The 227,105-nt window shown below is 71.7% G+C and carries 207 protein-coding genes, 7 tRNA genes, 1 rRNA gene, 2 pseudogenes and 1 riboswitch (1 of these 218 running past the window's edge); of the genes and pseudogenes, 154 read left to right on the top strand and 63 right to left on the bottom strand.

Going from position 1 to position 227,105, the window contains the following annotated elements; genetic code table 11:
• From ACWD35_RS03785 to ACWD35_RS03775, 3 genes are all read left to right on the top strand, one after another.
• Window position 1: a 1-nt sliver of an aminotransferase-like domain-containing protein gene (locus ACWD35_RS03785; protein ID WP_451349515.1), read on the top strand. The gene continues 1,472 nt to the left of window position 1, outside the view; only 1 of the gene's 1,473 nt is visible here; its start codon lies beyond the left edge, outside the window; only part of the stop codon is in view: it crosses the left edge, with 1 base visible at window position 1.
• A 54-nt stretch (window positions 2-55) separates the two neighbouring features.
• Window positions 56-493 carry a GNAT family N-acetyltransferase gene (locus ACWD35_RS03780; RefSeq protein ID WP_451349514.1) on the top strand — a complete coding sequence of 146 codons (438 nt, stop codon included), beginning with the start codon at window positions 56-58 and terminating at the stop codon, window positions 491-493.
• Between the two features lie 104 nt (window positions 494-597).
• Complete coding sequence (locus ACWD35_RS03775) at window positions 598-1,188, top strand: histidine phosphatase family protein (protein ID WP_451349513.1); 591 nt, start codon at window positions 598-600, stop codon at window positions 1,186-1,188.
• On the opposite strand, the gene ACWD35_RS03770 is transcribed toward ACWD35_RS03775, so the two are convergent.
• Together ACWD35_RS03770 and ACWD35_RS03765 are read right to left on the bottom strand one after the other, a co-directional pair.
• On the bottom strand, window positions 1,170-1,613 hold the full coding sequence (locus ACWD35_RS03770) for a DUF6314 family protein (protein WP_451349512.1): 444 nt from the start codon (window positions 1,611-1,613) through the stop codon (window positions 1,170-1,172). The genes ACWD35_RS03775 and ACWD35_RS03770 overlap by 19 nt on opposite strands.
• Window positions 1,613-1,864 (bottom strand): hypothetical protein, encoded by a 252-nt coding sequence (locus ACWD35_RS03765; RefSeq protein ID WP_451349511.1) that lies wholly within the window; start codon window positions 1,862-1,864, stop codon window positions 1,613-1,615. Before ACWD35_RS03765 ends, ACWD35_RS03770 begins: the two co-directional genes overlap by 1 nt.
• A gap of 71 nt (window positions 1,865-1,935) precedes the next feature.
• Between ACWD35_RS03765 and ACWD35_RS03760 the strand changes: the two genes are divergently transcribed.
• The 8 genes from ACWD35_RS03760 to ACWD35_RS03725 all read left to right on the top strand — a co-directional run bounded on the left by ACWD35_RS03760 (window position 1,936) and on the right by ACWD35_RS03725 (window position 8,756).
• Complete coding sequence (locus ACWD35_RS03760; protein WP_451349510.1) at window positions 1,936-2,319, top strand: GtrA family protein; 384 nt, start codon at window positions 1,936-1,938, stop codon at window positions 2,317-2,319.
• 45 nt (window positions 2,320-2,364) lie between these two features.
• Window positions 2,365-3,393 carry an N-acetyl-gamma-glutamyl-phosphate reductase gene (argC, locus tag ACWD35_RS03755; protein WP_451349509.1) on the top strand — a complete coding sequence of 343 codons (1,029 nt, stop codon included), beginning with the start codon at window positions 2,365-2,367 and terminating at the stop codon, window positions 3,391-3,393.
• An 88-nt stretch (window positions 3,394-3,481) separates the two neighbouring features.
• A complete protein-coding gene (gene argJ, locus ACWD35_RS03750; protein WP_451349508.1) occupies window positions 3,482-4,633 on the top strand; it encodes a bifunctional glutamate N-acetyltransferase/amino-acid acetyltransferase ArgJ in 1,152 nt (383 codons plus the stop codon).
• Window positions 4,630-5,535: an acetylglutamate kinase gene (gene argB / locus ACWD35_RS03745; protein WP_451349507.1), complete on the top strand. Its 906-nt coding sequence runs from the start codon at window positions 4,630-4,632 to the stop codon at window positions 5,533-5,535. The genes argJ and argB overlap by 4 nt, the downstream gene beginning before the upstream one ends.
• Window positions 5,532-6,749, top strand: a complete 1,218-nt coding sequence (locus tag ACWD35_RS03740; RefSeq protein ID WP_451349506.1) for an acetylornithine transaminase — start codon at window positions 5,532-5,534, stop codon at window positions 6,747-6,749. Before argB ends, ACWD35_RS03740 begins: the two co-directional genes overlap by 4 nt.
• Window positions 6,750-6,756: 7 nt before the next feature.
• On the top strand, window positions 6,757-7,302 hold the full coding sequence (locus ACWD35_RS03735) for an arginine repressor (RefSeq protein WP_451349505.1): 546 nt from the start codon (window positions 6,757-6,759) through the stop codon (window positions 7,300-7,302).
• A 97-nt stretch (window positions 7,303-7,399) separates the two neighbouring features.
• Window positions 7,400-7,987: an RNA polymerase sigma factor gene (locus tag ACWD35_RS03730; protein WP_451349504.1), complete on the top strand. Its 588-nt coding sequence runs from the start codon at window positions 7,400-7,402 to the stop codon at window positions 7,985-7,987.
• Window positions 7,977-8,756: an anti-sigma factor family protein gene (locus tag ACWD35_RS03725; RefSeq protein ID WP_451349503.1), complete on the top strand. Its 780-nt coding sequence runs from the start codon at window positions 7,977-7,979 to the stop codon at window positions 8,754-8,756. The genes ACWD35_RS03730 and ACWD35_RS03725 overlap by 11 nt, the downstream gene beginning before the upstream one ends.
• Window positions 8,757-8,760: 4 nt before the next feature.
• On the opposite strand, the gene ACWD35_RS03720 is transcribed toward ACWD35_RS03725, so the two are convergent.
• The 8 genes and pseudogenes from ACWD35_RS03720 to ACWD35_RS03685 form a co-directional block, all read right to left on the bottom strand.
• Window positions 8,761-9,648, bottom strand: coding sequence for a serine/threonine-protein kinase (locus ACWD35_RS03720; RefSeq protein WP_451349502.1), 888 nt, complete (start codon window positions 9,646-9,648; stop codon window positions 8,761-8,763).
• Window positions 9,645-11,480 carry an ABC transporter ATP-binding protein gene (locus ACWD35_RS03715; RefSeq protein ID WP_451349501.1) on the bottom strand — a complete coding sequence of 612 codons (1,836 nt, stop codon included), beginning with the start codon at window positions 11,478-11,480 and terminating at the stop codon, window positions 9,645-9,647. The genes ACWD35_RS03720 and ACWD35_RS03715 overlap by 4 nt, the downstream gene beginning before the upstream one ends.
• A gap of 73 nt (window positions 11,481-11,553) precedes the next feature.
• A complete protein-coding gene (locus tag ACWD35_RS03710) occupies window positions 11,554-11,742 on the bottom strand; it encodes a hypothetical protein (RefSeq protein WP_451349500.1) in 189 nt (62 codons plus the stop codon).
• A gap of 82 nt (window positions 11,743-11,824) precedes the next feature.
• Window positions 11,825-12,565, bottom strand: a complete 741-nt coding sequence (locus ACWD35_RS03705) for an FAD:protein FMN transferase (protein WP_451349709.1) — start codon at window positions 12,563-12,565, stop codon at window positions 11,825-11,827.
• A 37-nt stretch (window positions 12,566-12,602) separates the two neighbouring features.
• Window positions 12,603-13,031, bottom strand: a pseudogene (locus tag ACWD35_RS03700) (FMN-binding protein); the annotation flags it as partial.
• 16 nt (window positions 13,032-13,047) lie between these two features.
• Window positions 13,048-14,430, bottom strand: a complete 1,383-nt coding sequence (locus ACWD35_RS03695; protein ID WP_451349499.1) for a ferredoxin reductase family protein — start codon at window positions 14,428-14,430, stop codon at window positions 13,048-13,050.
• 59 nt (window positions 14,431-14,489) lie between these two features.
• On the bottom strand, window positions 14,490-14,969 hold the full coding sequence (locus ACWD35_RS03690; protein WP_451349498.1) for an FMN-binding protein: 480 nt from the start codon (window positions 14,967-14,969) through the stop codon (window positions 14,490-14,492).
• A gap of 10 nt (window positions 14,970-14,979) precedes the next feature.
• Window positions 14,980-16,332 carry a ferredoxin reductase family protein gene (locus tag ACWD35_RS03685; protein WP_451349497.1) on the bottom strand — a complete coding sequence of 451 codons (1,353 nt, stop codon included), beginning with the start codon at window positions 16,330-16,332 and terminating at the stop codon, window positions 14,980-14,982.
• A gap of 140 nt (window positions 16,333-16,472) precedes the next feature.
• Between ACWD35_RS03685 and ACWD35_RS03680 the strand changes: the two genes are divergently transcribed.
• On the top strand, window positions 16,473-17,216 hold the full coding sequence (locus ACWD35_RS03680; RefSeq protein ID WP_451349496.1) for a response regulator transcription factor: 744 nt from the start codon (window positions 16,473-16,475) through the stop codon (window positions 17,214-17,216).
• Window positions 17,217-17,221: 5 nt separating this feature from the next.
• On the top strand, window positions 17,222-18,679 hold the full coding sequence (locus ACWD35_RS03675; RefSeq protein ID WP_451349495.1) for a sensor histidine kinase: 1,458 nt from the start codon (window positions 17,222-17,224) through the stop codon (window positions 18,677-18,679).
• A gap of 1 nt (window position 18,680) precedes the next feature.
• Here ACWD35_RS03675 and ACWD35_RS03670 read toward each other — a convergent pair whose 3' ends face one another.
• The 3 genes from ACWD35_RS03670 to ACWD35_RS03660 form a co-directional block, all read right to left on the bottom strand.
• Window positions 18,681-18,902, bottom strand: a complete 222-nt coding sequence (locus ACWD35_RS03670) for a hypothetical protein (protein ID WP_451349494.1) — start codon at window positions 18,900-18,902, stop codon at window positions 18,681-18,683.
• A 5-nt stretch (window positions 18,903-18,907) separates the two neighbouring features.
• Window positions 18,908-19,198 carry a hypothetical protein gene (locus tag ACWD35_RS03665; protein ID WP_451349493.1) on the bottom strand — a complete coding sequence of 97 codons (291 nt, stop codon included), beginning with the start codon at window positions 19,196-19,198 and terminating at the stop codon, window positions 18,908-18,910.
• 105 nt (window positions 19,199-19,303) lie between these two features.
• Entirely contained in the window at window positions 19,304-19,891 is a 588-nt protein-coding gene (locus ACWD35_RS03660) for a pyridoxamine 5'-phosphate oxidase family protein (RefSeq protein ID WP_451349492.1), read from the bottom strand.
• Between the two features lie 114 nt (window positions 19,892-20,005).
• Here ACWD35_RS03660 and ACWD35_RS03655 point away from each other — a divergent pair, with 114 nt between their 5' ends.
• From ACWD35_RS03655 to ACWD35_RS03635, 5 genes are all read left to right on the top strand, one after another.
• Window positions 20,006-21,223, top strand: a complete 1,218-nt coding sequence (locus ACWD35_RS03655) for an argininosuccinate synthase (protein ID WP_451349491.1) — start codon at window positions 20,006-20,008, stop codon at window positions 21,221-21,223.
• A 47-nt stretch (window positions 21,224-21,270) separates the two neighbouring features.
• A complete protein-coding gene (gene argH, locus ACWD35_RS03650) occupies window positions 21,271-22,698 on the top strand; it encodes an argininosuccinate lyase (RefSeq protein ID WP_451349490.1) in 1,428 nt (475 codons plus the stop codon).
• A 97-nt stretch (window positions 22,699-22,795) separates the two neighbouring features.
• On the top strand, window positions 22,796-23,767 hold the full coding sequence (locus tag ACWD35_RS03645; RefSeq protein ID WP_451349489.1) for an aldo/keto reductase: 972 nt from the start codon (window positions 22,796-22,798) through the stop codon (window positions 23,765-23,767).
• A gap of 84 nt (window positions 23,768-23,851) precedes the next feature.
• A complete protein-coding gene (locus tag ACWD35_RS03640; protein WP_451349488.1) occupies window positions 23,852-24,403 on the top strand; it encodes a TetR/AcrR family transcriptional regulator in 552 nt (183 codons plus the stop codon).
• Entirely contained in the window at window positions 24,400-25,920 is a 1,521-nt protein-coding gene (locus tag ACWD35_RS03635) for an MFS transporter (RefSeq protein WP_451349487.1), read from the top strand. The genes ACWD35_RS03640 and ACWD35_RS03635 overlap by 4 nt, the downstream gene beginning before the upstream one ends.
• 19 nt (window positions 25,921-25,939) lie before the next feature.
• Here ACWD35_RS03635 and ACWD35_RS03630 read toward each other — a convergent pair whose 3' ends face one another.
• Window positions 25,940-27,625, bottom strand: coding sequence for a multicopper oxidase family protein (locus tag ACWD35_RS03630; RefSeq protein ID WP_451349486.1), 1,686 nt, complete (start codon window positions 27,623-27,625; stop codon window positions 25,940-25,942).
• Window positions 27,626-27,771: 146 nt separating this feature from the next.
• Window positions 27,772-28,443, bottom strand: a complete 672-nt coding sequence (locus tag ACWD35_RS03625) for a lysophospholipid acyltransferase family protein (protein WP_451349708.1) — start codon at window positions 28,441-28,443, stop codon at window positions 27,772-27,774.
• 352 nt (window positions 28,444-28,795) lie between these two features.
• On the opposite strand from ACWD35_RS03625, the gene ACWD35_RS03620 reads away from it, so the two are divergent.
• The 3 genes from ACWD35_RS03620 (at window position 28,796) to ACWD35_RS03610 (ending at window position 31,165) form a co-directional block, all read left to right on the top strand.
• Window positions 28,796-29,971 (top strand): glycerophosphodiester phosphodiesterase, encoded by a 1,176-nt coding sequence (locus tag ACWD35_RS03620; RefSeq protein WP_451349485.1) that lies wholly within the window; start codon window positions 28,796-28,798, stop codon window positions 29,969-29,971.
• A 144-nt stretch (window positions 29,972-30,115) separates the two neighbouring features.
• Complete coding sequence (locus ACWD35_RS03615; RefSeq protein WP_451349707.1) at window positions 30,116-30,622, top strand: RNA polymerase sigma factor; 507 nt, start codon at window positions 30,116-30,118, stop codon at window positions 30,620-30,622.
• A 45-nt stretch (window positions 30,623-30,667) separates the two neighbouring features.
• Complete coding sequence (locus tag ACWD35_RS03610) at window positions 30,668-31,165, top strand: GNAT family N-acetyltransferase (protein WP_451349706.1); 498 nt, start codon at window positions 30,668-30,670, stop codon at window positions 31,163-31,165.
• Here the strand turns inward: ACWD35_RS03610 and ACWD35_RS03605 are convergent.
• Window positions 31,155-31,574, bottom strand: coding sequence for a hypothetical protein (locus ACWD35_RS03605; RefSeq protein ID WP_451349484.1), 420 nt, complete (start codon window positions 31,572-31,574; stop codon window positions 31,155-31,157). The genes ACWD35_RS03610 and ACWD35_RS03605 overlap by 11 nt on opposite strands.
• A 1-nt stretch (window position 31,575) precedes the next feature.
• Complete coding sequence (locus ACWD35_RS03600) at window positions 31,576-31,935, bottom strand: hypothetical protein (protein WP_451349483.1); 360 nt, start codon at window positions 31,933-31,935, stop codon at window positions 31,576-31,578.
• A 530-nt stretch (window positions 31,936-32,465) separates the two neighbouring features.
• On the opposite strand from ACWD35_RS03600, the gene ACWD35_RS03595 reads away from it, so the two are divergent.
• From ACWD35_RS03595 to ACWD35_RS03560, 8 genes are all read left to right on the top strand, one after another.
• On the top strand, window positions 32,466-33,500 hold the full coding sequence (locus tag ACWD35_RS03595; protein WP_451349482.1) for a methionine ABC transporter ATP-binding protein: 1,035 nt from the start codon (window positions 32,466-32,468) through the stop codon (window positions 33,498-33,500).
• Window positions 33,501-33,520: 20 nt separating this feature from the next.
• Entirely contained in the window at window positions 33,521-34,243 is a 723-nt protein-coding gene (locus ACWD35_RS03590) for a methionine ABC transporter permease (protein ID WP_451349705.1), read from the top strand.
• 68 nt (window positions 34,244-34,311) lie between these two features.
• On the top strand, window positions 34,312-35,145 hold the full coding sequence (locus tag ACWD35_RS03585) for a MetQ/NlpA family ABC transporter substrate-binding protein (protein ID WP_451349481.1): 834 nt from the start codon (window positions 34,312-34,314) through the stop codon (window positions 35,143-35,145).
• Window positions 35,146-35,287: 142 nt separating this feature from the next.
• A complete protein-coding gene (locus tag ACWD35_RS03580; RefSeq protein WP_451349480.1) occupies window positions 35,288-35,926 on the top strand; it encodes a GNAT family N-acetyltransferase in 639 nt (212 codons plus the stop codon).
• A 119-nt stretch (window positions 35,927-36,045) separates the two neighbouring features.
• Window positions 36,046-37,269 carry a precorrin-6y C5,15-methyltransferase (decarboxylating) subunit CbiE gene (gene cbiE, locus ACWD35_RS03575; RefSeq protein WP_451349479.1) on the top strand — a complete coding sequence of 408 codons (1,224 nt, stop codon included), beginning with the start codon at window positions 36,046-36,048 and terminating at the stop codon, window positions 37,267-37,269.
• Window positions 37,270-37,665: 396 nt separating this feature from the next.
• A complete protein-coding gene (gene cobT, locus ACWD35_RS03570; RefSeq protein WP_451349478.1) occupies window positions 37,666-41,571 on the top strand; it encodes a nicotinate-nucleotide--dimethylbenzimidazole phosphoribosyltransferase in 3,906 nt (1,301 codons plus the stop codon).
• Window positions 41,572-41,724: 153 nt separating this feature from the next.
• Window positions 41,725-42,957: a uroporphyrinogen-III C-methyltransferase gene (gene cobA, locus ACWD35_RS03565; protein ID WP_451349477.1), complete on the top strand. Its 1,233-nt coding sequence runs from the start codon at window positions 41,725-41,727 to the stop codon at window positions 42,955-42,957.
• Window positions 42,958-43,045: 88 nt separating this feature from the next.
• Window positions 43,046-43,864 carry a TrmH family RNA methyltransferase gene (locus tag ACWD35_RS03560; RefSeq protein ID WP_451349476.1) on the top strand — a complete coding sequence of 273 codons (819 nt, stop codon included), beginning with the start codon at window positions 43,046-43,048 and terminating at the stop codon, window positions 43,862-43,864.
• Here ACWD35_RS03560 and ACWD35_RS03555 read toward each other — a convergent pair.
• Window positions 43,831-45,330 carry a serine/threonine-protein kinase gene (locus ACWD35_RS03555; protein WP_451349475.1) on the bottom strand — a complete coding sequence of 500 codons (1,500 nt, stop codon included), beginning with the start codon at window positions 45,328-45,330 and terminating at the stop codon, window positions 43,831-43,833. The genes ACWD35_RS03560 and ACWD35_RS03555 overlap by 34 nt on opposite strands.
• A 617-nt stretch (window positions 45,331-45,947) precedes the next feature.
• Between ACWD35_RS03555 and ACWD35_RS03550 the strand changes: the two genes are divergently transcribed.
• The 4 genes from ACWD35_RS03550 to ACWD35_RS03535 all read left to right on the top strand — a co-directional run bounded on the left by ACWD35_RS03550 (window position 45,948) and on the right by ACWD35_RS03535 (window position 48,478).
• Window positions 45,948-46,124 carry a hypothetical protein gene (locus ACWD35_RS03550; RefSeq protein WP_451349474.1) on the top strand — a complete coding sequence of 59 codons (177 nt, stop codon included), beginning with the start codon at window positions 45,948-45,950 and terminating at the stop codon, window positions 46,122-46,124.
• Between the two features lie 172 nt (window positions 46,125-46,296).
• Window positions 46,297-47,094 carry a hypothetical protein gene (locus ACWD35_RS03545; RefSeq protein WP_451349473.1) on the top strand — a complete coding sequence of 266 codons (798 nt, stop codon included), beginning with the start codon at window positions 46,297-46,299 and terminating at the stop codon, window positions 47,092-47,094.
• Entirely contained in the window at window positions 47,091-48,095 is a 1,005-nt protein-coding gene (locus tag ACWD35_RS03540) for a phosphotransferase family protein (protein ID WP_451349472.1), read from the top strand. The genes ACWD35_RS03545 and ACWD35_RS03540 overlap by 4 nt, the downstream gene beginning before the upstream one ends.
• A gap of 80 nt (window positions 48,096-48,175) precedes the next feature.
• Window positions 48,176-48,478, top strand: coding sequence for a TFIIB-type zinc ribbon-containing protein (locus ACWD35_RS03535; protein ID WP_451349471.1), 303 nt, complete (start codon window positions 48,176-48,178; stop codon window positions 48,476-48,478).
• A gap of 47 nt (window positions 48,479-48,525) precedes the next feature.
• Here ACWD35_RS03535 and ACWD35_RS03530 read toward each other — a convergent pair.
• The 5 genes from ACWD35_RS03530 to ACWD35_RS03510 all read right to left on the bottom strand — a co-directional run bounded on the left by ACWD35_RS03530 (window position 48,526) and on the right by ACWD35_RS03510 (window position 49,003).
• Window positions 48,526-48,597 (bottom strand) — tRNA-Val (locus ACWD35_RS03530).
• A 29-nt stretch (window positions 48,598-48,626) separates the two neighbouring features.
• A tRNA-Val gene (locus tag ACWD35_RS03525) sits at window positions 48,627-48,698 on the bottom strand.
• A gap of 47 nt (window positions 48,699-48,745) precedes the next feature.
• Window positions 48,746-48,817: transfer RNA gene (locus ACWD35_RS03520), tRNA-Val, on the bottom strand.
• A gap of 1 nt (window position 48,818) precedes the next feature.
• Window positions 48,819-48,892: transfer RNA gene (locus tag ACWD35_RS03515), tRNA-Cys, on the bottom strand.
• A gap of 38 nt (window positions 48,893-48,930) precedes the next feature.
• Window positions 48,931-49,003 (bottom strand) — tRNA-Gly (locus ACWD35_RS03510).
• Between the two features lie 178 nt (window positions 49,004-49,181).
• Here ACWD35_RS03510 and ACWD35_RS03505 point away from each other — a divergent pair.
• Genes ACWD35_RS03505 through ACWD35_RS03495 form a run of 3 tightly spaced genes read left to right on the top strand, consistent with a single transcriptional unit; the run spans window position 49,182 to window position 51,934 of the window.
• Window positions 49,182-50,237, top strand: a complete 1,056-nt coding sequence (locus tag ACWD35_RS03505) for a chorismate-binding protein (RefSeq protein ID WP_451349470.1) — start codon at window positions 49,182-49,184, stop codon at window positions 50,235-50,237.
• Window positions 50,234-51,055 carry an aminotransferase class IV gene (locus ACWD35_RS03500; RefSeq protein WP_451349469.1) on the top strand — a complete coding sequence of 274 codons (822 nt, stop codon included), beginning with the start codon at window positions 50,234-50,236 and terminating at the stop codon, window positions 51,053-51,055. Before ACWD35_RS03505 ends, ACWD35_RS03500 begins: the two co-directional genes overlap by 4 nt.
• Window positions 51,056-51,109: 54 nt before the next feature.
• Window positions 51,110-51,934, top strand: coding sequence for a GNAT family N-acetyltransferase (locus ACWD35_RS03495; RefSeq protein WP_451349468.1), 825 nt, complete (start codon window positions 51,110-51,112; stop codon window positions 51,932-51,934).
• 3 nt (window positions 51,935-51,937) lie between these two features.
• Here ACWD35_RS03495 and ACWD35_RS03490 read toward each other — a convergent pair whose 3' ends face one another.
• Window positions 51,938-52,459, bottom strand: a complete 522-nt coding sequence (locus tag ACWD35_RS03490) for a DsbA family protein (RefSeq protein WP_451349467.1) — start codon at window positions 52,457-52,459, stop codon at window positions 51,938-51,940.
• Between the two features lie 203 nt (window positions 52,460-52,662).
• Between ACWD35_RS03490 and ACWD35_RS03485 the strand changes: the two genes are divergently transcribed.
• Together ACWD35_RS03485 and ACWD35_RS03480 are read left to right on the top strand one after the other, a co-directional pair.
• Window positions 52,663-53,103, top strand: coding sequence for a hypothetical protein (locus ACWD35_RS03485; protein WP_451349466.1), 441 nt, complete (start codon window positions 52,663-52,665; stop codon window positions 53,101-53,103).
• A 176-nt stretch (window positions 53,104-53,279) separates the two neighbouring features.
• Complete coding sequence (locus tag ACWD35_RS03480; protein WP_451349465.1) at window positions 53,280-53,432, top strand: hypothetical protein; 153 nt, start codon at window positions 53,280-53,282, stop codon at window positions 53,430-53,432.
• A gap of 83 nt (window positions 53,433-53,515) precedes the next feature.
• Here the strand turns inward: ACWD35_RS03480 and ACWD35_RS03475 are convergent, their stop codons facing one another.
• Window positions 53,516-54,097: a CGNR zinc finger domain-containing protein gene (locus ACWD35_RS03475; protein ID WP_451349464.1), complete on the bottom strand. Its 582-nt coding sequence runs from the start codon at window positions 54,095-54,097 to the stop codon at window positions 53,516-53,518.
• A gap of 311 nt (window positions 54,098-54,408) precedes the next feature.
• Window positions 54,409-54,822, bottom strand: coding sequence for an SsgA family sporulation/cell division regulator (locus ACWD35_RS03470; protein ID WP_004002642.1), 414 nt, complete (start codon window positions 54,820-54,822; stop codon window positions 54,409-54,411).
• Between the two features lie 191 nt (window positions 54,823-55,013).
• On the opposite strand from ACWD35_RS03470, the gene ACWD35_RS03465 reads away from it, so the two are divergent.
• The 4 genes from ACWD35_RS03465 to ACWD35_RS03450 all read left to right on the top strand — a co-directional run bounded on the left by ACWD35_RS03465 (window position 55,014) and on the right by ACWD35_RS03450 (window position 56,486).
• Complete coding sequence (locus ACWD35_RS03465) at window positions 55,014-55,478, top strand: TIGR02611 family protein (protein WP_451349463.1); 465 nt, start codon at window positions 55,014-55,016, stop codon at window positions 55,476-55,478.
• Window positions 55,479-55,539: 61 nt separating this feature from the next.
• Window positions 55,540-55,611: transfer RNA gene (locus tag ACWD35_RS03460), tRNA-Val, on the top strand.
• A gap of 308 nt (window positions 55,612-55,919) precedes the next feature.
• Window positions 55,920-56,375, top strand: a complete 456-nt coding sequence (locus ACWD35_RS03455; protein WP_451349462.1) for an SRPBCC family protein — start codon at window positions 55,920-55,922, stop codon at window positions 56,373-56,375.
• A 39-nt stretch (window positions 56,376-56,414) separates the two neighbouring features.
• Window positions 56,415-56,486 (top strand) — tRNA-Val (locus tag ACWD35_RS03450).
• 38 nt (window positions 56,487-56,524) lie between these two features.
• Here ACWD35_RS03450 and ACWD35_RS03445 read toward each other — a convergent pair.
• Entirely contained in the window at window positions 56,525-57,250 is a 726-nt protein-coding gene (locus ACWD35_RS03445; RefSeq protein WP_451349704.1) for an exonuclease domain-containing protein, read from the bottom strand.
• A gap of 168 nt (window positions 57,251-57,418) precedes the next feature.
• Between ACWD35_RS03445 and ACWD35_RS03440 the strand changes: the two genes are divergently transcribed.
• The 4 genes from ACWD35_RS03440 to ACWD35_RS03425 all read left to right on the top strand — a co-directional run bounded on the left by ACWD35_RS03440 (window position 57,419) and on the right by ACWD35_RS03425 (window position 61,965).
• Window positions 57,419-57,985, top strand: a complete 567-nt coding sequence (locus ACWD35_RS03440) for a DUF4365 domain-containing protein (RefSeq protein ID WP_451349461.1) — start codon at window positions 57,419-57,421, stop codon at window positions 57,983-57,985.
• Window positions 57,982-59,214: a hypothetical protein gene (locus tag ACWD35_RS03435; RefSeq protein WP_451349460.1), complete on the top strand. Its 1,233-nt coding sequence runs from the start codon at window positions 57,982-57,984 to the stop codon at window positions 59,212-59,214. Before ACWD35_RS03440 ends, ACWD35_RS03435 begins: the two co-directional genes overlap by 4 nt.
• A 99-nt stretch (window positions 59,215-59,313) precedes the next feature.
• The gene (thrS, locus tag ACWD35_RS03430; protein ID WP_451349459.1) at window positions 59,314-61,290 is read left to right on the top strand and encodes a threonine--tRNA ligase; all 1,977 of its coding nucleotides are present in this window, start codon (window positions 59,314-59,316) and stop codon (window positions 61,288-61,290) included.
• A gap of 117 nt (window positions 61,291-61,407) precedes the next feature.
• Window positions 61,408-61,965, top strand: coding sequence for an HIT family protein (locus ACWD35_RS03425; RefSeq protein WP_451349458.1), 558 nt, complete (start codon window positions 61,408-61,410; stop codon window positions 61,963-61,965).
• 31 nt (window positions 61,966-61,996) lie between these two features.
• On the opposite strand, the gene ACWD35_RS03420 is transcribed toward ACWD35_RS03425, so the two are convergent.
• Together ACWD35_RS03420 and ACWD35_RS03415 are read right to left on the bottom strand one after the other, a co-directional pair.
• Window positions 61,997-63,643 carry a hypothetical protein gene (locus tag ACWD35_RS03420; protein ID WP_451349457.1) on the bottom strand — a complete coding sequence of 549 codons (1,647 nt, stop codon included), beginning with the start codon at window positions 63,641-63,643 and terminating at the stop codon, window positions 61,997-61,999.
• Window positions 63,644-63,854: 211 nt separating this feature from the next.
• The gene (locus ACWD35_RS03415; protein WP_451349456.1) at window positions 63,855-66,053 is read right to left on the bottom strand and encodes an elongation factor G-like protein EF-G2; all 2,199 of its coding nucleotides are present in this window, start codon (window positions 66,051-66,053) and stop codon (window positions 63,855-63,857) included.
• 227 nt (window positions 66,054-66,280) lie between these two features.
• Between ACWD35_RS03415 and pgsA the strand changes: the two genes are divergently transcribed.
• The 15 genes from pgsA (at window position 66,281) to ACWD35_RS03340 (ending at window position 81,780) form a co-directional block, all read left to right on the top strand.
• The gene (gene pgsA / locus ACWD35_RS03410; RefSeq protein WP_451349703.1) at window positions 66,281-67,012 is read left to right on the top strand and encodes a phosphatidylinositol phosphate synthase; all 732 of its coding nucleotides are present in this window, start codon (window positions 66,281-66,283) and stop codon (window positions 67,010-67,012) included.
• Complete coding sequence (locus ACWD35_RS03405) at window positions 67,009-67,917, top strand: phosphatidylinositol mannoside acyltransferase (RefSeq protein ID WP_451349455.1); 909 nt, start codon at window positions 67,009-67,011, stop codon at window positions 67,915-67,917. The genes pgsA and ACWD35_RS03405 overlap by 4 nt, the downstream gene beginning before the upstream one ends.
• The gene (locus tag ACWD35_RS03400) at window positions 67,914-69,074 is read left to right on the top strand and encodes a glycosyltransferase family 4 protein (protein WP_451349454.1); all 1,161 of its coding nucleotides are present in this window, start codon (window positions 67,914-67,916) and stop codon (window positions 69,072-69,074) included. Before ACWD35_RS03405 ends, ACWD35_RS03400 begins: the two co-directional genes overlap by 4 nt.
• 129 nt (window positions 69,075-69,203) lie before the next feature.
• Complete coding sequence (locus tag ACWD35_RS03395; protein WP_451349453.1) at window positions 69,204-69,746, top strand: hypothetical protein; 543 nt, start codon at window positions 69,204-69,206, stop codon at window positions 69,744-69,746.
• A gap of 133 nt (window positions 69,747-69,879) precedes the next feature.
• Window positions 69,880-70,785 carry a pyridoxal 5'-phosphate synthase lyase subunit PdxS gene (gene pdxS, locus ACWD35_RS03390; RefSeq protein ID WP_451349452.1) on the top strand — a complete coding sequence of 302 codons (906 nt, stop codon included), beginning with the start codon at window positions 69,880-69,882 and terminating at the stop codon, window positions 70,783-70,785.
• A 15-nt stretch (window positions 70,786-70,800) separates the two neighbouring features.
• The gene (gene pdxT, locus ACWD35_RS03385; RefSeq protein ID WP_451349451.1) at window positions 70,801-71,406 is read left to right on the top strand and encodes a pyridoxal 5'-phosphate synthase glutaminase subunit PdxT; all 606 of its coding nucleotides are present in this window, start codon (window positions 70,801-70,803) and stop codon (window positions 71,404-71,406) included.
• Between the two features lie 76 nt (window positions 71,407-71,482).
• Window positions 71,483-72,235 carry a YebC/PmpR family DNA-binding transcriptional regulator gene (locus ACWD35_RS03380; RefSeq protein ID WP_451349450.1) on the top strand — a complete coding sequence of 251 codons (753 nt, stop codon included), beginning with the start codon at window positions 71,483-71,485 and terminating at the stop codon, window positions 72,233-72,235.
• 207 nt (window positions 72,236-72,442) lie between these two features.
• Window positions 72,443-73,000 (top strand): crossover junction endodeoxyribonuclease RuvC, encoded by a 558-nt coding sequence (gene ruvC / locus ACWD35_RS03375; RefSeq protein WP_451349449.1) that lies wholly within the window; start codon window positions 72,443-72,445, stop codon window positions 72,998-73,000.
• A complete protein-coding gene (ruvA, locus tag ACWD35_RS03370; RefSeq protein WP_451349448.1) occupies window positions 72,997-73,602 on the top strand; it encodes a Holliday junction branch migration protein RuvA in 606 nt (201 codons plus the stop codon). Before ruvC ends, ruvA begins: the two co-directional genes overlap by 4 nt.
• Before the next feature lie 27 nt (window positions 73,603-73,629).
• Complete coding sequence (gene ruvB / locus ACWD35_RS03365; protein WP_451349447.1) at window positions 73,630-74,718, top strand: Holliday junction branch migration DNA helicase RuvB; 1,089 nt, start codon at window positions 73,630-73,632, stop codon at window positions 74,716-74,718.
• Window positions 74,719-74,929: 211 nt separating this feature from the next.
• Complete coding sequence (gene yajC / locus ACWD35_RS03360) at window positions 74,930-75,445, top strand: preprotein translocase subunit YajC (RefSeq protein ID WP_451349446.1); 516 nt, start codon at window positions 74,930-74,932, stop codon at window positions 75,443-75,445.
• Between the two features lie 138 nt (window positions 75,446-75,583).
• Window positions 75,584-77,377: a protein translocase subunit SecD gene (gene secD, locus ACWD35_RS03355; protein WP_451349445.1), complete on the top strand. Its 1,794-nt coding sequence runs from the start codon at window positions 75,584-75,586 to the stop codon at window positions 77,375-77,377.
• 3 nt (window positions 77,378-77,380) lie between these two features.
• Window positions 77,381-78,487 carry a protein translocase subunit SecF gene (gene secF, locus ACWD35_RS03350; protein ID WP_451349444.1) on the top strand — a complete coding sequence of 369 codons (1,107 nt, stop codon included), beginning with the start codon at window positions 77,381-77,383 and terminating at the stop codon, window positions 78,485-78,487.
• Window positions 78,484-79,032, top strand: a complete 549-nt coding sequence (locus ACWD35_RS03345; protein WP_451349443.1) for an adenine phosphoribosyltransferase — start codon at window positions 78,484-78,486, stop codon at window positions 79,030-79,032. Before secF ends, ACWD35_RS03345 begins: the two co-directional genes overlap by 4 nt.
• 240 nt (window positions 79,033-79,272) lie before the next feature.
• On the top strand, window positions 79,273-81,780 hold the full coding sequence (locus ACWD35_RS03340; protein WP_451349442.1) for a RelA/SpoT family protein: 2,508 nt from the start codon (window positions 79,273-79,275) through the stop codon (window positions 81,778-81,780).
• Window positions 81,781-81,883: 103 nt separating this feature from the next.
• Here ACWD35_RS03340 and ACWD35_RS03335 read toward each other — a convergent pair whose 3' ends face one another.
• Both ACWD35_RS03335 and ACWD35_RS03330 read right to left on the bottom strand, forming a co-directional pair.
• Window positions 81,884-83,113 carry a DUF349 domain-containing protein gene (locus tag ACWD35_RS03335; protein WP_451349441.1) on the bottom strand — a complete coding sequence of 410 codons (1,230 nt, stop codon included), beginning with the start codon at window positions 83,111-83,113 and terminating at the stop codon, window positions 81,884-81,886.
• 144 nt (window positions 83,114-83,257) lie between these two features.
• Window positions 83,258-84,091 (bottom strand): peptidylprolyl isomerase, encoded by an 834-nt coding sequence (locus ACWD35_RS03330; protein ID WP_451349440.1) that lies wholly within the window; start codon window positions 84,089-84,091, stop codon window positions 83,258-83,260.
• Window positions 84,092-84,269: 178 nt separating this feature from the next.
• Between ACWD35_RS03330 and ACWD35_RS03325 the strand changes: the two genes are divergently transcribed.
• The 5 genes from ACWD35_RS03325 (at window position 84,270) to rpsD (ending at window position 89,409) form a co-directional block, all read left to right on the top strand.
• Window positions 84,270-84,986, top strand: coding sequence for an MBL fold metallo-hydrolase (locus ACWD35_RS03325; protein WP_451349439.1), 717 nt, complete (start codon window positions 84,270-84,272; stop codon window positions 84,984-84,986).
• Window positions 84,987-84,999: 13 nt separating this feature from the next.
• Window positions 85,000-86,262, top strand: coding sequence for a histidine--tRNA ligase (gene hisS / locus ACWD35_RS03320; RefSeq protein WP_451349438.1), 1,263 nt, complete (start codon window positions 85,000-85,002; stop codon window positions 86,260-86,262).
• A 158-nt stretch (window positions 86,263-86,420) separates the two neighbouring features.
• Window positions 86,421-87,077: a vitamin K epoxide reductase family protein gene (locus ACWD35_RS03315; RefSeq protein ID WP_451349437.1), complete on the top strand. Its 657-nt coding sequence runs from the start codon at window positions 86,421-86,423 to the stop codon at window positions 87,075-87,077.
• 59 nt (window positions 87,078-87,136) lie between these two features.
• Complete coding sequence (locus tag ACWD35_RS03310) at window positions 87,137-88,492, top strand: replication-associated recombination protein A (RefSeq protein ID WP_451349436.1); 1,356 nt, start codon at window positions 87,137-87,139, stop codon at window positions 88,490-88,492.
• Window positions 88,493-88,794: 302 nt separating this feature from the next.
• On the top strand, window positions 88,795-89,409 hold the full coding sequence (rpsD, locus tag ACWD35_RS03305) for a 30S ribosomal protein S4 (protein ID WP_225836760.1): 615 nt from the start codon (window positions 88,795-88,797) through the stop codon (window positions 89,407-89,409).
• 21 nt (window positions 89,410-89,430) lie between these two features.
• Here the strand turns inward: rpsD and ACWD35_RS03300 are convergent, their stop codons facing one another.
• Window positions 89,431-91,605, bottom strand: coding sequence for an ATP-binding protein (locus tag ACWD35_RS03300; RefSeq protein WP_451349435.1), 2,175 nt, complete (start codon window positions 91,603-91,605; stop codon window positions 89,431-89,433).
• 171 nt (window positions 91,606-91,776) lie between these two features.
• Here ACWD35_RS03300 and ACWD35_RS03295 point away from each other — a divergent pair, with 171 nt between their 5' ends.
• The 13 genes from ACWD35_RS03295 (at window position 91,777) to nusB (ending at window position 104,564) form a co-directional block, all read left to right on the top strand.
• On the top strand, window positions 91,777-92,223 hold the full coding sequence (locus ACWD35_RS03295) for a DUF948 domain-containing protein (protein WP_451349434.1): 447 nt from the start codon (window positions 91,777-91,779) through the stop codon (window positions 92,221-92,223).
• A gap of 9 nt (window positions 92,224-92,232) precedes the next feature.
• The gene (locus ACWD35_RS03290) at window positions 92,233-92,601 is read left to right on the top strand and encodes a hypothetical protein (RefSeq protein ID WP_451349433.1); all 369 of its coding nucleotides are present in this window, start codon (window positions 92,233-92,235) and stop codon (window positions 92,599-92,601) included.
• Complete coding sequence (gene alaS, locus ACWD35_RS03285; RefSeq protein WP_451349432.1) at window positions 92,601-95,273, top strand: alanine--tRNA ligase; 2,673 nt, start codon at window positions 92,601-92,603, stop codon at window positions 95,271-95,273. Before ACWD35_RS03290 ends, alaS begins: the two co-directional genes overlap by 1 nt.
• Before the next feature lie 27 nt (window positions 95,274-95,300).
• Window positions 95,301-95,765: a Holliday junction resolvase RuvX gene (ruvX, locus tag ACWD35_RS03280; protein WP_451349431.1), complete on the top strand. Its 465-nt coding sequence runs from the start codon at window positions 95,301-95,303 to the stop codon at window positions 95,763-95,765.
• A gap of 122 nt (window positions 95,766-95,887) precedes the next feature.
• The gene (gene mltG, locus ACWD35_RS03275) at window positions 95,888-97,594 is read left to right on the top strand and encodes an endolytic transglycosylase MltG (RefSeq protein ID WP_451349430.1); all 1,707 of its coding nucleotides are present in this window, start codon (window positions 95,888-95,890) and stop codon (window positions 97,592-97,594) included.
• On the top strand, window positions 97,575-98,414 hold the full coding sequence (locus tag ACWD35_RS03270) for a shikimate dehydrogenase (RefSeq protein ID WP_451349429.1): 840 nt from the start codon (window positions 97,575-97,577) through the stop codon (window positions 98,412-98,414). Before mltG ends, ACWD35_RS03270 begins: the two co-directional genes overlap by 20 nt.
• Before the next feature lie 165 nt (window positions 98,415-98,579).
• Window positions 98,580-99,764 carry a chorismate synthase gene (aroC, locus tag ACWD35_RS03265; protein ID WP_451349428.1) on the top strand — a complete coding sequence of 395 codons (1,185 nt, stop codon included), beginning with the start codon at window positions 98,580-98,582 and terminating at the stop codon, window positions 99,762-99,764.
• A gap of 32 nt (window positions 99,765-99,796) precedes the next feature.
• Window positions 99,797-100,279: a shikimate kinase gene (locus tag ACWD35_RS03260; protein ID WP_451349702.1), complete on the top strand. Its 483-nt coding sequence runs from the start codon at window positions 99,797-99,799 to the stop codon at window positions 100,277-100,279.
• Complete coding sequence (gene aroB, locus ACWD35_RS03255) at window positions 100,276-101,367, top strand: 3-dehydroquinate synthase (protein ID WP_451349427.1); 1,092 nt, start codon at window positions 100,276-100,278, stop codon at window positions 101,365-101,367. The genes ACWD35_RS03260 and aroB overlap by 4 nt, the downstream gene beginning before the upstream one ends.
• 163 nt (window positions 101,368-101,530) lie before the next feature.
• Window positions 101,531-102,337 carry a Pro-rich N-terminal domain-containing protein gene (locus ACWD35_RS03250; RefSeq protein WP_451349426.1) on the top strand — a complete coding sequence of 269 codons (807 nt, stop codon included), beginning with the start codon at window positions 101,531-101,533 and terminating at the stop codon, window positions 102,335-102,337.
• A gap of 67 nt (window positions 102,338-102,404) precedes the next feature.
• On the top strand, window positions 102,405-103,511 hold the full coding sequence (locus ACWD35_RS03245; protein ID WP_451349425.1) for an aminopeptidase P family protein: 1,107 nt from the start codon (window positions 102,405-102,407) through the stop codon (window positions 103,509-103,511).
• 49 nt (window positions 103,512-103,560) lie between these two features.
• Window positions 103,561-104,127, top strand: coding sequence for an elongation factor P (gene efp / locus ACWD35_RS03240; protein ID WP_451349424.1), 567 nt, complete (start codon window positions 103,561-103,563; stop codon window positions 104,125-104,127).
• Between the two features lie 2 nt (window positions 104,128-104,129).
• Window positions 104,130-104,564: a transcription antitermination factor NusB gene (gene nusB / locus ACWD35_RS03235; RefSeq protein WP_451349423.1), complete on the top strand. Its 435-nt coding sequence runs from the start codon at window positions 104,130-104,132 to the stop codon at window positions 104,562-104,564.
• A 174-nt stretch (window positions 104,565-104,738) separates the two neighbouring features.
• On the opposite strand, the gene bldD is transcribed toward nusB, so the two are convergent.
• Complete coding sequence (bldD, locus tag ACWD35_RS03230; RefSeq protein ID WP_014671524.1) at window positions 104,739-105,242, bottom strand: transcriptional regulator BldD; 504 nt, start codon at window positions 105,240-105,242, stop codon at window positions 104,739-104,741.
• Window positions 105,243-105,494: 252 nt separating this feature from the next.
• On the opposite strand from bldD, the gene pyrR reads away from it, so the two are divergent.
• The 14 genes from pyrR (at window position 105,495) to ACWD35_RS03160 (ending at window position 122,064) form a co-directional block, all read left to right on the top strand.
• Window positions 105,495-106,076, top strand: a complete 582-nt coding sequence (gene pyrR / locus ACWD35_RS03225; protein WP_451349422.1) for a bifunctional pyr operon transcriptional regulator/uracil phosphoribosyltransferase PyrR — start codon at window positions 105,495-105,497, stop codon at window positions 106,074-106,076.
• A gap of 98 nt (window positions 106,077-106,174) precedes the next feature.
• Window positions 106,175-107,161: an aspartate carbamoyltransferase catalytic subunit gene (locus ACWD35_RS03220; RefSeq protein WP_451349421.1), complete on the top strand. Its 987-nt coding sequence runs from the start codon at window positions 106,175-106,177 to the stop codon at window positions 107,159-107,161.
• A 5-nt stretch (window positions 107,162-107,166) separates the two neighbouring features.
• The gene (locus ACWD35_RS03215; protein ID WP_451349420.1) at window positions 107,167-108,453 is read left to right on the top strand and encodes a dihydroorotase; all 1,287 of its coding nucleotides are present in this window, start codon (window positions 107,167-107,169) and stop codon (window positions 108,451-108,453) included.
• The gene (locus ACWD35_RS03210; RefSeq protein WP_451349419.1) at window positions 108,450-109,037 is read left to right on the top strand and encodes a PH-like domain-containing protein; all 588 of its coding nucleotides are present in this window, start codon (window positions 108,450-108,452) and stop codon (window positions 109,035-109,037) included. Before ACWD35_RS03215 ends, ACWD35_RS03210 begins: the two co-directional genes overlap by 4 nt.
• Window positions 109,034-110,176, top strand: a complete 1,143-nt coding sequence (carA, locus tag ACWD35_RS03205) for a glutamine-hydrolyzing carbamoyl-phosphate synthase small subunit (RefSeq protein WP_451349418.1) — start codon at window positions 109,034-109,036, stop codon at window positions 110,174-110,176. The genes ACWD35_RS03210 and carA overlap by 4 nt, the downstream gene beginning before the upstream one ends.
• Window positions 110,169-113,477 (top strand): carbamoyl-phosphate synthase large subunit, encoded by a 3,309-nt coding sequence (carB, locus tag ACWD35_RS03200; RefSeq protein WP_451349417.1) that lies wholly within the window; start codon window positions 110,169-110,171, stop codon window positions 113,475-113,477. The genes carA and carB overlap by 8 nt, the downstream gene beginning before the upstream one ends.
• Window positions 113,478-113,542: 65 nt before the next feature.
• A complete protein-coding gene (locus ACWD35_RS03195) occupies window positions 113,543-114,649 on the top strand; it encodes a quinone-dependent dihydroorotate dehydrogenase (RefSeq protein ID WP_451349416.1) in 1,107 nt (368 codons plus the stop codon).
• The gene (pyrF, locus tag ACWD35_RS03190) at window positions 114,646-115,491 is read left to right on the top strand and encodes an orotidine-5'-phosphate decarboxylase (RefSeq protein ID WP_451349415.1); all 846 of its coding nucleotides are present in this window, start codon (window positions 114,646-114,648) and stop codon (window positions 115,489-115,491) included. Before ACWD35_RS03195 ends, pyrF begins: the two co-directional genes overlap by 4 nt.
• A gap of 255 nt (window positions 115,492-115,746) precedes the next feature.
• Window positions 115,747-116,070 carry an integration host factor gene (locus ACWD35_RS03185; protein ID WP_451349414.1) on the top strand — a complete coding sequence of 108 codons (324 nt, stop codon included), beginning with the start codon at window positions 115,747-115,749 and terminating at the stop codon, window positions 116,068-116,070.
• Window positions 116,071-116,130: 60 nt separating this feature from the next.
• A complete protein-coding gene (gene gmk / locus ACWD35_RS03180) occupies window positions 116,131-116,688 on the top strand; it encodes a guanylate kinase (protein WP_451349413.1) in 558 nt (185 codons plus the stop codon).
• A 38-nt stretch (window positions 116,689-116,726) separates the two neighbouring features.
• Entirely contained in the window at window positions 116,727-116,999 is a 273-nt protein-coding gene (gene rpoZ / locus ACWD35_RS03175) for a DNA-directed RNA polymerase subunit omega (RefSeq protein ID WP_005319902.1), read from the top strand.
• Between the two features lie 101 nt (window positions 117,000-117,100).
• Complete coding sequence (gene coaBC / locus ACWD35_RS03170) at window positions 117,101-118,303, top strand: bifunctional phosphopantothenoylcysteine decarboxylase/phosphopantothenate--cysteine ligase CoaBC (protein ID WP_451349412.1); 1,203 nt, start codon at window positions 117,101-117,103, stop codon at window positions 118,301-118,303.
• A 262-nt stretch (window positions 118,304-118,565) separates the two neighbouring features.
• A complete protein-coding gene (gene metK / locus ACWD35_RS03165; protein ID WP_451349411.1) occupies window positions 118,566-119,789 on the top strand; it encodes a methionine adenosyltransferase in 1,224 nt (407 codons plus the stop codon).
• A gap of 121 nt (window positions 119,790-119,910) precedes the next feature.
• On the top strand, window positions 119,911-122,064 hold the full coding sequence (locus tag ACWD35_RS03160; RefSeq protein WP_451349410.1) for a primosomal protein N': 2,154 nt from the start codon (window positions 119,911-119,913) through the stop codon (window positions 122,062-122,064).
• A gap of 532 nt (window positions 122,065-122,596) precedes the next feature.
• Here ACWD35_RS03160 and ACWD35_RS03155 read toward each other — a convergent pair.
• Window positions 122,597-123,139 (bottom strand): hypothetical protein, encoded by a 543-nt coding sequence (locus ACWD35_RS03155; RefSeq protein WP_451349409.1) that lies wholly within the window; start codon window positions 123,137-123,139, stop codon window positions 122,597-122,599.
• A gap of 256 nt (window positions 123,140-123,395) precedes the next feature.
• Here ACWD35_RS03155 and fmt point away from each other — a divergent pair, with 256 nt between their 5' ends.
• The 9 genes from fmt (at window position 123,396) to ACWD35_RS03110 (ending at window position 132,417) form a co-directional block, all read left to right on the top strand.
• A complete protein-coding gene (gene fmt / locus ACWD35_RS03150) occupies window positions 123,396-124,328 on the top strand; it encodes a methionyl-tRNA formyltransferase (RefSeq protein ID WP_451349408.1) in 933 nt (310 codons plus the stop codon).
• 51 nt (window positions 124,329-124,379) lie between these two features.
• The gene (locus tag ACWD35_RS03145) at window positions 124,380-125,798 is read left to right on the top strand and encodes an RsmB/NOP family class I SAM-dependent RNA methyltransferase (protein ID WP_451349407.1); all 1,419 of its coding nucleotides are present in this window, start codon (window positions 124,380-124,382) and stop codon (window positions 125,796-125,798) included.
• 114 nt (window positions 125,799-125,912) lie between these two features.
• Entirely contained in the window at window positions 125,913-126,599 is a 687-nt protein-coding gene (gene rpe, locus ACWD35_RS03140; RefSeq protein WP_451349406.1) for a ribulose-phosphate 3-epimerase, read from the top strand.
• Window positions 126,600-126,689: 90 nt separating this feature from the next.
• The gene (locus ACWD35_RS03135) at window positions 126,690-127,733 is read left to right on the top strand and encodes a sugar-binding transcriptional regulator (RefSeq protein WP_451349405.1); all 1,044 of its coding nucleotides are present in this window, start codon (window positions 126,690-126,692) and stop codon (window positions 127,731-127,733) included.
• Between the two features lie 51 nt (window positions 127,734-127,784).
• Entirely contained in the window at window positions 127,785-128,225 is a 441-nt protein-coding gene (locus ACWD35_RS03130) for a ribonuclease domain-containing protein (protein ID WP_451349404.1), read from the top strand.
• On the top strand, window positions 128,222-128,563 hold the full coding sequence (locus ACWD35_RS03125) for a barstar family protein (RefSeq protein ID WP_451349403.1): 342 nt from the start codon (window positions 128,222-128,224) through the stop codon (window positions 128,561-128,563). Before ACWD35_RS03130 ends, ACWD35_RS03125 begins: the two co-directional genes overlap by 4 nt.
• Window positions 128,564-128,694: 131 nt before the next feature.
• Window positions 128,695-130,137 (top strand): GuaB1 family IMP dehydrogenase-related protein, encoded by a 1,443-nt coding sequence (locus tag ACWD35_RS03120; protein WP_451349402.1) that lies wholly within the window; start codon window positions 128,695-128,697, stop codon window positions 130,135-130,137.
• A gap of 309 nt (window positions 130,138-130,446) precedes the next feature.
• On the top strand, window positions 130,447-131,937 hold the full coding sequence (locus ACWD35_RS03115; RefSeq protein WP_451349401.1) for an amino acid permease: 1,491 nt from the start codon (window positions 130,447-130,449) through the stop codon (window positions 131,935-131,937).
• A 27-nt stretch (window positions 131,938-131,964) separates the two neighbouring features.
• Window positions 131,965-132,417: an Lrp/AsnC family transcriptional regulator gene (locus tag ACWD35_RS03110; RefSeq protein WP_067129751.1), complete on the top strand. Its 453-nt coding sequence runs from the start codon at window positions 131,965-131,967 to the stop codon at window positions 132,415-132,417.
• Between the two features lie 28 nt (window positions 132,418-132,445).
• Here the strand turns inward: ACWD35_RS03110 and ACWD35_RS03105 are convergent, their stop codons facing one another.
• Window positions 132,446-133,186 (bottom strand): GntR family transcriptional regulator, encoded by a 741-nt coding sequence (locus ACWD35_RS03105; RefSeq protein ID WP_451349400.1) that lies wholly within the window; start codon window positions 133,184-133,186, stop codon window positions 132,446-132,448.
• A gap of 236 nt (window positions 133,187-133,422) precedes the next feature.
• Here ACWD35_RS03105 and ACWD35_RS03100 point away from each other — a divergent pair, with 236 nt between their 5' ends.
• The 10 genes from ACWD35_RS03100 to ACWD35_RS03055 all read left to right on the top strand — a co-directional run bounded on the left by ACWD35_RS03100 (window position 133,423) and on the right by ACWD35_RS03055 (window position 145,007).
• The gene (locus ACWD35_RS03100) at window positions 133,423-134,580 is read left to right on the top strand and encodes an ABC transporter substrate-binding protein (protein ID WP_451349399.1); all 1,158 of its coding nucleotides are present in this window, start codon (window positions 133,423-133,425) and stop codon (window positions 134,578-134,580) included.
• Window positions 134,577-135,476 (top strand): ABC transporter permease, encoded by a 900-nt coding sequence (locus ACWD35_RS03095; protein ID WP_451349398.1) that lies wholly within the window; start codon window positions 134,577-134,579, stop codon window positions 135,474-135,476. Before ACWD35_RS03100 ends, ACWD35_RS03095 begins: the two co-directional genes overlap by 4 nt.
• Window positions 135,461-136,279, top strand: a complete 819-nt coding sequence (locus ACWD35_RS03090) for an ABC transporter permease (RefSeq protein ID WP_451349397.1) — start codon at window positions 135,461-135,463, stop codon at window positions 136,277-136,279. Before ACWD35_RS03095 ends, ACWD35_RS03090 begins: the two co-directional genes overlap by 16 nt.
• 5 nt (window positions 136,280-136,284) lie before the next feature.
• Window positions 136,285-137,361, top strand: a complete 1,077-nt coding sequence (locus ACWD35_RS03085) for an ABC transporter ATP-binding protein (RefSeq protein WP_451349396.1) — start codon at window positions 136,285-136,287, stop codon at window positions 137,359-137,361.
• Between the two features lie 14 nt (window positions 137,362-137,375).
• Window positions 137,376-138,845, top strand: coding sequence for an HAD-IA family hydrolase (locus tag ACWD35_RS03080; protein WP_451349395.1), 1,470 nt, complete (start codon window positions 137,376-137,378; stop codon window positions 138,843-138,845).
• Window positions 138,846-138,946: 101 nt separating this feature from the next.
• Window positions 138,947-141,421 carry a nitrate- and nitrite sensing domain-containing protein gene (locus ACWD35_RS03075; protein ID WP_451349394.1) on the top strand — a complete coding sequence of 825 codons (2,475 nt, stop codon included), beginning with the start codon at window positions 138,947-138,949 and terminating at the stop codon, window positions 141,419-141,421.
• Complete coding sequence (locus ACWD35_RS03070; protein ID WP_451349393.1) at window positions 141,411-141,848, top strand: roadblock/LC7 domain-containing protein; 438 nt, start codon at window positions 141,411-141,413, stop codon at window positions 141,846-141,848. Before ACWD35_RS03075 ends, ACWD35_RS03070 begins: the two co-directional genes overlap by 11 nt.
• 7 nt (window positions 141,849-141,855) lie before the next feature.
• Entirely contained in the window at window positions 141,856-142,236 is a 381-nt protein-coding gene (locus ACWD35_RS03065; protein ID WP_451349392.1) for a DUF742 domain-containing protein, read from the top strand.
• A gap of 228 nt (window positions 142,237-142,464) precedes the next feature.
• Window positions 142,465-143,253 carry a carbon-nitrogen hydrolase family protein gene (locus tag ACWD35_RS03060; protein ID WP_451349391.1) on the top strand — a complete coding sequence of 263 codons (789 nt, stop codon included), beginning with the start codon at window positions 142,465-142,467 and terminating at the stop codon, window positions 143,251-143,253.
• Window positions 143,254-143,309: 56 nt separating this feature from the next.
• The gene (locus ACWD35_RS03055) at window positions 143,310-145,007 is read left to right on the top strand and encodes a flavin monoamine oxidase family protein (protein WP_451349390.1); all 1,698 of its coding nucleotides are present in this window, start codon (window positions 143,310-143,312) and stop codon (window positions 145,005-145,007) included.
• Window positions 145,008-145,052: 45 nt separating this feature from the next.
• Here ACWD35_RS03055 and ACWD35_RS03050 read toward each other — a convergent pair whose 3' ends face one another.
• The 3 genes from ACWD35_RS03050 to ACWD35_RS03040 form a co-directional block, all read right to left on the bottom strand.
• On the bottom strand, window positions 145,053-145,982 hold the full coding sequence (locus tag ACWD35_RS03050) for an LLM class F420-dependent oxidoreductase (RefSeq protein ID WP_451349389.1): 930 nt from the start codon (window positions 145,980-145,982) through the stop codon (window positions 145,053-145,055).
• A gap of 109 nt (window positions 145,983-146,091) precedes the next feature.
• Window positions 146,092-146,778: a DUF5995 family protein gene (locus tag ACWD35_RS03045; RefSeq protein WP_451349388.1), complete on the bottom strand. Its 687-nt coding sequence runs from the start codon at window positions 146,776-146,778 to the stop codon at window positions 146,092-146,094.
• 85 nt (window positions 146,779-146,863) lie between these two features.
• Complete coding sequence (locus ACWD35_RS03040; RefSeq protein WP_451349387.1) at window positions 146,864-148,270, bottom strand: uracil-xanthine permease family protein; 1,407 nt, start codon at window positions 148,268-148,270, stop codon at window positions 146,864-146,866.
• 168 nt (window positions 148,271-148,438) lie between these two features.
• Between ACWD35_RS03040 and ACWD35_RS03035 the strand changes: the two genes are divergently transcribed.
• Window positions 148,439-148,897 carry an acyl-CoA thioesterase gene (locus tag ACWD35_RS03035; RefSeq protein WP_451349386.1) on the top strand — a complete coding sequence of 153 codons (459 nt, stop codon included), beginning with the start codon at window positions 148,439-148,441 and terminating at the stop codon, window positions 148,895-148,897.
• Here ACWD35_RS03035 and ACWD35_RS03030 read toward each other — a convergent pair.
• Window positions 148,857-150,071, bottom strand: coding sequence for an MFS transporter (locus ACWD35_RS03030; RefSeq protein WP_451349385.1), 1,215 nt, complete (start codon window positions 150,069-150,071; stop codon window positions 148,857-148,859). The two genes, ACWD35_RS03035 and ACWD35_RS03030, sit on opposite strands and share 41 nt — an antisense overlap.
• A gap of 119 nt (window positions 150,072-150,190) precedes the next feature.
• Here ACWD35_RS03030 and ACWD35_RS03025 point away from each other — a divergent pair, with 119 nt between their 5' ends.
• The 10 genes from ACWD35_RS03025 to ACWD35_RS02980 all read left to right on the top strand — a co-directional run bounded on the left by ACWD35_RS03025 (window position 150,191) and on the right by ACWD35_RS02980 (window position 159,508).
• Window positions 150,191-151,429 (top strand): ROK family transcriptional regulator, encoded by a 1,239-nt coding sequence (locus ACWD35_RS03025; RefSeq protein WP_451349384.1) that lies wholly within the window; start codon window positions 150,191-150,193, stop codon window positions 151,427-151,429.
• Window positions 151,430-151,790: 361 nt separating this feature from the next.
• Window positions 151,791-151,921, top strand: a riboswitch (FMN riboswitch).
• A gap of 155 nt (window positions 151,922-152,076) precedes the next feature.
• A complete protein-coding gene (locus tag ACWD35_RS03020; protein ID WP_451349383.1) occupies window positions 152,077-152,682 on the top strand; it encodes a riboflavin synthase in 606 nt (201 codons plus the stop codon).
• Window positions 152,679-153,320: a nicotinamide mononucleotide transporter family protein gene (locus tag ACWD35_RS03015; RefSeq protein WP_451349382.1), complete on the top strand. Its 642-nt coding sequence runs from the start codon at window positions 152,679-152,681 to the stop codon at window positions 153,318-153,320. Before ACWD35_RS03020 ends, ACWD35_RS03015 begins: the two co-directional genes overlap by 4 nt.
• The gene (locus ACWD35_RS03010) at window positions 153,317-154,609 is read left to right on the top strand and encodes a bifunctional 3,4-dihydroxy-2-butanone-4-phosphate synthase/GTP cyclohydrolase II (protein ID WP_451349381.1); all 1,293 of its coding nucleotides are present in this window, start codon (window positions 153,317-153,319) and stop codon (window positions 154,607-154,609) included. The genes ACWD35_RS03015 and ACWD35_RS03010 overlap by 4 nt, the downstream gene beginning before the upstream one ends.
• A gap of 48 nt (window positions 154,610-154,657) precedes the next feature.
• Window positions 154,658-155,143 (top strand): 6,7-dimethyl-8-ribityllumazine synthase, encoded by a 486-nt coding sequence (gene ribH, locus ACWD35_RS03005; RefSeq protein ID WP_451349380.1) that lies wholly within the window; start codon window positions 154,658-154,660, stop codon window positions 155,141-155,143.
• Between the two features lie 33 nt (window positions 155,144-155,176).
• A complete protein-coding gene (locus ACWD35_RS03000) occupies window positions 155,177-155,449 on the top strand; it encodes a phosphoribosyl-ATP diphosphatase (protein WP_158919248.1) in 273 nt (90 codons plus the stop codon).
• A gap of 49 nt (window positions 155,450-155,498) precedes the next feature.
• Window positions 155,499-156,347, top strand: a complete 849-nt coding sequence (gene hisG, locus ACWD35_RS02995; RefSeq protein ID WP_451349379.1) for an ATP phosphoribosyltransferase — start codon at window positions 155,499-155,501, stop codon at window positions 156,345-156,347.
• 45 nt (window positions 156,348-156,392) lie between these two features.
• Window positions 156,393-156,845, top strand: coding sequence for a PH domain-containing protein (locus tag ACWD35_RS02990; RefSeq protein ID WP_451349378.1), 453 nt, complete (start codon window positions 156,393-156,395; stop codon window positions 156,843-156,845).
• Window positions 156,846-157,091: 246 nt separating this feature from the next.
• Entirely contained in the window at window positions 157,092-158,426 is a 1,335-nt protein-coding gene (locus tag ACWD35_RS02985) for a hemolysin family protein (RefSeq protein ID WP_451349377.1), read from the top strand.
• Entirely contained in the window at window positions 158,423-159,508 is a 1,086-nt protein-coding gene (locus ACWD35_RS02980; RefSeq protein ID WP_451349376.1) for a hemolysin family protein, read from the top strand. The genes ACWD35_RS02985 and ACWD35_RS02980 overlap by 4 nt, the downstream gene beginning before the upstream one ends.
• Before the next feature lie 82 nt (window positions 159,509-159,590).
• Here the strand turns inward: ACWD35_RS02980 and ACWD35_RS02975 are convergent, their stop codons facing one another.
• The gene (locus tag ACWD35_RS02975) at window positions 159,591-161,462 is read right to left on the bottom strand and encodes an AAA family ATPase (RefSeq protein WP_451349701.1); all 1,872 of its coding nucleotides are present in this window, start codon (window positions 161,460-161,462) and stop codon (window positions 159,591-159,593) included.
• Window positions 161,463-161,913: 451 nt separating this feature from the next.
• Window positions 161,914-162,534, bottom strand: coding sequence for a uridine kinase family protein (locus tag ACWD35_RS02970; protein WP_451349700.1), 621 nt, complete (start codon window positions 162,532-162,534; stop codon window positions 161,914-161,916).
• Window positions 162,535-162,786: 252 nt separating this feature from the next.
• On the opposite strand from ACWD35_RS02970, the gene ACWD35_RS02965 reads away from it, so the two are divergent.
• The 8 genes from ACWD35_RS02965 (at window position 162,787) to ACWD35_RS02930 (ending at window position 171,908) form a co-directional block, all read left to right on the top strand.
• Window positions 162,787-163,743, top strand: a complete 957-nt coding sequence (locus ACWD35_RS02965) for a hypothetical protein (protein ID WP_451349375.1) — start codon at window positions 162,787-162,789, stop codon at window positions 163,741-163,743.
• A 54-nt stretch (window positions 163,744-163,797) separates the two neighbouring features.
• Window positions 163,798-165,336: an amino acid permease gene (locus ACWD35_RS02960; RefSeq protein ID WP_451349374.1), complete on the top strand. Its 1,539-nt coding sequence runs from the start codon at window positions 163,798-163,800 to the stop codon at window positions 165,334-165,336.
• A 232-nt stretch (window positions 165,337-165,568) separates the two neighbouring features.
• Window positions 165,569-166,939, top strand: a complete 1,371-nt coding sequence (locus ACWD35_RS02955; protein WP_451349373.1) for a peptidase C39 family protein — start codon at window positions 165,569-165,571, stop codon at window positions 166,937-166,939.
• Window positions 166,940-167,037: 98 nt separating this feature from the next.
• On the top strand, window positions 167,038-167,178 hold the full coding sequence (locus ACWD35_RS02950) for an SCO1431 family membrane protein (RefSeq protein WP_451349372.1): 141 nt from the start codon (window positions 167,038-167,040) through the stop codon (window positions 167,176-167,178).
• Window positions 167,179-167,291: 113 nt separating this feature from the next.
• Window positions 167,292-167,951: a TetR/AcrR family transcriptional regulator gene (locus tag ACWD35_RS02945; RefSeq protein WP_451349371.1), complete on the top strand. Its 660-nt coding sequence runs from the start codon at window positions 167,292-167,294 to the stop codon at window positions 167,949-167,951.
• Between the two features lie 224 nt (window positions 167,952-168,175).
• A complete protein-coding gene (locus ACWD35_RS02940) occupies window positions 168,176-169,348 on the top strand; it encodes an acyl-CoA dehydrogenase family protein (RefSeq protein WP_451349370.1) in 1,173 nt (390 codons plus the stop codon).
• A gap of 345 nt (window positions 169,349-169,693) precedes the next feature.
• Window positions 169,694-170,800 carry a hypothetical protein gene (locus ACWD35_RS02935; RefSeq protein WP_451349369.1) on the top strand — a complete coding sequence of 369 codons (1,107 nt, stop codon included), beginning with the start codon at window positions 169,694-169,696 and terminating at the stop codon, window positions 170,798-170,800.
• Between the two features lie 13 nt (window positions 170,801-170,813).
• Entirely contained in the window at window positions 170,814-171,908 is a 1,095-nt protein-coding gene (locus tag ACWD35_RS02930) for a phosphotransferase family protein (protein WP_451349368.1), read from the top strand.
• 64 nt (window positions 171,909-171,972) lie between these two features.
• Here the strand turns inward: ACWD35_RS02930 and ACWD35_RS02925 are convergent, their stop codons facing one another.
• The gene (locus tag ACWD35_RS02925) at window positions 171,973-172,410 is read right to left on the bottom strand and encodes a hypothetical protein (protein ID WP_451349367.1); all 438 of its coding nucleotides are present in this window, start codon (window positions 172,408-172,410) and stop codon (window positions 171,973-171,975) included.
• Window positions 172,411-172,653: 243 nt separating this feature from the next.
• Between ACWD35_RS02925 and ACWD35_RS02920 the strand changes: the two genes are divergently transcribed.
• From ACWD35_RS02920 to fxsA, 4 genes are all read left to right on the top strand, one after another.
• Window positions 172,654-173,094: an Lrp/AsnC family transcriptional regulator gene (locus ACWD35_RS02920; RefSeq protein ID WP_189951680.1), complete on the top strand. Its 441-nt coding sequence runs from the start codon at window positions 172,654-172,656 to the stop codon at window positions 173,092-173,094.
• A 79-nt stretch (window positions 173,095-173,173) separates the two neighbouring features.
• Entirely contained in the window at window positions 173,174-174,775 is a 1,602-nt protein-coding gene (locus ACWD35_RS02915) for an amidohydrolase (protein ID WP_451349366.1), read from the top strand.
• Window positions 174,776-175,309: 534 nt separating this feature from the next.
• Window positions 175,310-176,104 (top strand): polyprenol monophosphomannose synthase, encoded by a 795-nt coding sequence (locus ACWD35_RS02910; protein WP_451349365.1) that lies wholly within the window; start codon window positions 175,310-175,312, stop codon window positions 176,102-176,104.
• Between the two features lie 84 nt (window positions 176,105-176,188).
• The gene (gene fxsA, locus ACWD35_RS02905) at window positions 176,189-176,728 is read left to right on the top strand and encodes an FxsA family membrane protein (RefSeq protein ID WP_451349364.1); all 540 of its coding nucleotides are present in this window, start codon (window positions 176,189-176,191) and stop codon (window positions 176,726-176,728) included.
• Window positions 176,729-176,825: 97 nt separating this feature from the next.
• Here the strand turns inward: fxsA and ACWD35_RS02900 are convergent, their stop codons facing one another.
• The 4 genes from ACWD35_RS02900 to yczE all read right to left on the bottom strand — a co-directional run bounded on the left by ACWD35_RS02900 (window position 176,826) and on the right by yczE (window position 180,299).
• Complete coding sequence (locus tag ACWD35_RS02900; protein ID WP_009187548.1) at window positions 176,826-177,200, bottom strand: RNA polymerase-binding protein RbpA; 375 nt, start codon at window positions 177,198-177,200, stop codon at window positions 176,826-176,828.
• A 266-nt stretch (window positions 177,201-177,466) separates the two neighbouring features.
• Entirely contained in the window at window positions 177,467-178,813 is a 1,347-nt protein-coding gene (locus ACWD35_RS02895; RefSeq protein ID WP_451349363.1) for an MFS transporter, read from the bottom strand.
• 62 nt (window positions 178,814-178,875) lie between these two features.
• Entirely contained in the window at window positions 178,876-179,649 is a 774-nt protein-coding gene (locus ACWD35_RS02890; protein ID WP_451349362.1) for a glycerophosphodiester phosphodiesterase, read from the bottom strand.
• Window positions 179,646-180,299 carry a membrane protein YczE gene (yczE, locus tag ACWD35_RS02885; protein WP_451349361.1) on the bottom strand — a complete coding sequence of 218 codons (654 nt, stop codon included), beginning with the start codon at window positions 180,297-180,299 and terminating at the stop codon, window positions 179,646-179,648. The genes ACWD35_RS02890 and yczE overlap by 4 nt, the downstream gene beginning before the upstream one ends.
• Window positions 180,300-180,401: 102 nt before the next feature.
• On the opposite strand from yczE, the gene ACWD35_RS02880 reads away from it, so the two are divergent.
• Window positions 180,402-181,910: an SCO1417 family MocR-like transcription factor gene (locus ACWD35_RS02880; protein ID WP_451349360.1), complete on the top strand. Its 1,509-nt coding sequence runs from the start codon at window positions 180,402-180,404 to the stop codon at window positions 181,908-181,910.
• A 68-nt stretch (window positions 181,911-181,978) separates the two neighbouring features.
• Here the strand turns inward: ACWD35_RS02880 and ACWD35_RS02875 are convergent, their stop codons facing one another.
• Together ACWD35_RS02875 and ACWD35_RS02870 are read right to left on the bottom strand one after the other, a co-directional pair.
• Window positions 181,979-183,601 carry a hypothetical protein gene (locus ACWD35_RS02875; RefSeq protein WP_451349359.1) on the bottom strand — a complete coding sequence of 541 codons (1,623 nt, stop codon included), beginning with the start codon at window positions 183,599-183,601 and terminating at the stop codon, window positions 181,979-181,981.
• Window positions 183,602-183,641: 40 nt separating this feature from the next.
• Window positions 183,642-183,836: a hypothetical protein gene (locus tag ACWD35_RS02870; RefSeq protein WP_039656925.1), complete on the bottom strand. Its 195-nt coding sequence runs from the start codon at window positions 183,834-183,836 to the stop codon at window positions 183,642-183,644.
• Between the two features lie 329 nt (window positions 183,837-184,165).
• On the opposite strand from ACWD35_RS02870, the gene ACWD35_RS02865 reads away from it, so the two are divergent.
• From ACWD35_RS02865 to ACWD35_RS02845, 5 genes are all read left to right on the top strand, one after another.
• The gene (locus tag ACWD35_RS02865; protein ID WP_451349358.1) at window positions 184,166-184,558 is read left to right on the top strand and encodes an ankyrin repeat domain-containing protein; all 393 of its coding nucleotides are present in this window, start codon (window positions 184,166-184,168) and stop codon (window positions 184,556-184,558) included.
• 311 nt (window positions 184,559-184,869) lie between these two features.
• Window positions 184,870-186,288: a HEAT repeat domain-containing protein gene (locus tag ACWD35_RS02860; RefSeq protein ID WP_451349357.1), complete on the top strand. Its 1,419-nt coding sequence runs from the start codon at window positions 184,870-184,872 to the stop codon at window positions 186,286-186,288.
• A gap of 233 nt (window positions 186,289-186,521) precedes the next feature.
• The gene (locus ACWD35_RS02855) at window positions 186,522-187,652 is read left to right on the top strand and encodes a glycosyltransferase family 4 protein (RefSeq protein WP_451349356.1); all 1,131 of its coding nucleotides are present in this window, start codon (window positions 186,522-186,524) and stop codon (window positions 187,650-187,652) included.
• Window positions 187,649-188,884 carry a glycosyltransferase gene (locus ACWD35_RS02850; RefSeq protein WP_451349355.1) on the top strand — a complete coding sequence of 412 codons (1,236 nt, stop codon included), beginning with the start codon at window positions 187,649-187,651 and terminating at the stop codon, window positions 188,882-188,884. The genes ACWD35_RS02855 and ACWD35_RS02850 overlap by 4 nt, the downstream gene beginning before the upstream one ends.
• Entirely contained in the window at window positions 188,881-189,726 is an 846-nt protein-coding gene (locus tag ACWD35_RS02845; RefSeq protein WP_451349354.1) for an SGNH/GDSL hydrolase family protein, read from the top strand. The genes ACWD35_RS02850 and ACWD35_RS02845 overlap by 4 nt, the downstream gene beginning before the upstream one ends.
• Before the next feature lie 16 nt (window positions 189,727-189,742).
• Here the strand turns inward: ACWD35_RS02845 and ACWD35_RS02840 are convergent, their stop codons facing one another.
• Genes ACWD35_RS02840 through ACWD35_RS02820 form a run of 5 tightly spaced genes read right to left on the bottom strand, consistent with a single transcriptional unit; the run spans window position 189,743 to window position 194,166 of the window.
• Window positions 189,743-190,612, bottom strand: a complete 870-nt coding sequence (locus ACWD35_RS02840) for a 5-oxoprolinase subunit C family protein (protein WP_451349353.1) — start codon at window positions 190,610-190,612, stop codon at window positions 189,743-189,745.
• A 22-nt stretch (window positions 190,613-190,634) separates the two neighbouring features.
• Window positions 190,635-191,252 (bottom strand): 5-oxoprolinase subunit B family protein, encoded by a 618-nt coding sequence (locus tag ACWD35_RS02835; RefSeq protein ID WP_451349352.1) that lies wholly within the window; start codon window positions 191,250-191,252, stop codon window positions 190,635-190,637.
• A complete protein-coding gene (locus tag ACWD35_RS02830; protein ID WP_451349351.1) occupies window positions 191,249-192,007 on the bottom strand; it encodes a LamB/YcsF family protein in 759 nt (252 codons plus the stop codon). The genes ACWD35_RS02835 and ACWD35_RS02830 overlap by 4 nt, the downstream gene beginning before the upstream one ends.
• A 21-nt stretch (window positions 192,008-192,028) precedes the next feature.
• Entirely contained in the window at window positions 192,029-192,850 is an 822-nt protein-coding gene (locus ACWD35_RS02825; RefSeq protein WP_451349350.1) for a putative hydro-lyase, read from the bottom strand.
• Window positions 192,847-194,166: an MFS transporter gene (locus tag ACWD35_RS02820; protein WP_451349349.1), complete on the bottom strand. Its 1,320-nt coding sequence runs from the start codon at window positions 194,164-194,166 to the stop codon at window positions 192,847-192,849. Before ACWD35_RS02820 ends, ACWD35_RS02825 begins: the two co-directional genes overlap by 4 nt.
• Before the next feature lie 158 nt (window positions 194,167-194,324).
• Here ACWD35_RS02820 and ACWD35_RS02815 point away from each other — a divergent pair, with 158 nt between their 5' ends.
• The 4 genes from ACWD35_RS02815 to ACWD35_RS02800 all read left to right on the top strand — a co-directional run bounded on the left by ACWD35_RS02815 (window position 194,325) and on the right by ACWD35_RS02800 (window position 202,249).
• Entirely contained in the window at window positions 194,325-195,032 is a 708-nt protein-coding gene (locus ACWD35_RS02815; protein ID WP_451349348.1) for a GntR family transcriptional regulator, read from the top strand.
• A gap of 81 nt (window positions 195,033-195,113) precedes the next feature.
• Window positions 195,114-196,643, top strand: coding sequence for a hypothetical protein (locus ACWD35_RS02810; protein WP_451349347.1), 1,530 nt, complete (start codon window positions 195,114-195,116; stop codon window positions 196,641-196,643).
• Window positions 196,644-196,685: 42 nt separating this feature from the next.
• On the top strand, window positions 196,686-197,564 hold the full coding sequence (locus tag ACWD35_RS02805) for a hypothetical protein (protein ID WP_451349346.1): 879 nt from the start codon (window positions 196,686-196,688) through the stop codon (window positions 197,562-197,564).
• 38 nt (window positions 197,565-197,602) lie between these two features.
• Window positions 197,603-202,249 (top strand): hypothetical protein, encoded by a 4,647-nt coding sequence (locus ACWD35_RS02800; RefSeq protein WP_451349345.1) that lies wholly within the window; start codon window positions 197,603-197,605, stop codon window positions 202,247-202,249.
• A gap of 3 nt (window positions 202,250-202,252) precedes the next feature.
• Here the strand turns inward: ACWD35_RS02800 and ACWD35_RS02795 are convergent.
• Together ACWD35_RS02795 and ACWD35_RS02790 are read right to left on the bottom strand one after the other, a co-directional pair.
• Window positions 202,253-202,777 (bottom strand): annotated as a pseudogene (locus ACWD35_RS02795) (GMC oxidoreductase); the annotation flags it as partial.
• 57 nt (window positions 202,778-202,834) lie between these two features.
• Entirely contained in the window at window positions 202,835-203,368 is a 534-nt protein-coding gene (locus ACWD35_RS02790; RefSeq protein ID WP_451349699.1) for a hypothetical protein, read from the bottom strand.
• 419 nt (window positions 203,369-203,787) lie between these two features.
• Between ACWD35_RS02790 and ACWD35_RS02785 the strand changes: the two genes are divergently transcribed.
• Genes ACWD35_RS02785 through ACWD35_RS02765 form a run of 5 tightly spaced genes read left to right on the top strand, consistent with a single transcriptional unit; the run spans window position 203,788 to window position 211,668 of the window.
• Entirely contained in the window at window positions 203,788-206,586 is a 2,799-nt protein-coding gene (locus ACWD35_RS02785) for a nitrate- and nitrite sensing domain-containing protein (RefSeq protein WP_451349344.1), read from the top strand.
• Window positions 206,583-207,014, top strand: a complete 432-nt coding sequence (locus tag ACWD35_RS02780; protein ID WP_451349343.1) for a roadblock/LC7 domain-containing protein — start codon at window positions 206,583-206,585, stop codon at window positions 207,012-207,014. Before ACWD35_RS02785 ends, ACWD35_RS02780 begins: the two co-directional genes overlap by 4 nt.
• A 9-nt stretch (window positions 207,015-207,023) precedes the next feature.
• Window positions 207,024-207,419, top strand: coding sequence for a DUF742 domain-containing protein (locus ACWD35_RS02775; protein ID WP_451349342.1), 396 nt, complete (start codon window positions 207,024-207,026; stop codon window positions 207,417-207,419).
• Window positions 207,420-207,443: 24 nt separating this feature from the next.
• Window positions 207,444-211,082 carry a hydantoinase B/oxoprolinase family protein gene (locus ACWD35_RS02770; RefSeq protein WP_451349341.1) on the top strand — a complete coding sequence of 1,213 codons (3,639 nt, stop codon included), beginning with the start codon at window positions 207,444-207,446 and terminating at the stop codon, window positions 211,080-211,082.
• A complete protein-coding gene (locus ACWD35_RS02765) occupies window positions 211,063-211,668 on the top strand; it encodes a GTP-binding protein (protein ID WP_451349340.1) in 606 nt (201 codons plus the stop codon). Before ACWD35_RS02770 ends, ACWD35_RS02765 begins: the two co-directional genes overlap by 20 nt.
• Before the next feature lie 97 nt (window positions 211,669-211,765).
• Here the strand turns inward: ACWD35_RS02765 and glpK are convergent, their stop codons facing one another.
• The 5 genes from glpK to ACWD35_RS02740 all read right to left on the bottom strand — a co-directional run bounded on the left by glpK (window position 211,766) and on the right by ACWD35_RS02740 (window position 217,925).
• Window positions 211,766-213,286, bottom strand: a complete 1,521-nt coding sequence (gene glpK / locus ACWD35_RS02760; RefSeq protein WP_451349339.1) for a glycerol kinase GlpK — start codon at window positions 213,284-213,286, stop codon at window positions 211,766-211,768.
• Between the two features lie 124 nt (window positions 213,287-213,410).
• A complete protein-coding gene (locus tag ACWD35_RS02755; protein WP_451349338.1) occupies window positions 213,411-214,160 on the bottom strand; it encodes an MIP/aquaporin family protein in 750 nt (249 codons plus the stop codon).
• Window positions 214,161-214,509: 349 nt separating this feature from the next.
• Window positions 214,510-216,159 (bottom strand): EAL domain-containing protein, encoded by a 1,650-nt coding sequence (locus ACWD35_RS02750; protein WP_451349337.1) that lies wholly within the window; start codon window positions 216,157-216,159, stop codon window positions 214,510-214,512.
• 132 nt (window positions 216,160-216,291) lie between these two features.
• Window positions 216,292-217,482: a lipid-transfer protein gene (locus tag ACWD35_RS02745; protein WP_451349336.1), complete on the bottom strand. Its 1,191-nt coding sequence runs from the start codon at window positions 217,480-217,482 to the stop codon at window positions 216,292-216,294.
• Window positions 217,479-217,925 (bottom strand): Zn-ribbon domain-containing OB-fold protein, encoded by a 447-nt coding sequence (locus ACWD35_RS02740; RefSeq protein WP_451349335.1) that lies wholly within the window; start codon window positions 217,923-217,925, stop codon window positions 217,479-217,481. The genes ACWD35_RS02745 and ACWD35_RS02740 overlap by 4 nt, the downstream gene beginning before the upstream one ends.
• Window positions 217,926-218,090: 165 nt before the next feature.
• On the opposite strand from ACWD35_RS02740, the gene ACWD35_RS02735 reads away from it, so the two are divergent.
• A complete protein-coding gene (locus ACWD35_RS02735) occupies window positions 218,091-218,624 on the top strand; it encodes an NUDIX domain-containing protein (RefSeq protein ID WP_451349334.1) in 534 nt (177 codons plus the stop codon).
• 10 nt (window positions 218,625-218,634) lie between these two features.
• Here ACWD35_RS02735 and ACWD35_RS02730 read toward each other — a convergent pair whose 3' ends face one another.
• Window positions 218,635-220,995 (bottom strand): glycoside hydrolase family 31 protein, encoded by a 2,361-nt coding sequence (locus ACWD35_RS02730; RefSeq protein WP_451349333.1) that lies wholly within the window; start codon window positions 220,993-220,995, stop codon window positions 218,635-218,637.
• A gap of 214 nt (window positions 220,996-221,209) precedes the next feature.
• On the opposite strand from ACWD35_RS02730, the gene ACWD35_RS02725 reads away from it, so the two are divergent.
• Together ACWD35_RS02725 and ACWD35_RS02720 are read left to right on the top strand one after the other, a co-directional pair.
• Entirely contained in the window at window positions 221,210-223,177 is a 1,968-nt protein-coding gene (locus ACWD35_RS02725) for an acetoacetate--CoA ligase (protein WP_451349332.1), read from the top strand.
• A gap of 126 nt (window positions 223,178-223,303) precedes the next feature.
• Window positions 223,304-224,197 carry a hypothetical protein gene (locus ACWD35_RS02720; protein ID WP_451349331.1) on the top strand — a complete coding sequence of 298 codons (894 nt, stop codon included), beginning with the start codon at window positions 223,304-223,306 and terminating at the stop codon, window positions 224,195-224,197.
• 69 nt (window positions 224,198-224,266) lie between these two features.
• Here ACWD35_RS02720 and ptsP read toward each other — a convergent pair whose 3' ends face one another.
• Both ptsP and ACWD35_RS02710 read right to left on the bottom strand, forming a co-directional pair.
• Window positions 224,267-225,937 (bottom strand): phosphoenolpyruvate--protein phosphotransferase, encoded by a 1,671-nt coding sequence (gene ptsP, locus ACWD35_RS02715; protein WP_451349330.1) that lies wholly within the window; start codon window positions 225,935-225,937, stop codon window positions 224,267-224,269.
• Between the two features lie 78 nt (window positions 225,938-226,015).
• Window positions 226,016-226,465 carry a PTS sugar transporter subunit IIA gene (locus ACWD35_RS02710; RefSeq protein WP_451349329.1) on the bottom strand — a complete coding sequence of 150 codons (450 nt, stop codon included), beginning with the start codon at window positions 226,463-226,465 and terminating at the stop codon, window positions 226,016-226,018.
• Between the two features lie 552 nt (window positions 226,466-227,017).
• On the opposite strand from ACWD35_RS02710, the gene ACWD35_RS02705 reads away from it, so the two are divergent.
• A 16S ribosomal RNA gene (locus ACWD35_RS02705) occupies window positions 227,018-227,105 on the top strand; the annotation flags it as partial.

Below are 227,105 nucleotides of genomic sequence, written 5' to 3'. Positions count from 1 at the left end.
ACCGGACGGGTGTACTCGCTCGACTCCGGCGTCGAGGACCTGTGATGATCACGCCATGAGCGATGCACCGGGCTTTCCCGACGGCTACGAGTTCTCCGCCGACGCCGACCGCGTCGACGTCGAACGCGTCCACGGCTGGCTGTCGACCGACGCGTACTGGGCGATCGACCGGCCCCGCGAGAAGCACGAGCGCGCGATGGCCTCCTCGATCAACTTCGGCGTCTACGCCACCGCCTCGGGGGAGCAGGTGGCGTACGCGCGCGTGGTGACCGACCTGGCGATGTTCGCCTGGCTCGCCGACGTGTACGTCGACCCGTCGGCGCGCGGCAAGGGCCTCGGCACGGCGCTCGTGGGCGAGATCCGCGAGTACCTGCGGCCGTACGGGCTGCGCCGCATCCTGCTCGCCACGGCGGACGCGCACGGGGTGTACCAGAAGCTCGGCTTCCGGCCGCTGGACCGTCCCGAGGAGTGGATGATCCACCACTACGAGTGACTCCGACGCGCAACTCCTGCACCCGCGCTCACCCGGCGTGCACTTCAGGTGACCGACGGGTGATACCCCTTGACCGGCGGACACCTGGGGCTCACCATCACCGCATGCCACTGAGGGTGACGTTCGTGGCCGCCGCGCGCAGCTCCCCGCGGCTGGCGGAGCGTTTCGAGGACGACCGGCCGCTGGACCAGGCGGGCTGGGACGAGGTGCAGCGCGTCGCCGGGGACCTGCTGCCGCTGTCGGCGGCCGAGCTGCGCTACTGCTCGCCGACCCCGCGCAGCCGGGTCACCGGCGACGTCCTGGGGTATGCCCCGCTGGTCCAACTCGCGCTGCGCGACTGCGACATGGGCCGCTGGCGCGGGCTGACGCTGGGCGAGGCGATGGCCCGCGAGCCGGAGGCGGTGGACGCCTGGCTCGCCGATCCGCGCTCCACCCCGCACGGCGGCGAGTCGCTGCTGGCCTTCATCACCCGGGTCGGCGGCTGGCTCGACACGCGGCCGGTGGGGGACGGCGGCCGGATCGTCGCCGTCGCCGAGCCCTCGGTGATACGCGCCGCCCTCGTCTACACCCTGAAGGCCCCGCCCGCGACCTACTGGAACATCGACGTCCGCCCGCTGTCGACGATCACCGTGACGGGCCGCTCGGGCCGCTGGAACCTCCGCCTGGACGGCGTCTCTCAGTCCTCGCGCACGTAGTCCGTGGTGAGCACCAGGTCCTTCGCCGGGCCGCCGACCCGCCACACCGAGCGCCAGCGGTCGGCAACCAGGACGGTGAACTCGCCCCGGTAGAGGTCGGCCGCGCACGGGTGCTCGGCGACGTACCGGCCCGTCGTGAGGTCCAGCTCGTGGAAGGGCCGCCCGTCCGCGAACCTCACGTCCGCCGTGCCCGGCGTGCTGCCCGGCAGAAAGCGCAGCGTCCGGGTCGCGGGGCGCGCCACGCCCTGCCAGTTGAACCTCCCGGACTCCTCGTGCAGCAGCCCGCCGCCGTCGAGCGGGCCGAAGACGGTGACCCCCTCGAAGCCGCCCTCGTCCCCGCTCGTCAGATCCCGCACGCTCCGTTCGACCCGCCACCGCCCGGCGAGGTGGGCCAGCACGTCGGGTACGGGCCAGAACTCGCCCATCACCGTGCCTTCCGGTTCCGGCGGTGCGGACCGTCCGGGGACTCCGTGGGCGACTTGCGCTCCGCCTGCGCCCGGACCTCCTGGTGCGCGGCATGACTGGTGGCCCGGAAGGCCTCCTCGTAGGCCGCCAGCGCCGCCCCCATGCCGCCGGCGGCTCCCCGGCGCCGAATGGCTCGCGCGAGCCAGGTGAGGAGTCCCAGCGTGAGGGCGAAGAAGCCGAACACGATCAGGTAGGGCGGCAGGGCATCCATGGCATCGAGCTTACGATCCGGTGTTCGCGGCCCGCGCGTATGTGGCGCGCAAGGGCAATTAACCTTTCCTGGTGTCGAGACAGATACTCACCTTCGCCGCGGTCGGTGTCGTGAACACGGCCGTCTACTACGGTCTTTACCTCTTGTTCCTGACCGGCCTGCCCTACCTCGCCGCGCACATCCTGGCGTTCCTGATCGGAATGATCGGGTCCTTCTTCCTGAATGCGCGCTTCACCTACCGGACGCGGCCCACCTGGCGGAAGTTCCTGCTCTTCCCGCTGACGAACGTCGCCAACTTCCTGATCACGACCGTGGGGGTGTACGTGATCGTCGACGTCCTGCACGCCGGCAGCCGCTTCGCCCCCCTCCTGGCCTCCGCGGCGGCGATCCCGGTCACCTTCGTCCTGTCCCGCTGGGTCATGCTCCCCGGCACCGAGACGGAACCGATTGCATAAACGTGCGGCGATACGTATAGTCATGCCATCAAGAGGAGGGTGGACATGGCGGTACGTGCGGCGGTGGCCGGAGCGAGCGGGTACGCGGGCGGAGAACTCCTGCGCCTGCTCCTCGCGCATCCCGGGGTCGAGATCGGTGCCCTGACCGGAAACTCCAACGCCGGCCAGCGGCTCGGCGCGCTCCAGCCGCACCTGCTGCCGCTCGCCGGCCGCGTGCTGGCCGAGACCACGGCCGAGACCCTCGCCGGGCACGACGTCGTCTTCCTCGCGCTGCCGCACGGCCAGTCCGCCGCCGTCGCCGAGCAGCTCGGCCCGGACGTCCTCGTGGTCGACATGGGCGCCGACTTCCGGCTCACGGACCCGGCCGACTGGGAGACGTTCTACGGCTCCTCGCACGCCGGCACCTGGCCCTACGGCCTCCCCGAACTTCCGGGCGCCCGCGCCGCGCTGGAGGGGTCCAAGCGCATCGCGGTGCCCGGTTGCTACCCGACCGCCGTCACCCTCGCCCTGTTCCCGGCCTACGCCGCCCGGCTCGCCGAGCCGGAGGCCGTGATCGTCGCCGCCTCCGGCACCTCCGGCGCGGGCAAGGCACCCAAGCCGCACCTGCTGGGCAGCGAGGTCATGGGCTCCATGACGCCGTACGGCGTCGGCGGCAGCCACCGGCACACCCCCGAGATGATCCAGAACCTCAGCGGCGTGGCCGGGCAGCGGATCTCCGTCTCCTTCACGCCGACCCTCGCGCCGATGCCGCGCGGCATCCTCGCCACGTGCAGCGCCAAGGCCGTCGCCGGAGTGACCGGGGAGTCCGTGCGCGCCGCGTACGAGAAGGCCTACGCCGACGAGCCCTTCGTCCATCTGCTCCCCGAGGGCCAGTGGCCCGCGACCGCGTCCGTCTACGGCTCCAACGCCGTCCAGGTGCAGGTCGCGTACGACGCCGCGGCCGGCCGCCTCATCGCGATCAGCGCCATCGACAACCTGACCAAGGGCACCGCGGGCGGTGCCGTCCAGAGCATGAACCTCGCCCTGGGTCTCGACGAGAGCACCGGGCTTTCCACGATCGGAGTCGCACCGTGAGCGACGCACGTGCGGCCACCGGGCCGCAGGCGACGACGATGGCCGCACCGCTGCGCCGCACGGGCGGAGAAGCGAACAAGGAGATGCAGTGAGCGTCACGGCAGCCAAGGGATTCACGGCGGCGGGCATCGCCGCCGGGATCAAGGAGAACGGCAACCCCGACCTGGCCCTCGTGGTCAACGACGGGCCCCGCCGTGCCGCCGCGGGCGTCTTCACCTCCAACCGTGTGAAGGCCGCCCCGGTGCTGTGGTCCGAGCAGGTCCTCAAGAGCGGCCAGGTCACCGCCGTCGTCCTCAACTCCGGTGGCGCCAACGCCTGTACGGGCCCCAAGGGCTTCCAGGACACCCACGCCACCGCGGAGAAGGCGGCCGAGGTGCTCGGCCGGGGCGCCGTCGAGGTCGCCGTCTGCTCCACCGGCCTCATCGGCGTGCTGCTGCCGATGGACAAGGTGCTCAAGGGGGTCGAGACGGCCGCCGCGTCCCTGAGCGAGCACGGTGGCGAGAAGGCCGCCATCGCCATCAAGACCACCGACACCGTCCACAAGACCTGTGTCGTCAGTAAGGACGGCTGGACCGTCGGCGGCATGGCCAAGGGCGCGGGCATGCTCGCCCCCGGCCTCGCCACCATGCTGGTCGTCCTCACCACCGACGCCGACCTGGACGGCGAGGTGCTCGACCAGGCGCTGCGCGCGGCCACCAAGGTCACCTTCGACCGGGTCGACTCCGACGGCTGCATGTCCACCAACGACACCGTGCTGCTGCTCTCCTCCGGCTCCTCCGGCATCACCCCCGACCACGAGGAGTTCGCCGAGGCCGTACGCCAGGTCTGCGACGACCTCGGCCGGCAGCTCATCGGCGACGCCGAGGGTGCCAGCAAGGACATCAAGGTCGAGGTGATCAACGCCGCGACCGAGGAGGACGCCGTCGAGGTGGGCCGCTCCATCGCCCGCAACAACCTCCTCAAGTGCGCGATCCACGGCGAGGACCCCAACTGGGGCCGCGTCCTCTCCGCGATCGGCACCACGAGGGCCGCCTTCGAGCCCGACCAGCTCAACGTGGCCATCAACGGCGTCTGGGTGTGCAAGAACGGCTCGGTCGGCGAGGACCGCGAGCTGGTGGACATGCGCTACCGCGAGGTGCACATCGTCGCCGACCTCGCCGCGGGCTCCGAGACCGCGACCATCTGGACCAACGACCTCACCGCCGACTACGTCCACGAGAACAGTGCCTACTCGTCATGAGCACTCGCAAGCACACGGCCCTCCCGAAAGCCCAGATCCTCATCGAGGCGCTGCCCTGGCTGACCCGGCATCACGGCAGGACGATCGTCATCAAGTTCGGCGGCAACGCCATGGTGAACGAGGAGCTGAAGGCCGCCTTCGCCCAGGACGTGGTCTTCCTGCGGCACGCCGGCCTCAAGCCGGTCGTCGTGCACGGCGGCGGCCCGCAGATCAGCGCCGCCCTCGACAAGCACGGCATCGTCAGCGAGTTCAAGGCGGGCCTGAGGGTCACCACCGAGGACGCCATGGACGTCGTACGGATGGTGCTGGCCGGACAGGTGCAGCGCGAGCTGGTCGGACTGCTCAACCAGCACGGCCCGCTCGCGGTCGGCCTCACCGGCGAGGACGCGCACACCATCACCGCGACCAAGCACCAGCCCGAGATCGACGGCGAACTGGTCGACATCGGCCGGGTCGGCGAGATCACCAGGATCGACACGGGCGCGATCGAGGCCCTGCTGGCCGACGGCCGCATCCCCGTCGTGTCCTCGATCGCCCGCTCCCAGGACGACGGACATGTCTACAACGTCAATGCTGATACGGCGGCTGCGGCACTCGCTGCTTCTCTGGGCGCCGAAACCCTCATGGTCCTCACCGACGTCGAGGGCCTCTACGAGGACTGGCCCGACTCCGACGAGGTGATCAGCCGCCTCACCGCTTCCCAGCTGGAGAAGCTGCTGCCGGAGCTGTCCTCCGGCATGGTGCCGAAGATGGAGGGCTGCCTGCACGCCGTGCGCAACGGCGTGAACACCGCCCGCGTCATCGACGGCCGGGTCCAGCACTCGATCCTGCTGGAGATCTTCACCGACGAGGGCATCGGCACCATGGTCGTGCCCGACGAAGCCGAGGGGGAGCAGTCATGACAGGCGTGACGGGCAACCAGGAGCTGACCGCGCGCTGGCAGGGCGCGCTCATGAACAACTACGGCACCCCGCGGCTGCCGCTGGTGCGCGGGGCGGGCGCGAAGCTCTGGGACGCCGACGGCAAGGAGTACCTCGACTTCGTCGGCGGCATCGCGGTCAACGCGCTCGGCCACGCCCACCCGGCCGTCGTCGAGGCCGTCAGCACGCAGATCGCGTCCCTCGGGCACGTCTCGAACCTGTTCATCGCGGAGCCGCCCGTCGCGCTCGCCGAGCGGCTGCTCCAGCTCTTCGGCCGGGACGGCAAGGTCTTCTTCTGCAACTCGGGGGCCGAGGCCAACGAAGGCGCCTTCAAGATCGGCCGGCTGACCGGACGCACCCACATGGTCGCGACCACCGGCGGCTTCCACGGCCGCACGATGGGCGCCCTCGCCCTCACCGGCCAGCCCGGCAAGCAGGCGCCCTTCCAGCCGCTGCCCGGCGACGTCACCCACGTCCCGTACGGCGACGCGCAGGCACTGGCCGCCGCCGTGACCGAGGAGACGGCCCTCGTCGTCATCGAGCCGATCCAGGGCGAGAACGGCGTGGTCGTGCCCCCGGCCGGCTATCTGAAGGCCGCCCGCGCGATCACCGCCGCCACGGGCGCGCTGCTCGTCCTGGACGAGGTGCAGACCGGCGTCGGCCGCACCGGTACCTGGTTCGAGTACCAGGCCCACGAGGGCGTCCTGCCCGATGTCGTCACGCTCGCCAAGGGGCTCGGCGGCGGGCTGCCGCTCGGCGCCACCGTCGCCTTCGGCCGGGCCGCCGAACTGCTCCAGCCCGGCCAGCACGGCACGACCTTCGGCGGCAACCCGGTCGCCTGCGCGGCCGGACTCGCCGTCCTCGACACGATCGCGAACGAGGGGTTGCTGGAGAACGTCAAGCGGCAGAGCGGGGCGTTGCGGGACGGAATCGAAGCGCTGGGCCACCCGTTGATCGACTATGTCCGGGGTGCGGGCCTGCTGCTGGGTATGGTGCTCACCGGGCCGCACGCGTCGCAGGTGCAGCAGGCGGCCCAGGAGGCCGGGTTCCTGGTGAACGCGCCCGCCCCCGACGTCGTACGGCTCATGCCACCGCTGAACCTGGACGACGACGAGGCAGGCGCCTTGCTCCGGGCGCTGCCCGGCATCCTCGACGCAGCGAACCCAGCGAATGGGGACGGACGATCCGGAGAATGAGACGACGATGAGCGAGGCGCAGGACCACGAGCAGGCGGCGGGTGCGGGACCCGCCGTGCCGCAGACCCGCACCGCACGGCACCGCCGGATCGTGGACATCCTCAACCGGCAGCCGGTGCGGTCGCAGAGCCAGCTGGCGAAGCTGCTCGCCGACGACGGGCTGAGCGTCACCCAGGCGACGCTCTCCCGCGACCTCGACGAGCTGAACGCGGTGAAGATCCGCAACACCGACGGCGAACTCATCTACGCGGTGCCGAGCGAGGGCGGTTTCCGTACGCCGCGCGCTCCGCTGGGCGAGTCGGCGAAGGAGGAGCGGATGCGGCGGCTGTCGCAGGAGCTGCTGATCTCCGCGGAGGCCTCCGCCAACCTGGTGGTCCTGCGCACCCCTCCCGGGGCCGCGCAGTTCCTGGCCTCGGCCATCGACCAGGCCGAGCTGCACGACATCCTGGGGACGATCGCCGGTGACGACACGCTGCTGCTGATCAGCCGCAACCCGACGGGCGGGCAGGCCCTGGCGGACCATCTGCTGCGGCTGGCGCAGAACGGTCACTGACCCGCGTGCGGGGCCCGGCCCGGCGGCGGAGAATGGGAATGTGATCTTCCGCTTTGGGCGGGCAATCTCCTGGCGGCGGCCGGCCGTATACAGAGGTGTGTCGGGCCTCCGGTCACCCGTCGGCCGCCTCCCGGACGAAGCACTGCTGTCCGGGCTGGCCACCGGCGATCCGGAGCTCGCCGCCACCTTCGTACGGAGGTTCCAGCACAGGGTCTACGGGGTCGCCATGGCCGTTACCAGGGATCCACAGCTCGCCGAGGACATCGCCCAGCAGACGTTCGAGCGAGCGTGGCGGCATGCCCAGATCTACGACTCGCGCCGCGGTTCGGTGATGACCTGGCTGACGACCATCGCGCACAACCTCGCCATCGACGCCGTCCGCGCGCGCCGGACGCAGCCCGTGGCACCCGAGGACCTCGACGCGCTCGTCGGCGTCGTCACCGAGACCCCCGAGCAGTGGGCGCTGGCCGACGAGGCCTCGTCCCAGCTCCGGGCCGCCCTGGCGCGGCTGCCGCGGGAACAGGCCCGTGCGCTGGTGATGGCGGGCATCTACGGCATGACGGCCCAGCAGATCGCCGACACGGAGAACATCCCGCTGGGTACCGCCAAGACGCGGATCAGGGCGGCCATGGCCAAACTGCGGACCTCACTCGCGGCTCCGAAGCGAGGCGACCATGTCCGGTGACATGACCTGCGAGAAGCTGCGGGAGATCGGCGCCGAGCTGGCCCTGGGCGTGCTGCCGGGCCGGGAGCGGGCCGAGGCGGTCGCGCATCTGGACCGGTGCGCGGACTGCCGGGAGTACGTCGAGCAGCTGACCCTCGTCGGCGACAGTCTGATCGGCCTGCTGCCGGACAGCGAGCCGCCGGCCGGGTTCGACGCCCGGGTGGCACGCAAGCTGGCGCAGGACGCGACGGCGGAGGCACACCGGCACGCGCGCACGCCGGGCCTCGCGTACCAGGGCTTTCGCGGCCGTGCCCGCCGGGCCCGGCTGCGGATCGCGGCCGTCGCGTCCGCGTTCGCCATCGCCTGCGGGTTCGCCGGCTGGGGGATCGGCACCGCCGTCCAGGCGATCACGGCCTCGCCCCCGGCCGCTGTCGAGACCGAGCCCGTGGTGGTCGGCGACATGATGCCGGCCGCGGGCGGCAAGCAGCCCGTCGGCGAGGTCTACGCCCACCCGCGCGCCGGTCCGGGCGCCCCCGGCTGGATCTTCGTGTCCGTCGCTCTCACCGGCCCCGCCACCGGGTACACCGGCAAGGTCACCTGCTTCCTGGAGCACTCCGACGGCACGGCCGTGCGCGTCGGCGACTTCGCCCTGCGCGACGGACAGGGCAACTGGGGCGTGGCGGCCCCCGTCGACGCCGCGTCGCTCTCCGGCGCCCATCTGACCTCCCCCGACGGCACCGTCCTCGCAAAGGCCCACCTGGAGCTCGGCCAGGTCGTGACCCCGGCGTAGGGACTCAACGGGAGGCCGCGGGGCGCCGCGCACCGGGCAGGGCCGCGGCGAGGGCGGCGGCCAGGGCGGCGACCGTGGGCCGGGACGACGCGTCGGCCCGCAGGCAGCTGTCGACGGCGGCGGCGAGAGCGGGCGGCAGGCGCCGCCGGGAGGCGATCGGCGGGGCGCTCCGCTCCAGCCGCCGGTACCGGCTGTCCGGCGGGTCCGTCTCGTCCGTCTCGTCCGACCCCTCCGCGGTCCCACCGCAGTCGAACGGCACGTCACCGCAGGCGACTTCGTACAACGTGATGCCGATGCCCCACACGTCGGCGGCTTCCGTGAGCGGTCCGCCGCGGGCCTGCTCCGGAGCGAGGTAGCAGCACGTGCCCACCCCCGCGGGCGCGGGCCCCGGTGGCCGGGCGACGCTGAGGTCCAGCACCTTCGCGTGACCGCGCTCCACCACCACGTTGGACGGCTTGAGGTCCAGGTGCAGCAGACCCCGGCCGTGCAGGTAGTGGACCGCCGAGCACAACTGCACACCGAGCAGGGCCACGTCGGCGGCGGCGGGGCGGCGCCGCAACCGGTGGACGAGGTGGGACAGCGTCTCCCCGGTCAGCGTCTCCAGGACGACGAGCGGCTCGGGCGAGGTGAAGGTCGCGTAGGCGCGGACCAGGTGCGGATGCGTGAACTCCCGCAGCCACCGGCCCTCCCGCAGCAGCCGCTCGCCCAGGCACTCCTCGCCCCGGCGGTCCGGCCGCACCGCCTTGAGCACACACCGGCAGTCCCGTTCCTCGCTCCAGGCGTCGTAGACGTCGAGCCAGCCGGTGCGCGTCAGGTGCGCCAGGACCTCGTAGCCGGGCACCGGTCTCGTGCCCGGCGTCAGGGGCGCCGCCGCGACCGTGGACACCCTCATGACAGCACCACCCTCCCCGGGGCCGGGCCGCCCAGGGTGTTCAGCCGGTGCAGCCGGGCGTACGGCCCGTCGCGCCCAAGCAGCTCCGCGTGGGGGCCCTGCTCCACGACCCGGCCGTGGTCGAGCACCACGATGCGCGTGGCGTCCCGGACGGTCAGCAGGTTGTGGGAGATGACGACGGTGGTCCGCCCGGCCATGAGCCGGCGCAGCGGATCCATGATCCGCCGGCCCGAGCCGGCGTCGAGCCCGGTGGTCGGTTCGTCGAGGAGGAGCACGGGAGCGTCCCTGATCATCGCGCGGGCGATCGCCAGACGCTGGCACTGCCCGCCGGAGAGCGTCCGGCCGCGCTGGCCGACCATCGTGTCGTAGCCGTCCGGGAGCCGCTCGATGAACTCGTGCGCGTCCGCGGCACGCGCTGCCGCGACGATGTCCGCCTCGGTGGCCTCGGGCCGGCCGTAGGCGATGTTGTCCCGCACGGTGCCGTGGAAGACGAGCGTCTCCTGGAGCACGACGGCGACGCTCTCCCGTACGTCCGCGAGCCGCAGCTCGCGCAGGTCCGTGCCGTCGAGGCGGACCGCCCCCCGGTCGGGGTCGTAGAAGCGCAACTGGAGCTTCGCGACCGTCGACTTGCCGGCCCCGCTGGCCCCGACCAGCGCCAGCGTCTCCCCGGGCGCCACGCGGAAGGACACGTCCGACAGCGCCCAGTTCGCGGTACCGGGATAGCGGAACCAGACGCCGTCGAACTCCACGGCACCCCGCGCCCGGCCGATCCTGCGGGCATCCGGCGCCTCGGCCACCTGGGGGCGCTGGTCCAGCAGCTCGATGATCCGTTCGGCCGAGGCGGACGCCGCGTAGAAGGTGGTGCCCAGGTGGGACAGGTCGCGGACCGGGCCGTAGAGCTTGCCGATCAGCGCCAGGAACACCAGCAGCCCGCCCAGCGACAGTTGTCCCTGGGCCAGCTTCCAGGTGCCGAGACCCATCACCGCGAGACCGCCGGACACCTCGATGATCTCGACCACGGGTCCGTACACGGCACGGATCCGCGCCGACGCCATCGCCGCCCGGAACCTGCCGACGCTCTCCCGCTCGAACCGGCGCTCCTCCCACCCCTGTCGGTTGTACGCCTGCACCAGGGCGACGTTGCCCAGCGACTCCTCGGCGATCGCGCTGATCGAGCCGCTGAGCCGCCTGCGCTCCCGCGCCGCCTGCTTGATCAGGCGCGAGAAGTGCCGGGCGGCGCCCCAGAACAGGGGCACGATGAGCAGGGCGAGCAGGGTCAGGTCCCACCGCAGGTAGAACAGCAGACCGAGGAAGACGCCCAGGCGGATCACGTAGTACAGGGCGTCCGCCACGCCCGAGAGCAGGAACGTCTCGACCGCGTCCACATCGCCCGTGACCCGCGACAGTACGTCCCCGAGCCGCCGCCGTTCGAAGAAGCCGAGCGACAGTCCCTGGACGTGCCGGAACACATCGGAGCGAAGAGAGAGCAGGAAGCGTTCGCTGACCCAGGTGGACGTCACGTCGTCGGCGAAGCCCAGGATGCCGGAGCAGACGATGAGCCCGAGATAGGCCGGCGCGATCCACAGGAACGGCCGCAGATCCCGGGGGACGAGCACGTCGTCCACGACGATCTTGAAGAGCCAGATCTCCGCCGCGTCCACGGCCGGCCCGAGCACGCTGAACAGGACGACGGGCACGAGCCAGCGCCGGCCACCGCGGGTGTACGGCCAGAACCGCCGGAACACCTCGCGCGGGTGCACCGCGGGTGCGGCGGCGACCACGGCGTCGGAGGACTCGCCCACCGACAGCAGACGTCGCAGGACCTGCACCATGGCATGCGTTCCTCGGGGATCGGCGAAGCGGACCGGATCCCCCGGACTCCGGTCCGCTCAGCCCTCCATGGGATCAGTAACCGCCGTGTCCGTGGCCGTGTCCGTGGCCATGTCCGTGGCTGTGTCCGTGACCGTGACCGCGGCCGTGGCGGCCGTTGTGGTCGTGGTCGCCGTGGTCGTGCCCATGCCGGCCGTCGTCGCGCGAGGAGTCCCTCTCGTCGTCGTGGCGCATGGCGGGCATGAGGCGGCTGAAGATAGCCATATGCGTGCCTCCTGAAACTTGCTTCCCCTGGGATACGTCTCAGGGCGGAAGCCGGATGGCGGTTCGGGCAAAAAAGCCGTTCTCAGCCGAGCCGGGCCGCCAGCCCGCCGGTGCAGCGGACCTCGTCGCCCGCGGTGATCAGCAGCGCTTCGGTGTCCGGCAGCGACTCCAGCCACGCCAGTCCCGCCCGCGAACCCATCGCGAACGCCGCCGTCGCCCAGCAGTCCACCCAGGTCAGGCGGGGTCCCACGACCGTCACCGCCAGCAGGTCGGTGACGGCGGGCCTGCCGGTGCGCGGGTCCACGATGTGCTCGCCGCGCTCGGCCGTACCGGAGGTCGCCACCGCCAGTTCCGGGACTCCGGCCGCCGAGATCACCGCCGCGAGACCACCCGGCCGCAGCGGGTCCGACACTCCGGTCCGCCAGGCCCGGTGCGGCTCGGGCACGCCGAGAAGCTGAACGTCCCCGCCGCCGTTCACGCTGACCCCGCACACGCCGTCCACCGCGGCCAGCAGCCGCGCGGCCCGCTCGGCCGCCCAGCCCTTGACGATGCCGGTGGGATCCAGTGCGCCCCGGTACCGGGTGCTGAACCAGCCCTCGCTCACCCGCTCCGCCTCGGCCGCCAGCTCCAGCACCTCGGTCAGCTCGGGGGCGCACTCGGCCGGGGTCAGCTCGCCGCGCGCCAGCCGGGACACCTCGCTGTCCTCGCGGTACGTGCTGAAGACGGCGTCCGCCCGGTGCAGCCCCGCGACCGCCTCCCGCAGGGCCGCCCGCACCGCACCGGGTTCGCCGCCGCGCACGTCGAAGGAGAAGACGGTCCCCATGACCTCCTCCGCGTGGCGCATCGCGGCCTCAGCCACCGGCCCGGTCCAGAGCCGACTGCAGCGACTGTCTGTAGCCGGTGCTGGTGTAGGTCGCTCCGGACACCGTGTCGATCCGCGCGCTCTGCGCCGCCACGGCCTCCTGGTTGAGTTTCGGGATCGCCATCGCCGTCTTCTGGTCGCTCAGCCCGCCCCTGGGCGCCTGTACCGCCTCCGCTTTGATGAGCTTCCCGCCGCTCACCGTGATCCGCACCTGGACCGGCCCCTTCTGGGTCTGGGCCACGCTTCCGGTGAACGTACGGCCCTGCTGACCGCCCTGCTGCGCCTGGCTCTGGCCCGCGACCGACGCGTTCGCCGGGTCCGGCGCGGGTTTCAGCGACGCGGGCTTCAGCGACAGCAACAGGACGACACCGGACACGGTCGCGGCCGTGGCCAGCACGACCCGCCGTACGGGATGGCTCTTCCTCATCGCGTGGCAGCTCCGCTCACAACTCGAACGACTCGTGGTGGATGCGGCGCGCGGGAACCCCCGCGCCGCGCAGGGCCTCGTACACGGACCGCGCGAACCCGGGCGGGCCGCACAGGAAGACGTCGTGCCGGTCGATGTCCGGGATCTTCCGCTCCAGGTTCTCCGCGGAGATGTCCGGACGTTCGCCGTCCGGGCTGTTGACCGCGTACATCAGCCGGGCGCCCCGCTCCCCGGCGATCGCGGCCAGTTCGTCCCACAGCGCCAGGTCCTCGGTGCTGTCGGCCCGGTAGAGCAGGGTGAGGTCACCGGCCGCCCCGGGGAGCGTCTCGAACAGCGCCCGCATCGGCGTGATGCCGACCCCGCCCGCGACCAACAGCACCTTGCCCTGGCTGCGCCGCTGCGCGGTGAGCGCCCCGTACGGTCCCTCGGCCCACACCTTGGTGCCTGGGCGCAGCTCGCGCAGCCGGGCGCTGTGGTTGCCGAGCGCCTTGACGGTGATCCGCAGCGTGCCGGGGCGGGGAGCCGCGGAGAGGGAGTACGGGTGCGAGCTGAACCGCAGCCCGGGTGCGAGGAACCGCCAGCGGAAGAACTGGCCCGCCTCAGCGCCCATCCGGTGCAGCTTCCGCCCACCGATCAGCACCGACACCACGCCCGGCGCCTCCTCGACGACGGCCTCCACACGCAACCGGTGCCGCAGGTTCAGCCGGACGGGAGTGAGGATCCGGTACCAGACCAGCAGCGCGGTGACCGTGCCGTACAGGCCGTACCAGAAGGTTTTGGCCACGGGCTCGACCGCGAACTCGTTGCCGTTGCTGATCTGGTGCCAGAACGTCAGGAACACCGCCGCGTACATCAGCAGATGGACGTGGTACCAGAGGTCGTACGGCAGCCTGCGGCGGATCCCGCTGATCGACATCAGCCCGATCAGCAGGAACAGGGACGCGCCGACGGCTGCCTTGCCCATGTCCGGCAGGTCGTTGACGGAGTCGACGGTCTGCTGCACGATGTCGCCGAGCGACCGGCCCGCCTGGAGCGCGTACCCCCACATGGTGAGGAAGACGTGGGCGAGGATCAGGCAGAGCGTGTAACGGCCGCTCATCGCGTGCCAGCGGGCCACCCGGTCGGAGCCGACGCGCCGCTCCAGCGCCGGGACGCGCGCCATCTGGAGCACGACCAGCGCCATCAGATAGCCGGCCAGCAGTCCGGTGATCCGGCCCGCGTTCAGGACTCTGGCGTCGTCGTCCGCGATGGACGGCGTGGTGTGCCACCACAGCCCCAGCACCGCCGCCCCGCCGGCTCCGACGGCGAGCAGCAGCGGGACGGCCGGGGAGCGGCGGGGGCGGATGCGGCGCATCGTCTGCCGGCGGGCTGCGCGTCCGCCTGCGAGCGTGGTGGTCACGGTTCCTCCGTGGGGACTTGACCCTCGGCCCACAGATACGTGCCGCGTCCGCCGACTGTTCAGAGCCCCGCGGAGTCGAGCGCGGACTGGAGCGACTGGCGGTATCCGTCACTGGTGTACGTCGCTCCCGACACCGTGTCGATCTGCGCGCTCTGGGCGGCCAGCGCCTCGCGCCGCAACCGGGGCAGGGCGCGGCTGTTGATCTCCTGGTCGCGCGGATTGCCCTGCGGGTAGCTGACGGCGGCGACCTCGGTGAGCCTGCCGCCCTTGACCGTGACCCGCACCTGCACCGGGCCCCAGCGGGTCTGGACGGTGTCCCCGGTGGCCGTCCTGGCCGCCGAGATGGTGGCTCCGCCAGGGGTCGCAGAGCTGCTTCCGCTGCTCGGGCTGCTCGACCGCGTGGGCGGATTGGCGCTCGCCGCCACCACCGTGGGAGTGGTGTGCGGCTTCAGCGACAGCAGCAGCACCATTCCGGAGACGGTGGCCGCACTCGCCAGCACGATGCGGCGGAAAGGACGGTTCTTCTTCAACGCGTGCACGGGCATCGCCTCACAGCTCGAACGACTCGTGGTGGATGCGGCGGTCCGGCACCCCGGCCGTCCGCAGCGCTGCGTACAGGTCCTGGGCGAAGCCGTGCGGGCCGCAGATGTAGACGTCGTGGCCGCGCAGTCCGGGGAAGGCCGCGCACAGCGCCTCCGCGGTGATGGCCGGGCGCTCGCCGCGGGGCCCGTTGAGCGCGTACAGCACCTGGGCGCCCCGCCGGCGGGCGATCGCCTCCAGCTCGCCGCCCAGCGCCAGGTCCTCGGCGGTGCGCGCCCGGTACAGCAGGGTGACCTCACCGGGCAGGGTCTCGAACAGGGCCCGTAGCGGGGTGACGCCGACGCCCGCCGCGATCAGCAGGGCCCGGTGGCCGGTGGCCCGGTCGGCGGTCAGCGAGCCGTACGGGCCCTCGGCCCACACCCTGGTGCCCGGCCGCAGCAGCGGGACGGCCGCGCTGTGGTCGCCGAGCGTCTTCACGGTGATCCGCAGCAGGCCGGGGCGCGCCGGCGCCGACAGCGAGTACGGTGTCGACGTCCAGCCCAGGCCCTCGCCGAGGAACCGCCAGCGGAAGAACTGCCCCGGCCGCGCCCCCAGTTCGTCGAGCCGCCGTCCGCGTATCACGACCGAGTACACGCCGGGCGCCTCCCGGTGCACCGAGTCCACGCGCGGCCGGTGCCGCAGGTTGAGCCGCACGGGGGCGAGGACGCGGTACCAGAGCACCAGCGCCGCGACGCCCAGGTAGAGCACGTACCAGGCGGCGGTGGCCACCGGCCGGCCGCTGAACTGCTCACCCAGGGCCAGCTGGTGCCCGAAGGCCAGGAAGACGGCCGCGTACGTGAGCAGGTGGACGTAGTACCAGAACTCGTACCGGGTGCGGCGGCGCGCGGCCCGCACCGAGGTGAGGCCGACCGCGAGGAGGATCACCGTGGCGGCGGTGGCCTTGAGCATCTCCGGGTAGTCCAGGACGACGGTCACCGTCTCGTGCCACAGGGAAGCCCGGTCCTGGGCGGCGTACCCGGCGAGGACCAGCCCGACGTGCACGGCGAGCAGGCAGACGGTGTACCGGCCCGCCATGGCGTGCCAGCGGGCCACCCGGTCGGAGCCGATGCGCACCTCCAGCAGCGGGACCCGCGCCATCAGGCCGACCACCACCGCGCAGGCGTAGCCGCAGAGCAGTCCGGCGATCCGCCCGGCCCCGGTCAGCCAGCCCGCCGTACCGACCACGGAGCCGGTGTCCGCCCACCACAGCGCGATCACGGCGGCGGCCCCGGCCCACAGCAGAGCCAGTACCGGCCCGGCCGGGGAGCGCCGGCCGGTCAGGGGGAGCAGTGGGGCGGCCCGCCCCGCGTGCAGGGTGGTCATGCGTGCCGTCCCTTCGTTCGTCGTGCCAGGCCACTGTGCGTGCCGAACCTCTGAGGGACCTGTGAGCGGGGTCATTCAGAGGAAACTCACAGCCGCCCCCGGCACCGTTCGCGCCCGGCGCGGGCGATGCTGGGGACGCGATGAACACGACGACCCGCTCCGGCCGCCCGGTCCTCACCCGACCCGACGGCACCCCGCTGCGCGTCCTCGTCGTGGACGACGACCCCGACCTCGCGGAGGTGCTGACCGGCGCCCTGCGGTACGAGGGCTGGCAGGTGCGTGCCGCGGGCGACGGCGCTGCCGCCCTCGCCGTGGCGCGCGAGCTGCTGCCCGACGCCGTCGTGCTGGACGTGATGCTCCCGGACACCGACGGCTTCGCCGTGCTGCGCCGGCTGCACGAGGTGCTGCCGGACGTGTGTGTGCTCTTCCTCACGGCCCGGGACGCGGTGGAGGACCGGATCGCGGGCATCACGGCCGGCGGCGACGACTACGTCACCAAGCCGTTCAGCCTGGAGGAGGTCGTCGCCCGGCTGCGCGGGCTGCTGCGCCGCGCGGGCATGGCCCGCCGGCCGGAGGAGGGGCCGCGGCTGGTCGTGGGTGACCTGGTCATGGACGAGGAGGCCCGCGAGGTGACCCGGGCCGGCGAGCTGATCGAACTCTCGCCGACCGAGTTCGAACTCCTCCGCTTCCTCATGCGCAATCCGCGCCGCGTCCTCAGCAAGGCCCAGATCCTCGACCGGGTCTGGTCCTACGATTTCGGCGGCCGGGCCCACGTGGTCGAGCTGTACATCTCCTACCTGCGCAAGAAGGTGGACGCGGGCCGCGAACCCATGATCCACACCGTGCGCGGGGCGGGCTACGTCCTGAAGCCGGTGACCAGGTGATCTCCATGGGACAGCTGCCCCGCCCGCGCACCCTGCGCGCCCGCCTCACCGTGGGCCTGGTGGTCCTGCTCGCGGTCAGCTGCGCGGCCGTCGGACTCGCCGCCGTCCTCGAACTGGACGGCTTCCTCACCCGGCGCCTGGACGAGCAACTCGTCCAGGTCGGCACCCGCTTCCCGGAGAGCCTGGAGCACAAGGGGCCGCCGCACGACGACCACGACGGCGACGAACACGGCGACACCCGCACCCAGGCCACCGGCACCTTCGGCGCCCGCCTGGTCGACGGCACCGTCACCAACAAGGCCGTCGTCCGCTCCGGCGACCCGGCCGCCGACCTGAGCGTCGACCTGACCGCCGCGGACCGCAGCGTGCTGGCCGCGCTACCGGTGGACGGCAGGCCACACTCCATCGGCCTGTCCGCCCTCGACGACTACCGGGTGATCGCCACCCGGGGCCGGGACGGCGACGTACTGGTCGTCGGCCTGCCGCTGGAGCCGGTGCGGGCCGCCGTCCACCGGCTGGAACTGGTGGCCGCGATCGTCTTCGGCCTGGCGCTCGTCGCGACGGGTGCGGCCGGGGCACTGTGGGTGCGCTGGTCGCTGCGACCGCTCAGCCGGGTCGCCGCCACCGCCACCCGGGTCAGTGAACTTCCGCTGGCCAGCGGCGAGGTCGCCCTGCCGTCCCGCGCCCCGGAACTCGACGCCCGCAGCGAGATCGGCCAGGTGGCAGCGGCCTTCAACCGGATGCTGGGCCATGTCGAGGGCGCCCTGACCAAACGCCACGCGAGTGAGGAGCGGCTGCGCCGCTTCGCCGCCGACGCCAGCCACGAGCTGCGCACCCCGGTGGCCTCGGTGCGCGGCCACGCCGAACTGGCCCTCCTGCACCCGGGCCCGGTGCCCCCCGAGGTCACCCGGGCCCTGGAACGCATCACCGCCGAGTCCTCCCGTCTGGGCGAGATGGTCGACGACCTCCTCCTGCTGGCCCGCCTCGACGCGGGCCGCCCGCTGGAGCGCGCGCCGGTGGACCTCACGCGGCTGGTCCTGGACGCGGTGACGGACGCCCGCGCGGCCGGCCCCGGCCACCGCTGGATGCTGGACCTCCCGGAGGACCCGGTCACGGTCCCCGGCGACGCCCATCGTCTCCATCAGGCGCTGGCCAACCTGCTGGCCAACGCGCGTCTGCACACGCCCGTGGGCACGAAGGTGACGGTCACTCTGGAGACCGAGGGCGGCTCGGCCCGCCTCTCGGTCCATGACGACGGCCCCGGCGTCCCCGAGGACGTCCAGCCGCACGTCTTCGAGCGCTTCACGCGAGCGGAACACCGCCGCCACCCCGGTGCCTCCGGCGGCGGAGCGGGGCTGGGACTGTCGATCGTGGCGGCGGTGGTGGAGGCCCACGGGGGGACCGTGCGGCTGGAGAGCGCCCCGGGGGCGACGACGTTCACGGTGGAACTTCCGGCCACGTGAGTCACGGGTCGGTGACCGCACCGCATGCACGCGCCGGCACCACCGACAACACAGTCCTCACCGGCACCACCGCCCGCTTCTGGCTGTCCGTCCGCAGCGCCACACCATCCGGCCCGGAACCGAGGAACTGCCCGCAGCGCTCGCCGCTCGCCGTCACCACCCGGACGAGATGATCCGGGGACGAACCGGTCGTCACCCAGGCGACCAGCACGGCCGCGGCCACCAGCGTCACCTCGCACACGCAGCACACGGCGGCCTGGAGCAGCCGTTCGCAGACGCGGTCGATCTCGCCGCCTCCAGCCAGGCTGCGAGCAGGGGACGGCCGCCGCAGATCTCCCGCGCTCTGGTCTCGGCCTCGGCGTACGCGGTGTCGGTGCGGCAGGCGTCGATGAGCCACAGCACGGTACCCGCCGGGCAGTCCGCCGGCAGGGGACTGATGTGGGCCGGCAGCAGTGAATCCGTGTACGGGGCACGCCACTTGCCGTCGGACGGGGGCGCGGCGTCGGCCGGGACGTCCATGTCCCTCGTCCCCCTCCCACGAACAGGAGAACATGATGGCGCCGCGCACGGACAGCGAGTGCACGGCGGCGCTCAGTAGTGCAGGACTCGGACGGTGGGCCTGGCTCAGACGGTGGACGGGGGCAGTGGGAGCGGCAGCCCGGGCAGTCCGTCCAGGCTCGTCGCGACGTGCTCCTTCTTCTCGAAGTAGGCGCTCAGCGAGGTGTCGTCCTCGCGGGCGAACCGCTTGCCGTGCAGGTCGCGGTCCTCCTCGTACGCCATGAAGGGGACGGCGTAGCCGCAGGTGTCCCGGACCAGCTCGGCGTGGACGACGATGATCGCGCGCAGCCCGTGCGGGCGGTGGTCGATGCCGGGGAAACGGGTGAGCAGCTCCCCGAAGCGGGGGTCGTCGCGGAAGACCGGCTCGCCCCGGCCGTGCACCCGCACGATGTCGGGCGGGCCCTGGAAGGCGCACCACATGAGGGTGATTCGGCCGTTCTCGCGCAGGTGGGCGATGGTCTCCGCGTTGGATCCGGCGAAGTCCAGGTAGGCCACGGTCAGTTCGTCGAGCACGACGAAGGAGCCTTTGAGACCCTTGGGGGAGAGGTTGACCGTGCCGTCACCGGACAGCGGCGCCGTCGCGGTGAAGAACATGGGCTGCTCCTCGATGAAGGTTCGCAGCCGGCCGTCTATGCGCTCATAAGTCTTTCCCATGACTAAGGATTATCGCCAAAACTCCTTCGACTGTCTAAGGAATTCTCGATTGACGAATCATGCAGAGTTCTGCATACTCATGCATGTCAGTGCTTGCAGTGTGAGGAGAAACCCGTGGCCGAGCGCGTCGTACTCGCCTACTCGGGCGGTCTGGACACCTCCGTCGCCATCGGCTGGATCGCCGAGGAGACGGGCGCCGAGGTCATCGCCGTCGCGGTGGACGTCGGCCAGGGCGGCGAGGACCTGGACGTCATCCGCAAGCGCGCCCTCGCCTGCGGAGCCGTCGAGGCCGAGGTCGCGGACGCCAGGGACGAGTTCGCCGACGAGTACTGCCTCCCGGCGATCAAGGCCAACGCCCTCTACATGGACCGCTACCCGCTGGTCTCCGCCCTCTCCCGGCCGGCGATCGTCAAGCACCTCGTCGCCGCCGCCGAGAAGCACGGCGCCACGACCGTCGCCCACGGCTGCACCGGCAAGGGCAACGACCAGGTCCGCTTCGAGGCCGGCATCGTCGCCCTCGCCCCCGACCTGAAGTGCATCGCCCCGGTCCGCGACTACGCGATGACCCGGGACAAGGCGATCGCCTTCTGCGAGGCCAAGCAGCTCCCGATCGCCACCACCAAGAAGTCCCCGTACTCCATCGACCAGAACGTCTTCGGGCGCGCGGTCGAGACGGGCTTCCTGGAGGACATCTGGAACGCGCCGATCGAGGACATCTACGAGTACACCCAGAACCCGGCCGTCGCGCGGGAGCCCGACGAGGTGGTCATCACCTTCAAGCAGGGCGTCCCCGTCGCCGTCGACGGCAAGCCGGTGACCGTGCTCCAGGCGATCCAGCAGCTCAACGAGCGCGCCGGCGCCCAGGGCGTCGGCCGGATCGACATGGTCGAGGACCGCCTCGTCGGCATCAAGTCCCGCGAGGTGTACGAGGCCCCGGGCGCCATCGCGCTGATCACGGCCCACCAGGAGCTGGAGAACGTCACCGTCGAGCGCGAACTCGCCCGCTACAAGCGGCAGGTCGAGCAGCGCTGGGGCGAACTGGTCTACGACGGCCAGTGGTTCTCCCCGCTCAAGCGCGCCCTGGAGGGCTTCGTCAACGAGGCCAACGAGCATGTGAGCGGCGACATCCGGATGACCCTGCACGGCGGACGCGCGGTCGTCACCGGCCGGCGCTCCGAGGAGGCGCTGTACGACTTCCACCTCGCCACCTACGACACCGGCGACACCTTCGACCAGTCCGCGGCCAAGGGCTTCATCGACATCTACAGCATGTCGTCGAAGCTCGCGGCACGGCGTGATCTGCAGGCAGAGCCTGACGTGGACCTCGCGTGAGCGTAACCTCGCGCCACACCGACCAACCCTCCCTAGGAGCAGCGCAAGTGAGCAGCAACAGCGGTGACGTACGGCTCTGGGGCGGCCGTTTCGCCGACGGTCCCGCCGAGGCCCTGGCGAAGCTGTCCGCGTCCGTCCACTTCGACTGGCGGCTCGCGCCCTACGACCTCGCCGGTTCGCGTGCCCACGCGCGTGTGCTGCACAAGGCGGGCCTGCTCACCGAGGACGAGCTGACCCGGATGCTCGCGGGGCTCGACCAGCTGGAAGCGGACGTCGCGGACGGCTCCTTCGTGGGCACCATCGCCGACGAGGACGTCCACACCGCCCTGGAGCGCGGCCTGCTGGAGCGCCTCGGCCCCGACCTCGGCGGCAAACTGCGCGCCGGCCGGTCGCGCAACGACCAGGTCGCGACCCTCTTCCGGATGTACCTCAGGGACCACGCCCGTACGATCGGCGGCCTGATCGCCGACCTCCAGGACGCCCTGATCGGCCTCGCCGAGGCCCACCCGGACGTGGCGATGCCCGGCCGCACCCACCTCCAGCACGCCCAGCCGGTGCTCTTCGCCCACCACGTCCTCGCCCACGTCCAGTCCCTGTCCCGGGACGCCGAGCGGCTGCGCCAGTGGGACGAGCGGACGGCCGTGTCGCCGTACGGCTCCGGCGCCCTCGCGGGCTCCTCCCTCGGCCTCGACCCGGAGGCCGTCGCCGAGGACCTCGGCTTCGAGCACGGCAGTGTCGGCAACTCCATCGACGGCACGGCCTCCCGTGACTTCGTCGCCGAGTTCGCCTTCATCACCGCGATGATCGGGGTCAACCTCTCCCGGATCGCCGAGGAGATCATCATCTGGAACACGAAGGAGTTCTCCTTCGTCACCCTGCACGACGCGTTTTCCACGGGTTCGTCGATCATGCCGCAGAAGAAGAACCCGGACATCGCCGAGCTGGCGCGCGGCAAGTCCGGCCGGCTGATCGGCAACCTGACGGGCCTGATGGCCACCCTGAAGGCCCTGCCGCTCGCCTACAACCGCGACCTCCAGGAGGACAAGGAGCCGGTCTTCGACTCCTGCGACCAGCTGGAGGTGCTCCTCCCCGCCTTCACCGGCATGATCGCCACGCTCACGGTCAACCGCGAGCGCATGGAGGAGCTGGCCCCGGCCGGTTTCTCGCTCGCCACCGACATCGCCGAGTGGCTGGTCAAGCAGGGCGTGCCGTTCCGCGTGGCTCACGAGGTCGCGGGGGAGTGCGTGAAGGTCGCCGAGGCCGAGGGCAAGGAGCTGGACGACCTCACGGACGAGCAGTTCGCGAAGATCTCCGCGCATCTCACTCCGGAGGTCCGCACGGTCCTCAACGTCCCCGGCGCCCTCGCCTCCCGTAACGGCCGCGGCGGCACGGCACCGAGCGCGGTCGCCGTCCAGCTCGCCGAGGTCAAGGCGGACGTGGCGGCACAGCACGGGTGGGCCGACGCCAAGAAGTAGCGGTCCGGAGTCGTAGAAGCAGCGGGTCCGGTGTCGTAGGGGCATCGCGGGTTAGGTTGGTCGGGAGCCCTAAGGAGCCGACCGAACGGAGCCCGCGATGCCCTTCGCCCGACTGGCCTCAGCCACGACTCCCACCTGCCACATCGGCCTGGGGCTCGCCGCCGTCGGCCGTCCCGGCTACATCAACCTGGGCCGCGAGGAGGACCTCGGAGACAACCGCAGCGTCGAGGCCCTGCGCGAGCGCACCCACGAACTCCTCGACGCCGCCTACGCCCAGGGCGTGCGCTACTTCGACGTCGCCCGCTCCTACGGCCGTTCGGAGGAGTTCCTCGCCGGCTGGCTGAACGCCCACCCCGAGGTCGACGACGTCGTCGTCGGCAGCAAGTGGGGCTACACCTACACCGCCGGCTGGTCCACCGACGCCGAACAGCACGAGGTCAAGGACCACAGCGCCGCCACCTACGAGCGGCAGCGCGCCGAGACCGACGCCCTGCTCGGCGACCGGCTCGACCTCTACCAGATCCACTCGGTGACCCCGGACAGCCCGGCCCTCACCGACAAGGACCTCCACGCGAAGCTGGCGGAGGCCGCCGCCGGCGGTCTGACCATCGGCTTCTCCACCAGCGGCCCCGAGCAGGCCGACACGATCCGCGCCGCCCTCGCCGTGACCATCGACGGCGAGCCCCTCTTCCGTACGGTCCAGTCGACGTACAACGCGCTGGAGACCTCGGCCGGTCCCGCGCTCGCCGAGGCGCACGACGCCGGTCTCACGGTGATCGTCAAGGAGGGCATGGCGAACGGCCGGCTGGCCGAGCCGCACGCGCCGGACGTGCTGAAGACCGTGGCCGACGAGAACTTCCTCGGCTGTGACGCCGTGGCCCTCGGCCTGATCCTGCGCCGGCCCTGGGCCGGGGTCGTCCTCTCGGGCGCCGCGACGGTCACCCAGCTCGCCTCCAACCTGCACGCCCCCGTGGTCGACCTGGACGAGGACCAGCTGACCCGGCTGGCCACCCTGGTGGAGGACCCCCGCGCCTACTGGGAGCAGCGGGGCCGGCTGCCCTGGCACTGACGGGCCCTGCCCGCTGACCAGCATCGATGAGTCACACATGCCTATGGTGAGACAAGGATGTCTCACATGGGTTAACCTTGTCTCATGGCCCTGGATCGTGACCACGTGCTGCGCAGCGCAGCCGCCCTGCTGACCCGCAAGTCCACCGCGACCATGGACGAGGTCGCCAAGGCCGCCGGGATCAGCCGGGCCACGCTGCACCGCCACTTCGCCGGGCGCTTCGCGCTCGTACGGGCCCTGGAGGAGCTCGGCATCGCGGAGTGCGACGCGGCGCTGGACCGGGCCCGGCTGGACGAAGGGCCCGCGAGCGAGGCCGTACGCAGGATGGTGCGCGAGATCGAGCCCTCCGCCGGGCTGCTCGCCTTCCTGTACGGCGAGAGCCAGCTGTGGGAGGGCGACCTCCAGAACGAAAGCTGGCAGCAGCTGGACGCCCGCATCAGCGGGGTCTTCCAGCGCGGTCAGCAGAGCGGCGAGCTGCGGATCGACCTCACTCCCGTCTGGCTCACCGAGGCGCTGTACGGACTGATCGCCTCCTGCGCCTGGGCCACCCTGGACGGCCGCGTGGCCTCCCGGGACTTCCCGACGATGGTCGCCGAGCTGTTGCTCGGCGGCGCACTACGAAGAGAGGAACCATGACCAGCACCTTGCAGCCGGCCGGCACGGCGGCGGAGCAGCGTCAGGGCCGCTGGCTCGCGCTTTCCGTCCTCGTCCTGGCCGTGCTGCTGGTGGCCGTCGACGCCACCGTCCTCGGCCTGGCGACCCCCTACATCACCGAAGACCTCAACCCCTCCGGCACCCAGCTCCTGTGGATCGGCGACGTCTACTCCTTCGTCATCGCCGGTCTGCTCGTCTCCATGGGCAGCCTCGGCGACCGCATCGGCCGCAAGCGCATCCTGCTCGTCGGTGCCACGGCGTTCGGCGCGATATCCGTCCTGAACGCCTACGCGACGACACCCGAACTCATGATCCTGGCGCGGGCGTTGCTCGGTGTCGCGGGCGCGACCCTGATGCCCGCCACCCTCGCCCTGATCCGCAACCTCTTCCACGACCCGCGCGAGCGCAGCCTCGCCGTCGGCATCTGGGGCGCGACCGCCTCCGCGGGTACGGCCGTCGGCCCGATCGCGGGCGGCTTCCTCCTCGAACACTTCTGGTGGGGCTCGGTCTTCCTGATCAACCTGCCGGTGATGGCGGTCCTGGTGCTCGTCGGCATCCGCACCCTGCCCGAGTCCCGCAACCCGAACCCCGGCCCCTGGGACCTGGCCGGCGTCGTGCTGTCGCTCGTCGGCGTGATCGGCCTCGTGTACGCGGTCAAGGAGGCCGCGACCCATGGCTTCACCTGGTCCACGGTGGGTGCCGGCCTGCTGGGCGCAGCCGCCCTCTACGGCTTCGTCCACCGCCAGCTCACCATGCCTACCCCGCTGTTGGACATGCGGCTGTTCCGGCGCCGCGGCTTCAGCGGAGCGGTCCTCGCCGACCTGCTGACCGTCCTCGGCATGTCCGGCCTGGTGTTCTTCCTCTCCCAGTACCTGCAACTCGTCCAGGGCAGGCGCCCGTTCGAGGCGGGCCTGGCCGAACTGCCCGCCGCCGTCGGCGCGGTGGCGGCCGGCCTGGTCGCGGGCCGGGCCGCCCGGCGCTTCTCGGTGCGGGTGGTGGTCTCGGGCGGCCTGGCAGCGGTGGGCCTGGCCCTGGCCGCACTCACGACCCTGGGTGTGTCCACGGGCTACCCGGTGCTCGGCGCCGCCCTCCTGGTCGTCGGCATCGGCGCGGGCTTCTCGTTCACGGTCACCGCGGACGTCATCCTGTCCACGGTCCCCAAGGACCAGGCAGGCGCTGCCTCGGCCGTCTCCGAAACGGCCTACGAACTGGGCGCGGCCCTGGGCATCGCCCTGCTCGGCTCGATCGTGACGGGCGTCTACCGCGACTTCACGGGCCCGGCCGGAACCCCGGCAGAGGCCCATGAGTCGCTGGGGGCGGCGGTGGAAGCGTCGCGGAACATGCCGGCGCATTCGGCGGAGGCCATGCTCGAAGCGGCACGGGACTCCTTCGTGCACGGCCTGCACCTGGCCTCCGGCGCGGGAGCGGCAGTCCTGCTGGCAACGGCGGCGGCAGCCTGGTTCCTGCTGAGGGGGCAGAAACTGGAGAACGCCGGGTAAGGGCGAACCGCCCCGGACCTCACTTCTTGTACCCGAGGATCGTCATCATCCCGCCCTCCGAGTGGTACTGGTTGTGACAGTGCAGCATCCACAACCCGGGATTGTCGGCGTAGAAGTCGACCACCAGCTTCCGGTGCGGCAGCACGATCGCGGTGTCCTTGCGCGCGCCCACCGCATCCAGACCGGTCAGCGCGAAGGTGTGCCCGTGCAGGTGCAGCGGGTGCCACATGTCGGTCGCGTTGATGAGGGTGAGCCTTACCCGCTCACCGAACCGGACGGGGTGCCGCTCCCGCACGTCGTAGGGCCGGTGGTCGAACCCCCAGTTGTACTTGTGCATGTTGCCGGTGACCCGGATCCGTAGCTCGCGGTCGGGGTGGTCGTCGTCGAAGGCAACGGCGTCGTCCGGAACGAGACGGCGCGCGGGGACGCACTTCCCGTCGAGCTCGTCCGGGCGGGCGTCGAGGGCGGGAAGACGATTGCCCTTGTCGGTGCGCAGGACGGCGACGGCGGCCCTGCCGGGCTTGCCCTCGGGCTCGGCGACCAGGGGGAAGACGCCGTCCCGGGCGGTGATCAGGACGTCGTACCGCTCGGCCATGCCGATGAGCAGGGCGTCGGTCTTCTTGTGCTGCACGGGATAGCCGTCGGTGTGCGTGACGGTCATCCTGTGGTCGCCCAGCGCGACCCGGAACGCCGTTTCGGAACCGGCGTTGATGATGCGCAGCCGGACGCGCTCGCCGGGACGGCAGCGGAACACCGAGGGGTTGCCGGGCAGGCGCCCGTTGGCCAGGTAGTAGGGGTAGGCGACGCTGCCGGCCTCCGAGTGGAGCATCTTGCTGTGCGAGTGGTGCAGGATCCGGGAGGGGCTCGCCGACTTCCTGGACGGGGACGGGGACGGCGAGGGGCGCATGCCCGCCGATCCGCCGGCACGCCGGCTGCCGTGTCCGGGGCCCATCGCCATGCCGCCCATCTTCCCGGACGAGCCGGGCATGAGCTCGGCGAACACCTGGTCGGGGGTGGAGCCGTCCACGCCGTCGAGCCAGTCGTCCAGGACGACGATCCATTCCTTGTCGTAGTGGAGGGGCTCTTTGGGGTCGTCGACGATCAGCGTCGCGTACAGGGCACGGTCGGCCTGGACGCCCTGGTGCGAGTGGAGCAGGTACGTTCCCGGGTGGGGGACCTTGAAGCGGTAATCGAAGTCCGCCCCGGGGGGGATGGCCAGCTGGGTCAGGTCCGGAGCGCCGTCCATGTCGCAGCGCAGGCGCACCCCGTGGGAGTGCAGGGTGGTCTTGGTGGGAAGCCGGTTGGCGAGGGTGAGGCTGAGCACGTCACCGGCGGTGACGCGCACCAGCGGGCCCGGCAGAGTCTCGTTGTACGCCCAGGTCCGGACGGACCGCCCGCCCAGGTCCAGCATGGACTCGGCAGCCGTGAACCTGACAGTGCGCAGGGGGCCGGGCCCGCGTTTCCGCTCGGCGGCACGGACCTCCGGATCCGACGGATTCACGTATCCCGCGGGCCCCTGCGGGACGAACGCCGGCGGGTCGGACTCCTTCTCGATGCCCGCGCGTCCGGAGCCCGAGCGGGGCTCGGAGCCGGTGCCGGAACGGGAACCGGTGCCTGCGCCGGAACCGGAGCAGGCACCCAGGAGCCCCGCGCCGGCGGCGGCGAACGGGGCACGGAGCACGGTACGGCGGGAAGCTTTCTGCATGTCTGAATAAGACATGATGTGTGCTCATATGGCCGGTTAATACGGCCGAATGCCGGATGTATCGGGGGGAGATTCCTTCGGCGGGCGGACGGGCGCGAGCCACTGCGCCGGTCCGCCGGAAGGCGCTCGACAGGTACCCGAAGGGGTTACGCGGCCTTCGCCTTCGTGGCGTACATGTCCACGTACTCCTGCCCGGAGAGCCGCATGACCTCGGCCATCACCGAGTCGGTCACGGCCCGGAGCACGTAACGGTCCCGGTCCATCCCCTCGTAGCGGGAGAACTCCATGGCCGTGCCGAAGCGGACGGTCACCCGGCCCGGGCGCGGGATGCCCCGGCCTCCCGGCTGCAGCTTGTCCGTGCCGATCATCGCGAACGGCACCACTGGCGCACCCGTCATCAGCGTCAGCCGCGCGATACCCGTGCGCCCCCGGTACAGGCGGCCGTCGGGCGAGCGCGTGCCCTCCGGGTAGATCCCGAAGATCTTGCCCTCCTCCAGGATCCGCCGACCCGTCATCAGCGCGGCGACGCCGCCGTTGGCGCCGTCCCGGTCCACCGGGATCATGCCGACGCCGGTGAAGAACCACGCCATCAGGCGGCCCTTGATGCCCTTGCCGGTGACGTACTCGTCCTTGCCGATGAAGAAGACCTGCCGCTTCGTCACGACCGGCAGCACGATCGAGTCGATGAACGTCAGGTGATTACCGGCCAGAATGACCGGCCCGTCCCCCGGGATGTGCTCCGCGCCCTCCACCTGTGGGCGGAACATCAGACGCATGATCGGTCCGAGCACTGCCTTGATGAGCGCGAAGCGGGACAACGGGTCCTCCGACGTCAAGGTGAGCGTTATGAGTCTGTGCAGGTGAGGACATTACTCGCGGCTTCGCGGGTAACGCACATCGGGAGCGGCCGGTTCACCGATGTCTTACGCACTGTTGACACGGGTTTACCTGCGGTGGCGCGTAGGTGGCCACGCGGAGCGCGCGGGCGGCGATGTGACGGACATCGCCCTCTCCCATCCGACAGCCGACGTCACCCAGGTGTTCGAACCGAGGTCTCCCGTCCGTCATGTGGACACCCCTACGATCGCCGGGCACTGACGAGAACTCACGAGATCGGCCCGCACGGAAGACGCGGACGGCAGGAAGACGCGGACGGCAGGAGGGGCGCCCATGGACAGCGACCAGAGGAACGGGCAGACGCAGGGAACCGGACGGCGGGCGCTTCTCGGCGCCGCGGTGCTCGGCGCGGGCGGAGCGGTCCTCGGGCTGCCCGGCGCGGCCCGGGCGGCCGAGGCCCGGACGACCGGATACGCCGGCCGCGGGCTGAAGAGCCTGCCGGTGCCGACGATCATCGGCCACCGGGGTGCCAGCGGCTACCGCCCCGAGCACACCTTCGGCTCGTACAACCTCGCCCTCGACCTCGGCGCCGACGTGGTGGAGGCCGGTGACCTGGTGCCCACCAAGGACGGGCATCTGGTGTGCCGGCACGAGCCGGAGATCGGCGGCACGACCGACGTCGCCGCCCACCCCGAGTTCGCCGACCGCAAGACCACCAAGGTCGTCGACGGCGTGTCCGTCACCGGCTGGTTCACCGAGGACTTCACGCTCGCCGAGCTGAAGACCCTCCGTGCCGTCGAGCGCATCCCGGCCAACCGGCCGCACAACACGCTCTACAACGGACGTTGGGAGATACCCACCTTCGAAGAGGTCCTGCAGTGGCAGGACGAGCAGACCCGCAAGCGCGGCAAGCAGGTCTGGATCTACCCCGAGACCAAGCACCCCACCTACTTCCGCAAGCTGGGCCTCGGCCTGGAGGAGCGGGTGGCGAAGCTGCTGCGCAAGTACGGCAAGGACAGCCGGTACTCGCCGGTCATCCTGCAGTCCTTCGAGCCGAGCAGCATCCAGAAGCTGAACCAGCTGGTCGACAACCCGCTCGTCGTCCTGCTCTCCTCGGCGACCAGCCGCCCCTACGACTTCGTCGAGGCGGGCGACCCGCGCACGGTGGCCGACCTGATCACGCCCGCGGGCCTGCGCGAGATAGCCGGCTACGCGCAGGGCATCGGCCCCACGCTGGACCTGGTCATCCCCAAGAACGCCGACGGCACCCTGGGCCGGCCGACCACGCTGGTCGCCGACGCGCACAAGGTGGGCCTGGTCCTGCACCCGTACACCATGCGCAACGAGAACCCCTTCCTGCCGGCGGAGTACCGCAAGGGCACCGCGGCGGACGCCTACGGTGACCCCTTCGGCGCCTTCAGGACGTACTTCGCGACCGGCATCGACGGCGTCTTCACCGACAACGCCGACACCGGTGTGCTCGCCCGCGCCGACTTCCAGGCCGGCTGAGCCCCGACCGCTCAGCCTGAAACGCTCAGTCTGGTCCACTGAGCCCGGCCCGCCGCGTCAACGGCGGAGCCAAACCGCACCCCGTTCGGGGTGACTACGAGCCGCCCCGGCAACCTGCCGCCGGGGCGGTTCGTCGTTCCGCATATGACGCCCGACTTGGTAGCCGCCCTGAGCCCGCTGCTCACCGCCGAGGCCTCCGCCGAGGCATATGCCTCCGGAGGCGAGCCGGCCGACCTGGAGCAGGCCGTCTGGCTCCGGCTGCTGGAGCGGCTGGCGGCGGACCGGCCGCCGCTGGATCCGCAGGGCTGGCTGCGCAAGGCCGTTCGCGCCGAGGCGCGCCGCAGCCGCCGCACCTCCCGCCTCGAGCGGCCGTACGACTTCGAGCCGGCCGACGACACCCGGCCCGGCCCCGAACAGTCCGTCATCACCGCCGCCCGGCACCGCGCCCTGCGGGAGGCGGTCCGCCGTCTGCCCGGCCGCTGCCCGCGGCTTCTGGAGGCGCTGCTGTCCCCGAAGGACCTGACATACCGGGAGATCGCGGGGGAGTTGGGTATCTCACAGGGCAGCCTCGGACCGGAACGTTCCAGATGTCTCGGTTGTCTGCGGCGATTGCTCACACCGGAGGTTGCGGCTCTCGAAGCGCGGGGATAGGAGTGAGGGACGACAGGTGATCAGGTGAGCGGGAGGCATGCGCACATGGGCATGAGCGTGACCATCTCGGTGGCGACCGAGCAGGATGCGGAGCAGATCTTCAAGCTCCAGTACCTGTGCTTCCAGAGCGAGGCGGCGCTGTACGGCAACTACCGCATCGACCCGCTCGTCCAGAGTCTCGACTCGGTCCGCCAGGAGGTCGCCGCCGACTGCGTCATCGTCGCCCGGCTCGGCGAGGAGGTCGTCGGCTCGGTGCGCGGCAAGGCCGACGAGGACGGCTCGGCGGACATCGCCCGGCTGTGCGTCCACCCGCGCCTGCAGGGCCACGGCATCGGCGCGAGGCTGCTGCGCGCGGCGGAGACGGCGCTGGCCGAGCAGCGCGGCGCCACCAGGTTCCGCCTCCACACCGGCTACCGCAGCGAGGGCAACCTGCGCCTGTACCGCCGGGTGGGCTACGAGGCGGTGGGCCGGACCAAGGGCGCCGACGGCGTCGAGCTGATCGTGCTGGAGAAGCCGGCCGGGGCGTACGCGACTACGGCGTGACGGCGTTCCGCGCCTTGCGCAGCCAGTAGATCGCCGACAGCGGCAGCAGCACCGGAATGAAGATGTAGCCCATGCCGTAGTCCGACCACACGGTCGCGTCCGGGAAGGCCGACGGCTCGATCAGGGTCCAGGTGCCTACGATCAGCACACCCGCGAGTTCGGCGGCACAGCACACCAGTGCCGCCCTGCGGGCCGTGTCCCCGCCGCGGACCAGCGTGTAGGTGATGAACCCGTACACCACGCCCGCCACCGCCGACAGCGAGTACGCCAGCGGCGCCCGGTCGAAGTCCGTCGCGATCTGGTACGCGGAGCGCGACACCGCGCCCACCACCATCACGCCGTAGAACCAGACGAGCAGCAGCCCCGGCCCGCCGATCAGCCGGCCCGGCTTCTCCTCCACCGACGTCATCTCAGCCTCCCCAGATGTCGTACAGCCGCACTTCGAGGACGGCCAGCACGAAAGCGCCCGCAGCCGCCGTCACCGAGCCCCATTTCGTGCGCTCGCTCAGCGACATGAGTCCCGCCGCCGGAATGCACGCGAACGCCCCCACCAGATACGCCACGTAGATCGTCGTACCCTGCTCCGGCTTCCCGCCCCGCGCGAGCTGCACGATCCCGGCCACCAGCTGGACCAGGGAGAGCAGCCAGACCACGGCCATGCCGATGAAGTGCCAGTCCTTGGTCGGCTGGTCGCGATAGGCGGCCCAGCCGCACCAGGCGGCGAGGAGCAGCGCGGCGACCCCGGTCGCCAGCGTCAGGGCATAGAGCATGCCGAGACCTTATTACGGCCGAAACGACCGGCCGCCGCCGACCCCGCACCTCGACTCCGGCCCGTGGCGTTGGCCACAGCCATCGGGCCGAGGAGCTGGATGCCGGCCTGGTGGTCAGGGACCTGTCGGCCTTGTCCGCACTGGTCACCGACGCGGGCGTGGCGATCGCCGTCCGGGACCGAGCGGCGGCTGAGGGGTGTCCACGACTGTCCAGTATGCGGACAGCGGCGGCCTGTCAGCACCGTACGTCTGGTTTACTGATCGCATGAGCACGACGAGCAGCCGCACCCTTGCGACCGAGGCGACCATGACGCCCGGTGCTCGTTGTATGTGTCGCATGATGCGCCGAATGTGCGCCTTCTAGAGGGCCCCCGCATCACCTGAGCCTCGCGCCCCGAAGCGAGAGCCGTGGCACGTCCGTGCGCCGTAGGCCGTACGAGACGCACGCACCACTCCTTTCCATGCCTGAACCGCATGCACACGTGCCCGGGCACACCCACGCCCGCGTACTCGACAGTGACGGAAATCCTGTGATCACCACATCGGGCCTGACCAAGGTCTACCGCTCCCGCGGCAAAGAGGTCACCGCCCTCGACGGCGTCGACCTTCACGTCCGCGAAGGCGAGGTCTACGGCGTCATCGGCCAGTCCGGCGCCGGCAAGTCCTCGCTCATCCGCTGCGTCAACCTGCTCGAGCGTCCGACATCCGGGACGGTGACCGTCGCCGGACAGAACCTCACCGCCCTCGCCGGGCGCGGCCCCCGGGCGGGCAGGGAACTGCGCCAGGCCCGCAGCCGGATCGGCATGGTCTTCCAGCACTTCAACCTGCTGTCCTCCCGGACCGTCCAGGAAAACATCGAGCTGCCGCTCGAGATCCTCGGCAAGTCCGGCAAGGAACGCTCCCGCAAGGCGCTCGAACTCCTCGACCTGGTCGGCCTCGCCGACAAGGCCAAGGCCTACCCGGCCCAGCTCTCCGGCGGCCAGAAGCAGCGCGTCGGCATCGCCCGCGCCCTCGCCGGCGACCCCAAGGTGCTGCTGTCCGACGAGGCCACCAGCGCCCTCGACCCGGAGACCACCCGCTCCATCCTCCAGCTGCTGCGCGACCTGAACCGGCAGCTGGGCCTGACCGTCCTGCTCATCACGCACGAGATGGACGTCGTCAAGAGCATCTGCGACTCGGCCGCGCTCATGGAGAAGGGCGGCATCGTCGAGTCCGGCACCGTCAGCGAGCTGCTGGCCACCCCCGGCTCCGAGCTGGCCGCCGCGCTGTTCCCGGTGGGCGGCGAGGCCTCCGGCGCCGACCGGACCGTCGTCGACGTCACCTTCCACGGCGAGGCCGCGACCCAGCCGGTCATCTCCCAGCTGTCGCGCACCTACAACATCGACATCTCGATCCTCGGCGCCGCCATCGACACCGTCGGCGGCCTCCAGGTCGGCCGCATGCGCATCGAACTGCCCGGCCGCTACGAGGACAACGTGGTGCCGATCGGGTTCCTGCGCGAACAGGGCCTGCAGATCGACGTACTGGGCCACGAGGCTCTGCTGGTGAAGGAAGGTGCCAAGTGACCGGGACCGATTGGTCTGAGATGCAGCCCCTGCTGTCCCAGGCGAGCTGGGACACGCTCTACATGGTCGGCTGGTCCACGCTGATCGCTGTCGTCGGCGGGCTCCCGCTCGGCATCCTGCTCGTCCTCACGGACCGGGGCGGACTTCTGCAGAACCTCGTCGCCAACAAGGTGATCGGGCAGATCGTGAACGTCGCCCGCTCGATGCCGTTCATCATCCTGATGGTCGCGCTGATGGGCTTCACCCGCTCGATCACCGGGACGACCATCGGCCGCGAGGCCGCCATCGTGCCGCTCGCCATCGGCGCCATCCCGTTCTTCGCCCGCCTGGTCGAGACGGCTGTCCGTGAAGTGGACGGCGGGCTCGTCGAGGCCGTGCAGTCGATGGGCGGCAACACCTGGACCGTCGTACGGAAGGTGCTCGTACCGGAGTCCCTGCCGTCCCTCATCTCCAGCACCACGACCACGGTCGTCGCCCTCATCGGCTACTCCGCCATGGCCGGCACGGTCGGCGCCGGCGGCCTCGGCGACATCGCCATCCGCTACGGCTACCAGCGCTTCGAGACGCAGCTGATGTGGATCACCGTGGCGATCCTCGCCGTCGTCATCTCGGTCATCCAGTTCGCCGGCGACTTCGCGGCCCGCTCGCTGCACCACCGGGGCGGACGCTCCGGCCCGGCGCCGAAGCTGCGGCTGCTGAAGACCAAGGAGCCGACGGCGTCCGAGGTCGACAAGGTCGCGTAACGCGGCACCCCAGAACTCCCCGTCCACCCAAGACGGGGTCGCACCACCCTTAAGGAAAGGCACTTTTCGTGCGTAACACCGCCAAGATCACCGCCGCTGTCCTCGCCGCCGGAGCCCTCACCGCCGGGCTCACCGCCTGCGGCTCGGGCAAGGACTCCTCTTCCTCCGCCGACTACAAGGGCCCGCTGGTCGTCGCCGCGAGCCCCACCCCGCACGCCGAGATCCTGAACTTCGTCAAGGACCACCTGGCGAAGAAGGCGGGTCTCGACCTGGAGGTCAAGGAGTTCCAGGACTACATCGTGCCGAACACGGCGACCGAGGACGGCTCGGTGGACGCCAACTACTTCCAGAACCAGCCGTACCTCGACGACTTCAACAAGAAGCGCGGCACCCACATCGTGCCCGTCGTCACGGTGCACCTGGAGCCGCTCGGCCTCTACTCCCACAAGGTGAAGAAGGCCGACGCCCTCAAGAGCGGTGCGACCATCGCCGTCCCGAACGACGCAGTCAACGAGGCCCGCGCCCTGAAGCTGCTCGCCGACAACGGGCTCATCACCCTCAAGGCCGGCGCCGGCACCGAGGCGACCCCGCAGGACATCGCCAAGAACCCCAAGAACCTCAAGTTCAAGGAGGTCGAGGCGGCCCAGACCCCGCGCTCCCTGGACGACGTGGACGCGGCCGTGGTCAACGGCAACTACGCCATCTCCGCCGGCCTCAAGCCCGCCAAGGACGCCCTCGTCCTGGAGTCCGCGAAGAACAACCCGTACGGCAACTTCCTCGCGGTCAAGAAGGGCAACGAGAAGGACCCGCGCGTGAAGAAGCTCGCGCAGCTCCTCACCTCGCCCGAGGTCAAGAAGTTCATCGAGGACAAGTACCAGGGTTCGGTCATCGCGTCCTTCTGAGCCGGCCGCTCCCCCAGCGGGGTCCACTCCCTCACAGGGTGTGGACCCCGTTGTGCGGTTCGGTGGTTTCATGCTGCATGCTGGGCAGTTCAGCGGGGCCTGACGGTCTCTCACGGATTTTCCGAAGGTTACGGAGCGGCGCATGACTAGCACCTTCCCCAACATCTCCATCAGCACGGAGCGGTTGGTGCTGCGTCCCCTCGACGAGGACGACGTGCCCGCTCTGGCCGAGATGATGAACGACGAGCAGGTCGGCGCCTGGACCGACGTCCCGCAGCCCTACTCCGAGGACGCCGCCCGGGGCTGGGTGACCGAGTACGCCCCCGCCGAGCGCACCGGGGGCCGCGGCCTCGACCTCGCCGTCACCGAGTTCCTCACCCAGCGCCTGGTCGGCATCGTCCAGCTCGCCAAGACCAACTGGCACGTCCGGTCCACCGAGCTGTCGTACATCGTCGCCCCCTGGGCCCGCGGCGAGGGCTACGCCTCCGAGGCCGCGCTCGCCACCGCCCAATGGCTCTTCGGCGACCAGAAGTTCGAGCGCATCGAGCTGCGCACCGCCGCCGACAACACCGCCTCCCAGCAGGTCGCCCAGAAGATCGGCTGCATCAGCGAGGGCGTGCTGCGCAACGCCTGCATAGCGCACTTCCGGGGCGAGGACGGCACCTGGACCGACCTGCGCACCGACTACATCGTGTGGAGCCTCCTCCCGGAGGACCTGGAGGGCGCCGAGGGGCAGCTCGCCGACACCGGAGGGTTCACCGCCTACTCCGACTGGAACTGAGGCGCGCCGCCACGGCCCGGCCTAGCCGCGCGGCCGGCAGCTCCACCAGGTACGCTCACGAAGCCGGCCTCCGGGCCCCATACCCCTGACGACCTGCGAAAACCTGGAGACTGACGACGATGGCCGACCGGGTCACGGTGATCGGCTGGGACGGCTCGCCCCTGACCGAGGCGGCCCGCGCCGCCCTCGGCGCCGCCACGCTCGTGGCGGGCGCGGCCCACCACCTGGCACTGCCCGAGGTCCCGCCCGCCGCCGAACGCGTCCGCCTCGGCAGCGTCGCGCTCGCCGCCCGCCGCATCGCCGGCCACCGCGGCACCGCCGTGGTGTTCGCCGACGGCGACCCCGGCTTCTTCGGTGTCGTACGCACCCTGCGCGCGCCGGAGTTCGGCCTGGAGGTCGAGGTCGTCCCCGCCGTCTCCTCCGTCGCCGCCGCCTTCGCCCGCGCCGGCATGCCCTGGGACGACGCCCAGGTGGTCGTCGCCCACCCGCGCACCCTGCGCCGGGCCGTGAATGTGTGCCGGGCCCACACCAAGGTCGCCGTCCTCACCGCACCCGGCGCCGGCCCCGCCGAACTCGGACTGCTGCTCGACGGGGTCCACCGGACCTTCGTGATCTGCGAGGAACTGGGCACCGAACGCGAACAGGTCACCGTCGTCACCTCCGACAACGCCGCCGACCACTCCTGGCGCGACCCGAACGTCGTCATCGTCATCGGCGGACCCGCCGGACCAGGTGTCCCGGCGGAGGGCGGCGGCTGGATCGCCGGACGCGACCCGGGCACCGGCCCGCGCGGCTGGGTCCAGCCCGACGAGACGTACGGCGCCCTCGGCGAGGGTGAGACGGAACTGCTCCGCGCCGCCCAACTCGCGCGCCTCGGGCCCCGGGTCGGCGACCTCGTCTGGGACATCGGCTGCGGCGGCGGCGCGTTCGCCACCGAGGCCGCGCGCGCCGGAGCCGCCGTCATCGCCGTCGACCGGGACGCCGACGCCTGCGCCCGCACCACAGCCTCCGCGCGCCGCTTCGGCGTCCAGCTCCAGGTCGTCCACGGCACGGCCCCGCACGTCCTCGAAAACCTGCCCGAACCGGACGTCGTACGGGTGGGCGGCGGGGGAGCGGCCGTCGTCTCCGCGGTCGCCGACCGCCGCCCGCAGCGCATCGTCACGCACGCCGCGACCCGGGACGCCGCCGAACTCGTGGGCCGCGACCTGACCGAGCACGGATACCAGGTCGAGTGCGCCCTGCTCCAGTCCGTCGAACTCGACACCCGGGCCTGGACGGAGACCGAACGGAATGTGGCGTTCCTGCTCGCAGGGGAATTGCCGCGGCGCGAAGCGTCTCGTTGAGGGCTGGTGGTCGGGCGGCGGGCGGGCACTCCCGGAATGCGCCCCGTGATCCTGTTGTCGTACTGCGCGCGGTAGGCTGGCCGATCGTTGTACCGCACCGGGTGGCCCGGAAATTCGTTCGCCAATGTCCGGAAAACCCACCCCTTTTGGGATGGATGTGGTACGGCGAAAACCCGAGGACGCGCAAAGTGGCGCAGTCCACAGCGGGCTGTCACGGATCATGCTGTCGCGACGGCGGAACGGCCGGGACAATGCCACTGAATGGCTTTGTCGCCTTTTCCGGCGGCTCGTTCGTGCCGCTGGGCACGCACGCTCGTTCTTCACTACGGGGCGGTCGGTGCGCCGTTCCCGGGTGAGCTGGTCCTAGAAGCACTAACCGATGGGCGAGGGGTACGCATGACCGACACCGGCCAGGTCCCGGGCGAGGGGCAGCCGGAGAGCGCAGGCATGGTGGAACAGCCGGGCGTCCCCGCGCACGGCGCGTACACCTACCTCTCCGAAGCGACCGCCGAGGACGAAGAGCTGTTGCTGCCGGGTGCCCAGGGCGCGTGGGGCAACGAAGTGCCGCCGCCTGCCCCGGAACCGGTCCTTGAAGCCGTGCACGAGCCGGGCCCGCACGAGACGGCCGGCCGGGACACCGGCTCCGTCGACCTCGGCGGCGTCCGCATCCCGAACCCGGCTTCGGCGCCCGTGCCGCCCTCCCCGGTCCTCGCCGCGCCGCACGACCCCGCGGCGGCCCAGCAGGCCGCACGCAGACCCCTGCACCTCGGCCCGCCGATCCCCGACGCCTCCGCCAGCCCGGTCCGCTCCCTCGCCGACCGCGGCCCCGCGGGAGCGCCGGTACGGCAGCCCGGTCCGCCGCCGGCCGGCCCCGAATACCTCGACGCGCAGCCGCTGCGCGACATGGCCCCGCAGAACGCGGCCCCCTGGGGCGCCGCCCCGGCACCGGCCGCGGAAACGGCCGCCCCTGCCGCGGCCCCCTCCGAGGAGCCCGTGGCCGACCCGTCCGGCGCCGCCCAGGCCGCCGTGGCGCGCCTCGCGAACCAGGCTGCGGCACCCGTGCAGATCGACGGCGGCCAGGCCCCGGCGGTTCAGGACCAGGTCGTACACGCCCACGACGGGATGCAGCCCGCCCACGGCCACGACGGGGTGTACGCGGCTCAGGTTCCCGCGGAGGCCGTGGCCGAGGCTCCGGTGGCTCCCGTGGCGGAGACGCTGCCGGTGGCCGAAGCCGTGCCGCCCGCCGCCGAGGTGCCTGTGGTCGCCGAGCCCGCGCAGGTCGCGGAGGCGGTCGCCGGTCAGCCGGTGACCGGTCAGCCCGTGCTCGCGCCGGAGGCACCCGTGGCTGTGGCGGAGCCCGTGGAAGAGGCCGCTGCCGTTCAGGAAGTCCAGCAGGCCCAGGTGGTCCAGCAGGCCGAGCAGGCTCAAGAGGTCCAGGAAGGCCAGGGGGTTCAGGAGACGGCGGGGCAGGCCATCGCGCTCGGGGCCGTACCGGAAGCGGCACAGGCCGCGGATGTCGCGCAGAGCGCGGAGACCGGTCCGGTCGCGGAGGTCCCGCAGGTGTCCGAGCCTGCTCAGCAGCCCGAGCCCGTTCAGCCGTCCGAAGCAGTCCAGGTGAGCGAAGGTGCGCTGCCGGTCGAGGGCGCTCAGCCGGTGGAGGCCGTCCAGCCGGCCGAGGGCACGCAGGTCGCCGAGGCCGCGCCGGCCGCGCCGGTAGCGCAGGCTCCGGTGGGTGCCGGCGAAGCCATCGCCGTCCAGCCCGTGGCCGCCGCCGACGCCGGTGTCGTGCAGGACGTTGCCGAAGCCGCCGTTCCCGCAGCTCCGGCCCAGCCCGACGCGCAGACTCCCGTCGCCGCCGAGCCCGTTCAGGCCCCCGAGGAGCAGCCCGCCCAGGCCCCGGTCGCTCCCGCACAGGCTCAGGAAGCCGTGCCCGCGCCCGCGGAGGTCCCCGACCCGGCCCTCCTCCAGGCCCAGGGCCCGCAGCTCGCCGAAGCCGGTGCCGCTGCCGGTGCCGGTGCTCAGGCCATGGCCCCGGCGGACGCACCCCAGGAGCCCCAGCCCCAGCCGCAGGCACCCGCACCCGAAGTCGTCGCGGTCCCCGCCGGCCCGCAGCTCCAGCCCCTCGCGGCAACTCCCGCCGAGGCGACGCCCGTACCGCCCGCCACCGAGCCGGTGCCGACGCCCGCGCCCGCCGCCGTAGCGGAGGCAGCCGTGCCCGCCGCGCACCCCGAGGCCCCGGAGCAGTCCGCCCCGGCCCCCGCCGAAACCCCGGAGCCCCTGCCCTCCGGCATCCCGGCGCAGCCGCACCCCGAGCAGCCGCTCGGGCAGTTCGTGCCGGTGACCGGGCAGGTGCCGACCGCACCGCACCTGGCCCCGACCCCGCCGCAGCCCATCGTGCTGCCCACGGCGGAGCCGCAGGAGCCGGTGGCCGCGGTCCCGGCGCCCCGCGAGGCCGGTGCCACCGACGGGCCCGCGCCCGAAGTCGTACAGCACGCGGAGGACCTGGAGACCAGGGCCGCCGACCAGGAAGAGAGCACGGCCGCCGTGGAAGACGTACGACAGTCCACCGGACCGGCCGCCCCCGCCTACGCCGACGCCGAGCGCGAGGCGGTCCTGAAGGTCATGCGTGAACGGCGCGACATCCGCAACGGCTTCCGCAGTGACCCGATCCCGCACGACGTGCTGCTGCGCGTCCTGGAGGCGGCCCACACGGCGCCCTCCGTGGGCCACTCGCAGCCCTGGGACTTCGTCGTCATCCGGTCCGCGGAGACCCGCCGGACCATGCACGAACTGGCGATGCGTCAGCGCGAGGCGTACGCCAAGTCGCTGCCGAAGGGCCGGGCGAAGCAGTTCAAGGAACTGAAGATCGAGGCCATCCTCGACACCCCGGTGAACATCGTCGTCACCGCCGACCCGACCCGCGGCGGCCGGCACACTCTCGGCCGCCACACCCAGCCGCAGATGGCGCCCTACTCCTCGGCGCTCGCGGTGGAGAACCTCTGGCTCGCCGCCCGCGCCGAAGGCCTCGGCGTCGGCTGGGTCAGCTTCTTCGACGAGCGGGAGATGGTCCGCACGCTCGGCCTGCCCGAGCACCTGGAGGTCGTCGCCTACCTGTGCGTAGGGTACGTCGACGAGTTCCCGGACGAGCCCGAGCTGATGCAGGCCGGCTGGTCCAAGCGCCGCCCGCTGTCCTGGGTGGTGCACGAAGAGACGTACGGCCGCCGCGCCCTGCCCGGAGAGGAACCCCACGACCTGCTTGCCGAGACCGTCGCACAGATCCGCCCGCTCGACGCCAAGGCGCTCGGCGAGGCCTGGGAGCGCCAGAAGCGCATGACCAAGCCGGCCGGCGCGCTGGGCATGCTGGAGATCATCTCCGCCCAGCTGTCCGGGCTGTCCCGGCAGTGCCCGCCGCCGATCCCGGAGCCCGCCGCCGTCGCGATCTTCGCCGGCGACCACGGCGTGCACGCCCAGGGCGTCACCCCCTGGCCGCAGGAGGTCACCGCCCAGATGGTGGCCAACTTCCTCGGCGGGGGCGCGGTCTGCAACGCCTTCGCCAACCAGGTCGGCGCCGAGGTGTGCGTCGTGGACGTCGGTGTCGCCGCCGACCTGCCGGCCACGCCGGGCCTGCTGCCGCGCAAGATCCGCGGCGGTACGTCCGACATGACCACCGGCCCGGCGATGACCCGCGAGGAGGCCAAGGCCGCCATCGAGGTGGGCATCGAGACCGCCCGCGACCTCGTCGCGGCCGGTAACAAGGCGCTCCTCACCGGCGAGATGGGCATCGCCAACACCACCGCGTCCGCCGCGCTGATCTCTGTCTTCACCGGCGCCGACCCGGCGGAGGTCACCGGCCGGGGCACCGGCATCAACGACGAGACGCTGGCCCGCAAGACCGAGGTCGTCCGCCGCGCCCTGGAGCTGCACCAGCCGGACCCGGCCGACCCGCTCGGCGTCCTCGCGGCGATCGGCGGCTTCGAACACGCGGCGATCGTCGGCCTGTTGCTCGGCGGTGCCTCGCTGCGCACGCCGGTGATCCTGGACGGCGTCAGCGCCGGTGCCGCCGCCCTCGTCGCCCGCGCCATCGCCCCCGAGGTGCTGGCGGCCTGCATCGCGGGCCACCGCAGCGCCGAGCCGGGCCACGTGGCCGCGCTGAACAAGCTGGGCCTGCGCCCGCTGGTCGACCTCGACCTGCGCCTCGGCGAGGGCACGGGCGCGCTGCTCGCGCTGCCGCTGGTGCAGAGCACGGCACGGGCCATGCACGAGGTGGCCACGTTCGACTCGGCCGGAGTCACCGAGAAGTAGCGGCCACAGGGGTCACAGCAGAAGGTGGTCCGGCGTTCCAGCAGCCGGACCACCCCGTGCCCCGAGCCCGCCCACAGCTAAAATCCGCACGTCAGGGCCGCTCCGACGCCGCAGCGTGCCCACCGCACCGCCCTGCACGAGGAGCCGTCCCTCATGGCCGAACACCCCGCGTACCCCGTAGGTCTCCGTCTCTCCGGCCGCCGTGTGGTCGTCCTCGGCGGTGGCCAGGTCGCCCAGCGCCGCCTTCCCGCGCTCATCGCGGCCGGTGCGGACGTCGTCCTCGTCTCTCCCGAGGCGACCCCCTCGGTCGAGGCCATGGCGGACTCGGGCGAGATCACCTGGATCAGGCGCCCGTACACGGACGGCGACCTCGCCGACGCCTGGTACGCCCTCATCGCCACCAGCGACCCCGAGGCCAACACCGCCGCCTCCGCCGAGGCCGAGCGGCACCGCGTCTGGTGCGTGCGCTCCGACGACGCCGACCTGGCGACGGCCTGGACCCCTGCCACCGGCCACAGCGAGGGCGTCACCGTGGCCGTGCTGACCACGGAGGCGCGCGGCCGGGACCCGCGGCACACCGCTGCGATCCGGGACGCGGTCGTGGAGGGGCTGCGCGACGGCACCCTCGTCGCCCCGCACCACCGCACCCGCACGCCCGGCGTGGCCCTGGTCGGCGGCGGCCCCGGCGACCCGGACCTGATCACCGTGCGCGGGCGGCGGCTGCTCGCCGAGGCCGACGTCGTCATCGCCGACCGGCTCGGCCCGCGCGACCTGCTCGCCGAACTCCCGCCGCACGTCGAGGTGATCGACGCGGCGAAGATCCCGTACGGCCGGTTCATGGCCCAGGAGGCCATCAACAACGCGCTGATCGAGCACGCCAGGCAGGGCAAGTCCGTCGTCCGGCTCAAGGGCGGCGATCCGTTCGTCTTCGGCCGGGGAATGGAGGAGGTCCAGGCGCTCGCCGAGGCCGGCATCCCGTGCACGGTCGTCCCCGGCATCTCCAGCTCGATCTCGGTGCCCGGCGCGGCCGGCATCCCGGTCACCCACCGCGGTGTCGCCCACGAGTTCACCGTGGTCAGCGGCCATGTGGCCCCCGACGACGAGCGCTCCCTGGTCGACTGGCCGTCGCTTGCCAAGCTCACCGGCACGCTCGTGATCCTGATGGGCGTCGACAAGATCGGGAAGATCGCCGAGACGCTCGTCGCGCACGGCAAGGCCCCCGAGACCCCGGTCGCCCTGGTCCAGGAGGGCACGACGGCCGCGCAGCGCCGGGTGGACGCGACCCTCGCCACCGTGGCGGAGACCGTGAAGGCCGAGGACGTGAAGCCGCCGGCTGTCATCGTGATCGGCGAGGTCGTCGGTGTCGGTCCGGCATCCTTGTCTTGAGCACGTGTGGCTTGATCACGCGTAACCCGGGGTAACGCACCCCTACCCAGCCGTTGGCACCACACCCAGGACAAGGCAGTATCACCCTGTGGCCGATCTCATCACCATTGAGGATCCCGACGACCCGCGCCTGCGCGACTACACGGGCCTGACCGACGTCGAGCTGCGCCGCAAGCGCGAGCCCGCCGAGGGCCTGTTCATCGCCGAGGGCGAGAAGGTCATCCGACGGGCCAAGGACGCAGGCTACGAGATGCGCTCCATGCTGCTCTCGGCCAAGTGGATCGACGTCATGCGCGACGTCATCGACGAACTGCCGGCCCCCGTGTACGCCGTGAGTCCGGAACTCGCCGAGCAGGTCACCGGCTACCACGTGCACCGCGGCGCCCTCGCCTCCATGCAGCGCAAGCCGCTGCCGACGGCGGCCGAACTGCTGCGCTCCGCCCGCCGGGTCGCGGTCATGGAGTCGGTCAACGACCACACCAACATCGGCGCGATCTTCCGTTCGGCGGCGGCCCTCGGCATGGACGCGGTGCTGCTGTCCCCGGACTGCGCGGACCCCCTCTACCGGCGCAGCGTGAAGGTCTCGATGGGCGCGGTCTTCGCCGTGCCCTACGCCCGCCTGGAGACCTGGCCCAAGGGCCTGGACTCGGTCCGCGAGGCGGGCTTCACCCTGCTCGCGCTGACCCCGGACGAGAAGGCCCGCAGCCTGGACGAGGCCGCCCCGCACCGGATGGACCGGGTGGCGCTCATGCTCGGTGCCGAGGGCGACGGGCTGTCCACCCAGGCCCTGGTCGCCGCCGACGAATGGGTCCGCATCCCGATGGCCCACGGCGTCGACTCGCTCAACGTGGGCGCGGCGGCTGCCGTGGCCTTCTACGCGGTGGCCACGGGACGGCCGGAGTCCTGAGAGCCGGATCCCCGAGAGCCCGGTCCTGAGAGCCCGGTCCCGAGAGCCGAGGGCTGTGCCGGTCGTGCCGGCTGTGCGTGCTGCTGCCGCTGTACGCCGTCGCCGCCCAGCCCGCGCGCCGGACCCTGACAGCCCTGCGCCAGCGCGATGCCGAGCGCCACGAGCAGGGTCACCACCACGAACACGAACAGCCGTTGACGCAGCAGCCGAGGATTGGCCGGCCGCCGCCCCGCTCCTGTCCGTCCCGCTCCCGTCCGTCCCGTTCCCGTCCGTCCCGTCCCCGTCGTACGCGACGCCGGCCGCCCGGCACCGCTGCGCGGAACGGGCCGGCTGCCGCTGCCGGAGCGCGGGCCGCCGCCGCGCGGGGCCGGGGTCGGGCGTGCCGTGCCCGGCCGGGAGGCGACACCACTGCCGCGCGAAGCGCTCCCGCCGCGCGAGGCGACACCCTCGCTCCGTGCCGCGCTGCCGCCCCGCGCGGGCCCACCGCCCCGGGACGGTGTGCCGCCCCGCGGCACCGGCGTGCCCGGCTGGGTCCGCCGCTGGGTGCGCTGCTGCTCGGGGTAGGTGTCGACGAGCCGCCCGGTGGGCCGGTCCGCCTCCGCCGCGCGCGGCCCGGGCGGTCGTACGTCGGTCAGGCCCTGGGCCTCGCGCGCCGCGATCTCCTTGAGCCGCAGCGACAGTTGAAGGGTGCTGGGCCGCTCCTCGGGGTCCTTCGCCAGGCACGCCCGGACGAGCGGAGCGAGCGCGTCCGGCACGCCCTCCAGGTGCGGCTCCTCGTGCACCACGCGGTACAGCATCACCTCGGAACTGCCGTGCCCGAAGGGCGAGTCACCGGTGGAGGCGTAGGCGAGGGTCGCACCCAGCGAGAAGACGTCCGTCGCCGGGGTGACCGCGGCGCCGCGCACCTGCTCGGGCGCCAGGAAGCCGGGGGAGCCGACCGCCGTACCGACGTGCGTGAGCGTGGAGGCGCCGGTGGCCCAGGCGATGCCGAAGTCGATGATCCGCGGCCCCTTGGGGGACAGCAGGATGTTGGAGGGCTTCAGGTCCCGGTGGACGACACCGGCCTCGTGGACGGCGACGAGTCCCTCGGACAGGGCCGCACCGACCGCCGCCGTGTGGGCCGCGCCGAGCGGACCCTCGTCGGCGACCTTGTCGTGCAGGGAGGGACCAGGGACGTACTGGGTGGCGAACCAGGGCCGCTCGGCCTCCAGATCGGCCGCCACCAGCCGGGCCGTGCAGCCGCCCCGGATGCGCCGGGCCGCCGAGACCTCGCGCGCGAACCGCGACCGGAACTCCTGGTCCTCGGCGAGATCGGGCCGGATCACCTTCAGCGCGACCCGCTGCCCCTTCTTGTCGGAGCCGAGATAGACCACGCCCATCCCGCCCGCGCCGAGCCGTCGGTGAAGCCTGAACGAGCCGACGACGCGCGGGTCCTCGCGCCTCAGGCGCATCATCGCCATGTTCATCCCCGCTGCCCGGTCCCTGTGACGGGGCTCAGCTTACGTTTCCACGGCCGCCTGCGCGCAGAGGCCGCGCCCTCTCGCACCGATGGATTGTCGGCGCCGGGCCGACGATGTGAGGCGCGGTCAGGAGACCTTGCCCGGCGCACTCTTTGAGCCGACGGCGACATCAACCGGCCGACCGGGCAGGGGGGTTGGACCGGTGCCGGGTCGCCGTACGCCGGAAGCGGCGGCCGTCGCGGAGGTGCCGTGCGCGGGCGCGGGGGTGCGAGGCCGGGGCACCGGCCGGGCGGACCCGGCGGACCTCCCGATGCCACGTGAAGTGACCGAAGTCACTCCGTCCGGCCCCTCGGACGCTTCCGAGGACGCTTCCGACATGGCCGGACACAAGCGGCGACCCCTCCGGGAAGACCCCGAGACCGGAGCCAGGGTCTCCACCCAGGGGAGTACTCGGCGGCGTACGGCTCATCCTCCGGGAGGCCCGCCATTCGGTACGAAGGCATGACGTCCCGTGTGGGCCGCGCGCCTAGATTTGAGGCCAAGCGGCGGGTGCAGCACTCGTCCCCCGAGGTCAGACATCCGCCGCTGCAGACGACAACACCAAAACGGTCAGGAGAGGGACCATGGCCCACCCGGCACCGCGGCGCACGGCGCACCGCCCGCACCGGACGGGCCGTCGCCACCCCTTGGTGGCGACGCTCATGGCCCTTCCCCTGGCGGCCCTGCTCCTCGTCGTCTTCGACGGCTGGGAGACGGTGGCCACACAGGCGTCGTCCGTGGGTGCGATGCTGGGGCGCTGAGCGGCGACCCCAGGCCCGGAAGAGCGGTCCGGGCGGGGACATCCACCCAGGAAACCCCGTGGGGACGGGGGTGCGGCGGACGGCACATGATGCCGGCGCAGCTGGGGAGCTGCGCCGGCATTACGCCGTTCTCCGGTAGGGCGTTGTCGTACCCCCGTGCCACACTGCGCCCATGTCCCTCGCTGATCTCACGCTCGGCCGATGGCGGTCCCTCGACGACGCGACCGCCCGCGGTGTCGCCCGTCAGGCGGCGGACCTGGTGAACGGCCGGGTGAGCGCGTTCGAGACCACCGAGCATCTCGGTGCCCCGCTGCACCGGGTCCGGATCGAGCGCGACGGTCAGGAGTTCGCCCTGATACCCGGCGGCCCGGTGTCCCTCGGCTTCGACCCGGACGCCTGGCGGCCGACGCCCGAGCAGACCGCCGACTACGCCGAGAGCGTGGCGGCGGGCTTCGGCTTCGACGCGGACCTGCGGGCGCACCTCGCCCAGTTGCTCAGCCCCCGCCGCAGCGTCGTCCTGGACACGGTGCTGATGGCCGTCACGGACGAGGGCCTCACCGAGCCGTCCGCCGCCATGCCGGCGGTCCTCGCGGCGCGCGGCCTGCGCATGCCGACCTCCGACGAGTGGGAGCACGCCTGTGGCGCCGGCGCCGGCACCCTGTTCCGCTGGGGCGACACCTGCCCCCTGGACCGTGTCCCCTACACCGACCCCACCGGCCCGCAGAGCACCCCGAACGCCTTCGGCCTGCGCATCGCCTACGACACCTACCGCTCGGAGCTGACCAGCGACACCGGCGCGGTGCACGGGGGAGACGGCGGCGAGTCGGTGTGCGGCGGCTACGGCAGCCTGCTGGGATGGCTGCCCCTGGCCACTGCCAACCGCAACCCGCACACGGCGGAGTTCGTCTACGGCCCCGACGGCGAGGACCTCTTCGAGGACTGTTCCACCCGGCCGGTGCTCCCCCTGTGAGGCCCTCCCCGCCCCCGGAGAGCCGCGCCCTCGTCCCCGCGCTCACCGCCACGGCCAGAGCCGCCGCCCACCCCGGCGCGGGGGAGGCCCCCTGCGCCTGCGACACGCCACCCGCCACCGTCGCCGGCCGCCCGGACATCACCCTCGCCGACCGCCCGGACGCCACCGTCGTCCGGCACGCCGGCACCGTCGCGAAGGCCCACGCCCCCGGCACCGACCCCACCGAACTGGCCCAGCGCCTCGCGACGGCCGCCCGCCTCCCGGACGTCCTGCTGCCGCCGCTCGCCACCGCCCCCGCCCCGCTGCACGACCGCCAGGTGACCCTCTGGCCCTACGGCGCCCCCGTGGACCCCGACGACCCGGACGCGGCCCCCTGGGAAGCGGCGGCCACCCTCCTCGCCCGCCTCCACCGCACGCCCGTCCCCGCCCCGCTGCCCACGATGCGCGGCCCGGCGAAGGCCGCCCACGCGATGGCTCGCCTCGACGCCGCCCTCGCCGAAGCACCCGGACCCCACCCGGCCGCCCTCCCCGTCTTGCGGGCCTGGGCCACCCTCCCCGCCTGGGCCCGTGCCGAGGCGCCCATGCCCGGCCCCGCGGCCCTGTGCCACGGCGACCTGCACCTCGGCCAGCTCGTCCGCCATCCGGCGCCCGACGGGCCCTGGCGGCTGATCGACGTGGACGACCTCGGCACCGGCGTCCCCGCCTGGGACCTGGCCCGCCCCGCCGCCTGGTACGCCTGCGGGCTGCTCCCGCCCGACGAGTGGACCCACTTCCTGACCGCCTACCGCGCGGCCGGCGGCCCGGCCGTACCCGCCGGCGGCGATCCCTGGCCGGCCCTGGACGTCCCGGCCCGCGCGCTCACCGTGCAGACCGCCGCCCGCGCGCTCACGAAGGCGCTCGCGGCCGGCCGCCCGCTGGACGAGGTCGAGCAGGCCATGGTCGACGCCTGCGCGCGAATGACCTCGGTACCGCCCCAGTTGACGCGGGGCTCGTCCGGATAGGGTGCAACCGACCGGGGCCGGACGGAGTCTGTCCTGGGGAACTACGAAGCACGTCCACACGGCGAGGAGTTGAGCCGAGCATGCAGTGTCCGAAGTGCCACGCGCAGATGCACACCTACAACCGCAACGGCGTCCAGATCGAGCAGTGCAGCGGCTGCCGCGGCATCTTCCTCGACTACGGCGAGCTGGAGGCGCTGACCCAGCTGGAGGCCCAGTGGACCAAGCCGGTCCCGCCGGCCCCGCCCGCCGCCCCGTACCCGGCCGCCCCTGCCTGGGGCGCCCCGCACGGTGGTCACGGTGGTGATCACCACGGCGGTCATTACGGAGGTCACGGCGGCCACCACCGCCACAAGAGCTTCGGCCACATGCTGTTCTCCAGCTGAGCCGGTACGAAGAAGCCCCCGGTCGCAGGACCGGGGGCTTCGGTGTGTGGACGATACTGGGATTGAACCAGTGACCTCTTCCGTGTCAGGGAAGCGCTCTCCCGCTGAGCTAATCGTCCGCAGGCTGTGACTCGCAGGTCACAGACAGTGCGCGATACTGGGATTGAACCAGTGACCTCTTCCGTGTCAGGGAAGCGCTCTCCCGCTGAGCTAATCGCGCGGGCGGGGATCTCCGAGAAGACCCATGGATCTTACGAGAAGATCCAGTGGACGATACTGGGATTGAACCAGTGACCTCTTCCGTGTCAGGGAAGCGCTCTCCCGCTGAGCTAATCGTCCTTGGAGGTGGAGACGGGATTTGAACCCGTGTAGACGGCTTTGCAGGCCGTTGCCTCGCCTCTCGGCCACTCCACCAGGAGTGTAGGGGATCGGGATGACCCCTTCTTCCTTCGAGCGGACGACGAGGCTCGAACTCGCGACCTCAACCTTGGCAAGGTTGCGCTCTACCAACTGAGCTACGTCCGCTTGTCGTTTCGGTCCGCTTCCGCGTCCCGGCGACGTGTTGAACTCTAGCGGATTCCCGGGCCAGTACAAAAACGCGTTTGCGCAGCGTGCTGCGGTGCACTCCGCGGACGACCTGGTCGGGGTCCCCTCGGGGACACGCCCGGGCCACCTTTCGGACACCCGACCTAGACTCGACCACGTGCTCCACCACCCATCCGGCCTCCCTCCACTGGCCCGCTTCGGCGACCGTGTCGCCACCGGCCTCCTCGACGTCACCAGCGATCCCGCCGCCCTGGACTCCACCGGCTTCTGGGCCGTCTGCGCGGACTTCGAGGGCCGCCTGACCTGCGCCCGCTTCGCCGACGTCCGCGAACAGCCCGTGCCCGTCCCGGCACCGGGCGGCTGGCACGGCCCCGCCGTGACGGACTGGACCTCCTCCCTGGACCGTGACGCGTACACCGCGGCCGTACGGCGCATCCGCGAGCACATCGCGGCCGGCGAGGTCTACCAGGCCAACCTCTGCCGGGTCCTCAGCGCGCCCGCCCCGGCCGACGCCGACGTGGACGCCCTGACCGCCCTGCTGGCCCGCGGCAACCCGGCGCCGTACGCGGGCACGATCCGGCTGCCCGGGCACGGCGTGGAGATAGCCACCGCCTCGCCCGAGCTGTTCCTGCGCCGGGACGGGCGGGTGGTCGAGTCCGGCCCCATCAAGGGCACCGGACGCACCGAGGCGGACCTTCTGGAGAAGGACTACGCCGAGAACGTGATGATCGTGGACCTCGTCCGCAACGACATCGGACGGGTCTGCGCCACCGGCAGCGTGACCGTCCCGGACCTGTGCGCCGTGGAGAAGCACCCCGGCCTGGTCCACCTGGTCTCCACCGTCCGCGGTGAGCTGCGCGACGGTGCCGGCTGGCCCGAGCTGCTCGCCGCGGCCTTCCCGCCCGGCTCGGTCACCGGCGCCCCCAAGTCCAGCGCCCTCAGGATCATCGGCGCCCTGGAGACCGCCCCGCGCGGGCCGTACTGCGGCGGCATCGGCTGGGTCGACGCCGACCGGGGCACCGGCGAGCTGGCCGTCGGCATCCGCACCTTCTGGATCGACCGCGCGGAAGGCGTCCTCAGGTTCGGCACCGGCGCCGGCATCACCTGGGGCTCCGACCCCGAGGGGGAGTGGCGGGAGACCGAACTGAAGGCGTCCCGGCTGCTCGCGGTAGCGTCGGGGGCGTACGAGGTGAGCGAAGGGGCAGTTTCATGAGGATCTGGCTCGACGGCGCGCTGCAGGACATCGAGTCCGCCCGCGTCTCCGTCTTCGACCACGGGCTGACCGTGGGCGACGGCATCTTCGAGACCGTGAAGGCGGTGGACGGCAAGCCCTTCGCGCTCACCCGCCACCTGGACCGGCTGACCCGCTCGGCCCGGGGCCTCGGCCTGCCCGACCCCGACCACGACGAGGTCCGCCGCGCCTGTACGGCCGTCCTGGAGGCCAACCCGATGCCGCTGGGCCGGCTGCGCATCACCTACACCGGCGGCCACGGCCCCCTCGGTTCCGACCGCGGCGAGCACGGGCCGACCCTCGTGGTCGCCCTCGGCGAGACCACCCGCCGCCCCGACACCACCGCCGTGATCACCGTGCCGTGGACCCGCAACGAGCGCGGCGCCCTCACCGGCCTGAAGACCACCTCGTACGCCGAGAACGTCGTCGCCCTCGCCCGCGCCCACCAACACGGCGCCTCCGAGGCGCTGTTCGCCAACACGATCGGACAGCTCTGCGAGGGCACCGGGTCGAACGTCTTCGTCGTCCTGGACGGCGAGATCCACACCCCGCCGGTCGCCTCCGGCTGCCTGGCCGGCATCACCCGCGACCTGGCCGTCGAGTGGACCGGCGCCAAGGAGACCGACCTGCCGCTGGACGTCCTGGAGCGGGCCGACGAGGTCTTCCTGACCTCCACCCTCCGGGACGTCCAGGCGGTGCACCGGGTCGACGACCGCGAACTGCCGGGTGCGCCGGGCCCGGTGACCGCCAAGGCGATGCGGATCTTCGACGAGCGGTCCGGGGAGGACCTGGATCCCTGACAGACTCGGGAAATTCGGCTGACCCGGGGCTCCGGAGCGGGTAGAACACCCGTGATGACGACGACCCTGCGGCCGGCCGAGCCGCTCCAGCAGAACGCGGACGGGACGCGTTCGCGCCGCTACCAGGTGTGCGTGAACGGTCGTCCGGTGGGCGGGATACATCTCTCCACGCACCCCGAGTACGGCTCGGCCGTGGGCCGGGTGACGGAGCTGCGCATCGAGGAACCGGACCGCGGGCGGGGCCGCGGCACGGTGGCCACGCTGGCCGCCGAGGAGGTCCTGCGCGGCTGGGGCTGCAAGCGGGTCGAGGTGAGTGTTCCCGGCGACGCCGGGGCAGCCCTCCGGCTCGCCACCGCGCTGGGGTACGTCCTGCGCAGCCGCAACATGGCCAAGCGGTCCGCCGGGGCACTGCCCCGGCTGCCGGCCGGCAGTGCCGCCCGGCCCATGACCGAGGCCGAGTACGGGCCTTGGCTGGCCTCGGACGGCGCCCGCTTCGCGGCAAGCATGATCGAGCGGGGCGTGCCCGAGGCCGAGGCGCACGCCAAGGCCGAGCAGGGACACGCCACCCTCCTGCCGGACGGCCTGGCGACCGAGAACACGCTGATCAGCGTCCTGGAGCAGGAGGGCGTCCCGGTCGGCACCGTGTGGGTCGGGCTGTTGCCCGAGACCGCGTACGTCTTCAACGTCGAGGTCTACGCCGACTGGCGGGGCCACGGCCACGGACGCACGCTGATGCTGCTCGCGGAGATCCAGGCGGCCGAGGGCGGCAAGGACCGCGTCGGCCTGCACGTCTTCGCGGACAACACCCCGGCCGAGCGGCTCTACGAGTCCCTTGGCTACGAGACGACGAACTACAACCTGTTCAAGGGCCTGCTCTGAGGGTCACGCACCCTCGGCCAGCAGCCGGTCCGCGATCTCCTCGATGCGCTCGCGCAGCCCTTCCTGGCTCTTGCCGCCGTCGAGGCGTTCGCCGCCGATGACGTACGTCGGCGTGCCGGTGACGCCGATCGCCTTGCCCTCGGCCTGGTCGGCGTCCACGATCAGGATGTGCCGGCCGTCGATCAGCGCGGTGTCGAACTCCTCGGCGTCCAGCCCGAGTTCGCGGGCCATCTCGACCAGGAAGGGTTCTCCCTCACGGTCCAGCTCCTCGACCCGGCCGAGGACCGCCTCGACGTAGGGCCAGCCCTGCCCCTGCTCCAGCGCCTCCTCGGCGGCCTGTGCGGCGGCGAAGGAGTGCTTGTGCTTCTCCAGCGGGAAGTGCCGCAGCCGCACCTCCAGCCGGTCCCCGTAGCGGGCCCTCAGGGCTCGGACGTCGTCCAGGGCGCTGCGGCAGTCGGGGCACTGGAGTTCGCACCAGACGTCGAGGACGAGGGCTTCGGCGCGGGCGGGGGAGGAGTCGCTCATGCGCACCAGTCTTCCAGGCGGGACCCCGGTGACCGAATCGGGACGGTACGGCGTCCACCGGCACCTCGGGAGGAGACGACCCGGAGATCTCCCTGATGTCGGGCCGCGGCATGGCATCGCGAGGACCGGGCGGTGCAGGATGGAAGGGACGAAGCGCACCCCTGCGCCCCGCCTCACCAGACCGTGCCCGCCAGGAGGACCGGATGATTGCCGAGACCGTCTGCTCCGCCGTCTCCGCGACGGGCCTGGGCATCGCGGGGGTCACGGCCTACCGCAAGCGTTTCCTGTCCGCCCTCCGCATCGCGGCCTACGCGCTCGTGCCGGTCGGCCTGGTGATGACGGGCATCGTCGGCTGGGTCGCCGACAAGGCCTTCAGCCCCACGGCCTGGGCGGGCTTCGGCATCCTCGGCCTGGCCTGGGTGCTGTTCGCGGGCACCCGCGCCGTCGAGCGCCGGCGCCTGGGCGCCCGAGCCGAGCGCAAGGCTGCCCGCGGCGGCGGGACCGGGGCGGTGGCCTCGGCGGCCTCGGCGCCCTCCCTGGGTGCGGGGGGCCGTTCGAAGGGCTCCGCCACCGCTTCGCGCGGCACGGGCTCCGCCGAGGACTTCAGCGACATCGAGGCCATCCTCAAGAAGCACGGCATATGACCAGGCACATGCCGAGTGCATGACGGACGGAGCGACACAGACCGACTCCGCGTACACGGAAACCGTTCACAACCCGATGCAAGTCGGACGGGACAGCGCTGAATTCGGCGAACTCCCGCACTTCACGGGCGTGTTGATCGCGTACGGGGTGCTGCCTGGGTCATCATCACCGCGAGATGCTGGACACGACACAGAGCGAGTCCGCGCCGCCGAAGGACGAGCCGCGCGGGTGCCTCTTCGCCCTTTCCCAGCCACCGCTGATGATCTTCCTTGCGGTGATCGGGTGTCTGCTCCTCATGGCCGCGCTGCACGACCTGCTGTTGCTGTGAGCCGTACACGTCCGTCCCGGCGCCACCCGCCGGGACCGGCGTCGCCCCATGCCCGCGGTCGGACCGGCGCGAGCGCCGCGGGATCAGCCCGTCGTCGCTTCCGTCGCTTCCGTCGCTTCCTTGCGCCGGGCCCGGTAGGCGGCCACGTGCAGCCGGTTCCCACAGGTGCGGCTGTCGCAGTAGCGGCGGGAGCGGTTGCGGGAGAGGTCGACGAAGGCGCGCCGGCAGTCCGGTGCCTCGCAGCGGCGCAGCCGCTCCTCCTCCCCGGCCACCACGAAGAAGGCGAGGGCCATCCCGCAGTCGGCGGCGAGGTGGTCGGCCACGGAGGCACCGGGCGCGAAGTAGTGCACATGCCAGTCGTAGCCGTCGTGGTCCGTCAGACGCGGGGTGGTGCCCGCCGCGGCGACCAGCTCGTTGATCAACCCGGCGGCGGACCGGGCGTCCGGGGCGGCGAAGATCGCGGCGAAGCGTCCCCGGACCCTGCGCACCGCCGACAGGTCGAACTCCGAGAGCACCCCGACATCGCTCATCTTGTGCCTTTGTACGAAATCGGTGAGAGCCGGGACATCGGGCAGTCCCTCCGCCGCCGCATCGTTCTCCGGCGCGGTGTTCACCAGATCCACCACGGTGTCGAGGGCGCACCGGGTGTCGTGGGTGATCAGCACGTTTCGCTCCCTGGCCTGGGGGGTCGGGCAGGCGCCCGCCGATGCTGGCCGATGGTAGCGACTACCGCGCCCACCGCACCGGGCCCACCCGATCCGCGATCGCCCGTAAGACGCCTCCGCACCCACAAGGGTTCCCGGACAGGGGTCCACGAACCGGCCGCAGGGACCGGAACCGGCCTCCGGGGCGGCACGCCAGAGCGGCGCCGTCCCGTGAGTGCTCACGGTGACGACGCCGGTCCGGGCCGTATGCGGTTGTTTTGGCCCGAGCCGTCTCCCCGAGTGGACGGCGCCGGGCGGTTCTGGGGGCGGGCCTAGCTTTCCGCCAGGATGTGCGAGAGCTCCTGATCCAGGTCGAAGTGCCGGTGCTCCGTGCCGGGCGGCACGGCGGCGTCGGTTCGCTTCAGGAAGGACTCCAGGGCCCGCGCCGGGGCCTCGAGCAGTGCCTCCCCCTCCGGGGAGCTCAGGGCGATGCATACGACGCCCTGACCATGACTGCGGGATGGCCAGACGCGGACGTCGCCGGTGCCCGTCGGCCGGTGAAGGCCTTCGGCGAGGAGGTCGCGGGCGAACACCCACTCGACGGTCTCCTCGGCACCGGTGTGGAAGGTGGCGTGCACGGCGTAGGGGTCGGCCGTGTCGTACCGCAGGCCTGCGGGGACAGGCAGGGAGGACTCGCTCGACACAACGAGGCGCAGGTGCAGCTCGCAGCTGACCGTGGTGTTCATAAGCGCCAGGGCCTTTCGCTCAGTGTGCGCTCGGGGATTCGCACGTCGGCGAAATCGACATGCCACCTACGGTGCCGTTGTAAACCCCTCTGAGGGTTTTGCGTGCCTTTACGTAACTCTTCCGGCCGAGAACTCGTACGAGACCTGCCACCATTCCAGTGACCGGATTCACTCCGGTAGGGTTTGTCGGCATGAATACGGGGAGTGACGATCCGGGCGAGATCGCCGTGGTGGATCAGGCGAGGGCGGATCAGGTGCGGAGGGACGGGGAGCGGCCGGAGCGAGGGCTCGGCTCCCGTGCGCCGGAATTCATCAAGGCCCGCCGGGTCCTGCACCTGAGCTGGCAGGTCGGCGTCTTCGTGGTCGGTCTCGCGGTCGTCGTCGCCGGCATCGTCATGCTGCCGCTGCCGGGACCCGGCTGGGTGGTGATCTTCGCGGGCATGGCGATCTGGGCGACCGAGTTCGTCTGGGCTCAGCTCGTGCTCCGCTGGACCAGGCGCAAGGTCACGGAGGCGGCCCAGCGGGCCCTCGACCCCAAGGTCCGGCGCCGCAACATCACCCTGACCGTGATCGGCCTGGTGATCGTGGCCGTGCTGGTCGGGATCTACGTGTGGAAGTTCGGCATCGTGATGCCGTGGAAGATCAAGAGCCAGTGATCCGGCGCCCCGGAGTGGTCATGGGCACCCCCTGACATGGGGTAATGTTCTTCCTGCGCCCGGGCGATTAGCTCAGTGGGAGAGCGCTTCGTTCACACCGAAGAGGTCACTGGTTCGAACCCAGTATCGCCCACCCGGAACCGGCGGCCCGTCTGCGAGAAGCAGGCGGGCCGCCGGTGTTTGCGTGCCCGTGCCCGCACCTCGGTCTCCGGGAACGGGGCGGTGACGATCCGTTACGTCGAGACCGACTTTCAGACGTACCAATCGTTCTGGGGAAGTTCCAGACGCAGGCGCGGCGGAAATCCCCCGGACCTTTTCCAGAACGCCGTCACTTTCCTTCGGAAGTACGACAAGCGAGGAATTCTTCTCGCCCTCAACTCACAAGGCCACGCAGCCAATCTGAGCCTGAATCACTTCCGTGTGGGGGGGCAGACTCTGTCCATGGACTGGACCCACTACCGCTTCCGTACCCTGTGGTCCCTGCCCGCTCCGCCCGCCGCCGTGTTCGCGGTGCTCGAACGGCCCGAGGACTACCCCCGCTGGTGGCCACAGGTACGGTCGGTGACCCGGCGCGACGACGGCACCGGCGTCCTCACCATCCGCTCCGTGCTGCCGTACGCCATGACCTTCACCGCCCGCGAGACCCGCCATGATCCGGCCGCCGGCGTCCTGGAGATCGCCGTGTCCGGGGACATCGAGGGCTGGGCCCGCTGGACGGTCACGCCCGAGGGGGCGGGGACGCTCGTGCGCTACGACCAGGCCGTCCACGTCAACAAGCCGCTGCTCAGACGGCTGGCCGTGCCGGGGCGGCCCGTCTTCCGCGTCAACCACCGGCTGATGATGCGCGCCGGACGGCGCGGACTGCTGCGGCGGCTGGAAGCGCCGGGAGGGATTTGAAGGAAGCGCGCCGGTACCTGTATGGTTCAGTGCGTTCCCGGGCGATTAGCTCAGTGGGAGAGCGCTTCGTTCACACCGAAGAGGTCACTGGTTCGAACCCAGTATCGCCCACCGGGAAAGGCCGGTCCGCAGCAGTGGACCGGCCTTCTTCATGCCGCGGTCGACAGCTCCGGGCGCAGCGGCCAGTCCGTGCTCACCGTCTCCTCCGAGCCGCTGCGCGCGAACCACGCCTGCAGCCCCCGCGCCTGCGCCGCATGCCAGTTCGCCTGGAGCGTGTGCAGTTCGGCGGGGGAGAGGCGCTCCAGCCGGGCCGCGAAGCGGCGGCCCAGGGCCCGTACGACGTCCAGCGCGGCCTGTGCGTCCGCCGCCGCGTCGTGCGCGCCGTCCAGCGTCACGTCGTAGTGGGCGCACAGGTCGGTCAGTGTGCGCCGGCCCTTGCGGTAGCGGTCGAGGTGCTTGTCCAGCACCCGTGGATCCAGCACGTGCAGCGGCCTCGCCTCGAACCAGCGGTCCAGCGAGGACGCCCGGTGCCGGCGCAACTCCCGGTCCAGCAGCGTGAGATCGAACGGCGCGTTCATCACCACCAGCGGCCGGCCCATCGCCGCGTGCTCCGCCAGCTGCTCGGCTATCTCGTACATCACCGGCGCCGGCCAGCGGCCGTTGTGCTGCAACTGCTCCTCCGTCAGCCCGTGCACCGCCGTCGCCGCCTCCGGCACCGGCACCCCCGGGTTCACCATCCAGCGGGTCACCCGAGGCCGGGTGCCCGGCGCGTCCTGGACGACGACGGCGGCCGACACGATCCGGTCGGTCTCGACGTCGACGCCCGTCGTCTCCGTGTCGAAGGCGGCCAGCGGCCCCTCGTACCAGCACGTCATCGCCATCCAACTCCTCGTTCACCTCCGGCAGATGACGTTCCGTCTTCTGCCTGTTTGGTGATACCCGGGCCGTTTGCGCCGTACGCCGGAAGGACACAACAGGAGTACGGGTCTTTGCAGTTCAGCGGCCCGCAGCGGGGAAACTCATTGCTTGGAAGGCTGTTGGTCATGGCCATAGCGCAGCCCGAGCGGGGCGGGCTGCTGCCCGAACGCGCGGGCCCCCTTCGCGGCACGCTCGCCACCACCGCGTGCATGGAGACACTCCAGGTCGGCTATCTGCACGCGGTCGCCGCCGCGGCCGGCTGCTCGCTGTCCCAGCCCTTCCCGGACAACGGCATCGACTGGCACGTCAGCCACAGCGCACCCGGGCACACGGTCGACGACGAGGTCACCATCAAGGTTCAGCTGAAGGCCACCTACCAGGTCGCGCCCAACCCCCCGGGCCGCTTCTTCTCCTTCACGCTCGACAACGACCACCTGCGCAAACTCGCCCGAACCCCGGTCTCGGTGCACAAGATCCTGGTTGTCATGCTCGTCCCGCGCTCCCAGGGCGACTGGCTGCGCGCCAGCCACGACCGCCTCGACCTCAGGCACTGCTGCTACTGGGTCAACCTCGCCGGCCACCCCGTCACCGGCCGGCACCGGACCACCGTGCGGATACCGACCTCACGCATCTTCGACGACCGGGCGCTGTGCGAGATCATGACGCGGGTCGGGACGGGAGGCAGGCCATGAGAAGCCGTCCCTACGACGAGCCGGTGCGGCTGGTGCGCCCGCACCCCGACGGCCTCCCCTGGAACCGGCCCCCCGAGCCCGGCGAGGTCGACCCCGCCGTGCTCGGCGCCCTGCTGCACCGGCACGGCTGGCGGCGCCGCGGGGGAGCGGCCGGGCGCTACGGCCGCTGGACCCCGCCCGGACCCTCCGGCGGCGCCACCAGCCTGCTGGTGCCCGAGAGCCGCTCCTTCCCCGACAGCGACGACCTGCTCGGCGAGGCGCTCGACGCCCTCGCCCGCAGCGAGACGCCCTCCGCGCGCGAAGTGCTGATCTCCCTCGCCGTGCCCAGCGACGAGGTCCGCTGGTGGCGCGACACCCCGAGCGGACCCGTGGGCGCCGCGCCCTGGACCGTCGACGAGCAACTGCGCGGCGCCGCCCGGCAGATGCTGCTCGCCGCCGCCCTCGCCACCCGCGCGCGGGCCGGCTACCACGGTGCCCGGCACCGCCGCCCCGCCGCCGCCCTGCTGGAGAACGTCCTCGTCGGCCCCGCCGCCGAGGGCCGCCGACTCACCGCCTTCGTGCCCGTGCACGCGGGCCGCCCGCTCGCCGTCCGTCTGCACCAGGCGCTGTACGCGGTCCGCGAGGCCATCGACTACCAGCGCGCCACCGGCGGCATGGACGCCTTCGACGGCGCCGTCGAGGCGGGCGTCAGCCGCGAGCTGACCGCGGCGATCGGTGTCCTGGTGCGGGGCGCGGAGGGCGCCCGGATCGCCGTCGAGTGGGCGCCCGCGGCCGGTGTCCCCGAGGGCTGCGCCGCCCCCGCCGAACCCGTCGAGTTCTCCCCCGGCGACCTGCCCGCGCTGCACGCGGCCGGCGCCCGCTATCTGCGCGACGAACCGTCCGTGCCGGTCCGGATCACCGGGACCGTGGTCCGCATGCGCCGCTCCGCGCCGCGCGGCGAGGGCACCGTACGGCTCCGGGTGCTCGCCGGCGCCGAGATACCGCACGTCCGCGTCACCCTCGGCGAGGAGGACTACCGCATCGCCGGCCACGCCCACCTCGTCGGCCTCCCGGTGCGGGTGCACGGCCGACTGGAACGCCGGGGCGGCTTCCGCAGGCTCACCGGCGCCTCGGGCGTCGTACCGGTACAGGTGGACGAGGCGGAGCGGGACTGGCTGATGAAGTCCCTGCAGGAGAACGTGGATTTCTTCGAGGAGGCGTGCGGGGAGGCGTACGGGGCCGAGGACTGAGGGTGACCGTTTCGCGGTCGGTGCCGTCGGGTCGGTACGATCGCCAGTGCGCGCGCTCCTGGTATGGCGCCGCATCCCACCTTCAGTCAGGAGAGACCGGTGTCAGACGTCCGTGTGATCATCCAACGCGATTCCGAGCGGGAAGAACGCGTGGTGACGACGGGCACTACGGCCGCCGACCTCTTCGCGGGCGAGCGCTCGATCATCGCCGCGCGTGTGGGCGGCGAGCTGAAGGACCTCGCGTACGAGGTCCAGGACGGCGAGACCGTCGAGGGGGTCGAGATCTCCTCCGAGGACGGCCTGGGCATCCTGCGCCACTCGACCGCGCACGTCATGGCGCAGGCCGTGCAGGAGATCTTCCCCGAGGCCAAGCTGGGCATCGGCCCGCCCGTCAAGGACGGCTTCTACTACGACTTCGACGTCGAGCGGCCGTTCACGCCCGAGGATCTCAAGGCCATCGAGAAGAAGATGCAGGAGATCCAGAAGCGCGGGCAGAAGTTCGCCCGCCGCGTGGTGACCGACGAGGCCGCCCGCGAGGAGCTGGCGAACGAGCCGTACAAGCTGGAGCTGATCGGTCTCAAGGGCTCGGCGTCGCACGACGACGGCGCGGACGTCGAGGTCGGTGCCGGCGAGCTGACGATCTACGACAACCTGGACGCCAAGACCGGCGAGCTGTGCTGGAAGGACCTCTGCCGAGGCCCCCACCTGCCCTCCACCCGTCTGATCCCGGCGTTCAAGCTGATGCGCAACGCCGCCGCCTACTGGCGCGGCAGCGAGAAGAACCCGATGCTCCAGCGCATCTACGGCACCGCCTGGCCGTCCAAGGACGAGCTGAAGGCGTACCTCGACTTCCTCGCCGAGGCCGAGAAGCGCGACCACCGCAAACTCGGCTCCGAGCTGGACCTCTTCTCGATCCCCGAGCAGATCGGCTCCGGCCTCGCCGTCTTCCACCCCAAGGGCGGCATCGTCCGCCGCGTGATGGAGGACTACTCGCGCCGCCGTCACGAGGAAGAGGGCTACGAGTTCGTCTACACCCCGCACGCGACGAAGGGGAAGCTCTTCGAGACGTCCGGGCACCTGGACTGGTACGCCGAGGGCATGTACCCGCCCATGCAGCTCGACGAGGGCGTGGACTACTACCTCAAGCCCATGAACTGCCCGATGCACAACCTGATCTTCGACGCGCGTGGGCGTTCGTACCGTGAACTGCCGCTGCGCCTGTTCGAGTTCGGCACCGTGTACCGGTACGAGAAGTCGGGCGTCGTGCACGGCCTGACCCGCGCGCGGGGCTTCACGCAGGACGACGCGCACATCTACTGCACCCGTGAGCAGATGTCCGAGGAGCTGGACAAGACGCTCACGTTCGTCCTGGGTCTGCTGCGGGACTACGGTCTGACGGACTTCTACCTGGAGCTGTCGACGAAGGACCCGGAGAAGTTCGTCGGCTCGGACGAGGTCTGGGAAGAGGCGACCGAGACGCTGCGCCAGGTCGCCGAGAAGCAGGGCCTGCCGCTGGTTCCCGACCCGGGCGGCGCCGCCTTCTACGGTCCGAAGATCTCCGTCCAGGCCAAGGACGCGATCGGCCGCACCTGGCAGATGTCGACCATCCAGCTCGACTTCAACCTGCCGGAGCGCTTCAACCTGGAGTACACCGGCCCGGACGGCTCCAAGCAGCAGCCGGTCATGATCCACCGTGCGCTGTTCGGCTCCATCGAGCGGTTCTTCGCGGTGCTGCTGGAGCACTACGCGGGCGCCTTCCCGGCGTGGCTGGCCCCGGTCCAGGCGATCGGCATCCCGATCGGCGACGCGCACGTCGAGTACCTGGAGAAGTTCGCCGCGGCGGCCCGCAAGAAGGGCCTGCGCGTCGAGGTGGACTCCTCCTCGGACCGCATGCAGAAGAAGATCCGCAACGCCCAGAAGCAGAAGGTGCCCTTCATGGTCATCGCGGGCGACGAGGACATGTCGAACGCCTCGGTCTCCTTCCGCTACCGCGACGGCTCGCAGGAGAACGGCATCCCGTTCGACGAGGCCATCGCGAAGATCGCGCAGGTCGTGGAGGAGCGGGCTCAGGTCTGACCCGTGCACGGCAGGGCCCCCGGGACACCGCGTCCCGGGGGCCCTCGTGCGTCCCGCCCGCGTCCGGAGATCGTCGTCCGGTCGCCCCGGCGACACGCCACGAACGGGCGAAGCCATATGCTGCATGGCATGACGAGTGAGCCGGAGCAGCAGATCGGAGTGGGGACGCAGGACGCGTTCCAGCGCCTGTGGACGCCCCACCGGATGGCCTACATCCAGGGCGAGAACAAGCCGACCGGCCCGGGGGCCGGCGACGGCTGCCCCTTCTGCTCGATCCCGGCCAAGTCCGACGAGGACGGGCTGATCGTCCGCCGTGGCGAGCACGTGTACGCCGTGCTCAACCTCTACCCGTACAACGGCGGCCACCTGATGACCGTGCCGTACCGGCACGTGGCCGACTACACCGAGCTGACCGGCCCGGAGACGGCCGAGCTGGCCGAGCTGACCAAGCAGGCGATGACGGCCCTGCGCACCGCGTCCGGCGCGCACGGCTTCAACATCGGCATGAACCAGGGCACGGTGGCCGGCGCCGGCATCGCGGCCCACCTGCACCAGCACATCGTCCCGCGCTGGGGCGGCGACACGAACTTCATGCCGGTGGTGGGCCACACGAAGGTGCTGCCGCAGCTGCTGGCCGACACCAGGAAGATGCTGGCGGAGGCCTGGCCCGCGTAGGCGAGCCAGGTGCCCTCCGCCAGGGGCACCGCTACGCGTCGTAGAGGTCGGCTTTCTTCGGCGTCGGGTCCTGCACCTGGCCGCTGAGGAACGCCGAGCGGGAGCCGAACTTCTCGGTGTCCACGCCGTTCTCCGTCAGGACCTTGATCGCGGCCGAGTGCACCACCCGCAGCACCGGCGTGGCCGCGCGCAGCGCGTCGTCGGCCATGAAGCGGTGCCGCCAGGGCTGGTCGGCCCAGGCGTGCCGCAGGCCGAACGGCTCGGGCAGGGCGATTGTGCCGCCGAGCCAGTTGAGCAGCGGCGGGTACCAGGTCAGCGGGGCGCGGGCGGCGAGCCGTACCACCTCGTCCGTGGTGATCAGCGGGAGCTTGACGGTGCGGGTCTCCCAGGGCTTGAACGACTTGGCGACCTGCTTGGTCGGAGCCTCCGGCTTGCCGTTGAACAGCGGGTTCACCGGGCCCAGCGCGTGTCCGGTGACCTCGATGCGCAGGGTCTCGTGCAGCACGGTCACGGTGATCATCATGGTGATGACGAGGTGGCCGTCCCACAGCGTCCACTGCACGCCGAGGTAGTGCCGGTCGCCGCTGCCGAACTGCTGCTTGTTGCAGATGTCCTGTATCGCGTGCGGCTTGATCTGGAAGGCCTCGACGTCCGCGCCCTCGGGCCGGGACACCGCCGTGGCCCCCTCGCCGATCGGCGTGACGATCCAGTGCCGTATCGAGGGCTTGGGGAAACCGCCGGTGTGCAGCGGGCCGCGCTGCAGCAGGCTCAGCTGGTCGTGGATCGCGCGTATGACGTCCCAGCTGCGGAAGGGGTGGATCTCCCGGGTGGGGTCGGCGGGGACCAGGTCCTCGGCGAGCTGCCAGGCGCCCCAGCGGGTGCCCATGCCGAGTATGCCCTTGGGGCCGGCGTAGAAGACCGAGTTGGACTGCTGCTCGGCGCTGAGCCGGGCCAGGGACTGGCGCAGCGCCTCGGCCGCGGTCTCGCCGGGGCTGCGCGGCACGGTCTCCGGGACCTTGGCGCCTACGGTGCTGCCGGAGAGCAGGCCGTTCCAGCGGGCCCGCAGGTCCTTGGCGGTGCGCTCGCAGATCTGCTTGGCCCAGAACCAGCCGATGACCGGGGCGACGACGGCCCCGCGCGCGTACCAGGCCCAGAATCCGGTGAGCGGCATCTTGAGCAGGAAGAGCGCGGCGACCACGCCGACGGCCAGGAGCAGGGCGGTGGCGAACGTTCCGGCCCGCTTGTCGTCGCGCTTGGCGACGTACGTGCGCAGCTGGAAGACGAGCAGCCAGGCGACGAGGCCGGGCAGGAAGATCAGCCCGCACACCACCATGACGAGGGACAGGAGGTTGTCGCGTTCCCGGCGGATGTTGTTGGCCGCCAGGCAGTGCTCGACGACGACCTGGGGTTCGACGCCGAAGGACTGGATGAGCGGCTTGCGGTCGGGGGCGAGCAGGCGGTCGACGACGGCCCGCGAGAAGGCCTCGCCGAGTTTCGGCTTGAACAGCGCGATCCGGCCGGGCTTGACGGTCGACTGGTGCCAGTCGTTGTCGGCCTTCTTGATCGCCTCGATCTCGTCGTCCCGGTAGGCCGCCGAAGCCAGCGCGAAGGTCGCCGCCTGGCCGCCGTCGCCGGCGACGGGCACCTGCGGCCCGTCCCACTCCGTTCCCACCGACATTCCCGCCCCCATCGCCGCCGTGTCGCTTCTGCGGCCTTCCCGACTTCCTTGCCCCGCACACCTGTTGAACAGGCCTTCGTGCCGAAAACGGGCCTGTACCGTCCGGTCGCGGCACGAAGCGATCAGGCGATCAGCGTATCCGCCGCCACCGACACCGCGTAGGCGGACGGCTCAAGCCGCCCGCCTACGCATGGAGTTGAGCCACGGTGAGCTACGTCGTCTCGCCCGCCTGTTCGCGGATCCGTTCGGCGACCTGGGGCGGCATCGGCTCGTGCCGTACATAGGTGCGGTCGAAGCGGGCCGTGCCGTGCGACAGCGAGCGCAGGTCGACGGCGTACCGGCCGATCTCGAACTCGGGCACCTCGGCGCGCACCAGGGTCCGTCCGGAGCCCACCTGTTCGGTGCCGAGCACCCGGCCGCGGCGGCTCGACAGGTCGCTCATCACGGCGCCCACGTAGTCGTCGCCGACCAGCACGGTCACCTCGGCGACCGGCTCCAGCAGATGGATCCTCGCGTCGGCGGCGGCCTCGCGCAGCGCCAGCGCGCCCGCGGTCTGGAACGCGGCGTCGGAGGAGTCCACCGAGTGCGCCTTGCCGTCCAGCAGGGTGATCCGCACGTCCACGAGCGGATAGCCGGCGGCGACCCCCTTGGCGGCCTGCGCCCGTACGCCCTTCTCGACGGACGGGATGAACTGCCGGGGCACCGCCCCGCCGACGACCTTGTCCACGAACTCGATGCCCGAGCCGCCCGGCAGCGGTTCCACCTCGATCTCGCAGATGGCGTACTGCCCGTGCCCGCCGGACTGCTTCACGTGCCGCCCGCGCCCGGCGGCCTTGTTCGCGAACGTCTCCCGGAGGGAGACCTTGTGCGGGACGACGTCGACCTGGACGCCGTAGCGGCTGCGCAGCCGCTCCAGGGCCACGTCTGCGTGGGCCTCGCCCAGGCACCACAGGACGACCTGGTGGGTGTCCTGGTTCTGCTCCAGGCGCATCGTGGGGTCCTCGGCGACCAGCCGGGACAGGCCCTGGGAGAGCTTGTCCTCGTCGGGTTTGCTGTGCGCCTCGATGGCGAGCGGCAGCAGCGGGTCGGGCATCTGCCAGGGCTCCATGAGCAGCGGGTCGTCCTTGGCGGAGAGCGTGTCGCCGGTCTCCGCGCGGCCGAGCTTCGCCACGCACACCAGGTCGCCCGCGACGGCGTGCGTCACCGGGCGCTGCTGTTTGCCGAAGGGCATGGACAGGGCGCCGACCTTCTCGTCGACGTCGTGGTCCTCGTGGCCGCGGTCGGTCAGCCCGTGCCCGGAGACGTGCACCGTCTGGTCGAGGCGCAGGGTGCCGGAGAAGAGGCGGACCAGGGAGATCCGGCCGACGTAGGGGTCGGAGGCGGTCTTGACGACCTCGGCGACCAGGGGTCCGGCGGTGTCGCACGCCTTCAGCTCGCGCGGCTTGCCGTCGATCGTGCTGACCCCGGGCATGGGGTGCTCGAACGGGGTCGGGAACCCGCCGGTGACCAGCTCCAGCAGCTCCACCGTGCCGAGGCCCTGCCGGCCGCCGTCGGTGGCCGGGGCGGCGGCCAGGACCGGGTGGAACGTGCCGCGTGCCACAGCCCGCTCCAGGTCCTGGATCAGCGTCTTGACGTCGACCTGCTCGCCGCCGAGGTAGCGGTCCATGAGGGTCTCGTCCTCGCTCTCGGCGATGATCCCTTCGATCAGCCGGTTGCGGGCCGCCTCGATGTCCGGCAGCTGGTCCGCGCCGGGCTCGGACTCCTTGCGCTCCCCGGTGGCGTAGTCGAACAGCTTCTGCGACAGCAGCCCGATCAGCCCGGTCACGGGCGCGTGCCCGTCGGCGCCCTCGGGACCGTGCAGCGGCAGATACAGGGGCAGTACGGCGTCGGGGTCGTCGCCGCCGAAGGCCTCCGCGCAGCTGCGGGTCATCTCCTCGAAGTCCGCGCGGGCGGCCTCCAGGTGCGTGATCACGATCGCCCGGGGCATGCCGACGGCCGCGCACTCCTCCCACACCATCCGCGTCGAGCCGTCCACCCCGTCCGAGGCCGAGACGACGAAAAGGGCCGCGTCCGCGGCGCGCAGCCCGGCCCTCAGCTCCCCGACGAAGTCGGCGTATCCGGGGGTGTCGAGGAGGTTGATCTTGATGCCGTTCCATTCGACGGGCGCCAGCGAGAGCTGCACCGAGCGCTGCTGCCGGTGCTCGATCTCGTCGTAGTCGGAGACGGTGCCGCCCTCCTCCACGCGGCCCGCCCGGTTCACCGCCCCGGCGGTCAGCGCAAGGGCCTCCACCAGAGTCGTCTTGCCCGCCCCGGAGTGGCCGACCAGCACCACGTTCCGTACGGACGCGGGTTGGTCGGCCGCCATAGCCCTGCCGGCGGCCCCAGGGTGTGTCTGTACCTTGTCGCCCATGATCCTGCCTCCCGTGCACGGTGAGGTCACTGTGGGCGCGGACACGCGGCACCGCGTGCACTGGCGGCTGCTGCGACGCCCGCGGTCCTTCGAGCTTTCCACTCCCGTCACGTTGCGTCCATACGACGGACGCCGATCGCGCCACACGCGCACCGCGCGGGGGCGTGCGGCGCTCCAACGGACGGGTGCGGGCGCCCGGCCGTCACGCACGCGCGCGCGTGGCTACGATGGGCCAGCCGGCGGCCACCAGGGCCGCGGCGACACCGACCGTCGGGAAGACCATGCTGAACAAGTACGCGCGTGCTTTTTTCACGCGTGTCCTCACACCGTTCGCCGCGTTCCTCATCCGGAGGGGCGTGAGCCCCGACACGGTCACGCTCATCGGTACGGCCGGGGTGGTCGCCGGTGCGCTGGTCTTCTACCCCATGGGCGAGTTCTTCTGGGGCACGGTCGTGATCACGCTGTTCGTCTTCTCCGACCTGGTCGACGGCAACATGGCCCGCCAGCTGGGCCGCTCCAGCCGCTGGGGCGCCTTCCTGGACTCCACGCTCGACCGGGTCGCCGACGGCGCGATCTTCGGCGGCTTCGCCCTGTGGTACGCGGGTCAGGGCGACAACAATGTGCTGTGCGCGGTCTCCATCTTCTGCCTGGCCAGCGGCCAGGTGGTGTCGTACACGAAGGCGCGCGGCGAGTCGATCGGGCTCCCGGTGGCCGTCAACGGCCTGGTCGAACGCGCCGAGCGACTGGTGATCTCGCTGGTCGCGGCCGGTTTCGCGGGCCTCCACAAGTTCGGCGTGCCGGGCATCCAGTGGCTGCTGCCGATCGCGCTGTGGATCGTCGCCGCGGGCAGCCTCGTCACCCTGATCCAGCGGGTCGTCACCGTCCGCCGCGAGTCCGCCGAGGCGGACGCCGCAGCCGCCCGCGAGGATGCCTCCCAGGGGAGCGAGGCGGCGAAGTGAGCACCGGCGAACGGCTGACCGACGCGCTGTACGGAGTCGGCTGGAGCACCGTCAAGAAGCTTCCCGAACCCGTCGCGGTCCGCCTCGGCCGCACCATCGCCGACCTCGCCTGGAAGCGGCGCGGCAAGGGCGTACGACGGCTGGAGGCCAACTACGCGCGCGTGGTGCCCGATGCCACCCCTGAGCGCCTGGCCGAGCTCTCCCGCGCGGGCATGCGCTCGTACCTGCGCTACTGGATGGAGTCCTTCCGGCTGCCGGCCTGGAGCGCGGAGCGCGTGAAGTCCGGCTTCGACCCCAAGGACGTGCACTACCTGACCGACGGGATCGCCTCCGACCGCGGTGTCATCCTCGCGCTGCCGCACATGGCCAACTGGGACCTGGCCGGCGCCTGGGTCACCACGAAGCTTCGGACGCCGTTCACCACGGTCGCCGAGCGCCTGAAGCCGGAGACGCTCTACGACCGCTTCGTCGCCTACCGCGAGGGCCTCGGCATGGAGGTCCTGCCGCACACCGGCGGCAGCGCCTTCGGCACGCTGGCCCGGCGGCTGCGCGACGGCGGCCTGGTCTGTCTGGTCGCCGAGCGTGACCTGTCCGCGTCCGGCGTCGAGGTGGACTTCTTCGGCGAGAAGACGCGGATGCCCGCGGGTCCCGCCCTGCTCGCCCAGCAGACCGGCGCGCTGCTGCTGCCCGTCACGCTCTGGTACGACGACTCGCCGGTCATGCGGGGGCAGGTGCATGCCCCGATCGAGGTACCGGAGCCAGGTTCGCGGGCCGAGAAGACGTCTGTCATGACACAGGCGCTGGCCGACGCCTTCGCCATCGGGATCGCCGACCATCCGGAGGACTGGCACATGCTTCAGCGGCTGTGGCTCGCCGACCTCGACCCCGCGAAGGGGCCCTCGTGAGAATCGGGATCGTCTGCCCGTACTCCTGGGACGTCCCGGGGGGCGTCCAGTTCCACATCCGTGACCTGGCCGAGTACTTCATCCGGCTCGGCCACGAGGTGTCCGTGCTCGCCCCCGCCGACGACGACACCCCGCTGCCGCCGTACGTCGTCTCGGCCGGCCGCGCGGTTCCGGTGCCGTACAACGGCTCGGTGGCCCGCCTGAACTTCGGGTTCCTGTCCGCCGCCCGGGTCCGCCGGTGGCTGCACGAGGGCGGCTTCGACGTGGTGCACATCCACGAACCGACATCCCCCTCGCTGGGCCTGCTGACCTGCTGGGCCGCCCAGGGGCCCATCGTCGCGACCTTCCACACCTCCAACCCGCGCTCGCGCGCGATGATCGCCGCGTACGCCATCCTCCAGGCCGCCCTGGAGAAGATCAGCGCGCGGATCGCGGTCAGCGAGTACGCCCGCCGCACCCTCGTCGAACACCTGGGCGGGGACGCGGTGGTGATCCCCAACGGCGTCGACGTCGACTTCTTCGCCAAGGCCGAGCCCAAGCCCGAGTGGCAGGGGGACACCATCGGCTTCATCGGCCGTATCGACGAGCCCCGCAAGGGTCTGCCGGTACTCATGGACGCACTGCCGAAGATCCTCGCCGCCCGGCCGCAGACCCGGCTGCTGATCGCCGGGCGCGGCGACGAGGAGGCGGCCGTGGCCGACCTGCCGAAGGAGCTGCGCTCCCGCGTCGAGTTCCTCGGCATGATCAGCGACGAGGACAAGGCGCGCCTGCTGCGCAGCGTCGACCTGTACCTCGCGCCCAACACCGGTGGCGAGAGCTTCGGCATCATCCTCGTGGAGGCCATGTCGGCGGGCGCCCCCGTCCTCGCCTCCGACCTGGACGCCTTCGTGCAGGTCCTCGACCAGGGCAAGGCGGGCGAGGTCTTCGCCAACGAGGACGCGGACGCGCTGGCCGAGGCCGCCGTACGGCTCCTGGCCGACCCGGACCGCCGCGACGAGCTGCGCGAACGCGGCAGCGCGCACGTCCGCCGCTTCGACTGGTCGACGGTGGGCGCCGACATCCTGTCCGTCTACGAGACGGTCACGACGGGCACGGCGGCGGTGGCCACGGACGAGCGCTCGGGACTGCGGGCGCGGTTCGGGCTGGCACGCGACTGACCGACAACGGGCCGCGGCCGGCCGCGACCGGCCGCGACGGGCTGCGGGCGACCCGAACCGAGCGGGATGCGGGAGACCCGGAGCGAGCGGGATGCGGGCGGGGCCAGGGCCCACCGATAGCCTTCGCCCGTGACCGCAACACTCATCTGGATCCTCGTCGCGCTCGTCGCCATCGGCCTCTACCTGAGCTGGACGGCCGGCCGGCTGGACCGGCTGCACGTGCGGATGGACGCCGCTCGGGCCGCGCTCGACGCGCAGCTGCTGCGGCGGGCGTCCGTGGCGCAGGAGCTGGCGACCTCGGGCGTGCTGGACCCCGCCGCCTCGATCGTGCTGTACGAGGCCGCGCACGCGGCCCGGCAGGCCGAGGAGGAGCAGCGGGAGGTCGCCGAGAGCGAGCTGAGCCAAGCCCTGCGGGCGGTCTTCGAGGACCCGCAGCAGGTCGAGGGCGTGCGCGCGGCCCCCGGAGGCGAGCAGGCGGCCCGTGAGCTGGCCGAAGCGGTGCGCCGGGTCCCCATGGCCCGCCGCTTCCACAACGACGCCGTGGGGGCCGCCCGCAGGCTCCGCGAGCACCGCAAGGTGCGCTGGTTCCGGCTGGCCGGCCACGCCCCGTTCCCGCTGGCCTTCGAGATGGACGACGAGCCGCCGGCGGCCCTGGTGGAGAGGGCCTCCTGAACATCAGGTGGACGAAAAGGATCCACCGGCTTCCCATTGGCCCTTGCTGTGGCCTGGTCCACTCACGTTTCCTCGTCGGAGCAGTCTGCGCGGCTGTTGCAGAATCCCTCTTTTTCTTCCAGTGAGGTCACCCGTGTCCACCACCGAGAACCAGGCTCCCGAGACCGGCACCGCCCGCGTGAAGCGCGGCATGGCGGAACAGCTCAAGGGCGGCGTGATCATGGACGTCGTCACGCCGGAGCAGGCGAAGATCGCCGAGGACGCGGGCGCCGTCGCCGTCATGGCGCTGGAGCGGGTCCCGGCCGACATCCGCAAGGACGGCGGCGTGGCCCGTATGTCCGACCCGGACATGATCGAGGGCATCATCAACGCCGTCTCCATCCCGGTCATGGCCAAGTCCCGCATCGGCCACTTCGTCGAGGCCCAGGTCCTGCAGTCCCTCGGCGTGGACTACATCGACGAGTCCGAGGTCCTCACCCCGGCCGACGAGGTCAACCACTCCGACAAGTGGGCGTTCACCACCCCCTTCGTCTGTGGCGCCACCAACCTTGGTGAGGCCCTGCGCCGCATCGCCGAGGGCGCGGCCATGATCCGCTCGAAGGGCGAGGCCGGCACCGGCAACGTCGTCGAGGCTGTCCGCCACCTGCGCCAGATCAAGAACGAGATCGCCAAGCTGCGCGGCTTCGACAACAACGAGCTGTACGCCGCCGCCAAGGAGCTGCGTGCCCCGTACGAGCTGGTCAAGGAGGTCTCCGAGCTGGGCAAGCTCCCGGTGGTCCTCTTCTCCGCCGGTGGCGTGGCCACCCCGGCCGACGCGGCCCTGATGCGCCAGCTCGGCGCCGAGGGCGTGTTCGTCGGCTCCGGCATCTTCAAGTCGGGCGACCCGGCCAAGCGCGCCGCCGCCATCGTGAAGGCCACCACCTTCTACGACGACCCGAAGATCATCGCGGACGCCTCCCGCAACCTGGGCGAGGCCATGGTCGGCATCAACTGCGACACCCTCCCCGAGACCGAGCGCTACGCGAACCGCGGCTGGTAAGGCACCGGAACACACATGAACACCCCCGTCATAGGCGTCCTGGCCCTCCAGGGCGACGTACGGGAGCACCTCATCGCCCTGGCCGCGGCCGACGCCGTGGCCAGGCCGGTGCGGCGCCCCGAGGAACTCGCCGAGGTGGACGGTCTCGTCCTGCCCGGCGGCGAGTCCACCACCATCTCCAAGCTGGCCACCCTCTTCGGAGTGATGGAGCCCCTCCGCGCGCGCGTGCGGGACGGCATGCCGGTCTACGGAACCTGCGCGGGCATGATCATGCTCGCCGACAAGATCCTCGACCCGCGCTCGGGCCAGGAGACCATCGGCGGCATCGACATGATCGTGCGCCGCAACGCCTTCGGCCGGCAGAACGAGTCGTTCGAGGCGCAGGTCGACGTCCGTGGGATCGACGGCGATCCTGTAGAGGGCGTTTTCATCCGGGCCCCCTGGGTCGAGTCGGTCGGGGCCGAGGTGGAGGTGCTCGCCGAGCACGACGGCCACATCGTCGCGGTCCGCCAGGGCAATGTGCTCGCCACGTCGTTCCACCCGGAACTGACCGGCGACCACCGCGTGCACTCCTTGTTCGTCGACATGGTGCGCGCCAACCGGACACCGGAGTCCTTGTAGGATCTCTGGGGGTCCCCCAGCCGTTGAGGTCTGGGGGAGTTCGTTCATAGATGGGTTACGCGAAGGAGACAGGCAGATGTCCGGCCACTCTAAATGGGCTACGACTAAGCACAAGAAGGCCGTGATCGACGCCAAGCGCGGCAAGCTCTTCGCGAAGCTGATCAAGAACATCGAGGTCGCGGCGCGTATGGGCGGCGTCGACCTCGACGGCAACCCGACGCTCTACGACGCCGTCCAGAAGGCCAAGAAGCAGTCGGTCCCGAACAAGAACATCGACTCCGCGATCAAGCGCGGTGGCGGTCTCGAGGCCGGCGGCGCCGACTACGAGACGATCATGTACGAGGGCTACGGCCCCAGCGGCGTCGCGGTGCTCATCGAGTGCCTCACCGACAACCGCAACCGCGCCGCCTCCGACGTGCGCGTCGCCATGACCCGCAACGGCGGCAACATGGCCGACCCGGGCTCCGTGTCGTACATGTTCACCCGCAAGGGCGTCATCATCGTCCCCAAGGGCGAGCTGAGCGAGGACGACGTCCTGGGCGCCGTCCTGGACGCCGGTGCCGAGGAGGTCAACGACCTCGGCGAGAGCTTCGAGGTCATCAGCGAGGCCACCGACCTGGTCGCGGTCCGCACCGCGCTCCAGGAGGCCGGCATCGACTACGACTCCGCCGAGTCGAGCTTCGTACCGTCCGTCCAGGTCGAGCTGGACGAGGAGGGCGCGAAGAAGATCTTCAAGCTGATCGACGCGCTGGAGGACAGCGACGACGTGCAGAACGTCTTCGCGAACTTCGACGTCAGCGACGAGGTCATGGAGAAGGTCGACGCGTAGCGCTGCCGCGGGCTCAGCGTCTTCTCTGGCGGGCCGGTGGGACACGATCCCACCGGCCCGCCGTCGTTGTCAGTGGCAGTGGATAGCCTGGCGTGGACAAGAAGATCACCGTCCATGGACCACAACCATCAATTGAGGGACCACGACGGTGCTCAGCCAGGTCCGCGAGAGCGGCGGCGGTTTAGCCGCAAAGAAGGGCAGGGGCGCGTGCGCGTACTGGGGGTGGACCCCGGGCTGACCCGGTGCGGTGTCGGCGTCGTCGAGGGGGTCGCGGGCCGCCCGCTGACCATGCTCGGCGTCGGTGTCGTACGGACGCCCACGGACGCCGAACTCAGCCAACGGCTGCTCGCCGTCGAGCAGGGCATCGAGCAGTGGCTGGACGAGCACCGGCCCGAGTACGTCGCCGTCGAGCGCGTCTTCAGCCAGCACAACGTGCGCACCGTAATGGGCACCGCCCAGGCCAGCGCCGTCGCCATGCTCTGCGCCGCCCGCCGCGGCATCCCGGTCGCCCTGCACACCCCCAGCGAGGTCAAGGCCGCCGTCACCGGCAGCGGACGCGCCGACAAGGCGCAGGTCGGCGCCATGGTCACCCGGCTGCTGCGGCTCAGCGCCCCACCGAAGCCCGCCGACGCCGCCGACGCCCTCGCGCTCGCCATCTGCCACATCTGGCGCGCCCCCGCCCAGAACCGGCTCCAGCAGGCCGTCGCCCTGCACAACGCCAACGCAGCTCACGCAGCTCACGCAACGAAAGGCCGTACGGCATGATCGCCTTCGTCAGCGGCACGGTCGCCGCACTCGCCCCCGACGCAGCGGTCGTCGAGGTCGGCGGCGTCGGCATGGCCGTCCAGTGCACGCCGAACACGCTGTCGACGCTCCGCATGGGACAGCCCGCCAAGCTGCACACCTCCCTCGTCGTCCGCGAGGACTCGCTGACCCTGTACGGCTTCGCCGACGACGACGAGCGCCAGGTCTTCGAGCTGCTGCAGACCGCGAGCGGTGTCGGCCCGCGCCTCGCCCAGGCCATGCTCGCCGTGCACACCCCGGACGCCCTGCGCCGCGCCATCGCCACCAGTGACGAGAAGGCCCTCACCGCCGTCCCCGGCATCGGCAAGAAGGGCGCGCAGAAGCTGCTGCTGGAGCTGAAGGACCGCCTTGGCGAGCCCGTCGGCGCCCCCGCGATCGGCGCGCCGGTCACCCAGGGCTGGCGCGACCAGCTGCACGCGGCCCTCATCGGCCTGGGCTACGCCACCCGCGAGGCGGACGAGGCCGTCTCCGCCGTGGCCCCGCAGGCCGAGGCCGCCGGTGGCACACCGCAGGTGGGACAGCTGCTCAAGGCCGCCCTGCAGACCCTGAACCGCGCCCGCTGACCTGCGCCACCCTGCTAGGAGACTTCAGTGAACTGGGACGACACGACCGACAGCTCCGCCGCGGAGCGGCTCGTCGGTGCGTCCGCCGACCGGGAGGACCAGGCCGTCGAGGCCGCCCTGCGGCCCAAGGACCTCGACGAGTTCATCGGCCAGGAGAAGGTCCGCGAGCAGCTCGACCTCGTCCTGCGCGCCGCCCGCGCGCGGGGGGCCACCGCAGACCACGTGCTGCTCTCCGGCGCGCCGGGCCTCGGCAAGACCACCCTGTCGATGATCATCGCGGCCGAGATGGGCGCCCCCATCCGCATCACCTCCGGCCCCGCCATCCAGCACGCCGGCGACCTCGCCGCGATCCTCTCCTCCCTCCAGGAGGGCGAGGTCCTCTTCCTCGACGAGATCCACCGCATGTCCCGGCCCGCCGAGGAGATGCTGTACATGGCCATGGAGGACTTCCGCGTCGACGTCATCGTCGGCAAGGGCCCCGGCGCCACCGCCATCCCGCTGGAGCTGCCCCCCTTCACCCTGGTCGGCGCCACCACGCGCGCCGGCCTGCTGCCGCCGCCGCTGCGCGACCGCTTCGGCTTCACCGCGCACATGGAGTTCTACGAGCCGCACGAGCTGGAGCGGGTCGTGCACCGCTCGGCGAACCTGCTCGATGTCGGGATCGAGCCGGACGGCGCCGCCGAGATCGCCGGCCGCTCGCGCGGCACGCCCCGCATCGCCAACCGCCTGCTGCGCCGTGTCCGTGACTACGCCCAGGTCAAGGCGGACGGCGTGGTCACCCGCGAGATCGCCGCGGCGGCCCTCAAGGTCTACGAGGTCGACGCGCGCGGCCTCGACCGGCTCGACCGCGCGGTCCTGGAGGCGCTGCTGAAGCTGTTCGGCGGCGGCCCGGTCGGGCTGTCGACGCTCGCTGTCGCGGTGGGGGAGGAGCGGGAGACCGTCGAGGAGGTCGCCGAACCGTTCCTCGTCCGCGAGGGACTGCTCGCCCGCACCCCGCGCGGCCGGGTCGCCACGCCCGCGGCGTGGGCCCATCTCGGTCTCACCCCGTCCGGGCCGGCGGCCGGGGGAGCCGCAGGAGCTGCAGGAAACGGACAACAGAACCTGTTCGGGGCGTGACGACGGCGAGAAGCGGAGCTGACGGCTGCCAGACGCGTGCGTGACGGCGAGGGCAATGGCGGGAGCAGGAACCCAGGTGCCATGCTGAGCGTTGTTCCATGCACGCGGACTCGCTTAGACTCCGCCGATGCCACCCTTGCGGGCGGCGCCGACCCACACCCCCATCAACAGGCCGCTCTCCGTCGCGGTCGCGCGAAGGAAACCCCGTCCCGTGAAGACCATCACTCTCCTCCCCTTCATCGTGCTCATCGCGGCCATGTTCCTGATGACGCGCTCGGCCAAGAAGAAGCAGCAGCAGGCCGCCTCCATGCGGAACGAGATGCAGCCCGGCTCCGGTGTCCGCACGATCGGGGGGATGTACGCGACGGTCAAGGAGGTCCACGAGGAGACGGTCCTCCTCGACGCCGGTCCGGGCGTCGAGCTCCTCTTCGCGAAGAACTCGATCGGCGCCGTCCTCACGGACGACGAGTACAACCGCATCGTCCACGGCATCGAGCACGACCTGAAGTCCGACGCCGACATCGTCCCGGACGACGCCTCCTCCCTCACCGAGGGCGACAAGACCGACGAGCCTGCCGCCGCCTCCGACGACAAGAGCGTCGACCTCGGTAAGAAGGACGCCGCCGAGGACGAGACCGACGCGGCCGAGGCCCCCGAGACCAAGGCCGCCGAGGCCAAGGCGGACGAAGAGCCGAAGAAGACCGACGGCGACACCGACGCGAAGTAGTCACGCCCCGGGGCGTCGCGGGGAGGCATGACGGGCCCCGCGCGCCCCGGGCGCATCTGTGTCCCGTACGGGACCCGACCATGTCATGGCCGACCGCGCCGACCAGGCGTCGGGCGGCCCGAGAGGGAGTACGAGAAGGTGGCAGCACCTAAGAGGGGCCGGAGCGCGAGCGCCCAGAGCAAGCCAGGGCGCTCGCTGGCCCTCATCCTGATCGCCATCGTGGCGCTCACCGGGGGGATGTTCGCCTCCGGTAACACCACTCCGCGTCTCGGCATCGACCTTGCCGGTGGTACGAGCATCACGCTCAAGGCGAAGGCCGACCAGGGGTCGGCGATCAACAAGGCCAACATGGACACCGCGGTCGACATCATGAACCGCCGTGTCAACGGCCTGGGCGTCTCCGAGGCGGAGGTGCAGACCCAGGGGAACGACCACATCATCGTCAACATCCCCAAGGGCACCAACTCCAAGCAGGCCCAGGAGCAGGTCGGCACCACCGCAAAGCTGTACTTCCGCCCGGTGCTCGCCAACGGGCCCAGCGGCCCGGCCGCGAAGACCCCTTCGCCGAGCGCCTCCCCCGGCGGAAGCGCCTCGCCGAGCCCGTCCGCGAGCGGGTCGTCCAAGCCGAAGGCGTCCTCGTCCTCCACCGCGTCCCCGAGCGCCACCGCGACCTCGCAGGGCCGCGCGGTCACCGACGCGCTGAAGGCCGACGCCACTGCGTCGCCGTCCGCCTCCTCGAGCGCTTCGCCGAGCGCCTCGTCCAGCGGCAAGCCGTCCGCCAGCCCGTCCGCGTCCGCGACCGGCACCCCCTCCACCAGCCAGCTCCAGGCCCAGTACGCCGCCCTGGACTGCTCCAAGCCCGCCGAGCGAGCCAAGGCCGGCACCAGCGCCAAGCCCAGTGAGCCCACCGTGGCCTGCGGCGAGATCAACAAGGTCTGGTACAAGTACGTGCTCGGCCCGGCCGCCGTGGACGGCACCGAGGTCAAGAAGGCCCGCGCCGTCTTCGACACGCAGGGTGCCGCCGGCTGGCAGGTTCAGATGGACTTCAGCTCCAAGGGGTCCACGAAGTTCGCGAACATCACCGGCGAGCTGGCCAAGAACCAGACCCCGCAGAACGAGTTCGGCATCGTCCTCGACGGCCAGGTCGTCTCCAGCCCGTACGTGAGCACCGCCATCACCGGTGGGCAGGCGGTGATCTCCGGCCGCTTCACGCAGCAGGAGGCGCAGAACCTCGCCAACATGCTGTCGTACGGCGCCCTGCCGCTGTCCTTCAAGGAGGACACCGTCACCACGGTGACCGCCGCGCTCGGCGGTGAGCAGCTGCACGCCGGTCTGCTCGCCGGCGCGATCGGTCTCGCCCTGGTCGTGATCTACCTGATCGCCTACTACCGCGGCCTGTCGATCGTGGCGATGGCCTCCCTCCTGGTCTCCGCGGCCCTCACCTACGTGATCATGTCGCTGCTCGGCCCGGCCATCCACTTCGCGCTGAACCTGCCGGCGGTCTGCGGTGCCATCGTGGCCATCGGCATCACCGCCGACTCGTTCATCGTGTACTTCGAGCGCATAAGGGACGAGATCCGCGAGGGCCGCTCGCTGCGCCCCGCCGTCGAGCGCGCCTGGCCGCGCGCCCGTCGCACGATCCTGGTCTCCGACTTCGTGTCGTTCCTCGCCGCCGCGGTGCTGTTCATCGTCACCGTCGGCAAGGTGCAGGGCTTCGCGTTCACGCTCGGCCTGACCACCGTGCTCGATGTGGTCGTCGTCTTCTTCTTCACCAAGCCGCTGATGACGATCCTCGCCCGCCACAAGTTCTTCGCGAACGGCCACAAGTGGTCCGGGCTCGACCCGAAGAGCCTGGGCGCCAAGCCGCCGCTGCGCCGCACCCGCCGTCCCGCCGGTCCCGCCACCGGCTCTGTCGACCCGAAGGAAGCGTGAGCGATGTCGAAACTCGGCAGCCTCGGCGCCCGACTGCACCGTGGTGAGATCAGCTACGACTTCGTCGGCAAGCGCAAGATCTGGTACGGCGTCTCGATCCTGATCACCATCACGGCCATCCTCGGCCTGGCGGTGCGCGGCCTGAACATGGGCATCGAGTTCAAGGGCGGCGCGGTCTTCACGACCCCGACGCACATGAGCACCTCGGTGGCCAAGGCCGAGGAGTACGCGAAGGACGCCTCCGGGCACGAGGCGATCGTCCAGAAGCTCGGCAACGGCAGCCTGCGCATCCAGATCGCCGGTATCGAGACCGACAAGTCCGACCAGATCAAGCAGACGCTGGCCAAGGACCTCAACCTCAACCCGGAGAAGCTCGCCGCCGACCTGGTCGGCCCGAGCTGGGGCGAGCAGATCGCCAACAAGGCCTGGAAGGGCCTGGCGATCTTCATGGTCCTCGTGGTGATCTACCTGGCGATCGCCTTCGAGTGGCGCATGGCCATCGCGGCCCTGGTCGCGCTGATCCACGACATCACCATCACGACCGGCATCTACGCCCTCGTCGGCTTCGAGGTCACGCCCGGTACGGTCATCGGTCTGCTGACGATCCTCGGTTACTCGCTCTATGACACGGTCGTCGTCTTCGACAGCCTCAAGGAGCAGACGAAGGACATCACCAAGCAGACGCGCTTCACCTACAGCGACATCGCCAACATGTCGATCAACGGCACCCTGGTCCGTTCGATCAACACCACCGTGGTGGCGCTGCTGCCGGTGGCGGGCCTGCTGTTCATCGGCGGCGGCTTCCTCGGCGCCGGCACGCTGAACGACATCTCGCTGTCGCTGTTCGTCGGCCTCGCGGCCGGTGCGTACTCCTCGATCTTCATCGCCACGCCGCTCGTCGCCGACCTCAAGGAGCGCGAGCCCGCGATGAAGGCCCTGCGCAAGCGGGTCCTGGCCAAGCGCGCCCAGGCCGCCGCCGAGGAGGACCTCGCGGAGGCCCGTGGCGCCGGCGAGGACGGGCCGGAGGACGCCACGCCCGCAGTCGTCGGCCCGCGCAACCAGCCCGCCCGCGGCCGGGGCCGTGGCCGGGCCTCCGGGAAGCGCCGATGACCGAGCTCGCAGACCTCACGACGCTGCTGGCCAGCCGCATCCGTGACGTGGCCGACTACCCCGAGCCGGGCGTGATGTTCAAGGACATCACCCCGCTGCTCGCGGACCCGGCGGCGTTCACGGCGCTCACCGACGCGCTGGCCGAGATCGCCGTGAGCACCGGCTCGACCAAGGTCGTCGGCCTGGAGGCCCGGGGCTTCATCCTGGGCGCCCCGGTCGCCGTCCGCGCGGGCCTGGGCTTCATCCCGGTCCGCAAGGCCGGCAAGCTGCCCGGCGCGACCCTGCGACAGGCCTACGACCTGGAGTACGGCTCGGCCGAGATCGAGGTCCACGCCGAGGACCTGACCCCCGGCGACCGCGTCCTGATCGTGGACGACGTCCTCGCCACGGGCGGCACCGCCGAGGCCGCGATCCAGCTCATCCAGCGGGCCGGCGCCGAGGTCTCGGGCCTCGCCGTCCTCATGGAGCTGGGCTTCCTCGGCGGCCGTGCCCGTCTGGAGGCGTCCCTGAAGGGCTCGCCGCTGGAGGCACTGCTCCAGGTCTGAGCCGGCTGATCACCGTACGGCCGCCCCGGCACCGCGCCGGGGCGGCCGTCGCCGTTCGGACACCCTCCGCGCCCCCGGACATCACCCCGAATCCACCTCCTGGAATCAGGCGGGCGCCTCTCGCGTTTCACCGGTAGACGGTCCTCACTTCGGCCTGAAGGCGATGACGAGGCGCAGGATCGCTACCATGGGGTCTCCGGAGCCTGACCGGGGGACCCGGATCGCGCACGAGGAGCCCTCTTGCCAGACGAGGCCCAGCCACTGACCGCCGCCAAGCCCGAGCACGCCTCGGCCGCCGCGGCCAAGCCCGCGCCGAACGCGTCCAACGCGAAGAACGACGCCCGCGGGACGGTCGAGCACGCCCAGTCCGCGCCCGTCGAGAAGACCGCCGAGGCCGCGCGTCCCAAATCGGCCGCCCCCCTGCGCCCCGCGTCCCAGACCACCCGCAGCGGCTCCTCCAACCGCGTCCGCGCCCGCCTGGCCCGCCTCGGTGTGCAGCGCGCGAACCCCTACAACCCGGTGCTGGAGCCGCTGCTGCGGATAGTGCGCAGCAACGACCCCAAGATCGAGAACTCGACGCTGCGCCAGATCGAGCGCGCCTACCAGGTCGCCGAGCGCTGGCACCGGGGGCAGAAGCGCAAGAGCGGCGACCCGTACATCACGCACCCGCTCGCCGTCACCACCATCCTCGCCGAGCTGGGCATGGACCCGGCCACGCTCATGGCGGGGCTGCTGCACGACACCGTCGAGGACACCGAGTACGGCCTGGAGGACCTGCGCCGTGACTTCGGCGACGTCGTCACCCTGCTCGTCGACGGCGTCACCAAGCTGGACAAGGTCAAGTTCGGCGAGGCCGCGCAGGCCGAGACCGTGCGCAAGATGGTCGTCGCCATGGCCAAGGACCCGCGCGTCCTGGTCATCAAGCTCGCCGACCGCCTGCACAACATGCGCACCATGCGCTACCTCAAGCGCGAGAAGCAGGAGAAGAAGGCGCGCGAGACGCTGGAGATCTACGCGCCGCTCGCCCACCGCCTCGGCATGAACACCATCAAGTGGGAGCTGGAGGACCTCGCCTTCGCGATCCTCTACCCCAAGATGTACGACGAGATCGTACGGCTGGTGGCCGAGCGGGCACCGAAGCGTGACGAATACCTGGCCATAGTGACCGACGAGGTCCAGTCCGACCTGCGAGCCGCCCGCATCAAGGCGACCGTCACCGGCCGCCCGAAGCACTACTACAGCGTCTACCAGAAGATGATCGTCCGCGGCCGTGACTTCGCGGAGATCTACGACCTGGTGGGCATCCGCGTCCTGGTCGACACCGTCCGCGACTGCTACGCCGCCCTCGGCACCGTGCACGCGCGATGGAACCCGGTCCCCGGCCGGTTCAAGGACTACATCGCGATGCCCAAGTTCAACATGTACCAGTCGCTGCACACGACGGTCATCGGGCCCAACGGCAAGCCCGTCGAACTCCAGATCCGCACCTTCGACATGCACCGGCGCGCGGAGTACGGCATCGCCGCGCACTGGAAGTACAAGCAGGAGGCCGTCGCCGGCGCCTCCAAGATCCGCACCGACGCACCCAGGACGTCCGCCAAGGACAAGGACGCCATCAACGACATGGCGTGGCTGCGCCAGCTGCTGGACTGGCAGAAGGAGACCGAGGACCCCGGCGAGTTCCTGGAGTCCCTGCGCTTCGACCTCTCGCGCAACGAGGTCTTCGTCTTCACGCCCAAGGGCGACGTCATAGCGCTGCCGGCCGGGGCCACCCCGGTGGACTTCGCGTACGCCGTCCACACCGAGGTCGGCCACCGCACCATAGGGGCGCGGGTCAACGGCCGCCTCGTACCGCTCGAATCCACCCTGGACAACGGCGACCTGGTGGAGGTCTTCACCTCAAAGGCGGCCGGCGCGGGCCCCTCGCGCGACTGGCTCGGGTTCGTCAAGTCGCCCCGGGCGCGCAACAAGATCCGGGCCTGGTTCTCCAAGGAGCGCCGTGACGAGGCGATCGAGCAGGGCAAGGACGCCATCGTGCGGGCCATGCGCAAGCAGAACCTGCCGATCCAGCGCATCCTCACCGGCGACTCCCTGGTCACGCTCGCGCACGAGATGCGCTACTCGGACATCTCCGCGCTGTACGCGGCGATCGGCGAGGGGCACGTCTCCGCACCGCACATCGTGCAGAAGCTCGTCCAGGCCCTCGGCGGCGAGGAGGCGGCCACCGAGGAGATCGGCGAGACGGTCCCGCCGACCCGCACGCGTGGCCGCAAGCGGCGCAGCGCCGACCCCGGCGTCGTCGTCAAGGGCGTCGACGACGTGTGGGTCAAGCTCGCCCGCTGCTGCACGCCCGTCCCCGGCGACCCGGTCATCGGCTTCGTCACCCGCGGCAGCGGCGTGTCGGTGCACCGCAGCGACTGCGTGAACGTCGAATCGCTGTCCCGCGAGCCGGAGCGCATCCTCGACGTCGAGTGGGCGCCCACCCAGTCCTCGGTGTTCCTCGTCGCCATCCAGGTCGAGGCGCTGGACCGCTCCCGGCTGCTGTCGGACGTCACCCGCGTCCTGTCCGACCAGCACGTCAACATCCTCTCCGCGGCCGTCCAGACCTCCCGCGACCGGGTCGCCACGTCCCGGTTCACCTTCGAGATGGGCGACCCGAAGCACCTCGGCCACGTCCTGAAGGCCGTACGGGGCGTGGAGGGCGTGTATGACGTGTACCGGGTGACGTCGGGACGCAGCCGGTCGTAGCAGGGGCGCGGGCGGTCGTGGCAGGGACCCCGCAGCCGTCAAACGCGCATGTGAAAGGCCCCGTACGGCGCGTACGGGGCCTTTCACATGCGTGGGCGGGGTGTCAGCCGCCGAACTCCTCCAGGCCCTTCAGAGCCTGGTCCAGGAGCGCCTGGCGGCCCTCCAGCTCCCTCTCCAGCTTGTCGGCCTTGGCGTTGTTGCCCTGGGCGCGCGCCTGCTCGATCTGCGCCCTCAGCTTGTCCACCGCGGCCTGCAGCTGACCGGTCAGACCCGCGGCACGCGCGCGTGCCTCCGGGTTCGTCCGGCGCCACTCGGCCTCCTCGGCCTCCTGGATGGCCCGCTCGACCGCGTGCATCCGGCCCTCGACCTTGGGACGCGCGTCCCGCGGCACATGGCCGATGGCCTCCCAGCGCTCGTTGATCGAGCGGAAGGCGGCCCGCGTGCTCTTCAGGTCGTCGACGGGCAGGAGTTTCTCGGCCTCCTCGGCCAGCTCCTCCTTGAGCTTCAGGTTCTCCGTCTGCTCCGCGTCCCGCTCGGCGAAGACCGAGCTGCGGGCGGCGAAGAACACGTCCTGGGCGCCGCGGAAGCGGTTCCACAGGTCGTCCTCGTGCTCGCGCTGGGCGCGGCCCGCGGCCTTCCACTCCGCCATCAGCTCGCGGTAGCGGGCCGCCGTCGGACCCCAGTCCGTCGAGCCGGACAGCGACTCGGCCTCCGCGACCAGCCGCTCCTTGGCCTTACGGGCGTCCTCGCGCTGCGCGTCGAGCTGCGCGAAGTGCGCCTTGCGACGCTTGGAGAACGCCGACCGGGCGTGCGAGAAGCGGTGCCACAGCTCGTCGTCCGACTTGCGGTCCAGCCGCGGCAGCCCCTTCCAGGTGTCCACCAGGGCGCGCAGCCGCTCACCGGCGGCCCGCCACTGGTCGGACTGCGCCAGCTGCTCGGCCTCGGTGACCAGGTCCTCCTTGGCCTTGCGGGCCTCGTCGGACTGCTTGGCCCGCTGCTGCTTGCGCTCCTCGCGCCGGGACTCGACGGTCGCCACCAGCTTGTCCAGCCGGGCCCGCAGCGCGTCCAGGTCGCCGACCGCGTGGTGCGCCACCACCTGCTCGCGCAGGTGGTCGATCGCGGCCTGGGCGTCCTTCGCCGACAGGTCGGTGGTCTGCACTCGCTTCTCGAGGAGGCCGATCTCGACAACCAGGCCCTCGTACTTGCGCTCGAAGTAGGCCAGCGCCTCCTCAGGGGAGCCGGCCTGCCAGGAACCGACGACCTGCTCGCCGTCGGCCGTACGCACGTACACGGTCCCCGTCTCGTCGACGCGGCCCCACGGGTCGCTGCTCACAGCGCCTCCTCCACATGATGCCTGCGGAGGGCCTCAGCGCCCCCGGGCATCGTCCACAGTTTCGTCACGGCCAACATAGGCGACCAGCGGGTTACCTGTCCGCATCCAGCGCGACCGAAATTCCGCCGCAGGCCGCCCTGAGCATCAGGATTTGGTGACCGTCGCCTTGTTGATCACCACGGTCGCGTTCGGCGCGGTGTTGCCGCTGGTCGGGTCGGCCGGCTGCGCGCCCGCGTTCGCGATCTTCTGCAGGACCTTCATGCCCGCCGCGTCGATCGTGCCGAACGGCGTGTAGCTCGGCGGCAGCGGGCTGTCCTTGTACACGAGGAAGAACTGGCTGCCGCCGCTGTGCTTCTGGCCCGTGTTGGCCATCGCGACCGTGCCCGCCGGGTACTTGTTGCCCTTGAGGCTCGGGTCCTTCAGGTTCTCGTCCGGGATGGTGTAGCCCGGCCCGCCCATGCCCGTGCCCTGCGGGTCGCCGCACTGGAGCACGAAGATGCCCTCGGGGGTGAGCCGGTGGCACTTCGTGTGGTCCAGGAAGCCCTGACCCGTCAGGAAGGCGAACGAGTTCACGGTGTGCGGCGCCGCCGCCGTCTTCAGCGCGATGCCGATGTCACCGCACGTCGTCGCGAGCTTCATCGTGTACTTCGCCGACGTGTCGATCGTCATCGCCGGCTCCTTCTTCCAGCTCAGCTTCTTCACCGAGCCGGCCGCCGGCTTCGCGCACGGGTCCGGAGCCTTGCTGGTCGGGGACGCGCTCGGCGTGACGTCGGCGCTCGCGTTCGACTTCTTGTCGTCGTCGTTCTTCAGCACCCCGGTCGTGTACAGCGCGAGACTGCCGATCACGACCACGCCGAGCACGGATGCGATGACGGAGTTCCGCATGCGCGCCTTGCGCCGCGACTGGGTGCGCCGCTGCTGCTGCCGCAAGAACTTCTCCCGGGCGAGCTGACGCCGCCGCTGCTCCTGGCTGACCACCGGGTTCTCTCCTCATGCGTGTCGTGTGTCGACGTGTTTCGAGCGGTACGCGTGCGTCTTGTGAGCCGATCGCTGCGTGTAGCCCCGTACCGTATATGGGTTCGCTGTGGAAACGGCAGCGCCGGTAGGCTCTGACTGCATCTGCAGCAGCCTGTAATCGACACAACGAAGGACGATCGTGCTCATTGCCGGGTTCCCCGCCGGGGCGTGGGGGACGAACTGTTATCTCGTCGCCCCCGCCCCCGGTGAGGAGTGCGTGATCATCGACCCCGGCCACCAGGCCGCCGAAGGCGTCGAAGAAGCGCTCAAGAAGCATCGGCTCAGGCCCGTCGCCGTCGTCCTCACCCACGGCCACATCGACCATGTGGCCTCGGTCGTCCCCGTGTGCGGCGCGCACGACGTGCCTGCCTGGATCCACCCCGAGGACCGGTACATGATGAGCGACCCCGAGAAGGCGCTCGGCCGGTCGATCGGCATGCCGCTGATGGGCGAGCTGACCGTGGGGGAGCCGGACGACGTCAGGGAGCTGGCCGACGGCGCCAAGCTGGAGCTGGCCGGGCTGGAGTTCTCCGTGGCCCACGCACCGGGCCATACCAAGGGGTCGGTGACCTTCCGGATGCCCGAGACCGCCGACATCCCGTCGGTGTTCTTCTCCGGGGATCTGCTGTTCGCCGGCTCCATCGGACGCACCGATCTGCCCGGTGGCTCCATGGAGGACATGCTCGACTCGCTGGCCCGCGTGTGCCTGCCGCTCGACGACTCCACCGTGGTGCTGTCCGGACACGGCCCCCAGACGACCATCGGCCAGGAGCGCGCCACCAACCCCTATCTGGGGCAGGCGGTCGCAGGCCGCCGAGATCGCGGCGCCTCCCCGGCTTTTCGACGAGGAATGTGACGAGAGACCTTCCGTGAGTACCTTCCAGGCCCCCAAGGGCACGTACGACCTGATCCCGCCGGACTCGGCCAAGTACCTGGCGGTCCGCGAGGCCATCGCCGCCCCCCTGCGCAACTCCGGCTACGGCTACATCGAGACCCCCGGCTTCGAGAACGTCGAACTGTTCGCGCGCGGTGTCGGCGAGTCCACCGACATCGTGACCAAGGAGATGTACGCCTTCGAGACCAAGGGCGGCGACAAGCTGGCCCTGCGTCCGGAGGGCACGGCGTCCGTGCTGCGCGCGGCGCTGGAGGCCAACCTGCACAAGAGCGGCAACCTCCCGGTCAAGCTCTGGTACTCCGGCTCGTACTACCGCTACGAGCGCCCCCAGAAGGGCCGTTACCGCCACTTCTCCCAGGTCGGCGCCGAGGCGATCGGCGCGGAGGACCCGGCCCTCGACGCCGAGCTGATCATCCTGGCCGACCAGGCGTACCGCTCGCTGGGCCTCAGCAACTTCCGCGTCCTGCTGAACTCGCTGGGCGACAAGGAGTGCCGTCCGGTGTACCGGGCCGCGCTCCAGGAGTTCCTGCGCGGACTCGACCTGGACGAGGACACGCGCCGCCGTGTCGACATCAACCCGCTGCGCGTCCTCGACGACAAGCGCGAGTCCGTCCAGAAGCAGCTGACGGGCGCGCCGCTGCTGCGGGACTACCTGTGCGACGCGTGCAAGACGTACCACGAGGAGGTCCGCGAGCTGATCTCCGCGGCGGGCGTCTCCTTCGAGGACGACCCGAAGCTGGTGCGCGGCCTCGACTACTACACCCGTACGACCTTCGAGTTCGTGCACGACGGCCTGGGCTCCCAGTCCGCGGTGGGCGGCGGCGGTCGCTACGACGGCCTGTCCGAGATGATCGGCGGCCCCGCGCTGCCGTCCGTCGGCTGGGCCCTCGGTGTCGACCGCACGGTGCTGGCCCTGGAGGCGGAGGGCGTCGAACTCGACATCCCGTCCACCACCAGCGTCTACGCCGTCCCGCTCGGCGAGGAGGCCCGCCGCGTCCTGTTCGCCAAGGTCACCGAACTGCGCAAGCAGGGCGTCGCGACGGACTTCGCGTACGGCGGCAAGGGCCTGAAGGGCGCCATGAAGAACGCCAACCGCAGCGGCGCGCGCTACGCGCTCGTCGCCGGCGAACGCGACCTCGCCGAGGGCGTCGTCCAGCTTAAGGACATGGAGTCCGGCGAGCAGACGGCGGTCGGCGTGGACGAGATCGTGGCGGAACTTCGGTCACGGCTCGGCTAGTTCGGCTCGGACAGCAGAGCGAAGGGCGCCGGCCAAACCCCGGCGCCCTTTCTCGTTCGGGGGACTTGTGCCCGGCAAACGGTGGATCCACAGGTGTGTGCGGCACAATGAGCGCCTGCCCGAAGTTGGTCCAACTCCCCAGTGACGGAATCGACGTGATGAGCAAGACGACAGTCACCGACGTCTCCACGAAGCCCCGTCCCGAGCGCACCGCCGACGCGCCCGGCGCGGTGGGCGGCAGCCGCGCCTTCGCCCTGCTGCTGGTGATCACCGGCGCGGCCGGACTCCTCGCCTCCTGGGTCATCACGATCGACAAGTTCAAGATCCTGGAAGCGAAGGTCGCGGGCAAGACCTTCACGCCCGGGTGCAGCCTCAACCCGGTCGTCTCCTGCGGCAGCGTCATGGAGAGCAAGCAGGCCGCCGCCTTCGGCTTCCCGAACCCGATGCTCGGCCTGGTCTGCTACGGCATCGTCGTCTGCGTCGGCGTCAGCCTGCTGACCCGCGCCCGCTTCCCGCGCTGGTACTGGCTGACCCTCAACCTCGGCACGCTCTTCGGCGTCGCCTTCTGCACCTGGCTGCAGTTCCAGTCCCTGTACCGGATCAACGCGCTGTGCCTGTGGTGCTCGCTGGCCTGGGTCGCCACGATCACCATGTTCTGGTCCGTCACCTCCTTCAACATCCGCAACGACCTCCTGCCGGCCCCGCGCCCGCTGAAGTCCTTCTTCGGGGAGTTCACCTGGGTGCTGCCGGTCCTGCACACCGGCATCATCGGGATGCTGATCCTGACCCGCTGGTGGGACTTCTGGACCAGCTGAGGTCCGTACCGGCCGACGGCCCGGACGGGACTGTCAGTGCCGTGTCTTAGGGTTTCAGCGTGGAACCCGACCTGTTCACCGCCGCAGCAGAGGACCGCCAGGAGAAGGACCCGGCCGGCAGTCCCCTGGCGGTCCGCATGCGCCCGCGCACGCTCGACGAGGTGGTGGGCCAGCAGCACCTACTCAAGCCGGGATCCCCGCTGCGCAGACTGGTCGGCGAGGGCAACGGCGGCCCGGCCGGACCGTCCTCGGTGATCCTGTGGGGCCCGCCCGGCACGGGCAAGACGACCCTCGCGTACGTCGTCTCCAAGGCCACCAACAAGCGCTTCGTGGAGCTGTCCGCGATCACCGCCGGCGTCAAGGAGGTCCGCGCGGTCATCGACGGCGCCCGCCGCGCCACCGGTGGCTACGGCAAGGAGACCGTCCTCTTCCTGGACGAGATCCACCGCTTCAGCAAGGCCCAGCAGGACTCCCTGCTCCCCGCGGTCGAGAACCGCTGGGTGACCCTGATCGCGGCGACCACGGAGAACCCGTACTTCTCGGTGATCTCCCCGCTGCTCTCGCGCTCCCTCCTCCTCACCCTCGAACCCCTCACCGACGACGACGTCCGGGGCCTGCTGAGGCGGGCCCTCGCCGACGACCGCGGGCTGAAGAACGCCGTCACTCTTCCCGAGGACACCGAGGAGCACCTGCTGCGGATCGCCGGCGGCGACGCCCGCCGCGCCCTGACCGCCCTGGAGGCCGCCGCCGGCGCCGCCCTCGACCAGGGCGAGACCGAGATCAGCCTCCAGACACTGGAGCAGACCGTCGACCGGGCCGCGGTGAAGTACGACCGCGACGGCGACCAGCACTACGACGTGGCCAGCGCCCTCATCAAGTCCATCCGCGGCTCCGACGTCGACGCCGCCCTGCACTACCTGGCCCGCATGATCGAGGCCGGCGAGGACCCCCGCTTCATCGCCCGCCGCCTGATGATCTCCGCCAGCGAGGACATCGGCCTGGCCGACCCGGGCGCCCTGCCCATCGCGGTCGCCGCCGCCCAGGCCGTCGCCATGATCGGCTTCCCCGAGGCCGCCCTCACCCTCAGCCACGCCACCATCGCCCTGGCGCTCGCCCCGAAGTCCAACTCCGCGACGACCGCGATCGGCGCCGCCCTGGAGGACGTACGCAAGGGGCTGGCCGGCCCGGTGCCGCCGCACCTGCGCGACGGGCACTACAAGGGCGCCGCCGAGCTCGGCCACGCCCAGGGCTACGTGTACCCGCACGACCTGCCCGAGGGCATCGCGGAGCAGCAGTACGCCCCGGACGCCCTGAAGGACCGCACGTACTACACCCCGACCCGGCACGGCACGGAGGCCCGGTACGCCGACGCGGTCGAATGGACCAGGAAGCACCTCGGTCGCAAGCGCTCCTGAACACCCTGTAAACTGCTCAGAAGTGCTGAGTCCCGTGCTGTCAGAGCGGGACAGTCAGCCGGAGATCCGGTCCTTCGCGGACCGGCTCCAGGAGCGTCGCGCACCGTCGAACGGTGTCGCGGGCAGCCCACCACCACCCGGGGTTCCGGGACGGTCGGTGGGCCACTCGCGTGCTGCACGTATGTGCCCAGACCAGGGAAGCGGCTGCCCGGCAGGTCCCCTCGGGACCGACGGGTTTTCCCGGCTGCGGATGCGACCTCCCTAACCCTGACGAGCCGAACACTACGAAAGAGACAGAGACAGTGGCGAACCAGTCCCGCCCCAAGGTCAAGAAGTCGCGTGCCCTCGGCATCGCGCTGACCCCGAAGGCCGTCAAGTACTTCGAGGCCCGTCCGTACCCGCCGGGTGAGCACGGCCGTGGCCGCAAGCAGACCTCGGACTACAAGGTCCGTCTGCTCGAGAAGCAGCGTCTGCGCGCGCAGTACGACATCTCCGAGCGTCAGCTGGTCCGCGCCTACGAGCGTGCCTCCAAGGTGCAGGGCAAGACCGGTGAGGCCCTCATCGTCGAGCTGGAGCGTCGTCTCGACGCGCTGGTCCTGCGTTCGGGCATCGCCCGCACGATCTACCAGGCCCGCCAGATGGTCGTTCACGGCCACATCCAGGTCAACGGCCAGAAGGTCGACAAGCCGTCCTTCCGCGTCCGCCCGGACGACGTCGTGCAGGTCCGCGACCGCTCCAAGGACAAGACGCTCTTCACGATCGCCCGTGAGGGTGGCTTCGCCGCCGACGGTGAGACCCCGCGCTACCTCCAGGTGAACCTCAAGGCCCTGGCGTTCCGCCTGGACCGCGAGCCGAACCGCAAGGAGATCCCGGTGATCTGCGACGAGCAGCTCGTCGTCGAGTACTACGCCCGCTGATCCCAGCCCCGGCGCAGCACTTCAGCCCGCCGTCTCCCCACCCTTCCGGGTGGGCGAGGCGGCGGGTTCGCGTTTCTGGGCGTCCTGGTGGCCGTACGGCAGCGGCCCGCGCGGCGCCGGCATCGCCCGCAGCGGCCGTACCTCCTCGTGGCCCAGCGCCCGGGCCACCGCCGCCTCCCGCCCCAGGGCCGCCCCCTCCCGCAGGCACTCCTCGTACCGCGCGTCGCCCAGCGTCCGGCGGGCGGTCGCCTCGCACAGCTCGTGCGGCGCGTTGTAGTACGCCGAGCCGAACAGCGGCAGCCCCACCGAGGGCCACAGCCGGGCCGCCGCGCCCTGGAGCACCGCCGCCTCGGCCGGATCGCCCTCGGTCGCCGTCACCAGCGCCAGCAGCTCGATCGTCAGCACCGAGCCGAGCAGGTCGTGGAAGGCGTGCACCTTGCCGAGACCGTCCGTCAGCAGCTCCCGGGCCCGCGCCGGATCCCCCTCGCGCCAGGCCGCGTACGCCAGGACGTACAGCGCGTACGACCGAGTCCACTGCTCCCCGTGGTCCTCGCAGATCTGGCGCACCTCCACGCACAGCCGGACCGCGTCCGGCAGATCGCCCTGGAAGGCCTGCGTCATGGCCAGCTCCACCTGGCCCATCAGGACGTTGCTGTTGAGTTCGCCGATCTCCCGGTAGCGCTCCAGCGCCGAACGCAGCAGCGTTTCTGCGCGGTTCATGTCATCCGTGACGAGAGCCAGACAGCCCGTGCGGTGCTCGGCGTACGCCACCGCCGTCGCGTCGGCGGCCCGCTCGGCCTGCTCCCGGCACTCCTGGAGCGCCTTCAGCGCGGGCACGGTGTCGCCCTGCAGGATCGCCACATAGCCGAGCACCCACAGCGCCTTCAGCCGGGACTGCTCGTACTCCGACTCCAGCTCCACGCTGCGCTCCAGCCAGCGCCGCCCCTCCGCCAGCCGCCCGCAGCCCGCCCAGCAGAACCACAGCGAGCCCGCCAGGTACTGGCCGAGATGCGTCTCCTCCGGCTCGGTCAGGCTGAACTCCAGCGCGGCGCGCAGATTCGGCAGCTCGGCCTCGACCCGCGCGGCCACCTCCCGCTGCCGCGGCGAGAACCACTCCAGCTCGCACCAGGTGGCCAGGCCCAGATACCAGTCGCGGTGCCGCCGGCGCAGCCGGGCCGCGTCCCCGGTCGCCTCCAGCCAGTCGGCGCCGTAGGCCCGGACCGTGTCCAGCATCCGGTAGCGAGGTCCCGTCGCGGCCTCCTCGCGGGCCAGGACCGACTGGGCGAGCAGCTCCGAGAGCAGGTCCAGGAGGTCCTCGGCGGGCAGCCCGTCCCCGCTGCACACGTACTCGGCGGCCTCCAGGTCGAAGGTCTGCGCGAACACCGAGAGCCGCGCCCACAGCAGCCGCTCGGCGGGCGTGCACAGCTCGTGGCTCCAGCCGATCGCGGTGCGCAGCGTCTGGTGCCGGGGCAGAGCGTCCCGGCCGCCGCCGGTCAGCAGCCGGAACCGGTCGTCCAGCCGCTGCAGCAGCTGCGCGGGGGACAGGGTGCGCAGCCGCCCCGCGGCCAGCTCCAGCGCCAGCGGGATGCCCTCGAGGCGCCGGCACACCTCCCGTACGTCGGCGCGGTCGCGCAGCTCCAGGCCGTGCTGCCGGGCCCGGTCGGCGAACAGCTCCACCGCCTCGTCCTCGCCGAGCGGCCCCAGCGGGAACAGCCGCTCGCCCGCGACGCCCAGCGGGCGCCGCCCCGCCGCCAGCACCCGCAGCCCCGGCAGCTTCCGCAGCAGCTCCGCCACCAGGCCGGCGCACTCCTCGACCAGGTGCTCGAAGCCGTCGAGCACCAACAGCAGCCGCTGCCCGGCGAGATGCTCCAGCAGCATCTGCCTCGGCATCCGCGTGGTGTGGTCGGTCAGCCCCAGCGCCTCCACGACCGCGTACTCCACGAACTGCGGATCGTGCACCGCCGCCAGCTCGACCCAGCCGGTAGAGGACTCCGGCCCGGCCGCCGCCCGGTCGGCCGCAGCCCGGGCCGCCAGCCGGGACTTGCCCACCCCGCCGACGCCGGTCACGGTCACCAGCCGGGTCTCGTCGAGCGCCGTGGCCAGCGCGGCGAGTTCCACCGAGCGTCCGACGAAAGCGGTCAGGTGAAGGGGCGGACTGCCGTCCGCGCAGGGGCCGGGGTACTGAGGACCTCGCATGGGACACGGAGCGTACTGAACCATGTTCAGTCCGTACAATCGCTTCCCGCAACTCCGCCGCCCGCGCACCGGAATCCGGTATGGAGCGCCAGTCCCGGCGCGATAGGCTCGGAGCACTGCTTTTTTCATGGTTCCGATGTCAGAGCACGTATCAGGGAGCGGGTGCGCACAGTGTCCGGTGGAGAGGTGGCCGGGATCCTGGTGGCCGTCTTCTGGGCGATCCTGGTCTCCTTCCTCGCCGTGGCACTGGTGAGGCTGGCCCAGACGCTCAAGGCGACCACCAAGCTCGTGGCGGACGTGACCGACCAGGCCGTCCCGCTGCTGGCCGACGCCTCCGCGGCCGTGCGGTCCGCGCAGACGCAGATCGACCGGGTCGACGCGATCGCCTCCGACGTCCAGGAGGTCACGTCGAACGCCTCCGCGCTGTCGACCACCGTCGCCTCCACCTTCGGTGGCCCGCTGGTCAAGGTCGCCGCCTTCGGCTACGGCGTGCGGCGGGCCCTCGGCGGTCGCAAGGAGGACGTGCCCGCGCGGGCACCCAGGCGTACCGTGATCGTGGGCCGGACCGTGCCGGCCGCGCGGCGGAGCAAGCGAAACCTGCGCGGAGAGAAGGACTGAGACCGAGCGATGTTCCGCCGTACGTTCTGGTTCACCACAGGTGTCGCCGCCGGCGTGTGGGCCACCACCAAGGTCAACCGCAAGCTGAAGCAGCTCACCCCCGAGAGCCTCGCCGCGACCGCGGCGAACAAGGCCCTGGAGACCGGTCAGCGCCTGAAGGACCGCACGGTCGGCTTCGCGCTCGACGTGCGGGACAACATGGCCCAGCGGGAGGCCGAGCTGGAGGAGGTTCTCGGGATCCACGAGAACCCCGAACTCCCGGCGCCCCGGCGGCATGCCGTCATCGAGAACATCAACAACCCCGACACACCGAAGTACATCGAAACGTCGATCTCTTCGCCAACGAAGTACTCGTACAACCGGAATGAGGACCACTGATGGAGTCGGCCGAGATTCGCCGCCGCTGGCTGAGCTTCTTCGAGGAGCGCGGGCACACCGTCGTCCCTTCGGCGTCGCTCATCGCGGACGACCCGACTCTGCTCCTCGTCCCGGCCGGCATGGTGCCCTTCAAGCCCTACTTCCTGGGTGAGGTCAAGCCGCCGTTCCCGCGCGCCACCAGCGTGCAGAAGTGCGTGCGCACGCCCGACATCGAAGAGGTCGGCAAGACCACGCGCCACGGCACGTTCTTCCAGATGTGCGGCAACTTCTCCTTCGGCGACTACTTCAAGGAAGGCGCCATCAAGCTCGCCTGGGAGCTGCTCACCAGCCCCCAGGACAAGGGCGGTTACGGCCTGGAGCCGGAGAAGCTCTGGATCACCGTCTACAAGGACGACGACGAGGCCGAGCGCATCTGGCACGAGGTCGTCGGCGTGCCCAAGGAGCGCATCCAGCGCCTGGGCATGAAGGACAACTACTGGTCCATGGGCGTCCCCGGCCCCTGCGGCCCCTGCTCCGAGATCAACTACGACCGCGGCCCCGAGTTCGGCGTCGAGGGCGGCCCCGCCGTCAACGACGAGCGGTACGTGGAGATCTGGAACCTCGTCTTCATGCAGTACGAGCGGGGCGAGGGCATCGGCAAGGACAACTTCGAGATCCTCGGGGACCTGCCGAGCCAGAACATCGACACGGGCCTCGGCATGGAACGCCTCGCCATGATTCTGCAGGGCGTGCAGAACATGTACGAGATCGACACCTCCATGGCCGTCATCGACAAGGCCACCGAGCTGACCGGCGTCCGCTACGGCGACGCCCACGCCTCGGACGTCTCCCTGCGCGTGGTCACCGACCACATGCGCACCGCCACCATGCTCATCGGCGACGGCGTCACCCCCGGCAACGAGGGCCGCGGCTACGTCCTGCGCCGCATCATGCGCCGCGCCATCCGCAACATGCGCCTGCTGGGCGCCACCGGCCCGGTCGTCCTCGACCTGGTCGACACCGTGATCCGGATGATGGGCCAGCAGTACCCCGAGCTGGTCACCGACCGCGAGCGCATCGAGAAGGTCGCCCTCGCCGAGGAGAACGCCTTCCTGAAGACGCTGAAGGCCGGCACGAACATCCTCGACACCGCCGTCACCGAGACCAAGCAGTCCGGTTCCACGGTCCTGCCCGGCGACAAGGCGTTCCTGCTCCACGACACCTGGGGCTTCCCGATCGACCTCACCCTGGAGATGGCCGCCGAGCAGGGGCTGTCCGTGGACGAGGACGGCTTCCGCCGCCTGATGAAGGAGCAGCGGGAGCGCGCCAAGGCCGACGCCCAGGCCAAGAAGACCGGCCACGCCGACATGGGCGCCTACCGTGAGATCGCCGACTCCGCCGGCGAGACCGACTTCATCGGCTACAGCGACACCGAGGGCGAGACCACGATCGTCGGCATCCTGGTCGACGGCGTCTCCTCCCCGGCCGCCGCCGAGGGCGACGAGGTCGAGATCGTCCTGGACCGCACCCCGTTCTACGCCGAGGGCGGCGGCCAGATCGGCGACACCGGCCGGATCAAGGTCGACTCCGGTGCCGTCATCGAGGTCCGTGACTGCCAGAAGCCGGTTCCCGGCGTCTACGTCCACAAGGGCGTCGTCCAGGTCGGCGAGGTCACGGTCGGTGCCAAGGCCCAGGCCTCGATCGACGCCCGCCGCCGCAAGGCCATCGCCCGCGCCCACTCGGCCACCCACCTCACCCACCAGGCCCTGCGCGACGCCCTCGGCCCGACGGCCGCCCAGGCCGGTTCCGAGAACCAGCCCGGCCGCTTCCGCTTCGACTTCGGCTCCCCGTCGGCCGTTCCGACGGCCGTGATGACCGACGTCGAGCAGAAGATCAACGAGGTGCTCGCCCGCGACCTCGACGTGCACGCCGAGATCATGGGCATCGACGAGGCCAAGAAGCAGGGCGCCATCGCCGAGTTCGGCGAGAAGTACGGCGAGCGCGTGCGCGTCGTGACCATCGGCGACTTCTCCAAGGAGCTGTGCGGCGGCACGCACGTGCACAACACCGCCCAGCTGGGCCTGGTGAAGCTGCTCGGCGAGTCCTCCATCGGCTCGGGCGTGCGCCGTATCGAGGCCCTCGTCGGCGTCGACGCCTACAACTTCCTCGCCCGGGAGCACACGGTCGTCGCCCAGCTCCAGGAGCTGATCAAGGGCCGGCCGGAGGAGCTGCCGGAGAAGGTCTCCGCGATGCTCGGCAAGCTGAAGGACGCCGAGAAGGAGATCGAGAAGTTCCGCGCCGAGAAGGTGCTCCAGGCCGCCGCCGGTCTCGCCGGGTCCGCCAAGGACGTGCACGGTGTGGCTGTTGTCACGGGCCAGGTCCCGGACGGCACCACGCCGGACGACCTGCGCAAGCTGGTCCTCGACGTGCGCGGCCGGATCCAGGGCGGCCGGGCCGCCGTGGTCGCCCTGTTCACGGTGAACAACGGCAAGCCGCTGACGGTCATCGCCACCAACGAGGCCGCCCGCGAGCGTGGCCTCAAGGCCGGTGACCTGGTCCGTACGGCCGCCAAGACGCTCGGCGGCGGCGGTGGCGGCAAGCCCGACGTCGCCCAGGGCGGCGGTCAGAACCCGGCCGCCGTCGGTGAGGCCGTCGAGGCCGTCGAGCGCCTGGTCGCCGAGACCGCCAAGTAAGACGCCACGTAAGAAATGGCTGAGAACATGCGCAGAGGACGTCGGCTTGCGATCGACGTCGGGGACGCCCGCATCGGGGTCGCCTCGTGCGACCCCGACGGGATCCTCGCCACCCCGGTGGAGACCGTCCCCGGCCGGGACATCCCGGCCGCCCACCGCCGACTGCGGCAGTTGGTGGAGGAGTACGAACCGATCGAGGTCGTCGTCGGGCTCCCCCGCTCCCTCAAGGGGGGTGAGGGCCCGGCCGCCGTCAAGGTCCGGGCCTTTGCCCAGGAGTTGGCGAAGGGCATCAATCCGGTCCCGGTCCGCCTGGTGGACGAGCGGATGACGACCGTGACGGCCAGTCAGGGACTGCGCGCCTCGGGCGTGAAATCCAAGAAGGGCCGCTCCGTGATCGACCAGGCCGCGGCCGTGATCATCCTGCAGCAGGCCCTCGAATCCGAACGGGTGTCAGGTAAACCACCCGGCGAGGGCGTCGAAGTGGTCATCTGATCGCGATACGGTAACGTTCCGCGCGATGCGCCGGTGTTCGAACAGCCGGGGCACAGCAAGAGGCGGAACGGAAGCGGGCCGACCGGCCGGTGACCGGTCGGCTTCGCGGCTCTAGGGGATCGATGACTGAGTATGGCCGGGGCCCAGGCTCCGAACCGTGGCATCCGGAGGACCCGTTGTACGGGGACGGCGGATGGGGAGGGCAGCAGACCCACGCGGGTCAGCAGTCCTACGGCGGCCAGCCGCAGCAGCAGTACCCGCAGCAGCCGCAGCAGCAGTACGGCGACTGGTCTCAGCAGCAGCAACCGGGGTACGGCGGGCAGCAGTACCCATACCACGACGGACAGGGCCAGCAGCAGTACGACCCGCAGCTTCCGGGTCAGACCCAGCAGCAGTACCAGCAGCAGTACCAGGGCGGCTGGGACGGGACCGGCACCCACGGCCATGTGCCGTACGCCGCAGACCCCGGTGACCCGTACGGCCAGAGCCCGACGGCCTACGGCGGGGAGCAGCCCGACTTCTACGGCACCGACGACGCCTACCCGCCGCCGGTACCGCCCGGCCGCAGGCGCCCGGAACCGGAGCCGGGCCCGGACCCCGACCCGGAGACAGGCTGGGACCCGGGGGAGGACCAGGGCGAGCACGCCTTCTTCGCGGGCGGCGAGGACGACGAGGACGAGGACGAGTCCGAGAGCCGCCGCGGCCGGGGCGACCGGCGCGGCAAGGGCCGGAAACCGGTCAAGAGCAAGAAGCGCCGTACCGGCTGCGCCTGCATGGTGGTCGTCCTGGTGTTCGGGGGCGGCCTGGGCGGAGTTGGGTATTTCGGCTACCAGTTCTACCAAAATCGTTTCGGCGCGGCTCCGGACTACGCGGGCGCCGGCAGCGGCGAGACGGTGACCGTCGAGATCCCCAAGGGTGCGGGCGGCTGGGAGATCGGCCGCCGGCTGAAGGAGGCCGGCGTCGTCAAGAGCGCCGAGGCTTTCGTGCACGCCCAGGGGCAGAACTCGAAGGGCGACACCATTCAGGCCGGCGCCTATCTCCTGAAAAAGGAGATGTCCGCCGCCAGCGCCGTGCAGATGATGCTCGACCCGAAGAGCCAGAACAACGTGATGGTCACCCCGGGCGAGCGGAACGCGCGCGTCTACGCGGACATCGACAAGAAACTCCAGCTTTCATCCGGAACGACGCAGAAGGCCGCCCAGGCCCAGTACAAGAGCCTCGGCATGCCGAGCTGGGCACAGAACAACAGCGACATCAAGGACCCGCTGGAGGGCTTCTTCTTCCCGGGCACCTATCCGGCCGCCAAGGGCATGAAGCCGGACGCGGTCCTCAAGCAGATGGTCACCCAGGCCAAGGAGAAGTACGCGGCCTACAACCTGTCGGCGAAGGCCAAGGCCCTGGGGCTCGACAACGCCTTCCAGCTCGTCACGGTCGCGAGCCTGGTCCAGGCCGAGGGCAAGACGCACGACGACTTCCGCAAGATGGCGGAAGTGGTCTACAACCGCCTCAAGCCGACGAACACGGAGACCAACCAGCTCCTCCAGTTCGACTCGACCTACAACTACCTCAAGGGCGCGAGCAACATCCATATCTCCGAGAAGGAGATCAATGGCAACCGGAACCCGTACAACACCTATACCCACAAGGGCCTTCCGCCTGGTCCGATCGGCAATCCCGGCGACGACGCGCTGAAGGCGGCACTGAATCCGACCCGCGACGGCTGGATCTATTTCGTGGCGACCGACGGTACGACCAACACCGAATTCGCCAAGACATACGCCGAATTCAAGCAGCTCAAGGACAAATTCAATGCCAGCTCGGGCAACTGACGCCCGCCGGGCCGCCGTGCTCGGATCGCCCATCGCCCACTCCCTCTCCCCGGTGCTGCACCGGGCCGCGTACGACGCCCTCGGGCTCACCGACTGGTCGTACGACCGCTTCGAGGTCGACGAGGCCGCGCTGCCCGGGTTCGTCGAGAAGCTCGGGCCGGAGTGGGCGGGGCTGTCGCTGACCATGCCGCTCAAGCGGGCGGTCATCCCGTTGCTGGACGGGATCAGCGACACGGCCGCCTCCGTCGACGCGGTCAACACGGTCGTCTTCACCGAGGACGGCCGCCGCCTCGGCGACAACACCGACATCCCGGGCATGGTGGCCGCCCTGCGCGAACACGGCATCGAGCAGGTCGACTCCGCCGCGATCCTCGGCGCCGGTGCCACCGCCTCCTCCGCGCTCGCCGCGCTCGCCCGGATCTGCACCGGCGAGGTCGTCGCCTACGTCCGCAGCGAGGCCCGCGCCGCCGAGATGCGCCAGTGGGGCGAACGGCTCGACGTCGACGTCCGCACGGCCGACTGGTCCGACGCCGCGCAGGCGCTGCGCGCACCGCTGGTGATCGCCACCACGCCCGCCGGCACGACCGACGCCCTCGTCACCGCCGTCCCGGAGCGCCCGGCCACCCTCTTCGACGTGCTCTACGAGCCCTGGCCGACCGAGCTGGCGGCCCGCTGGTCCATGTTCGGCGGTGCCGTCGTCGGCGGCCTCGACCTGCTGGTCCACCAGGCCGTCCTGCAGGTCGAGCAGATGACCGGCTGCCGACCGGCTCCCCTGGAGGCCATGCGGCACGCTGGGGAGAAGGCGCTCGCGGCGCGCTGAACTCGAGATTCCGTGTCCGTCTGCTGGACCGCCCGCCGGAACCTCTTCCCGGACGTGGGAGGATCGGGTATGGCGGGCCGGGGCCGCGCATCCGGTCGCGCCGTCGCCGCACGCGAAGGCATGCGTGCGCAGGGCAGTACCGGGCGCGAACACTGAGGAGCTTCGTTGAGCAGGCTGCGTTGGCTGACCGCGGGGGAGTCCCACGGTCCCGCACTTGTCGCGACGCTGGAGGGCCTTCCCGCCGGCGTGCCGATCACCACGGAGATGGTGGCCGACCACCTTGCTCGGCGGCGGCTCGGCTATGGCCGCGGCGCCCGGATGAAGTTCGAGCGCGACGAGGTCACCTTCCTGGGCGGCGTCCGGCACGGACTCACCCTCGGCTCCCCGGTCGCGATCATGGTGGGCAACACCGAGTGGCCCAAGTGGGAGCAGGTCATGGCGGCCGACCCGGTCGACCCCGAGATCCTGGCGGGCCTCGCCCGCAACGCTCCGCTGACCCGCCCCCGGCCCGGCCACGCCGACCTCGCCGGCATGCAGAAGTACGGCTTCGACGAGGCCCGCCCGATCCTGGAGCGCGCCTCCGCCCGCGAGACCGCCGCCCGCGTGGCGCTCGGCGCGGTCGCCCGGTCGTACCTGAAGGAGACGACGGGCATCGAGATCGTCTCGCACGTCGTCGAGCTGTGCTCCGTGAGGGCTCCGCAGGGCGTGTACCCCACCCCGGCCGATGTCGAGAAGCTGGACGCCGACCCGCTGCGCGTCCTGGACGCGGACGCCTCGAAGGCGATGGTCGCGGAGGTCGACCAGGCCCACAAGGACGGCGACACGCTCGGCGGCGTGGTCGAGGTGCTGGCGTACGGCGTTCCGGTCGGCCTCGGCTCGCACGTGCACTGGGACCGCCGGCTGGACGCCCGGCTGGCCGGTGCCCTGATGGGCATCCAGGCGATCAAGGGCGTCGAGGTCGGCGACGGCTTCGAGCTGGCCCGGGTGCCCGGCTCCAAGGCGCACGACGAGATCGTCAGCACGCCGGAGGGCATCCGCCGCGTCTCCGGCCGTTCCGGCGGCACCGAGGGCGGCCTGAGCACCGGCGAACTGCTGCGGGTGCGGGCCGCGATGAAGCCGATCGCGACCGTGCCGCGCGCCCTGAAGACCGTGGACGTCACCACGGGCGAGGTCGCCCAGGCCCACCACCAGCGTTCCGACGTCTCCGCCGTGCCGGCCGCGGGCATCGTCGCCGAGGCCATGGTCGCGCTCGTCCTCGCGGACGCGGTCGCCGAGAAGTTCGGCGGCGACTCCGTCCCCGAGACCCGCCGCAACGTGCAGTCGTACCTCGACAACCTCCACATCCGGTGAGCGCCGTGCCTGCGGTCGTACTCGTCGGACCGATGGGCGTCGGCAAGTCCACCGTCGGCCGGCTGCTGGCCGAGCGGCTGGGCGTCGGCTACCGCGACACCGACGACGACATCGTCGAGGCCGAGGGCCGCACCATCGCCGACATCTTCGTGGACGAGGGCGAGCCCGCCTTCCGCGCGATCGAGAAGCAGGCCGTGCGCACCGCGCTCGCCGAGTTCGAGGGTGTCCTCTCGCTCGGCGGCGGGGCGGTCCTCGACGCGGACACCCGCGCGCTGCTCGCCGGGCACCGCGTGGTCTACCTCTCGATGGACGTCGAAGAGGCCGTCAAGCGCACCGGCCTGAACGTGGCCCGGCCGCTGCTCGCCGTCAACCCGCGCAAGCAGTGGCGCGAGCTGATGGAGGCCCGGCGGCACCTGTACGAGGAGGTCGCCACCGTCGTCGTCGCGACGGACGGTCGCACCCCCGAAGAGGTCACCCAACACGCGCTGGACGCTTTGGAGTTGAAGGAAGCATGAGCGAGGCAGTCACCCGGATCCAGGTCGCCGGCACCGCGGGCACCGACCCGTACGAGGTGCTGGTCGGCCGCCAACTCCTGGGCGAGCTGGCCGGGCTGATCGGCCAGAAGGCCAAGCGCGTGGCCGTGATCCACCCGGAGGCCCTGGCCGAGACCGGCGACGCGCTCCGCGCCGACCTGGCCGGGCAGGGCTTCGAGGCCGTCGCCATCCAGGTGCCCAATGCCGAGGAGGCCAAGACCGCCGAGGTCGCCGCCTACTGCTGGAAGGCGCTCGGCCAGTCCGGCTTCACCCGCACCGACGTCATCGTCGGCGTCGGCGGCGGCGCGACCACGGACCTTGCCGGTTTCGTCGCAGCGACCTGGCTGCGCGGGGTGCGCTGGATCGCCGTCCCCACCACCGTGCTGGCCATGGTGGACGCGGCGGTCGGCGGCAAGACCGGCATCAACACCGCCGAGGGCAAGAACCTCGTCGGCGCCTTCCACCCGCCGGCCGGCGTCCTCGCCGACCTGGCCGCGCTGGACTCCCTCCCGGTCAACGACTATGTCTCCGGACTCGCCGAGATCATCAAGGCCGGTTTCATCGCCGACCCGGTGATCCTCGACCTCATCGAGGCCGACCCCGAGGCCGCCCGGACCCCGGCGGGCCCGCACACGGCCGAGCTCATCGAGCGCTCGATCCGGGTGAAGGCCGAGGTCGTCTCCTCGGACCTGAAGGAGTCCGGCCTGCGGGAGATCCTCAACTACGGGCACACGCTCGGCCACGCCATCGAGAAGAACGAGCGCTACAAGTGGCGGCACGGCGCCGCGGTCGCGGTCGGCATGCACTTCGCCGCCGAACTCGGACGCCTGGCGGGCCGGTTGGACGACGCGACGGCGGACAGGCACCGGACGATCCTCGAATCGGTCGGCCTCCCGCTGAGCTACCGCTACGACCAGTGGCCCAAGCTGCTGGAGACGATGAAGGTCGACAAGAAGTCCCGCGGCAACCTGCTGCGCTTCATCGTCCTCGACGGCCTGGCCAAGCCGACCGTCCTGGAGGGCCCGGACCCGGCCGTCCTGCTCGCCGCGTACGGAGAAGTGGGCCAGTAGGCCCCTCACCGCTGTGTTCGCCCGACTTCCTTTGCGGAATGGGCACTTCGGACCGCCCCCGGTCGTTTCAGCAGACGACGGCCGGGGACGGTACCGTTCGGTGCGGAGCGGGGCTCGCCCCCGCTCCGGCACGAACGCAATGCACGAGACGGAGTGGCAACGGATGCAGCACGCAGTGGGGTCTCCGCTGCCGCCGCCCCACCAGCCGGGGCAGGGGCCGCACGCCGGCTGGGCGTCGGCCGCACACCACCCGGGCCCGCCCGCGGGAGCCCCGCAGGGCCAGGCCTCCGTGCCCCCGCCGCCCCAGGTGCCGCCGGCCCCCGATACCACCGGCCATGTCGCGCTGCCGCCCGGCGGCCCGGTCGGCGTCCCCGCCGCGCCGCCTGCCGCCGTCACGGTCCCGGACCCGGCGGCCACCACCCTGGCCGTGCTGCTGATCGGCCCGGCCGGCGCCGGCAAGACCAGCGTGGCCAAGTACTGGGCGGACCACCGCCGGGTGCCCACCGCCCACATCAGCCTGGACGACGTCCGCGAATGGGTCCGCTCGGGCTTCGCCGACCCCCAGTCCGGCTGGAACGACAACTCAGAGGCCCAGTACCGCCTGGCCCGCCGCACCTGCGGCTTCGCCGCGCGGAACTTCCTCGCCAACGGCATCTCCTGCATCCTCGACGACGCCGTCTTCCCGGACCGCCCGGTCGTGGGCCTCGGCGGCTGGAAGCGCCATGTGGGCCCCGGCCTGCTCCCGGTCGTCCTGCTCCCGGGCCTGGAGATCGTCCTGGAGCGCAACGCCCAGCGCTCCGGCAACCGCCGCCTCACCGACGAGGAGGTGGCCCGCATCCACGGCCGCATGGCGGGCTGGTACGGCTCGGGCCTGCCGATCATCGACAACTCGCAACTGGATGTGCCGGGCACGGCGAGAGTCCTGGACGAGGTCCTGGCGAGGGCGATAGCGAGCCCCCCGAGCTGGTAGGCCGCACCCCACCCCACTCGGCCCGTAAAAATCGTCACAACCCGGGCAAAACTCCTACGCTCATCTCATGTCAGAGGTGTACGCGACCCGCCGATCCCGGCTGAGAGAGCGCTGCAACGCGTCCGGTTCCCCCGCTGCCCTGGTGTCCCGCCCTGCCAACGTGCGGTACCTGGCGGGCGCCGCCCCGCGGGGCTCCGTCCTGCTCCTCGGCCGGCGCGAGGACCTGCTCGTCTGCGCCGGCCCGCCCGAGGACCGCCCCGCCGAGGGGCGGCCGGACGAGCGCCTGCGGCTGCACGTGCTGCCGAAACCCGGCGGCGACCCCGCCGTCGCGGCAGCCGACCTCGCCGCGGCCCAGGACGCCGACGCCCTCGCCCTGGAGGAGCACCACCTCACGGTCACCCGCTACCGGGCCATGGCCTCCGTCGCCCCCCGCCTCCGCCTCGCCGATCTCGGCGCGGCCGTGGAGCAGCTGAGGGTGGTCAAGGACGAGGAGGAGATCTCCTGCCTGCGCATCGGCGCCGAGATCGCCGACCAGGCGCTCGGCGAGCTGCTGGAGTCCATCCTGGTCGGCCGCACCGAACGGCACCTCGCGCTGGAGCTGGAGCGGCGCCTGGTCGACCACGGCGCCGACGGGCCCGCGTTCCCCACCTGTGTGGCCACCGGGCCGAACTCCGGCCGCCGCGGCCACCGTCCCACCGACCGGCGCGTGGAGGAGGGCGACTTCCTCTCCGTCTGTCTCGGCGCCACCTACCGCGGCTACCGCTGCGAGATCGGCCGTACCTTCGTCATCGGCACCTCGCCCGCCGACTGGCAGATCGAGCTGTACGACCTGGTCTTCGCCGCCCAGCGCGCCGGACGCGAGTCCCTGGCGCCCGGTACGGCCTGCCGGGACGTGGACCGGGCGGCACGCCAGGTGCTGGACTCCGCGGGCTATGCGGAGGGCCTGCCACCGCTCACCGGACACGGTGTCGGACTCGAAATCGACGAGGACCCGCAGCTGGCGCCCGCAGCCATGGGTAAACTGGACGCTTGCGTGCCGGTCACCGTCGAACCGGGGGTCCACCTCCCGGGCCGGGGCGGCGTCCGGATCGATGACACGCTCGTCGTACGCCCCGAGGCGGACGGCGGACCCGAGCTACTCACCATCACGACCAAGGAGCTGCTCGCCCTCTAGGAAGGTGCGTGCCCCGGGGTCGTACGTCAGTCCAGGAGATTCCGCAACCGTGGCTTCCACGAACGACCTCAAGAACGGCATGGTGCTCAAGCTCGAAGGCGGCCAGCTCTGGTCCGTCGTCGAGTTCCAGCACGTCAAGCCCGGCAAGGGCCCCGCTTTCGTGCGCACCAAGCTCAAGAACGTGCTGTCCGGCAAGGTGGTCGACAAGACCTTCAACGCCGGCGTCAAGGTCGAGACGGCCACTGTCGACAAGCGCGACATGCAGTTCTCGTACATGGACGGCGAGTACTTCGTCTTCATGGACATGGAGACCTACGACCAGCTGCACATCGACAAGAAGACCGTCGGCGACGCCGCGAACTTCCTGATCGAGGGCTTCGAGGCCACCGTCGCCCGCCACGAGGGCGAGGTGCTCTTCGTCGAGCTGCCGGCCGCGGTCGAGCTGACCATCCAGGAGACCGAGCCGGGCGTCCAGGGCGACCGCTCCACCGGTGGCACCAAGCCCGCCATCCTGGAGACCGGCCACCAGATCCAGGTCCCGCTCTTCATCACCACCGGTGAGAAGATCAAGGTCGACACGCGCACCAGCGACTACCTCGGCCGGGTGAGCAGCTAACCGTGGCTGCCCGTAACACGGCTCGCAAGCGCGCCTTCCAGATCCTCTTCGAGGGCGATCAGCGCGGCGCCGACGTCCTGACGGTCCTCGCGGACTGGATCCGGCTGTCCCGGTCCGACACCCGGCAACCTCCGGTCAGCGAGTACACGATGCAGCTGGTCGAGGGCTACGCGGTGCGCGCGAAGCGCATCGACGAGCTGATCGCCCAGTACGCGGTCGGCTGGACGCTCGACCGCATGCCGGTCGTCGACCGCAACATCCTGCGCCTGGGCGCCTACGAGCTGATCTGGGTGGACGGGACCCCGGACGCCGTCGTCCTGGACGAGATGGTGCAGCTGGCGAAGGAGTTCTCGACCGACGAGTCGCCCTCGTTCGTCAACGGCCTGCTGGGCCGGCTCAAGGAGCTGAAGCCGCAGCTGCGCCGGGACGAGGCGTAAGCGGTACGAGCGGCACGAGAAAACGCCGGAGGGCCCGCAGTGAGACTGCTGCGGGCCCTCCGGCGTATCCGTACCTCCGCGCCCCACGAGGCGCGCAGAAAGCCGCCGGGGTGGCCGGAACCGCAAAGTTCCGGCCACCCCGGCGGCACGTTTCTGCTCAGCTGCTGCAGGCGGTCAGGCCTCTTCGTGCGTGGCCACCGCGCGGCGCGCATCCGCGTCCAGGACACCCCAGCTGATCAGCTGCTCGGTGAGGACCGAGGGGGACTGGTCGTAGATGACGGCGAGTGTGCGCAGGTCGTCCTGGCGGATCGACAGCACCTTGCCGTTGTAGTCGCCGCGCTGGGACTGGATGGTCGCCGCGTAGCGCTGCAGGGGGCCTGCCTTCTCGGCCGGCACGGTGGCCAGCCGCTCCAGGTCGAGCACCAGCTTCGGCGGCGGCTCGGCGGCCCCGCCCGGCGTGGTGCCCGGCAGCAGCTCCTGCACAGGAACGCCATAGAAGTCGGCCAGCTCGGCAAGGCGCTGCACGGTGACGGCGCGGTCGCCGCGCTCGTACGAACCGACCACGACGGCCTTCCAGCGCCCCTGGGACTTCTCCTCGACACCGTGGAGGGAAAGGCCCTGCTGGGTGCGGATGGCCCGGAGCTTGGCCCCGAGCTGTTTGGCGTATTCGCTGGACATATAGCTCCCCGGACACTGTGTCAACGCGGTCGGCTGTTGTCCCGCCGCGCGGCTGGTAACTCACTGTGAGGTTACGCAGCGTGACTCTTCTGCGTCAAGCCGAATGGTCCACACCGACGCTTCCGTGGTAGTGACACCGGCTTGGGCCAAGGGGGTGATCGGGGGCCTCTCCATGACCTGCTACCGTTGATGGCGCAATTCCGACGTCCTTTAAGGTCCGTCCCGTGAGGCGGAGAAGGGGGTCCGTTTCGTATGGACAAGCAGGACACGCACGCGAATCCGCAGGCGTCCGATGCACGGCCCGTTCTCGAAGGCCCCGACATCGCGCGGGTACTGACCCGCATCGCCCACGAGATCGTCGAACGCGCCAAGGGCGCCGACGACGTGGTGCTTCTCGGCATTCCGACCCGGGGCGTCTTCCTCGCCCAGCGGCTCGCCGTCAAGCTGGAGCAGATCACCGACCGCAAGGTCCCGGTCGGCTCGCTCGACATCACCATGTACCGCGACGACCTGCGCATGCACCCGCCGCGTGCGCTGGCCCGCACCGAGATCCCCGGTGACGGCATCGACGGCCGCCTGGTCGTCCTGGTCGACGACGTGCTCTTCTCCGGCCGCACCATCCGCGCCGCCCTCGACGCCCTGAACGACATCGGGCGCCCGCGCGCGGTCCAGCTCGCGGTCCTGGTCGACCGCGGCCACCGCGAACTGCCCATCCGCGCCGACTACGTCGGCAAGAACCTCCCCACGTCGTTGCGGGAGACGGTCAAGGTCCAGCTCGCCGAGGAGGACGGTCGCGACACCGTGCTGCTCGGTGTGAAGCCGGCCGGCCAGTAGCAGGCCAGGCGCACGGTACGGCCGCTCCAACGCGCCCACTCACGCGCCGGTTTGCCCAGAATCTCCCTAATCCTGAACTGCCTTACGGAGCCTGACAGATGCAGCGTCATCTCATCTCGGCCGCCGACCTCACCCGCGACGACGCCGTCCTGATCCTCGACACCGCCGAGGAGATGGCCCGGGTCGCCGACCGGCCGATCAAGAAGCTGCCGACCCTGCGCGGTCGCACCGTCGTCAACCTCTTCTTCGAGGATTCCACCCGCACCCGGATCTCCTTCGAAGCCGCCGAGAAGCGACTGTCCGCGGACGTCATCAACTTCACCGCCAAGGGGTCCAGCGTGTCCAAGGGCGAGTCCCTGAAGGACACCGCCCAGACCCTGGAGGCGATGGGCGTCGACGCCGTCGTCATCCGGCACGGCGCCTCCGGAGCCCCCTACCGCCTGGCCAACTCCGGCTGGATCGACGCCGCCGTCATCAACGCGGGCGACGGCACCCACCAGCACCCCACCCAGGCCCTGCTCGACGCCTTCACCATGCGCCGCCGCCTGGTCGGCCGGGACGCCGGGATAGGGCAGGACCTGGCCGGAAAGCGCATCACGATCGTCGGCGACGTCCTGCACAGCCGGGTCGCCCGCTCCAACGTCGACCTGCTGCACACCCTCGGCGCCGAGGTCACCCTGGTCGCCCCGCCCACGCTGGTGCCGGTCGGCGTCGAGAACTGGCCCTGCGCGGTCTCGTACGACCTGGACAGCACGCTGCCCAAGAGCGACGCGGTGATGATGCTGCGCGTCCAGCGCGAGCGGATGAACGCCGCCTTCTTCCCGACCGAGCGCGAGTACTCGCGGCGCTATGGCCTCGACGGCGACCGCATGGCCCGGCTGCCCGAGCACGCCATCGTGATGCACCCCGGCCCGATGGTCCGCGGCATGGAGATCACCGCCGAGGTCGCCGACTCCGACCGCTGCACCGCCATTGAGCAGGTCGCCAACGGAGTCTCCATCCGGATGGCCGTGCTCTACCTGCTGCTGGGCGGCAACGAACCCGCCGTCACCCACACCCGCCCCACCGGTTCCGAGGAGAAGTAACCCCCATGAGCAAGATCCTGATCCGTGGTGCGAAGGTGCTCGGCGGCGAGCCGCAGGACGTCCTGATCGACGGCGAGACGATCGCCCAGGTCGGCACTGGTCTCGGCGCCGAGGGCGCCGAGGTCGTCGAGGCGGACGGCAAGGTCCTCCTGCCGGGCCTGGTCGACCTGCACACCCATCTGCGCGAGCCCGGCCGCGAGGACTCCGAGACCGTCCTCACCGGCACCCGCGCCGCCGCGTCCGGCGGCTACACGGCCGTCTTCGCCATGGCCAACACCTTCCCGGTCGCCGACACCGCCGGCGTGGTCGAGCAGGTCTGGCGGCTCGGCCGCGAGCACGGCTACTGCGACGTGCAGCCCATCGGCGCCGTCACCGTCGGCCTGGAAGGCCGCAAGCTCGCCGAGCTGGGCGCCATGCACGAGTCCGCCGCCGGCGTCACCGTCTTCTCCGACGACGGCAAGTGCGTCGACGACGCCGTGATCATGCGCCGCGCCCTGGAGTACGTGAAGGCCTTCGGTGGCGTCGTCGCCCAGCACGCGCAGGAGCCGCGGCTGACCGAGGGCGCCCAGATGAACGAGGGCGTCGTCTCCGCCGAGCTGGGCCTGGGCGGCTGGCCGGCCGTCGCCGAGGAGTCGGTCATCGCGCGGGACGTGCTGCTCGCCGACCACGTCGGCTCCCGCGTCCACATCTGCCACCTGTCGACCGCCGGCTCCGTGGAGATCGTCCGCTGGGCCAAGTCCCGCGGCATCCAGGTCACCGCCGAGGTCACCCCCCACCACCTGCTGCTCACCGACGAACTGGTGCGCACCTACAACCCCGTCTACAAGGTCAACCCGCCGCTGCGCACCGAGCGCGACGTGCTGGCCCTGCGCGAGGCCCTCGCCGACGGCACGATCGACATCGTCGCCACCGACCACGCCCCGCACCCGCACGAGGACAAGGACTGCGAGTGGGCCGCCGCAGCCATGGGCATGGTCGGCCTGGAGACCGCGCTGTCGGTGGTCCAGGAGACCATGGTCGACACGGGCCTGCTGGACTGGGCCGGCGTCGCCGACCGCATGTCCTTCAAGCCCGCGCGGATCGGACAGGCCACCGGGCACGGCCGCCCCGTCGCGGAGGGCGAGCCCGCCAACCTCACGCTCGTCGACACGGCATACCGTGGCTCGGTGGACCCCGTGGGCTTCGCCTCGCGCAGCCGCAACACTCCCTACGAGGGACGCGAGCTGCCGGGCCGTGTGACCCACACGTGGCTGCGGGGGAAGGCCACCCTCGTCGACGGGAAGCTCACGTGACATCTGCAACTGTGCTGGCAGCCGGAATCGCCACGGAACTGGCGGAGGCCGAGAAGAAGTCGGCCGCGGTGACCCACTGGGGCGCCCGCATCGGCTGGCTGGTCGGACTCGCCCTCTTCGTCGCGCTCGTCTACTGGCTGATGCGCGAGGGCTGGAAGTGGCGCGGCACGCTCCAGGGCGACCTGCCCCAGCTGCCCGACGCGCCGGACGAGCCCGGCGAGGCGAAACTGACCATGAGTGGCCGCTACCACGGCTCCACCACCGCCGGTCAGTGGCTGGACCGCATCGTGGCCCACGGCCTCGGCACCCGCAGCCGTGCCGAGCTGACCCTCACGGAGGCCGGTCTGAACGTCGAACGCCCCGGGGCGACCGACTTCTTCGTCCCGGCCGCACAGCTGCGCGAGGCCCGGCTGGACAAGGGCATCGCCGGCAAGGTGCTGACCGAGGGCGGCCTGCTGGTGGTCACCTGGGCGCACGGCGACAAGCTGATCGACTCCGGCTTCCGCTCCGACCACGCGGCGGAGCACGCCGAATGGGTCGACACCCTGAACGACATGATCAACGACACGGAAGGCGCACGATGACGACCTCCACCAGGGGAACTGCCAAGGTTCCCGCCGTACTCGTCCTGGAGGACGGCCGCACCTTCCGCGGCCGTGCCTACGGGGCCGTGGGGGAGACCTTCGGCGAGGCCGTGTTCTCCACCGGCATGACCGGCTACCAGGAGACCCTGACCGACCCGTCGTACGACCGTCAGATCGTCGTCGCGACCGCGCCGCAGATCGGCAACACCGGCTGGAACGACGAGGACGACGAGTCGAGCCGCATCTGGGTCTCCGGCTACGTCGTGCGCGACCCCGCGCGCGTGCCGTCCAACTGGCGCGCCAAGCGCTCCCTGGACGACGAGCTGGAGCGGCAGGGCGTCGTCGGCATCTCCGGCATAGACACCCGCGCCCTCACCCGCCACCTGCGCGAGCGCGGCTCCATGCGCGCCGGCATCTTCTCCGGCGAGGCGATCGCCCCCGAGGCCGAGCTGCTGGAGCGCGTGCAGGCCCAGCCCCGCATGAAGGGCCTGAGCCTGTACGAGGAGGTCGCGACCAAGGAGGCGTACGTCGTCCCCGCGATCGGCGAGAAGCGCTTCACCGTCGCCGCCGTCGACCTCGGCATCAAGGGCATGACCCCGCACCGCATGGCCGAGCGCGGCATCGAGGTGCACGTCCTCCCCGCGACGGCGACTGCGGAGGACATCTACGCCGTCAACCCGGACGGCGTGTTCTTCTCCAACGGCCCCGGCGACCCCGCCACGGCCGACGGCCCCGTCGCGCTCATGACCGCCGTCCTGGAGCGCAGGACGCCGCTCTTCGGTATCTGCTTCGGCAACCAGATCCTCGGCCGCGCCCTCGGCTTCGGCACCTACAAGCTGAAGTACGGCCACCGCGGCATCAACCAGCCGGTCCAGGACCGTACGACCGGCAAGGTCGAGGTGACCGCGCACAACCACGGCTTCGCCGTGGACGCGCCGCTCGACAAGGTCAGCGAGACGAAGTTCGGCCGCGCCGAGGTCTCGCACGTCTGCCTGAACGACGACGTCGTGGAGGGGCTGCAGCTGCTCGACCAGCCGGCCTTCTCCGTCCAGTACCACCCCGAAGCGGCAGCGGGCCCCCACGACGCCGCCTACCTGTTCGACCGCTTCGTTTCCCTGATGGAGGGCCAGCGTGCCTAAGCGCACCGATATCCAGTCCGTCCTGGTCATCGGCTCCGGCCCGATCGTCATCGGCCAGGCCGCCGAGTTCGACTACTCCGGCACCCAGGCGTGCCGCGTGCTCAAGGCCGAGGGCCTGCGCGTCGTCCTCGTCAACTCCAACCCGGCGACGATCATGACCGACCCGGAGATCGCCGACGCCACCTACGTCGAGCCGATCACCCCCGAGTTCGTCGAGAAGATCATCGCCAAGGAGCGCCCCGACGCCCTGCTGCCCACCCTGGGCGGCCAGACGGCGCTCAACACCGCCATCTCGCTGCACGACAACGGCACGCTGGAGAAGTACGGCGTAGAGCTGATCGGCGCCAAGCCCGAGGCGATCCACAAGGGCGAGGACCGGGACCTGTTCAAGTCCGTGGTCGAGGCCGTCAACGCCAAGATCGGCCACGGCGAGTCCGCCCGCTCGGTGATCTGCCACTCCATGGACGACGTCCTCAAGGGCGTCGAGACGCTCGGCGGCTACCCCGTCGTCGTCCGCCCCTCCTTCACCATGGGCGGCGCCGGCTCCGGCTTCGCCCACGACGAGGACGAGCTGCGCCGTATCGCCGGGCAGGGCCTCACGCTCTCCCCGACCACCGAGGTGCTCCTGGAGGAGTCCATCCTCGGCTGGAAGGAGTACGAGCTGGAGCTGATGCGCGACAAGCACGACAACGTCGTGGTCGTCTGCTCCATCGAGAACTTCGACCCCATGGGCGTGCACACCGGTGACTCGATCACCGTCGCGCCCTCGATGACGCTGACCGACCGCGAGTACCAGATCCTGCGCGACATCGGCATCGCCGTCATCCGCGAGGTCGGCGTCGACACCGGCGGCTGCAACATCCAGTTCGCGGTGAACCCGGTCGACGGCCGCGTCATCGTCATCGAGATGAACCCGCGCGTGTCGCGGTCCTCGGCGCTCGCCTCCAAGGCGACCGGCTTCCCGATCGCCAAGATCGCCGCCAAGCTCGCCGTCGGCTACACGCTGGACGAGATCCCGAACGACATCACGCAGGAGACCCCGGCCTCCTTCGAGCCCACGCTCGACTACGTGGTCGTCAAGGCCCCGCGCTTCGCCTTCGAGAAGTTCCCGCAGGCCGACTCCACGCTGACCACCACCATGAAGTCGGTCGGCGAGGCCATGGCCATCGGCCGCAACTTCACCGAGGCCTTCCAGAAGGCGCTGCGCTCGCTGGAGAAGAAGGGCAGCCAGTTCACCTTCGTCGGCGACCCTGGCGACAAGGGCACGCTGCTGCGCGAGGCCGTACGGCCCACCGACGGCCGCATCAACACGGTCATGCAGGCCATCCGCGCGGGCGCCACGCCCGAGGAGGTCTTCGAGGCCACCAAGATCGACCCGTGGTTCGTCGACCAGCTCTTCCTGATCAAGGAGGTCGCGGACGAGCTGGCCGAGGCGCCCGAGCTGACCGCGGAGCTGCTCGCCGAGGCCAAGCGGCACGGCTTCTCCGACCACCAGCTCGCCGAGATCCGCGGCCTGCGCGAGGACGTCGTCCGCGAGGTCCGGCACGCCCTCGGTATCCGCCCGGTCTACAAGACGGTCGACACCTGCGCCGCCGAGTTCGCCGCGAAGACGCCGTACTTCTACTCCTCCTACGACGAGGAGACCGAGGTCGCGCCCCGCGAGAAGCCCGCGGTGATCATCCTGGGCTCGGGCCCGAACCGCATCGGCCAGGGCATCGAGTTCGACTACTCCTGCGTCCACGCCTCCTTCGCGCTGTCCGACGCCGGGTACGAGACCGTGATGGTCAACTGCAACCCGGAGACCGTCTCCACGGACTACGACACCTCCGACCGCCTGTACTTCGAGCCGCTGACGCTGGAAGACGTGCTGGAGATCGTCCACGCGGAGTCCCTCGCCGGCCCGATCGCGGGCGTCATCGTCCAGCTGGGCGGCCAGACCCCGCTGGGCCTCGCGCAGGCCCTGAAGGACAACGGCGTACCGGTCGTCGGCACCTCGCCGGAGGCGATCCACGCCGCCGAGGACCGCGGCGCCTTCGGCCGCGTGCTCGCGGAGGCCGGTCTGCCCGCCCCCAAGCACGGCACCGCCACGACCTTCGAGGGCGCCAAGGCCATCGCCGACGAGATCGGCTACCCGGTCCTCGTCCGCCCGTCCTACGTCCTCGGCGGGCGCGGCATGGAGATCGTCTACGACGAGACCCGCCTCGCCTCCTACATCGCCGAGTCGACCGAGATCAGCCCCTCCCGGCCGGTCCTCGTCGACCGCTTCCTGGACGACGCCATCGAGATCGACGTCGACGCGCTCTACGACGGCGAGGAGCTGTACCTCGGCGGCGTCATGGAGCACATCGAGGAGGCCGGCATCCACTCCGGCGACTCGGCGTGCGCCCTGCCCCCGATCACCCTCGGCGGCTTCGACATCAAGCGCCTGCGCGCCTCCACCGAGGCCATCGCGCGCGGTGTCGGGGTGCGCGGCCTGATCAACATCCAGTTCGCGATGGCGGGCGACATCCTCTACGTCCTGGAGGCCAACCCGCGCGCCTCTCGTACGGTCCCCTTCACCTCCAAGGCGACCGCGGTGCCGCTGGCCAAGGCCGCCGCCCGCATCTCCCTGGGCGCCACCATCGCCCAGCTGCGCGCGGAGGGCCTGCTCCCGGCGAACGGCGACGGCGGCGAACTGCCGCTGGACGCGCCGATCTCCGTCAAGGAGGCCGTCATGCCGTGGACCCGCTTCCGCGACATCCACGGCCGCGGCGTCGACACCGTCCTCGGCCCGGAGATGCGCTCCACCGGTGAGGTCATGGGCATCGACTCCGTCTTCGGCACGGCGTACGCCAAGTCGCAGGCGGGCGCCTACGGCCCGCTGCCGACGAAGGGCCGCGCGTTCATCTCGGTCGCCAACCGGGACAAGCGCTCGATGATCTTCCCGGCGCGTGAGCTGGTCGCCCACGGCTTCGAGCTGCTCGCCACCTCCGGCACGGCCGAGGTCCTCAAGCGGAACGGCATCAACGCCGCCGTCGTGCGCAAGCAGTCCGAGGGCCCCGGCCCCAACGGCGAGCGGACCATCGTCCAGCTCATCCACGACGGCGAGGTCGACCTCATCGTCAACACCCCGTACGGCACCGGTGGCCGCCTCGACGGCTACGACATCCGTACGGCGGCCGTGGCGCGCTCGGTGCCGTGCCTGACGACCGTCCAGGCGCTCGCGGCGGCGGTCCAGGGCATCGACGCCCTCAACCACGGTGACGTGGGCGTCCGTTCGCTCCAGGAACACGCGGAACACCTGACATCGGCCCGCGACTAGCAGCCCTGAGGGGGACACCGGAAACGGTGTCCCCCTCGTCATGAGGACCCCTGAGGACTTTCGAGATGTACAAGCTGTTCTTCCGCCTGGTTTTCAAACGGATGGACCCTGAGCAGGCCCACTACCTGGCTTTCCGCTGGATCCGCCTGGCCGTCCGCATCCCCGTGCTGCGCACGTTCGTCGCCGCCGTGCTCGCGCCCCGCTACAAGGAGCTGCGTACGGAGGCCTTCGGGCTGCGCATGCACGGTCCCTTCGGGCTCGCCGCCGGCTTCGACAAGAACGCCGTCGCGATCGACGGGATGTCGATGCTGGGCTTCGACCACGTCGAGATCGGCACGGTCACCGGTGAGGCACAGCCCGGCAACCCCAGGAAGCGGCTGTTCCGGCTGGTCGCGGACCGGGCCCTGATCAACCGCATGGGCTTCAACAACGAGGGCTCGCTCGCGGTCGCCGTGCGCCTGGCCACCCGCGAGCCCGTCTTCAAGACGGTCGTCGGCGTCAACATCGGCAAGACCAAGGTCGTTCCGGAGGCCGAGGCCGTCCTCGACTACGTGAAGTCCGCCGAGCGGCTCGCGCCGTACGCCGACTACATGGTCGTCAACGTCTCCTCGCCGAACACGCCCGGCCTGCGCAACCTCCAGGCCACCGAGGCCCTGCGCCCGCTGCTGAGCGGCGTCCGCGAGGCCGCCGACCGTACGGTCCTGAACCGCCGCGTCCCGCTCCTGGTGAAGATCGCCCCGGACCTCGCCGACGAGGACATCGACGCCGTCGCCGACCTGGCGGTGGAGCTGGGCCTGGACGGCATCATCGCCACCAACACCACCATCGCGCGCGAGAGCCTCGGTTTGAAATCCGGACCTTCGCTGGTGCAGGAGACCGGCGGTCTCTCCGGCGCCCCGCTCAAGGAGCGCTCCCTGGAGGTGCTGCGCCGCCTGTACGCGCGCGTGGGCGACCGGATCACCCTGGTGGGCGTCGGCGGCATCCAGACCGCCGAGGACGCCTGGCAGCGCATCCTGGCCGGTGCCACGCTGATCCAGGGCTACAGCGCCTTCATCTACGAGGGCCCCTTCTGGTCCCGCGCGATCCACAAGGGCCTCGCCGCGCGTCTGCGCACCAGCCCGTACGCCACCCTCGCCGACGCGGTCGGCGCCGACGTGAGGAAGTCCGCATGACTGCTCTGGAGCCTTTCGGCGCCCGGCTGCGCCGCGCCATGGACGAGCGCGGACCGCTGTGCGTCGGCATCGACCCGCACGCCTCCCTGCTCGCCGAGTGGGGCCTGAACGACGACGTGGCCGGTCTGGAGCGGTTCAGCCGCACGGTCGTCGAGGCGGTGGCCGACCGGGTCGCCGTCATGAAGCCGCAGATGGCCTTCTTCGAGCGGTTCGGCTCGCGCGGCGTCGCCGTCCTGGAGAAGGCGGTCCAGGAGGCGCGCGAGGCCGGCACGCTGGTCGTGATGGACGCCAAGCGCGGCGACATCGGCTCGACCATGGCCGGCTACGCCGAGGCCTTCCTGCGCCCGGGCGCCCCGCTGTTCTCCGACGCCCTCACCGTCTCGCCCTACCTCGGCTACGGCTCGCTCAGCCCGGCCGTCGCGCTGGCCCGGGAGAGCGGCGCTGGGCTGTTCGTGCTGGCCCTGACCTCGAACCCGGAGGGTCCCGAGGTCCAGCACGCCGTCCGCGCGGACGGCCGGAACGTGGGCGCGACCATGCTTGCCCACCTGGCCGTCGAGAACGCGGGGGAGGAGCCGCTGGGCTCCTTCGGGGCGGTCGTGGGCGCCACGGTCGGCGACCTGTCGTCGTACGACCTCGGCATCAACGGTCCGCTCCTCGCTCCCGGCGTCGGAGCGCAGGGGGCGACGCCGGCCGATCTGCCCAAGGTCTTCGGGTCGGCGGTGCGCAACGTCGTCCCGAACGTCAGCCGGGGTGTGCTGCGTCACGGTCCCGAGGTCGGGGCGCTGCGCGCGGCCACCGAGCGCTTCGCCGAGGAGATCCGGACGGCCGTCGGCGCGGCCTGAGTCCGCGCGGGGCGACCTGCGAGGGCGGCTTGAGGGTGAATACATTCTCAAATCGAGGGCAGTATGTCTGAAATGTCCGGCCTGGCGGAGGCTGACCAGGACTTTTCCTCTGTTCTCGCTGACTCTGGCGCACTTGCCCGCTAGTCTCCGAGCAGAGAACGGGCGAAGCGTGTTGCTCGTGGCTCCCCAGGTGTGGGGCGACTAGGTTCCTCACCGGTCCGTATCCGACAGTTCGACATCCGAGGTGACGTAGGCGTGGCTCTTCCGCCCCTTACCCCTGAACAGCGCGCAGCCGCGCTCGAAAAGGCCGCCGCGGCTCGCCGGGAGCGGGCCGAGGTCAAGAATCGACTCAAGCACTCCGGCGCCTCCCTGCACGAGGTCATCAAGCAGGGCCAGGAGAACGACGTCATCGGCAAGATGAAGGTCTCCGCCCTGCTGGAGTCCCTGCCGGGCGTGGGCAAGGTCCGCGCCAAGCAGATCATGGAGCGTCTGGGCATCTCCGAGAGCCGCCGCGTGCGCGGTCTCGGTTCCAACCAGATCGCTTCCCTGGAGCGTGAGTTCGGCGGCGCCAGCTCCTGAGTCCGGGTCCTGCCGGACCGGGAGTCCCGGGCACTCCGGGATTGCTGGAATAATCGCTGCATGAGTGAACGTCCGCGGCTGACCGTGCTCTCCGGCCCTTCGGGGGTCGGCAAGAGCACGGTCGTCGCCCATATGCGCAAGGAACACCCCGAGGTCTGGCTCTCGGTGTCGGCCACCACCCGCAAGCCCCGTCCCGGCGAACGGCACGGAATCCACTACTTCTTCGTCACCGACGAGGAGATGGACAAGCTGATCGCCAACGGTGAGCTGCTGGAGTGGGCGGAGTTCGCCGGCAACCGTTACGGGACGCCCCGCGCGGCCGTGCTGGAGCGGCTGGAGAACGGCGAGCCCGTCCTGCTGGAGATCGACCTCCAGGGCGCCCGGCAGGTCCGCGAGTCCATGGCCGACGCTCAGCTGGTGTTCCTGGCTCCTCCCTCCTGGGACGAGCTGGTGCGCAGGCTCACCGGCCGGGGCACCGAGCCGCCCGAGGTCATCGAGCGCCGCCTGGAGGCGGCCAGGACCGAGCTGGCGGCCGAGCCGGAGTTCGACGTGACCTTGGTCAACACCTCCGTCGAGGGCGTGGCTCGCGAGCTGCTAGCCTTGATGGACGTTGTGTGATTGTGTCTGATCTTTTCCCCTCCTTCGGAAGGTAGAGCGTGTCCTCTTCCATCACCGCGCCCGAGGGCATCATCAACCCGCCGATCGACGAGTTGCTTGAGGCCACCGACTCCAAGTACAGCCTCGTGATCTACGCGGCCAAGCGGGCCCGCCAGATCAACGCGTACTACTCGCAGCTCGGCGAGGGCCTCCTTGAGTACGTCGGTCCGCTCGTCGACACTCACGTCCACGAGAAGCCGCTCTCGATCGCCCTGCGCGAGATCAACGCGGGTCTGCTGACGTCCGAGGCCATCGAGGGCCCCGCGCAGTAGTACTTTCAGATCGCGGTTGACTTATCCACAGGCCCGGCAGCAGGTTGCCGGGCCTGTGGTGTCTCATGGGTGTGCCAGGTTTTCGAGTCCGGGGAGAGACGGTGGACAAGCCGAGGGTCGTTCTGGGGGTCAGTGGCGGCATCGCCGCGTACAAGGCCTGTGAGCTGCTGAGAAGGTTCACGGAGTCGGACCACGACGTGCGCGTGGTGCCCACCGCCTCCGCCCTGCACTTCGTCGGCGCCGCCACCTGGTCCGCGCTGTCCGGCAACCCGGTCTCCAGCGAGGTCTGGGACGACGTCCAGGAGGTCCCGCACGTCCGCATCGGGCAGCACGCGGACCTGGTCGTGGTCGCCCCGGCCACCGCCGACATGCTCGCCAAGGCGGCGCACGGCCTCGCGGACGACCTGCTGACCAACACCCTCCTCACGGCCCGCTGCCCGGTCGTCTTCGCGCCTGCGATGCACACGGAGATGTGGGAGCACCCGGCCACCCAGGAGAACGTGGCCACCCTGCGCCGGCGCGGCGCGGTCGTCATCGAGCCCGCGGTCGGCCGTCTCACCGGCGTCGACACCGGCAAGGGCCGGCTCCCCGACCCGGCGGAGATCTTCGAGGTCTGCCGCCGCGTGCTGGCTCGCGGCGTCACCACGCCCGACCTCGCCGGCCGCCACGTCGTCGTCTCCGCGGGCGGCACCCGCGAGCCCCTCGACCCGGTCCGCTTCCTCGGCAACCGCTCCTCCGGCAAGCAGGGCTACGCCCTCGCCCGCACGGCCGCGGCCCGCGGCGCCCGGGTGACGCTGATCGCGGCCAACACCACGCTGCCCGACCCGGCCGGCGTGGACGTCGTTCCGGTCGGCACCGCCGTCCAGCTCCGCGAGGCCGTCCTCAAGGCCGCAGCGGACGCCGACGCCGTCGTCATGGCCGCGGCCGTGGCCGATTTCCGCCCGGAGACGTACGCGACCGGGAAGATCAAGAAGAAGGACGGCGAGGAACCCGCCCCGATCGTGCTGATACGGAATCCGGACGTCCTCGCGGAGATCTCGGCCGAGCGCGCCCGCCCCGGGCAGGTCGTTGTCGGCTTCGCCGCCGAGACCGACGACGTCCTCGCCAACGGCCGGGCCAAGCTCGCCCGCAAGGGCTGTGACCTGCTCGTGGTCAACGAGGTGGGCGAGCGCAAGACCTTCGGCGCCGAGGAGAACGAGGCGGTTGTGCTCGGCGCCTACGGCAGCGACACGCCCGTGCCGCACGGCCCGAAGGAAGCGCTCGCCGACATCGTCTGGGACCTCGTCGTCGCCCGCCTGAGCTGACGCGGTCCCGCCGTCCAGGTCGGGCTTTCCCGGCCATTCGGCCTCACTTTCCGGCCAGGTAATGTCGCGTAGTGGCTCTGGCCAAGGCCCCTCGTGATTGTGCAGAATGCCCGTGCCGCAGGTCACAGCGCTCCCAAGAGGCGAGACACGTGGGCCGGCGGCCGTGTGCGACCGATAAACTGTTCCCGGACGACGCCGGGCGCAGCCCCCCGTGTCGTCCGCCAATGATCAGCCAGCAGCCGCTGCAACCCCAGGGAGCGTTGTGTCCCGTCGCCTGTTCACCTCGGAGTCCGTGACCGAAGGTCACCCCGACAAGATCGCTGACCAGATCAGCGACACGATTCTCGACGCGCTTCTGCGTGAGGACCCGACTTCCCGGGTCGCCGTGGAGACGCTGATCACCACCGGCCTGGTGCACGTGGCCGGTGAGGTCACGACCAAGGCCTACGCAGACATCGCCACCCTGGTCCGCAACAAGATCCTGGAGATCGGCTACGACTCCTCGAAGAAGGGCTTCGACGGCGCCTCCTGCGGCGTCTCGGTGTCCATCGGCGCGCAGTCCCCGGACATCGCGCAGGGTGTCGACACGGCGTACGAGTCCCGCGTCGAGGGTGCCGCCGCAGGTGGAGAATTCGACGAGCTGGACCGGCAGGGCGCGGGCGACCAGGGCCTGATGTTCGGCTACGCGACCGACGAGACCCCGACGCTCATGCCGCTGCCGATCTTCCTGGCGCACCGCCTGTCGGCGCGCCTGTCCGAGGTCCGCAAGAACGGCACCATCCCCTACCTGCGCCCGGACGGCAAGACGCAGGTCACCATCGAGTACGACGGCGACAAGGCCGTCCGCCTCGACACCGTCGTCGTGTCCTCCCAGCACGCCTCGGACATCGACCTGGAGTCCCTCCTGGCCCCCGACATCCGCGAGTTCGTCGTGGAGCCGGAGCTGAAGGCGCTCCTCGACGAGGGCATCAAGCTGGACACCGAGGGCTACCGCCTGCTGGTCAACCCGACCGGCCGCTTCGAGATCGGCGGCCCGATGGGTGACGCCGGTCTCACCGGCCGCAAGATCATCATCGACACCTACGGCGGCATGGCCCGCCACGGTGGCGGCGCCTTCTCCGGCAAGGACCCGTCCAAGGTGGACCGCTCGGCCGCCTACGCGATGCGCTGGGTCGCCAAGAACGTCGTCGCGGCCGGCCTGGCCGCCCGCTGCGAGGTCCAGGTCGCCTACGCCATCGGCAAGGCCGAGCCGGTCGGCCTGTTCGTCGAGACCTTCGGCACCAACAAGGTCGAGACCGAGAGGATCGAGAAGGCCATCGACGCGGTCTTCGACCTGCGTCCGGCCGCGATCATCCGCGACCTCGACCTGCTGCGCCCGATCTACTCCCAGACCGCCGCCTACGGCCACTTCGGCCGTGAGCTGCCGGACTTCACCTGGGAGCGCACGGACCGCGTGGACGCCCTGCGCAAGGCCGTGGGCCTGTAGGCCCCACACGGATCTCTCACCGAGGCCCGGCCTCCCTTCGGGGGGCCGGGCCTCGGCGTCTCGTGTGCCCGGGCGCCGCTCCCAGGGCCGTTTGTCAGTGGGGTTTGGTAAGAATGCAAGCGTGAGCAGCGAGAACGGGCCGGGGGGCGGCGGGGGCGAAGGGGCCCCGCCGGAGCAGCTTGCGCTCATTCGGGAGAGCGTGCGCGGGGCCAAGGTGCCGCGGGCCAAGCCGCGGACGTGGCGAGGCGCGGCGCTGGCCAAGGAGCTGCCCGTCGCGCGCGTGCTGGTCGACAAGGGTGTCCTGCATCTCGACCGGTATTTCGACTACGCCGTGCCCGAGGAGCTGGACGCCGACGCGCAGCCCGGGGTGCGGGTGCGGGTGCGGTTCGGGGCCGGGCGGCACCGGGTGCGGGAAGGGCGCCGGGAGGGCGGGGGCCTCATCGACGGGTTCCTCGTCGAGCGCCGGGCCGAGTCCGAGTACTCCGGACCGCTGGCCGCGCTCGCCCAGGTCGTGTCGCCCGAGCCCGTGCTGAGCGAGGAACTGCTGGGGCTCGCGCGGGCCGTCGCCGACCGGTACGCCGGGAGCCTCGCCGATGTGCTGCAGCTGGCCGTGCCGCCCCGCAGCGCGCGGGCCGAGCGGCGGCCGTCGCCCGAGCCTCTGCCGGCGCCCGCCGCGCCCGATGCCGGGTCCTGGGCGCGGTACGAGCACGGGGGAGCCTTCATCGAGTCGCTGGCCTCCGGGGGAGCCCCGAGGGCGGTGTGGAACGCCCTGCCGGGGCCGCTGTGGAGCGAGGAGCTGGCCCGTGCCGTCGCCGCCACGCTCGCCTCGGGACGCGGTGCGCTCGTCGTCGTACCGGACGGGCGTGCCGCCGCGCGCGTCGATGCCGCGCTGACCGCCGTGCTCGGCGAGGGCCGCCACGCGCTGCTCACCGCCGACGCAGGACCCGAGAAGCGGTACGAGCAGTGGCTCGCCGTGCGGCGGGGGGCCGTACGGGCCGTCGTAGGGACCCGGGCGGCCATGTTCGCCCCCGTGCGGGACCTGGGACTCGTCGCCATCTGGGACGACGGCGACGACAGCCACAGCGAGCCGCACGCCCCGCAGCCGCACGCCCGGGACGTCCTGCTGCTGCGCGCCGCGCTGGACAGGTGTGCCTTCCTGCTGGGCGGCTTCAGCTGCACGGTGGAGGCCGCGCAGCTCGTGGAGAGCGGCTGGGCGCGGCCCCTGGCCGCCGGGCGGGAGCAGACGCGACGGACCGCGCCCCTCGTCCGGACCGTCGGCGACGACGACCTCGCACGCGACGAGGCCGCCCGCGCCGCCCGGCTGCCCACCCTCGCCTGGCAGGTCGTCCGGGAAGGGCTGCGGCACGGGCCCGTCCTGGTGCAGGTGCCCCGGCGCGGTTACGTGCCGCGCCTGGCCTGCGCCCAGTGCCGCGCCGCCGCCCGCTGCAGACACTGCTCCGGGCCGCTCCAGGGCCAGGACGCGGGCGTGCTGCGCTGCGACTGGTGCGGGCGCGAGGAAAGCTCCTGGCACTGCCCCGAGTGCGGCGGCTTCCGGCTCCGGGCCCAGGTCGTGGGCGCCCGCCGGACCGCCGAGGAACTGGGGCGGGCCTTTCCCGCCGTACCGGTGCGGACCTCCGGACGGGAGCACGTGCTGGACACTGTGCCGGGCACGCCCGCGCTGGTCGTGAGCACACCGGGCGCCGAGCCGGTCGCCGAGGGCGGCTACGCGGCGGCCCTGCTGCTGGACGGCTGGGCCATGCTGTGCCGCCCCGACCTGCGGGCCGGGGAGGACGCGCTGCGCCGCTGGATCGCGGCCGGGGCCCTCGTACGGCCGCAGGGTGAGCGGGGGACCGTGGTCGTCGTCGCCGAGCCGACCCTGCGTCCCGTGCAGGCCCTAGTGCGCTGGGACCCCGTCGGGCACGCGGTCCGCGAGCTGGCCGAGCGGGCCGAACTGGGCTTCCCGCCGGTGTCGCGGATGGCGGCCGTGTCCGGTACCACGGAGGCCGTGGCCGAGTTCCTGAGCGCGACCGAACTGCCGCCGGACGCAGAGGTGTTGGGGCCGGTTCCGCTACCGCCCACCCTCCCCGGCCGACCACGCCGCCCCGGTGCCCCGCCGCCCGGAGAACACTGGGAACGCGCCCTCGTCCGCGTGCCACCGGGCAGCGGGGCGACACTGGCCGCCGCCCTGAAGAATGCGATGGCAGCCCGGATGGCACGGGGGAGCGGGGAGGCGGCACGGGTGCGGGTGCGGATCGATCCGCCGGATATCGGGTGACCCTGCGGGAGCTATGCCCTGGCGGGCTGCGGGCTGCGGGCTGCGGGCTGCGGGCTGCGGGGCCGTCGGGGCGTGGGGCGCGTGGCTTCGGGTTGGCGGGGCCGCGGGCTCGCTCGGCCTGGGGACTACGGGGCTGCCCGGCCTCCTGACCCGCCTGGCGGGGTCGAGGGCTGCGGCGCCGCGCCATTTTGGGGCTGTGTGGCCTGGGCGTGGCGGGGATGCGTGGGGGTGAGGGGCTGCCGGGTCGTGCGGCTTCGGGCCTGAGGGGGCTTCTGATCGCGGGGCAAGTGGCCCCGAGGGCTGCTGGCTCGCTCGGTCGTGCGACTGCGAGGCTGCCGGGCCTCGGGGGCTTCGGCGTTGCGGGTCGCGAGCTTCGGGGCGGCGGCGCTTCGGGCGGTGATGCCTGCGGGCCTCAGGGCGTCGGCTCGGCGGAGCCCCGAAGTGTCCGGTTCGCCGTATGGCTGCGCCCGCGCGCATACCCGCACGTGTCTGCCCTCCCGGCCGTTCTCCGGGAGGGCAGGGTGAGGTGGTGTCAGCCGTTGCGTGGCCCCGGGAAGGCTGTCGGGCGGGCGTCGTCGCGGAGCGTTGGGCTGCCGGCGGTGGGCTGGGTCGGCATGGAGCGGGCTGCGGGGACCGTCGGGACCACGGGCAGGCCGGAGTTCACGTTGAGCGTGCGGGTGCCGGACGGCTCCGGCGTCCCCTCGGTCTCGGCGGCTGCCTGGGCCGCGGTGCGGCGGGCGCCGTAACGGCGGTGCACCGCCTGCTTGGTGACCCCGAGCGCCGAGCCCACCGCGTCCCAGGAGAAGCCGAGCGAGCGGTCGAAGTCCACGGCGGCCGTGACCAGGGTTTCGACACTGTCCCGGAGTTCCTGGGCGAGCCGGACCGTCGGGGCGGGGGCGCGTCCGTAGACGACGAAGCCCGTGGACGGGCCGGAGCGGCGCGGGCGGTAGACGTTGCCCAACTGGGCGGTGAGCGTGCGCAGGGCGTCCACCTGGCGGCGGACCCGCTCGATGTCCCGCACCAGCAAGTGCAGGCTGGCCCGGGCCTGGGCGTCGTGGGTTGCGTGGTCGGCCATGAACAAGCCTCTCGAACCGGCGTTGAAAGGAATTGGGCCGTGAAAGGGGCCCGATGTGGTCAACTCTCTCTTGACCAACGCGTTTCCGCTCCGCTGGTCACGGGCTGGGGGCGTACGGGCATATGCGTACGCCTGTCGCCCACCCGCGCACCACCTGTGCCCGCCCGCCGGGAAACCTGTGGGGTGGTGAAGGGGGAGCTGGTCATAGACTGGTGCGCTGCCCGTCCAACCCTGCCCGAGAGGCCCGATCCTGCCCATGAAGCTCGTCTTCGCCGGTACCCCCGAGGTCGCCGTTCCCGCTCTGGACGCTCTGATCGCCTCCGGGCGGCACGAGGTGGCCGCCGTCGTCACGCGGCCCGACGCGCCGGCCGGGCGGGGGCGCAGGCTGGTCGCGTCGCCCGTGGCCGAGCGGGCGGAGGAGGCCGGGATCGAGGTGCTGAAGCCGGTCCGGCCACGCGACCCCGAGTTCCTGGAGCGGCTGAAGGAGATCGCGCCCGACTGCTGCCCCGTAGTCGCCTACGGCGCCCTGCTGCCCAGGGCGGCCCTGGACATCCCGGCGCACGGCTGGGTCAACCTGCACTTCTCGCTGCTGCCCGCCTGGCGCGGAGCCGCGCCGGTGCAGCACTCCATCATGGCCGGGGACGAGATCACCGGAGCGTCCACCTTCCTCATCGAGGAGGGGCTCGACTCGGGGCCGGTGTACGGGACCGTCACCGAGGTGGTCCGGCCGACCGACACCAGCGGTGACCTGCTCACCCGGCTCGCCTTTGCCGGTGCCGGACTGCTCGCCGCGACCATGGACGGCATCGAGGACGGCACCCTGAAGGCCGTACCGCAGCCCGCCGAGGGCATCACCCTCGCACCGAAGATCAACGTCGAGGACGCGCAGGTCGACTGGGCCACGCCCGCGCTCCGCGTGGACCGCGTGGTGCGCGGCTGCACCCCGGCGCCCGGCGCCTGGACGAGCTTCCGGGGCGAGCGGCTCAAGCTCATCCAGGTCACGCCCGTGCCCGAGCGGACCGACCTCGCCCCGGGGCAGCTGGCCGTCGGCAAGAACAGCGTGCACGTCGGCACCGGTTCCTACGCCGTCGAGCTGCTGTGGGTGCAGGCCCAGGGCAAGAAGCCGATGCGCGCGGCCGACTGGGCGCGCGGCGTGCGCATCACCGAGCGCGAGACCCTCGGCGGCTGACCCGACGTACGCTGGGATTCGTACATCAATCCATATCCGGAGCACCTTTTCGTGACTGAGCAGTCCCGGCGGCCCCGTAAGCCCGCCAAGCCCTACCGCCGTCCCCAGAAGGACCCCGTCCGCATGCTCGCCTTCGAGGCGCTGCGCGCGGTCGACGAGCGGGACGCGTACGCCAACCTCGTGCTGCCGCCGCTGCTGCGGAAGGCACGGGAGAAGGGCGACTTCGACACGCGCGACGCCGCCCTCGCCACCGAGCTGGTGTACGGGACGCTGCGTCGGCAGGGCACGTACGACGCGGTCATCGCCGCGTGTGTGGACCGGCCGCTGCGCGAGGTCGACCCGCCGGTGCTCGACGTGCTCAGCCTCGGCGTGCACCAGCTGCTCGGGACGCGGATCCCCACGCACGCGGCCGTGTCCGCCTCCGTCGAGCTGGCGCGGGTCGTGCTCGGCGACGGGCGGGCGAAGTTCGTCAACGCCGTGCTGCGCAAGGTGGCCCAGGACGACCTGGACGGCTGGCTGGAGAAGGTCGCGCCGCCCTACGACGAGGACGCCGAGGACCATCTCGCGGTCGTGCACTCCCACCCCCGGTGGGTCGTCTCCGCGCTGTGGGACTCGCTCGGGGGCGGCCGGGCCGGTATCGAGGACCTGCTGGAGGCCGACAACGAGCGGCCCGAGGTGACCCTCGTCGCGCGGCCGGGGCGGGCCACCGCCGAGGAGCTGCTGCGCGAGGACGCGGCCGTGCCGGGGCGCTGGTCTCCGTATGCCGTGCGGCTCACCGAGGGCGGCGAGCCGGGTGCCGTCGAGGCCGTGCGTGAGGGGCGGGCCGGGGTGCAGGACGAGGGCAGTCAGCTGGTGGCCCTTGCCCTGGCCAACGCGCCGCTGGAGGGGCGCGACGAGAAGTGGCTCGACGGGTGCGCGGGGCCTGGCGGCAAGGCCGCGCTGCTCGCCGCCCTGGCCGCCGAGCGGGGAGCCGCGCTGCTCGCCTCCGAGAAGCAGCCGCACCGGGCCGGTCTGGTCGCCAAGGCGCTGGCCGGGAACCCCGGGCCCTATCAGGTGATCGCCGCCGACGGGACCCGGCCGCCGTGGCGGCCCGGCACCTTCGACCGCGTACTGATGGACGTGCCGTGCACCGGGCTCGGCGCGCTGCGCCGGCGGCCCGAGGCGCGGTGGCGGCGGCGCCCCGAGGACCTGGACAGCTTCGCGCCGCTCCAGCGCGCCCTGCTGCTCACCGCGCTCGACTCCGTGCGCGTCGGCGGGGTCGTCGCCTACGCGACCTGCTCGCCGCACCTCGCCGAGACCCGCGCGGTCGTCGCCGACGTGCTCAAGCAGCGCCCGGAGACCGACCTCATCGACGCCCGTCCGATGCTGCCCGGCGTCCCCGCGCTCGGCGAGGGGCCGGATGTGCAGCTGTGGCCGCATCTGCACGGCACGGACGCGATGTACCTGGCGCTGATCCGCCGCACCGGCTGACCCGCGGGCTCGCTCTCTCCACAGGCGTCGTCATACCGTAGGACAAGTAGGACGAACGGCCTCGCCTGTGGACCGAGGCGAACATCAGTGCTCCGGGCATGGCAGTCTTGGGTCATGGCCGCGCAGATCAATCCCAGCATCCTGTCCGCCGACTTCGCGAGACTCGCGGAGGAGGCCAAGGCGGTCCAAGGCGCCGACTGGCTTCACGTCGACGTCATGGACAACCACTTCGTCCCGAACCTCACGCTCGGCGTGCCGGTCGTGGAGTCCCTGGCCCGTGCGACGGACACCCCGCTGGACTGCCACCTGATGATCGAGGACCCCGACCGCTGGGCGCCCCAGTACGTCGAGGCGGGCGCCTCGTCCGTCACCTTCCACGTGGAGGCCGCCGCCGCCCCCGTGCGGCTGGCCCGCGAGATCCGCGCCAAGGGCGCCCGCGCCTCGATGGCGCTCAAGCCCGCGACGCCGATCGAGCCGTTCGAGGACCTGCTGCCGGAACTCGACATGCTGTTGATCATGACGGTCGAGCCGGGCTTCGGCGGCCAGGCCTTCCTCGACATCATGCTGCCGAAGATCCGCCGTACCAGAGAGCTGATCGACAAGCACGGTCTCCAGCTCTGGCTGCAGGTCGACGGCGGTGTCTCGGCCTCGACGATCGAGCGGTGCGCGGACGCGGGCGCGGACGTCTTCGTCGCCGGTTCCGCGGTGTACGGCGCCGAGGATCCGGCGGAGGCCGTGCGTGCGCTGCGCGCCCAGGCCGAGGCGGCCACGGCCAAGGCGTCCTGGTCATGCGGCCACTGAGCCGTCTAAACGTGAACGCTTAAGTGAACGGCGCCCATCAGGGCAGATCAGTTACGCCGAATCTGCAAGGATGAACGGCGAGTCCAGAGTGTGAACAGCAGTGAGGAGATCGCCGTGTCGGGTATGTCGGCGGGCCGGTCAGCCATGCGGATGGGACCCGCTGAGCTGGTGCAGGCGGCGGCCATGGCCCGCCGCTTCTACCTCGAGGGCAAGTCCAAGATCCAGATCGCGGAGGAGTTCGGCGTCAGCCGCTTCAAGGTGGCCCGGGTCCTGGAAACCGCCCTCGAACGGGATCTCGTGCGCATCGAGATCCGTGTGCCGGCCGAGCTGGACGCCGAGCGCTCCGACGCGCTCCGCGCCCGCTACGGCCTGAGGCACGCTGTCGTGGTCGAGTCCCCGGCTGAGGCCGAGGAGACCCCCGACCCCGAGAACCTCGGCGAGGTCGCCGCCGACCTGCTCGGCGAACTCGTCAACGAAGGGGACGTACTGGGTCTGGCCTGGGGCCGGTCCACCATCAACATGGCGGCGGCGCTCGACCGGCTGCCGCCCTGCACGGTGGTCCAGCTGACGGGCGTGTACGACGCCGGGACCGCCGAGCGCGGCTCCGTGGAGGCGGTGCGCCGGGCCGCGCAGGTCTCCGGCGGCGACGCGCACCCCATCTACGCCCCGATGCTGCTGCCGGACGCGGCCACCGCGACGGCGCTGCGCAACCAGACCGGGATCGCCCGGGCCTACGAGTACTTCGACAAGGTCACGGTCGCCTGCGTCTCCATCGGCTCCTGGGAGCCGGGCATCTCGACGGTGCACGACATGCTGAGCGACGAGGAGCGCGCGCACTACGCCTCCCTCGGTGTCGCCGCCGAGATGTCCGCGCACCTCTTCGACGCCGAGGGGCGCCGGATCGGGCGGGACCTGGGGGAGCGGTGCATCACGGTCACGGCCGACCAGCTGCGCCGTGTCCCGGAGGTCGTGGCGATCGCGGGCGGGCAGCGCAAGGCGTCCGCGATCGACGCGGTGCTCCGCTCCGGGCTGGTCACCAGCCTGGTCACGGACACCTCGGCCGCGGACTACCTGATGACGGCGGGGCCGACGCCGAAGCCCGCGCTCAACCGCGCGGATCCCGACGGGTCCTGACGGCGGGTCGTGGCGTCGTCGTAGCGGGACGGCCGTGGCAGCATCGTCGGCATGCTGCTGCGGTTCGTCCCCCAGGCGCTCGGGCGATGCGTGCCCCGCGCGCTCGCGGGGCTTCTGGTCGTCCTTGCCGCCCTGCTCACCGGGTGCTCCTCGGCCTCCTCCACCACGCATCCTTCGACGGGCACAGCGGTCCCGACCCCTGCCTGGGTCCGGGGCATGCGCACCGTCGAGGCGTCCGAGCTCCCCGCCGAGGCCCGTCAGACCCTGGCCCTCATCGACCAGGGCGGACCCTTTCCGTACGCCCGGGACGGGGTCGTCTTCGGGAACTTCGAGGGACGGCTGCCCAGGCACGAGCGCGGCTACTACCACGAGTACACGGTGCGGACACCCGGCTCGCGCGACCGCGGGGCCCGGCGCATCGTCGCCGGAGAGCACGCGGAGATCTACTACACCGATGATCACTACAAGTCGTTCCGGGCGGTGCTGAGATGAGCATTGAGTCGACAGAGGACCTGACGGGGCGGCTCGTCGTCACCCTGGACCTCGACGGGGTCATGGACAAGGCGGGCCTGATGGACCGGGTCGCCCGCGCGCTGGCGCTGCCCGACTGGTTCGGGCGGAACTGGGACGCGCTGGTCGACTCCCTCTCCGACCACACCGTCTGGCCCGAGGCGGCCGTCGAGCAGGGGCTGCTGCTCGTCGTGCGGGGCTGGCGGCCGTACGCCGAGGCGGCTGCGGACGAGTGGCGGACCGCGCAGGACGTGTTCGCCGAGGCGGTGGACCGCACGCCCGCGCTCGCCGTCGTCCTCACCCTTGGAGGATCCTCCTAAGGCCTCTCCGGGCAGCCTGGATGTTCTGTGGGGGCATGACAGGGCTGCCACATGGGACAATGAAGTACGTGCTCTTTCCCCCTGGCGCACCCGTCAGGGGGTCACCTCTGATCGACTGGGATGTGCAGCACGTGCGTTTCCTCAATGACATCCAGCCCGCGTACGACCTGACGTACGACGACGTGTTCATGGTGCCGAGCCGCTCCGCGGTGGGCTCGCGTCAGGGCGTGGACCTCAGCTCGCCGGACGGCACGGGCACCACCATCCCGCTCGTCGTCGCCAACATGACCGCCATCGCCGGCCGCCGCATGGCCGAGACCATGGCCCGCCGCGGCGGCCTGGTGGTCATCCCGCAGGACATCCCGATCGATGTCGTCACCGACGTCGTCTCCTGGGTGAAGAGCCGCCACCTGGTGCTGGACACCCCGATCGTGCTGGCCCCGCACCAGACCGTCGCCGACGCGCTCGCGCTGCTGCCCAAGCGGGCGCACAACGCCGGTGTGGTCGTCGACGGGGACCACCGGCCCGTCGGCGTCGTCACCGACGCGGACCTGTCCGGCGTCGACCGCTTCACCCAGCTCGAAGTGGTCATGTCCAAGGACCTGCTCCTGCTGGACGCGGACATCGACCCGCGCGAGGCCTTCAACACCCTCGACCAGCACAACCGCCGCTACGCCCCGGCCGTCGACAAGGACGGCAAGCTGGCCGGCATCCTCACCCGCAAGGGCGCCCTGCGCACCACGCTGTACACGCCGGCCGTCGACCAGGACGGCAAGCTGCGCATCGCGGCGGCCGTCGGCATCAACGGCGACGTGGCGGGCAAGGCCAAGCAGCTGCTCGACGCGGGCGTGGACACGCTCGTCATCGACACCGCGCACGGCCACCAGGAGTCGATGATCAGCGCCATCAAGGTGGTGCGCGCGCTCGACCCGCAGGTGCCGATCGTCGCGGGCAACATCGTCTCCGCCGAGGGCGTCAAGGACCTGATCGACGCCGGCGCGGACATCATCAAGGTCGGCGTCGGCCCCGGCGCCATGTGCACCACGCGCATGATGACCGGCGTGGGCCGGCCGCAGTTCTCCGCGGTCCTGGAGTGCGCCGCCGAGGCGAAGAAGTACGGCAAGCACGTGTGGGCCGACGGCGGTGTCCGCCACCCGCGCGACGTGGCCATGGCCCTCGCGGCCGGCGCGTCCAACGTGATGGTCGGCTCGTGGTTCGCCGGCACGTACGAGTCGCCGGGCGACCTCCAGCACGACCCCAACGGGCGCGCCTACAAGGAGTCCTTCGGCATGGCGTCCGCGCGTGCGGTGGCCAACCGTACGTCGGAGGAGTCGGCGTACGACCGGGCCCGCAAGGCGCTGTTCGAGGAGGGCATCTCCACCTCCCGCATGTACCTCGACCCGGCCCGTCCGGGCGTCGAGGACCTGATCGACTCGATCATCGCGGGCGTCCGCTCCTCCTGCACCTACGCCGGTGCCTCCTCCCTGGAGGAGTTCGCCGAGAAGGCCATCGTCGGCATCCAGAGCGCGGCCGGCTACGCCGAGGGCAAGCCGCTGCACGCCAGCTGGAACTGACCCGAGCCGATCGAGCACGGCCCCCGCTTTCTCCTTGACGGGAAAGCGGGGGCCGTCGCCGTTTCCGCGCCCGAAAAGTCCCTTGCGCAACGTTCGGTAGCCCACGCGCAACGATTTGTCATACCGGCAGGATGAACGCAATGATCATCCGGGGATGCGCAAGGTTGCTGCATTACGCACGTGAAGCCCGGCCTCATAGGGTGCTGCGCTGTACGTAGCGTGGCGGGGACTCCGCTCGGCGGGTTCCTGCCCTCGCAGGCCCCCGCCCGTCCCCGCTCCATCTGAACGCCAGCGATAAGGAGCCAGCGCGTGCTCGACCAAGGCGCACCCCCGCAGAACCAACGAACGGCCGCCCCTGCATCCCCGGGCGTCGCCGCGCGGCTGATGCGTCGCAAGCCAGTGGAACGCCTGGTCGCGGAGGGCGGCCACGGTGAGGGAGGCTCGCTGCGGCGCTCCCTCGGACTGTGGCAGCTGACCATGATCAGCATCGGCGCCACCCTCGGCACCGGCATCTTCGTCGTCCTCGGCGAGGCCGTGCCCAAGGCGGGTCCGGCCGTCACCCTCTCCTTCGTGATCGCCGGTCTCACCGCGCTGTTCTCGGCCCTGTCCTACGCCGAGCTGGCGGGCACCATCCCGGTCGCCGGCTCCTCGTACTCGTACGCATACGCAACCATGGGCGAACTGATCGCCTGGGTCTGCGGCTGGTGCCTGCTCCTGGAGTACGGCGTCTCGGTCGCCGCCGTGGCCGTCGGCTGGGGCGAGTACCTGAACGAGCTGCTCGACGGAACCATCGGCGTGACCATCCCGGACGCCCTGGCCAACCCGCCCGGCGTCGACGGCGGCATCTTCAACCTGCCCGCCCTGATCGTCGTGATGCTCGCCATGGTGTTCCTGCTCGGCGGTGCCAAGGAGTCGGCGCGGGCCAACACGATCATGGTGTGCGTGAAGATCGCCGCGCTCGTGCTGTTCTGCGCGATCGGCTTCATGGGCTTCAAGTCCGGCAACTACTCGCACTTCATGCCGCTCGGCATGGCGGGCGTCAGCGCGGCCGGTGCCACGCTGTTCTTCTCCTACATCGGCTTCGACGCCGCCTCCACCGCCGGCGAGGAGGCGAAGAACGCCCAGCGCGACCTGCCCCGCGCGATCATGCTGTCCCTCGTCATCGTGACCGCCCTGTACGTGCTGGTCGCGGCCGTCGCCGTCGGTGCCAAGCCGTGGCGGCAGTTCAACGACTCCGAGGCCGCGCTCGCCCAGATCATGAAGGACGTCACCGGCCAGAGCTTCTGGGGCACCCTGCTGGCGTTCTGCGCCGTCATCGCCATCGCGAGCGTCGTCCTGACCGTGCTCTACGGCCAGACCCGCATCCTCTTCGCGATGTCCCGCGACGGCCTGGTGCCCAAGGTGTTCGCCAAGGTCCACCCGAAGACCGGTGCGCCGCGCGCCAACACGATCATCGTGTCGGTGTTCTGCGGTGTCCTCGCCGCCGCGATCCCGCTCGGCCAGCTCGCCGACGCCACCAGCATCGGCACGCTGTTCGCCTTCGCCCTGGTCAACATCGCCGTGGTCGTGCTGCGCCGCACCCGCCCGAACATGAACCGCACCTTCCGCGTGCCGCTGTCGCCGGTGCTCCCCGCGCTCGGCTTGGCGTTCTGTGTCTGGATGATGGGCAGCCTGTCCAGCGTCACCTGGATCGTGTTCGGTGTCTGGATGGCGGTCGGGCTCGTGTTCTACTTCGTATACGGCTATCGCCGTTCCCGTCTCGCGACCGAGCAGGACGTTGCGGTGCCGGCAGAGAAGTGACCGAACCGAAGAAGTGAACCACCCTCAGTGCTGAACGATCTCGACGAACGCATCGTGCACGCCCTCGCCGAGGACGCCCGCCGCTCCTACGCGGACATCGGGCAGCTCGTCGGCCTGTCCGCGCCCGCCGTCAAGCGGCGCGTGGACAGGCTGCGCGCCACCGGAGCCATCACCGGGTTCACCGTCCGGGTGGACCCGGCGGCGCTCGGCTGGGAGACCGAGGGTTACATCGAGATCCACTGCCGGCGCAACACATCGCCGGAGACCATCCAGCGGGGGCTGGAGCGCTACCAGGAGGTCGTGGCCGCGTCGACCGTCACCGGCGACGCGGACGCGATCGCCCAGGTATTCGCCTCCGACATGCGCCACTTCGAGCGGGTGCTGGAGCGGATCGCCGGGGAGCCGTTCGTCGAGCGGACCAAGTCGGTGCTGGTGCTCTCGCCGCTGCTCCGGCGGTTCTCTTCGGGCGCGCCGGGCTAAAAATCCCCAGGTGCGCGGGCGGGGAGCTCTACTCCGCCGTCTTCCGCGCCAGCGCGTTGTTCCCGATCGAGTTGTGCACGCTGAAGCTCACGGCGTCCGAGCGGTAGCGGTCGTCCGACCACTCCACCGGGCGCCCTTCGCGTGTCGTGGTGACGCGCTGCACCCGCAGCAGCGGGCTCGTACGGCGGACCCCCAGCAGCTCGGCGTCCTGCGCGCCCGCCGCGACCGCGTCGATCACATGCTCCCCGTACGCGAAGACGAGGCCCGTGTCGTCGTAGAGGCGCTGGGTGACCGAGGGGCAGTCGGGTTCGATGGCCTCGACCGCCGGGGAGATCCAGTCGGCGTACACCGTCCGCTCCAGCAGCACCGGCTCGCCGTCCAGGCCGCGCACCCGCAGCACGTGCAACACCGGTGTGCCGACGGCGAGTTGGAGCCGCACCGCGTCCTCGTGCGTGGCCGGGCGGTACTCCTGGGCCGCGACATGGCCCGTGGCCTCGCGGCCCATCGCCCGCGCCCACTGCGCGAAGCTGCGCAGCTCCTCGAAGCTCTGGCTGCGGCGGCTGGCCAGCACCACGCGGCGGGCGCCCTGCCGGGAGCCGATCAGGCCCTCGGAGGTGAGGGCGGCGACGGCCTGGCGGACCGTGCCGCGGGACACGCCGTAGTGCCCGGCCAGCTCCGACTCCGAGGGCAGCCGGCTGCCGACCGTGTACTCCTCACGGTCGATGGCTCGCCGCAGTTCGTCGGCGATCTCCTCGTGTCGCGCCGTCATGCTTCCCCTCTGCGTAGGCGGCTGTGCACAGCGTGACCAGCCTAATCGACGGATTCAGGTGATCCGTGTCAACCGTAACTGTGCAGCGAATCAGGGGACAGGGTTTCTCCTGCGTTCACCGACAGGACACCGGGTGCGGGCGTACTTGGGTCAACTTGTTCAGACAAGTTCTCGACAAGTTCTCGGCAACAAGCCCATCGCACTGCCTCACCCCCGTGCGCACCCCTGGAGAGACCGTGACCGTGTCCCTGCCGCGAAACGCCGTCCTCGGCGGCTCCCTCGCCGTCGTCGCCGCGCTCGCGCTGAGCGCCTGCGGCGCCGCCCCCGACAAGGCGACCACCACCAAGGACGGCAAGAACGCCGCCACCGCCACCTCCGCGGCCGACTTCGGCGGCATGGACGCCCTGGTCAAGGCGGCCAAGAAGGAGGGCTCGCTGCACATCATCGCGGTGCCCCGCGACTGGGCCAACTACGGCGCCATCATCGACGGCTTCCAGAAGAAGTACGGCATCAAGATCGACGACGAGAGCCCCGACGGCACCAGCCAGGACGAGATCAACGCCGTCACCTCCCGCAAGGGCCAGGACCGCGTCCCCGACGTCCTCGACCTGGGCAGCTCCTTCGCGCTGAGCGCCGCCCAGCAGGGCCTGCTCGCGCCCTACAAGGTGGCCTCCTTCGCCGACATCCCGGCCGGCCAGGCGGACCCGCAGGCCCGCTGGTTCAACGACTACGGCGGCTACATCTCCATCGGCTGCGACGCCAAGCGCGTCAAGGAGTGCCCGACCACCTTCAAGGACCTCCTCAAGCCCCAGTACAAGGGCCAGGTCGCCCTCAACGGCAACCCCACCAAGTCCGGCTCGGCCTTCGGTGGCGTCTACGCCGCGGCGCTCGCGGGCGGCGGCTCCTTCGACAACATCCAGCCCGGCCTGGACTTCTTCGCCAAGCTGAAGAAGAACGGCAACTACACGCCGGTCGAGTCCACCCCGGCCACCGTCGAGAAGGGCGAGACGCCCATCAGCATCGACTGGGACTACCTGAACGCCGGTTACGCCAAGGAGTTCAAGTCCAAGGGCCTCGACTGGAAGGTCTCCGTCCCGAGCGACGGCCAGTACGCCCAGTACTACTCCCAGGCCGTCACCAAGGACGCCCCGCACCCGGCCGCCGCGCGCCTGTGGCAGGAGTACCTGTACAGCGCCGAGGGCCAGAACCTGTGGCTCCAGGGCTTCGCCCGCCCGGCCCTGATGCCCGCCATGGAGAAGGCCGGCACCCTCGACAAGACCGCCGCCGCCAGCCTCCCGCAGGTCACCGGCACCCCCTCCTTCCCGACCGAGGACCAGCAGAGCAAGGCCAAGACGGTCCTCTCGCAGGGCTGGGGCAAGGCCGTCTCCGGATGACCGCCGCTCTCACGCGTGCGGACGTGGCGCCCGTCGCTTCGGCGAAGCGGCGGCGCCGCGCCCCCGGCTGGCTCGCCGTGGTGCCGCTGCTGGTGTTCACCGCCATCGCCTTCGGCCTGCCCGCCCTGGCCATGCTGAACGGCGCCTTCACGGTCAAGGACCCGACGAGCGGCGCCACGTCGTACACCGGCGAGAACCTGACGAACTCGCTGCAGGGCCCGTACCTCACCGCCCTGGTCGGCAGCGTCAAGCTGTCGGCGATCTCCGCCGGACTCGGCGCTCTGCTCGGGCTGCCGCTCGCCCAGGCCGTGGTCAGCTCCCGCTCCCGCGCGCTGCGCGAGGCCGTGCTGACCGCCTCCGGCGTGCTCGCCAACTTCGGCGGTGTCCCGCTGGCCTTCGCCTTCGTCGCCACCCTCGGCAACGCGGGCGTGCTGACCGTGCACCTGGGCCTGAGGGACAGCGGCTGGAACCTGTACAGCTTCTGGGGCCTCGTCCTCGTCTATCTGTACTTCCTGATCCCGCTGATGGTCCTCACCATCACCCCGGCCCTGGACGGCCTGCGGGCCCAGTGGCGGGAGGCCGCGCTGAACAACGGCGCGACCGGCGTGCAGTACTGGCGGCACGTGGCCCTGCCCGTGCTCGCGCCCTCCCTGCTCGGCGGTTTCGTGCTGCTGTTCGGCAGCGCCTTCGCCGCCTACGCCACCGCCGCCGCCATGGTCGGCAGCGCGGTCCCGCTGGTCACGCTGCAGATCGCCGACGCCCTGTCCGGCAACGTGCTGGTCGGCCAGGAGAACGTGGCCCTCGCCCTCAGCCTCGACATGGTCCTGGTGGCCGGCCTGGTGATGGCCGTGTACCTGCCCCTGCAACGACGGAGCGCCCGATGGCTCGACGCCTGACTCCCTGGCGCTGGGCCGTCCTCGGCCTGGCCGCCCTGTACTTCCTGGTGCCGCTCGGCGCGTCCGTGGTCTTCAGCATCGACGCGCCCGGCCAGGGCGTGACCTTCGACGCCTACACCAAGATCCTGTCCGCCGACGGCTTCGTCTCCAGCCTGCTGCTCTCGCTGGAGCTGGCCGCCGCCACCATCGCCGTCGTGCTGCTGCTGATGGTGCCCGCCGTGGTCGCGCTCAGGCTCGGCGCGCCCCGGCTGCGGCCGGTGGTGGAGCTGGTGTGCTCGCTGCCGCTGGTGGTGCCGCCGATCGCGTTCTCCGCCGGGATCGTGACCGTGCTGAAGTGGGGGCCGGACCATTTGTCCCGCACCCCGCTGTTCCAGACGTTCGTGGCGATCCAGAACGAGAACTTCCCCGTAGTGCTGGTCCTCGCCTACGTCGTGATGGCGCTGCCGTTCGTCTACCGGGCTCTGGACGCAGGCCTGCGCGCGATCGACGTACGGACCCTCGTCGAGGCGGCCCGCAGCTGCGGCGCCTCCTGGCCGCAGGCCCTCGTCCAGGCTGTCCTGCCGAATCTGCGCGGGGCGCTGCTGAACTCCGGCTTCCTGACGCTGGCCCTGGTCCTCGGCGAGTTCACCGTGGCCCATCTGCTCGGCTACACCCCCTTCGCCGTGTGGATCTACAACGTCGGCGAATCGCAGGCCCAGATGTCCGTCGCCGTCTCCGTGCTCAGCCTGCTCGTCACCTGGGCCCTGCTCCTCGCGCTCGCCGGTGCCGGCGGCCGTACCCGAACCGCTTCCTCCCGGGGATGAACACCATGACCGCCACCACGCTTGAGAAGGCCGCCGGCCAGAAGGCCGCCACCGTCGAATTCCGCGGACTCCGCAGGGAGTTCGGCACCACCGTCGCCCTGGACGGACTCGACCTGACCGTCCACCCCGGGGAGTTCCTGGCCCTGCTCGGCCCCTCCGGCTGCGGCAAGACCACCGCGCTGCGCATGCTCGCCGGGTTCGAACACCCCGACGCCGGCGCGGTGCTGGTGGACGGCGAGGACGTCACCCATGTCCCGGCCCACCGCCGCGACGCCGGGATGGTCTTCCAGTCGTACAGCCTCTTCCCGCACCTGAACGCCGTCGACAACGTCGCCTTCGGACTGCGCATGCGCAAGGTCCGTACGGCCGAACGGCGCGCCCGCGCCGCCGAGTTGCTGGAGCTGGTCGGCCTCGGCGACAAGGGGGAGCGGTACCCGCACCAGCTCTCCGGAGGGCAGCAGCAGCGCATCGCGCTGGCCCGTGCGCTCGCCCTGCGCCCGCGCGTCCTCCTGCTCGACGAACCGCTGTCCGCGCTCGACGCCAAGGTGCGGCTCAGCCTGCGCGAGGAGATCCGCCGGCTCCAGCAGGAGCTCGGCATCACCACCCTGTTCGTCACGCACGACCAGGAAGAGGCGCTGTCCATCGCCGACCGGGTCGCCGTGATGCGCGGCGGACGGCTCGAACAGTGCGCCGAGCCCGCAGAGTTGTACGGCCGCCCCGCCACCGCCTTCGTCGCCGAGTTCGTCGGCACGATGAGCCGCATCCCGGGCGAGCTGAAGGACGGCACGGCCGAAGTGCTCGGACAGCGGCTGCCGGCCGATGGCGAGGTCGCGGACGGGGCTGTGGACGTGCTGGTGCGGCCCGAGGCCGTCCACGTACAGGCCGACGAGCAGGGCAGCGCCCGGGTCGTCGCCACCGCCTTCCTGGGCGCGGTCGTCCGGGTCACCGTACGGCTCGCCGACGGCACCGAGGCCAAGGCCGACCTGCCCGCCCACGACGCCGCCGGGCTCGGCGCCGGGAGCGCCGTGAGTGTGTCGCTGCCCGAGCGGCCGGTGCTGGTGGCCGAACGTATCCAGAAGTGAGGAAAGACAGAACCGTGACCCCCCACACCCCCGGGCGCCCGCTTCAGGCCGTCCTGTTCGACATGGACGGCACGCTCGTCGACACCGAGCGCCTGTGGTGGGAGGCGGTCGAGCAGGTCGCCGGCCGCCCGCTGACCGAGGCCGACCAGCCGGACGTGCTGGGCCGCCCCGTCGAGCACACGGCGGCCTGGCTCGCCGCGTCCACCGGCCGGGCGGACGCGGACCTCGCCGCCGACCTGCACCGCGAGTTCGCCGGACGCGTCCGCACCGGCATCGTGCCCCGCCCCGGCGCCCGCGAACTGCTGGACGAGCTGGCCCGCGACGGCGTCCCCACCGCCCTGGTCACCGCGTCCCCGCGCGCGGTCGCCGACGTCGTCCTCGAGGCCCTCGGTGCCCACCGCTTCGCGGCCTCCGTCACCGCCGACGACACGCCCCGCACCAAGCCCGCCCCCGACCCCTACCTCGCCGCCTGCCGCGCCCTCGGCGTCGACCCGGCGGCCTGCGTGGCCGTCGAGGACACCGAGACCGGCGTGGCCTCCGCCGAGGCCGCCGGGTGCGCCGTGCTCGCCGTGCCCTCGCTCGCGCCGATCGGCGGCGCGCCGGGGCGTACCGTGCGGGACAGCCTGGTCGGCGTCACCACGGAGGAGTTGGAGCACATGATCGCGACGGAACTCCGGGTCATGAGCTGGAACCTGTGGCTCGGCGGCAGCGCGGTGGACGACCACCGGGCCAAGCAGGTCAAGGCCATCCTGGCCAGCGACGCCGACGTCGTCGGCCTCCAGGAGACGGCCCACACCTCCGCGCAGGAACTCGCCGGGCTCCTCGGCTGGCACCACCACGCGGCGGGCGAGAACCTCGGCATCCTCAGCCGCCACCCCATCACCGCCCGGTTCGGAGACCCCGACGTCGGCTTCTACGGAGCCGCCGGCGTCCGGATCGAGGTCGCGCCGGGCCGTGAGGTCGACGTGTGGACCTCGCATCTCTACTACACGCCGTACGGCCCCTACGAGTCCGTCTTCGACGGGCTGCCGGCCGCCGAGCTGATCGCCCACGAGGACGTGCGGCTCGCGCAGATGCGGGACACCCTGCGCCGGATCGCCGAGTCCTCGCGCGACGGCGTCCCGGTCGTCCTCGTCGGCGACTTCAACTGCCCCTCGCACCTGGACTGGCCGGACGTGGCCTGGCCGGTGACGAAGGCGGCCGAGGACGCGGGCTTCGCCGACTCCTTCCGCGAGGCCCACCCCGACCCGGCCGCCGAGCCCGGCCACACCTGGTCGCCGATCCACCCCGTGCACGAGGACGGCAGCGGGCGACCCGAGCCGCAGGACCGGATCGACTACGTCCTGCACTGCGGCGGCCTGACCGTGCGGGACGCGCGGACCCTGGTCACCGGCACCCCGAGCCCCTGGCCCGAGGTCGCCGGGAACGACTGGCCCTCGGACCACGCGGCCGTGGTCACCACGTTCGCCGTGGACCGGATCTGACCCGGGGTTACCTGAGGTCACCATTGCGGCCAGTGGCTTGATCCCGTAGGTTGTGCCGGACTTTCCATTGCTACTGACTGGTAATACCGGGCAGGTACTCCATGCGCTGGCCCGTCGGCCGTCCCTCCACCGTCCGCACGCGGATCGTGGCGCTCGCCCTCGCCCCGGCCGTCGCGCTGATGGCCCTGTGGAGCTTCGCCATGGTGTCCGTCACCGGCGAACTGCGGGCACTGATCCGGCTCCAGGGGGTGTACGAGGACTACGGCACCCCCGTGGACACCGCGATCGGGCAGATCCAGATCGAGCGCCGGATGTCCGCGGCCTACCTGGGCGCCGGCCTCGACCCGGCCACGGCGGGCGACCTGCTCGGGCAGCAGCGCCACACCGACCGGGCGGTGGACGCCATGCGGGAGGCGATCCAGGGCGGGGACCGCGGCCGGCTCAGCCGGCGGCAGCGCCAGGCCCTGGACGTCATGGTCGCGGCCACCGGCAAGCTGGAGCAGCTGCGCTCCGCCGTGCTCGCCCGGCGGATCTCCTGGGACAAGGCGGTCGACGAGTACAGCGCGCTCGTCGAACCCGGCTTCGACGTCCAGTCCACGCTCACCGCCCTGCAGGCCGGGCAGCTCGCCCGGGAGGCACAGGTCGTCATCGAGCTGGTCCGGGTACGGGAGTTCGTCTCCCGGGAGGACGCCCTGGTCGCCGGGGCCCGCGCGGCCGGCAGCCTGACCGACCGGCAGTACGACACCCTGACCGCGACCATCGAGGACCGGCGCGTCTTCGAGCGGACGTACGTGCCGGACCTGCCCGCCGACTCGCGCGGCCTGTTCGACGAGTTCCAGCGCGGGGAGCTGCACCGCTCCCTGGTGCGGGGCGAGGACGCGCTGCTGCGCGCCGGGGCAGGCCGCGCGGGACGGGCCGTCGCGGCGGACTCCTGGCGCACGACCACCGACCGGGCCGTCAAGCGCTACATGCAGCTGTGCACTCGCTCGGCCGAGAACTCCGCCGCGCGCGGGCGGGCGTTCGCCTACCAGGAGCTGACCAAGTCGGCCGTCGTCGGCGCGGTAGGGCTGGCCGCCGTCGCGCTGTCCCTGTGGTTCGCGGTGCGCGGTGCCCGGCGCATCTCACGCCGCCTGGAGACCCTGCGGGACGCGGCCGACGTCCTCACGACACAGCAACTCCCGGACGTCATGCGCAGGTTGAGCGCGGGGGAGGAGGTGGACGCGGTCGCCGAGGCGCCGCCGCTCGCCGCGGACGACGTACGCGCCGACGAGATCGGCCAGGTCGGCCGGTCCTTCAACACCGCGCGCCTGGCCGCCGTCGAGGCCGCCGTGAAGCAAGCCACGCTGCGGCGGGGCCTGTTCGCGGTGCTACTCAACATCGCGCGGCGCAACCAGGCGCTGGTGCACCGCCAGTTGAAGCTCGTGGACAAGCTGGAGCGGCGCACCGAGGACCCGGACATCCTGCGCGAGCTGTTCCGCATCGACCACCTCACCACGCGCATGCGCCGGCACGCGGAGAGCCTGATCATCCTCTCCGGCTCCGCCCCCGGCCGCCGCTGGCGCCGTCCCGTGCCCCTCGCCGACGTCGTCGCCTCGGCCGTCAGCGAGATCGAGGACTACGCGCGCGTGGTGGTGCCGCCGATGCCGGAGGCCGGCGTCGCGGCGGACGCGGTCGCCGACGTCGTCCACCTGATCGCCGAACTCCTGGAGAACGCCACGGCGTTCTCGCCGCCGCACACCGAGGTCACGCTGCGCACCGGCCGGGCCGGTGCCGGCTTCGTCCTGCAGATCGACGACCGAGGGCTCGGCCTGGACGACGAACAGCGCGAGCACGCCCGGCGCACCCTCACCGACCCCGACTCCTTCGACCCCACCCGCCACGACCGCCTCGGCCTCTACGTCGTCAGCCGCCTCGCCGCCCGCCACGGCATCGGGGTGAGCCTGGGGGATTCGCCGTACGGGGGGGCGACGGCGGTGGTACTGCTGCCGGTGGGAGTGCTGGCGGAGGGAACCCCGGCGCCGGGAGCGCGGCAGGAGCTGGAGCCGGCGGGGGTCGGGGCCGAGGTACGACGGCTGCCGGCGCGTTCCGCGCAGGGGCCCGCCGAGCCGACGACCACGGTCGCGGAGCTGCCGACGGAACGCCGGCCCGCGCCCGGGCCCGCACCGGTACCGGAGCTGCCCACCCGGAAACGGCCCAGGCCGACACCGGCCCCGGAACCGCAGGCCACCGCCTTGGCCCCGGATACCAGGGTCGGTGCCACGGGCCAGGAGGCCCCGGCTGTCGCTTCTGTCCCGCGGGCTACGGCCCCCGACCCGGAGCCCGAGCCCCGCGCCGCCGCCCCCGCCCTACCCACCCGCACCCGGCAAGCCTCCCTCGCCCCCGAGCTGCGGGACGACCCGGCGTCCCGGGAACCGGTGGCCGCGCCGGAGGCCGATGCCGACGAGATGCGTGCCATCTTCGGGGCGTTCCAGCGCGGTCTGGACCGTGGCCGTAAGGGGCTGCCCGCGACCGGCGACGCGGATGGCGCGTCGTCCACCGACGCCCACGAAGGGACGGACACCGACCATGCACGGTGACGAGCAGACCCCCGAGCGCCCCGCGGCGCCCGCCGAAGCGCCCGGTACGGATCTCGGCTGGCTGCTGGACGACCTCGTGGCGCGCACCGAGCACGTCCGCCAGGCCGTCCTGCTCACCGCCGACGGCCTCCCGCTCAGCGGCTCGGAGGGCATACGCCGGCGGGACATCGAGCACCTGGCCGCCGTCTGCTCGGGCTTCCACAGCCTGGCCCGCTCGGCGGGAGACCGGTTCGATGCCGGCGAGGTGCGGCAGACCATGGTGATGCTGGAGGACGCCTACCTGTTCATCACCCCGGCCGGGCAGGGCAGCCGGCTCGCCGTGCTCAGCGAGGCCGGCACCGACGTCGGCCAGCTCGCCCACGAGATGGCCCTGCTCGTCCGCAGGCTCGGCAGCCACCTGGACGCCGCCGCCCGCTTTACCCCATGATCCCGCGGTGAACGACGAGCACTGGTACGAGGACGAGACCGGGTCGATGGTGCGCCCCTACACGGTGACCGGGGGCCGCACCCGACCCGCGGGCCGCCATGCCATCGACCTGATGTCCCAGGTCACCGCGGTGGAGAACGTGGTGGCAGGGCCCGGCATCGACCACTCCCGCGCCACACTCCTCGACCTCGTCCGGCGCGGCCCGCGCCCCGTGGTCGAGCTGGCCGCGGACGCCGACCTGCCGCTGACCGTCGTCCGCGTCCTGCTCGGCGACCTCGCCGAGGCCGGCCTGATCCGCGTCGACCTGCCCCGCCGCGTGCTGCCCGGCGCCCCGGCCGCCGACCCGGGGCTGCTCAGGGAGATCGTGGAGCGGCTGAAGGAGCTCTAGCCCGGGATTCCAGGCGGTCCGGCCGGGGAACCCCGGCCGTCCAGTGCGGGAACGTCTCCCGTCCAGCTCGGGAACTCCATCGGAGGGCGCGCAACGAATCGCCGTCCGATCCCCGCCGCACGCAACGATCCGCGCACCGGCGCGCAACGGCTCCTTCTTGTCCGGCCGAGCGCACCGACCGTACCTTCTAACTGGCCCCCAAACCCCCCGTACCGGTGAGGATCACGCATGCGCACCGCCCTGCTCCAGAGCTCCGGCCGCCCCGGCTCGATCGCCGAGAACCTCAAGGTCCTCGACGAGGCCGCGGGCCGCGCCGCCGCTGCGGGCGCCGCGCTGCTGGCCACGCCGGAGATGTTCCTGACCGGGTACGCGATCGGGGACGACATCGCCCGGCTCGCCGAGCCCGCCGACGGTGACTCGGCCGACGCGATCGCGGAGACCGCCACGCGGCACGGTGTGGCGATCGTGTACGGCTACCCGGAGCGCGACGGCGAGACCGTCTACAACTCCGCCCAGCTGATCTCCGCCGACGGCACCCGGCTCGCGAACTACCGCAAGACCCACCTCTTCGGCTGCTTCGAGCGGGACCACTTCACGCCGGGCGAGCGGCATGTCGTCCAGGCCGAGCTGAACGGCCTGACCGTCGGCCTGTTGATCTGCTACGACGTCGAGTTCCCGGAGAACGTCCGCGCCCACGCGCTGGCCGGCACCGACCTCCTCGTCGTCCCGACCGCGCAGATGCACCCCTTCCAGTTCGTCCCCGAGTCGATGATCCCGGTGCGCGCCTTCGAGAACCAGATGTACGTCGCGTACGTCAACCGGGTCGGACAGGAAGGGGAGTTCGAGTTCGTCGGCCTCTCCACCCTCGCCGGCCCCGACGGCATCGCCCGCACCCGTGCCGGCCGCACCGAGCAGCTGGTGGTCGCCGACGCCGACCCCGCCTTCCTGGCCGCGTCCCGTGAGGCCAACCCGTACCTGAAGGACCGCTGCCCCGGTCTGTACGGGGCCCTGGTCTGAGCGACCCGCCTCACACGCTTCCCCCTGTTTCACCTCGCGCAAGGAGTCCGTACCCCATGACGTCCACGGTGCCCAACGCCGTCGAGCACGCCGACGAGCAGCAGCCGCCGATCACCATGTTCGGCCCGGACTTCCCCTACGCCTACGACGACTTCCTCGCCCACCCGGCGGGCCTCGGCCAGGTGCCGGCCACCGAGCACGGCACCGAGGTCGCCGTCATCGGCGGCGGTCTGTCCGGCATCGTGGCCGCCTACGAGCTGATGAAGATGGGCCTCAAGCCCGTCGTCTACGAGGCCGACCAGATCGGCGGCCGGCTGCGCACCGTCGGCTTCGAGGGCTGCGACGACTCGCTCACCGCCGAGATGGGCGCCATGCGCTTCCCGCCCTCCTCCACCGCCCTCCAGCACTACATCGACATGGTGGGCCTGGAGACCAGGCCCTTCCCGAACCCGCTGGCCGAGGCCACCCCGTCCACCGTCGTGGACCTCAAGGGCGAGTCGCACTACGCCGAGACCATCGATGACCTGCCCCAGGTCTACCGTGACGTCGCCGAGGCCTGGAACAAGTGCCTCGACGAGGGCGCCGACTTCTCCGACATGAACCGCGCCATGCGCGAGCGGGACGTCCCGCGCATCCGCGAGATCTGGGCGAAGCTGGTCGAGAAGCTCGACAACCAGACCTTCTACGGCTTCCTCTGCGACTCCGAGGCCTTCAAGTCCTTCCGGCACCGCGAGATCTTCGGCCAGGTCGGCTTCGGCACCGGCGGCTGGGACACCGACTTCCCGAACTCCATCCTGGAGATCCTGCGGGTCGTCTACACCGAGGCCGACGACCACCACCGCGGCATCGTCGGCGGCTCCCAGCAGCTGCCGCTGCGCCTGTGGGAGCGCGAGCCGGAGAAGATCGTCCACTGGCCGTACGGCACCTCGCTGAAGTCCCTGCACGTGGACGGCGAGCCGAAGCCGGCCGTGACCCGGCTGCACCGCACCGCGGGCAACCAGATCACCGTGACGGACGCGAACGGCGACATCCGCACCTACAAGTCGGCCATCTTCACCGCCCAGTCCTGGATGCTGCTGTCCAAGATCGCCTGCGACGACTCGCTGTTCCCGATCGACCACTGGACCGCGATCGAGCGCACCCACTACATGGAGTCCTCGAAGCTCTTCGTGCCCGTGGACCGGCCGTTCTGGCTGGACAAGGACGAGCAGACCGGCCGGGACGTCATGTCGATGACGCTCACCGACCGTATGACGCGCGGGACCTACCTCCTCGACGACGGTCCGGACAAGCCCGCCGTGATCTGCCTGTCCTACACCTGGTGCGACGACAGCCTGAAGTGGCTGCCGCTGTCCGCGAGCGAGCGGATGGAGGTCATGCTGAAGTCGCTCGGCGAGATCTACCCGAAGGTCGACATCCGGAAGCACATCATCGGCAACCCGGTGACGGTCTCCTGGGAGAACGAGCCCTACTTCATGGGCGCGTTCAAGGCCAACCTGCCGGGCCACTACCGCTACCAGCGCCGCCTGTTCACGCACTTCATGCAGGACCGGCTGCCCGAGGACAAGCGGGGCATCTTCCTCGCCGGTGACGACATCTCCTGGACGGCAGGCTGGGCCGAGGGCGCGATCCAGACCGCGCTGAACGCGGTCTGGGGCGTCATGCACCAGTTCGGCGGCGCCACCGACCCGACCAACCCGGGCCCGGGCGACCGCTACGACGAGATCGCTCCGGTGGAACTGCCCGAGGACTGACCGGGATTCAGCGGACACCCCCGACCGAGGCGCGGGCGGCCGGACTCAGACTCCGGCCGCCCGCGCCTTCTCAAACACCTCCGCGGCGCGGTCCTTGAGTTCCTCGGCGTCCCGCGCGAGGCCCTGGAGGTCGAGCATGATCTCGTCCAGGCCGATCTCCGCGTGCTCCACCAGGTCCTCCACGATCTGGTCCACATGACCCTGGAAGGGCATCCGGCCGGCGCCCTCGAACGGCTTGGGCATCCAGTTGGTGTTCACCCGCAGGACCGCCTGGATCGGCTCCTTACGGCCCCGCTCCTCGGCCAGTTCCTGCAGCTCGCGCCATTCGGCGGCGACCTGCCCGGGCGCGATGGCGACCGGCAGCCAGCCGTCGGCGTGGTCCACGAGGCGCCGCTTGGCCCGCTTGTTGCCCGCGGCCAGCAGGATCGGTATCGGCCGGGCCGGCTTGGGCCCGACCACCGCGGATGCGATCTTGGTGATACGGCCCTCGTAGCTGACCGGATCCGGACCCCAGACCTTCCGGCACACCTCGATCAGCTCGTCCAGAACGGCACCGCGCTCCTCGAACGGCCGGACGGCCGACGCCGCGTACTCGTCCAGGGACCAGCCTGTGCCGAAGCCCGCGATCACCCGGCCGCCGCTCGCCGCGTCCAGCGTGGCCAGGGCCTTGGCGAGCTGGAACGGCACGTGCAGCGGCGCGACCAGGACGCTGGAGCCGAGCCGGGCCCGCTGCGTGGCAGCCGCCGCCAGCGTCAGCGTGACCAGCGGGTCCGCCACGCCCCGGTACTGGTCGGGCCACGGCATGCCCTCGATGTCGTACAGGCCCTGGGTGGCGGGTTCCGGGAACAACGCCCGCTCGAAGACCCACAGGCTTTCGTAGCCGATCTCCTCGGCGGCGCGCGCCACGTCGGGCACGTCCCTGCCGAGGCTGAACTGCCGCATCTGGGGAAGACTGAGGCCGAGCCTGGTCGCCATGTCACTGCTCCTCTGCGATCGGTATACGTCGATCAACGTTGGTTGATCGCGGGACAGTTCCGGAGGCGGCGCGCGGCGAAAAGATCAGGCCAGGCCGGCAACAGCCGCGTCAGTCGGGGAGCGGGGTCAGCAGTATCCGCCCGGCGAAGCCCACTGCCGAGTCCAGCCGCTCGGTGAACTCCTCGGCGACGTCCCCGCAGCGGCGCAGCGCCCACAGCGCGCGGGCCGCCGCCCAGGTCGCCTCCCGAGCCCGTTCCAGGCTCCACGAGCCCAGCAGATGGGTCAGCGGATCGGCGAGCTGCAACAGGTCGGGGCCCGGCATCAGATCCTCGCGGATGCGCTCCTCCAGCGAGACGAGCAGTTCGCCCACGCGGTCGAACTCGTCCTCCAGATCGGCAGGTTCGCAGCCGAGCGTGCGGCAGGCGTCCACCACCGCGAGCGCCAGGTCGTGGCCGATGTGCGCGTTGATGCCCGCCAGAGCGAACTGCAGCGGCCGTACGCCGGGATGGCGGCGGAGCTGGAACAGCGGGCGCCAGCAGGCGGGTGGCCGGTGGTCGGCGGCCACCGCGTCGACGGCCGCCAGATACCGCTCGGCGAACCGCACGTCCAGCGCGCTCGCCGCCCGTGGATCCGCGAACCCTCCGGTGTCCAGGCGCCGGTCGACCTCCTCGGTGACGGCGAGGTAGACACGGTTGAACACGGCGACCCCGTCCCGCTCGGGCAGGGCCGCGTCGAGTGCGCGCATCCGGGAGACGACGGCGTCGACGGACGGGGGAAAGTGTTCCAACTGCGCCATGGGGGAAGGGTCCCAGCCCCGGGCCGACGCGCGCGCCGACGGGCCCGCCGCTTCGCCGGAACGGGGGAACGCGCCCGCCCCGCGCCTACGGCTCGGCGCGCCGGGTGCCTTGCTCTTCCGCCTCGTCGTCGTACGACGACGTGCCCTCGTCCAGCAGTGGCTCCTGCGGCTTCAGATGGGCCGGGGCGAAGGCGCGCAGGGTGTGGTAGCCGGTGATGACGACCAGGGCGCCGAGCGCGATGCCGCTGAGGGAGAAGTTCTCGGTGAACTTCATGGTGACGTTGCCGACGCCGATGATGATGCCCGCGGCGGTCGGCACCAGGTTCAGCGGGTTGCGCAGGTCCACGTCGGCGTGCAGCCAGATCTGCGCGCCGAGCAGGCCGATCATGCCGTAGAGGATGACGGTGATGCCGCCGAGGACGCCGCCCGGGATCGCGGCGACGACCGCGCCGAACTTGGGGCAGATGCCGAAGAGCAGCGCGAAGCCGGCGGCGGCCCAGTACGCGGCCGTGGAGTAGACGCGGGTTGCGGCCATCACGCCGATGTTCTCGGAGTAGGTGGTGTTCGGCGGGCCGCCCACCGCGGTCGAGAGCATGGAGGCGACGCCGTCCGCCGAGATCGCCGTGCCGAGCTTGTCGTCCAGGTGGGTGCCGGTCATCTCGCCGACCGCCTTGACGTGGCCCGCGTTCTCCGCGACCAGGGCGATCACGACCGGCAGTGCGACGAGGATCGCCGACCACTGGAAGGACGGTCCGTGGAAGTGGGGCAGCCCGATCCAGTCGGCCTTGCCGACACCGGAGAGGTTGAGCCGCCAGTGATCGACAACCTTGCCGCTGCCGTCGTTCGAGTGGATCCTGCCGAAGACCTGGTCGAAGAGCCAGGAGATCCCGTACCCGAAGATCAGGCCCAGGAAGATCGCGATGCGGGACCAGAAGCCGCGCAGGCAGACGACCGCGAGCCCGGTGAACAGCATGACCGGCAGGGCCGTCCACTGGTCCTGCGGCCAGTAGGTGGCGGCGGTCACCGGAGCCAGGTTGAAGCCGATCAGCATGACCACCGCGCCGGTGACGACCGGAGGCATGGCCGCGTGGATGATCCGCGCCCCGAAGCGCTGGACGGCGAGCCCCACCAGGAACAGCGCGACGCCGACGACGAAGACCGCGCCGGTCACGGTCGCGCTGGTGCCGCCCTGGGCCCGGATGACGGCGGCCACGCCCACGAACGACAGCGAGCAGCCCAGATAGCTGGGCACCCGGCCGCGGGTCGCGAGCAGGAAGATCACGGTCGCGACGCCGGACATCATGATCGCGAGGTTGGGGTCGAGGCCCATCAGTACCGGGGCGACGAAGGACGCGCCGAACATGGCGACCACGTGCTGGGCGCCGAGGCCCACCGTGCGGGGCCAGGAGAGCCGTTCGTCGGGGCGTACCACCGCTCCGGGCGCGGGCGTGCGCCCGTCACCGTGCAGTTTCCAGCGCACGCCGAGATCCATGGTGGGGGTTTCGCTTTCTCTGTGCATGAAGGCGGTCCAGACCATTGTGATCGCGATCGGGGTGCGGAGAGGGATTCTGAGCGGTCGCTTAGTATGTGGTGGCCGCAGCACCCCTCAGCACCCCGAGCAGCCCCCAGCACCCCTCAGCGACGCCCAGGAGCCCCCGCCGTGACCGCCGAAGCCCCGACCGCCCCCGCCGTCGCCTACGGCAGGCTGATCCCCGTCACCGTCCACTTCGACGACCTCGACGCACTCGGACTCCTGCACAACGCCCGCTACCCGCTGCTGGCCGAGCGCGCCTGGACCGAGCTGTGGAACGGGCACGGCGTCCGCTTCGACGGCGACTGGGTGGCCGCGGGGGACGCCTGCAACGCCGTACGCGAACTGCGCGTCACCTACGAAGCTCCGGTGACCCGCCCCGGGGTCTACGCCGTTCACCTCTGGGTGGAACGGCTCGGCACCACCGGCCTGACCTACGGCTTCCGCTTCTGCTCCGCCGACGGGACGCAGACCTACGCCCACGGCACCCGGGTCCTGGTCCGGCTGGACGCCACGACCCTGCGCCCCACCCCGTGGACCGACGCCTTCAGGGTCGTGGGCCGGGAACTGCTGCGGCCTTCGGAGTGATCTCGCCGCGGGCGCCGCGCTCGGCCGTGCGCAGCACACCCGCGAACCCGGCGAGCCCGCACGCCAGCGCCGTCACCAGGCAGAACGAGACCACCAGGCTGCTCGCCTGGGCCACCGTGCCGATCAGGCTCGGCGCGATCAGCCCCGAGGTGTAGGTGATCGTCGCCACACCCGCGATGGCCTGGCTGGGGTTGGGCCCGGCGTGCCCGGCCGCCGCGAAACAGAGCGGCACGACCACGGCGATGCCGAGCCCCATCAGTGCGAACCCGGCCATCGCCACCGCCGGATGTCCCGCGACGACGACCAGCAGGCCGCCGAGCACGGCCAGGACCCCGCCGGCGCGGACGGTGCGGACCGCGCCGAAGCGGTTCACCACGGCGTCCCCGGCGATCCGGGCCACCGCCATCGTCAGCACGAACCCCGTGGTCGAGGCCGCCGCCAGCCCGGCCGAACTGTCCAGCCGGTCCCGCAGGAACACCGCCGACCAGTCCAGGCTCGCGCCCTCCGCGAACACCGCGCAGAAGCCGACCGCGCCGATCAGCAGCGCCGAGCGCGGCGGCAGCGCGAACCGCGGGGGCGGCTCCTCGTCCTCGGCGGGCTGCACGTCCAGCACCCAGCTGCAGGCGAGCACACCGAGCACGGTGAGGACGGCCGCCGCGAGCGCGAAGTGCACCCGCGCGTCCGCGCCGAGGTGCGCGGCGAGCGTGCCCGCCGCCGAGCCCGTCAGCGCGCCCGCGCTCCACATGCCGTGCAGCCCCGACATGACCGACTTCCCGAGCAGCCGCTCGACCTCGACACCCAGCGCGTTCATGGCCACGTCGGCCATGCCCGCGCTCGCGCCGTAGCAGAACATCGCCAGGCACAGCGTGGACATGTTCGGCGCGAAGGACGGCAGGACCAGGGACAGCGTCCACAGCGCGATCAGCCCGCGCAGGGCTCTGCGGCTGCCGAAGCGGTGGCTGATCCGGCCCGCGAGCGGCATCGAGCACGAGGCGCCGAACGCCGTGAACGCCAGCGAGAGGCCCAACTGGCCCGCGCTCAGCGAGGCGTGCTCCTGGATCCACGGCACGCGGGTCGCGAAGGAGCCCGTCACGGCACCGTGCACGGCGAACACGGCCGCCACGGCGTACCGGGCGCGCCTCACCTCGTCGTGCGCGTAGCCCACGTCACTCATGCTCCAGCCCCTCCCCAGGAGTTTCCCGCCGCGCTCTCGCGATGCCGCCGTAAACTATCAGGGACCCTGCCTGATAGATAGGGAGATTACGGCCGCCGGTTTCTGGGAGGATTTCCGTCATGCCCGCATCACCCAGCACCGCCCGGGCCATCAACGACCGGCTGGCCCTGCGGCTGTTGCAGCAGGAAGGCCCGCTGACGGCAGGGCGGTTGAAGCAGCTGACCGGACTGTCCCGGCCCACCGTCGCGGACCTCGTCGAGCGGCTCACCGCCTCGGGACTGATCACGATGGTGGGCGAGTCCGGCGAGGTGCGCCGCGGGCCGAACGCCCGGCTGTACGGCATCGTTGCCGACCGCGCCCACCTCGCCGCCCTCGACGTGCGCACCGGGGGCGTCTTCGTGCTGGTCTCCGACCTCGTCGGGCGGGTGCTCGCCGAGACGTCCGTGCCGATCGGCGGGGACACCGGGACCGGGCCCGCCGTGGAGCAGGCCGTGGCCGCGGTGGAGCGCACGGCGAAGGAGGCGGGCGCGACGGGGGTGCCCTCGCGCGAGGGCGTTCGAGCGTGGGGGAGGCTGCACACCATCGGCATCGGAGCGCCGGGCCTCATCGACCCGGCCACCGGCGACCTCCGCGACTCCGGCGGCCTGCCCGCCTGGCACCGCCGGCTGGCCGCGGCCCTGCAGGAACGGCTGCCCGAGGCCCGGGTCATCTTGGAGAACGAGACCAACCTGGCCGCGGTGGCCGAGCAGCGCGAGGGCGCCGCCCGCGACCGGGACACCTTCGTCCTGCTGTGGCTGGGCCACGGCGTCGGCGCCGCCGTCGTCCTCGACGGCACCCTGCGCCGCGGCGCCTCCGGCGGCACCGGCGAGATCGGCTTCCTGCCGGTCCCCGGAACGACGTCCCTCCCGTCGGCGACCGACTGCGCCGGCGGCTTCCACTCCCTTGCCGGGGCGTCGGCGATCGGCACGCTGGCCGCGGAGCACGGCCGCCCCGTGCCGGACGCGCCGATGGACGGACCGGGGGCGGCGGAGCTCGTCCTCGCGGCGGTGACCGAGGCGGTTCGGTCGCCGCACGGAAACGCCGACCGCTTCCTCGACACCCTGGCGGACCGCGTCGCCGTCGGCGCCGCCTCCGTCGCCGCGATCCTGGACCCCGGCTGCGTGGTCCTGGGCGGCGAGATCGGCCAGGCCGGGGGCCCGCCGCTGGCCGCCCGCGTTGCAGACCGCCTCCGCCGGATGTCCCCCCTGGTCACCGAGGTGCGACCGAGCACCCTCGGCGGAACCGCGGTCCTGCGCGGCGCCCTGCTGACGGCACGGGAACGGGCCCAGGAGGAACTGTTCGCACCGCCCGAGCGCTGACCTGAGGGGGTGTCTTCTGGATCTTGCCGGCGTCCAGGTCCGCCATCCGCCCGGCGGGGAGTGGCATGGCGGGTGGCTTCGCCAGGGCCTGGAGCAGCGTGCCCCCGAGCCGCAGCAGCCCGGCGGCGGGCAAGGGCCGTCGTCACCGCCACCGGGCGCGCCCGAACCATAAAAGGACTAGACCAATATGGTCAATGGGTTGGGTCCTGGCCACCCGGACGGGGCAACCCCTCGGAGTCGTACGGCTGTTGGGGGGAAGGCGGCGTTCCGCGCAAGTCCGGGACGCGTGCTGTGAGCGACCCCACACCGACCGCCTGCATGAGTGGGCATCGGGCGTGGCAAACTGGCCATGTACCAGAAGCAGCGCACTCCGGGGTCGGTGAAAGTCCGAACCGGCGGTTACAGTCCGCGACCCGGTCGCTTCCAGCGGCCGGTTGACCAGGTGAAATTCCTGGACCGACGGTTAAAGTCCGGATGGGAGGCAGTGCGCGGCGGGCGAGCATGCACATGTGCGCGCCGCCGTATCTGGGTTCGTCCGTACGCGGACGGATCCATCTCGGCGTCGCCCTCGGTGTGTTCACCCGTACATGCTGTCGTCATCGACAGGCCCCGGAGTCCGTGCCCAATGAGGCTGGAGGACCCGGGAAGTGTTCACTGGAATCGTCGAAGAGCTGGGTGAGATCACCGCCGTCGAGAACCTCGGCGACTCCTCCCGCTTCCGGCTCCGCGGACCCGTCGTGACCCAGGGCGCGCAGCACGGCGACTCCATCGCCGTGAACGGGGTCTGTCTCACCGTCGTCGAGCACGAGGGTGACGAGTTCACCGCCGACGTCATGGCCGAGACGCTGACCCGCTCCAGCCTGGGCGCGCTCACCGTCGGCTCCCGCGTCAACCTGGAGCGCCCCACCGCCGTCGGCGCACGCCTCGGCGGGCACATCGTGCAGGGCCACGTCGACGGCACCGGCGAGGTGCTGGCGCGCACGCCCTCCGAGAACTGGGAGATCGTGAAGATCTCGCTCCCCGCGGACCTCGCCCGGTACGTCGTGGAGAAGGGCTCCATCACCGTCGACGGCATCAGCCTCACGGTCGTCGAGGCCGGCCCGGACTACTTCACCGTCAGCCTCATCCCGACCACCCTCGACCTGACCACGCTCGGTGTGAAGCAGCTCGGCGACCCGGTCAACCTCGAAGTCGACGTCATCGCCAAGTACGTCGAGCGGCTGCTCGCCTCCGGTCAGGGGGACGGGCGGTGAACTGGCTCAACTCCCACGCCTTCACGCTGTTCGGACAGCCCATCATCTGGTCCGACATGGTCGGCAACATCCTGGGCCTCATCACCCTGGCCCTCGGCTGGCGCCGCTCCCTGTGGACCTGGCCCGTGCAGTTCCTCTCCGGCCTCGTCCTCTTCGCCGCCTTCTACGGCCACCTGACCGGCAGCGCCGGCAAGCAGGTTGTCGTCATGGCCGTCGCGCTGTACGGCTGGTGGCAGTGGCAGCGCACCAAGGGCCGGTCCGCGGACGGGCACATCACCCCCCGCTTCGCGAGCTGGACCGAGCGCGCGGCCATGGCCGTCGCGGCGGCCGTCGGCACGGTCGCGGTCGCCCTGCTCTTCAAGGCCTACCCGAGCCTGTCCTGGGACCCCTGGCCGGACGCCTACATCTTCGTCGGCACCATCGTCGCGATGTACGCCCAGGCCAAGGGCATGGTCGAGTTCTGGATCGCCTGGCTGCTCGTCGACCTCGTCGGCGTGCCCCTCAACTTCGCCAACGGATACGCCTTCTCCGGCTTCGTCTACGTCATCTACGGCGCGCTCGTCCTGTGGGGCATGCGCGACTGGTGGCTGCGCTCCCGCACGAGCCCGCAGCCCGTCCTGGAAGGAGCACAGGCATGACCTCGGCCCCCGTGCTGTACGGCACCGACGACATCGAGGACTTCACGCTCGACCCGGTCGAGCAGGCCATCGCCGACATCGCCCTCGGCCGCCCGGTGGTCGTCGTGGACGACGAGGACCGCGAGAACGAGGGCGACCTCGTCATCGCCGCCGAGAAGGCGACCCCCGAGATCGTCGCCTTCATGATGAGCGAGTGCCGCGGCCTGATCTGCGCCCCCATGGAGGGCGAGGAACTCGACCGGCTGCAGCTGCCGCAGATGGTCGAGGACAACACCGAGTCGATGAAGACCGCGTTCACCGTCTCCGTGGACGCCAGCGCCGCGCACGGTGTGACCACCGGCATCTCGGGCTCCGACCGGTCGACGACGCTCCAGCTGCTCGCGAGCGGCACGGCGGAGCCGAGCGACTTCGTCCGCCCCGGCCACATCTTCCCGCTGCGCGCCCGGCCCGGCGGCGTCCTCGTCCGCAACGGCCACACCGAGGCCGCCGTCGACCTCGCCCGCCTCGCGGGCCTCAAGCCGGTCGGCGCCATCGTGGAGATCGCCGGCGAGGACGGCCGCATGCTGCGCCTGCCCGAGCTGATCCCGTTCGCCCGCAAGCACGGCCTGACGATCATCTCCATCGAGGACCTGATCGCCTACCGCCGCAGCAACGACCCCACCGTCCGCCGCGAGGCCGAGGTCCACCTGCCCACCGCGCACGGCACCTTCACCGCCTACGGCTACCGGTCCACCCTCGACGGCGTCGAGCACGTCGCCCTCGTCCACGGCGAGATCGGCGACGGCGAGGACGTCCTGGTCCGGGTCCACTCCGAGTGCCTCACCGGCGACGTCTTCCGCTCCCTGCGCTGCGACTGCGGCCCCCAGCTGGACGCCGCCCTGGAGCGCATCCACGCCGAGGGCCGGGGCATCGTCGTCTACCTGCGCGGACACGAGGGACGCGGCATCGGCCTGGTGTCCAAGCTGCGCGCCTACGAACTCCAGGAACGCGGCCGGGACACCCTCGACGCCAACCTCGAACTCGGCCTGCCCGCCGACGCCCGCGACTACGGCGCCGGCGCGCAGATCCTCGCCGACCTCGGGGTGCGCAGTGTCCGCCTGATGACCAACAATCCCGAGAAGACCGACGCGCTGCAGCGCCACGGCCTGAAGGTCACCGGCCGCGAGCCGATGCCCGTACAGGCGGGCGAGCACAACCTCCGGTACCTGCGCACCAAGCGGGACCGGATGGGGCACGAACTGCCCTGGCTCGACACGCCGGCCGCGGCGGCCTCCGCGGCCAGCCAGTAAGCAAGACCAGTAAGCAAGGCCAGTAAGAAGAAACGCCTTAGGAGAGACGTGAGCGGCAAGGGTGCACCGGAACTGACCGTACGCAACGCGAGCGACCTCAGGGTCGCCGTCATCGCGGCGCAGTGGCACGAGAAGGTGATGGACGGTCTGGTCAACGGCGCCCTGCGCGCCCTGCACGAGCTGGGTATCGACGAGCCGACCCTGATCCGGGTCCCCGGCACCTTCGAGCTGCCGGTCGCCGCGAAGGTCCTCGCCGGCCGCGGCTACGACGCGGTCGTCGCCCTCGGCGTCGTCATCCGCGGTGGCACCCCCCACTTCGACTACGTGTGCCAGGGTGTCACCCAGGGCCTCACCCAGGTCTCGGTCGACACCGGCGTCCCCGTCGGCTTCGGCGTGCTCACCTGCGACACCGAGGAGCAGGCCCTGGACCGGGCCGGCATCGAGGGCTCGAACGAGGACAAGGGCCACGAGGCGGTGACCGCGGCGATCGCGACCGCCGCGACGCTCCGCTCAGTATCTGAACCCTGGCACTGAAAGGTCCCACACACCGCGTAGGGTGGGACCACCATGTCCAAGAAGACGTTCGAGCAGCTCTTCACCGAGCTGCAGCACAAGGCCGCCAACGGCGATCCCGCCACCTCCCGCACCGCAGAGCTGGTCGGCAAGGGCGTCCATGCCATCGGCAAGAAGGTCGTCGAAGAGGCCGCCGAGGTCTGGATGGCCGCCGAGTACGAGGGCAAGGAGGCGGCTGCCGAGGAGATCTCCCAGCTGCTGTACCACGTCCAGGTGATGATGGTCGCCCGCGGGATCTCCCTCGACGACGTCTACGCCCACCTTTAAGCACCGCCAGCTCAGAACCACATCCCACCACGCGAAGGAAGCCGATCTCATGCTGCGCATCGCCGTCCCCAACAAGGGTTCACTGTCCGGCCCTGCGGCGGAGATGCTGCATGAGGCCGGCTACCAGCAGCGCCGGGAGAGCAAAGAGCTGCGGATCGTCGACCCGGAGAACGAGGTCGAGTTCTTCTACCTCCGCCCCCGAGACATCGCGATCTACGTCTCCTCCGGCCGCCTCGACATCGGCATCACCGGCCGCGACCTGCTGATCGACTCCGGCGCCGACGCCGAGGAGATCCTGCCGCTGGGCTTCGCCCGCTCCACCTTCCGCTTCGCCGCCAAGCCGGGCACCGCCGACGGCGTCCAGGACCTCAAGGGCAAGACGGTCGCCACCTCCTACGAGGGCATCGTCGCCGGGCACCTCGCCGACCACGGCATCGACGCCTCCGTCGTACACCTGGACGGCGCCGTCGAGACCGCCATCGAACTGGGCGTCGCCGAGGTCATCGCCGACGTGGTGGAGACCGGCACCTCGCTGCGCAACGCGGGCCTGGAGGTCTTCGGCGAGCCGATCATGAAGTCCGAGGCCGTCGTCATCCGCCGCACCGGCGCCGACGGCGAGGAGCCGAAGGTCCAGCAGTTCCTGCGCCGCCTCCAGGGCGTCCTGGTGGCGCGGACGTACGTGATGATGGACTACGACTGCCGCGTCGAGCAGCTGGAGAAGGCCGTCGCCCTGACGCCAGGCCTGGAGTCCCCGACCGTCTCCCCGCTGCACAACGAGGGCTGGGTCGCCGTCCGCGCCATGGTCCCCGCCAAGGAGGCCCAGCGGATCATGGACGACCTGTACGCCATCGGCGCCCGCGCCATCCTGACCACGGCCATCCACGCCTGCCGCCTCTGAGGGGCGACCTACCGCCTCCGAGAACCCGTCAGCCCCGAGAACGAGATGTCCGACGTGCCCACCCTCCCCGTGACCTTCCGGCCGAACCTGACCCGGGCCATCCTGCTCACCGCGGGCGTGGTGATCCTCCTGGTCATCTCCGGGGTCGCGATGCTGCTGGACATCGGCCCGGGGGAGCGGGTCAGCTTCGTCGTCACCGGCGCGCTGATCTGCTGGGTGCTGACCCGGCTCGCCCGGGTGAAGGTCGTCGCCGAGGAGTCCGGGGTCACGGTCGTCAACATCGCCGGCCGGCGGCGTCTGGCCTGGGCGGAGATCCTCCAGGTGAACCTCCGCCCGGGCGACCCCTGGGTGTTCCTCAACCTCAGCGACGGCACCAGCCTGCCCGCGCTCGGCATCCAGCCGGGCATCGCCAGGGACCGCGCCATCGCCGATGCCCGGGCCCTGCGCGCCCTCGTGGAGCAGCGGTCAGGCCACGACCCCGAGGGGCCTCAGGGCTGAGTCGGGGCTCACTCCGGGCTCACTCGGGGGCGTCTGCCCTGCCGCTCAAGGCCCGGTCTTGATTAATCTGGTGGCGGAGGCGAAACATCACGCCTCCGCCCCTGTGGCACCGCCCGGTGCACAGGGGTTCCTGCAACCCGAGGAGTGACTCCCTCCGGCGATGGACGGATCGTCCTGTAGTACCCGCGCCGTCCCCTCCCGACATACCGCGGACCAGTTCCGCGTGTACGCGGAGGCGGCGGCATCATGACCATCCCGCTGCTGCTCCTCGGAGCGGCTTTCCTGTTGATTCTCGCCAACGGCTTCTTCGTGGCGGCCGAGTTCGGCCTGGTGACGGTCGAGCGCCCGGACGCCGAGAAGGCCGCCGCCGAGGGTGACAAGCGCGCCCACACGGTCGTCGAGTCGCTCAAGGAGCTGTCCTTCCAGCTCTCCGGCACCCAGCTCGGCATCACCATCACCTCGCTCGTCGTCGGCATGCTCGCCGAGCCGGCCCTCGCCGATCTGCTGCGCGGCCCGTTCGCCGCGATCGGCGTCCCCGACGGCGCCGCCTCCGGCCTCGCCGTGGTCGTCGGCATGCTGTTCGCCTCCGCGCTCCAGATGGTGGTCGGCGAGCTCGTGCCCAAGAACTGGGCGGTGTCCAAGCCGCTCCAGGTCGCGAGGTTCGTGGCCGGGCCCCAGCACCACTTCGCCCGCCTGTTCCGGCCGGTGATCGCCGCGCTCAACACCGTCGCCAACCGGCTGGTGCGCGCGCTCGGCGTGGAGCCCGCCGAGGAGCTGGCCTCTGCCCGCACCCCGGGCGAGCTGGTCTCCCTGGCCCGGCACTCCGCGCAGGCCGGCGCCCTGGAGCAGGACACGGCCGACCTGTTCGTGCGTACCCTGTCGCTGGGCGAGCTGACCGCGCAGCACGTGATGACCCCGCGCGTGAAGGTCAGCGCGCTCCAGGACTCGGCCAGTGCCGAGGACGTCGTGAACCTCACCCGCGCCACGGGCCTGTCGCGCTTCCCGGTCTACCGGGAGAAGATCGACGAGATCGTCGGCATGGCCCACCTCAAGGACGCCCTCGCGGTCCCCGTCCACGACCGGCTGCGCACCCCGGTGAGCCGTATCGCCCGCCCCGCGCTGCTGGTCCCCGAGACCCTGCCCGTCCAGCCCCTCCTCGCCCGGCTGCGCAGTGAGCAGCCCATCGCGGTCGTCGTGGACGAGTACGGCGGCACGGCGGGCGTGGTCACCCTGGAGGACATCGTGGAGGAACTCGTCGGCGAGGTCCGCGACGAGCACGACCGCCAGGACGTGCCCGAGCTGGCCGCCGCCCCGCCCGAGGACGGCAAGCCCGCCTGGGACGTGGACGGCAGCTGCCGCGTCGACATCCTCCAGCGCATAGGCCTCGACGTGCCCGAGGGGCCGTACGAGACCGTCGCCGGACTCGTCGCCGACCTGCTCGGCCGCATCCCGGCCCCCGGCGACCGGGCCGAACTGCCCGGCTGGCGGCTCTCGGTCCGCCAGGTCGGCCACTACCGCGCCGAGCGGGTCCGCCTGGTCAGGACGGTCCCGGCGGCGGGTGTCATGGAGGCCGCCCGATGAGCATCCTCCAACTCGTCTTCGCCGCGCTGCTCGTGCTCGCCAACGGCTTCTTCGTCGGCGCCGAGTTCGCGCTCGTCTCCGTGCGCCGCAGCCAGATCGAACCGCTCGGCACCGCGCGGGCCCGCCAGGTGCTGTACGGCCTGGAGCGGCTGCCGCAGATGATGGCCGCCGCGCAGTTCGGCATCACCGTGTGCTCCCTGACGCTCGGCGCCGTCGCCGAGCCGACGGTGGCCCACCTGCTGGAGCCGGCGTTCGAGGCGATCAGGCTGCCCGACGGCATGATCCACCCGCTGGGCTATGTCATCGCCCTGGCCGGCGTCGTCTTCTTCCACCTCGTCATCGGCGAGATGGTCCCGAAGAACCTCGCCATGGCCGCACCGGAGAAGGCCGCGCTGTGGCTCAGCCCCGGCCTGGTCTACTTCGCCCGCCTCTGCAAGCCGATCACCGTCGCCCTCGGCGCCTGCGCCCAGGGCATCCTGCGGCTCTTCCGCGTCGAGCCCAAGGACGAGGTCGAGGCCGTGGTCACCAGCGAGCAGCTCAACCGCCTGCTGGAGGACTCCGGCCAGGCGGGCCTGCTCGACCCCGAGGAGCGGGAGCGGCTGGAGGACGCCCTGGAACTGGGCTCCCGCCCGGTCACCGACGTCCTCCTCAAGCGCGAGTCGCTGGTCACGGTGGCTCCGTCGGTCACCCCGGGAGAGATCGTCGCCCTGACCGCCCGCACCGGCTACTCACGCTTCCCGGTGGCGGCCGAGACGGGCGCCTTCATGGGCTATGTGCACGTCAAGGACGTCCTGGACCTGGAGGACTCCGACCGGGCGGTGCCGCAGCACGTCTGGCGCCCGATGGCGACCCTCCGTGCGGAACTCCCCCTGGACGACGCCCTGACGGTGATGCGCCGGGCGGCCACCCACCTGGCCCAGGTGGCGGACGCGCACGGCAGGGCCCTGGGCCTGGTCGCCCTGGAGGACGTACTGGAACTCCTGGTGGGCGAGGTGCGGGACCCGGCCCACCGGAAGACCACGGAGGTGAAGCTGACGGAGCCGAGGGTGAGCGGGGAGCCGGAGCAGGCGCTCGCCACGTAGACCGTCGTCGCCCGAGGGTGCGCGGAGGCGGAGCCGCATGTCGGCACAGCCCCGCGCCCCTGGGGCGTTGCTCCGGGCGTACCTACATGCCCGACGGATCATGCGGCCCCCGCCCCGACAGCACCTCCCCGTACGCCTGCATGAGATCCGGCAGCCGCAGCGTCGCCAGGTCCTCCCGTGACAGCGCCCCCGGATACACCGACAGCCGCAGGTCCCGGTACGCGCAGCTCTTCTCGTACAGCGTCCGCAGGAACCGCCCGTTGCCCAGCTCGTCGATCCACCCCTGGTCGACCACGTGCCCGGCGATGGACCGCAGCTCCTCCAGCGCCTCCTCGTCCCACAGGTCGCCGTTCTCCGCGGCCAGCACCTTGCCGATCTCGGTGAGTTCCAGGGGCCGGTAGGAGGGGAAGTCGACGCGCGTGGTGAATCGGGAGGACAGCCCGGGGTTGGCGGCGAGGAGCCGGTCCATGCCCTCCGGGTAGCCGGCCAGGATCACCACCAGGTGGTCGCGGTTGTCCTCGGCCCGCTTCAGCAGCACCTGCAGCGCCTCGTCGCCGTACGCGTCCCCCTTGCCGTAGCCGGAGTTGGACAGCGAGTACGCCTCGTCCACGAACAGCACCCCGCCGATGGCGGAGTCGATCAGCTCGTTGGCCTTCACGGCCGTCTGGCCGAGGTACTCGCCGACCAGATCGGCCCGTTGGGCCTCCACCAGATGGTCGCCGCCGAGCAGCCCGAGCGCGTAGAAGACCCGGCCCAGGATCCGGGCGACCGTGGTCTTGCCCGTGCCCGACGGCCCGGAGAAGACGAAGTGCCGCTTGGGCGGCTGCACCGGCAGCCCCTGCCCGGCCCGCAGCCGGGCCATGTTCAGCTGCGCCGACAACGCCTTGACCTGGCGCTTGACCGGCTCCAGGCCCACCATGCGCTCCAGCTCGGCGAGCGCCTCCGCGAGCAGCGCCGGGTCGGTCGGCCCGGCCGGAATCGGTGACGAGGGCACGCCGGTCTTCGACCGCACCGCAGGATCGCCCACCGACGGCAGGGGACCGGCCGGCGGTTCGGGGTCCGTCAGCCGCAGATCACGCCCCTCGGCGCCGAAGAGCGGATCGAAGCCGTCCGGTCCGTCCACCGCGTCCTGCCCGGCCCCGGTGAGGGTGATCGCGGCGAGGTCGACCGCGTCGATCCCGTCCTCGTATCCATCGCCCTCGGCGATCGCGGCGAGGCGGGCCGCGGTGTCCATGAACGCGGGGTCGACCCGGTGCACCGCCCGGTACAGGGGCAGGGCGGCGGCCGAGCGGCCGGTGCCCTCGTGGGCGCGGGCCAGCCAGTAGCGCAGCTCCTTGCGCTGCGGCTGTTCGCTGCGGCAGCGCATCAGCGCCGCCGACAGCAGCGGCTCGGCCTGCCCGTACATCTCCAGGCGCACCCGGGCCATGCCGCCGAACAGGCCCGCCTCTATGCCGAGGAGAGGGTCGTCGAGCAGCGGGTCGGTGTGCCGTACCAACTGGTCCCAGTCTTTGACCAGATAGGTGCGGCAGGCGTGCAGGAAGCGGACCTGCGGATCGGTGTCCACCGGCGGCAGCCCCGCGAGCGCCCGGTCCAGCTCCGGCACGTGCCGGCCGTCCAGCCAGTGCGAGGCGTGCGCGAGCAGCAGGTCGCGCGGGCTCTCCAGCACCGGCTGCACCCACCAGCCCAGCCAGTACCAGGAGTTGAGCGATCTGCGGTGCCGGGCCCGCTGCTCCCCGAAGCGGTCCCGGTGCCGGAACATCCTGAGCAGCGCGGTCGTCGTGTCCACCCGTAAGGCGTGCAGCCCGAGCCAGGCGTCCGCCATGCCGGAGTCCATCCGGACCGCGGCCCGGAACTCCTCCTCCGCCTGCGGATAGGCCCCCATCGTGTAGGCGTCCACACCTCGCAGCCAGGCGAGGTCGGCCGGGGCCGCGGGGCCCTGCGTGCCGAAGTCCATCACGTCCCCCCACAGACCGTGCCCCCGTGGTTCACCACCGGGCAGTCGCCCGACGGCCGCCGCGCTCGAACCGCTGTGCGGCGGACCGGAGTTGCAGGTGCGCAAGGCACTGCTCGAAGGTCGCACCGAGGGCATCGTACCCGCGGCACGACCGTGCGCCGAAGGGTGGCGCAGGGGCCCGTTCGACGAGGTGGGAGTGGACGGGAGCGAGCGGGCGGCAGAGGGGGAGCGGGCCGCACGGTGACCGAGGGTGAGCGTGGGCGCGCGCGGGGCGTCCGGAAAACGGAATACGGGCAGAACGAAGCCCCCGATCACGGGGGAACAACCGGGGGCTTCGCGTCTGCGGGCGGCTCCCAAAGGCCGCACATTGAGAACGTAAGACCTGTACGCCCCCCCGGTCAAGCGCAGTTGGGGCACTTGAAGAAGTTCTCGAATCGCGATCTTCACAAGTTCAGCACATCGCGGATGGTCCATCACGGTGAGTGACCTCCTGGCCTGTCCCAGGAGGCGATCCCGGTCCCGGCAGCACCGTGTACCCCTCGGGTGTCTGGACGACCAGAAGATCGGCATGGGGGCGTGAAGGGTCGGCGGTGAAGTGCTCGTGCTCCGCCGTGACCCACCCGTCCCAGAACTCCCGCTGCTCCGTCCCGTCCCGCAGCCGTCCGCGCGCCCAGGAGTCCTCGTGGGGCAGCTCCATCCACAGCAGCCGCGCCAGATACGGGCGCAACGCCCGGCGGCCGGCGCCGACGCCCTCGATCAGCACCACTGGCGCGGGCGGCAGCGGGCGCGGCGCCGCGAACGCGCGGGCGCGCCAGTCGTAGGGGGTGTAGTGCGCGCTCTCGCCGTGGGCGAGGGGCTCGATCACCTGGGCCAGCAGCCGTCCGGTCCAGTCGAAGAGCTGTTCGTGGCTCGCGATGTCGTCGAGGTGCAGCACCGGGGCCCCGCCCAGCGCGGCGGCCAGCCGGCCCGCGAAGGTGGACTTTCCGGAGCCTGCGTGCCCGTCGACGCCGATCAGCCGGACCGGCCCGAGGGACGGGGGGAGCCCGTGCAGCCGGGCGGCGAGGTCGTGAATGGCGATTCCCGTGGTGTGGTGCGGTGTGGGGGTTTTCCGGAAACAGTCTAGTAGTGGCGCGTACCGACGGGACCGGCCGGTGGGAAATCGTCACTTCTTGAACCATCGGCTGGCGGCCAGTCAATCCTCTCGATAAACATCCCGAATCCGCTGACCGATATGTCGAATTCGGCGTTCCGAGGGTGCCCGCCGCTGAGTATGGTGCCTCCAGCGCGCAACTGCGATGCGTCGAACGGGGACGGACAGGGGAGCATGGCCGCGGGGTTATTCGAAGGGCACTATGTATGGCATCCGGCGGCTGACGACCGTGTCCTGGCAAGCGTATGCGTCGATGTGCGCGCCGGGCGATATCGGAGCGCGCGCGAAGCCCTCGCCGAGACGCGTTCCGACTTCGGGCTGCGGGCCCACCGCTCGCTGGTGCTGGCGTCCGAGGCGGCCGGCACCGACCTGGTCGAGCGCTGGCTGGCCGAGGAGCCGTCGCCCGAGGCGGCGCTGATGTGGGCCCGCGTGGCGGTGCAGCGGGCGATGCGGGCCGCCGACGCCCACGACGAGCGCGCCGAGGCGCTGGAGCGGATCGCGCTGGCCGCCTGTGACCGGGCCGCCGCCGTCGCCCCCGACGACCCCACCCCCTGGGTCGCCAAGCTGGCCATGACCCGCCTGCACCGGCTGCGCGACCCCGCCCCGAACGGCCTGCTCACCGCCCCGCCGGGCCCTTGGCGGCTGTTCGCGCACGTGCTGTCCTTCGACCCGTGGCACCGCGAGGCCCACCACCGGTTCCTGTCGTTCTTCTTCTCCCGCCACGGCGGCTCGGTCAACGCCGCCTGGGACGTGGCCGCCTTCCTCAGTCAGCGGGCGCCCGTCAACTCCGACCTGCGGCTGCTGCCCCTGGTCGCCCTGGTGGAGAGCTACAACCCCACCCAGCTGCTGGCCGGCCGGGTCTGGGAACAGCCGCAGTGGCGCTCCACCGCGCTGGCGATCTACCGCAACTGGCTGCCCACGGTGGCCGGTTACCCCTTCACCCCGGTGCTCGACCTGGCCTACCTCGCGCACGCGCTGGTCATGGGGGAGCGCGAGTTCGAGGCCCGGGCGGTGTTCACGGCGATGGGTCCGTACGCCTCGCGCATGCCCTGGAGCGCCTTCGGTGACCCCGCCGAGCAGCTCTCCCGGGCCCGGCGTACCTGTGGCCTGCCCGTCCCCGGACCCCTCTGACCCCGCACGTTCCCCTGCTCCTGCCTGCTCCTCCCCCGAGAGAAAGGTCGATCTGTGTCGGAACGGACTCCGGCGTCACGGGCGACGGCCCGCGACGCGGCCCCGGTCGTGCTCGACGATGACGCCACCCTGCATGCGATGGGCTATCCGCGGAAACTCACCCGGCGTTTCCAGGCGTTCGACAATTTCGCGATCTCCTTCACCATCATCAATATCCTTTCCGGTATTTTCTCGTCCTTCGGATACGGCATGAACGCGGGCGGGCCGCGCATTCTCGTATTCGGCTGGATCGGCGTGTCCGTCATGGTGCTGTTCATCGGTGCCGCAATGGCGGAAGTCGCCTCGGCCTATCCGACGAGCGGCGCGCTGTATTTCTCCGCCGGTAAACTCGCCAAGCGGCACAAGGGTGCCTGGTCCTGGTACACGGGCTGGCTGAATTTCGTGGGGCAGATCGGTGGCACCGCCGCCACCGGCTACGCGGCGGCCACCTTCATCCAGGCCTTCATCGCCCTGCAGTGGACCTCGTACCGGCCGACGGCGCACCAGACGGTCCTGATCACTGGCTTGATCATCGTGCTCCAGGGCCTCGCCAACACCTACACCGTCCAGCTCGTCGCCGTACTGAACCGCATTTCCGTGTGGTGGCTGCTGATTGGACTCGTGGTGATCGTGAGCACACTCATAGTGATGCCCGACCATCATCAGTCGGCGTCCTTCGTGACGCATTTCGAGAACAACACCGGCTTCACCAACGGACTTTACGGCGGCATGCTCGGCCTGCTGGTCACGAGCTGGACCTTCACGGGCTTCGACGGCAGCTTCCACATGTCCGAGGAAACGGTCCACGCGACGGTCAACGCGCCCAGGGGGATCACCCGGTCCGTCGGCTATTCGGCGATCACCGGCCTGATCCTGATGCTGGCACTGGTCTACAGCATTGGCGACTACGACAAAGTCGCCGGCTCGGCCGCGCCGCCGGTCCAGATACTCATCGACGGCCTGGGCCTGCGTACCGCCAAGCTGATGCTGCTGATCGTGATCGGCGCGATGCTCTTCTGCGGGCTCGCCAACCTCACCAGCAACACCCGGCAGATCTTCGCCTTCTCCCGGGACGGCGCCATGCCCGGCTCGCGCTGGTGGCACTCGGTCTCGCTGCGCACCCGTACGCCCGTCAACGCGGTGTGGCTCGCGGTGGTCTGCTCGCTCGCCCTGGTCGTGCCGGGCTGGTGGTCGCACACGGCGTTCACCGCCATCGTCAGCGTCAACGTCGTCGGGCTCTTCCTCGCCTACGCCGTGCCGATCTTCCTGCGGCTGCGGCTCGGCGCCGAGTTCCAGCCGGGCCCCTGGCACCTGGGCCGCTGGGGCCGGCCGATCGGCTGGGTGGCGGTGATCTGGATCGTGCTCAGCAGCGTCCTGTTCATGCTGCCGCAGGCCTCGCCGATCACCGCCGACTCCTTCAACTACGCGTCGATCGCCCTGGCCGTCGTGCTGCTCGTGGCCACGGTGTGGTGGTTCGCCGCCGCCCGCCGCCGCTTCCAGGGCCCGGTCAGCTACGGCCGCCCCGACGAGGTCGCCGCGATGGACCTCGTCTGACCTCGGTTTCCCCGGCCCCGGCGCACGGCACTCGCCCACGCCGGGGCCGTGCCCTGTCCGGGCCACGTCCGGGCCGGCCCTCCACCGGTCAGCCCCCCTTCAGTGGCCGAGACCAATATTCATGGCGTGGCATGAGCCGAAGTGCTGGCAGGGGCATGCCGCCTGCTCCATAGTTGGCGCACAACCGTGCACCGGATCATCCCGAATCGGACACCTGGGGGTAATCGCGCCCATGAGCAGAGCCCAACAGCCGTCCCGCAGAACCGTCCTCGCCGTCGCCGTGGCCGCCGCGGTGACCGGGGGAGCGGCCCCCGCCGCCGCGAACCCGCAGACCTCCGGCGGCGAAGGCGGCGACTCCGGCCAGGCGCCGGCCCGCACCGTCGACTACTGCGCCTGGACCACGTACCGCGACTGGCGGTCCGGCACCGCCCAGGGCGTCCGGGCCGTCTCCGGCCTCCGCCCCGCCGTCGAGATCGGCACCGCCGCGGGCCGCACCGACTACACCGACCCGCACACCGGCACCACCGCCACCTGGGAGTACGCCACCTGGACCGCCCCGGTCCAGCAGCTCACCGTCCCCGCGACGGAGGTCATCGCCTCCTGGAACGCGCACACCCCGGCCGGTACCTGGCTCCAGGTCGAGCTGCGCGGCACGTACACCGACGGCACCGACACCCCCTGGTACGTGATGGGCCGCTGGGCGGCCGGGGACCAGGACATCAAGCGGACCTCGGTGGACGGCCAGAGCGACGGCAAGAGCACCGTCTGGACCGACACCTTCGCCATCGACGACGCGAGCACCGGCCTGCGCCTCGCCTCCCACCGGCTGCGGCTCACCCTCTACCGCACCCCGGGCACGCACCTGACCCCGACCGTGTGGCGGCTCGGGGCCATGGGCTCCGACATCCCCGACCGCTTCACCGTCCCGGCCTCCGCCCCGGGCCTCGCCCAGGAACTGGCCGTCCCGCGCTACTCGCAGGAGATCCACAAGGGCCAGTACCCCCAGTACGACAACGGCGGCGAGGCCTGGTGCAGCCCCACCAGCTCGCAGATGATCGTCGAGTACTGGGGCGGCCGGCTCACCCCCGAGCAGCTGTCCTGGGTGGACCCGTCCTACGCCGACCCCCAGGTCGACCACGCGGCCCGCTCCACCTACGACTACCAGTACCAGGGCTGCGGCAACTGGCCGTTCAACGCCGCCTACGCGGCCACCTTCCCGGACCTTCAGGGCGTCGTCACCCGGCTCACCTCGCTGACCGACCTGGAGACCCTGATCGCGGCCGGCATCCCGGCCATAACGTCCCAGTCCTTCCTGAAGACCGAGCTGACCGGCGCCGGCTACGGCACCTCCGGTCACCTGATGACGGTGATCGGCTTCACCGCGGAGGGCGACGTGATCGCCAACGACCCGGCCTCGCCGAGCGACCAGGCGGTGCGCCGCGTCTACCTCCGGAGGGAGTTCGAAAACATCTGGTTGCGGACCAAGCGGTACAACGCCTCCGGCAAGGTCGTCTCCGGCACCGGCGGCGTCTGCTACCTGTACTTCCCGGCCCAGCCGAGCCCGCGCCAGCGCAAGGCGCTGGAGGCGGTGGGCGTGCGCTGACCCTGTGAGCAACGTCTCCGCCGTAAACGGTGCAGCGGGTGGCAAAGTGGATGGATGGCGGGGGTTTCAGCCTGTACGTCCGACGTCTGTGAGAAGCCATGACCGCACACCCGGCCACCGCCACCCGCGCCCGCACCGGCGGCCCCCAGGAAGACGGACCGAAGATCCTTGAGCACGTCATGGGCTGGGTCCTGGTCGCGGTGGTCGCGATGTTCGTGACCCAGCTCGGACTGATCTGAATCCGGTCCGGAGCGATCCGAACCCGGCTCCGACTGCTCTGATCGGGCAACTGTGCGGCCCTTGTTCTGACATACTGCGGCTGTCCCGCCGATTGCCTAGACCAGGGCCGAAGTTGAATATGCGTCAACAGCGTGCCGCCGCCCCTCCCCGGGCGCGCGGCACCGAGCGTTCGCAGGCGCGGCGCGCCGAACTGATCGCCATCGGGCGGAGGCTGTTCGCCGACACGTCCTACGACGCGCTGTCCATGGACGACATCGCCCGCCACGCGCAGGTCGCCAAGGGGCTGATCTACTACTACTTCCAGTCCAAGCGCGGTTACTACCTGGCCATCATCCAGGACTCCGTGGCCGGCCTGGTCAGCGTCGCCGGGAGCGGTCTCGAACTGCCGGCCGTGGACCGCGTCCACCGCACCATCGACAGCTACCTCCGCTACGCCGAGCACCACCAGGCCGCCTACCGCGCGATCGTCAGCGGCGGGGTCGGCTTCGACACCGAGGTTCACGCCATCCGGGACGGCGTGCGCGAGGCGATCGTCGCCACCATCGCCGAGGGCGCCTACGGGCGCCGTGACATCTCCGCACTGGCCCGCATGGGGCTGCTCTCCTGGGTGTGCAGCGTCGAGGGCGCCGCCCTGGACTGGATCGACCGGCCCGGCCTGTCCCGTGACGTCCTGCGCGAGCTGCTGGTGAAGACGCTCGGCGGGGCCCTGCGCGCCATCGAGGAGCTGGACCCCTCCTATCCGGCCCCGCCGCCGGCCCGCCGCGACGACTGACGATCAATTTCAGGGGTGCGGAACGCCACTGTCCGATTCCTGAAGTAAGCGGTCGTTAACTGGTGACGTGCGGTCGTTGATCGGGCATACTCACAGCGCAGCCGCTGGTCAGCGGCCTCCGAGACCCGGAGGCGGCGCCTTCGGCAGAACCGGAACGATCAGGCGGAGCGCCCCCACCCAGCGGGTCAGACCGCCGGTGCCCGAACAGGGAGGAGACCGACGCCATGTCCGACCGTGACCCGCAGCCGGTGGAGCGTCAGCTGCCCACGGAGGAAGCGCGGGACCTGATCTCGCTCGTCCGTGAGATCGCCCAGCGTGAGATCGCGCCGAAGGCGGCCGAAGAGGAGGACGCCGCGCGCTTCCCGCGCGAGATCTTCACCCTGTTGTCGGAATCGGGCCTGCTCGGTCTGCCGTACGACTCCGAGTACGGCGGCGGCGAGCAGCCCTACGAGGTCTACCTCCAGGTTCTGGAGGAGCTGGCCATGGCCCGCCTCACCGTCGGCCTCGGTGTCAGCGTGCACACCCTCGCCGCCTACGGGCTCGCCACCTACGGCTTCAAGCAGCAGCAGGTCGAGCACCTTCCGGCCATGCTCGGCGGCGGCCTGCTCGGCGCCTACTGCCTCTCCGAGCCGTCCTCCGGCTCGGACGCGGCCTCGCTGCGCACCAAGGCCGTACGGGACGGCGACCAGTGGGTGATCAACGGCACCAAGGCCTGGATCACGCACGGCGGCATCGCCGACTTCTACACCGTCATGGCCCGCACCGGCGAGGAGGGTCCCCGCGGGATCACCGCCTTCCTGGTGCCCGGCGACGCCGAGGGCCTGAGCGCCGCGGCCCCGGAGAAGAAGATGGGCATGAAGGGCTCGCCCACCGCCCAGGTCCACTTCGACGGGGTCCGGGTCGGCGACGACCGGCGCATTGGCGAAGAGGGCCAGGGCTTCTCGATCGCCCTGTCGGCCCTCGACTCCGGGCGGCTCGGCATCGCGGCCTGCGCGATAGGTGTCGCCCAGGCCGCGCTGGACGAGGCGGTCGCCTATGCCACCGGGCGCCGGCAGTTCGGTCGGGCCATCGCCGACTTCCAGGGCCTGCGCTTCATGCTGGCCGACATGGCCACCCAGATCGAGGCCGGCCGGGCGCTGTACCTCGCGGCGGCCCGGCTGCGCGACGCGGGCAAGCCCTTCTCCAAGCAGGCCGCCATGGCCAAGCTGCACTGCACCGACACGGCCATGAAGGTCACCACGGACGCCGTGCAGATCCTCGGCGGCTACGGCTACACCGCCGACTTCCCGGCCGAGCGCTACATGCGCGAGGCCAAGGTGCTCCAGATCGTCGAGGGCACCAACCAGATCCAGCGCGTGGTCATCGCCCGTCACGTGGCGGGACCTGAGAGTCGCTGAACTGCCCCCTGAGGACCGTCGGGGCCGCCAGCCTGACCCACTCCGGGTCGTGGCGGCCCGGCAGGGTGCGGCCCCGGTCGGCCCAGGTGCGCAGCAGATCACGGTAGATGGGCGGGTCCGACTGCGAAGGCGGCGGCGGAACCGATTCTGCGGGGCGGGGGACGAAGACCCGGCGCTGACGCCCGGTTGCCGGATACATGAGGGTCATGCCTGGGCAACGCGGAGGTCGCCGGACAGGTCACCGCCGTGCGCATTCGTGCGTGAGTTCACAGCCGTCCGGTTCCCGCTCTGGCCTCCTCCAGGCATCTGACGTACCGTCAGCGGACTGTCTTCCAGGGGGTGTCCGTGGCCGACGACCGTCCCGTACCGCTCGACGAGTACCCCGTGCACCAGGTGCCGCTGTCCATGAAGCACGTGGCGACCGGGGACCGGAACGCCTACGACCGCTGCATCTTCCACGTCTTCGACCATGCCGGCCGCGCCCTGCTCATCCTCGGCCTCGGGGTCTACCCCAACCTCGGCGTGATCGACGCCTACGCCACGCTCCGCACGGGGGACACCCTGCACGCCGTCCGTGCCTCGGACACGCTCGGCGAGGACCGCATGCGGCTCGCCGTCGGCCCGCTGCGCATCGACGTCCCCGAACCCCTCCACCGGCTCCGCCTGGTCTGCGAGGACGACGAGCTGTCGTACGACCTCACCTGGACCGCCGCCTTCCCGGCCCTGTGGGAGCCCCACCACCTCCAGCGCCGGGGCGGCCGGCTCACCCTGGAGGGGCGGCGGTTCGTCCAGGCGGGGAGCGTGCAGGGCGTGATCCGGGCGGGCGGTGAGCGGTTCGAGGTCTCCGCGGAGGACTGGACGGGCACCCGGGACCGCAGCTGGGGCGTGCGGCCGATACCCGGAGAGGACGGTGGGCGGCTCGCCGGGGATCACCCGACCGAGGGATTCCACTGGATCTGGTGCCCGGTCCGTTTCGAGGACCGCTTCCTGATGGTCATTGTCCAGGAGGACGCCGACGGCCACCGCTCCCTGAACGACGCCACCCTGGTCCGCCCCGGCCACCGTGACCGCCAACTGGGCTGGCCCCAGGCCGACATCACCTACCGCCGGGGCACCCGCCACCCCGAGCGTGCCGTCATCCACCTCGGCGACCTGCGCAAGCCGCAGGAACTGGACGTGGAGATCCTGGCCTCCTCCCCGCTCGCGGTCGGCGCCGGCTACCCGCCCGCCGACGACTGGCAGCACGGCACCTGGCGCGGCTCCGGCTGGACCGACCGCCGTACGTACGACCTCTCCGACCCCTCGGCGCACCCGCTGGCCGCCTACGGGGTGACCGACCACTCCGCCCGCTTCCGGCTGGACGGTCAGGCCGGGTACGGCATCTTCGAGCACGGCTCGTTCGGCCGCCACGGCCCGAGCGGCTTCACCGGCTTCGACTCCGTTGCGCCGTAGGGGGTTCGACGACATGGCCACGGCACCACGACCGCGCACCACCACCCGGGACATCGAGAAGCTGACCCGGCGCCTGACCGCCTGGCTCGGCACCCGGCTGCCCGGCGCCGAGGCCGTCGGCGTCACCGTCCCGGCCTCGAACGGCATGTCCAGCGAGACCCTGCTCTTCGACATCGAGCACCCCGAACCGCCCGTACGGTCCTGTGCGTTGCGGCTGGCGGCCGACCCCGCCGCGTACACCGTCTTCCCCGAGTACGACATGGTGCGCCAGTACCGCACCCTGCGCCTGGTGGCCGACCGCACCGACCTTCCGGTGCCCCGCGTGCTGTGGCTGGAGGAGGACCCGGGCCCGCTCGGGGCGCCGTTCTTCGTCATGGAGCGGGTGGCCGGACGCGTGCCGCCGGACGTCATGCCGTACACCTACGAAGGCAGTTGGCTGCACGCGGCGAGCGACGCCGAACGAGAGCATCTGGAGGCGGTCACGATCGGGCTGCTGGCTCGGCTGCACGACCAAGTCCCGGTGAGGGAGGCCGACTTCCTTACCCCGCCCGGCGAGGGGGACGCCCTGCGCCGGCACGTCACGGCCCAACGGGCCTACTACGCCTGGGTCGTCGACGGCCTCGCTCGCTCACCCCTCATCGAGGCCGCGTTCGACCGGCTGGAGCAGCTGTGGCCGAGCGAGCCCGGCGAACCCGTCCTGAACTGGGGCGACGCGCGCATCGGAAACGTCGTCTACGACGACTTCGACCCCGTCGCCGTCCTCGACTGGGAGATGGCGGCACTCGCCCCGCGCGAGGTCGACCTCGGCTGGACCATCTACCTGCACCGCTTCTTCCACGACCTCACGACCGCCTCCGGACAGCGCGGACTGCCCGACTTCCTGCGCCGCGACCGCGTCGAGGCCCGCTACGCACGCCTGACCGGCCACACCCCGCGGGACATGGAGTTCCACACCCTCTACGCCGCCCTGCGGCACGCGATCGTGATGCTGCGCATCGCCTACCGGCAGGCGTACTTCGGGGAAGTCGCCGTCCCGGCGAACCCGGACACACTGATCCTGCACCACGACAGTCTGCGCGCCATGGTGCAGGGCAGTTACTGGGATTGAGCCGGTACCGGGACTGTGCCGGGCGTGCCGGGAGGGTCGGGCCGGGAGGGCCGAGCGGAAGGGCTCAGGCGGCCTGGCGGCGCAGCTCCGGCACGCGCATCGGTCGCGAGCCCGGGCCGCCGACGTGCGAGAAGGGCTGCGTCCGCCAGTCCAGACCCTGGGGGAGCGTGAGCAGCAGGGCGGTGTCCTGCTCCTGCGGCTCGAAGGACTCGTCCGCGGGGCGGGCGTCGGTCGCCGAACGGCCCGTGCCCGCACAGACGGTGAGCCCGAACGGGTTCCACGGCGAGGCGCACAGCGCGTGCTCCGGAAGCACCTCCTCGTCCGCCAGCAGCGCGATAGGCTGCGCGCAGTCCGGGCAGATGACGCGGTACATCTCGAAGGTGTCGTAGAGGTCCAGCTCCTCGACCTCGAAGAGGTCGGGTTCGACGCCCTCCGGATCGGGCTCGATGACCTGCGACTGCCGCTTGGACGCGGAACGGCCTGCGCGATTGACACTCTGCATGGGATTCTCCCCCTAAGGCTGGGCCGAAAAGGCACTGCGGCCTCGACCACAGCAAGCACTTCCCGTCCGGCCTCGGCGGTAATCACGAGAACATTACGGAGCCCGCTCAGGGCATGTGGCGTTCGTCACATGCCAGGTGGGGGTGCCCGGTGTGGCGCATTTGTCTCGGGCACATCACGAACCGGGCATGACCTGCGGCGCCGAGTGTCCGTGGAGATCGAGCGCACTGTAGGTTTTTGCCTCATGGAGGAGCTGGACCGTCAAATCGTGCAGCTGCTCGTCAAGGACGGGCGGATGAGTTACACCGATCTGGGCAAGGCCACGGGCCTGTCCACGTCGGCCGTGCACCAGCGGGTGCGCCGGCTCGAACAGCGAGGCGTCATCCGCGGCTATGCCGCGGTGGTCGACCCCGAGGCCGTCGGGCTGCCGCTCACCGCGTTCATCTCGGTGAAACCGTTCGACCCCAGCGCCCCCGACGACATCGCGGACCGCCTGGCCGGTGTCCCCGAGATCGAGGCCTGCCACAGCGTCGCCGGCGACGAGAACTACATCCTCAAGGTCCGCGTGGCGACCCCGCACGAACTGGAGGAACTGCTGGCCCGCCTGCGCAGCCTGGCGGGCGTGTCCACGCGGACGACCGTTGCGCTGTCCACGCCGTACGAGGCGCGCCCACCGCGGATCTGACCGCTGTCGCCCGTGCCGGGCACGGTTTCGACACGCCCCAGGTGCGGCTCAGGCCGGCCGGCACGAGAGACTGTGGGTCATGAGTGAGCGCACCGCCGATACCCAGACCGTCCTCCTGCGCCGCGGCGAGGTGCACAGCCCCGCCGACCCCTTCGCAACAGCGATGGTCGTCGAGGCCGGACAAGTCGCCTGGGTCGGCTCCGAGGGCGCCGCGGACGCCTTCGCCGACGGCGTGGACGAGGTGATCGACCTCGACGGAGCCCTGGTCACCCCGGCCTTCACCGACGCACATGTGCACACCACCTCCACCGGCGTCGCACTGACCGGCCTCGACCTGTCCGACGCGCCCTCCCTGGAGGCGGCTCTCGACCGGGTCCGCGACTTCGCCGCCGCCCGCCCGGACGACCGCGTCCTGCTGGGCCACGGCTGGGACGCCGCCCGCTGGCCCGGAGGCCGCCCGCCGACCCGCGCGGAACTCGACGCGGCGACCGGCGGGCGCCCGCTCTACCTCTCCCGCATCGACGTCCACTCGGCGGTCGTGACCTCGGCGCTGCTCGACCTCGTGCCGGGCCTCGGCCCGGTCGACGGCCCGCTGACCGCCGACGCCCACCACACCGTGCGCCGCGCCGCGTTCGCAGCCGTCACCCCCGCCCAGCGCGCCGAGGCCCAGCGCACCGCCCTCGCGCACGCCGCCTCCCTCGGCATCGCAACCGTGCACGAGTGCGGCGGCCCGAAGATCTCCTCCGAGGACGACTTCACGGACCTGCTGAAGCTGGCCGCCGACGCGCGCGGACCGCGCGTGGTCGGCTACTGGGCCGAGCAGGACGTCGACAAGGCCCGCGAACTGGGCGCGCACGGCGCCGCCGGCGACCTCTTCGTGGACGGCGCCCTCGGCTCGCACACCGCCTGCCTGCACGAGCCGTACGCCGACGCCGGCCATACCGGCACCGCCTACCTGGACGCCGACGCCGTCGCGGCCCACGTCGTCGCCTGCACCGAGGCCGGCCTCCAGGCGGGCTTCCACGCCATCGGCGACGCCGCCGTGACCGCCGTCGTGGAGGGTGTGCGGGCCGCCGCCGAGAAGGTCGGCCTGGCCCGCGTGCGCGCCGCCCGGCACCGCGTCGAGCACGCCGAGATGCTCACCCCGGAGACCATCGCCGCCTTCGCCGAGCTGGGCCTGTTCGCCTCCGTCCAGCCCGCCTTCGACGCGCTGTGGGGCGGCGAGGACGGCATGTACGCCGAGCGGCTCGGCGTCGAGCGGGCCCGCACCCTCAACCCGTACGCGGCCCTCCTGCGCGCCGGTGTCCCGCTCGCCTTCGGCTCCGACAGCCCGGTCACTCCGCTCGACCCGTGGGGCACGGTCCGTGCCGCCGCCTTCCACCGCACGCCCGAGCACCGGGTCTCCGTACGCGCCGCGTTCACCGCGCACACACGCGGCGGCTGGCGCGCCGTCGGGCGCGACGACGCGGGCGTCCTGGTGCCCGGGGCGCCCGCCGACTACGCCGTGTGGCGCACCGACGAACTGGTCGTCCAGGCCCCCGACGACCGGGTGGCCCGCTGGTCCACCGACCCGCGCTCCGGCACCCCCGGCCTGCCTGATCTGACCCCGGGCCGCGACCTCCCGGTCTGCCTGCGGACCGTGGTCGGCGGGCGGGCGGTGTTCGTACGCCCGGGCGAGTGATCTCCGGGGGTGGCGCGGCGGTGATCGTCCGCCGCCGCCCGTCGCCCCACCTGCGCATCCTCCGCGCTCCCCGCGAACCGTAGATCGTTTGCGCAGGCCAAATGCCTATTGACAGTCGGCAGCCGGGGGCCGGTAGGTTCGTCCGAGTCCACCACCGGACGCCCGACCGGGGAGTGTTCGCGCACTCGTCGCAGCGCCGCTGGGTCAGGGACGGTGTGCCGCACCGGGGCACCGTCGCTGGGAGCCAGGCTCAGTGCCCGCGCCGGCGAAAGAACGTTCCGGCCGGTCGGCAAGGTGTGACCCGGGTGGGGTCCGGGCGCTCAGTAGACAACGGCTTTCGGTCGATCCGCAGCCAGCGGGTCCAAGGTCGGCCCGAAGGGCGCCGGGCCCCCATCCGCCGCGGGTTGCGGATACCCAAAAGTGCACTCTTACCCCACTCTTGTGGAATAGACACCACCATACGAACGCGCCGGGAGGTCAGGGCAGGCCGCGGCCACTATGGTGGACCCCTGCGTACGACCAGAAGGGGCAGCAGTGAACGACGGCGACGGGACCCTCGCGGCCAAGGCCCAGGGAAGGCAGTACGGCCCGCTCGGAACGGCCTTGGTGATCATCCCGACCTACAACGAGGCGGAGAACATCAAGCTCATCGTCGGCCGGGTACGCAAGGCCGTCCCCGAGGCCCACGTACTGGTGGCGGACGACAACAGCCCTGACGGCACGGGCAAGCTGGCGGACGAGCTGGCCGCCGAGGACGACCACGTCCAGGTGCTGCACCGCAAGGGCAAGGAGGGCCTGGGCGCCGCCTACCTCGCGGGCTTCCGCTGGGGCATGGAGCACGGCTACGGCGTGCTGATCGAGATGGACGCCGACGGCTCCCACCAGCCCGAGGAGCTGCCGCGCCTGCTCACCGCCCTCAAGAGCGCCGACCTGGTGCTCGGCTCCCGCTGGGTGCCCGGCGGCCGGGTGGTCAACTGGCCCAAGTCCCGCGAGTTCATCTCCCGCGGCGGCAGCCTGTACTCCCGCCTCGCGCTCGACCTCCCGCTGCGCGACATCACCGGCGGCTACCGCGCCTTCCGCCGCGAGACCCTGGAGGGTCTGGGCCTGGACGAGGTCGCCTCGCAGGGCTACTGCTTCCAGGTCGACCTCGCCCGCCGTGCCGTCAAGGCCGGCTACCACGTGGTCGAGGTCCCCATCACCTTCGTGGAGCGCGAACTCGGCGACTCCAAGATGAGCAAGGACATCCTCGTCGAGGCGCTGTGGCGGGTCACCGCCTGGGGCGTCGGGGACCGCGTCGGCAAGTTCACTGGCAAGGACAAGCGGGCGTAGGACGGGCGCCGGCCCCGGCCGGCCATCCTCTTGTCCCGCATCCCGCTTATCCCGTACTGAGCCGCGCCCAGGCACACTGGGAGCATGACGACTGGCGCCCCGACCTCTGCGACCACCACTCGGCCCCGACGTTCCCCGGTGCGCAGATATCTGCCGCTGGGCATCGCCGCCTGGCTCGTGCTGGAGATCTGGCTGCTGACCCAGGTCGCGGGCGCGGCCGGCGGCCTGACCGTGTTCCTGCTGCTGGTGGCGGGTGTCGTCGCCGGCTCCGTGGTCATCAAGCGGGCCGGCCGCCGCGCCTTCCAGAACCTCAACGAGGCCTTCCAGCAAGGCGGTTCACCGAAGCGCGGCGGCGGCAACGGCCTGACGATGCTCGGCGGTCTGCTGCTCATCATCCCCGGCCTGATCTCCGACGTGTTGGGCCTCCTCCTGCTGATACCCGCGGTGCAGAAGGGCGTGAGCCGCTACACCGAGCGCAAGCTCCGCCATGCCGCTCCCGGATCCCTGGGCAACGCCTTCCAGCAGGCCCGCATGCACCGGCCGGACGGCAAGGTGGTGCAGGGTGAGGTGATCCGGGAGGACCGCCCCGAGCCGGGGGAACAGTGGCCCCCGCTGACCCGGTAGCCGCACGCGAACAGCAAACCGCGGGCGCCGTACGTCTCACGTACGGCGCCCGCGGTAATTTTACGTGCGCTGTGTGTCCGGCCCAGCCCCGCAGGGACTACGCCGACTTGCGGCTGTCCCTCGGGTGAACCGCGATGTTCATCGCCCCGGAGCGAAGAACGGCCAGGCGCTCCTCGAGAACCTCTTCGAGTTCCTCGCGCGTGCGGCGCTCCATCAGCATGTCCCAATGGGTACGCGCAGGCTTGGCCTTCTTCTCCTCAGGGCCGTCGCCGTCCACCAGGAGTGCCGGGGCCCCGCAGACCTTGCACTCCCACTCCGGCGGGATCTCCGCCTCGACCGAGAAGGGCATCTCGAAACGGTGCCCCTTCTCACATGCGTACTCCACGGCCTGGCGCGGAGCCAGGTCGATGCCGCGGTCCGTCTCGTAGCTGGTCACTACGAGGCGCGTACCGCGAAGAGCTCGCTCACTCATGAATCGTGCCTCCCGGGCTTGTCGCCCACAGGACAGGTGTCGCTGTCGTCGTCATCCGGTCAACGTCCGGTCGGCGGTAAAGATTCCCGTTCCGGGTCATGCGTCGCCGTCGTAGCCGCCCCTTGTTCTACCCACAGGCGCCCGGTTTGTCACATCTGCTAGCAGATGTCACCCAGCGTTTCGGCATCTTTGACGCGCAGTAACGGTACGCCTGGCAGGCCAAACGCGTACACTACAGCCCTTTCGCGCCGAGCGCTAAATCGACGCTAAATCCTCTCCGGGACAGGGTTGCCCGCCGCCTGGATCGCCTGGCGCACCGGGACCCGTGCGAGCAGGGCGAATCCGATGACGAAGAAGGCCACCAGCGAGATGATCGCGGAGCGGTAGCTTCCGGTCAGCTGGTAGGTCACACCGAACAGCAGCGGCCCGAGCCAGCTCATGCCGCGGTCGCTCATCTCGTACGCCGAGAAGTATTCCGCCTCCTTGCCGGGCGGCACCAGATGCGAGAAGAGCGAGCGGGACAGCGCCTGGCTGCCGCCGAGGACCAGCCCGATCCCGGAGGCCAGCACGAAGAACCACACCGGCGCCCCGGCGGGCAGGAAGTAGCCGGCCGCCAGCGTGAGCGTCCAGGCCACCAGCGAGCCGAGGATCGTCCGCTGCGCGCCGTAGGTCCGGGCCAGCCGCCCCATCGCCAGGGCGCCCGCCACGGCCAGCACCTGCACCAGCAGCACGGCCCCGATGAGCGTCGACTGCCCGAGCCCCAGCTCCTGGGAGCCGTAGACGGAGGCCTGGGAGATCACCGTCTGGATGCCGTCGTTGTAGATGAGGTACGCCAGCAGGAACGCCAGCGTCAGCGGGTGCCGGCGCATGTCCCGGACAGTGGCCGCGAGCTGCCGCAGCCCGGGCGCGGCGGCGCGCTCCACGCGCGCGTGCCGGTCGCGCAGCCGGCGCAGCGGTATGAGGGTGAAGGCACCCCACCACAGACCGGCCGAGGCCAGACAGACGCGGACCGCCGCCGTCTCGGACAGGCCGAAGGAGTCGTGCGCGGAGTACAGGACGAGGTTCGCGACGAGCACCAGGGAGCCCGCCGCGTAGCCGGATGCCCAGCCCCGCGAGGAGACCGCGTCCCGCTCCTCGGGCGGGGCGATCTGCGGGAGATAGGAGTTGTAGACCATCGCCGCCACGGACTGCGCCGCGTTGGCGACGATGAGCAGCACCCCGCCGAGCAGGTAGCGGTGGCCGTCCAGGAAGAACATGCCCGTGGTCGCGGCGGCGCCCGTGTACGCCGCCGCCCCCAGCAGCGGCTTCTTGCGGCCCGAGCGGTCCGCCGCCGCGCCCGCGAGCGGCATCAGCACGACCGCCACGATCACCGACAGGGACACCGAGTAGGCGAAGAAGGAGCCCGCCCGGACCGGGATGCCCAGCGGGTGCACATAGCCGTCGGCGTCCGCCGCCGACTCGGCGACCGAGGTGAGATACGGGCCGAGGAACACGGTGAGGACGCTCGTCGAGTAGACCGAGCAGGCCCAGTCGTAGGCGTACCAGCCGCGCTGCTCGCGCCGCCGTGCCGCTCTGTCGTCGTCGGTCGCCGCCTGTACGGTGTCGATGCCCATACGCACCCCTCGCTTCTGCGCTGTCGTGCCGTGCGAAGGTGCGGTTCCGGCACTCCGGGCGGTCAGGCCCAGACGCCGCGGTCCTCCATGACCTTGCGCAACGTGTCGATGTGATCGGTCATGATGCCATCGACTCCGAGATCCAGGAGCCGGTGCATCCGCTCCGGTTCGTTGATCGTCCACACGTGCACCTGCAGCCCGAGCGCGTGGGCGGCACGGACGAAGCGGTGGTCGACCACCGGGACGCCCGACTGGGCCTCCGGCACCTGCGCGGCGACCGCGGAGCGGCGCACCGAGGCCGGCAGCCCCCAGGAGCGCAGCCGCAGGCTGAGCACCCCGCGCGTGCCGAACGAGGTGGCGAGCCGCGGCCCGGCCAGCCGCTGCGCGCGCAGCACCCGGGCCTCGGAGAAGGAGCCCACGCACACGCGGTCCCAGGCGTCCGTGCGCTCGATCAGGTCCAGCAGCGGTCGCAGGGCGGGCTCCGCCTTGATGTCGACGTTCCAGCGGACGTCGGGGAAGGTCTCCAGCAGCTCCTCGAAGAGCGGCACGGGTTCCCGGCCGCCCACGCGCGCCTGCCGCACGTCCGCCCAGGGCAGGTCGGCGATGCGGCCCGCCCCGTCGGTGACCCGGTCCAGGGTCGAGTCGTGGAAGGCGACGAGCCTGCCGTCCGCCGTGGCGTGCACATCGGTCTCGATGTACCGGTAGCCCAGCTCGACCGCCCGCCGGAACTGCGCGGCGGTGTTCTCCAGCCCGTCGGCGGCCCCGCCGCGATGGGCGAAGGGGATGGGCCCGGGGTGGTCGAGGTACGGGTGGCGGACGCGTATCGATGTGCTCACCGACGCAGTATCGCTCCTCCTGGTATCGGCTCGGCAACGATCGCGCTGCCGTCCGATGCCGCCGGGGCGGCGAACATCCGCAGGAACAGCTGGGCCAGCGGCCCGATGGCCACCGCGTACAGCAGGGTGCCGATGCCGATGGTGCCGCCGAGGGCGAATCCGGTGGCCACCACGGTCACCTCGATCACCGTTCGCATCAGCCGGATCGAGCGGCCGGTGCGCCGGTGCAGACCGGTCATCAGACCGTCGCGCGGCCCCGGCCCGAAGCTCGCCGTGATGTACAGGCCGGTCGCCAGACCGTTCAGCACGACCCCGGCCAGCAGCAGCGGTACCCGGACGACGAGCGAGTGCACGTCCGGGAGGAGGGCGAGGGTGCCGTCCATGGTGAGCCCGACGATGAAGACGTTGGAGACCGTGCCGAGCCCGGGGCGCTGGCGCAGCGGTATCCACAGGAGCAGCACCGCCGCCCCCACGATGATCGACACCACTCCGATGGTCAGCCCGGTGAGTTTCGCCAGCCCCTGGTGCAGCACGTTCCAGGGTTCGAGGCCCAGGTCCGCCTGGACGAGGAGCGCCGAACTGGCCCCGTAGAGCGCGAGTCCGGCGTACAGCTGGATCAGCCGTCGTCCGAGACGGCCCGGTATGGACATGAATGACCCCCCTGGGTGGTGACAGTGGCCTGATGCATGACACTCTGTGGCTTGGGATGGAACGCCATCCATGGCCAATTCGGGGAAGGTGGACTGATTGCCATGGCGCACTGGACTTCGGCCGTGGGTGCCGCGCAACTCGCCCGGCTGCTCAACTCCCAGCAGGACCGCCCGGCTGGCCCCGGCACACGCCGCCCGCCCGCCTACCGCGCCCTCGCCGACGGCATCCGGCTGCTCGTGCTCGAAGGGCGCGTCCCGGTGGCCGCCCGGCTGCCCGCCGAACGCGAGCTGGCCCTCGCCCTCTCCGTCAGCCGCACCACCGTCGCCGCCGCCTACGAGGCACTGCGCACCGAGGGGTTCCTGGAGTCCCGGCGCGGGGCCGGCAGCTGGACCGCCGTACCGGCGGGCAACCCGCTGCCCGCGCGCGGCCTGGAACCGCTGCCCCCCGAGGCCCTCGGCTCGATCATCGACCTGGGCTGCGCGGCCCTGCCGGCCCCCGAACCGTGGCTGACCCGCGCGGTGCAGGGCGCCCTGGAGGAGCTGCCGCCGTACGCCCACACGCACGGCGACTACCCGGCCGGGCTGCCCGCGCTGCGCGCGATGATCGCCGAGCGCTACACCGCGCGGGGCATTTCGACCATGCCCGAGCAGATCATGGTGACGACCGGTGCGATGGGCGCGATCGACGCCATCTGCCACCTCTTCGCGGGCCGCGGCGAACGCGTCGCCGTGGAGTCCCCCTCCTACGCCAACATCCTCCAGCTCATGCGCGAGGCGGGCGCCCGGCTAGTCCCCGTCGCCATGGCCGAGGGCCTGAGGGGCTGGGACCTGGACCGCTGGCGCCAGGTCCTGCGCGAGGCCGCGCCGCGCATCGCCTACGTGGTGGCCGACTTCCACAACCCCACCGGCGCGCTCGCCGACGACGACCAGCGGCGCCGGCTGGTGGACGCGGCCCGCGCGGCCGGCACCGTCCTCGTCGCGGACGAGACCATGAGCGAGCTGTGGCTCGACGAGGACTTCGGCGGCGACGCCATGCCCCGCCCGGTCTGCAGCTTCGACCCGGCCGGCTCGACCGTGATCACCGTCGGCTCGGCCAGCAAGGCCTTCTGGGCGGGCATGCGCATCGGCTGGGTGCGCGCGGCCCCGGACGTGATCCGCAGCCTGGTCGCCGCCCGCGCGTACGCCGACCTGGGCACGCCCGTCCTCGAACAACTCGCCGTGAACTGGCTGTTCAGTACCGGGGGCTGGGAGGAGGCGGTGGAGCTGCGCCGCGCCCAGGCCCGCGAGAACCGGGATGCCCTGGTGGCCGCGATCCGCCGGGAGCTGCCCACCTGGGAGTTCGAGGTCCCCAACGGCGGTCTGACCCTGTGGGTCCGCGCGGGCGGCCTGTCCGGCTCCCGCCTCGCGGAGGCGGGCGAACGCGTGGGCGTCCGCGTCCCTTCCGGACCCCGGTTCGGCGTCGACGGCGCCTTCGAGGGCTACGTACGCCTCCCGTTCACCGTCGGGGGAGCGGTGGCGGAGGAGGCGGCGGTGCGCCTGGCGGCGGCGGCGAAGCTGGTGGAGGCGGGCGCGACGGCCGGAACGGAGGCGCCCCGCACGTTCGTGGCATGAGCCGACGGGTCCTGAGGAACGTCGTCGTCCGCGGGAGCGTGGGGGCTGGTCGCGCAGTTCCCGCGCTCCTAGGAAGCTGCAGCCCCGTCGGTCGCGATCGCACCGTAGAACGGTGCCTTCTCGACCGTTTCCAACGGCTCGGCCACCTCCACGGCCGCCTCCATGGGAGTGGTCCGCGCCGGCAGCAGCGCCAGCACCGCCTGACGGTCCGCTGCGCTCGTGGCGTCGTCGTACGGGTCGGGCGTGGACGGGACCTGAAGGCGGTGCACCGGACCGGCCCCCAGCCGGGCGTACCCGCGGCCCGGCGGCACTTGAGCCGGTGGCGTGCTGTGCGGTGGCGCCCCCAGCACCGCCTCGACCAGCTGCGGTGCGGCGGCTCCGAGGACGACCCGCGCGCGCGTGTGCTGCCGTACCGCCTCGCTGAGCAGCTCGGCGCTGTCGAACTGTTCGGCCACCACGACGGTCACGTTCGCCGCCCGGCCGTGCCGCAATGGCACCTGGAGCAGCGTCTGGGGGTCCTTGCGGGCTTCGGCCTCGGAGAGGTGGGCGAAGACGGTCGGGCGGTCCAGGAGGATCCACAACGGCCGCCTGCAGTCCTCGGGCGGTGGGTCGCCCGCCTGCCGGGCCCGGTTGATCGCGATGAGCCGGCGCTCGGTCTCGTTCGCGGCCCACTCCAGACTCGCCAGCGCCCCCGCGAGGGCGCACTCCACGGCCAGGACGCCGTCCCGGCCGGTCAGGCACGCGTACTCGCCGGTGCCGCCGCCGTCGACGATCAGGACGTCGCCGTACTGGAGCGCCTGGAGGGCGATCGAGCGCAGCAGCGTCGAGGTGCCGCTGCCGGGGTGGCCCATGGCCAGCAGGTGCGGCTCGGTGGAGCGGACGCCGGTGCGCCAGACGACCGGCGGCACATCGCGCTGTTCCTCTCCGTAGGAGAGGGGGAGGGTGCGCTGGACCTCGGTGGGATCGGTGAGGCCCAGGACCGTCTCGCCGGGCGCGGTGACGAAGCGCTGGGCGGCGGTGTCGGTGGGCAGCGGCGCGAGGACGGTGACGTCGAGCCGGTTGCCCTCCTCGTCCCAGGCGAAGTGGTACTCGCGGCCCCGCCCGGCCTTCGCGGTGAGCAGATGCTCGATCCGCGCGCGGGCCTCGGGCTCGCCGTCCGGGAAGTACGCGGGGTAGCGGATCACGAGGTGGGCGATGCGGCCCGCGCCGTCGAACTCGTGCGTGGCGAAGGCCTTTTCCCACTCCCCGCCGTGCCCGTACAGCGGTGCCGGGTCCTCCGGGGCGGAGAAGTGCGGCATCAGGGCCTCGTACAGGGACTGGAGCCGCTCGATCTGCGACTCGTCGGGCCCTTCGGGTTCCGGCGGGGTGCGGTCACGGCCCTGCCAGGCCGCCGCCGCCATCAGGGTGATGGCGGCGAGCAGGGGGCCGTAGGGCATCAGTGCCACGACCAGGATCACGGAGGCCGTGAGGAACAGCAGCGGCCCCCGCTTGTCCTTGGGCGTGTCCGCCCACTTGCGCAGCCCGGCCGCGGCCAGCCGGCGCAGCCCGCGCGAGACGGTGATCAGCGGGTGGAGGACGTCGGTTGCGCTGTCGGCCGCCGTCCGGGCCAGCTCCCGGCTCCGGGCGATCTGCGAGCGGGCGTACTCCGCGCTGCCATTGCTCAGAATGCGGGGGAGAGGGCGCCGGGCCACTGCTGTCTCCTGGTGGTGCGTACGGGCGGGACGGAGCGGATCAGAACTTGATGCCGCCCAGGAGGCTCGCCAGGCTCTCGCCGCCGGCCTTGATGCTCGGGGCGATGGCCGTGCTCGCGAGGTAGAAGCCGAACAGGGCCGAGACCGCGGCGTGTGAGCCCTTCAGCCCGTCCTTCCGGAAGAAGAGGAAGACGATGATGCCGAGCAGGACGACGCCGGACATGGAGAGGATCATTTGAGGCCTCCTGGTGTCGAGAGGGGACAGTCACCATGAGTACTTCCAGGATCACAGGATGTATCTATACGATAAAAGGTGCAACTGGGTGAAATTGGGCGGATTTCCCTCGTTCGGCTGAGCGATTCCGGCGAGCGGTCCTGGCCCGGTTGAGCAGGTCTGTCGCCTTCGGTCGGGTGTGTTGCTGATCTTTACCTCGGGCAGATCGGGTCATGTGCCCTGCGAGCCAGTACGCTGACGATTCACTCGTACGGCTGTGTTCCGCTCGCTGCCGTACGCTCCCTCAGTCCCCGGAGTTCTTGAAGTGAGCAAGGAGAGGCGGTCCGGTCATGAGTGAAGCCCCCGACCCCGAGGTCGTGGAGCTGGCGACCAAGATCTTCGATCTGGCCCGGCAGGGGCAGACCGAGGCGCTCGTGGCGTACGTCGACGCGGGTGTTCCGGCCAACCTCACCAACGACCGCGGCGACTCCCTGGTGATGCTCGCTGCCTACCACGGACATGCCGACGCGGTGCGCGCGCTGCTCGACCGCGGCGCGGACGTGGACCGGATCAACGACCGGGGCCAGACCCCGCTCGCGGGGGCCGTCTTCAAGGGTGAGACGGAAGTGATCAAGGCCCTCCTGGAGGGCGGCGCCGACCCGGCCGCGGGTACCCCCTCGGCCGTCGACACGGCGCGCATGTTCGGCAAGACGGAATTGCTGGAACTGTTCGGCGCACACTGAGCCGAACGTCCTGATCAGGTACTGACCAGGCACGACACACAAATCGGGGGAGGCGGTAGTAGGCCGCCGGAAATACGGTCGCGGCAGCACAGACCGCGGGTCATCATGACGACGTGATTCACGGACGCGATGGCTGGGCAGGTGTTGCCGCACCGCGCGGACCGTGATGCGGTCCGCATGGGCCACCGACGAGAGGCAGAGAGAAATGGTCTACAGCAAGCAAGAGACGGCGGGCGCTCCGACGTTGTGTCACGCGGCCAGGTAGTGCGTGTTCCCCGGTTGCGTCGACGCTTGATGTGAGGCTGTTTCCCATGTTCGATCCGGTCATAGCGCCCAGCGGTACGCTGCTCGGCCTGCTCCAGCGGGGCCGCGGCGACGGCACGCTGCACGCGCTCACCGCCCCGCGCGCGGAAGCGCTCGCGGCCCTGAACCACTGTGTGCTGCGCGACCCCCGCCACGACTGGCAGGTGGAGAACCGCTCCCTCTACTACGCCCGCCTCTACCTCGACCTGAACGGCGAGCTGGACGCCATCGAGGCGCACCTCTTCGACCCCGAGGACGTCCTCGACACCTGCGAGTCCCGCACCGGCCTCGCGCTGGCCGTCCTCGGCCACCTCGCCTCCTACGGCAGGCGGGACGCGCTGGAGCTGCTGCGCCGGTACGCCGCTCACGGCTCCAACTGGGCGTGGGCCCTGGACGAGCTGGCCCTCAGGGACGACGACGCCGGCCTGCGCGCCCTCGCCGCGCCCGTCCTCGCCCGCTTCTCCGCCGACCCAGAGGGCGAGGCCGAGCTGGCCGCCGCCGTCCGCGACGCCTTCGAGCCCCGGCCCTGGCGGCTGTGGGCCGAGGATCCCCGCGAATGGATCGCCACGCGCGTGCGTGCCGCCCACGAAACCGGCTGTTTCGACCGCTGGCAGCGCCAGATGCGGCCCACCGGACCCCGCCCCGGCTGGAGCGTGCGCGCCGTCTTCGAGTGGGCCCAGCAGGGCATGGAGCGCGGCGCCGCCCTCCATGTGCCCGCCGCCCGCTGTCTGACCGCCGTGGCCGGTCCGGACGACCGGCCAGAGATCCTGCAGGCCGCCAGGAGCGGCACGGACGGGGCCCGCTGCACCGCGCTGCGCTACCTCGCCGACAGCAACGATCCGGACGCCCTCGGCCTGATCGAGGCCGCCGTGACCGACGGCACGACCGTCGTGGTGGAGGCCGCCGTCGACGCCTTCGAACGGATGCGCAGCTTCGCCGCCGTCGACCGCGCGCGCGGCTGGGCCCAGCGCCCCGACGCCCTCGGCGCCGCCGCCGGACGCATGCTCGCCTGCCGCGGCGGAGCCCAGGACAAGGACCTCGTCCTCGGCGCCCTGCGCGAGGCGGTGCGCGGTGAGGGCCCCGACGCCCCGACGCTGTGGACCCTCGTCGACGGCACCGGACGCCTCGGCATCGCCTGCGCCGCCCCCGTCCTGCGCCACATCTACCGCGAGACGGCCTCCTCCCACCTCCGCGGCCGTGCCGCCCGCGCCCTGGCCGCCACCGATCCCTCCTTCGCCGCCGGCTTCGCCGTCGAATGCCTGTGGGACTGCGAGGAGACCACCCGCGAACTCGCCGCCCGGCACGCCGAGACCGGTGACACCCGGGTCGTCGAACGACTCCGCCGCCTCGCCGCCGACCCGGCGGAGGAGGACGAGGTACAGACCGCGGTGCGCAGCCGCTTCGGACCGGACGCCCCCACGGGCTGAGAGCCGGTTGACACACCGGCTGAGACAGCGGCTGACAGACCGGTTGACACGATGTACGGATACGTACCCGGGCGGACTTCCGCCCGCTGTGTGAACGCGTGGTGACCCGCAGGTCAGGTGGGCATGGACACCGTCTGACCTGCATGGGTGTGCACATCAACGCTCACGGGACGTTCCTCGGCCGGAAAGATCCACGTTGACGCGGCCACGTCCAGCGCGGCGACAACACCCGTATGCGTGTCGTCATAGTGACCGAATCCTTTCCCCCCGATGTGAACGGCGTGGCCCACTGCGCGCTCCAGACCGCCCGGCACCTCGTGGATCGCGGCCACCACCCGCTCGTCGTCGCGCCGGCCACCGCGCCCGGCACCAAGGCCGACGCCCTGGAGGCGCCGTGCCCCGTCGTCCGTGTCCCCTCCCTCCCCCTCCCCGGCTACCCCCAGGTCCGCGTCGCCCTCCCCAGCCGGCGCCTCGCCGCGGCGCTCACCGAGCACCGCGCCGACATGGTTCACCTGGCCAGTCCCTTCGTCCTCGGCGTCCGCGGCATGGCCGCCGCGGCCCGGCTCGGCATCCCCGCCGTCGCCGTCTACCAGACCGACCTGGCCGGCTACGCCCGCACCTACATGGGCGCGGGCGAGGCGGCTGCCTGGCGGCGGATCCGCTCCGTGCACTCCGCCGCCGACCGCACCCTGGCCCCGTCCAGCGCCGCCCAGCACGACCTGGAGGAACACGGCGTACCCCGGGTACGGCTGTGGCCGCGCGGCGTGGACACCGTTCGTTTTCGGCCAGAACATCGCGACGAGGCGCTGCGCCGCGAACTCGCCCCGAACGGCGAGCTGATCGTCGGCTACGTCGGCCGGCTCGCCCCTGAGAAGCACGTCGAACTGCTCGCCGGCGTCTGCGGCCTGGACGGCGTGAAGGTCGTGGTGGTCGGCGACGGTCCCAGCCAGGCGCACCTCACCGAGGCCCTGCCCGGCGCCGTCTTCCTGGGCCGCCGCACCGGCGGCGACCTCGCCCGGATCTTCGCCTCGCTGGACCTGTTCGTGCACACCGGGCCCTTCGAGACCTTCTGCCAGACCGTCCAGGAGGCCATGGCCAGCGGTCTCCCCGTGGTCGCGCCCGCGGCCGGCGGCCCGCTCGACCTCGTCGACCACGGCCGCACCGGACTGCTCGTCCCACCGCGCGACGCCCGTGCCGTACAGGAGGCCGTCGCCGCCCTGGCCGGTGATCCGCAGCTGCGGGCCGAGTACGGCGCCGCCGCGCGTGCGACGGTCGAGGGCCGCACCTGGGCCGCCATCGGCGACCAACTGATCGCGCACTACGAGGACGTGCTCGCGGTACGGAAGACGGCGGTGGCGGCATGACCGGCGAGTCCCTGCGCATCGTCCGGCTCGCCAACTTCGTCGCCCCCGCCTCCGGCGGCCTGCGCACCGCCCTGCGTGAACTCGGCAAGGGCTTCCGCGCGGCGGGCCACGACCCGGTGCTGATCGTGCCGGGCGAGCGGTACACCGACCACGACACCGAGCAGGGCCGGGTCATCACCCTGCCCGGCCCGGTGCTGCCGGGAACCGGCGGCTACCGCGTGCTGACCGACAAGCGGCGCGTGACCACGCTCCTGGAGGAGCTGGCCCCGGACCGCCTGGAGGTCTCCGACCGGACGACCCTGCGCTGGACCGGCCGCTGGGCCCGGCGGGCACGCGTGCCCGCCGTGATGGTCTCCCACGAAACCGCCGACGGCGTGCTGCGCACCTGGGGGCTCTCCGAGAACATGTCCCGGCGGGCCGCCGACGCCCTCAACACCCGCACCGCGTACGTCTACTCGCGCATCGTGTGCACCACGGAGTTCGCCGAGCGCGAGTTCGTACGGATCGGCGCGCGCAACGTCGTACGCGCCCCCCTGGGCGTCGACCTGATGGAGCGCCACCCCGCGCTGCGCGACCCCGGGCTGCGCGCGCTCCACGCGCGCGCGGACGAGGCGCTGCTGGTGACCTGCACCCGGCTGTCCGTGGAGAAGCGGCCCGGCACCGCCCTGGACGCCCTGGAGGCGCTGCGGCGGCGCGGGCGCCGGGCGGTGCTGGTGGTCGCCGGTGACGGGCCGTTGCGGGCCCGGCTGGAGCAGCGCGCGCGGGAGCGCGGGCTGCCGGTGACGTTCCTGGGGCACGTCGCCGACCGCGCCGCCCTCGGCGCGCTCCAGGCGTCCGCCGACGTCTGCCTGGCGCCCGGGCCCGCCGAGACCTTCGGGCTCGCGGCCCTGGAGGCCATGGCGTGCGGGACGCCCGTCGTGGCGAGCGCGTCGTCCGCGCTGCCCGAGGTGATCGGGTCGGCCGGTGCGACGGCGGCGGACAACGGAGAGGCGTTCGCGGACGCCGTCGAACTCCTTCTGGAGCGCGGCGAGTCCGAGCGGCGCGAGACGGCACGCGCGCGTGCCGAGTGTTTCGGGTGGGGAACGGCCGTGGAGGCGTTCCTCGCGGCGCACGACGCGGAGGTGCTAGGGCGCGCCGACACGGCGGCCGTGTCCCGTCCCGCCGGTGCCGTGATCGCCTCCCGCCCCGCCGTGCCGGAGGGTGTGGCCACCGTGCCGGAGGGCGTGGCATGAGACCCGTCCGCTTCGTCGCCCTCGGGGACTCGCTGACCGAGGGCGTGGGCGACCGCGCCGGTGAGGCGTGGCGGGGCTGGGCCGCGCTGCTCGCGCCCTCGCTCGCCGCGGACGTGGAGTTCACCAACCTCGCGGTCAGCGGGGCGCAGACCCGGGACGTGCTGGAGAAGCAGACTCCGGCAGGTCTCGAACTCGGCCCCGACCTGGTGTCCGTGGTCATCGGCGTCAACGACACCCTGCGCCGCACCTTCGACATCCACGCGGTGGCCGCCCGCCTCGACCGGGTCTACGCGTCCTTCACCGGCCGGGGCGCCACCCTGCTCACCGCCTGCCTGCCCGATCCCGGGGCGATGCTCGGCCTCCCGGGCTCCCTGGCCCGCCCGCTGGCCCGCCGGCAGCGCGCGGTCAACACGGTCGTGCACGCGCTGTCCGACCGCTACGGGGCCGTCCATCTGCACGCCGCCGAGGGCTGCTGGATCACCGACCGGGCCCTGTGGAGCGCGGACCGGCTGCACCCGGGCGAACGCGGACACCGGCAGCTCGCCGTCCGCTTCCACGAACTGCTCGCCGAGGCGGGCCGCGCAACGGGGGCCCCGCCCTCGCCCGAACCGGAGTTCGCCGCACCGACCCGGACGGCGAGCCTGTGGTGGCTGGCCACCGCCGGCACCGCCTGGGTGGCCCGGCGCTGCACCGACCTGCTGCCGCAACTGCTGCGCCTGGCCGCCGACGAGCTGCGGCATCGGGCCCGGGGCACGAGTACCCGCCTCGACCTGGGCACCGCAGCCGCGGTGTCCGCGGCACTGGCCGCTCTCGCGACGGCGGAACGGCCGGAGGGCGCCTGAGGCCGGGCCGGGCGGATCAGCGGCGGCGTACGGCCACGAACCGCACCGGGGTGCCCGGGACCGCCTGAGCCGCGGCGGGGAGGTCGGCGGCGCGGACCACCGCGATCACTGGGTAGCCCCCGGTGGTCGGATGGTCGGCCAGGAAGACCACCGGGCGGCCGTCCGGAGGGACCTGGACCGCCCCGCGCACCATCCCCTCGCTCGGCAGCTCACCGGGCCGGGCTCGCGCCAGGGCGGGTCCCTCGGTGCGCAGGCCGATGCGGTTGCTCGCCGACGACACCCGGTACGCGCGTGTGGTGAGATCGCGCACCGCCCGCGCCGTGAACCAGTCGTCGCGCGGGCCCGGCGTCACCCGGAGCACGAGTTCGGCCGGCGGGCACGGCTGCGGGGCGACGTCCACGCGCGCGGGAGGGCCCGCCGGGGCGCCGAGCGGCAGCACCGTGCCCTCCGTGAGCGGCGCCGGGCCGAGCCCGGACAGCAGATCCGTGGCGCGGCTGCCGAGCACCGGCTCCACGGCGACGCCGCCCGTGACGGCCACATAGCTGCGCACACCGGCCACGGCGGCGCCCACCTCCAGCAGTTCACCGGCGGGGACGACGACCGGGGCGCCCCAGGCCGCCGGGCGTCCGCCCACCGTGACCGGGCAGGGCGCGCCGCCGACCGCCACCGTCAGCGCGGACCGGGAGCGCACCGCACAGCCGTTCAGCGTGGTCTCCAGGACGGCCGCGTCGGGCGGATTGCCGACGAGCCGGTTGACGAGCGCTGCCGCGGGTGGGTCGAGCACGCCCGAGCGGGGCACGCCCAGGTGCGCGTACCCGGGCCGCCCGCGGTCCTGCACGGTGGTCAGGGCCCCGGACCGCACGACGACGAGCGCACGGTCGGTCATGACGCCTCCACCGGTACGGCGGTCATGAGCCCTCCACGGGGACGAAGCGTACGCGCGTGCCCGGCGAGAGCAGCGCGGCCGGTACGCGCGCGTGGTCCCACAGCACGGTGTCCGTCGTACCGATCAGCTGCCAGCCGCCCGGTGACGAGCGCGGGTACACGCCCGTGTACGGGCCGGCCAGCGCCACGGCACCGGCGGGGACGGCCGTGCGCGGGGTGGCCCGGCGCGGCACGTCGTAGCCGGCGGGGAGCCCGGTGAGGTAGCCGAAGCCGGGCGCGAACCCGCAGAAGGCCACCGTGAAATCGGTGCCCGCGTGGATGCGGGCCACCTCGTGCTCGGGCACCCCCCAGTGCGCGGCGACCTCCGCGAGGTCGGGGCCGTCGTAGCGCACGGGCAGCTCGACCAGCTCACGCGCGCGTGCCGGAATGGGCGGCACTTCGAAGGAGGTCAGTTCGGTTGCCCAACGGACCGGGTCGTCCAGGCCGTCGAGCAGGACGGTACGGGCGGCCGGGACGATCTCGCGGACGGTCAGCGTGCCCTCCGCGCGGCGCCGCAGCAACTCCGCGTGCAGGGCGCGCGCCTCCTCGCCGGACGCGGCCTCCAGGAGCAGCGCGTCCTCGCCGACGGGCAGCGCCCTCACGCGAACGCCTCCACCGTCACGCCGGCCGCCGCCAGCCGCTCGCGCACCCGGCGGGCCAGTTCCACCGCGCCGGGCGTGTCGCCGTGCAGGCACAGCGAGCGGGCGCGCACCCGGACGCGCGCGCCGGAGCGCGCGGTCACCTCGCCGGAGCGCGCGAGACGGACCGAGCGCTCCACGACCGCGTCCGGGTCGGTCACCACGGCGCCCTCCCGGCCGCGCGGCACCAGGGTGCCCTCGTCGGTGTACGCGCGGTCCGCGAACGCCTCCGGGACGGCCGGCAGGCCCGCCTTCGCGGCCAGCTCCAGCAGCCGCGACCCGGGCAGCCCCAGGACCGGCAGCGAGGCGTCCGCCAGGAGCACACCGTCCACGACCGCGGCGGCCTGCTCCTCGTCGTGCACAACCCGGTTGTAGAGCGCGCCGTGCGGCTTGACGTACCCCACGCGCGCACCCGCGGCCCGCGCGAAGACCTCCAGGGCGCCGATCTGATAGGCCACCTCGGCCGCCAGTTCGGCGGGCGGCACGTCCATCGCGCGCCGCCCGAACCCCGCCAGGTCCCGGTAGGAGACCTGCGCGCCGATCGTCACCCCGCGCGCGGCGGCCAGCTCGCACACCCGGCGCATGGTGGCCGCGTCCCCGGCGTGGAAACCGCAGGCCACATTCGCGCTGGTGACGACGGACAGCAGCTGCTCGTCGTCGGTGAGCCGCCAGCGGCCGAAGCCCTCGCCGAGGTCGGCGTTCAGATCGATCGGGGTCATGGATTCCCTCGTGTTTCCGGTTCAGGCCACGCGGTACTGCTCGTCGCGGGCGTCGGTCAGGAACATCTGGCCCGGTGCGTGGGTGAGGGCGAACGGCGGCCGGGAGGCCATCACCGCCGCCTGCGGGGTCACCCCGCAGGCCCAGAACACCGGGATGTCGTCCGGCTCGGCGTCCACCGGGTCGCCGAAGTCGGGGCGGGCGAGGTCACCGATGCCCAGCCCCGCCGGGTCGCCGCAGTGCACGGGGCTGCCGTGCACCGCCGGCAGCAGGCTGCTCTCCCGGATCGCGGCGGACAGGTGCTGGGGCGGCACCGGGCGCATGGACACCACCAAGGGGCCGTGCAGCCGTCCCGCCGGACGGCACTGGCGGCTGGTCGTGTACATGGGCACGTTGCGGCCCTGCTCCACATGCCGGATCGGCACGCCCGCCCCGGCCAGCGCCCACTCGAAGGTGAAGCTGCACCCGAGCAGGAACGACACCAGGTCGTCCCGCCAGTACCCCCGCACGTCCGTGGGCTCGTCTACCAACTCGCCGTGCTCCCACACCCGGTAGCGAGGCAGGTCGGTGCGCAGGTCCGCGCCCTCGGCGAGGACGGTGCTCCAGGAGCCGGCGGCCGTGACGTCGAGCACGGGACAGGGCTTCGGGTTGCGCTGGCAGAACAGCAGCATGTCGTATGCCCAGTCGGCCGGCACCGAGATGAGATTGGTCTGCGTATGTCCCGCCGCGACACCCGCCGTCGGGCCCGCGAGGCCCTCCCGGAAGCGCTCCCGCGCGGCTTTCGGGCTCCACGCGCGCGCATGCTCGTCGACGACGGTCAGGGGACGGTCCTCCGTGCGGCTCATGCCAGCTCCTTCCCACGCGTCTCCGGCAGCCCGAGCAGCGCCAGCGCCGCGAGGCCGTAGCCGACCGCCCCGAAGACGAGCGCGCCGCCCAGACCCCAGCTGTCGGCCATGAAGCCCACCAGGGTGGGGAAGACCGCGCCCACCGCGCGGCCCGCGTTGTACGTGAAGCCCTGGCCGGTGCCGCGCACCGCCGTCGGGTACAGCTCGCTGAGGTACGCGCCGAAGCCGCTGAAGATCGCCGACATGCAGAAGCCGAGCGGGAAGCCCAGCACCAGCAGCACGGTGTTCGCGCCGTGCGGGATGTGCGCGTACGCCAGGACGCAGAGCGCCGACAGTAGCGCGAACAGCCAGATGTTGCGGCGCCGGCCGAGCCGGTCGGTGAGGTGTCCGCCGGTCAGATAGCCGAGGAAGGCGCCGGAGATCAGGAATGTGAGATACCCGCCGGTGCCGACGACCGACAGGCCGCGCTCGGTCTTCAGGTACGTCGGCACCCAGGTCGCCAGCGTGTAGTAGCCGCCCTGCACGCCCGTGGACAGCAGCACCGCGCAGAGCGTCGTACGCAGCAGGCCCGGGTCGTCGCCGGAGCCCGGCCGGAAGATCGCCGTGAACGAGCCGCGCCGCGGGCTCTGTTCGCGGGCCGCGACGGCCTCGGGCGCGTCGTGCACCCGGCGGCGCAGCCACACCACGAGCAGCGCGGGCAGGGCGCCGGTCCAGAACATCACGCGCCAGGCCCAGTCCTCGCCCACGAACGAGAAGACCAGCGTGTAGACGACCGCCGCCAGCGCCCAGCCGACCGCCCAGGAACTCTGGATCGCGCCGAGGGTACGGCCCCGGTGGCGCGCGCTCGCATACTCGGCGACCAGGATCGCGCCGACCGCCCACTCGCCGCCGAAACCGAGGCCCTGAAGGGCGCGGAAGACCAGCAGGGTCTCGTAGGTGGGCGCGAAGCCGCAGGCCACGGTGAAGACGGCGTAGGCGGTCACCGTGATCATCAGTGCCCGGACCCGGCCCACCCGGTCCGCGACCACACCCGCCGCGGCGCCGCCGATCGCGGAGACCACCAGGGTGACGGTCGTGAACAGGCCGGTCTGGCCGCTGTCCAGGCCGAAGTACGCCGCGAGCGCCACCATGCTCAGCGGCAGCGTGAAGTAGTCGTAGGAATCCAGGGCATATCCGCCGAAAGCCCCGGCGAACGCGCGACGGCCGTGCGGACCGAGGGCGTGCAGCCAGCCGAACGCGCCGTCAGGGGCGGCGCGTTCGCCCTCGCCGGGGAGGGCGTCAGGGGTCAGGGTCCGCGGTGGAGGGGTTGTGCTCATGGGCACCTCGCAGAAAGGGACGGAGGGTGCTGGGAAGAGCCGTGCCGTGCGGAAGCCGTGTCGTGCGGAGAGTCGTTGCGGAGCACCGTAGAGGATCGTTCAACGATCCTTCAATACGCGCGTTGTTTCGTCCCTGTGTCTGCGATTGAATTCCGGGCATGGCAGAGCAGCTGACGGGACTGGCCGACGACCGCGCGCTCCTGGGGCGCACCAGCACCGCCGAACGGGTCTCCGACATCCTCAGAAGCCGGATCGCCGACGGCTATTTCCCACCGGGCACGCGACTGTCGGAGGACGCCATCGGCGGCGCCCTCGGGGTCTCCCGCAACACCCTGCGCGAGGCGTTCCGACTGCTCACGCACGAGCGCCTGCTCGTCCACGAACTCAACCGCGGCGTCTTCGTCCGCGTCCTGACCGTGGAGGACGTCGAGGACATCTACCGCACCCGGACCCTCGTGGAGTGCGCCGTCGTGCGCGGCCTGGGGGAGCCGCCGTACGCGCTGGACAGGCTCGCCGAGGCCGTCACCGAGGGGCTGCGGGCCGTTGAGGAGAATGACTGGAAAGCGATGGGGACGGCCAACATCCACTTCCACCGGGAACTGGTCGCCCTCGCCGGCAGCGAACGCACCGACGAGCTGATGCGCAGCGTCTTCGCCGAGTTGCGCCTCGCCTTCCACGTCGTCGACGATCCGCACCGCCTGCACGAGCCCTACCTCGCCCGCAACCGCGACATCCTGCAGGCCCTTCGGGACGGGGACCGGTCGGGGGCGGAGGGGCTGCTGGAGCGGTACCTGGTGGACTCCCTGGAGCGGATCGTCGAGGCGTACCGGCGGCGGGTCGGCGAGGACGTCCAGGGCGGCCTCTGACCCCGTGTGGTGCCGCTGTGACCGGCGTCGCTTCTGCGACCGTTTGGGTCGTTGTCAGACCGAGGACCTAGTCTGTGCACCGTGACTTCGCCTGCATCGACGGACCGTGTTCCGCCCCAGCTCAGCGCGGGGCCGCGCCCCGCGCCGGGGCCGGCCGCCGACGAGGGACTGGCGCGGCGGCTGCGCGCGCTCGCCTGCACCGCGCCGCTGCACGACCTCGACGCGCGCAAGGCCAACCTGGCCGGCGAGTACTCGGTGTACGGAATGGCCGAGGTGGCCCTCGCCGCCATCGACCTCGTCACCCTGAACATGGACTTCGACACGGGCGCCGACCACGAGCAGATCGTGGCCCGGCTCGCCCCGCGCATCTGCGCACAGGCCCCGCAGCGGCCCGCGGAGGAGCACGAGCGCGTGGCCCGCTGGGTCCTGGAGAACCTGATCAACGTCGGCAGTGTGGACCGCGGCTTCCGCGCGGTGTACGGCACCTTCGCGCCGGACGGCAGCTACGTCCGCCGTGACTACGACTTCAAGCTGATCGAGGAGGTCCCCGGCCCCGGCGGCACGGTCTACCTCCGCACGACGGACGAAGCGGTCAACGTCCTCGTCGGCGCCCTGGACACCGATGTCACCAGCGCCCAGATCGCCGCCGAGGTCAAGCTGGAGGTGCTGATCAGCCGCGGCCGGCTCGCCGACGCCCAGCTCGCCGCCGAGCAGGCCCGCTACCGCACCGTGCAGTATTCGGAGACCCTGCGCCGCGCCCTGGAGGCCACCCGGCGCAACGTCCGCGCGGTCGACTGGCTGGGCGCCGTACCGGACATGATCGCCGAGGCCCTCGACCACGTGGCCGACCGCTACCGCCACGAGAACGCGATCCTCACCAACATCCGCAAGGCCCGCGACGAGACCGAGGAACCCGAGCACAAGCGCCGGGCCGCCGAACTCGTCGACATCGTCAAGGACTGCATCCGGCGGCACACCCAGCTCCAGTCGCGCCTGCTGGAGGCCGGTCCCCTCTTCCGCGCCGAACAGGACCGGCAGGCCTTCGCCGCACCGGCGGCGACCTCCGGGACGGACCTGTACGGCCACCTGCTCGCACCGCTGCTGCCGCTGCCCCGGGAGCAGGCGATCCGGGTCACGGACGCCTTCTTCGCCCACGGCACCGGACTGCGCACCCCCGTGTCCGTACGCGTCGGTGACCTGGTCGACATACTGCTGACGCCGCCCGTCGAGCGTGAGCACCTGGGCGCGGAGATGCCCGAGCCCGACCTGATCGCCACGCCCGACGACAGCCGGTTCAGCGACGAACAGCTGGCCGCCGCCATGGAGTTGCTCGAGCTGCCCGCGGACGCGCCGCGCAGACTGTCCGGACTGCTCGCGGAGGCCCGGCGCACGGGCGACCCCGATCTGGCCTACCTGGTCGCCCTGTTGGCGGTCCACGCGGCCAGCCCCGCGGTCGGCACCGCCTACCGGCAGGGCGAGGAGAAGCTGCTGTTCGCCGTGGACGACGGCACCGAGCTGGACGATCCCGAGTTCGGCGGGGCCGACCTGATCGTGGGAACCGCCCTGCTGGACGCGGCGGGCATGGCCGCGGACCGGACGGAAGCAGCATGAGTGAAGACCAGCGAGAAACCAGCGTGACAAGGAGCCCGAGCCGTGACTGAGCACGTCGAGTGGAGTGACACGGAGACCCCGGCCCCGTCGGCGTCCGCCGCCGTCACCCCAGCCGACGCCGCCGACGCGGCGCGGCTCGTCGCCTTCGGGCTCCAGCCCAAGCTGCAGCCCGCCCGCGACCAGGAGTACACGGAGCTGCTGCGCCGCTACCGCGAGGACCCGGCCTTCGCGCGCCTCGCGGACGCCGTCGCCGCCGGCCTGGGACTCGTCGTGCTGGAGGTGTCCCCGCGCGCGGGGATGGCCGTGACGGCCGCCGAGGACTCGGTGTTCGCCGTCCGCATGGGCGACTACGCGCGCCGCACCGCTGCCGACTCGGGCGACCGCTTCCTGCACGGCCTCGCCCATCTCGCCGCCGCCGCGCTGGCGTTCCCGCGCCCCGAGGACCTGTCCGACGACTCCTACATCGGCCGGGTCACCGTCAACGGCGTCGACGCCTTCGTCCGGCAGGCCTGCCGCCGCCTGGAGGAGCGCGCCGAGGAACAGGGCGAGAACACCGACCCGGCCACCGACGCGCCCGGCCTGGAGGCCGCCTGGCGGATCTGGGCCAGACGCAGCGCGACCGGCGCCACCAAGGACGCGCGCCGGCCGGCCGCCTCCACCACGGGCATCGTGGCCAAGGCCGCGGCCTTCCTCACCGACTCGGGCTTCCTGCAGCGCACCGGTGACGAGAACGGCGGCACCTTCCGCACCACGGCCCGCTACCAGCTCCAGGTCCGCGACATGGCCGGCAGCGCCGCCATGGCCGAGCTGCTGGAGCTGGGCGTCGTCCCGGTCACCGACGGCACCGCCAGCCTGCTGCCCGCCGAGGACCTCGACGACCTGGACCTGGTCGCCGACGCCGGGCTGCCCTTCCACTCCTGAACTTCCCTGATCTGCCAGAAGACTGACGAGAGTCCGCCATGTACGAGCTGTCCCGGGTCCGCCTCTACTCCATCGGGCCCGCCGGTGCACGCTACGCCGACACCGTGCTTGACCTGCGGGGCGTGGGCGCGCCCGTGCCCGACCCGGCGCCCATGCAGGCGGAGTTCTTCGAGGAGGAGCCGGCCGGCCCGCCGCGCCGGCCCGCGCCCGCGGGCGTGCTGTTCCTGGAGAACGGCGGCGGCAAGTCCGTGCTGCTCAAGCTGATCTTCTCGGTGATGCTGCCGGGCCACCGCAACACCCTCGGCGGCGCCAGCTCCGGTGTGCTGCGCAAGTTCCTGCTCGCCGACGACTGCGGACACGTGGCGCTGGAGTGGCAGCACGTGCAGACCGGCGAGTGCGTGGTCGTCGGCAAGGTCAGCGAGTGGCGCGGACGCCAGGTGTCCAACGACCCGCGCAAGTTCGCCGAGGCCTGGTACTCCTTCCGGCCCGGGCCGGGCCTCAGCCTGGACAACCTGCCCGTTGCCGAGTCCACCGCCGTACGGCCGCCCGTGGAGGGCTCCTCCGGCGCCCAGGGCCGCCGCCGCACCATGAAGGGCTTCCGGGACGCCCTCACCGAGGCGGGCAAGGCCTACCCGCACCTGGAGGTGCACTGGGAGGAGATCCACGAACGCTGGACCGAACACCTCGGCGACCTCGGCCTCGACCCCGAACTCTTCCGCTACCAGCGGGAGATGAACGCCGACGAGGGCGAGGCGGCCGGTCTCTTCGCGGTCAAGAAGGACTCCGACTTCACCGACCTGCTGCTGCGCGCGGTCACCGACACCCGTGACACCGACGGCCTCGCCGACCTGGTCGGCGGCTTCGGCAACAAGCTGGGCCGGCGCGCCGAGCTGATCGCCGAGCGGGACTTCACCGCCGGTTCCGTGGACCTGCTCGGGCGGATCGTGGAGGCGGCCGAGGCGCGTTCACGCGCGCGTGACATCCACGCCGGGGCCGAGCGTCGTACCCGGACGCTGGCCCGGCGGCTGTCCGCGCGGGCCGTGCAGGAGCGGGTGCGGGCCGCCGACCTCGCCCAGCGGGTCACGGCCGCCGCCTACGCCGTCACGCACTCCGAGGGCGCCCGCGAGCGCAGCGCTCTGATCGCCGCCGAACTCGCCTACCGGCACGCCTCCCTGGCGCTCGCCGCCGCCGAGAAGTCCGCCGCCGCGCAGAAGCGTGAGCTGGCCGACGCCCGCACGCTGCACTCCGCGTGGCAGGCCGCCGAGGCCGTGCTGCGCCACCGTGCCGCCGCCGACCGGGTCGCGCGCGTGTCCGCCGCCATCCAGGAGGCCGAGCGGGACGCGGCCCCCGCGCTCGCCGCACGCGCCAAGGCCGCCGTGGACCTCGTACGGGCCCTGCACGCGGCGGCTGGAAGCGCCGAGAGCCTCGCCAACGAGGAGGAGGAGCGTTCCGCCGCCCTCCAGGAGGTCAGCGACGCCGCCTACCGCGACAACACGTCCGCCGCCACCGAGGCGCAGCGCGCCCGCAGCGAGGCCGGGCACCTGCGCCAGCGCCTGGCCGAGGTCGAGCAGGAGACCGCCGAGGCCGTCCGCGCGGGCTGGCTCGACGACAGCTCCCCGGACGCCGACCCGGCCCGTGCCGCGCTCGCCGCCAGCGACGCCGAGAAGACCGCCGTGGCCGCCTGGGACACCGCCCGTGAGGCCGCCCGCAAGGCCACCGAGCACGCGCGCGAGGCAGCCTCCGCCGAGTCCCGCGCGGAACTGACCGCGGCCCGCGCGGCCGACGCGGCGACCGCCGCGGAGCGGTCGTACGAGGCCGAGCGCCGGCTCGCCGAGACGCTGGCGGCCGAGGAACGGCTCGCCGAACTGCTCAGCCTGCCGGACGCGACCGCACCGGCACGCGCGGGCGTGCCCGCACCGAGGACGGAAGCAGCCGACGGCATCCACGACCCCGACGCCAGCCCCCGTCCCGTCGGCGAGGGCCCGCTCACCGCCGAACAGCTCGACGGCTTCGCGGACGAGTTGCGCGAACTCCTCGACAGCGCCGTGTCCACCGCCGAACGCCACCTGTTCGAGCTGCGCACGGCCGCCGCCGACGACGCCCGTATCCTCGGCGCCCTCGGCGACGGCGGACTGCTGCCGCCCGGCCCGGACGTGCTGGCCACCGTCGAGTACCTCGGCGAGCACGGCATCCCCGCGCTGCCCGGCTGGCGCTACCTCGCCCAGGCCGTCGACCCCGCCGACCACGCGCGCGTGCTCGGCGCCCGCCCCGAACTGGTCGACGGCGTGATCATCACCGACCCGGCCACGCACGCCCGCGCCCGCGAGGCGCTCGCCGAAGCAGCCCTGCTGCCGCGCTCGGCCGTCGCCGTCGGCACGGCCGCTGCCCTGCTCGCCCCGACCCCCGCGGACGACGCCGGCACCGGCGACGTCTTCCTCGTCCCGCCGAACCCGGCCATGCACGACGAGCACGCCGCCGACGAGGAGCGGCAGGCACTGCGCGCGCGGGCCGGCGAGCGCGACGAGGAGATCCGCGCCCTGGCCGCCCGGCTCGGCAAGGACCGCGAACTGGCCGCTCGGCTCGCCTCCTGGCGCACCAGCTGCCCGGCCGGACGGCTCACCGAACTCGCCCAGGTCGCCCAGGAGGCGCGCGCGTTCGCCGAGGAGGCCGAGGCCGAACTCGCCGAGACCCGCACCGCCCGCGCGGAGGCCGACGAGAGCGCCGCCGAGGCCGCGCAGGTCCGCGACGAGCGGCAGGAGGCCGCGCAGAAGGCCCGCCGCGCCGCCGACGCCCTCGCCGGACTCGCCTACCGGCTGCGCGAGCGCGCCGGCTGGCAGGTCCGCCTGCGCGAACTCGCCGACGAGGCCGCCGAGTCCGAGGCCCGCGCCCAGGCCTGCCTGGAGCGCGCCCGCGCCGCCGACGAGGACCGCCGCGCCGCCCAGCGCGCCGCCGACGACGCCCGCCGCACCACGCGTGCGCTGCGCGCCGAGCGCTCCGAGATCGCCGGCGCCCCCGACGACGTACCGGACGGTGGAACCGACGCCCCGAAGGCGCCCCTGCCCGCCCTCCGCGAGGCCTACCGGGCCGCCTCCCAGGTGTACGAGAAGGTCGGCGTCGGCGCCGACCTGCGCGCCGAGCAGGCCCGCGCGGAGAGCGACGAGAGCGCGGCCCACGCCGAACTGAACCGGCTCAGCAACAAGGTCCGCACCCGCGCCGAGCAGCTGCTGCAGTCGCCCGACGGCTCCGACGGCCCCTCCCGGCAGGCCGCCGCCGCGCGTGCGGAGGAGCTGGTGCAGCTCCTGGAGACCCGCATGTCGACCGCGAGCGAGCAGCTCGGCCGGCTGCGCGGCGAGGCCGAGCGGCACGCCCCCGAGGACGGCGAGGCGCACACCGAGCTGTCCGAGGAACTCGTCCCGCGCGACGCCGAGCACGCCCAGGCCCTGCTGCGCACCGCCACCGCCGAACTCGCCGCCCGCGCCGAGGCGCTGGCGGAGGCTCGCGAGGCGCACGCCGAGCTGCTGGAAGCCCACCGGGCCGCCGAGGACGCGGCCGGCGGCTTCGACGAGATCGCCGCGATGCTCCGGGACTTGCTGCGCGAGCACAGCCCCGAGGAGCAGCAGGAGGAACCGGAGCCGTACCCCGGCAGCCTGGAGGAGGCCCGGCACTCCGCCGCCGAGGCCCGCCGCTCGCTGCGCGGCTGCGCCGCCGACCTGTCCGCCGCCGAGTCGGCCGTGCGCGAGGCGAGCGACATCCTCGTCCGGCACGCCAATTCCACGCGTTACGAGCAGGTCCGCACCCCCGCCCGGCAGCAGATCCGCGAGCTGCCCGCCTCCGCCCTGCCCGAGCACGCCCAGCGGTGGGCGGACGCCTTCGCACCCCGGCTGCGCGTTCTGACCGACGAACTGGCGCAGCTGGAGCGCAACCGGGACTCGATCGTGGACCGGCTGCGCGGCCTCGTGGAGTCGGCGCTGGCCACGCTCAGGTCCGCCCAGCGGCTCTCCCGCCTGCCCGAGGGGCTCGGCGAGTGGTCCGGACAGGAGTTCCTGCGCATCCGCTTCGAGGAGCCCGACCAGGCCACGCTCACCGAACGGCTCGGCGAGGTCATCGACGACGCCACGCGCGCGGCCGTGAAGAAGAACTCCGACCTGCGCCGCGACGGCATGTCCCTGCTGCTGCGCGGAGTCGCCGCCGCGCTCCAGCCGAAGGGCGTGGCCGTCGAGATCCTCAAGCCCGACGCCGTACTGCGCGCCGAGCGCGTGCCGGTCGGGCAGATGGGCGACGTGTTCTCGGGCGGTCAGCTGCTCACCGCCGCCATCGCGCTGTACTGCACGATGGCCGCGCTCCGGTCGAACGACCGGGGGCGGGACAAGCACCGGCACGCGGGCACGCTGTTCCTGGACAACCCGATCGGCCGCGCCAACGCGACGTACCTGCTGGAGCTCCAGCGGGCCGTGTCGGACGCGCTGGGCGTGCAGCTGCTGTACACCACGGGCCTGTTCGACACGACCGCCCTCGCGGAGTTCCCGTTGGTCATCCGGCTGCGCAACGACGCCGACCTCAGGGCGGGCCTGAAGTACATCAGCGTGGAGGAACACCTCCGGCCCGGGTTGCCGCAGCAGACCCAGGCCGGAGAAGCGGTGCACAGCGAGATCACGGCGACACGGATGTTCAAGCGGCCGGCATAGCCGTCAGGCGTCCTCCTTCAAGAGATCCGCGCACTTCTCCCCGATCATCATCGTCGTGATGCACGGGTTGACGGCGATCAGGTCGGGCATCACCGACCCGTCCGCGACCCGAAGCCCCTCGACCCCCTTGACCCGCAGCCGCGCGTCGAGCGGGGCCGAGGGGTCGTCGTCGGCGCCCATCTTCACCGTGCAGGACGGGTGGTAGACGGTGTTGTGCGTCTTGTGGATGTAGTCGAGGAGTTCGTCGTCGGTACGGACGTCCGGCCCGGGGGCCAGTTCCGCGCCCGCCCAGCCGCTCAGCGCCGGCTGCGCGGCGATGCGCCGGGCGAGCCTGATGCCGTACGTCATCACCCGTACGTCGTGCTCGTGCGTGAAGTACCGCGGGTCCACCTTGGGCTTGTCCCGGTAGTCCCGCGTCCGCAGCCGCACCGTGCCCCGTGACTTCGCCTTCGTCACGTTGGGCGTCAGGCAGAACGCGTTCTCCGAGGTCGGGTAGCCCCACCGCGCGGTGTTCATGTCGAACGTGACGCCCGACTGGCCCGTGGCAGCGCGGCCTCGCCGTGACGGTCGGTGCCGCGCCCGGGATCAGGAGTGCGACAGCTGCCCGGTGCCGCCCCGGCCGGGTATCCGCTCCTGCTCCCGGAGGGCGGACCGCTCCTGGTGCCGGCGGGCGCGCCGCTCCCGGCGCAGTGCCCGTGCCGTGCTGCTCGGCTCGGAGACGACCCCGTAGCGCTGGTTCCACACCTGGCGGGTCACCCACACGTCGACCACGGCCCAGGTGGCCACCACCGTGCTCACCACGCTGCTGATCACCATCGGGAAGGCCAGCCAGGACCCGGCCATCGTGCACAGGAACGCCACCATCGCCTGGATCAGCGTCACCGAGGTGATCAGTACGGCCCGCACCGCGGCCGTACGCACCGGATCGGGCAGCCGGCGCCGTCGCGCGGGCTCCTCGACCCACAACGGCCGGTACTGCGGCTGTTGTTGTCTCTCGGCGGACCCTCGGGCGCGCTCACGCGCCGAAATGTCGCGATCCGGCGCCTCGTGGCCCCGCCGCTTCGCCGAGTGCTCCGCCACGCTCTCCTCGGGCGCCTCGCGCCGCTCCGCCGTGCCCATCACCGTGTCACTCCCCACCGCCAGCAGACCGCTCGCCCCGGTGCCCGAAGACTCCGACTCCCCAGTGGCTGCCCGGCTTGCGCTGTTTTACGCCGCCCGGATGCGGGATGCGGCTCCTGTGTCCGATTCCGCCCCCATTTCCTGTAGAGAAGGACGCACGACGGCTCCCGAAGATTCCCACCGGCGAAAATTTCCAGCCAACCAGTTGTCCGGGCTCCTGTCACAGGTCCCGCCGCAGGTGGTCGAATTGCGGCGACAATCTCCCGCAATGCCCGGACAACTCGTCATCTCTTGCCACCAGTTCGGAATTTAACACTCCGGATATGTCTTCGAGTTACCTGTGGGGCGGTAGTAGGCTCGCGCCGTTTGTTGACGGACATGTGTGCCCCCGACCGGCGGGGGTCAAGCTGGGGGAGGCCATGCGCTTTCGCGGGAAGTCGATCCGCCGGAAGATCGTGGCGCTGCTTCTCGTGCCGCTGGTATCCCTGACGGCGATCTGGGGCTTCGCGACGGTCATCACAGGGCGTGAAGTCGCCAAGATGTTCCATGTGTCCGGTGAGATGCAGGACATCGGCTATCCGACCGAGGACGCGATCCGCGCCCTTCAGCAGGAACGCCGCCAGACCCTCCTCTACCTCGCCGACCCGCGAGCCGCCGACGCCGTTTCGGCGCTCAACCGCACCCGCACGGCCACCGACGGGGCGATCGCCAAGGTCCGCAAGAACGCCAAGAGCCAGGACAGCCTCGACAGGAACGGGCGCGACCGCCTCACCACCGTGCTGGACGCGTTCCAGGGCCTCGACTCGCTGCGCCGCAGCGTCGAGGAGGGCACGGTCACCCGCGCCCAGGCCTACAACCTGTACAACCGGCTCGACGACGCCTGTTACATCCTGCTCTTCGCCCTCGACCAGGTCGACGACGTCAACCTGGTCGAACAGGCTCGCGCCCTGATCCGCGTCTCCGCCGCCCGCGAGGCGCTCTCCCGTGAGGACGCACTGGTCGGCTCCTCCCTGGTCGTCGGCACGCTGACCCGCCAGGAGATCCGCGAGGTCACCACCCTCATCACCCAGCGCACCACGATGTACGCCGACAGCCTTTCGCAGCTGCCCGCCGCGGAACGCGAACGCTACGAACGTTTCTGGAAGAACGCCACCACCGCCGGGCTGCACGTGGCCGAACAGACCATCACCGGAAGCGATCCCGGAACCCCCCGCGGGGTCACCGCGAAGAGCTGGGACTCCGCGGCGGCCGGCGCCCTAGACGAACTCGGCGCTCTCGACGACCAGGCGAACGACCACTTCCAGAGCCGCGTACGCCCCGCGGCCATGCGCGTCATCGTGCAGGCTGTCGTCGCGGGCCTCCTCGGCCTGATCGCCGTCGTGTTCTCCATCGTCGTGTCCGTCCGCGTCGGCCGCGGTCTCATCCGTGATCTGCGGCAACTGCGGCTGGAGGCCCATGAGGCGTCCGGCATCCGGCTGCCCAGCGTGATGCGCCGCCTGTCCGCCGGCGAACAGGTCGACGTGGAGACCGAGGTACCACGCCTGGAGTACGACAAGAACGAGATGGGCGAGGTCGGCCAGGCCCTCAACACCCTGCAGCGGGCGGCCGTCGAGGCCGCCGTCAAGCAGGCCGAACTGCGGGCGGGCGTCTCCGAGGTGTTCGTCAACCTCGCCCGTCGCAGCCAGGTGCTGCTGCACAAGCAGCTCACGCTGCTCGACACCATGGAACGCCGGACCGAGGACACCGACGAACTCGCCGACCTGTTCCGCCTGGACCACCTCACCACCCGCATGCGCCGGCACGCCGAGGGCCTGGTGATCCTTTCCGGTGCCGCACCCTCGCGCCAGTGGCGCCGCCCCGTGCAGCTGATGGACGTCGTCCGGGCCGCCGTCGCCGAGGTCGAGGACTACGAGCGCATCGAGGTCCGGCGCCTGCCGCGCGTCGCCGTCACCGGACCGGCCGTCGCCGACGTCACCCACCTCGTGGCCGAACTCCTGGAGAACGCCACGGTCTTCTCGCCCCCGCACACCGCCGTCCAGGTCCTCGGCGAGCGCGTCGCCAACGGCTTCACCCTGGAGATCCACGACCGGGGTCTGGGCATGACGGCCGAGGCACTGCTGGACGCCAACCTGCGGCTCGCCGAGACCCCCGAGTTCGAACTCTCCGACACCGACCGGCTGGGCCTCTTCGTGGTCAGCCGTCTCGCCCAGCGCCAGAACGTCCGGGTCTCCCTCCAGCCCTCGCCCTACGGCGGGACCACCGCCGTCCTCTTCATCCCCGACACCCTGCTGACGGAGGACGTACCGGACACCAACGGCATCGGCTTCCGCCTCGACCGCGACCGGCCCGCAAAGGAGGCCGAACCTGCGGCGGGCCGCGCCATCGCCGGGGCCCAGGCACCGGTGCAGCTGCCCGGCCTGCCGACCTCCCTGCTGGACGGACCGGTCGAGCTGGAGGCGCCCGTCCACTTGGACGGACTCGACGACTTCCCCGGCGCCCTGACGGACCAGGACAGCGAGCGCGGCGGACTGTTCCGCCCCCGCCGCTCCCGCTCCCGCGCCGACGACCAGGCCGCCTCCCGGCCCGGCGACCGCCCGCAGCCTGCCTCCGCGCACAGGGACGACACGCAGGACGGCGGGCCCGTCGGCGGGCCCGTACCGCTGCCCCGGCGGCAGACGCCCAAGCTGGTCAGCTCCCATGGCAGGCCGGTGACCGAGCAGCGCTCCCGCCGCGGCGAACCGCAGGAACAGCCCGGCGCGGGTGGACTGGCCCCGCTGCCCAGCCGCCGACGCGGTGACGCCTCCCCGAGCGCCCCCGGGCCCGCGGACCGTGCCGAGGGGCGCCTGCCCGCTCCGGGCGGCGACGAGACCTTCGGGACCCCGGGGCTGCCCCGGCGGCCCCGGCACGCCGCCGCCGTGACCGGCGGACCGGGCGAGGAGGCCCCGGCTGCCGGTGGCACCACCGCGGAACCCGGGCCGGGCACCCGGCCGCTGCCCCGGCGCGTACGACAGGCCAGCCTGGCCCCGCAGCTGAAGCAGGACACCGAACGGAGCGCCGAACGCGAGCCCCGGTCCGTGGCCGACCGCGACGCCGACGAGGTCCGCAGCCGGATGGCCTCGCTCCAGCGCGGCTGGCAGCGCGGCCGTGAGGACAACGCCGCGGGCGACGGGGCCCAGAACGGCACAGCACCAGGAACGACTAAGGGGGACGGTCGATGACCGCACCGAAGGCCACCGGCCACACGACGAACAAGGGAGAGCTGAACTGGCTCCTTGACGAGCTTGTCGACCGGGTCGCCAGCATCCGCAAGGCCGTCGTACTCTCCGGCGACGGTCTGCCCACGGGGGTGTCCAAGGACTTGACCAGGGAGGACAGCGAGCATCTGGCGGCCGTCGCATCCGGCTTCCACAGCCTCGCCAAGGGTGTGGGCCGCCACTTCGAGGCGGGCAGCGTCCGGCAGACCGTGGTCGAGCTGGACGACGCCTTCCTGTTCGTGACCGCCGCCGGGGACGGCAGCTGCCTCGCCGTCCTCTCGGACGCGGACTCCGACGTCGGGCAGGTCGCCTACGAGATGACGCTCCTGGTCAAGCGGGTCGGCGTGCACCTGGGCACCGCTCCGCGCACCGATGTGGCCATGGGCGGGTAGTGGGATGACATGAGCGGAGACGGTCAGGAAACAAGCCACTGGTTCGACGACGAGGCCGGACCGGTCGTCCGTCCGTACGCCATGACGCGTGGCCGCACCACGAGTGCGGCCCAGCACCGCCTCGATGTGATCGCGGTGGTCGTCATCGAACCCGACGCGGGTGATCCGGAGGCGGACCAGACGCTGTCCCCGGAGCACGTGGACATCGTCGGATTCTGCCGTACCGCCCCGCAGTCGGTCGCCGAACTCGCCGCGGAACTCGATCTGCCGATCGGCGTGGTCCGCGTGCTCATCGGCGACCTCGTGAACGCCGAACTCGTCCATGTCTCGCGTCCGGTCCCCCCGGCCGAGCTGCCGGACGAGAGTATTCTGCGCGACGTGATCAACGGCCTCCGGGCGCTGTGACCGGCGCGGAAGCGGAGTAGTGACGTGACAGGCTGGCAGTTCTGGGTCGATCGAGGCGGCACCTTCACCGACGTCGTCGCGCGTCGCCCTGACGGCCGGCTGCTCACGCACAAGCTGCTGTCCGACAACCCCGCACGCTACGCCGACGCGGCCGTCGCCGGAGTACGCGAACTCCTCGACGGCTCGAAGGAGCCCATCGACGCCGTCCGCATGGGCACGACGGTCGCCACCAACGCGCTGCTCGAACGGAAGGGCGAGCGCACCCTCCTGGTGATCACCCAGGGCTTCCGCGACGCCCTGCGCATCGCCTACCAGAACCGCCCCCGCATCTTCGCCCGCCGTATCGAACTGCCCGAGCTGCTCTACGAGCGGGTCGTCGAGGCGGACGAACGTGTCGCCGCCGACGGCACGGTCCTGCGCGCCCCCGACCTGGACGCCCTGGCGGGTCCGCTCCAGCGGGCGTACGACGACGGGATCCGCGCGGTCGCCGTCGTCTGCCTGCACAGCCACCTGTACCCCGCCCACGAACGGGCCATCGGCGACCTCGCCGCCCGCACCGGCTTCGCGCAGATCTCGCTTTCCAGCGAGGTCAGCCCGCTGATGAAGCTCGTACCGCGCGGGGACACCGCCGTCGTGGACGCCTACCTGTCGCCCGTGCTGCGCCGCTACGTGCGGCACGTCGCGGACGAACTCCAGGGCGTGCGGCTGATGTTCATGCAGTCCAACGGCGGGCTGGCGGAGGCCGGACAGTTCCGCGGCAAGGACGCGATCCTCTCCGGGCCGGCCGGCGGCATCGTCGGCATGGCCCGCATGTCGCAGCGCGCGGGCTTCGGCCGCGTCATCGGCTTCGACATGGGAGGCACCTCCACCGACGTCTCGCACTTCGCCGGTGAGTACGAGCGGGTCTTCACCACCCAGATCGCGGGGGTCCGGCTGCGCGCCCCCATGCTGGACATCCACACCGTAGCGGCCGGCGGCGGCTCCGTCCTGCACTTCGACGGCTCCCGCTACCGGGTCGGCCCCGACTCGGCGGGCGCCGACCCGGGACCCGCCTGCTACCGCGCGGGCGGCCCGCTCACCGTCACCGACGCCAACGTGATGCTCGGCCGCATCCAGCCCGAGTACTTCCCCGCCGTGTTCGGGCCGGACGGCGACCAGCCTCTCGACTCCGCTCTGGTCCGCGACCGCTTCCGCGCCCTCGCGCGCGAGATCCGCGAGCGCACCGGCGACGACCGCACCCCGGAGCAGGTGGCCGAGGGCTACCTGCAGATCGCCGTCGCCAACATCGCCAACGCCGTGAAGCGGATCTCCGTCCAGAAGGGCCACGACGTCACCCGCTACGCCCTCACCACCTTCGGCGGGGCGGGCGGCCAGCACGCGTGCAGGGTCGCCGACTCGCTCGGCATCCGCACCGTCCTCGTGCCCCCGATGGCCGGTGTCCTCTCCGCGCTCGGCATCGGCCTCGCCGACACCACGGCCATGCGCGAACAGTCCGTAGAGGCACCCTTGCAAGCCGCCTCGATGCCCGGCATCCGCGAGACGGCCGACGACCTGGAGAGCGCTGCCCGCGCCGAACTCCTCGCCGAGGACGTCCCGCAGGACCGCATCCGGGTCACCCGGCGCGCCCAGCTGCGCTACGACGGCACCGACACCACCCTCACCGTCGAGCTGGCCGAGCCCGGCACCATGAGGCACGCCTTCGAAGAACGTCATCGCGCCACGTACTCCTTCACCCTCGACCGCCCGATCGTCGTCGAAGCCCTCTCCGTCGAAGCCACCGGCATCACCGCACCCCCCGATCTCTCCGCCCTCGCCCCTTACGAGGGCCACCCGGCCGCCCCCGGCACCGTCCGTCTCCACACCGGCGGCGCCTGGCGCGACGTACCCCTCCACCGCCGCGAGGCCCTTCCTCCCGGCGAGACCGTCACCGGCCCCGCGATCATCACGGAGGCCGGCGCGACCACCGTCGTCGACGACGGCTGGCGGGCCGCGGCGACCGACGACGGGCATCTGGTCATGGAACGCGCGGCGATTACAGAGAGTTCCGATCTCGGCACCAAAGCCGACCCGGTTCTGCTGGAGGTCTTCAACAACCTCTTCATGTCGATCGCCGAACAGATGGGCGCCCGGCTGGAGTCCACGGCCCAGTCCGTCAACATCAAGGAACGCCTGGACTTCTCCTGCGCCCTGTTCGATCCGGACGGAAACCTGGTGGCCAATGCCCCCCACATCCCCGTCCACCTCGGCTCCATGGGCACCAGCGTCAAGGAGGTCATCCGCCGCCGTGGCGCCTCGATGCGGCCCGGCGACACCTACGCCGTCAACGACCCGTACCACGGCGGCACGCACCTGCCCGACGTCACCGTGATCACCCCCGTCTTCGACGCCGACTCCGCGACCGGCACGGAGAGTGAGCCGAAGATCCTCTTCTACGTGGCCTCGCGCGGCCATCACGCCGAGATCGGCGGCATCGCCCCGGGCTCCATGCCCGCCCACAGCGGCACCATCGAGGAGGAGGGCGTCCTCTTCGACAACTGGCTGCTCGCGCAGAACGGCCGGCTCCGCGAGGAGGAGACCCGCCGCCTGCTCGCCGAGGCGCCCTACCCCTCCCGCAACGTGCACACCAACCTCGCCGACCTGCGGGCGCAGATCGCCGCCAACCAGAAGGGCGTGGACGAAGTCCGCCGCATGATCGAGGAGTTCGGTCTCGACGTCGTCCAGGCCTACATGCGGCACGTCCAGGACAACGCGGAGGAGGCGGTCCGCCGCGTCATCGACGCGGTGGAGGACGGGGAGTACGCCTACGAGACCGACGCGGGCGCCGTCATCCGCGTCCGCGTGCGCGTCGACCGCACCGAGCGCCGCGCGACCATCGACTTCACGGGCACCTCCGCACAGCTCGCCACCAACTTCAACGCCCCCTTCGCGGTGGTCAACGCGGCCGTGCTGTACGTCTTCCGTACCTTGGTCGCCGACGACATCCCGCTCAACGACGGCTGTCTGCGCCCCCTGGACATCGCCGTGCCGCCCGGGTCCATGCTCGCGCCCGAGCCTCCCGCCGCCGTCGTCGCCGGCAACGTCGAGACGTCCCAGGCCATCACCGGCGCCCTGTACGCCGCGCTCGGCGTCCAGGCCGAGGGCTCCGGCACCATGAACAATGTGACCTTCGGCAACGAGCGCCACCAGTACTACGAGACCGTCGCTTCCGGATCGGGCGCCGGCGACGGTTTCCCCGGCGCCGACGTCGTCCAGACCCACATGACCAACTCCCGGCTCACCGACCCCGAAGTCCTGGAGTGGCGCCTGCCCGTCAGGCTGGAGGAGTTCACCATCCGGCGGGGCAGCGGCGGCACCGGACGCTGGCGCGGCGGGGACGGCGCCGTCAGGCGCATCCGCTTCCTCGAACCCATGACCGTCTCCACCCTCTCCCAGCACCGCCGCGTCCCGCCGTACGGCATGGCGGGCGGCGGCCCCGGCGGGCTCGGCGCCAACCGGGTGGAGCGAGCCGACGGCACGGTCACCGACCTCGGCGCGAGCGGTTCGGCGGACGTCGGCCCCGACGACGTACTCGTCATCGAAACCCCAGGTGGCGGCGGCTACGGCCGACCGTCGACCGACCCCCATGAAGCAGGAGAAGAGATCGATGATCTGCGGGCGTTCTGAGCGAGCCAAGCCTCCGGTCGAGCCCGTCACCCTCAAGATCCTGGTGGCCGGCGGCTTCGGTGTGGGCAAGACGACCCTCGTCGGCGCGGTCAGCGAGATCAGGCCGCTGCGCACCGAGGAGTCGCTGACCGAGGCCGGGCGGCCGGTCGACGACACCAGCGGTGTGGAGGGCAAGAGCACCACCACCGTGGCCATGGACTTCGGGCGCATCACCCTGCGCGAGGACCTGGTGCTGTACCTGTTCGGCACGCCGGGACAGGAACGGTTCTGGTTCATGTGGGACGAGCTGTCCGAGGGCGCGCTCGGTGCCGTCGTGCTCGCCGACACGCGCCGCCTGGAGGACTGCTTCGCCGCCGTCGACTACTTCGAGAGGCGCTCCATACCCTTCGTCGTGGGCGTCAACTGCTTCGAGGGAGCCGACCGTTACCCGGCCGCCTTGGTCCGCCAGGCCCTCGACCTGGACGACGACGTGCCCGTCGTGCTGTGCGACGCCCGCGACCGGGAGTCCGTCAAGGAAGTACTCATCGGCGTCGTCCAGCATGCGATGGAGTACGTGGCCGACCGCCGCCAGGTCGCCATGAGCTGACCGGCGCGCACGGCCCGCACCCCCGCCGACCGGGGTACGAGCCGTGGTCCTGTGAAGGCGCCCACGCGCGCGTGGCGCGACGTTCGGCGCGCGGCTCCTACGCCTCGCCCTCCTCGAGCCAGCCGAAGCTCTTCTCCACGGCCTTGCGCCAGTTGCCGTACTCACGGTCGCGCACGGACGCCTCCATCGCCGGTGTCCACTCCGCGTCCTTCTGCCAGTGCGACTTCAGTTCGTCGAGGTCGTTCCACACGCCCGTCGCCAGACCGGCCGCGTACGCGGCACCCAGGCAGGTGGTCTCGGACACCCGGGGGCGGATCACAGGTACGCCGAGGACGTCCGCCTGGTGCTGCATGAGCAGGTTGTTCCTGGTCATGCCGCCGTCCACCTTCAGGGTGGTGATCCGGACCGCGGAGTCCTGGTACATGGCGTCCACGACCTCCCGGGTCTGCCAGCTCGTCGCCTCCAGCACCGCGCGCGCGAGATGGGCCTTCGTGACGTACCGGGTCAGCCCGGTGACGACCCCGCGCGCGTCGGAGCGCCAATAGGGTGCGAACAGACCGGAGAAGGCGGGCACGATGTAGGCGCCGCCGTTGTCCTTGACGCTCGCCGCGAGCGGCTCGATCTCGTCGGTGCTGCGGATGATCCCGAGCTGGTCGCGGAACCACTGGACCAGCGCGCCCGTTATCGCTATGGACCCCTCCAGGCAGTACACCGGCGCCTCGGTGCCGATCTTGTAGCCCATCGTCGTCAGCAGCCCGTTCTTGGACGGCACCGGCCGGTCGCCGGTGTTGAGCAGCAGGAAACTCCCGGTGCCGTAGGTGTTCTTCGCGGTGCCCACGTCGTAGCAGGCCTGCCCGAACACGGCGGCCTGCTGGTCGCCGAGCGCCGAGGCAACGGGCACCCCGGCGAGTTGCCCGACGGCGGTGCCGTACACCTCGGCGGAGGACCTGATCTCGGGCAGGACTGCCTCGGGGACGTTCATGGCGGAGAGGATGGAGGTGTCCCACTGGAGGGTTTCGAGGTTCATCAGCATGGTGCGGCCGGCGTTCGTGACGTCGGTGACGTGCCGGCCGCCGTCCGTGCCGCCGGTGAGGTTCCAGATCAGCCAGGAGTCGATGGTTCCGAAGGCGATCTCGCCGCGTCCGGCCCGCTCCCTGAGGCCCGGCACGTGGTCCAGCAGCCAGGCCGCCTTGGGCCCGGAGAAGTAGCTGGCCAGCGGCAGCCCGGTCTGCTCGCGGAAGCGGTCCTGGCCGTCCGTGCCGCCCAGTTCGCGGCACAGGGCCGCGGTACGGGTGTCCTGCCAGACGATGGCGTTGTGCACGGGCTTGCCCGTGGCGCGGTCCCACAGGACCGTCGTCTCCCGCTGGTTGGTGATGCCGAGCGCGCTCAGCTGGTCCGCGCGCAGCCCGGCCTTGGCGAGCGCCCCGGCCACCACGGCCTGCACCTTGGACCAGATCTCGGTGGCGTCGTGCTCCACCCAGCCCGGCTTCGGGAAGATCTGGCGGTGCTCGCGCTGGTCGACGGCGACGATCGCGCCGCCGTGGTCGAAGATGATGCAGCGGCTGGACGTGGTGCCCTGGTCGATGGCGGCGACGTACTTCTCGGCTGTGTCCGTCATGGCTGTCCCTGGGTCGCTGGGTCGGGTCGCTGTGGGTCGGGGCGCGGGGCGGGCGGATCTCGGGGGCGGTGCGCCGTGTCGCACCGAGCCGCGCTGTCTGAGCCGTGCCGTCCGCGCAGCGCTGTCAGAAGGCCGCGTTGTAGACGAGGCCCGCGAGCACTGCGCCGATCATCGGGCCGACGACGGGGATCCAGGCGTAACCCCAGTCGGACGTGCCCTTGTTCGGGATCGGCAGGAAGTGGTGCACGACGCGCGGGCCGAGGTCACGGGCAGGGTTGATGGCGTAGCCGGTGGGCCCGCCGAGGGAGAGCCCGATGCCGGTGACGAGCAGCGAGACGATCAGCACGGTGGTGCCGGACTCGCCGAGCCCCTTGACCAGCCCGAAGGCGAGGATCGGCAGCACGAGCGCGACCGTCGCGATGATCTCCGTGATCAGGTTGGCGAGCGGGTTCCGGATCTCCGGGATGGTCGAGAAGATGCCGAGCGTGGGCACGGGTTCGTCGTCGCTGCCCTCGGTCGTGCCCTCCGTGCGGACGTTGGCCTGGAACTGGGCGAGGTAGACCAGGTAGGCGAGAACGGCGCCGAGCATCGCGCCGATGATCTGGCCCAGCAGGTACACCCAGACCTTCCCCCACTTGCCCGTGTCCACGGCGATGCCGATGGTGACCGCGGGGTTCAGCTGCCCGCCGGAGAGGGGAGCGGCGGTGTACGCGCCCGCGAGCACCCCGAAACCCCAGCCGAACGCGATCACGATCCAGCCCGAGGCTCGCGCCTTCGAGTGCCTGAGGGTGACGGCGGCGCAGACACCGGCACCGAAGAGGATCAGGATCGCGGTGCCGATGACTTCGCCGACGAATATGTCTCCGTTGCTCATGGCGGCTCCCTAGGCGTCGGCTCGGGGCGGTCGGCCCCGGCCCTGCGTGCAGGAACGGTTCCCTTGGCGACTTCAGCCGAAGGCAGGGAGGGTCCGCGCCCCGCCCGGCGTCGATGACGAGCGTGCCGTCGCAGCCGGAATCGCCTGAGGAGAACGGGACGTGGAGCAGGGCAGATCCATGGCGCAGTGCCTGATAACGCCGCGAATGTACGGCGATGTCGGCTGACACCGGGAAGTGTTCACCGGCGTCCGGGGGGCGTCAAGGTCGCCGACGGCAACGGTGACAGCGACTCACCTGACGCCCTGTTGCCCAGGAGGCGCCACGATGAACGTATACGGGAGAGCTCGTTCACCAACCCGGCTCGGCCGTGGCGTAGCCCGCCCGGGCGGGCGCCGTGCCGGAACCGCGCCGTATCTCGTGCCCCGGGAGCCCCGCGCGCCCGAGCACCCAGCTGGCGCCGTCCAGTGCCTTCGCCGCCTTCTTCAGCGGGGCGAGATGGGAGGCGGCCTGGCGGTGGTCGGCCACGCTGCCCGGTCCGCACACGACGGTCGCCAGGGACAGCGTGACCGGCCGGCCGTCGGCCGACCAGGAGGCGTCGAGTACCGCTGCGACCAGCGCGTCGAGCGCTTCCTCGTCGGCCAGTACCAGGAAGTCGTCGCCGCCTATGTGCCCCACGCGCGCGTGCCCCGAGACGGCCTGCTGCAGCACCCGCCCCACCGAGCGGATCAGCTCGTCGCCCGCCGCGAACCCGGAGCCGTCGTTGACCTGTTTGAAGTGGTCGATGTCCAGCCAGCTGAGCGCGAACGGCCGGCCGTCCGCGATGCGCCGGTCCACCTCGTCCGTGATCGTGTCCGAACCGGGCAGCCGGGTCAGCGGATTGAGTCCCGCGGCCTCCTCCACCCGGCTCTCGGCCAGCGCCCGCACGAGGTCCGCGAGCCGTACGACGCCCACGCACCGGCCATGGCGGTCGACCACCGCCACGTCGTCCGACGTACGGTCCCGGCCGCCGATCGCAACCACGTCCAGCACCTCCCAGGCGGTCGCGTCGACGCCGACCGTGCGCGGCGCGTCGCCCAGCTTGAACGCCGGGCGGTCCGCGTACAGGGCGTGCCCGTAGCGCCCGGACATGGACAGCAGGAAGCGGGAGCGGTGCACCGATCGGACGGGCACCCCGGACTGGTCCACCAGCAGCACCCCGGAGACGTCCGGGGAGCCGGTCAGCAGCGCCCGTACCTGCCCGGCCGAGGCGGTGACCGGCAGGACGGCGGCGGGGCGCACGAACTCCCGCACCGAGGGCCCGGAGCGGGGCATGGCCATGGAACCGGCGGAGCCGGGCGGAACGTACACGTCCGCGGCGGGAATCCGGGCCGGCGGCGCGAACAGCTCGCCCTGAGCCAGCTGGGCGCCCGCCGACACGGCTGCCGCGCACTGCAGTTCGGACTCCACACCCTCCACCGCCACCAACGCGCCCAGCTGTTCGCACAGTGTGCGCATGGCCCGGACCGCGGCCGGCCGCGTCAGCAGCGAGGCGTCGAGCTTGACCACCTCGGGGGAGAGGTCGGTGAGCAGCCTCAGGGGTACATCCCCCTCCCCGATTCCGTCCGCGCTGATCCGGAAGCCCTGGTCGCGCAGTGCGGCCACCGCCTCCAGCAGCGCCCGCTGGGGCACATGGGTGTAGGGCGGCACGATGTCGAGCGTCACCTCCCAGGGCAGGCGCCCCGCCGCGCGTACGGCGTCGTGCAGCGGGGTGAGGCCGCCCAGGTCGGCGAGCGTGGCCGCGAACACGTTGAGGTGCAGCGGCAGCAGCGTTTCCTTGCGTGTCGCCGCGCGGAGCGCCAACACGGTCAGCCTGGCGTCGAGTTCGGGGTCCCGACGGGCTTCGGCCAGTATGTCGCCGGACTCCGGACGGGCAAGTGTCTCCAGTGCGGCGACCGCGCCCGTCCTCAGGTTGACGACGGGCTGGAAGGCGAAGCGGAGAGTATCCGTCCAGGAGTGCACGGGAGCATGATTGCGCTGCCCGCGTACGCCCAGGCGCAGTTCATGAGACGTTCACGCAGGATTCCGGGGTGGTCACACAGCGTCGAAAACCTCATGAGCCCCACCTGCCGCACGCCCTCTCGCCGACTCCGGTCAGCGCACCGCGACGACCGCCGATCCATGCCCGAACAGTCCCTGGTTGGCGGTGATCCCCACGCGCGCCCCGGCGACCTGACGTGCGCCTGCCGCCTCTCTCAACTGCCGGGTCACCTCGCAGACCTGGGCGATGGCCTGAGCCGGGACGGCCTCCCCGAAGGAGGCGAGCCCGCCACTGGCGTTCACCGGTATACGGCCCGTGAGGCCCGTCGCGCCCTCCCGCAGGAGCTTGGCCCCCTCGCCCTCACCGCACAGACCCAGATCCTCGTACCACTGCAACTCCAGGGCGGTGGACAGGTCGTACACCTCCGCCAGGGACAGTTCGTCGGGGCCGATGCCCGCCTCCTCGTACGCGGCCCGGGCGATGGACGCCCGGAAGGTCCCATCCGGCGGCGGAACCGCGACGGCGGAATCCGTGGCGATGTCCGGCAGGTCCAGCACCGTGTTCGGGAAGCACGGGGTCACCGTCGACACCGCCCGGATCCGCACCGGCCGGGCCGCCCCGTGCCGGTGCGCGAAGTCCATGCTCGACAGCACCAGGGCGGCACCGCCGTCGGAGGTCGCGCAGATGTCGAGCAGCCGCAGCGGATCGGCGACCACCGCGGAAGCGGCGACCTCCTCGGCGCTCACCCGCTTGCGGTAGCGCGCATACGGATTGAGCGCCCCCATGGCGGCGTTCTTCACCTTGACCAGTGCGAAGTCATCGAGGGTGTCCCCGTGCACGGCCATCCGCCGCCGCGCGTACAGCCCGAAGTACGCCGGATTCGTTGCGCCCAGCAGCCGGAAGCGCAGCCAGTCCGGATCCTCGGGACGGTCTCCGCCCGCGGGCCGGAAGAACCCCTTGGGTGCGGCGTCGGCCCCCACCACCAGCACCACGTCCGCGAGCCCGGCGAGGATCTGCGCCCGCGCGGAGGCGATCGCCTGCGCCCCGGACGCACAGGCCGCGTACACGCTGGCGACCCGCGCTCCCTGCCAGCCCAGGGCCTTCGCGAACGTCGCCCCCGCCACATACCCGGGATACCCGCCACGCACCGTGTCCGCGCCCACGATCGAGCGGATGTCCCGCCAGTCGAGACCGGCGTCCGCGAGAGCCGTGCGGGCCGCCGTCGCCCCGTACTCCACGAAGTCGCGCCCCCATTTGCCCCAGGGGTGCATGCCCACCCCGAGCACCGCCACGTCCGCCGTCATGCCGTCACCCCCGTCGGCCGCCAGTTCCAGGTCGTCCAGGTCGTCTCCGCGTCCTCGTGCAGCACTCCGGGGACGACCTCCACCTCCCTGCCCACCGTCAGTTCGGCGACGGTGACCCCGGGAGCCGCCTGTCCCAGCACCACGATCCGCTCGGCTGCCAGCTCCACAGCGATCAACGCGTACGGCTCCCACGGAAGTTCCGGATTGCTCACATAGGGTGACGGAGGGCGGTACCGGCTGGCGGTGTACGACCAGATCCGTCCCGTGCGGGAGAGCGCGAACTCTTCCAGGGCGCCGCCCGGACAGTACGGGTTGCGGCAGTGGGCGTCCTCTCGCGGGAAGAACACCGTGGCGCAGGACGAGCAGCGGGTGCCCAGGAGCCGGAAGTCGTCCCCGTCGCCGGTGAACCAGCCGGCGACCGCGGGCGTGCGTATGCGCGACACATTGCCTCCCCGCAAGCGATCTGACGATGTGTCAGGAGTGTGCCACGGGTGAGCGGAAAAGGGCAGGCCGTCCCGGCGAACCGAACGGGGGCGCGCCCGGACCTGTCAATCCCTGTCATCTCTCTTCCGGAAGAAGTCCTTCCTGTGATCGGATACAGTCCGCGCGTGTCCGAAACTCAGCACTCAACTGCCAACTCCGCGCCCGACTCCCACTGTTCGAGCTGCGGAGCGCCCTATGGAGAGGGCGTCTCCGGCTGGCCGCGCACCTGCCCCTCCTGCGGCACCATCGCCTACCGCAACCCGCTGCCGGTCGCGATCGCGCTCCAGCCCGTGTACGACACCAAGGGCACCGCCCTGGTCGTCATCACCCGAACCATCGCCCCCGCGCGCGGGGGCACGGCACTGCCCGGCGGTTACATCGACGACCGGGAGGACTGGAAGCAGGCCGTCGTCCGCGAACTCAAGGAGGAGACGGGCATCGACGCCGCCCCCCGCGACGTACGGCTCGTGGACGCCATGAGTTCGCCCGACGGGCATCTGCTGCTGTTCGGACTCCTCCCGGAACGCCCGGCCTATGCCCTCCCGCCGTCCGGCCCCACCGACGAGACCGAGGGCTGGCAGCTGCTGCGCAGGCCCGAGGAGCTCGCCTTCCCGCTGCACACCGTGGCCGTCAAGGCATGGTTCGAAGGCCGGTACTGAGCCCCACCGCTCAGCCGAGCCCTCGCACACGCACCGGGTAGGACGGTTCCTTCGCGCCGTCCTCCCGCTCCCGCGTGACCACCACCCGCCGGCCCTGCCAGCGGGCGACGTAGCGCTCGATCTCCGGCTCGTCCCACCCGTCGCCCGCGTCCGGCACGACCAGCCCGCCGCCCGTCCGCCCCCGCGCGGGCGCCCACACCTCGAGCTCCAGCCCGCCGTCCGCCCCGCGCACGGGCACCACGGCACCCGCCCGCGCCAGCACCGGTATCCGCGACAGCGGCGCGTCCAGCAGCACCTGCCCCGGACCCTCGTACGCCTCCTCCGTCACCGTGTCGTACCAGCGGCCCCGCGGCAGCTGCACGGCACGCCGGTCGGTACCCGGATCCAGCACCGGAGCAACCAGAAGGCCGTCGCCCAGCAGGAACGCGTCCTCGCAGTCGCGCAGCGCGCGATCCTCCGGAGCCCCCCACCACAGAGGCCGCACATAGGGCGCACCGGTCCGCCGGGCCAGCCGCGCCAGCGTCATGAAGTACGGCAGCAGCCGCCGGCGTCCGAGCAGCGCCACACGCGCGTGCTCCAGCACCTCGGCACCGAACTCCCACGGCTCCCTGCGCCCCGCCCGCAGACTCGCATGCGTCCGGAACAACGGCAGATAGGCACCCAGCTGGAACCACCGCAGGTACAGCTCCGGCGACGGACTGCCGTCGAATCCGCCCACGTCCGGCCCCGAGTACGGCACCCCGCACAGCCCGAGCCCCAGGACGAGCGACAGCGACGCGCGTAGCCCCGGCCAGCCTGTCGCCACGTCCCCCGACCACGTGCCTCCGTAGCGCTGCATCCCCGCCCAGCCGGAGCGGGAGAACAGGAACGGCCGCTCGTGCGGAGACAGCTCGCGCAGCCCCTCGTAGCCCGCCCGCGCCATGCACAGCGCATACACGTTGTGCGCCTCCCGGTGGTCGCCGCCGCGGCCCTCCAGGGCGTGCCGTGTCGAACGCGGCAACGTCGGCTCACCGAACGCGTTGAACGACACCGGTTCGTTCATGTCGTGCCAGAAGCCCGCGAAACCCTGCCCCAGCCGCTCCTCGTAGAGCCCGCCCCACCACTTGCGCACGCGCGCGTGCGTGAAGTCCGGATAGACCGACTCCCCGGCCCACACCACACCCCGCACCGTCCGCCCCGAGGCGTCCCGCGCGAACGCGTCCACGGCCGAACCGCTGTCGTAGACCGCATTGCCGGGCTCGGCCTTCACCGCGGGATCGACGATGGACACCAGCCGGATCCCGTCCCGGCGCAGCTCTTCCGCGAGCGCGGGCAGCTTCGGGAAGCGCTCCTGGTCGACCGTGAACACCTGATGGTCCTCGTAGTGGTCGATGTCCAGGTGGACGGCGTCGAGCGGCAGACCGCGCTCCCGGTAGCCCGAAACGATTCGGCGCACCTCCTGCTCGCTGCCGAAACCCCACCGCGCGTGATGGTGGCCGAGCGCCCACGCGGGCGGCACCGCGGGTGCCCCGGTCAGCGACGCCCACGTGTGCAGCACGCGCGCGGGAGTGCCCACCACCACCCAGCAGCGCAGCGGACCGCCGTCCATCCGCACCTCGCAGCGCCCCGCCCGGTCGTGCCCGGACCCGGCTCCCTCCTCGCCCTCCCGCAGGGTCACCGTGCCGTCCCACGAGGTGTCGTGGAACACCAGATGCGCGGCGGCGTCGGCCACCACCAGCTGCACCGGCATGGTCAGATAGAGCGGATCGTCGCCCGGCCCGAACGCCCGGCCCGGATCGGTGTTCCACAGCCGGTACGTGCCGTCCCGCAGCCGGGGCCCGCCGGCGCGCCCGCCCAGGCCGAAGAACCGGGCGTCCGCCGCCACTTCCGAGCGCTGCATCCACCGCGCCTCACCCCCGCCGACCGGCTCCCACCAGCGCGGCGGCATGTCCCGGCGCAGGGTCACCCCACCGGGCGTGCACACCTGCACCGCGCCGTGCCGCGAGACGACGACCGTCACCCGCTCGGCGACGACCCGCCAGCCGCCGTTCTTGTCCGGCTCCAGGACCGCCCGCGGATCCGGCTCGGGACAGCTCCCGGCGAGCGCGTACGACGGCTCAGGACCCGCCCCGTCCCAGCCCCAGAAGACGGCACCGTTGACCGCCACGGTGATCCGCAGCTCCGACCGGCCGAAGCGGATCAGGCCGCCCCCGGGCCCCGGCTCCACCTCCCGCACCTGCCCCGGCACCCGTGCCCGCTCGGCCCCCCGCGGCGGCAGCCCGGCCGCGTCGATACGCCTCCTGCGCCACGCTGCCCTTACGGTGCGCAACCCCCCAGCTGCCTTTCCCGAACCGATCACACTCACCGAACGCACCAGGTCACGACCGTCCATGCTGCTCACCCTGCCACTGACCGCCCCACGCGCGCGTGTCGTTCAACTGCCGTTCACCCGTGCTGGGTCCACATCTTCATGACACGGACTATGTGAGGCGCACCCTGGTGTAGAAGTCGATCACATGGCATCGTCCCTGTCAGCCGCGTCACGCGCACACCCCAGCCCGTGCGCGGACCGACGCACACGACGCGCACAGCCCGGGAGCCGCCCCATGTCGACCGCGAACCCCCAGCCGCTCTGGCAGCCCGATCCCGAGCGGATCGCCCAGGCACGCATCACCCAGTTCCAGGCCTGGGCCGCCGAGCACCACGGCGCCCCCGCCGAGGGCGGGTACCCGGCCCTGCACCGGTGGTCCGTCGACCAGCTCGAGACCTTCTGGAAAGCCGTCACCGAGTTCTTCGACGTACGGTTCTCGACCCCCTACGCGCGCGTGCTCGGCGACCGCTCGATGCCGGGCACCCAGTGGTTCCCCGGCTCCACCCTCAACTACGCCGAGCACGCCCTGCGCGCCGCGGCCGGCCGCGAGGACGAACCCGCCCTCCTGCACGTCGACGAGACCCACGAGCCGCGCCCGGTGAGCTGGTCCGAACTGCGCCGTCAGGTCGGCTCCCTGGCCGCGGAACTCCGCAAGCTCGGCGTCCGCCCCGGCGACCGAGTCAGCGGCTACCTCCCCAACATTCCCGAGGCCGTCGTCGCCCTCCTCGCCACGGCAGCCGTCGGCGCCGTCTGGACCTCCTGCGCCCCCGACTTCGGAGCCCGCAGCGTCCTCGACCGCTTCCAGCAGGTCGAACCCGTCGTCCTGTTCACCGTCGACGGCTACCGCTACGGCGGCAAGGAGCACGACCGCCGCGAGATCGTCGCCGAGCTGCGCCGCGAGCTGCCCACCCTGCGCGCCGTCGTGCACATCCCGCTCCTCGGCACCGAGGCACCCGAGGGCGCCCTGGACTGGCCGACACTGACCGCGGCCGACACCGAGCCCGTCTTCGAACAGGTCCCGTTCGACCACCCCCTGTGGGTGCTGTACTCGTCCGGCACCACCGGCCTGCCCAAGGCCATCGTCCAGTCCCAGGGCGGCATCCTCGTCGAGCACCTCAAGCAGCTCGGCCTGCACTGCGACCTGGGCCCCGAGGATCGTTTCTTCTGGTACACCTCGACCGGCTGGATGATGTGGAACTTCCTCGTCTCCGGCCTGCTCACCGGAACGACGATCGTTCTGTACGACGGCAGCCCCGGCTACCCCGACACCGGAGCCCAGTGGCGCATCGCCGAGCGCACCGGAGCCACGCTCTACGGCACCTCGGCCGCCTACGTCATGGCCTGCCGCAAGGCAGGGGTGCACCCCTCCCGCGACTTCGACCTCTCCAAGGTCAAGTGCGTCGCCACCACCGGCTCACCCCTGCCGCCCGACGGATTCCGCTGGCTCCACGACGAGGTCCGCGACGACCTGTGGATCGCCTCCGTCAGCGGGGGCACCGACGTCTGCTCCTGCTTCGCCGGAGCCGTACCCACCCTCCCCGTGTACACCGGCGAACTCCAGGCGCCCGGCCTCGGCACCGACCTGCAGTCCTGGGACCCCAGCGGCAAGCCTCTCGTGGACGAGGTGGGCGAGCTGGTCGTCACCAACCCCATGCCCTCCATGCCGATCCGCTTCTGGAACGACCCCGACGGCAGCCGCTACCACGACAGCTACTTCGACACCTACCCCGGCGTCTGGCGCCACGGCGACTGGATCACCCTGTCCTCGCGCGGCACGGTGATCATCCACGGCCGCTCCGACTCCACCCTCAACCGGCAGGGCGTCCGCATGGGCTCGGCCGACATCTACGAGGTGGTCGAGCGCCTGCCCGAGATCAAAGAATCCCTCGTCATCGGCATCGAACAGCCTGACGGCGGCTACTGGATGCCGCTGTTCGTCCACCTCGCCCCGGGCGCCGTCCTGGACGAGGCGCTCCTGACCCGCATCAAGCAGGCCATTCGCGAACAGCTCTCACCACGCCACGTCCCCGACGAGGTCATCGAGGTCCCCGGCATCCCGCACACCCTCACCGGAAAGCGCATCGAGGTCCCGGTCAAGCGGCTCCTGCAGGGCACCCCGCTGGAGAAGGCCGTCAACCCCGGCTCCATCGACAACCTCTCCCTGCTCGGCTTCTACGAGGAACTGGCCCGCAAGCGCGCCTGACCCGTCCCCAGCCACAACCGGCCCTGGACCTCGCCGAACACCGCGGCGAGGTCCAGGGCCGGACCCGTTGTCAGTGCCGCCGGTTACGGTGAGTGAGCATTGATCGACTGCGCGACTGGGGGAAACATGGCGCACACCGACCACTCGACCATGCGACGCGTCCTGCGCCGCGAAATCGCCGGCACCATCGGCCTGCTCACCGACGAGCACGACTTCCGCGCCATGCGGCGCTACCGCAGCTTCATTTTCGACGACCATCCCACCTACCTCCAGCAGGTGGAGGCCCTCCTCAAGACACGCGCCGCACAGGGCAGCCACACCACACTCGCCCTGTTCGACCCGGAGGAATACGCCGAATTCTGCGCGGGCACGGGACTCGACCCCGAGGCACCGGCGAGCCGGACCCGCTTCACCGCGGAACTCGCGGCCACCGGACCCACCATCCCCTACGACGGTCGCCCCCTCGCCACGCTCCTGCCCGTCCTCGTCGACGAGGCCGTGCGCCAGGCCACCTGGGAGTACGCCACCACCCTGCTGACCCGCCTGGGACCCTGCCCCACCTGCGGCGAGGACATCGGCCGCGCGGCCTTCACCCGCGCCTCCGACCTCCTCATCCGCATCCTCGACACCGCCCCGCCCGGCGACCGGCACCTCGTCTGCAGCGTCTCCGGACCACCGGAAACCCTCATCTCCGTCCTGCACGGCGACCGGGACGGCGAAGGCAACACCTGCCTCGACGAAGCCGAAGTCCTGGAATTCACCAGCGTCCTCGCCCTCGGACTCGCGACCCGCAGCCCAGGCGGCCTCGTCATCCGCACCAGCGCGCCAGGTACGGCCGACCGGGTGTACGGCTGGCGGCTGCGCGGAGGCCACCTCGAACCCCTCACCGCCTCCGAGGTCTTCGACGCCTACTGCACCGACGCCGAATCGGGCGACCTCATCGCCCCGGAGTCCGGCGTCGACTACTGCGCGCCACCCGGCCTCGGAGAGGAGGACACGGCACCGGGACACCGCCACTGAACGCAGCAGGGGCGCCCCACCCGAAGGCGGGACGCCCCTGAACCCGGCAGACCGGGCGCGCCGCTACGACTACTCGCCGGACAGCACCGCCTGAGCCGCGCTGCGCGCCTCATCGGCGCTGTCGACGGCACGAGCAGCCGCGGCGGCCCGCTCGCACTGGGCCAGCGTGTACTTCGCCAGCGTCGCCCGGACGTAAGGAATCGACGCCGCACCCATGGACAGGGAGGTGACACCCAGACCGGTCAGCACACATGCCAGCAGCGGGTCGGACGCGGCTTCGCCGCACACACCGCAGCTCTTGCCCTCGGCCCTGGCCGCCTCGGCGGACAGGGCGACCAGGTCGAGCAGCGCGGGCTGCCACGGGTCCTGCAGCCGCGCCACCGCACCCACCTGCCGGTCCGCCGCGAACGTGTACTGCGCGAGGTCATTGGTCCCCAGCGACAGGAACTCGACCTCCTGCAGGATGGACCGCGCCCGCAGCGCGGCCGACGGGATCTCCACCATCGCGCCGAACTTCGCCCGTAGCCCTGCGGCACGGCAGGCGTCCGCGAACGCCTTGGCGTCGGTACGGTCCGCCACCATGGGCGCCATGACCTCGAGGTAGACGGGCAGCCCCTCGGCGGCCTTCGCCAGCGCGGTCAACTGCGTGCGCAGGATCTCGGGGTGGTCGAGCAGCGTCCGCAGGCCCCGCACGCCGAGCGCCGGGTTCGGCTCGTCCGCCGGCGTCAGGAAGTCGAGCGGTTTGTCCGCACCCGCGTCCAGCACCCGTACGACGACCCGGCCCTCCGGGAACGCCTCCAGCACCTGGCGGTAGGACTCGACCTGCTTCTCCTCGGACGGCGCGTTCTTGCTGTCGTCCAGGAACAGGAACTCGGTACGGAACAGACCGACACCCTCGGCCCCGGCCTCCACGGCGGCGGGCACATCCACCGGCCCGCCCACGTTGGCCAGCAGCGGCACCTTGTGGCCGTCGGCGGTGGCACCTGGCCCGATCGAGGCGGCCAGCGCGGCCTTGCGCTCGGCCGCCGCAGCCTCCAGCTGGGCCTTCTTCTCGGCGCTCGGGTTCACGAAGACATCGCCGGTGCTGCCGTCCACGGCGATCACCGTGCCCTCCGCCAGCTCAACGGCACCCGGCAGCGCCACGACCGCGGGAACGCCAAGCGCCCGCGCGAGGATCGCGCTGTGGCTGGTCGGTCCACCCTCCTCGGTGACGAAACCGAGCACGAGGGCCGGGTCCAGCAGCGCCGTGTCGGCCGGTGCGAGATCGCGGGCCACGAGTACATAGGGCTCGTCACTGTCCGGGACACCGGGCATCGGCACCCCGAGCAGCCGGGCGACGATACGGTTCCGCACGTCATCGAGGTCGGCCACGCGACCGGCGAGGTACTCACCCGCACCGGCCAGCAGCTCACGGTAGGCCGCGAACGCGTCGTACACGGCACGCTCCGCCGTGCTGCCGACGGCGATCCGCCGGTCCACGTCCGCCATCAGCTCGGGGTCCTGGGCCATCATCGCCTGCGCCTCGAGCACCGCCTGGGCCTCGCCGCCCGCCAGGTTGCCGCGTGCCATCAGGTCGGCCGCCACTGCGCCGACGGCCTGACGAGCGCGCCCCTGCTCGCGCCCCGCCTCCTCAGCCGGGATCTGCTTCGCCGGCGGCTCCAGCACCGCGGTTCCCATGTGCCGGACCTCGCCGATCGCCACGCCGTGGCTCACACCGACGCCTTGCAGCGTTGTCTCCATCTCACCCGTCTCCGATAGTGCGGCAGACCCCGCCGCCGCGGTGGTTGTCGTGTTCGCCGCCGTAGGACGGCACCGCCGTCAGTTCCAGGCGAAGAGGCTGTCGCCGGCCTTCACGTCGCCACTGTCGCGGAGATCGGAGAGGGACTCCGCCGTGGCCTCGAGTGCGACGATCGGGCAAATGGCGGACTTGCCCGCGGCCTCCACGGCGGCGGGGTCCCAGCGCACGATGCTCTGACCGCGCGTGACGGTGTCGCCCTTGCTGACGAGTAGCTCGAAGCCCTCGCCGTTGAGCTGGACGGTGTCGATGCCGAGGTGGGTGAGCACGCCGTGGCCATGCGCGTCGACCACGACGAAGGCGTGCGGGTGCAGGGAGACGATGATGCCGTCGACGGGCGACACCGCCTCGGAGGGCTCACGTACGGGGTCGATCGCGGTGCCCGGGCCGACCATGGCCCCGGAGAAGACCGGATCCGGCACGGCGGCCAGTCCGATGGCGCGTCCAGCGAGCGGGGACGTCACGGTGGTCATGGGAAGCCTCCCAGGAGTGGAGCTGCACAGGGCGCCGTCACTGACGGTCCCGGACGGCACACTGAGCAGCAGGGTATGTCAGATGAAGTGGCCGTTCCGTATGGAAGCTACCACCTAGTGGTCTAGACCACCAACCCCCTCGATTTGCACGCGCTTCACGGCTCCGTGTACAGTCGTACTCCTGCTTGAGACGGAGCGACGCGAAAGCGTCATCACTCAGCAGAACTCAAACTCGTCAGATCCTTTCTCGGGGTCACCTTCTGCATGCCTGCAGGGTGGTGGTCAGAGAGAGGGAAAAACCCTGATAGAGTCGGAAACACCGAAGGGAAGCCCGGAGGAAAGCCCGAGAGGGTGAGTACAAAGGAAGCGACCGTTCCTTGAGAACTCAACAGCGTGCCAAAAATCAACGCCAGATATGTTGATACCCCGTCTCCGGCCATCACGGCTGGGACGAGGTTCCTTTGAAAAAACACAGCGAGGACGCTGTGAACCGCCGGATTATTCCTCCGGTGGTTCCGCTCTCGTGGTGTTCGACCGGATTACCGGTAAACATTCACGGAGAGTTTGATCCTGGCTCAGGACGAACGCTGGCGGCGTGCTTAACACATGCAAGTCGAACGATGAAGCCCTTCGGGGTGGA

The sequence above is a fragment of the Streptomyces sp. NPDC002671 genome, from assembly GCF_053592475.1.
Note: the sequence above shows the minus strand (reverse complement) of the source record. Positions and strands in the feature narration are given on the sequence as shown.

What these genes read in the sequence shown, in the direction of transcription:
- ACWD35_RS03550 (WP_451349474.1), top strand. Translation starts at nt 45,948, where the DNA reads ATGGCCCACCCGGCACCGCGGCGCACGGCGCACCGCCCGCACCGGACG.
- ACWD35_RS03155 (WP_451349409.1), bottom strand. Translation starts at nt 123,139, where the DNA reads ATGGCCGACCACGCAACCCACGACGCCCAGGCCCGGGCCAGCCTGCAC.
- ACWD35_RS03420 (WP_451349457.1), bottom strand. Translation starts at nt 63,643, where the DNA reads ATGTCGGTGGGAACGGAGTGGGACGGGCCGCAGGTGCCCGTCGCCGGC.
- pdxT (WP_451349451.1), top strand. Translation starts at nt 70,801, where the DNA reads ATGAACACCCCCGTCATAGGCGTCCTGGCCCTCCAGGGCGACGTACGG.
- ACWD35_RS02865 (WP_451349358.1), top strand. Translation starts at nt 184,166, where the DNA reads ATGAGTGAAGCCCCCGACCCCGAGGTCGTGGAGCTGGCGACCAAGATC.
- ACWD35_RS02730 (WP_451349333.1), bottom strand. Translation starts at nt 220,995, where the DNA reads ATGGACGGTCGTGACCTGGTGCGTTCGGTGAGTGTGATCGGTTCGGGA.
- glpK (WP_451349339.1), bottom strand. Translation starts at nt 213,286, where the DNA reads ATGACGGACACAGCCGAGAAGTACGTCGCCGCCATCGACCAGGGCACC.
- ACWD35_RS03725 (WP_451349503.1), top strand. Translation starts at nt 7,977, where the DNA reads ATGTCCGGTGACATGACCTGCGAGAAGCTGCGGGAGATCGGCGCCGAG.
- pyrR (WP_451349422.1), top strand. Translation starts at nt 105,495, where the DNA reads ATGGACAAGCAGGACACGCACGCGAATCCGCAGGCGTCCGATGCACGG.
- ACWD35_RS03070 (WP_451349393.1), top strand. Translation starts at nt 141,411, where the DNA reads ATGCACGGTGACGAGCAGACCCCCGAGCGCCCCGCGGCGCCCGCCGAA.
- ACWD35_RS03500 (WP_451349469.1), top strand. Translation starts at nt 50,234, where the DNA reads ATGAGGATCTGGCTCGACGGCGCGCTGCAGGACATCGAGTCCGCCCGC.
- ACWD35_RS03620 (WP_451349485.1), top strand. Translation starts at nt 28,796, where the DNA reads ATGGACAGCGACCAGAGGAACGGGCAGACGCAGGGAACCGGACGGCGG.
- ACWD35_RS02745 (WP_451349336.1), bottom strand. Translation starts at nt 217,482, where the DNA reads ATGACGGCGGACGTGGCGGTGCTCGGGGTGGGCATGCACCCCTGGGGC.
- ACWD35_RS03105 (WP_451349400.1), bottom strand. Translation starts at nt 133,186, where the DNA reads ATGACGGCGCGACACGAGGAGATCGCCGACGAACTGCGGCGAGCCATC.
- ACWD35_RS03610 (WP_451349706.1), top strand. Translation starts at nt 30,668, where the DNA reads ATGGGCATGAGCGTGACCATCTCGGTGGCGACCGAGCAGGATGCGGAG.
- ACWD35_RS03775 (WP_451349513.1), top strand. Translation starts at nt 598, where the DNA reads ATGCCACTGAGGGTGACGTTCGTGGCCGCCGCGCGCAGCTCCCCGCGG.
- ACWD35_RS02980 (WP_451349376.1), top strand. Translation starts at nt 158,423, where the DNA reads ATGAGCATCCTCCAACTCGTCTTCGCCGCGCTGCTCGTGCTCGCCAAC.
- ACWD35_RS02720 (WP_451349331.1), top strand. Translation starts at nt 223,304, where the DNA reads ATGGCGCACACCGACCACTCGACCATGCGACGCGTCCTGCGCCGCGAA.
- ACWD35_RS03345 (WP_451349443.1), top strand. Translation starts at nt 78,484, where the DNA reads ATGACCGAGCTCGCAGACCTCACGACGCTGCTGGCCAGCCGCATCCGT.
- ACWD35_RS03300 (WP_451349435.1), bottom strand. Translation starts at nt 91,605, where the DNA reads ATGCGAGGTCCTCAGTACCCCGGCCCCTGCGCGGACGGCAGTCCGCCC.
- ACWD35_RS03705 (WP_451349709.1), bottom strand. Translation starts at nt 12,565, where the DNA reads ATGGGGACCGTCTTCTCCTTCGACGTGCGCGGCGGCGAACCCGGTGCG.
- ACWD35_RS02955 (WP_451349373.1), top strand. Translation starts at nt 165,569, where the DNA reads ATGAGCAGAGCCCAACAGCCGTCCCGCAGAACCGTCCTCGCCGTCGCC.
- cobA (WP_451349477.1), top strand. Translation starts at nt 41,725, where the DNA reads ATGGCCGAACACCCCGCGTACCCCGTAGGTCTCCGTCTCTCCGGCCGC.
- ACWD35_RS02920 (WP_189951680.1), top strand. Translation starts at nt 172,654, where the DNA reads ATGGAGGAGCTGGACCGTCAAATCGTGCAGCTGCTCGTCAAGGACGGG.
- ACWD35_RS03710 (WP_451349500.1), bottom strand. Translation starts at nt 11,742, where the DNA reads ATGGCTATCTTCAGCCGCCTCATGCCCGCCATGCGCCACGACGACGAG.
- ACWD35_RS03495 (WP_451349468.1), top strand. Translation starts at nt 51,110, where the DNA reads ATGACGACGACCCTGCGGCCGGCCGAGCCGCTCCAGCAGAACGCGGAC.
- ACWD35_RS03010 (WP_451349381.1), top strand. Translation starts at nt 153,317, where the DNA reads ATGACCTCGGCCCCCGTGCTGTACGGCACCGACGACATCGAGGACTTC.
- ACWD35_RS03590 (WP_451349705.1), top strand. Translation starts at nt 33,521, where the DNA reads ATGCAGCCCCTGCTGTCCCAGGCGAGCTGGGACACGCTCTACATGGTC.
- ACWD35_RS03315 (WP_451349437.1), top strand. Translation starts at nt 86,421, where the DNA reads ATGAGCAAGACGACAGTCACCGACGTCTCCACGAAGCCCCGTCCCGAG.
- fxsA (WP_451349364.1), top strand. Translation starts at nt 176,189, where the DNA reads ATGACGACTGGCGCCCCGACCTCTGCGACCACCACTCGGCCCCGACGT.
- ACWD35_RS03030 (WP_451349385.1), bottom strand. Translation starts at nt 150,071, where the DNA reads ATGAGTGACGTGGGCTACGCGCACGACGAGGTGAGGCGCGCCCGGTAC.
- ACWD35_RS02800 (WP_451349345.1), top strand. Translation starts at nt 197,603, where the DNA reads ATGTACGAGCTGTCCCGGGTCCGCCTCTACTCCATCGGGCCCGCCGGT.
- ACWD35_RS02855 (WP_451349356.1), top strand. Translation starts at nt 186,522, where the DNA reads ATGCGTGTCGTCATAGTGACCGAATCCTTTCCCCCCGATGTGAACGGC.
- ACWD35_RS03245 (WP_451349425.1), top strand. Translation starts at nt 102,405, where the DNA reads ATGTCAGAGGTGTACGCGACCCGCCGATCCCGGCTGAGAGAGCGCTGC.
- ACWD35_RS03635 (WP_451349487.1), top strand. Translation starts at nt 24,400, where the DNA reads ATGACCAGCACCTTGCAGCCGGCCGGCACGGCGGCGGAGCAGCGTCAG.
- ACWD35_RS03600 (WP_451349483.1), bottom strand. Translation starts at nt 31,935, where the DNA reads ATGCTCTATGCCCTGACGCTGGCGACCGGGGTCGCCGCGCTGCTCCTC.
- ACWD35_RS02840 (WP_451349353.1), bottom strand. Translation starts at nt 190,612, where the DNA reads ATGACCGACCGTGCGCTCGTCGTCGTGCGGTCCGGGGCCCTGACCACC.
- ACWD35_RS03290 (WP_451349433.1), top strand. Translation starts at nt 92,233, where the DNA reads ATGTTCCGCCGTACGTTCTGGTTCACCACAGGTGTCGCCGCCGGCGTG.
- ACWD35_RS02780 (WP_451349343.1), top strand. Translation starts at nt 206,583, where the DNA reads ATGACCGCACCGAAGGCCACCGGCCACACGACGAACAAGGGAGAGCTG.
- ACWD35_RS03735 (WP_451349505.1), top strand. Translation starts at nt 6,757, where the DNA reads ATGAGCGAGGCGCAGGACCACGAGCAGGCGGCGGGTGCGGGACCCGCC.
- argB (WP_451349507.1), top strand. Translation starts at nt 4,630, where the DNA reads ATGAGCACTCGCAAGCACACGGCCCTCCCGAAAGCCCAGATCCTCATC.
- ACWD35_RS02830 (WP_451349351.1), bottom strand. Translation starts at nt 192,007, where the DNA reads ATGACCCCGATCGATCTGAACGCCGACCTCGGCGAGGGCTTCGGCCGC.
- ACWD35_RS03380 (WP_451349450.1), top strand. Translation starts at nt 71,483, where the DNA reads ATGTCCGGCCACTCTAAATGGGCTACGACTAAGCACAAGAAGGCCGTG.
- ACWD35_RS02985 (WP_451349377.1), top strand. Translation starts at nt 157,092, where the DNA reads ATGACCATCCCGCTGCTGCTCCTCGGAGCGGCTTTCCTGTTGATTCTC.
- ACWD35_RS03040 (WP_451349387.1), bottom strand. Translation starts at nt 148,270, where the DNA reads ATGGATCTCGGCGTGCGCTGGAAACTGCACGGTGACGGGCGCACGCCC.
- ACWD35_RS03490 (WP_451349467.1), bottom strand. Translation starts at nt 52,459, where the DNA reads ATGAGCGACTCCTCCCCCGCCCGCGCCGAAGCCCTCGTCCTCGACGTC.
- ACWD35_RS02785 (WP_451349344.1), top strand. Translation starts at nt 203,788, where the DNA reads ATGCGCTTTCGCGGGAAGTCGATCCGCCGGAAGATCGTGGCGCTGCTT.
- ACWD35_RS03465 (WP_451349463.1), top strand. Translation starts at nt 55,014, where the DNA reads ATGAATACGGGGAGTGACGATCCGGGCGAGATCGCCGTGGTGGATCAG.
- aroB (WP_451349427.1), top strand. Translation starts at nt 100,276, where the DNA reads ATGAGCGAGGCAGTCACCCGGATCCAGGTCGCCGGCACCGCGGGCACC.
- pgsA (WP_451349703.1), top strand. Translation starts at nt 66,281, where the DNA reads ATGGGCCAGCCGGCGGCCACCAGGGCCGCGGCGACACCGACCGTCGGG.
- bldD (WP_014671524.1), bottom strand. Translation starts at nt 105,242, where the DNA reads ATGTCCAGCGAATACGCCAAACAGCTCGGGGCCAAGCTCCGGGCCATC.
- ACWD35_RS03085 (WP_451349396.1), top strand. Translation starts at nt 136,285, where the DNA reads ATGACCGCCACCACGCTTGAGAAGGCCGCCGGCCAGAAGGCCGCCACC.
- ACWD35_RS03095 (WP_451349398.1), top strand. Translation starts at nt 134,577, where the DNA reads ATGACCGCCGCTCTCACGCGTGCGGACGTGGCGCCCGTCGCTTCGGCG.
- ACWD35_RS03220 (WP_451349421.1), top strand. Translation starts at nt 106,175, where the DNA reads ATGCAGCGTCATCTCATCTCGGCCGCCGACCTCACCCGCGACGACGCC.
- ACWD35_RS03685 (WP_451349497.1), bottom strand. Translation starts at nt 16,332, where the DNA reads ATGACCACCCTGCACGCGGGGCGGGCCGCCCCACTGCTCCCCCTGACC.
- ACWD35_RS03615 (WP_451349707.1), top strand. Translation starts at nt 30,116, where the DNA reads ATGACGCCCGACTTGGTAGCCGCCCTGAGCCCGCTGCTCACCGCCGAG.
- ACWD35_RS03580 (WP_451349480.1), top strand. Translation starts at nt 35,288, where the DNA reads ATGACTAGCACCTTCCCCAACATCTCCATCAGCACGGAGCGGTTGGTG.
- ACWD35_RS02895 (WP_451349363.1), bottom strand. Translation starts at nt 178,813, where the DNA reads ATGGGCATCGACACCGTACAGGCGGCGACCGACGACGACAGAGCGGCA.
- ACWD35_RS02710 (WP_451349329.1), bottom strand. Translation starts at nt 226,465, where the DNA reads ATGACCACCGTGACGTCCCCGCTCGCTGGACGCGCCATCGGACTGGCC.
- ACWD35_RS02870 (WP_039656925.1), bottom strand. Translation starts at nt 183,836, where the DNA reads ATGATCCTCTCCATGTCCGGCGTCGTCCTGCTCGGCATCATCGTCTTC.
- ACWD35_RS02755 (WP_451349338.1), bottom strand. Translation starts at nt 214,160, where the DNA reads ATGAGCAACGGAGACATATTCGTCGGCGAAGTCATCGGCACCGCGATC.
- ACWD35_RS03720 (WP_451349502.1), bottom strand. Translation starts at nt 9,648, where the DNA reads ATGAGGGTGTCCACGGTCGCGGCGGCGCCCCTGACGCCGGGCACGAGA.
- ACWD35_RS03485 (WP_451349466.1), top strand. Translation starts at nt 52,663, where the DNA reads ATGATTGCCGAGACCGTCTGCTCCGCCGTCTCCGCGACGGGCCTGGGC.
- ruvA (WP_451349448.1), top strand. Translation starts at nt 72,997, where the DNA reads ATGATCGCCTTCGTCAGCGGCACGGTCGCCGCACTCGCCCCCGACGCA.
- ACWD35_RS02915 (WP_451349366.1), top strand. Translation starts at nt 173,174, where the DNA reads ATGAGTGAGCGCACCGCCGATACCCAGACCGTCCTCCTGCGCCGCGGC.
- ACWD35_RS02880 (WP_451349360.1), top strand. Translation starts at nt 180,402, where the DNA reads ATGGCGCACTGGACTTCGGCCGTGGGTGCCGCGCAACTCGCCCGGCTG.
- ACWD35_RS03435 (WP_451349460.1), top strand. Translation starts at nt 57,982, where the DNA reads ATGAGAAGCCGTCCCTACGACGAGCCGGTGCGGCTGGTGCGCCCGCAC.
- ACWD35_RS02825 (WP_451349350.1), bottom strand. Translation starts at nt 192,850, where the DNA reads ATGAGCCGCACGGAGGACCGTCCCCTGACCGTCGTCGACGAGCATGCG.
- ACWD35_RS03680 (WP_451349496.1), top strand. Translation starts at nt 16,473, where the DNA reads ATGAACACGACGACCCGCTCCGGCCGCCCGGTCCTCACCCGACCCGAC.
- ACWD35_RS02950 (WP_451349372.1), top strand. Translation starts at nt 167,038, where the DNA reads ATGACCGCACACCCGGCCACCGCCACCCGCGCCCGCACCGGCGGCCCC.
- ACWD35_RS03425 (WP_451349458.1), top strand. Translation starts at nt 61,408, where the DNA reads ATGCTGCATGGCATGACGAGTGAGCCGGAGCAGCAGATCGGAGTGGGG.
- cbiE (WP_451349479.1), top strand. Translation starts at nt 36,046, where the DNA reads ATGGCCGACCGGGTCACGGTGATCGGCTGGGACGGCTCGCCCCTGACC.
- ACWD35_RS03770 (WP_451349512.1), bottom strand. Translation starts at nt 1,613, where the DNA reads ATGGGCGAGTTCTGGCCCGTACCCGACGTGCTGGCCCACCTCGCCGGG.
- ACWD35_RS03480 (WP_451349465.1), top strand. Translation starts at nt 53,280, where the DNA reads ATGCTGGACACGACACAGAGCGAGTCCGCGCCGCCGAAGGACGAGCCG.
- ACWD35_RS02725 (WP_451349332.1), top strand. Translation starts at nt 221,210, where the DNA reads ATGTCGACCGCGAACCCCCAGCCGCTCTGGCAGCCCGATCCCGAGCGG.
- ACWD35_RS03675 (WP_451349495.1), top strand. Translation starts at nt 17,222, where the DNA reads ATGGGACAGCTGCCCCGCCCGCGCACCCTGCGCGCCCGCCTCACCGTG.
- ACWD35_RS03555 (WP_451349475.1), bottom strand. Translation starts at nt 45,330, where the DNA reads ATGAACATGGCGATGATGCGCCTGAGGCGCGAGGACCCGCGCGTCGTC.
- ACWD35_RS03050 (WP_451349389.1), bottom strand. Translation starts at nt 145,982, where the DNA reads ATGGCGACCAGGCTCGGCCTCAGTCTTCCCCAGATGCGGCAGTTCAGC.
- ruvX (WP_451349431.1), top strand. Translation starts at nt 95,301, where the DNA reads ATGCGCAGAGGACGTCGGCTTGCGATCGACGTCGGGGACGCCCGCATC.
- ACWD35_RS03605 (WP_451349484.1), bottom strand. Translation starts at nt 31,574, where the DNA reads ATGACGTCGGTGGAGGAGAAGCCGGGCCGGCTGATCGGCGGGCCGGGG.
- ACWD35_RS02790 (WP_451349699.1), bottom strand. Translation starts at nt 203,368, where the DNA reads ATGGGCACGGCGGAGCGGCGCGAGGCGCCCGAGGAGAGCGTGGCGGAG.
- ACWD35_RS03740 (WP_451349506.1), top strand. Translation starts at nt 5,532, where the DNA reads ATGACAGGCGTGACGGGCAACCAGGAGCTGACCGCGCGCTGGCAGGGC.
- ACWD35_RS02765 (WP_451349340.1), top strand. Translation starts at nt 211,063, where the DNA reads ATGATCTGCGGGCGTTCTGAGCGAGCCAAGCCTCCGGTCGAGCCCGTC.
- carA (WP_451349418.1), top strand. Translation starts at nt 109,034, where the DNA reads ATGACGACCTCCACCAGGGGAACTGCCAAGGTTCCCGCCGTACTCGTC.
- ACWD35_RS03060 (WP_451349391.1), top strand. Translation starts at nt 142,465, where the DNA reads ATGCGCACCGCCCTGCTCCAGAGCTCCGGCCGCCCCGGCTCGATCGCC.
- ACWD35_RS03125 (WP_451349403.1), top strand. Translation starts at nt 128,222, where the DNA reads ATGAGCATTGAGTCGACAGAGGACCTGACGGGGCGGCTCGTCGTCACC.
- ACWD35_RS02940 (WP_451349370.1), top strand. Translation starts at nt 168,176, where the DNA reads ATGTCCGACCGTGACCCGCAGCCGGTGGAGCGTCAGCTGCCCACGGAG.
- rpe (WP_451349406.1), top strand. Translation starts at nt 125,913, where the DNA reads ATGGCCGCGCAGATCAATCCCAGCATCCTGTCCGCCGACTTCGCGAGA.
- ACWD35_RS03055 (WP_451349390.1), top strand. Translation starts at nt 143,310, where the DNA reads ATGACGTCCACGGTGCCCAACGCCGTCGAGCACGCCGACGAGCAGCAG.
- ACWD35_RS03535 (WP_451349471.1), top strand. Translation starts at nt 48,176, where the DNA reads ATGCAGTGTCCGAAGTGCCACGCGCAGATGCACACCTACAACCGCAAC.
- mltG (WP_451349430.1), top strand. Translation starts at nt 95,888, where the DNA reads ATGACTGAGTATGGCCGGGGCCCAGGCTCCGAACCGTGGCATCCGGAG.
- ACWD35_RS02900 (WP_009187548.1), bottom strand. Translation starts at nt 177,200, where the DNA reads ATGAGTGAGCGAGCTCTTCGCGGTACGCGCCTCGTAGTGACCAGCTAC.
- ACWD35_RS02860 (WP_451349357.1), top strand. Translation starts at nt 184,870, where the DNA reads ATGTTCGATCCGGTCATAGCGCCCAGCGGTACGCTGCTCGGCCTGCTC.
- ACWD35_RS02815 (WP_451349348.1), top strand. Translation starts at nt 194,325, where the DNA reads ATGGCAGAGCAGCTGACGGGACTGGCCGACGACCGCGCGCTCCTGGGG.
- ACWD35_RS02965 (WP_451349375.1), top strand. Translation starts at nt 162,787, where the DNA reads ATGGCCGCGGGGTTATTCGAAGGGCACTATGTATGGCATCCGGCGGCT.
- ACWD35_RS02930 (WP_451349368.1), top strand. Translation starts at nt 170,814, where the DNA reads ATGGCCACGGCACCACGACCGCGCACCACCACCCGGGACATCGAGAAG.
- alaS (WP_451349432.1), top strand. Translation starts at nt 92,601, where the DNA reads ATGGAGTCGGCCGAGATTCGCCGCCGCTGGCTGAGCTTCTTCGAGGAG.
- ACWD35_RS03780 (WP_451349514.1), top strand. Translation starts at nt 56, where the DNA reads ATGAGCGATGCACCGGGCTTTCCCGACGGCTACGAGTTCTCCGCCGAC.
- ACWD35_RS03215 (WP_451349420.1), top strand. Translation starts at nt 107,167, where the DNA reads ATGAGCAAGATCCTGATCCGTGGTGCGAAGGTGCTCGGCGGCGAGCCG.
- ACWD35_RS02850 (WP_451349355.1), top strand. Translation starts at nt 187,649, where the DNA reads ATGACCGGCGAGTCCCTGCGCATCGTCCGGCTCGCCAACTTCGTCGCC.
- ACWD35_RS03090 (WP_451349397.1), top strand. Translation starts at nt 135,461, where the DNA reads ATGGCTCGACGCCTGACTCCCTGGCGCTGGGCCGTCCTCGGCCTGGCC.
- gmk (WP_451349413.1), top strand. Translation starts at nt 116,131, where the DNA reads ATGAGTGAACGTCCGCGGCTGACCGTGCTCTCCGGCCCTTCGGGGGTC.
- ACWD35_RS03045 (WP_451349388.1), bottom strand. Translation starts at nt 146,778, where the DNA reads ATGGCGCAGTTGGAACACTTTCCCCCGTCCGTCGACGCCGTCGTCTCC.
- ACWD35_RS03470 (WP_004002642.1), bottom strand. Translation starts at nt 54,822, where the DNA reads ATGAACACCACGGTCAGCTGCGAGCTGCACCTGCGCCTCGTTGTGTCG.
- yczE (WP_451349361.1), bottom strand. Translation starts at nt 180,299, where the DNA reads ATGTCCATACCGGGCCGTCTCGGACGACGGCTGATCCAGCTGTACGCC.
- ACWD35_RS03715 (WP_451349501.1), bottom strand. Translation starts at nt 11,480, where the DNA reads ATGGTGCAGGTCCTGCGACGTCTGCTGTCGGTGGGCGAGTCCTCCGAC.
- argC (WP_451349509.1), top strand. Translation starts at nt 2,365, where the DNA reads ATGGCGGTACGTGCGGCGGTGGCCGGAGCGAGCGGGTACGCGGGCGGA.
- ptsP (WP_451349330.1), bottom strand. Translation starts at nt 225,937, where the DNA reads ATGGAGACAACGCTGCAAGGCGTCGGTGTGAGCCACGGCGTGGCGATC.
- ACWD35_RS03640 (WP_451349488.1), top strand. Translation starts at nt 23,852, where the DNA reads ATGGCCCTGGATCGTGACCACGTGCTGCGCAGCGCAGCCGCCCTGCTG.
- fmt (WP_451349408.1), top strand. Translation starts at nt 123,396, where the DNA reads ATGAAGCTCGTCTTCGCCGGTACCCCCGAGGTCGCCGTTCCCGCTCTG.
- ACWD35_RS03545 (WP_451349473.1), top strand. Translation starts at nt 46,297, where the DNA reads ATGTCCCTCGCTGATCTCACGCTCGGCCGATGGCGGTCCCTCGACGAC.
- ACWD35_RS03445 (WP_451349704.1), bottom strand. Translation starts at nt 57,250, where the DNA reads ATGACGTGCTGGTACGAGGGGCCGCTGGCCGCCTTCGACACGGAGACG.
- pyrF (WP_451349415.1), top strand. Translation starts at nt 114,646, where the DNA reads ATGACTGCTCTGGAGCCTTTCGGCGCCCGGCTGCGCCGCGCCATGGAC.
- ACWD35_RS03250 (WP_451349426.1), top strand. Translation starts at nt 101,531, where the DNA reads ATGCAGCACGCAGTGGGGTCTCCGCTGCCGCCGCCCCACCAGCCGGGG.
- ACWD35_RS02925 (WP_451349367.1), bottom strand. Translation starts at nt 172,410, where the DNA reads ATGCAGAGTGTCAATCGCGCAGGCCGTTCCGCGTCCAAGCGGCAGTCG.
- ACWD35_RS03075 (WP_451349394.1), top strand. Translation starts at nt 138,947, where the DNA reads ATGCGCTGGCCCGTCGGCCGTCCCTCCACCGTCCGCACGCGGATCGTG.
- cobT (WP_451349478.1), top strand. Translation starts at nt 37,666, where the DNA reads ATGACCGACACCGGCCAGGTCCCGGGCGAGGGGCAGCCGGAGAGCGCA.
- ACWD35_RS03415 (WP_451349456.1), bottom strand. Translation starts at nt 66,053, where the DNA reads ATGGGCGACAAGGTACAGACACACCCTGGGGCCGCCGGCAGGGCTATG.
- ACWD35_RS02820 (WP_451349349.1), bottom strand. Translation starts at nt 194,166, where the DNA reads ATGAGCACAACCCCTCCACCGCGGACCCTGACCCCTGACGCCCTCCCC.
- ACWD35_RS03270 (WP_451349429.1), top strand. Translation starts at nt 97,575, where the DNA reads ATGCCAGCTCGGGCAACTGACGCCCGCCGGGCCGCCGTGCTCGGATCG.
- ACWD35_RS03440 (WP_451349461.1), top strand. Translation starts at nt 57,419, where the DNA reads ATGGCCATAGCGCAGCCCGAGCGGGGCGGGCTGCTGCCCGAACGCGCG.
- ACWD35_RS03765 (WP_451349511.1), bottom strand. Translation starts at nt 1,864, where the DNA reads ATGGATGCCCTGCCGCCCTACCTGATCGTGTTCGGCTTCTTCGCCCTC.
- secF (WP_451349444.1), top strand. Translation starts at nt 77,381, where the DNA reads ATGTCGAAACTCGGCAGCCTCGGCGCCCGACTGCACCGTGGTGAGATC.
- ACWD35_RS03660 (WP_451349492.1), bottom strand. Translation starts at nt 19,891, where the DNA reads ATGGGAAAGACTTATGAGCGCATAGACGGCCGGCTGCGAACCTTCATC.
- ACWD35_RS03130 (WP_451349404.1), top strand. Translation starts at nt 127,785, where the DNA reads ATGCTGCTGCGGTTCGTCCCCCAGGCGCTCGGGCGATGCGTGCCCCGC.
- ACWD35_RS03630 (WP_451349486.1), bottom strand. Translation starts at nt 27,625, where the DNA reads ATGCAGAAAGCTTCCCGCCGTACCGTGCTCCGTGCCCCGTTCGCCGCC.
- ACWD35_RS02990 (WP_451349378.1), top strand. Translation starts at nt 156,393, where the DNA reads ATGTCCGACGTGCCCACCCTCCCCGTGACCTTCCGGCCGAACCTGACC.
- ACWD35_RS02845 (WP_451349354.1), top strand. Translation starts at nt 188,881, where the DNA reads ATGAGACCCGTCCGCTTCGTCGCCCTCGGGGACTCGCTGACCGAGGGC.
- ACWD35_RS02975 (WP_451349701.1), bottom strand. Translation starts at nt 161,462, where the DNA reads ATGGACTTCGGCACGCAGGGCCCCGCGGCCCCGGCCGACCTCGCCTGG.
- ACWD35_RS03195 (WP_451349416.1), top strand. Translation starts at nt 113,543, where the DNA reads ATGTACAAGCTGTTCTTCCGCCTGGTTTTCAAACGGATGGACCCTGAG.
- hisG (WP_451349379.1), top strand. Translation starts at nt 155,499, where the DNA reads ATGCTGCGCATCGCCGTCCCCAACAAGGGTTCACTGTCCGGCCCTGCG.
- ACWD35_RS03455 (WP_451349462.1), top strand. Translation starts at nt 55,920, where the DNA reads ATGGACTGGACCCACTACCGCTTCCGTACCCTGTGGTCCCTGCCCGCT.
- ACWD35_RS03000 (WP_158919248.1), top strand. Translation starts at nt 155,177, where the DNA reads ATGTCCAAGAAGACGTTCGAGCAGCTCTTCACCGAGCTGCAGCACAAG.
- ACWD35_RS03645 (WP_451349489.1), top strand. Translation starts at nt 22,796, where the DNA reads ATGCCCTTCGCCCGACTGGCCTCAGCCACGACTCCCACCTGCCACATC.
- ACWD35_RS03665 (WP_451349493.1), bottom strand. Translation starts at nt 19,198, where the DNA reads ATGGACGTCCCGGCCGACGCCGCGCCCCCGTCCGACGGCAAGTGGCGT.
- ACWD35_RS02775 (WP_451349342.1), top strand. Translation starts at nt 207,024, where the DNA reads ATGAGCGGAGACGGTCAGGAAACAAGCCACTGGTTCGACGACGAGGCC.
- ACWD35_RS03260 (WP_451349702.1), top strand. Translation starts at nt 99,797, where the DNA reads ATGGGCGTCGGCAAGTCCACCGTCGGCCGGCTGCTGGCCGAGCGGCTG.
- ACWD35_RS03025 (WP_451349384.1), top strand. Translation starts at nt 150,191, where the DNA reads ATGCCCGCATCACCCAGCACCGCCCGGGCCATCAACGACCGGCTGGCC.